Annotated in this window: 203 protein-coding genes, 1 pseudogene and 1 riboswitch (2 of these 205 running past the window's edge); of the genes and pseudogenes, 113 read left to right on the top strand and 91 right to left on the bottom strand. The window is 73.8% G+C overall.

The window, feature by feature from the left end:
- A protein-coding gene (locus tag Q6350_RS04740; protein ID WP_305065524.1) for a PDR/VanB family oxidoreductase crosses the window boundary here: on the bottom strand, positions 1-681 show its 5' portion. Its footprint begins 258 nt before the window's first position; only the first 681 of its 939 coding nucleotides appear in the window; it begins with the start codon at positions 679-681; its stop codon lies off the left edge, out of view.
- A 207-nt stretch (positions 682-888) separates the two neighbouring features.
- Here Q6350_RS04740 and Q6350_RS04745 point away from each other — a divergent pair, with 207 nt between their 5' ends.
- The 4 genes from Q6350_RS04745 to Q6350_RS04760 are packed head-to-tail and all read left to right on the top strand — an operon-like array spanning position 889 to position 5,060.
- Complete coding sequence (locus tag Q6350_RS04745; RefSeq protein WP_305065526.1) at positions 889-2,427, top strand: MFS transporter; 1,539 nt, start codon at positions 889-891, stop codon at positions 2,425-2,427.
- Positions 2,424-3,410 carry a GDP-mannose 4,6-dehydratase gene (locus Q6350_RS04750; protein WP_305065528.1) on the top strand — a complete coding sequence of 329 codons (987 nt, stop codon included), beginning with the start codon at positions 2,424-2,426 and terminating at the stop codon, positions 3,408-3,410. Before Q6350_RS04745 ends, Q6350_RS04750 begins: the two co-directional genes overlap by 4 nt.
- A gap of 28 nt (positions 3,411-3,438) precedes the next feature.
- Entirely contained in the window at positions 3,439-4,152 is a 714-nt protein-coding gene (locus Q6350_RS04755; protein WP_304603057.1) for a sugar phosphate nucleotidyltransferase, read from the top strand.
- Positions 4,153-4,163: 11 nt separating this feature from the next.
- Positions 4,164-5,060 carry an NAD(P)-dependent oxidoreductase gene (locus Q6350_RS04760; RefSeq protein ID WP_305065529.1) on the top strand — a complete coding sequence of 299 codons (897 nt, stop codon included), beginning with the start codon at positions 4,164-4,166 and terminating at the stop codon, positions 5,058-5,060.
- A 27-nt stretch (positions 5,061-5,087) separates the two neighbouring features.
- Here Q6350_RS04760 and Q6350_RS04765 read toward each other — a convergent pair whose 3' ends face one another.
- Positions 5,088-5,798: a bifunctional 2-polyprenyl-6-hydroxyphenol methylase/3-demethylubiquinol 3-O-methyltransferase UbiG gene (locus tag Q6350_RS04765; RefSeq protein ID WP_304603059.1), complete on the bottom strand. Its 711-nt coding sequence runs from the start codon at positions 5,796-5,798 to the stop codon at positions 5,088-5,090.
- A gap of 127 nt (positions 5,799-5,925) precedes the next feature.
- Between Q6350_RS04765 and Q6350_RS04770 the strand changes: the two genes are divergently transcribed.
- The 5 genes from Q6350_RS04770 (at position 5,926) to Q6350_RS04790 (ending at position 9,665) form a co-directional block, all read left to right on the top strand.
- Positions 5,926-6,681, top strand: a complete 756-nt coding sequence (locus tag Q6350_RS04770; protein WP_305065532.1) for a glycosyltransferase — start codon at positions 5,926-5,928, stop codon at positions 6,679-6,681.
- A gap of 19 nt (positions 6,682-6,700) precedes the next feature.
- The gene (locus Q6350_RS04775) at positions 6,701-7,111 is read left to right on the top strand and encodes a GtrA family protein (RefSeq protein WP_304603061.1); all 411 of its coding nucleotides are present in this window, start codon (positions 6,701-6,703) and stop codon (positions 7,109-7,111) included.
- Positions 7,086-7,952, top strand: a complete 867-nt coding sequence (locus Q6350_RS04780; RefSeq protein ID WP_304603062.1) for a carbohydrate deacetylase — start codon at positions 7,086-7,088, stop codon at positions 7,950-7,952. Before Q6350_RS04775 ends, Q6350_RS04780 begins: the two co-directional genes overlap by 26 nt.
- Before the next feature lie 10 nt (positions 7,953-7,962).
- Positions 7,963-8,337 carry a VOC family protein gene (locus Q6350_RS04785; protein WP_304603063.1) on the top strand — a complete coding sequence of 125 codons (375 nt, stop codon included), beginning with the start codon at positions 7,963-7,965 and terminating at the stop codon, positions 8,335-8,337.
- A gap of 68 nt (positions 8,338-8,405) precedes the next feature.
- Positions 8,406-9,665: a cytochrome P450 gene (locus Q6350_RS04790; protein ID WP_305065535.1), complete on the top strand. Its 1,260-nt coding sequence runs from the start codon at positions 8,406-8,408 to the stop codon at positions 9,663-9,665.
- A gap of 52 nt (positions 9,666-9,717) precedes the next feature.
- Here the strand turns inward: Q6350_RS04790 and Q6350_RS04795 are convergent.
- The 4 genes and pseudogenes from Q6350_RS04795 to Q6350_RS04810 all read right to left on the bottom strand — a co-directional run.
- Positions 9,718-10,410, bottom strand: a pseudogene (locus Q6350_RS04795) (thioesterase II family protein); the annotation flags it as partial.
- Complete coding sequence (locus Q6350_RS04800; protein WP_305065537.1) at positions 10,407-11,705, bottom strand: NAD(P)-binding domain-containing protein; 1,299 nt, start codon at positions 11,703-11,705, stop codon at positions 10,407-10,409. The pseudogene Q6350_RS04795 and the gene Q6350_RS04800, both read right to left, overlap by 4 nt.
- On the bottom strand, positions 11,702-12,718 hold the full coding sequence (locus Q6350_RS04805) for a methyltransferase (RefSeq protein WP_305065539.1): 1,017 nt from the start codon (positions 12,716-12,718) through the stop codon (positions 11,702-11,704). Before Q6350_RS04805 ends, Q6350_RS04800 begins: the two co-directional genes overlap by 4 nt.
- Complete coding sequence (locus Q6350_RS04810) at positions 12,715-14,475, bottom strand: (2,3-dihydroxybenzoyl)adenylate synthase (protein WP_305065541.1); 1,761 nt, start codon at positions 14,473-14,475, stop codon at positions 12,715-12,717. The genes Q6350_RS04805 and Q6350_RS04810 overlap by 4 nt, the downstream gene beginning before the upstream one ends.
- A 177-nt stretch (positions 14,476-14,652) precedes the next feature.
- Between Q6350_RS04810 and Q6350_RS04815 the strand changes: the two genes are divergently transcribed.
- From Q6350_RS04815 to Q6350_RS04840, 6 genes are all read left to right on the top strand, one after another.
- A complete protein-coding gene (locus Q6350_RS04815; protein ID WP_305065543.1) occupies positions 14,653-19,878 on the top strand; it encodes a type I polyketide synthase in 5,226 nt (1,741 codons plus the stop codon).
- Positions 19,879-19,936: 58 nt separating this feature from the next.
- Positions 19,937-20,359, top strand: a complete 423-nt coding sequence (locus Q6350_RS04820) for an SgcJ/EcaC family oxidoreductase (protein WP_304604803.1) — start codon at positions 19,937-19,939, stop codon at positions 20,357-20,359.
- Positions 20,356-21,615 carry an FAD-binding oxidoreductase gene (locus Q6350_RS04825; protein ID WP_304604804.1) on the top strand — a complete coding sequence of 420 codons (1,260 nt, stop codon included), beginning with the start codon at positions 20,356-20,358 and terminating at the stop codon, positions 21,613-21,615. The genes Q6350_RS04820 and Q6350_RS04825 overlap by 4 nt, the downstream gene beginning before the upstream one ends.
- Positions 21,616-21,738: 123 nt before the next feature.
- Positions 21,739-22,614, top strand: a complete 876-nt coding sequence (locus tag Q6350_RS04830; protein WP_304604805.1) for a UbiA family prenyltransferase — start codon at positions 21,739-21,741, stop codon at positions 22,612-22,614.
- A gap of 94 nt (positions 22,615-22,708) precedes the next feature.
- Positions 22,709-23,704, top strand: a complete 996-nt coding sequence (locus tag Q6350_RS04835) for a sensor histidine kinase (RefSeq protein WP_304604806.1) — start codon at positions 22,709-22,711, stop codon at positions 23,702-23,704.
- Positions 23,701-24,360 (top strand): response regulator transcription factor, encoded by a 660-nt coding sequence (locus Q6350_RS04840; RefSeq protein WP_304604807.1) that lies wholly within the window; start codon positions 23,701-23,703, stop codon positions 24,358-24,360. Before Q6350_RS04835 ends, Q6350_RS04840 begins: the two co-directional genes overlap by 4 nt.
- Before the next feature lie 27 nt (positions 24,361-24,387).
- Here the strand turns inward: Q6350_RS04840 and Q6350_RS04845 are convergent, their stop codons facing one another.
- Positions 24,388-25,542 (bottom strand): epoxide hydrolase family protein, encoded by a 1,155-nt coding sequence (locus tag Q6350_RS04845; RefSeq protein WP_305065548.1) that lies wholly within the window; start codon positions 25,540-25,542, stop codon positions 24,388-24,390.
- A 192-nt stretch (positions 25,543-25,734) separates the two neighbouring features.
- Between Q6350_RS04845 and Q6350_RS04850 the strand changes: the two genes are divergently transcribed.
- From Q6350_RS04850 to Q6350_RS04890, 9 genes are all read left to right on the top strand, one after another.
- The gene (locus tag Q6350_RS04850; protein ID WP_304604809.1) at positions 25,735-27,024 is read left to right on the top strand and encodes an NAD(P)/FAD-dependent oxidoreductase; all 1,290 of its coding nucleotides are present in this window, start codon (positions 25,735-25,737) and stop codon (positions 27,022-27,024) included.
- A 211-nt stretch (positions 27,025-27,235) separates the two neighbouring features.
- Positions 27,236-28,102, top strand: a complete 867-nt coding sequence (locus Q6350_RS04855; protein ID WP_305065550.1) for a helix-turn-helix transcriptional regulator — start codon at positions 27,236-27,238, stop codon at positions 28,100-28,102.
- Positions 28,103-28,179: 77 nt separating this feature from the next.
- Positions 28,180-30,045, top strand: a complete 1,866-nt coding sequence (locus Q6350_RS04860; RefSeq protein WP_305065552.1) for a VCBS repeat-containing protein — start codon at positions 28,180-28,182, stop codon at positions 30,043-30,045.
- On the top strand, positions 30,042-31,073 hold the full coding sequence (locus Q6350_RS04865) for an enediyne biosynthesis protein UnbU (RefSeq protein WP_305065554.1): 1,032 nt from the start codon (positions 30,042-30,044) through the stop codon (positions 31,071-31,073). Before Q6350_RS04860 ends, Q6350_RS04865 begins: the two co-directional genes overlap by 4 nt.
- Complete coding sequence (locus Q6350_RS04870) at positions 31,070-32,062, top strand: DUF1702 family protein (RefSeq protein ID WP_305065556.1); 993 nt, start codon at positions 31,070-31,072, stop codon at positions 32,060-32,062. Before Q6350_RS04865 ends, Q6350_RS04870 begins: the two co-directional genes overlap by 4 nt.
- Positions 32,055-33,329, top strand: coding sequence for a cytochrome P450 (locus Q6350_RS04875; RefSeq protein WP_305065558.1), 1,275 nt, complete (start codon positions 32,055-32,057; stop codon positions 33,327-33,329). Before Q6350_RS04870 ends, Q6350_RS04875 begins: the two co-directional genes overlap by 8 nt.
- Positions 33,326-33,925 (top strand): DUF5987 family protein, encoded by a 600-nt coding sequence (locus Q6350_RS04880; protein WP_304604815.1) that lies wholly within the window; start codon positions 33,326-33,328, stop codon positions 33,923-33,925. Before Q6350_RS04875 ends, Q6350_RS04880 begins: the two co-directional genes overlap by 4 nt.
- The gene (locus Q6350_RS04885) at positions 33,922-35,544 is read left to right on the top strand and encodes a GMC oxidoreductase (protein WP_305065560.1); all 1,623 of its coding nucleotides are present in this window, start codon (positions 33,922-33,924) and stop codon (positions 35,542-35,544) included. Before Q6350_RS04880 ends, Q6350_RS04885 begins: the two co-directional genes overlap by 4 nt.
- 9 nt (positions 35,545-35,553) lie before the next feature.
- On the top strand, positions 35,554-36,063 hold the full coding sequence (locus Q6350_RS04890; RefSeq protein ID WP_304604817.1) for a DUF2505 domain-containing protein: 510 nt from the start codon (positions 35,554-35,556) through the stop codon (positions 36,061-36,063).
- On the opposite strand, the gene Q6350_RS04895 is transcribed toward Q6350_RS04890, so the two are convergent.
- Positions 36,052-37,032, bottom strand: coding sequence for a DUF1702 family protein (locus Q6350_RS04895; RefSeq protein WP_305065561.1), 981 nt, complete (start codon positions 37,030-37,032; stop codon positions 36,052-36,054). The genes Q6350_RS04890 and Q6350_RS04895 overlap by 12 nt on opposite strands.
- Before the next feature lie 258 nt (positions 37,033-37,290).
- On the opposite strand from Q6350_RS04895, the gene Q6350_RS04900 reads away from it, so the two are divergent.
- From Q6350_RS04900 to Q6350_RS04910, 3 genes are read left to right on the top strand one after another with little or no spacing between them, the layout of a single operon-like run.
- Entirely contained in the window at positions 37,291-43,041 is a 5,751-nt protein-coding gene (locus Q6350_RS04900; RefSeq protein WP_305065563.1) for a type I polyketide synthase, read from the top strand.
- Positions 43,041-43,490 carry a thioesterase family protein gene (locus Q6350_RS04905; protein WP_304604820.1) on the top strand — a complete coding sequence of 150 codons (450 nt, stop codon included), beginning with the start codon at positions 43,041-43,043 and terminating at the stop codon, positions 43,488-43,490. Before Q6350_RS04900 ends, Q6350_RS04905 begins: the two co-directional genes overlap by 1 nt.
- A gap of 37 nt (positions 43,491-43,527) precedes the next feature.
- On the top strand, positions 43,528-44,025 hold the full coding sequence (locus Q6350_RS04910) for a flavin reductase family protein (protein WP_304604836.1): 498 nt from the start codon (positions 43,528-43,530) through the stop codon (positions 44,023-44,025).
- Between the two features lie 101 nt (positions 44,026-44,126).
- Here Q6350_RS04910 and Q6350_RS04915 read toward each other — a convergent pair whose 3' ends face one another.
- Both Q6350_RS04915 and Q6350_RS04920 read right to left on the bottom strand, forming a co-directional pair.
- Positions 44,127-44,441: a hypothetical protein gene (locus tag Q6350_RS04915; RefSeq protein ID WP_304604821.1), complete on the bottom strand. Its 315-nt coding sequence runs from the start codon at positions 44,439-44,441 to the stop codon at positions 44,127-44,129.
- Positions 44,442-44,463: 22 nt separating this feature from the next.
- On the bottom strand, positions 44,464-45,270 hold the full coding sequence (locus Q6350_RS04920; protein WP_304604822.1) for a maleylpyruvate isomerase family mycothiol-dependent enzyme: 807 nt from the start codon (positions 45,268-45,270) through the stop codon (positions 44,464-44,466).
- Positions 45,271-45,472: 202 nt separating this feature from the next.
- Between Q6350_RS04920 and gtfA the strand changes: the two genes are divergently transcribed.
- Positions 45,473-47,005 (top strand): sucrose phosphorylase, encoded by a 1,533-nt coding sequence (gene gtfA / locus Q6350_RS04925; RefSeq protein WP_305065566.1) that lies wholly within the window; start codon positions 45,473-45,475, stop codon positions 47,003-47,005.
- A gap of 12 nt (positions 47,006-47,017) precedes the next feature.
- Here the strand turns inward: gtfA and Q6350_RS04930 are convergent, their stop codons facing one another.
- Complete coding sequence (locus tag Q6350_RS04930; protein WP_305065568.1) at positions 47,018-47,959, bottom strand: D-alanyl-D-alanine carboxypeptidase family protein; 942 nt, start codon at positions 47,957-47,959, stop codon at positions 47,018-47,020.
- A gap of 19 nt (positions 47,960-47,978) precedes the next feature.
- Positions 47,979-48,145: riboswitch (cyclic di-AMP (ydaO/yuaA leader) on the bottom strand.
- Between the two features lie 140 nt (positions 48,146-48,285).
- Here Q6350_RS04930 and Q6350_RS04935 point away from each other — a divergent pair.
- Both Q6350_RS04935 and Q6350_RS04940 read left to right on the top strand, forming a co-directional pair.
- On the top strand, positions 48,286-49,236 hold the full coding sequence (locus Q6350_RS04935) for a ketopantoate reductase family protein (RefSeq protein WP_305065570.1): 951 nt from the start codon (positions 48,286-48,288) through the stop codon (positions 49,234-49,236).
- A 72-nt stretch (positions 49,237-49,308) separates the two neighbouring features.
- The gene (locus tag Q6350_RS04940) at positions 49,309-51,039 is read left to right on the top strand and encodes an acyl-CoA dehydrogenase family protein (RefSeq protein WP_305065572.1); all 1,731 of its coding nucleotides are present in this window, start codon (positions 49,309-49,311) and stop codon (positions 51,037-51,039) included.
- A 40-nt stretch (positions 51,040-51,079) separates the two neighbouring features.
- Here the strand turns inward: Q6350_RS04940 and Q6350_RS04945 are convergent, their stop codons facing one another.
- The gene (locus Q6350_RS04945) at positions 51,080-52,480 is read right to left on the bottom strand and encodes a polysaccharide deacetylase family protein (protein WP_305065574.1); all 1,401 of its coding nucleotides are present in this window, start codon (positions 52,478-52,480) and stop codon (positions 51,080-51,082) included.
- 171 nt (positions 52,481-52,651) lie between these two features.
- Here Q6350_RS04945 and Q6350_RS04950 point away from each other — a divergent pair, with 171 nt between their 5' ends.
- Both Q6350_RS04950 and Q6350_RS04955 read left to right on the top strand, forming a co-directional pair.
- Positions 52,652-53,692, top strand: coding sequence for a DUF4190 domain-containing protein (locus Q6350_RS04950; protein WP_305065576.1), 1,041 nt, complete (start codon positions 52,652-52,654; stop codon positions 53,690-53,692).
- Complete coding sequence (locus tag Q6350_RS04955; RefSeq protein ID WP_305065578.1) at positions 53,689-54,303, top strand: cation transporter; 615 nt, start codon at positions 53,689-53,691, stop codon at positions 54,301-54,303. The genes Q6350_RS04950 and Q6350_RS04955 overlap by 4 nt, the downstream gene beginning before the upstream one ends.
- A 33-nt stretch (positions 54,304-54,336) precedes the next feature.
- Here Q6350_RS04955 and Q6350_RS04960 read toward each other — a convergent pair whose 3' ends face one another.
- Positions 54,337-54,543 (bottom strand): heavy-metal-associated domain-containing protein, encoded by a 207-nt coding sequence (locus tag Q6350_RS04960; RefSeq protein ID WP_171246600.1) that lies wholly within the window; start codon positions 54,541-54,543, stop codon positions 54,337-54,339.
- Between the two features lie 162 nt (positions 54,544-54,705).
- On the opposite strand from Q6350_RS04960, the gene Q6350_RS04965 reads away from it, so the two are divergent.
- Positions 54,706-55,401, top strand: a complete 696-nt coding sequence (locus Q6350_RS04965) for a GPR1/FUN34/YaaH family transporter (RefSeq protein WP_305065580.1) — start codon at positions 54,706-54,708, stop codon at positions 55,399-55,401.
- Between the two features lie 15 nt (positions 55,402-55,416).
- Here the strand turns inward: Q6350_RS04965 and Q6350_RS04970 are convergent, their stop codons facing one another.
- The 4 genes from Q6350_RS04970 to Q6350_RS04985 all read right to left on the bottom strand — a co-directional run bounded on the left by Q6350_RS04970 (position 55,417) and on the right by Q6350_RS04985 (position 58,489).
- Entirely contained in the window at positions 55,417-56,121 is a 705-nt protein-coding gene (locus Q6350_RS04970) for a phosphatase PAP2 family protein (RefSeq protein ID WP_304606384.1), read from the bottom strand.
- Complete coding sequence (locus Q6350_RS04975; protein ID WP_304606382.1) at positions 56,118-56,798, bottom strand: phosphatase PAP2 family protein; 681 nt, start codon at positions 56,796-56,798, stop codon at positions 56,118-56,120. The genes Q6350_RS04970 and Q6350_RS04975 overlap by 4 nt, the downstream gene beginning before the upstream one ends.
- Positions 56,799-56,876: 78 nt before the next feature.
- A complete protein-coding gene (locus Q6350_RS04980; RefSeq protein WP_305065583.1) occupies positions 56,877-57,227 on the bottom strand; it encodes a helix-turn-helix transcriptional regulator in 351 nt (116 codons plus the stop codon).
- Entirely contained in the window at positions 57,224-58,489 is a 1,266-nt protein-coding gene (locus Q6350_RS04985; protein WP_305065585.1) for an MFS transporter, read from the bottom strand. Before Q6350_RS04985 ends, Q6350_RS04980 begins: the two co-directional genes overlap by 4 nt.
- A 137-nt stretch (positions 58,490-58,626) precedes the next feature.
- On the opposite strand from Q6350_RS04985, the gene Q6350_RS04990 reads away from it, so the two are divergent.
- Together Q6350_RS04990 and Q6350_RS04995 are read left to right on the top strand one after the other, a co-directional pair.
- Positions 58,627-59,496, top strand: a complete 870-nt coding sequence (locus Q6350_RS04990; RefSeq protein WP_304606380.1) for a PASTA domain-containing protein — start codon at positions 58,627-58,629, stop codon at positions 59,494-59,496.
- The gene (locus Q6350_RS04995) at positions 59,493-60,113 is read left to right on the top strand and encodes a hypothetical protein (protein ID WP_304606379.1); all 621 of its coding nucleotides are present in this window, start codon (positions 59,493-59,495) and stop codon (positions 60,111-60,113) included. Before Q6350_RS04990 ends, Q6350_RS04995 begins: the two co-directional genes overlap by 4 nt.
- A gap of 131 nt (positions 60,114-60,244) precedes the next feature.
- Here the strand turns inward: Q6350_RS04995 and Q6350_RS05000 are convergent, their stop codons facing one another.
- Both Q6350_RS05000 and Q6350_RS05005 read right to left on the bottom strand, forming a co-directional pair.
- Positions 60,245-61,198 carry a sugar phosphate isomerase/epimerase gene (locus Q6350_RS05000; RefSeq protein ID WP_305065587.1) on the bottom strand — a complete coding sequence of 318 codons (954 nt, stop codon included), beginning with the start codon at positions 61,196-61,198 and terminating at the stop codon, positions 60,245-60,247.
- A gap of 203 nt (positions 61,199-61,401) precedes the next feature.
- Positions 61,402-61,710 carry a hypothetical protein gene (locus tag Q6350_RS05005; protein WP_305065589.1) on the bottom strand — a complete coding sequence of 103 codons (309 nt, stop codon included), beginning with the start codon at positions 61,708-61,710 and terminating at the stop codon, positions 61,402-61,404.
- A 208-nt stretch (positions 61,711-61,918) separates the two neighbouring features.
- Between Q6350_RS05005 and Q6350_RS05010 the strand changes: the two genes are divergently transcribed.
- Positions 61,919-62,248: a response regulator transcription factor gene (locus tag Q6350_RS05010; RefSeq protein WP_305065591.1), complete on the top strand. Its 330-nt coding sequence runs from the start codon at positions 61,919-61,921 to the stop codon at positions 62,246-62,248.
- On the opposite strand, the gene Q6350_RS05015 is transcribed toward Q6350_RS05010, so the two are convergent.
- On the bottom strand, positions 62,232-63,104 hold the full coding sequence (locus Q6350_RS05015) for an SDR family oxidoreductase (protein ID WP_304604789.1): 873 nt from the start codon (positions 63,102-63,104) through the stop codon (positions 62,232-62,234). The two genes, Q6350_RS05010 and Q6350_RS05015, sit on opposite strands and share 17 nt — an antisense overlap.
- A 136-nt stretch (positions 63,105-63,240) precedes the next feature.
- On the opposite strand from Q6350_RS05015, the gene Q6350_RS05020 reads away from it, so the two are divergent.
- The 3 genes from Q6350_RS05020 to Q6350_RS05030 all read left to right on the top strand — a co-directional run bounded on the left by Q6350_RS05020 (position 63,241) and on the right by Q6350_RS05030 (position 65,647).
- Complete coding sequence (locus Q6350_RS05020) at positions 63,241-64,623, top strand: MDR family MFS transporter (RefSeq protein ID WP_370375366.1); 1,383 nt, start codon at positions 63,241-63,243, stop codon at positions 64,621-64,623.
- Between the two features lie 146 nt (positions 64,624-64,769).
- Positions 64,770-65,141: an STAS domain-containing protein gene (locus Q6350_RS05025; protein WP_304604787.1), complete on the top strand. Its 372-nt coding sequence runs from the start codon at positions 64,770-64,772 to the stop codon at positions 65,139-65,141.
- 59 nt (positions 65,142-65,200) lie between these two features.
- Positions 65,201-65,647: an ATP-binding protein gene (locus Q6350_RS05030; protein ID WP_305065593.1), complete on the top strand. Its 447-nt coding sequence runs from the start codon at positions 65,201-65,203 to the stop codon at positions 65,645-65,647.
- A 65-nt stretch (positions 65,648-65,712) separates the two neighbouring features.
- On the opposite strand, the gene Q6350_RS05035 is transcribed toward Q6350_RS05030, so the two are convergent.
- Complete coding sequence (locus Q6350_RS05035; RefSeq protein ID WP_304604786.1) at positions 65,713-66,273, bottom strand: type 1 glutamine amidotransferase domain-containing protein; 561 nt, start codon at positions 66,271-66,273, stop codon at positions 65,713-65,715.
- Positions 66,274-66,404: 131 nt separating this feature from the next.
- On the opposite strand from Q6350_RS05035, the gene Q6350_RS05040 reads away from it, so the two are divergent.
- Positions 66,405-67,757, top strand: coding sequence for a DUF2252 domain-containing protein (locus Q6350_RS05040; protein ID WP_305065595.1), 1,353 nt, complete (start codon positions 66,405-66,407; stop codon positions 67,755-67,757).
- Positions 67,758-67,761: 4 nt separating this feature from the next.
- Here Q6350_RS05040 and Q6350_RS05045 read toward each other — a convergent pair whose 3' ends face one another.
- Entirely contained in the window at positions 67,762-68,235 is a 474-nt protein-coding gene (locus Q6350_RS05045) for a nitroreductase/quinone reductase family protein (RefSeq protein ID WP_305065597.1), read from the bottom strand.
- A gap of 45 nt (positions 68,236-68,280) precedes the next feature.
- On the bottom strand, positions 68,281-69,624 hold the full coding sequence (locus tag Q6350_RS05050) for a phosphoribosyltransferase family protein (protein ID WP_171246580.1): 1,344 nt from the start codon (positions 69,622-69,624) through the stop codon (positions 68,281-68,283).
- A 147-nt stretch (positions 69,625-69,771) separates the two neighbouring features.
- Here Q6350_RS05050 and Q6350_RS05055 point away from each other — a divergent pair, with 147 nt between their 5' ends.
- The gene (locus Q6350_RS05055; protein ID WP_171246579.1) at positions 69,772-70,077 is read left to right on the top strand and encodes a DUF5808 domain-containing protein; all 306 of its coding nucleotides are present in this window, start codon (positions 69,772-69,774) and stop codon (positions 70,075-70,077) included.
- A gap of 43 nt (positions 70,078-70,120) precedes the next feature.
- Positions 70,121-71,125 (top strand): adenosine deaminase, encoded by a 1,005-nt coding sequence (locus Q6350_RS05060; protein ID WP_305065602.1) that lies wholly within the window; start codon positions 70,121-70,123, stop codon positions 71,123-71,125.
- Here Q6350_RS05060 and Q6350_RS05065 read toward each other — a convergent pair.
- Together Q6350_RS05065 and Q6350_RS05070 are read right to left on the bottom strand one after the other, a co-directional pair.
- Positions 71,106-71,840 carry an ABC transporter ATP-binding protein gene (locus Q6350_RS05065; RefSeq protein ID WP_305065604.1) on the bottom strand — a complete coding sequence of 245 codons (735 nt, stop codon included), beginning with the start codon at positions 71,838-71,840 and terminating at the stop codon, positions 71,106-71,108. The two genes, Q6350_RS05060 and Q6350_RS05065, sit on opposite strands and share 20 nt — an antisense overlap.
- A gap of 21 nt (positions 71,841-71,861) precedes the next feature.
- Complete coding sequence (locus tag Q6350_RS05070; RefSeq protein WP_304604781.1) at positions 71,862-72,950, bottom strand: ABC transporter permease; 1,089 nt, start codon at positions 72,948-72,950, stop codon at positions 71,862-71,864.
- 153 nt (positions 72,951-73,103) lie between these two features.
- Between Q6350_RS05070 and Q6350_RS05075 the strand changes: the two genes are divergently transcribed.
- Entirely contained in the window at positions 73,104-74,318 is a 1,215-nt protein-coding gene (locus Q6350_RS05075; protein WP_305065606.1) for a sensor histidine kinase, read from the top strand.
- Positions 74,315-74,938 carry a response regulator gene (locus tag Q6350_RS05080; RefSeq protein WP_304604779.1) on the top strand — a complete coding sequence of 208 codons (624 nt, stop codon included), beginning with the start codon at positions 74,315-74,317 and terminating at the stop codon, positions 74,936-74,938. The genes Q6350_RS05075 and Q6350_RS05080 overlap by 4 nt, the downstream gene beginning before the upstream one ends.
- A 42-nt stretch (positions 74,939-74,980) precedes the next feature.
- Here Q6350_RS05080 and Q6350_RS05085 read toward each other — a convergent pair whose 3' ends face one another.
- Positions 74,981-75,787, bottom strand: coding sequence for an ABC transporter permease (locus Q6350_RS05085; protein WP_171246573.1), 807 nt, complete (start codon positions 75,785-75,787; stop codon positions 74,981-74,983).
- Positions 75,784-76,752 carry an ATP-binding cassette domain-containing protein gene (locus Q6350_RS05090; RefSeq protein ID WP_171246572.1) on the bottom strand — a complete coding sequence of 323 codons (969 nt, stop codon included), beginning with the start codon at positions 76,750-76,752 and terminating at the stop codon, positions 75,784-75,786. Before Q6350_RS05090 ends, Q6350_RS05085 begins: the two co-directional genes overlap by 4 nt.
- A 212-nt stretch (positions 76,753-76,964) precedes the next feature.
- Here Q6350_RS05090 and Q6350_RS05095 point away from each other — a divergent pair, with 212 nt between their 5' ends.
- Positions 76,965-78,575: an Ig-like domain repeat protein gene (locus Q6350_RS05095; protein WP_305065610.1), complete on the top strand. Its 1,611-nt coding sequence runs from the start codon at positions 76,965-76,967 to the stop codon at positions 78,573-78,575.
- Positions 78,576-78,594: 19 nt separating this feature from the next.
- On the opposite strand, the gene Q6350_RS05100 is transcribed toward Q6350_RS05095, so the two are convergent.
- The 5 genes from Q6350_RS05100 to Q6350_RS05120 are packed head-to-tail and all read right to left on the bottom strand — an operon-like array spanning position 78,595 to position 85,985.
- The gene (locus Q6350_RS05100; protein WP_305065612.1) at positions 78,595-80,736 is read right to left on the bottom strand and encodes an alpha-galactosidase; all 2,142 of its coding nucleotides are present in this window, start codon (positions 80,734-80,736) and stop codon (positions 78,595-78,597) included.
- Positions 80,733-82,073: an ABC transporter substrate-binding protein gene (locus Q6350_RS05105; RefSeq protein ID WP_305065614.1), complete on the bottom strand. Its 1,341-nt coding sequence runs from the start codon at positions 82,071-82,073 to the stop codon at positions 80,733-80,735. The genes Q6350_RS05100 and Q6350_RS05105 overlap by 4 nt, the downstream gene beginning before the upstream one ends.
- Before the next feature lie 50 nt (positions 82,074-82,123).
- The gene (locus Q6350_RS05110) at positions 82,124-83,017 is read right to left on the bottom strand and encodes a carbohydrate ABC transporter permease (RefSeq protein ID WP_246246840.1); all 894 of its coding nucleotides are present in this window, start codon (positions 83,015-83,017) and stop codon (positions 82,124-82,126) included.
- Between the two features lie 2 nt (positions 83,018-83,019).
- Entirely contained in the window at positions 83,020-83,949 is a 930-nt protein-coding gene (locus Q6350_RS05115; RefSeq protein ID WP_304604766.1) for a carbohydrate ABC transporter permease, read from the bottom strand.
- A complete protein-coding gene (locus Q6350_RS05120; protein ID WP_305065745.1) occupies positions 83,946-85,985 on the bottom strand; it encodes a beta-galactosidase in 2,040 nt (679 codons plus the stop codon). The genes Q6350_RS05115 and Q6350_RS05120 overlap by 4 nt, the downstream gene beginning before the upstream one ends.
- Positions 85,986-86,113: 128 nt before the next feature.
- Between Q6350_RS05120 and Q6350_RS05125 the strand changes: the two genes are divergently transcribed.
- Positions 86,114-87,124 carry a LacI family DNA-binding transcriptional regulator gene (locus tag Q6350_RS05125; protein WP_304604765.1) on the top strand — a complete coding sequence of 337 codons (1,011 nt, stop codon included), beginning with the start codon at positions 86,114-86,116 and terminating at the stop codon, positions 87,122-87,124.
- Between the two features lie 19 nt (positions 87,125-87,143).
- Here Q6350_RS05125 and Q6350_RS05130 read toward each other — a convergent pair whose 3' ends face one another.
- The 4 genes from Q6350_RS05130 to Q6350_RS05145 form a co-directional block, all read right to left on the bottom strand.
- The gene (locus Q6350_RS05130) at positions 87,144-88,310 is read right to left on the bottom strand and encodes a winged helix DNA-binding domain-containing protein (RefSeq protein WP_304604764.1); all 1,167 of its coding nucleotides are present in this window, start codon (positions 88,308-88,310) and stop codon (positions 87,144-87,146) included.
- Between the two features lie 141 nt (positions 88,311-88,451).
- Positions 88,452-88,619 (bottom strand): hypothetical protein, encoded by a 168-nt coding sequence (locus tag Q6350_RS05135; RefSeq protein ID WP_305065619.1) that lies wholly within the window; start codon positions 88,617-88,619, stop codon positions 88,452-88,454.
- Between the two features lie 25 nt (positions 88,620-88,644).
- Positions 88,645-88,917: a metal-sensitive transcriptional regulator gene (locus tag Q6350_RS05140; protein WP_305065621.1), complete on the bottom strand. Its 273-nt coding sequence runs from the start codon at positions 88,915-88,917 to the stop codon at positions 88,645-88,647.
- 29 nt (positions 88,918-88,946) lie between these two features.
- A complete protein-coding gene (locus Q6350_RS05145; protein ID WP_304606362.1) occupies positions 88,947-90,656 on the bottom strand; it encodes an FAD-dependent oxidoreductase in 1,710 nt (569 codons plus the stop codon).
- Positions 90,657-90,786: 130 nt separating this feature from the next.
- Here Q6350_RS05145 and Q6350_RS05150 point away from each other — a divergent pair, with 130 nt between their 5' ends.
- The 5 genes from Q6350_RS05150 to Q6350_RS05170 all read left to right on the top strand — a co-directional run bounded on the left by Q6350_RS05150 (position 90,787) and on the right by Q6350_RS05170 (position 96,564).
- Positions 90,787-93,570 (top strand): HAD-IC family P-type ATPase, encoded by a 2,784-nt coding sequence (locus Q6350_RS05150; RefSeq protein ID WP_304606361.1) that lies wholly within the window; start codon positions 90,787-90,789, stop codon positions 93,568-93,570.
- 48 nt (positions 93,571-93,618) lie between these two features.
- Positions 93,619-93,879: a GlsB/YeaQ/YmgE family stress response membrane protein gene (locus Q6350_RS05155; RefSeq protein WP_304604760.1), complete on the top strand. Its 261-nt coding sequence runs from the start codon at positions 93,619-93,621 to the stop codon at positions 93,877-93,879.
- Positions 93,880-93,995: 116 nt separating this feature from the next.
- On the top strand, positions 93,996-94,946 hold the full coding sequence (locus Q6350_RS05160; RefSeq protein WP_171246253.1) for a metal ABC transporter substrate-binding protein: 951 nt from the start codon (positions 93,996-93,998) through the stop codon (positions 94,944-94,946).
- Positions 94,943-95,701, top strand: coding sequence for a metal ABC transporter ATP-binding protein (locus Q6350_RS05165; RefSeq protein WP_305065624.1), 759 nt, complete (start codon positions 94,943-94,945; stop codon positions 95,699-95,701). Before Q6350_RS05160 ends, Q6350_RS05165 begins: the two co-directional genes overlap by 4 nt.
- Positions 95,698-96,564 (top strand): metal ABC transporter permease, encoded by an 867-nt coding sequence (locus Q6350_RS05170; RefSeq protein WP_304606359.1) that lies wholly within the window; start codon positions 95,698-95,700, stop codon positions 96,562-96,564. Before Q6350_RS05165 ends, Q6350_RS05170 begins: the two co-directional genes overlap by 4 nt.
- A 40-nt stretch (positions 96,565-96,604) precedes the next feature.
- On the opposite strand, the gene Q6350_RS05175 is transcribed toward Q6350_RS05170, so the two are convergent.
- Together Q6350_RS05175 and Q6350_RS05180 are read right to left on the bottom strand one after the other, a co-directional pair.
- Positions 96,605-97,621 carry an NADP-dependent oxidoreductase gene (locus Q6350_RS05175; protein ID WP_304606358.1) on the bottom strand — a complete coding sequence of 339 codons (1,017 nt, stop codon included), beginning with the start codon at positions 97,619-97,621 and terminating at the stop codon, positions 96,605-96,607.
- Between the two features lie 45 nt (positions 97,622-97,666).
- On the bottom strand, positions 97,667-98,065 hold the full coding sequence (locus Q6350_RS05180; RefSeq protein ID WP_305065627.1) for a DUF1304 domain-containing protein: 399 nt from the start codon (positions 98,063-98,065) through the stop codon (positions 97,667-97,669).
- 98 nt (positions 98,066-98,163) lie between these two features.
- Between Q6350_RS05180 and Q6350_RS05185 the strand changes: the two genes are divergently transcribed.
- The 5 genes from Q6350_RS05185 to Q6350_RS05205 all read left to right on the top strand — a co-directional run bounded on the left by Q6350_RS05185 (position 98,164) and on the right by Q6350_RS05205 (position 103,770).
- Entirely contained in the window at positions 98,164-98,751 is a 588-nt protein-coding gene (locus Q6350_RS05185) for a TetR/AcrR family transcriptional regulator (protein WP_305065629.1), read from the top strand.
- A 63-nt stretch (positions 98,752-98,814) separates the two neighbouring features.
- Positions 98,815-99,087 (top strand): hypothetical protein, encoded by a 273-nt coding sequence (locus Q6350_RS05190; protein WP_304604753.1) that lies wholly within the window; start codon positions 98,815-98,817, stop codon positions 99,085-99,087.
- A gap of 44 nt (positions 99,088-99,131) precedes the next feature.
- Complete coding sequence (glmS, locus tag Q6350_RS05195; RefSeq protein WP_305065631.1) at positions 99,132-100,970, top strand: glutamine--fructose-6-phosphate transaminase (isomerizing); 1,839 nt, start codon at positions 99,132-99,134, stop codon at positions 100,968-100,970.
- Between the two features lie 90 nt (positions 100,971-101,060).
- Complete coding sequence (locus Q6350_RS05200; RefSeq protein ID WP_305065633.1) at positions 101,061-102,500, top strand: basic amino acid/polyamine antiporter; 1,440 nt, start codon at positions 101,061-101,063, stop codon at positions 102,498-102,500.
- 16 nt (positions 102,501-102,516) lie between these two features.
- Positions 102,517-103,770 (top strand): arginine deiminase, encoded by a 1,254-nt coding sequence (locus Q6350_RS05205; protein WP_305065634.1) that lies wholly within the window; start codon positions 102,517-102,519, stop codon positions 103,768-103,770.
- Between the two features lie 8 nt (positions 103,771-103,778).
- On the opposite strand, the gene Q6350_RS05210 is transcribed toward Q6350_RS05205, so the two are convergent.
- The gene (locus Q6350_RS05210) at positions 103,779-104,489 is read right to left on the bottom strand and encodes a hypothetical protein (protein WP_304604750.1); all 711 of its coding nucleotides are present in this window, start codon (positions 104,487-104,489) and stop codon (positions 103,779-103,781) included.
- Between the two features lie 29 nt (positions 104,490-104,518).
- On the opposite strand from Q6350_RS05210, the gene Q6350_RS05215 reads away from it, so the two are divergent.
- On the top strand, positions 104,519-104,989 hold the full coding sequence (locus Q6350_RS05215; protein ID WP_304606353.1) for a helix-turn-helix transcriptional regulator: 471 nt from the start codon (positions 104,519-104,521) through the stop codon (positions 104,987-104,989).
- Between the two features lie 15 nt (positions 104,990-105,004).
- On the opposite strand, the gene nhaA is transcribed toward Q6350_RS05215, so the two are convergent.
- The gene (gene nhaA, locus Q6350_RS05220; protein WP_305065637.1) at positions 105,005-106,819 is read right to left on the bottom strand and encodes a Na+/H+ antiporter NhaA; all 1,815 of its coding nucleotides are present in this window, start codon (positions 106,817-106,819) and stop codon (positions 105,005-105,007) included.
- A 139-nt stretch (positions 106,820-106,958) separates the two neighbouring features.
- Entirely contained in the window at positions 106,959-107,732 is a 774-nt protein-coding gene (locus Q6350_RS05225) for a thioesterase family protein (protein ID WP_304606351.1), read from the bottom strand.
- Between the two features lie 167 nt (positions 107,733-107,899).
- Here Q6350_RS05225 and Q6350_RS05230 point away from each other — a divergent pair, with 167 nt between their 5' ends.
- On the top strand, positions 107,900-108,364 hold the full coding sequence (locus tag Q6350_RS05230) for a DUF2255 family protein (protein ID WP_304606350.1): 465 nt from the start codon (positions 107,900-107,902) through the stop codon (positions 108,362-108,364).
- Positions 108,365-108,384: 20 nt separating this feature from the next.
- Here the strand turns inward: Q6350_RS05230 and Q6350_RS05235 are convergent, their stop codons facing one another.
- On the bottom strand, positions 108,385-109,479 hold the full coding sequence (locus tag Q6350_RS05235; protein ID WP_305065639.1) for a sorbosone dehydrogenase family protein: 1,095 nt from the start codon (positions 109,477-109,479) through the stop codon (positions 108,385-108,387).
- A gap of 164 nt (positions 109,480-109,643) precedes the next feature.
- Here Q6350_RS05235 and Q6350_RS05240 point away from each other — a divergent pair, with 164 nt between their 5' ends.
- Both Q6350_RS05240 and Q6350_RS05245 read left to right on the top strand, forming a co-directional pair.
- On the top strand, positions 109,644-109,958 hold the full coding sequence (locus Q6350_RS05240) for an STAS domain-containing protein (protein ID WP_305065640.1): 315 nt from the start codon (positions 109,644-109,646) through the stop codon (positions 109,956-109,958).
- A gap of 13 nt (positions 109,959-109,971) precedes the next feature.
- On the top strand, positions 109,972-110,415 hold the full coding sequence (locus Q6350_RS05245; RefSeq protein WP_305065642.1) for an ATP-binding protein: 444 nt from the start codon (positions 109,972-109,974) through the stop codon (positions 110,413-110,415).
- 65 nt (positions 110,416-110,480) lie between these two features.
- Here the strand turns inward: Q6350_RS05245 and Q6350_RS05250 are convergent, their stop codons facing one another.
- The 3 genes from Q6350_RS05250 to Q6350_RS05260 all read right to left on the bottom strand — a co-directional run bounded on the left by Q6350_RS05250 (position 110,481) and on the right by Q6350_RS05260 (position 113,988).
- On the bottom strand, positions 110,481-112,733 hold the full coding sequence (locus Q6350_RS05250; protein ID WP_305065643.1) for a SpoIIE family protein phosphatase: 2,253 nt from the start codon (positions 112,731-112,733) through the stop codon (positions 110,481-110,483).
- A gap of 147 nt (positions 112,734-112,880) precedes the next feature.
- Complete coding sequence (locus tag Q6350_RS05255; RefSeq protein WP_171246234.1) at positions 112,881-113,504, bottom strand: vitamin K epoxide reductase family protein; 624 nt, start codon at positions 113,502-113,504, stop codon at positions 112,881-112,883.
- Between the two features lie 40 nt (positions 113,505-113,544).
- A complete protein-coding gene (locus Q6350_RS05260; RefSeq protein WP_171246233.1) occupies positions 113,545-113,988 on the bottom strand; it encodes an Lrp/AsnC family transcriptional regulator in 444 nt (147 codons plus the stop codon).
- 116 nt (positions 113,989-114,104) lie between these two features.
- Here Q6350_RS05260 and ddaH point away from each other — a divergent pair, with 116 nt between their 5' ends.
- Both ddaH and Q6350_RS05270 read left to right on the top strand, forming a co-directional pair.
- On the top strand, positions 114,105-115,010 hold the full coding sequence (gene ddaH, locus Q6350_RS05265; protein WP_305065647.1) for a dimethylargininase: 906 nt from the start codon (positions 114,105-114,107) through the stop codon (positions 115,008-115,010).
- A complete protein-coding gene (locus tag Q6350_RS05270) occupies positions 115,007-116,074 on the top strand; it encodes an ornithine cyclodeaminase (RefSeq protein WP_305065649.1) in 1,068 nt (355 codons plus the stop codon). Before ddaH ends, Q6350_RS05270 begins: the two co-directional genes overlap by 4 nt.
- Positions 116,075-116,106: 32 nt before the next feature.
- On the opposite strand, the gene Q6350_RS05275 is transcribed toward Q6350_RS05270, so the two are convergent.
- Complete coding sequence (locus Q6350_RS05275; protein ID WP_305065651.1) at positions 116,107-117,198, bottom strand: aromatic acid exporter family protein; 1,092 nt, start codon at positions 117,196-117,198, stop codon at positions 116,107-116,109.
- A 132-nt stretch (positions 117,199-117,330) separates the two neighbouring features.
- Between Q6350_RS05275 and Q6350_RS05280 the strand changes: the two genes are divergently transcribed.
- Positions 117,331-118,620, top strand: a complete 1,290-nt coding sequence (locus tag Q6350_RS05280) for a zf-HC2 domain-containing protein (protein WP_305065652.1) — start codon at positions 117,331-117,333, stop codon at positions 118,618-118,620.
- A 62-nt stretch (positions 118,621-118,682) separates the two neighbouring features.
- Here Q6350_RS05280 and Q6350_RS05285 read toward each other — a convergent pair whose 3' ends face one another.
- The 5 genes from Q6350_RS05285 to Q6350_RS05305 all read right to left on the bottom strand — a co-directional run bounded on the left by Q6350_RS05285 (position 118,683) and on the right by Q6350_RS05305 (position 125,374).
- Positions 118,683-120,179 carry a M20/M25/M40 family metallo-hydrolase gene (locus tag Q6350_RS05285; RefSeq protein WP_305065654.1) on the bottom strand — a complete coding sequence of 499 codons (1,497 nt, stop codon included), beginning with the start codon at positions 120,177-120,179 and terminating at the stop codon, positions 118,683-118,685.
- Positions 120,180-120,309: 130 nt separating this feature from the next.
- Positions 120,310-121,563 carry a 23S rRNA (uracil(747)-C(5))-methyltransferase RlmC gene (gene rlmC / locus Q6350_RS05290; RefSeq protein WP_305065656.1) on the bottom strand — a complete coding sequence of 418 codons (1,254 nt, stop codon included), beginning with the start codon at positions 121,561-121,563 and terminating at the stop codon, positions 120,310-120,312.
- 19 nt (positions 121,564-121,582) lie between these two features.
- Complete coding sequence (locus Q6350_RS05295) at positions 121,583-122,158, bottom strand: DinB family protein (protein ID WP_305065746.1); 576 nt, start codon at positions 122,156-122,158, stop codon at positions 121,583-121,585.
- 28 nt (positions 122,159-122,186) lie between these two features.
- The gene (locus Q6350_RS05300) at positions 122,187-125,132 is read right to left on the bottom strand and encodes an AAA family ATPase (protein ID WP_305065658.1); all 2,946 of its coding nucleotides are present in this window, start codon (positions 125,130-125,132) and stop codon (positions 122,187-122,189) included.
- Between the two features lie 62 nt (positions 125,133-125,194).
- Positions 125,195-125,374, bottom strand: a complete 180-nt coding sequence (locus tag Q6350_RS05305; RefSeq protein WP_305065660.1) for a hypothetical protein — start codon at positions 125,372-125,374, stop codon at positions 125,195-125,197.
- Positions 125,375-125,592: 218 nt separating this feature from the next.
- Between Q6350_RS05305 and Q6350_RS05310 the strand changes: the two genes are divergently transcribed.
- The 4 genes from Q6350_RS05310 (at position 125,593) to Q6350_RS05325 (ending at position 128,780) form a co-directional block, all read left to right on the top strand.
- On the top strand, positions 125,593-126,006 hold the full coding sequence (locus Q6350_RS05310; protein ID WP_305065662.1) for a YciI family protein: 414 nt from the start codon (positions 125,593-125,595) through the stop codon (positions 126,004-126,006).
- A 38-nt stretch (positions 126,007-126,044) separates the two neighbouring features.
- Complete coding sequence (locus tag Q6350_RS05315; protein WP_305065664.1) at positions 126,045-127,223, top strand: RNA polymerase sigma factor; 1,179 nt, start codon at positions 126,045-126,047, stop codon at positions 127,221-127,223.
- Positions 127,224-127,284: 61 nt separating this feature from the next.
- The gene (locus tag Q6350_RS05320; protein WP_305065666.1) at positions 127,285-127,938 is read left to right on the top strand and encodes a heme oxygenase (biliverdin-producing); all 654 of its coding nucleotides are present in this window, start codon (positions 127,285-127,287) and stop codon (positions 127,936-127,938) included.
- Positions 127,939-127,970: 32 nt separating this feature from the next.
- The gene (locus Q6350_RS05325; RefSeq protein WP_305065668.1) at positions 127,971-128,780 is read left to right on the top strand and encodes a type II CAAX prenyl endopeptidase Rce1 family protein; all 810 of its coding nucleotides are present in this window, start codon (positions 127,971-127,973) and stop codon (positions 128,778-128,780) included.
- Positions 128,781-128,996: 216 nt separating this feature from the next.
- Here Q6350_RS05325 and Q6350_RS05330 read toward each other — a convergent pair whose 3' ends face one another.
- Positions 128,997-130,010, bottom strand: a complete 1,014-nt coding sequence (locus Q6350_RS05330; RefSeq protein ID WP_304604721.1) for a DMT family transporter — start codon at positions 130,008-130,010, stop codon at positions 128,997-128,999.
- Between the two features lie 60 nt (positions 130,011-130,070).
- Between Q6350_RS05330 and Q6350_RS05335 the strand changes: the two genes are divergently transcribed.
- From Q6350_RS05335 to Q6350_RS05350, 4 genes are all read left to right on the top strand, one after another.
- Positions 130,071-131,390 (top strand): YibE/F family protein, encoded by a 1,320-nt coding sequence (locus Q6350_RS05335; protein ID WP_304604720.1) that lies wholly within the window; start codon positions 130,071-130,073, stop codon positions 131,388-131,390.
- The gene (locus Q6350_RS05340) at positions 131,387-132,151 is read left to right on the top strand and encodes a potassium channel family protein (protein WP_304604719.1); all 765 of its coding nucleotides are present in this window, start codon (positions 131,387-131,389) and stop codon (positions 132,149-132,151) included. Before Q6350_RS05335 ends, Q6350_RS05340 begins: the two co-directional genes overlap by 4 nt.
- A 90-nt stretch (positions 132,152-132,241) precedes the next feature.
- A complete protein-coding gene (locus tag Q6350_RS05345) occupies positions 132,242-133,621 on the top strand; it encodes a sensor histidine kinase (RefSeq protein WP_305065672.1) in 1,380 nt (459 codons plus the stop codon).
- On the top strand, positions 133,618-134,313 hold the full coding sequence (locus Q6350_RS05350) for a response regulator transcription factor (RefSeq protein ID WP_305065673.1): 696 nt from the start codon (positions 133,618-133,620) through the stop codon (positions 134,311-134,313). The genes Q6350_RS05345 and Q6350_RS05350 overlap by 4 nt, the downstream gene beginning before the upstream one ends.
- Positions 134,314-134,393: 80 nt before the next feature.
- Here the strand turns inward: Q6350_RS05350 and Q6350_RS05355 are convergent, their stop codons facing one another.
- Positions 134,394-135,281 (bottom strand): hypothetical protein, encoded by an 888-nt coding sequence (locus Q6350_RS05355; RefSeq protein ID WP_305065675.1) that lies wholly within the window; start codon positions 135,279-135,281, stop codon positions 134,394-134,396.
- A gap of 367 nt (positions 135,282-135,648) precedes the next feature.
- Here Q6350_RS05355 and Q6350_RS05360 point away from each other — a divergent pair, with 367 nt between their 5' ends.
- From Q6350_RS05360 to Q6350_RS05390, 7 genes are read left to right on the top strand one after another with little or no spacing between them, the layout of a single operon-like run.
- Entirely contained in the window at positions 135,649-136,536 is an 888-nt protein-coding gene (locus tag Q6350_RS05360) for an ABC transporter ATP-binding protein (RefSeq protein WP_305065677.1), read from the top strand.
- On the top strand, positions 136,533-137,774 hold the full coding sequence (locus Q6350_RS05365; RefSeq protein WP_305065679.1) for an ABC transporter permease: 1,242 nt from the start codon (positions 136,533-136,535) through the stop codon (positions 137,772-137,774). Before Q6350_RS05360 ends, Q6350_RS05365 begins: the two co-directional genes overlap by 4 nt.
- A 45-nt stretch (positions 137,775-137,819) precedes the next feature.
- Positions 137,820-139,448, top strand: a complete 1,629-nt coding sequence (locus Q6350_RS05370; protein ID WP_305065681.1) for a PQQ-binding-like beta-propeller repeat protein — start codon at positions 137,820-137,822, stop codon at positions 139,446-139,448.
- Positions 139,449-139,495: 47 nt separating this feature from the next.
- Positions 139,496-141,070 (top strand): PQQ-binding-like beta-propeller repeat protein, encoded by a 1,575-nt coding sequence (locus tag Q6350_RS05375; RefSeq protein ID WP_305065683.1) that lies wholly within the window; start codon positions 139,496-139,498, stop codon positions 141,068-141,070.
- A 10-nt stretch (positions 141,071-141,080) separates the two neighbouring features.
- Positions 141,081-142,748 carry a PQQ-binding-like beta-propeller repeat protein gene (locus Q6350_RS05380; protein ID WP_305065685.1) on the top strand — a complete coding sequence of 556 codons (1,668 nt, stop codon included), beginning with the start codon at positions 141,081-141,083 and terminating at the stop codon, positions 142,746-142,748.
- A 5-nt stretch (positions 142,749-142,753) separates the two neighbouring features.
- Positions 142,754-144,430, top strand: a complete 1,677-nt coding sequence (locus Q6350_RS05385; protein ID WP_305065687.1) for a PQQ-binding-like beta-propeller repeat protein — start codon at positions 142,754-142,756, stop codon at positions 144,428-144,430.
- A 9-nt stretch (positions 144,431-144,439) separates the two neighbouring features.
- A complete protein-coding gene (locus Q6350_RS05390) occupies positions 144,440-146,101 on the top strand; it encodes a PQQ-binding-like beta-propeller repeat protein (protein ID WP_305065689.1) in 1,662 nt (553 codons plus the stop codon).
- 88 nt (positions 146,102-146,189) lie between these two features.
- Here the strand turns inward: Q6350_RS05390 and Q6350_RS05395 are convergent, their stop codons facing one another.
- Both Q6350_RS05395 and Q6350_RS05400 read right to left on the bottom strand, forming a co-directional pair.
- Positions 146,190-146,993, bottom strand: a complete 804-nt coding sequence (locus tag Q6350_RS05395) for an ABC transporter permease (RefSeq protein WP_304604708.1) — start codon at positions 146,991-146,993, stop codon at positions 146,190-146,192.
- Complete coding sequence (locus Q6350_RS05400; protein WP_304606325.1) at positions 146,990-147,889, bottom strand: ABC transporter ATP-binding protein; 900 nt, start codon at positions 147,887-147,889, stop codon at positions 146,990-146,992. Before Q6350_RS05400 ends, Q6350_RS05395 begins: the two co-directional genes overlap by 4 nt.
- Positions 147,890-148,020: 131 nt before the next feature.
- Here Q6350_RS05400 and Q6350_RS05405 point away from each other — a divergent pair, with 131 nt between their 5' ends.
- Positions 148,021-149,319: a sensor histidine kinase gene (locus Q6350_RS05405; protein ID WP_304606324.1), complete on the top strand. Its 1,299-nt coding sequence runs from the start codon at positions 148,021-148,023 to the stop codon at positions 149,317-149,319.
- Positions 149,316-149,987, top strand: coding sequence for a response regulator transcription factor (locus Q6350_RS05410; RefSeq protein ID WP_304606323.1), 672 nt, complete (start codon positions 149,316-149,318; stop codon positions 149,985-149,987). Before Q6350_RS05405 ends, Q6350_RS05410 begins: the two co-directional genes overlap by 4 nt.
- A 259-nt stretch (positions 149,988-150,246) precedes the next feature.
- Here the strand turns inward: Q6350_RS05410 and Q6350_RS05415 are convergent, their stop codons facing one another.
- Together Q6350_RS05415 and Q6350_RS05420 are read right to left on the bottom strand one after the other, a co-directional pair.
- Positions 150,247-150,615: a helix-turn-helix transcriptional regulator gene (locus Q6350_RS05415; RefSeq protein ID WP_305065693.1), complete on the bottom strand. Its 369-nt coding sequence runs from the start codon at positions 150,613-150,615 to the stop codon at positions 150,247-150,249.
- A gap of 130 nt (positions 150,616-150,745) precedes the next feature.
- Positions 150,746-151,531, bottom strand: a complete 786-nt coding sequence (locus Q6350_RS05420) for a deoxyribonuclease IV (protein WP_304604703.1) — start codon at positions 151,529-151,531, stop codon at positions 150,746-150,748.
- A 121-nt stretch (positions 151,532-151,652) separates the two neighbouring features.
- Between Q6350_RS05420 and Q6350_RS05425 the strand changes: the two genes are divergently transcribed.
- Positions 151,653-151,886, top strand: coding sequence for a hypothetical protein (locus Q6350_RS05425; RefSeq protein ID WP_305065696.1), 234 nt, complete (start codon positions 151,653-151,655; stop codon positions 151,884-151,886).
- 30 nt (positions 151,887-151,916) lie between these two features.
- On the opposite strand, the gene Q6350_RS05430 is transcribed toward Q6350_RS05425, so the two are convergent.
- The gene (locus Q6350_RS05430) at positions 151,917-152,507 is read right to left on the bottom strand and encodes a hypothetical protein (RefSeq protein WP_305065698.1); all 591 of its coding nucleotides are present in this window, start codon (positions 152,505-152,507) and stop codon (positions 151,917-151,919) included.
- A 157-nt stretch (positions 152,508-152,664) separates the two neighbouring features.
- On the opposite strand from Q6350_RS05430, the gene Q6350_RS05435 reads away from it, so the two are divergent.
- From Q6350_RS05435 to Q6350_RS05450, 4 genes are all read left to right on the top strand, one after another.
- Positions 152,665-153,345 carry a YceI family protein gene (locus tag Q6350_RS05435; RefSeq protein WP_305065700.1) on the top strand — a complete coding sequence of 227 codons (681 nt, stop codon included), beginning with the start codon at positions 152,665-152,667 and terminating at the stop codon, positions 153,343-153,345.
- Between the two features lie 5 nt (positions 153,346-153,350).
- On the top strand, positions 153,351-153,854 hold the full coding sequence (locus Q6350_RS05440; RefSeq protein WP_305065702.1) for a sigma-70 family RNA polymerase sigma factor: 504 nt from the start codon (positions 153,351-153,353) through the stop codon (positions 153,852-153,854).
- Positions 153,851-154,567, top strand: a complete 717-nt coding sequence (locus Q6350_RS05445; protein WP_304606318.1) for an anti-sigma factor — start codon at positions 153,851-153,853, stop codon at positions 154,565-154,567. The genes Q6350_RS05440 and Q6350_RS05445 overlap by 4 nt, the downstream gene beginning before the upstream one ends.
- A gap of 143 nt (positions 154,568-154,710) precedes the next feature.
- Positions 154,711-157,365: a phosphoenolpyruvate carboxylase gene (locus tag Q6350_RS05450; RefSeq protein ID WP_304604795.1), complete on the top strand. Its 2,655-nt coding sequence runs from the start codon at positions 154,711-154,713 to the stop codon at positions 157,363-157,365.
- A 78-nt stretch (positions 157,366-157,443) separates the two neighbouring features.
- On the opposite strand, the gene Q6350_RS05455 is transcribed toward Q6350_RS05450, so the two are convergent.
- The 6 genes from Q6350_RS05455 to Q6350_RS05480 all read right to left on the bottom strand — a co-directional run bounded on the left by Q6350_RS05455 (position 157,444) and on the right by Q6350_RS05480 (position 163,576).
- The gene (locus tag Q6350_RS05455; protein ID WP_305065704.1) at positions 157,444-158,208 is read right to left on the bottom strand and encodes a VOC family protein; all 765 of its coding nucleotides are present in this window, start codon (positions 158,206-158,208) and stop codon (positions 157,444-157,446) included.
- A 44-nt stretch (positions 158,209-158,252) separates the two neighbouring features.
- On the bottom strand, positions 158,253-159,227 hold the full coding sequence (locus tag Q6350_RS05460; protein ID WP_305065706.1) for a 5'-3' exonuclease: 975 nt from the start codon (positions 159,225-159,227) through the stop codon (positions 158,253-158,255).
- 63 nt (positions 159,228-159,290) lie between these two features.
- Positions 159,291-159,677: a fluoride efflux transporter CrcB gene (gene crcB, locus Q6350_RS05465; protein ID WP_305065708.1), complete on the bottom strand. Its 387-nt coding sequence runs from the start codon at positions 159,675-159,677 to the stop codon at positions 159,291-159,293.
- Positions 159,674-160,129 carry a CrcB family protein gene (locus tag Q6350_RS05470; RefSeq protein WP_304604695.1) on the bottom strand — a complete coding sequence of 152 codons (456 nt, stop codon included), beginning with the start codon at positions 160,127-160,129 and terminating at the stop codon, positions 159,674-159,676. Before Q6350_RS05470 ends, crcB begins: the two co-directional genes overlap by 4 nt.
- Before the next feature lie 55 nt (positions 160,130-160,184).
- On the bottom strand, positions 160,185-161,186 hold the full coding sequence (locus Q6350_RS05475; RefSeq protein WP_305065710.1) for a sigma-70 family RNA polymerase sigma factor: 1,002 nt from the start codon (positions 161,184-161,186) through the stop codon (positions 160,185-160,187).
- Between the two features lie 44 nt (positions 161,187-161,230).
- Entirely contained in the window at positions 161,231-163,576 is a 2,346-nt protein-coding gene (locus Q6350_RS05480; protein WP_304604693.1) for a SpoIIE family protein phosphatase, read from the bottom strand.
- Between the two features lie 152 nt (positions 163,577-163,728).
- Between Q6350_RS05480 and Q6350_RS05485 the strand changes: the two genes are divergently transcribed.
- Positions 163,729-164,421 carry a hypothetical protein gene (locus Q6350_RS05485; protein WP_305065711.1) on the top strand — a complete coding sequence of 231 codons (693 nt, stop codon included), beginning with the start codon at positions 163,729-163,731 and terminating at the stop codon, positions 164,419-164,421.
- A 64-nt stretch (positions 164,422-164,485) separates the two neighbouring features.
- Positions 164,486-165,685: a MalY/PatB family protein gene (locus Q6350_RS05490; RefSeq protein ID WP_305065712.1), complete on the top strand. Its 1,200-nt coding sequence runs from the start codon at positions 164,486-164,488 to the stop codon at positions 165,683-165,685.
- Between the two features lie 21 nt (positions 165,686-165,706).
- Here the strand turns inward: Q6350_RS05490 and Q6350_RS05495 are convergent, their stop codons facing one another.
- Positions 165,707-166,789 (bottom strand): M15 family metallopeptidase, encoded by a 1,083-nt coding sequence (locus tag Q6350_RS05495; protein ID WP_305065713.1) that lies wholly within the window; start codon positions 166,787-166,789, stop codon positions 165,707-165,709.
- A gap of 37 nt (positions 166,790-166,826) precedes the next feature.
- Here Q6350_RS05495 and Q6350_RS05500 point away from each other — a divergent pair, with 37 nt between their 5' ends.
- Positions 166,827-168,833, top strand: coding sequence for a penicillin-binding transpeptidase domain-containing protein (locus tag Q6350_RS05500; protein ID WP_304604689.1), 2,007 nt, complete (start codon positions 166,827-166,829; stop codon positions 168,831-168,833).
- A gap of 42 nt (positions 168,834-168,875) precedes the next feature.
- Here Q6350_RS05500 and Q6350_RS05505 read toward each other — a convergent pair whose 3' ends face one another.
- The 3 genes from Q6350_RS05505 to Q6350_RS05515 all read right to left on the bottom strand — a co-directional run bounded on the left by Q6350_RS05505 (position 168,876) and on the right by Q6350_RS05515 (position 172,841).
- Positions 168,876-169,334, bottom strand: coding sequence for a hypothetical protein (locus Q6350_RS05505; protein WP_304604688.1), 459 nt, complete (start codon positions 169,332-169,334; stop codon positions 168,876-168,878).
- Positions 169,335-169,456: 122 nt separating this feature from the next.
- Positions 169,457-170,719, bottom strand: coding sequence for an amidohydrolase (locus Q6350_RS05510; protein WP_305065714.1), 1,263 nt, complete (start codon positions 170,717-170,719; stop codon positions 169,457-169,459).
- A 73-nt stretch (positions 170,720-170,792) separates the two neighbouring features.
- Positions 170,793-172,841: an NAD(+) synthase gene (locus Q6350_RS05515; protein WP_305065715.1), complete on the bottom strand. Its 2,049-nt coding sequence runs from the start codon at positions 172,839-172,841 to the stop codon at positions 170,793-170,795.
- 71 nt (positions 172,842-172,912) lie between these two features.
- Here Q6350_RS05515 and Q6350_RS05520 point away from each other — a divergent pair, with 71 nt between their 5' ends.
- Together Q6350_RS05520 and Q6350_RS05525 are read left to right on the top strand one after the other, a co-directional pair.
- On the top strand, positions 172,913-173,635 hold the full coding sequence (locus Q6350_RS05520) for a copper resistance CopC family protein (protein WP_305065716.1): 723 nt from the start codon (positions 172,913-172,915) through the stop codon (positions 173,633-173,635).
- 163 nt (positions 173,636-173,798) lie between these two features.
- On the top strand, positions 173,799-174,080 hold the full coding sequence (locus Q6350_RS05525) for an HU family DNA-binding protein (RefSeq protein WP_304604684.1): 282 nt from the start codon (positions 173,799-173,801) through the stop codon (positions 174,078-174,080).
- A 186-nt stretch (positions 174,081-174,266) separates the two neighbouring features.
- Here Q6350_RS05525 and Q6350_RS05530 read toward each other — a convergent pair whose 3' ends face one another.
- On the bottom strand, positions 174,267-177,017 hold the full coding sequence (locus Q6350_RS05530; protein WP_305065717.1) for a flippase-like domain-containing protein: 2,751 nt from the start codon (positions 177,015-177,017) through the stop codon (positions 174,267-174,269).
- A gap of 173 nt (positions 177,018-177,190) precedes the next feature.
- Here Q6350_RS05530 and Q6350_RS05535 point away from each other — a divergent pair, with 173 nt between their 5' ends.
- The 4 genes from Q6350_RS05535 to Q6350_RS05550 are packed head-to-tail and all read left to right on the top strand — an operon-like array spanning position 177,191 to position 182,645.
- A complete protein-coding gene (locus Q6350_RS05535) occupies positions 177,191-178,840 on the top strand; it encodes an ABC transporter substrate-binding protein (RefSeq protein WP_305065718.1) in 1,650 nt (549 codons plus the stop codon).
- Between the two features lie 15 nt (positions 178,841-178,855).
- Entirely contained in the window at positions 178,856-179,899 is a 1,044-nt protein-coding gene (locus Q6350_RS05540; protein WP_305065719.1) for an ABC transporter permease, read from the top strand.
- Positions 179,899-180,969, top strand: coding sequence for an ABC transporter permease (locus Q6350_RS05545; RefSeq protein ID WP_305065720.1), 1,071 nt, complete (start codon positions 179,899-179,901; stop codon positions 180,967-180,969). Before Q6350_RS05540 ends, Q6350_RS05545 begins: the two co-directional genes overlap by 1 nt.
- A complete protein-coding gene (locus Q6350_RS05550) occupies positions 180,966-182,645 on the top strand; it encodes an ABC transporter ATP-binding protein (RefSeq protein ID WP_304606307.1) in 1,680 nt (559 codons plus the stop codon). The genes Q6350_RS05545 and Q6350_RS05550 overlap by 4 nt, the downstream gene beginning before the upstream one ends.
- 56 nt (positions 182,646-182,701) lie before the next feature.
- Here the strand turns inward: Q6350_RS05550 and Q6350_RS05555 are convergent, their stop codons facing one another.
- Positions 182,702-183,517: a CPBP family intramembrane glutamic endopeptidase gene (locus Q6350_RS05555; protein WP_370375367.1), complete on the bottom strand. Its 816-nt coding sequence runs from the start codon at positions 183,515-183,517 to the stop codon at positions 182,702-182,704.
- A 201-nt stretch (positions 183,518-183,718) separates the two neighbouring features.
- On the opposite strand from Q6350_RS05555, the gene Q6350_RS05560 reads away from it, so the two are divergent.
- From Q6350_RS05560 to Q6350_RS05575, 4 genes are read left to right on the top strand one after another with little or no spacing between them, the layout of a single operon-like run.
- Entirely contained in the window at positions 183,719-184,369 is a 651-nt protein-coding gene (locus tag Q6350_RS05560; RefSeq protein ID WP_305065721.1) for a hypothetical protein, read from the top strand.
- The gene (locus Q6350_RS05565) at positions 184,366-184,665 is read left to right on the top strand and encodes a transcriptional regulator (RefSeq protein ID WP_304604678.1); all 300 of its coding nucleotides are present in this window, start codon (positions 184,366-184,368) and stop codon (positions 184,663-184,665) included. The genes Q6350_RS05560 and Q6350_RS05565 overlap by 4 nt, the downstream gene beginning before the upstream one ends.
- Positions 184,662-185,555, top strand: a complete 894-nt coding sequence (locus Q6350_RS05570) for an ABC transporter ATP-binding protein (protein WP_305065722.1) — start codon at positions 184,662-184,664, stop codon at positions 185,553-185,555. Before Q6350_RS05565 ends, Q6350_RS05570 begins: the two co-directional genes overlap by 4 nt.
- The gene (locus tag Q6350_RS05575; protein ID WP_304604676.1) at positions 185,552-186,352 is read left to right on the top strand and encodes an ABC transporter permease; all 801 of its coding nucleotides are present in this window, start codon (positions 185,552-185,554) and stop codon (positions 186,350-186,352) included. The genes Q6350_RS05570 and Q6350_RS05575 overlap by 4 nt, the downstream gene beginning before the upstream one ends.
- Before the next feature lie 21 nt (positions 186,353-186,373).
- Here the strand turns inward: Q6350_RS05575 and Q6350_RS05580 are convergent, their stop codons facing one another.
- The 4 genes from Q6350_RS05580 to Q6350_RS05595 all read right to left on the bottom strand — a co-directional run bounded on the left by Q6350_RS05580 (position 186,374) and on the right by Q6350_RS05595 (position 190,341).
- Entirely contained in the window at positions 186,374-188,878 is a 2,505-nt protein-coding gene (locus Q6350_RS05580; protein WP_304604675.1) for a cation-translocating P-type ATPase, read from the bottom strand.
- A gap of 173 nt (positions 188,879-189,051) precedes the next feature.
- Positions 189,052-189,366 (bottom strand): heavy-metal-associated domain-containing protein, encoded by a 315-nt coding sequence (locus Q6350_RS05585; protein WP_304604674.1) that lies wholly within the window; start codon positions 189,364-189,366, stop codon positions 189,052-189,054.
- A gap of 22 nt (positions 189,367-189,388) precedes the next feature.
- Positions 189,389-189,730 (bottom strand): metal-sensitive transcriptional regulator, encoded by a 342-nt coding sequence (locus Q6350_RS05590; RefSeq protein WP_304604673.1) that lies wholly within the window; start codon positions 189,728-189,730, stop codon positions 189,389-189,391.
- Between the two features lie 59 nt (positions 189,731-189,789).
- The gene (locus Q6350_RS05595; RefSeq protein WP_305065723.1) at positions 189,790-190,341 is read right to left on the bottom strand and encodes an HU family DNA-binding protein; all 552 of its coding nucleotides are present in this window, start codon (positions 190,339-190,341) and stop codon (positions 189,790-189,792) included.
- Between the two features lie 244 nt (positions 190,342-190,585).
- On the opposite strand from Q6350_RS05595, the gene Q6350_RS05600 reads away from it, so the two are divergent.
- Complete coding sequence (locus Q6350_RS05600; RefSeq protein ID WP_304604671.1) at positions 190,586-191,374, top strand: hypothetical protein; 789 nt, start codon at positions 190,586-190,588, stop codon at positions 191,372-191,374.
- A 73-nt stretch (positions 191,375-191,447) separates the two neighbouring features.
- Here Q6350_RS05600 and hemL read toward each other — a convergent pair whose 3' ends face one another.
- The 4 genes from hemL to hemC are packed head-to-tail and all read right to left on the bottom strand — an operon-like array spanning position 191,448 to position 195,649.
- The gene (hemL, locus tag Q6350_RS05605; RefSeq protein ID WP_304604670.1) at positions 191,448-192,821 is read right to left on the bottom strand and encodes a glutamate-1-semialdehyde 2,1-aminomutase; all 1,374 of its coding nucleotides are present in this window, start codon (positions 192,819-192,821) and stop codon (positions 191,448-191,450) included.
- A 40-nt stretch (positions 192,822-192,861) separates the two neighbouring features.
- Complete coding sequence (gene hemB / locus Q6350_RS05610; protein ID WP_304604669.1) at positions 192,862-193,866, bottom strand: porphobilinogen synthase; 1,005 nt, start codon at positions 193,864-193,866, stop codon at positions 192,862-192,864.
- Positions 193,863-194,618, bottom strand: a complete 756-nt coding sequence (locus tag Q6350_RS05615; protein WP_305065724.1) for a uroporphyrinogen-III synthase — start codon at positions 194,616-194,618, stop codon at positions 193,863-193,865. Before Q6350_RS05615 ends, hemB begins: the two co-directional genes overlap by 4 nt.
- Complete coding sequence (gene hemC, locus Q6350_RS05620) at positions 194,615-195,649, bottom strand: hydroxymethylbilane synthase (protein WP_305065725.1); 1,035 nt, start codon at positions 195,647-195,649, stop codon at positions 194,615-194,617. The genes Q6350_RS05615 and hemC overlap by 4 nt, the downstream gene beginning before the upstream one ends.
- 131 nt (positions 195,650-195,780) lie before the next feature.
- Between hemC and Q6350_RS05625 the strand changes: the two genes are divergently transcribed.
- On the top strand, positions 195,781-196,230 hold the full coding sequence (locus tag Q6350_RS05625) for a methylglyoxal synthase (RefSeq protein ID WP_304604666.1): 450 nt from the start codon (positions 195,781-195,783) through the stop codon (positions 196,228-196,230).
- A gap of 22 nt (positions 196,231-196,252) precedes the next feature.
- Here the strand turns inward: Q6350_RS05625 and Q6350_RS05630 are convergent, their stop codons facing one another.
- Positions 196,253-197,701 carry an NAD(P)/FAD-dependent oxidoreductase gene (locus tag Q6350_RS05630; protein ID WP_304604665.1) on the bottom strand — a complete coding sequence of 483 codons (1,449 nt, stop codon included), beginning with the start codon at positions 197,699-197,701 and terminating at the stop codon, positions 196,253-196,255.
- Positions 197,698-198,813: a uroporphyrinogen decarboxylase gene (gene hemE / locus Q6350_RS05635; protein ID WP_304604664.1), complete on the bottom strand. Its 1,116-nt coding sequence runs from the start codon at positions 198,811-198,813 to the stop codon at positions 197,698-197,700. Before hemE ends, Q6350_RS05630 begins: the two co-directional genes overlap by 4 nt.
- Positions 198,814-198,862: 49 nt before the next feature.
- Between hemE and Q6350_RS05640 the strand changes: the two genes are divergently transcribed.
- The 3 genes from Q6350_RS05640 to Q6350_RS05650 all read left to right on the top strand — a co-directional run bounded on the left by Q6350_RS05640 (position 198,863) and on the right by Q6350_RS05650 (position 201,698).
- Positions 198,863-200,260, top strand: a complete 1,398-nt coding sequence (locus tag Q6350_RS05640; protein ID WP_305065726.1) for a glutamyl-tRNA reductase — start codon at positions 198,863-198,865, stop codon at positions 200,258-200,260.
- 93 nt (positions 200,261-200,353) lie between these two features.
- Complete coding sequence (locus Q6350_RS05645) at positions 200,354-200,734, top strand: SHOCT domain-containing protein (RefSeq protein ID WP_171245917.1); 381 nt, start codon at positions 200,354-200,356, stop codon at positions 200,732-200,734.
- Positions 200,735-200,771: 37 nt separating this feature from the next.
- Positions 200,772-201,698 (top strand): Ppx/GppA family phosphatase, encoded by a 927-nt coding sequence (locus Q6350_RS05650; RefSeq protein ID WP_305065727.1) that lies wholly within the window; start codon positions 200,772-200,774, stop codon positions 201,696-201,698.
- A gap of 64 nt (positions 201,699-201,762) precedes the next feature.
- Here Q6350_RS05650 and Q6350_RS05655 read toward each other — a convergent pair whose 3' ends face one another.
- Positions 201,763-203,007, bottom strand: coding sequence for a CoA transferase (locus Q6350_RS05655; protein ID WP_305065728.1), 1,245 nt, complete (start codon positions 203,005-203,007; stop codon positions 201,763-201,765).
- Positions 203,008-203,146: 139 nt separating this feature from the next.
- On the opposite strand from Q6350_RS05655, the gene Q6350_RS05660 reads away from it, so the two are divergent.
- From Q6350_RS05660 to Q6350_RS05670, 3 genes are all read left to right on the top strand, one after another.
- Positions 203,147-203,560 (top strand): VOC family protein, encoded by a 414-nt coding sequence (locus Q6350_RS05660; protein ID WP_304604661.1) that lies wholly within the window; start codon positions 203,147-203,149, stop codon positions 203,558-203,560.
- A gap of 63 nt (positions 203,561-203,623) precedes the next feature.
- Positions 203,624-204,451, top strand: a complete 828-nt coding sequence (locus Q6350_RS05665) for a DUF5926 family protein (protein WP_304604660.1) — start codon at positions 203,624-203,626, stop codon at positions 204,449-204,451.
- A 268-nt stretch (positions 204,452-204,719) separates the two neighbouring features.
- The gene (locus Q6350_RS05670; RefSeq protein WP_304604659.1) at positions 204,720-205,499 is read left to right on the top strand and encodes a glycosyltransferase family 2 protein; all 780 of its coding nucleotides are present in this window, start codon (positions 204,720-204,722) and stop codon (positions 205,497-205,499) included.
- 12 nt (positions 205,500-205,511) lie between these two features.
- Here the strand turns inward: Q6350_RS05670 and Q6350_RS05675 are convergent, their stop codons facing one another.
- From Q6350_RS05675 to Q6350_RS05700, 6 genes are all read right to left on the bottom strand, one after another.
- Positions 205,512-207,401, bottom strand: coding sequence for an alkyl/aryl-sulfatase (locus tag Q6350_RS05675; RefSeq protein WP_304604658.1), 1,890 nt, complete (start codon positions 207,399-207,401; stop codon positions 205,512-205,514).
- A gap of 90 nt (positions 207,402-207,491) precedes the next feature.
- Entirely contained in the window at positions 207,492-207,914 is a 423-nt protein-coding gene (locus tag Q6350_RS05680) for a transferase (RefSeq protein WP_304604657.1), read from the bottom strand.
- A gap of 196 nt (positions 207,915-208,110) precedes the next feature.
- On the bottom strand, positions 208,111-209,067 hold the full coding sequence (locus Q6350_RS05685; RefSeq protein WP_304604656.1) for a sugar phosphate isomerase/epimerase: 957 nt from the start codon (positions 209,065-209,067) through the stop codon (positions 208,111-208,113).
- Between the two features lie 126 nt (positions 209,068-209,193).
- Entirely contained in the window at positions 209,194-212,502 is a 3,309-nt protein-coding gene (locus Q6350_RS05690) for a PQQ-dependent sugar dehydrogenase (protein WP_305065729.1), read from the bottom strand.
- 302 nt (positions 212,503-212,804) lie between these two features.
- Positions 212,805-217,247, bottom strand: a complete 4,443-nt coding sequence (locus Q6350_RS05695) for a hypothetical protein (RefSeq protein WP_305065730.1) — start codon at positions 217,245-217,247, stop codon at positions 212,805-212,807.
- An 18-nt stretch (positions 217,248-217,265) separates the two neighbouring features.
- The gene (locus tag Q6350_RS05700; RefSeq protein ID WP_304604653.1) at positions 217,266-218,357 is read right to left on the bottom strand and encodes a diacylglycerol kinase family protein; all 1,092 of its coding nucleotides are present in this window, start codon (positions 218,355-218,357) and stop codon (positions 217,266-217,268) included.
- Between the two features lie 130 nt (positions 218,358-218,487).
- Between Q6350_RS05700 and serS the strand changes: the two genes are divergently transcribed.
- On the top strand, positions 218,488-219,756 hold the full coding sequence (gene serS / locus Q6350_RS05705) for a serine--tRNA ligase (RefSeq protein WP_304604652.1): 1,269 nt from the start codon (positions 218,488-218,490) through the stop codon (positions 219,754-219,756).
- Position 219,757: 1 nt separating this feature from the next.
- Positions 219,758-220,579, top strand: coding sequence for an HAD family hydrolase (locus tag Q6350_RS05710; RefSeq protein WP_171245902.1), 822 nt, complete (start codon positions 219,758-219,760; stop codon positions 220,577-220,579).
- Between the two features lie 61 nt (positions 220,580-220,640).
- On the opposite strand, the gene map is transcribed toward Q6350_RS05710, so the two are convergent.
- A complete protein-coding gene (gene map / locus Q6350_RS05715) occupies positions 220,641-221,423 on the bottom strand; it encodes a type I methionyl aminopeptidase (protein ID WP_304604651.1) in 783 nt (260 codons plus the stop codon).
- A gap of 254 nt (positions 221,424-221,677) precedes the next feature.
- Between map and Q6350_RS05720 the strand changes: the two genes are divergently transcribed.
- From Q6350_RS05720 to Q6350_RS05730, 3 genes are all read left to right on the top strand, one after another.
- Positions 221,678-223,054: an ABC transporter substrate-binding protein gene (locus tag Q6350_RS05720; RefSeq protein WP_304604650.1), complete on the top strand. Its 1,377-nt coding sequence runs from the start codon at positions 221,678-221,680 to the stop codon at positions 223,052-223,054.
- A gap of 73 nt (positions 223,055-223,127) precedes the next feature.
- The gene (locus Q6350_RS05725; protein WP_304604649.1) at positions 223,128-224,117 is read left to right on the top strand and encodes a carbohydrate ABC transporter permease; all 990 of its coding nucleotides are present in this window, start codon (positions 223,128-223,130) and stop codon (positions 224,115-224,117) included.
- On the top strand, positions 224,114-225,067 hold the full coding sequence (locus Q6350_RS05730; RefSeq protein WP_304604648.1) for a carbohydrate ABC transporter permease: 954 nt from the start codon (positions 224,114-224,116) through the stop codon (positions 225,065-225,067). Before Q6350_RS05725 ends, Q6350_RS05730 begins: the two co-directional genes overlap by 4 nt.
- A 130-nt stretch (positions 225,068-225,197) precedes the next feature.
- Here the strand turns inward: Q6350_RS05730 and Q6350_RS05735 are convergent, their stop codons facing one another.
- Positions 225,198-225,650, bottom strand: coding sequence for a DUF805 domain-containing protein (locus Q6350_RS05735; protein ID WP_305065731.1), 453 nt, complete (start codon positions 225,648-225,650; stop codon positions 225,198-225,200).
- A 205-nt stretch (positions 225,651-225,855) separates the two neighbouring features.
- Between Q6350_RS05735 and Q6350_RS05740 the strand changes: the two genes are divergently transcribed.
- Positions 225,856-226,761, top strand: a complete 906-nt coding sequence (locus Q6350_RS05740; protein WP_171245897.1) for a DMT family transporter — start codon at positions 225,856-225,858, stop codon at positions 226,759-226,761.
- Between the two features lies 1 nt (position 226,762).
- On the opposite strand, the gene Q6350_RS05745 is transcribed toward Q6350_RS05740, so the two are convergent.
- Positions 226,763-227,266 (bottom strand): proteasome activator, encoded by a 504-nt coding sequence (locus Q6350_RS05745; protein ID WP_304604645.1) that lies wholly within the window; start codon positions 227,264-227,266, stop codon positions 226,763-226,765.
- 31 nt (positions 227,267-227,297) lie between these two features.
- Positions 227,298-228,449: an NAD(P)H-quinone oxidoreductase gene (locus Q6350_RS05750; RefSeq protein WP_370375360.1), complete on the bottom strand. Its 1,152-nt coding sequence runs from the start codon at positions 228,447-228,449 to the stop codon at positions 227,298-227,300.
- A gap of 5 nt (positions 228,450-228,454) precedes the next feature.
- On the opposite strand from Q6350_RS05750, the gene Q6350_RS05755 reads away from it, so the two are divergent.
- Positions 228,455-229,334: the 5' portion of a nitrate- and nitrite sensing domain-containing protein gene (locus Q6350_RS05755; RefSeq protein WP_305065733.1), read on the top strand. The gene runs 3,050 nt beyond the window's last position; the window shows 880 of its 3,930 coding nt (coding positions 1-880); the start codon lies at positions 228,455-228,457; the stop codon falls past the right edge of the window.

The following is a 229,334-nucleotide window of genomic DNA, read 5'->3' on the forward strand; positions in this document are numbered from 1 at the left end:
GTCGGTGTCGAGCCCGGTCCGGCGGCCGAAGGACTCGGTACGCAACGTGTGGGCCGGCCAGGCACGGCCGATCTCCTCGACCCGCGCAGCCAACCCCGGGGGGCCGCACACGTAGACCCGGTCTCCCGCGGCGACGGGACCGATCGCCTCTGCGAGGTCCGGACGACCACCGGTGGCCGTCGTGAAGACCTCGAGGGACCCGGCGTGCGGTCCGTCGAGCAGGTCGTGCAGGTACGGCATCGTCCCGACGTCCCGGCCCACGTACAGGAGCCGGTACGGCATGTCGAGGCGCTCGGCCGCCTGCATCATCGACAGGAACGGCGTGATGCCGATGCCGCCGGCCACGAAGGTGCATGTCCTGCCGGGGACGAGGGGGAACGACGTGCGGGGCGCGCCGACCCGCACCGTGTCGCCCACCGCGAGACGGTCGTGGACGAACGCCGAGCCCCCGGCACCCTCGGCGTCGCGCCGCACCGCGACCACGAAGCTGTACGCGTCCCAGCGGTCGCCGCAGAGGCTGTACGGGCGCACCATCCCGTTGGGCAGGGTCAGGGCGACATGGGCGCCCGGTGCCCAGTCGGGCAGCCGCTCGTCGCCGGGGTGCCGCAGCTCGAGCTCCACGACGTCGCGCGCGATCCGGCGCCGGGCCACCACGTCCAGCTGTGTCGTGCCGTTCGTCATGGGAAACGTCCCGGAGGTCAGGGGGCTAAGCCGCCGGTCGTCGTGGACCGAGCGGCCGGCGGCCACAGCGTCCACGCACCGCCCGTCGTGGCTGCCGGTGACCCGACGCTAGCGGGACGTGGTCCGCCAGCGCTTCTTCCCGGTTGCGCAGACGGCGACGCAACCCAGGAGTCGGTCTGTCGGAGCGGTCGCCATAGCCTCGCTCGCATGGCGACATCGAGCACGGATCCGTCCCGCCGGCAGAAGGCCTCGGCTCATCCGCCGGGTGCTGACCCGCGACGATGGAAGGCCCTGCTGGTCCTGTCCGCGCTCCAGTTCATGATCCTCCTGGACATGACGATCGTGAACGTCGCCCTGCCGGCGATCGAGGACGGGATGGCGTTCGACCCGGCCGGCCTCACATGGGTGGTCAACGGGTACGCACTGGCCGCGGGCTCGCTCCTGATCCTCGGTGGCCGCCTCGCCGACTACTACGGCCGCCGTCGGTTGCTGATCATCGGTGTCGTGCTGTTCGCAGCTTCCTCGGCGCTCTGCGGGTTCGCGACCCACCCGGCCATGATGATTCTGGGACGGTTCGGCCAGGGCGCCGCCGAGGCCATCGCCGCGCCGGCCTCTCTCGGTCTCATCGCACTGTTGTTCACCGATGCGAAGGAGCGGTCGAAGGCTCTCGGGATCTGGGGCGGACTCGTGGCTCTCGGCGGCACGCTGGGGTACGTCTTCTCCGGTCTGCTGACCAGCTTCACGTCCTGGCGGTGGATCTTCCTCATCAACCTCCCCGTGGCCCTCATCGCCCTGATCGCGATCCCGGCCCTGCTGGACGAGTCCCGGATGGCACCCGGACGGCGCGGCCGTCTCGACGTCTGGGGAGCCGCCACCTCGACCGCAGGCTTGGTCGCGATCGTCTACGGGCTGCTCGAGGCCGCCGAGAACCCCTGGGGGTCCGCCGCCGTCGTCTTCCCGGTCGCGGCCGGGATCGCGCTCCTCCTCGGCATGCTGATCATCGAGCGCCGGGTTCCCGACCCGCTGCTCCCGCGGGGCTTCTTCGACAACCGGACGCGCTCCGTCGTGAACTTCACCAGCCTGTTCTTCATGGCCGCGTTCATCGGCTACACGTTCATGCTGACGCTGTTCGAGCAGGACGTCCTCGGCTACACGCCGCTGCAGAGCGGTCTGGGCTACCTCCCGCTCGGGTTCGGGATCGGGGTCGGCATCGGCATCTCGTCGGTCCTCGTACCGAAGATCGGTGTCAAACCGGTCGTCGTCGCCGGGTTCCTGGGGGCCGGCGTGGGTCTCGCGCTCACCAGCTTCGCCACGACGGACAGCTCCTACCTCCTCGGGATCCTCCCCGGGATGATCGTCTTCGCGGTGTTCGCGGGCGCCACCATGCCGGCGGCGACGAACGCCGCGCTCCACAACGTCACGACGCAGGACTCGGGGCTCGCCTCGGGGGTGCAGAGCACGGCGCAGCAGATCGGCGGCGCCCTCGGGCTGGCGGTGCTCGTGACCTTCGCGATGCGCCGGTTCCTCGCCGACGTGACCGCGGGCGAACCCGTCGAGGTCGCGATGACCAACGGATTCACGCTGGGCTTCCAGATCGGCGCCGTCCTGATGTTCGTCGGCGGCGTCCTCCTCGCGGTCTTCCTCGAGCGTGTCGACGGCGCACTGCGGGACCCGGTCGTCGAGGGTGTCGAGGCCGACCTCGCGGCCCTCTCGGCGTCCGACGACGAGGTCGGACACCGACCGTGAAGGTCGCGGTCACCGGGGCGGACGGGTTCATCGGGTCCCACCTCGTCGAGGCGCTCGTCCGGGCGGGCGCCGACGTCGTCGCCATGGCGCAGTACAACTCGGTCGGTTCGTGGGGATGGCTGGAGGACCTCCCCGCCGACGTGCTCGACGGTGTCGAGGTGCGGCTCGGGGACCTGCGGGACGCAGGGACGACGAGCAGCGCGCTCGCCGGCGCCTCCGTCGTCTACCACCTCGGCGCCCTGATCGCGGTGCCCTACTCGTTCGACGCGCCACGCTCCTACGTCGAGACGAACGTCCTGGGAACCCAGAACGTCCTGGAGGCGGTGCGCCGTGAGAGCAGCCGGCTCGTGCACACCTCCACCAGCGAGGTGTACGGGAGCGCCCTCAGCGTGCCCATCTCCGAGGACCACCCGCTGCAGGCGCAGTCCCCGTACGCGGCCACCAAGATCGCCGCGGACAAGCTCGTCGAGTCGTACGTCGCCGCGTACGGAGTGCGGGCCGTCACGGTCCGGCCGTTCAACACGTACGGGCCCCGGCAGTCGGCCCGGGCGTTCATCCCCGCGGTGATGGCCCAGGCTCTCGCCGGCCGGACGACCGTTCGGGTCGGTTCGTTGAGCCCGCGACGCGACCTGACGTTCGTGGCCGACACCGTGGCCGCCTTCCAGGCGGTCGGCGAGCTCGACGACGACCCGTGGAACGGCGCGACCTTCAACGCGGGCACCGGTAGCTCGTGGTCGATGGGGCACGTCCTCCACGAGATCGCGCGGGTCGTCGGTGTTCACCTGGACGTCGACACGGACGCCGAGCGCGTCCGGCCCCCGGCCGCCGAGGTCCGGCACCTCGAGTGCGACGCCTCGCGGCTGCGGGCGGCGACGGGCTGGGAGGCTCGCTCGTCGCTCCGGGAGGGGCTGGAGGCGACGCGGGCGTGGATGGCCGAGCCACGTCACTTCGGGTCGTACAAGCCCGACCTGCACCAGGTGTGAGCCCGACCCGACGGAAGGACCCGATGTGATGGAAGCCGTGATCCTCGCCGGGGGCAAGGGAGTGCGACTGCGCCCGTACACCACGAGGCTGCCGAAACCGCTGGTCCCCATCGGTGACGACCACGCGATCCTCGAGATCGTGCTGCACCAGCTGGCGCGGCAGGGCTTTCGCCGGGTGACGCTCGCCATCGGCCACTTCGGTCACCTGATCAGGTCCTTCGTCGGTGACGGGCGGCGCTGGGGGCTCGACATCGTCTACGTCAACGAGTTCCAGCCGCTCGGGACGCTCGGGCCCGTGGTCGGCGTGCGGGAGGACCTCCCCGACGACTTCCTGGTCATGAACGGCGACGTGCTCACGGACATCGACGCGACCGCCCTGCTTCGCGCGCACGTTGCCGCCGCCGCGCCGCTGACCGTCGCGACGTACAAGAGACAGGTCACCGTGGACCTCGGCGTGATCGAGGCCGACGCCGGCTGCATCGTCGACTTCATCGAGAAGCCGACCTACCACTACCGGGTCTCGACGGGGGTGTACGCCGTCTCCCGCGACGCGCTGGCCGGATACAGCCCGGGGGAGGCGCTCGGGTTCGACCGCTTCATCCTCGACCTCATCCGGGCGGGCCGGCACCCTGCCGAGTTCGTCCACGACGGCTACTGGCTCGACATCGGGAGACCGGACGACTACGACCGGGCCAACGAGGAGTTCGGACGCATGCGCGGGGCCCTCCTGCGGGGTGCGTGATGCTTGCGGTGGTGGTCGGGTCCACCGGTTTCGTGGGGGGGCACCTCCGGACGGGCATGGTCCGCGGCGGCTGGGACGTCGTGACCGTCGACCGTTCCGGCAGCACACGCGGGGACCTGGTCGCGGTCCTCGAGGCGACGCTGGCGAGGTCCGCGCCCGACGTGGTCGTCGTCTGCGCGGGCGCGACAGCCGGTTCGCGGCACCGGCTCCGGCGGGCGAACGTCGACCTGGCCGGCAGGCTGGCGGGCGTGGTGGCGCGCGCGCGGCCACGTCCTCGCCTGGTCCACCTGGGCTCGGCCGCCGAGTACGGTGCGGTGTCCGCGCCCGGGCCGTGCCGCGAGGACGCCGCGGCCGTGCCGACGACCGACTACGGCTGGTCGAAGCTGGCCGGGACCCGCGCGGTGCTGGCGGCGATGCCCGCCGCGGTGGTGCTCCGGGCGACGACGGTGATCGGTCCGGGCTGCCGCGGGTTCCTCGGATCGTTCTGCCGGCAGGTCGCCCTCGAGGGGCCGCAGGGTGTCGTGCACGTGGGGTCGTTGGCGGCGGCACGGGACTTCGTCGACGTCGCCGACCTCGCCGCGGCGGTCGTCGCGGTAGCGGGCGCGCCGACGGCGCGGCCGGGCGTCTACAACGTCGGGACCGGGCGAGCGGTACCCCTCGGCCACGTGGTCGAGCGGGTCCGGGCGATCACGGGCTTCCGCGGCCGCGTCGTGAGCGACAGGCCGTCGGCGAGCACCTCCGCCGGGATCGCGACGCAGTTCTCCGACGTCGCGAAGGTCCGACGGGCCTTCGGCTGGACCCCGTCGGTCCCGCTCGACGCGTCGATCCGAGCGACCTGGGAGCGTGCTCGGGCCGACGGCTTGGCGGGGGCCGAGCAGGTTCAGGCGGCCGGCACCGTTCCGGGGTGACCCCCGTGCCCCTGGGGTCGGCGGACGTCACGGCCCGCGACGCACGGCGTGCATCGTCCAGCGTGCCTCGTTGTTCCCCAGGTTCGCCGGCAGCTGCTGCACGTCGAACCCGAGGGGTCCGACGCGTCGCGCCAGACCCGCGAAGGAGTAGTGCACGAGTCCGTGCTCGCGCCGGGTGCGCGCGTAGCTCGTGACCGGCAGTGTCGCCAGCCGCGCCACGGCCGCACCGACGAACCGGCCACGGCGGGCGAACCGCAGGAGCTCGCGGAGGTCGGCCAGGGCCGAGCCGCCGGGCCGGATCAGGTCACCGAGGAGCAGGACGCCGCGCGGAGGGAGCAGGCGGGCCGCCGACGACAGGAACGCGTCCACCTCCGGGTCCGTCAGATACTGGAGGACCGAGTGGGCGAGCACCAGGTCGACCGAGCCGGCCGGGATCGTCCGCAGCTCCTGCGGTTCGATCACGCGGACCTCGGGCGTCGCGGCGAACGTCGTGGTGAGACCCGCCCGGATGGCCGGGGCCGCCTCGCACAGGACCAGCCGTCTGCACCGGGCCAGGACGCTCCCGGCGTGGAGCGCGTCGCCGGGCCCGAAGTCCAGGACCACGCCGTCCGGCGGCAGGTGCTCCTGAAGACTGCCCGCCAGCGCGGAGAAGTGGGCTTCCTTGTGCGTCTCGCCGAAATAGGCCCGTTGCCCACGGTCCCACTCCTCCAGCCAGGGTGTCGTCCGGTTCTCCGCCATGGGACCGAGTCAACGTCGCGGCGCGGCCGGGCGACAACTCCCGGGTGGCGGGCCGCCCGCAGACCAGGAGTCGTCGGGCCCCGGACCGCTGGCTAGCGTCGCCAGCCAGTGCACGAGAGGGGTTGTCATGCCGCCGTCCACGGCACCCAGGGTCGACGTCGTGGTGCCCGCCTACAACGAGGCGGGCGTCCTGAGGTCCAGCGTCCGCACGCTCCACGCCTACCTGGCGTCCGAGCTGTCCTACCGGTGCGTGATCACCATCGCCGAGAGCGGCAGCACGGACGGGACTGCGGCGGTGGCGGCAGACCTCGCCCGACGGCTCGAGAGGGTCCGGGTGCTCTCCGACCCGGCCCGCGGTCGCGGCCTCGCACTGCGCAACGCCTGGGCCTCGAGCGACGCCGAGGTCGTCGCCTACATCGACGCGGACCTGTCCATCGGGCTGGAGGCGTTCCGGTCGCTGCTCGCACCCGTCGTGGCGGGCCGGGCGGATCTGTCCGTCGGGAGCCGCCACCTCGCCGGCTCGAACGTCGTGCGCTCGCTGCACCGTGCGTTCCTGTCCCGGTCGCTCAACCTGCTGCTGCGGGTCGCTCTCGGAGCACGATTCACGGACGCCCAGTGCGGCTTCAAGGCGGGGCGTCGCGAGACGCTCGCGCCCGTCATGGCGGAGGTGCGGGCCGACCACTGGTTCTTCGACACCGAGCTCCTCGTCCTCGCCCAGCGCCATGGCCTGCGCATCCACGAGGTCCCGGTCGACTGCCTGGACGACCCACGCTCCTCCGTCGACGTGGTGCCGACGGCCGTCGGGTTCCTCCGCGAGATCGTGCGCCTCGCCCGGGACCGTCGCTCCCGCCCCGCCACCCGTGCGGGGGCCATCCGTGCCTGAGGGGCGTCTCCTGGCACCCGTGCGGAGCTCCTTCGTGCGCTTCGTCCTGGTCGGGGCCGGCACGGGCGTCCTGCACCTGGGCGTGTTCGTCGCGCTCCGCGCCTGGCTCGACCCCGTCGCGGCGAACGCCGTCGCCCTGTCGCTGGCGACGGTCGTGAACACCGAGGGGAACCGGCGCTTCTCCTTCCCCGGGCCGAAGGACGACCCCGTCTGGTACCAGCACGTCAAGGCCGCGCTGGCGCTTCTGGCGAGCCTCGGGCTCTCCGCCGTGGCGTTCTCCGCGCTCGAGCCCGCCCGACGTGGCCTCGAGGTGCTCGTCGTCGTGGGAGCCGATGCGACGTCCACCCTGGTGCGCTTCCTCCTGCTGCGGTTCTGGGTGTTCCGCCCGGCGCGAGGAGGTGGACGTGCTCGACGTGATCGTCACCGCTGACGACCTGGGCATCAGCCGAGGGATCACCCGGGGGATCCTGACGGCCCACGACCTCGGGGTCGTGACCGCCGCGTCCGTGATGGCCAACGGCACTGCGCTCGACGCCGTGATCGACGAGGTCACCGCGCGCCCGAGCCTGGCTCTCGGGGCGCACCTGGTGTTCGTCGGCGAGGACCGTCCGCTGCTGACCCACCGAGAGGTCCCGACGCTCGTCGACCGGTCCGGCGCGCTGCCCCGCTCGTGGCGCCACCTCGCCGCGCGCGTGCTGTCCGGTCGGGTGTCGCCCGACGACCTCCGGGCGGAAGGGCGTGCCCAGCTGGAACGTCTCCGGGACGGGCTGGGCCTGGACCTGAGCCACGTGAACACCCATCAGCACGTCCACCTGCTCCCCGCGGTCGCGCGGGTGGTGGTCGACCTGGCCGTCGAGGCGGGCGTGGGGTACCTGCGAGCTCCCACCACGAGTTCGCGGTCGCCACGCGCGGTGGTGATCCGCCGGTGGCGCCGGCAGCTGGTCGACGCCGCGGGCCGGGCCGGGCTCGCCACCAGCGACACGTTCGCCGGGCTCGACGAGGCGGGACACCTGACGGCGGCGGACGTGGTCGCGGCGGTCGCCCGGTCCGGGCCCGGGGTCCTCGAGGTGAACTGTCACCCGGGGCTGCCGACGCCCGCGGACCGGCTGCTCTACCGGTGGGGATACGCCTGGGAGCGCGAGGTCCGTGCACTCACCGACCGGGACCTGGCACGGGCACTGACCGGGCGTGGCGTGCGGCTGGTGCGCCCGGGAGAAGCCCACGCAGGGCATCGCACCTCAGGAGAAAACCGGGATCCCCGGCCCACCTAGCATCCCGAGCATGAGCAACGACAGCACGCGCACCAGCTCCCCGGCGCAGGCGGTGTGGTTCGACATCTCCAGCCGACACCCGCAGCGCACCCAGGACTTCTACCGCGACCTCTTCGGGTGGTCCATCAGTCCCCTGGACGGCGAGGACTACGCCATGGTCTCGGCCGGCGACGGACCGCCCTCCGGCGGCATCGGGCACGCGACGGAGGGCGCCCCGTACGTCGGGCTCGTCCCGTACTTCCCCGTCGACGACATCCAGGCGGCGCTCGACCGCGCCGCGGAGCTCGGTGCCACGGTCGTGATGCAGCCCGCGCCCACACCGATGGGCCGGATCGCGGCCATCCGTGACCTGGACGGCAACACCGTCGGTCTCCAGGGTCCCTGACCACCGCAACCCGCCGCGGCGTGGCCCCCGCCCGTCGTCCTCCGCACATCGCAACGGAAGGTACGTCCATGACTTCGACTGCAACACCCACGTGCCCGTACGTCCTCGACCCGCAGGGCCTGGACACGCACGGCGAGACGCGTCGGCTGCGCGAGCAGGGACCGATCGCGCGCGTCGAGCTCCCCGACGGCGTCCTGGCGTGGTCCGTCCACGACTACGCCGTCGCCAAGGAGATGATGGGCAACCAGGAGCTGTTCTCCAAGGACCCGAGGCGCAACTGGCCGGACTTCATGGAGGGCCGGATCTCGGACGGCTGGCCGCTGATCACGTGGGCGGCGATGAACACCCTCGCGACGAACGACGGCGCCGACCACGCCCGGTTGCGCAAGCTCCTGCTCCAGGCCTTCACCGGACGACGGGTCGAGAAGATGAGGGGCCACATCGAGGAACGTGTCACCGAGCTCCTCGACCGCCTGGAGGACGCCGGCCGCGACGGCACGGTCGTCGACCTGCGGGGGATGTTCTGCATGGAGCTGCCGACGCAGCTCATGTGCGACCTCTTCGGCGTGCCCGACGACCGTCGCGCGGACGTCCTCGCCGGAGGTCACAAGAACGTCGAGACCACCCTGAGCAACGAGGAGGCCGAGGCCAACCTCGGGCAGTGGCAGGACGCGATCGCCGAGCTGGTCCAGTACAAGAAGGTCAACCCGGGCGACGACCTGACCTCGGGCCTGATCGCGGCCAAGGAGGAGGACGGCTCCCGGCTGTCCGACGACGAGATGATCGGGACCCTGCACCTGTTGCTCGGCGCCGGCTCGGAGACCCTCGTCAACGGGCTCGCCCACTCGCTCCTGCACGTCCTGGAGGACCCGCAGCTGCGCCGGGACCTCCGGGAGGGGGACACGTCGTGGGACGACGTCTTCGAGGAGACGCTCCGCGTCGAGTCGCCGGTGGCGCACCTGCCCTTCCGGTTCGCTGTCGAGGACTGCGAGATCGGCGGCGTGTCCATGAAGCGGGGAGACGTCATCCTCGTCGACTTCGCCGGCGTGGGCCGGGACCCGGGGGTCCACGGGGACACGGCGGACGTGTTCGACGTGGACCGGGAGAACAAGCAGCACCTCTCCTTCGGGTTCGGGGTCCACTACTGCCTCGGCGCACGCCTCGCCACGCTCGCCGCGAAGATCGCGCTGCCGGCCGTCATGGAGCGCTTCCCCGACATGGAGCTCGCCCAGCCGCGCAGCGAGCTCCAGCCGCAGGGCAGCTTCGTCGTGAACGGCTACGCGAGCATCCCGGTCCGCCTCGGCGCCCGGACCGGCGTGACCATCTGACGGCCGCGACGTTGCGGGCCGGTGCGGCGGCGGCGCGCAGCAGGCGGGCGGCGTGGACGGGATTCCGGATCATCGTCCCGTGGTCCCCCCGGATCGTCGCCCACGACGACCCGGGGCCGCCGATCCGGGCCCAGGCCTCGACGTCCTCCTGCCCGGCGAGCGGGTCCCGGTCACCCACCACCGCGTGCACCGGGCAGCCGAGGACGAAGTCCCGGGCCGGGACGATGGACTCGGCCACCCGGGCGTCGGCCCGCCAGACCGACATGAACAGCGCCACCATCCACTCGTCGTCGAGGACCTCGGCGGGTGCGATCCCGAGGCGACGGAAGCGCGCGACGAACTCGTCGTCGGTGAGGTCGGCGATGCCCGAGTGGTCCCAGCGGTCAGGTGCGGCGGCACCGCCCACGACCAGGGCGCGGACCCGACCGCCCCCCGCCTCGACACGGCGCGCCATCTCGGCCGCCATCATGCCGCCGAGGCTGTACCCGAACAGGACGAGGTCGCTCGGGTCCCGGTGCTCGAGCTCGGGCGCGAGCTGGCGCCACAGGTCGTCGGCGAGCGCGGGGAACGTCGTGTGGGCCGCCTCCTGGTGCCGGCGGTCGCGCCCGGGGAGCTCGGGGACGTGGGTGTGGTGCCCGACGAGCATCGGGGCCATCGGGCGGTAGCTCGCCACACCTCCGCCGCCGTAGGGGTAGAGGGCGAACCAGGCGGGTGCGTCGTGCACGGTCGGAGCCTCCGTCGTCATCTCATCACTTGCTCTCGTCGAGGCGTGACTTCTTCCGGGTTGCGGTCCAAGCGCCGACGCCGGTCGGCGGTGGTCCCAGGTGGGGTGAAGAGGTCGTCGAGCAACAACTCGTACCGGGCGAGCGTCCCGTCCGCGGCGTGCGCCCGGGCGCGCTCCATCGGCGTGTGCAGCAGCCGGTTGACGACGCGCCGGAGAGACCTGCGCAGCACCTCAGCGTCCTCGGGCGACCCGGACGGGCGCGTCACCCTGCGGACCTCGTCCTCGACCGCCTCCATCGCCCTGTCCCGCAGGGCCCGCACCACGGGCCCGGCCGCGGCAGCGCGCCGGGTCCGTTCCCAGTCCGCGGCGTCCGACTCGGCGACGGCGGAGCACCGGGGCTCCTGCCCGGTGACCAGCAGGTCCGAGAGGCCGATCCGCTGCACGCCGGGGAGTCGCGCCACGGTGGTGACAACGTCGCGCGGGCGGGCCAGGTCGACGTAGACCTGGGGACGGCCGTCCCGGGCGCGCAGCGCCGTGCGAGCGGCGGTGAGGTCGATCAGGGGCGCCGGTGACGACGTGGCCGTGACGACCACCTCCGCCGCGACCAGGGCAGCGCCCAGCGACCCTGTCGCGCACCGCCCGCCCACCTCCTCGGCGACGAGCCGCGCCCGGGCCGTCGTCCTGCTCAGGACGGTGACGTCCGTGCCCCGCCGGGCGGCCGCCGTGGCCGCTTCCCGGCCGACCGTGCCGGCGCCCACGACCAGGACCCGGGTGCCGGGGCCGGGACGGTGGCGCGCGAGGGCGACCTGGAGCGCGCGGTCCGCCAGGTCGTCGCCCCCCGTCGGCCCGTCGAGGGCCCGCATCCGTCGGCCGGTCCGCAGGGACTGCTGCACCAGGCTGTTCAGCTCACCGCCGAGGCGGCCGCGGTGCTGCGCCCGGGACAGCGCCCCGCGGACCTGGTCCACGACGTGGGTCTCGCCCGGCGTCGCCGACCGGCGGCCGCCGACCACGGCGAACAGGTGGGCCGCCGCATCGGCACCGGTCCGGAGGCACGGCACCCCGGCCGGGGAGCCGCGATCGCGTCCGGTCGCGGCGGTCCAGGCGCGCTCCACCACCGCGGTGGCGGCGAGCGGGTCGCCGGTGGAGACGTACACCTCCGTGCGCTGGCAGGTGCTCAGCACGAAGACGCCGTCCACGACGCCGGAGGCTGACAGGTCGGCGGCGAGACGATCCTCCGCAGCCGGGTCGAGCGCGAGGCGGTCGAGGTCGTCGTCGGGAACCGCCCCGAGCTGCGCGCCGATCATCAGCACGGTCACGGGTCCTGCCTCCCCGTCGGTCGGAGCTCGACCACCGCCATGTAGCGGCTGCCCGGCACGGGGTGCGTCCGGACCCGTTCCAGGCCGGCAGCCGCAGCAAGTGACTCGAGCTCGGTCACGCCGCGCTCCCTGCCGCCGGTGTAGGCGAGCATGCGCAGATCCATCCGGGGGTCGACGGACTCTCCGTCGGGGCCGACGGCCTCGACCACGAGCAGCCGGTCGGTCTCGGTCATGGCGGACCGGCAGATCCGCAGGATCCGGCCGCAGGCCTCGTCGTCCCAGTCGTGCAGCACCGCCGAGAGCACGTAGGCGTCGCCGCGCGCCGGGAGGGGTTCGAAGAAGGAACCCACGACGACGTCGGCCCGGTCGCGCAGGTCCTCCGCGGCGAAGGTCTCCCGCGCCCGGGCGGCCGGCTCGTCGAGCTCGACGACGATCCCGGCCAGACCGGGGTTCGCGCGCAGGATCCGGGCGAGCAGGGTGCCGTTACCCCCCGCGACGTCGACGACCACCCGGTGCGCCGACCACGGGTAGGCGTCCGCGATCCGGGCCGCGTCGTCCGCCACGTGACGCTGCATCAGCGCGTCGAAGGAAGCACGCAGGCCCGCGTCCGCGGCGAGGTCGTCCCAGAACCCGTGGCCGTAGCGGGCGCGGTAGGCCGACCCCCCGGTCGTCACGGTGTGCAGCAGCTCGACGAACGCGAGGTCGCCCCGCCCGACGCTGCCCCGGATGTCCAGCCAGTCGCGGCGGCCGGCCGGGTGGTCCGAGCGCAGCTCTGCGCCGAGCTCTGTGAGCGAGTACGTGCCGTCGGCGTCCCGGTGCAGCAGCCCCAGCCACGCCCAGTGCAACAGGAGCCGCTCGAGAGCGGGTGCGTGGGCGCCGCAGCGGTCGGCGACCGCCGCGGCGGTCGCCGCGCCGGCGGCGACGTGGTCGGCCACGTCCAGCGTGGCACCGACCCGGATGGACATGGGCGTGGCGAGATCCGCCATCGCCCGCAGCCGCGGTCCGTCGGTCATGGACGCCCCTCGTTCCCGGTGGGTCCCTCGTGCGGTGCCACCGTGACGGACGCTAGGGCTGCGGCGGGGGCTCGACAAGGCTCCGTCCCCGACGGCGCAACCGGGGAGGGGCGCGCGGCGTCCTGTGCCCGCGCCGCCACGGCGCGCAGCCTGCGACGGTCGATCTTGCCGATGCCGGTCAGGGGCAGTGCGTGCAGCGGGAACACCTGCTTCGGCAGCTTGAACTCCGCCAGCCCGGCCGCCCGCAGGTGCTCCACGACCTCGTCGTGCCCGACGGCGCGGCTGCCGCAGACCACGAACGCGCACACCTCCTCGCCGTAGGCGTCGTGCGGCATCGCCACGACCGCGCACTCGTCGATGTCCCCGTGCTCGCGCAGGATCTGCTCCACCTCGTCCGCAGAGACCTTCTCCCCGCCCCGGTTGATGGTGTCGCCGGTCCGGCCCTTGACGACGACGCGCCCGTCCGGACGTCGAACGACGAGATCCCCGGTCACGTACCAGCCGTCCGGGGTGAATGCTCGCCGGTCCGCCTCCGGCGACCGGTAGTAGCCCCGGATCGTGTAGGGGCCGCGCGCCGAGAGGGTCCCGACGTGCCCGTCCGGGACCTCGACGCCGTCGTCGTCCACGACACGCAGCTCGTCGGCGGGGCTGATCGGCGTGCCCTGGGTGTGCCGGCGGACCTCCAGCGGGTCGTCGACACGGGTCACGCACGTCATGCCCTCGGACATGCCGTAGACCTGCTGGACGACGCACCCGGTGAGGCGTTCCGCGGCGGCGGCGAGCCCCGGGGCGAGGTACGCCGCCCCGCTCTGCACCAGGACGAACGAGGGCGCCTCGTCGGGGTGCGCCTCGAGGTGCTCGACCCACCGCGCGAGGACGGCCGGTACGACGCTGGTGGCGGTGGCCCGGTGCCGGACGGCGAGCCGCAGCGCGGTCTCCGGTGCGGGGGAGGGGCTGACCACCACGGTCCCGCCGGCGACGAGCGTCCCCAGGATCCCGGGGCCGGTGTTGGCGAAGCCGTGCCCGACGGGCAGCACGACCAGGTACCGGCTCGTGTGGTCGAACCGACAGGCCGCGCCCGCCGCGCGCAGCATGTGCCCGAGGTCGTTGTGCGTGTGCGGCACGACCTTCGAGGCCCCGGTGGTGCCGCCGGACGGGATGAGCACCGCGATCTCGTCGGCCGACGCCGGACCCCGCCGGACCAGGGGGGACGAACCGCCGGCACCGCGGGGGAGGTCCGTGAACCGCACCGACCGCGGGTCGCGCGGCTCCCCCACGACCACGACGTGCTCGAGATGGCCGAGTCGGTCGCGGACCCGGTGGCCCAGGGCCTCGTGGTCGTAGTCCCGGTACGTGCCGCTCGTCACGAGGGCGCGGGCACCGCAGTGCCCCGCGAGGGCTGCCAGCTCGTGCTCCCGGTGCTGCGGCAGCGTCCAGACCGGCACCGTCCCGGCCGCGAAGCAGGCCAGCGTGGTCAGCACCGCCTCCGCGCAGTTGGGCAGCTGGACCACGACGCGGTCACCGGCGTCGAGCCGGGTGCGCAGGCCGGCGGCGAGCGCCTCCACCTCCACCACCAGCTCGGCGTGCGTCCAGGTCCGTCCGCCGTCGACGAGCGCCTCCCGGGTCGCGTGCCGGGTGGCGGCGTCGACGAGCAGCTCGAAGAGGGTGGCGTCGTCCCACACGCCGTCCCGGCGGTACGCCGCGGCGAACCGTGGTGGCCAGGCGGGAGCGTCGTGGGCGGGTCTGTCGACTGGCATCGGGCGGTCCTCCTCGGTCCGGTGGTGATCGCACGTCAAGAGGTGCGGCTGGCGGGCTCGTGTCGCGAGACTCGAGGCAAGCGACTCGAACCTATGGAGCCGGCGGGTCGGTGGAGTCTTCGGAGTTGCTGGCGCACACCGCGTGCCGGCGGCCGGGCACGACGGAAGGACAGGTCCTTGAGCCACTATCTGGACGACGAGAACGCCGTCGCCATCGTCGGGATGAGCTGCCGGTTCGCCCCGGACCTCGACACCCCCGCGGCGTTGTGGGACTTCCTCCTGCAGTCGCGGTCGACGGTCCGACCGATGCCGGAGAAGAGGTGGCGTGCCTACGCGGACGCCTCCCCGGAGGCCACGGCGGTCCTGCGTGGCACCACGCTGCTGGGGTCCTACCTGGACGACATCGACGGGTTCGACGCCGAGTTCTTCGGCATTACGCCGAAGGAGGCCGCCTACCTCGACCCGCAGCAGCGCTTCATGCTCGAGCTGTCGTGGGAGGCGCTGGTCGACGCGGGCATCCCGCCGACGTCGTTGCGTGGGTCCGACGCGGCGGTCTACGCGGCGGTCAACTCCACCGACTACGGTCGACGGCTGCTCGAGGACATGTCCCGGACGGGTCCCTACGCCGTCAACGGCACCACGGACTACGGCATCGCGAACCGGGTCTCCTACTTCCTCGACACCCGCGGTCCGAGCATGGCGGTGAACACCGCCTGCGCCGCGTCGCTCACGGCCGTGCACGTCGCCTGCCAGGCCCTGCGGGGCGGGGAGACCACGGTCGCGATCGTGGGCGGTCTCAACATCATCTCCACCCCCGCCCTCAACGTCGCCCTGGAGGGCGCGGGAGCCCTGGCGCCGGACGGACGCAGCAAGGCCTACGACGACGCGGCCGACGGGTACGGCCGCGGCGAGGGCGCGGGCGTGCTGGTCCTCAAGCGTCTCGCCGACGCCGAGCGGGACGGGGACCGGGTCCACGCCGTCCTGCGCGGCAGCGGCGTGTTCCAGGACGGGCACTCCGACGGCATGATGGCGCCCAACGCGGACGCCCAGGCCCACATGCTGCGGACGGTGTACGCCCGTGCCGGCATCGACCCCGCCACCGTCGGCTATGTCGAGGCCCACGGCACGGGGACGCCGACGGGGGACGCCGCCGAGCTCGACGCGCTCGCCCGGGTGGTGGGTGCCGGTCGTGACGTGCCCTGCGTGGTGGGCTCGGTGAAGCCGAACATCGGTCACGTGGAGGGCGGGTCCGGCATGGCGGGCATCCTCAAGGTGGTCCTCGCCCTGCGGCACGGGACGATCCCGCCCAGCCTGCACAGCAGGGCCACCACGCGCACCGACTGGGGACGCAACGGGCTGCGGCTGGCTGCCGAGGCCGTCGACTGGGCTCCGGGCGCCACCCCCCGTCGTGCCGGTGTGTCGAACTACGGGGTCGGCGGCACGATCGCGCACCTGGTCCTCGAGGAGGCACCGGTACGGGCCGCGGCGGACCTCGTCCCGGCCACCGGTGCCCGCCCGGTCCTCGTCCCGCTCTCGTCGACCACCCGCACGGGGGTCCGGGCGCTCGCGGGGGCGACGGCGAGGTGGCTGGCGCGTCACGAGCCCGACCTGGACGACGTGGTGCGCACGCTCCGGGCCGGCCGGTCCCACCTGTCCGAGCGGACGGCCGTGGTGGCTCGCGACGTGGATGCGCTCGCCGACGGCCTCGCCAGGGCGGAGGACGGCGAGACGAGCGGAGACGTGGTCGCCGGCCGGGTGGTGCCCGGGGCGGAGCGCGGCGCCGTCTGGGTCTTCTCCGGGCACGGCGCGCAGTGGGAGGGCATGGGGCAGGAGCTGCTCGACGTCGACACCGCCTTCACCGGCGTGATCGACGACCTCGCCGCCGTCTTCACCGAGGAGCTCGGGCAGAGCCCGCGGGAGATGCTGGCCGGTGGCGGGCCGTGGACCACGGCCGAGGTCCAGGCTCTGACGTTCGCCGTCCAGGCGGGTCTCGCCGCGACCTGGCGGGCCCACGGGCACGAGCCGGCGGCCGTCGTCGGGCACTCCGTCGGGGAGATCGCGGCGGCCACCACCGCCGGAGTCCTCGACCTGCACGAGGCCGGGCAGTTCGCCTGCCGTCGGGCCCGGGCGTTGGGAACGGTCGCGGGCGACGGGGCGATGGCGATGGTCGGCCTGGACCTGGCGACGGCGGGCGAGCGCCTGCGCGACGTACCGGGGGTGGTGGCGGCGATCGCGGCGGCCCCCCGGTCCACGGTCGTGTCCGGCGACGCCGACGCCGTCGCCGCCGTGGTCCGCGACTGGGGCGCCGAGGGCCTGCCCGTGCGGCCCGTCGCCACGGATCTCGGGTTCCACAGCCCGCAGGTGGACCCGGTCCTGGACGAGGTCGTCGCCGCGGCCGGGCACCTGCGGCCACGGCCGGCGGCGGTGCTCCTCTACAGCACGACGCTGGAGGACCCGCGGGACGGGAGCCTGCGCGACGCCGGCTACTGGGGACGGAACCTGCGGGACACCGTGCGGTTCGCCGGGGCGGTCGACGCCGCACTCGAGGACGGCTACCGCGTCTTCCTCGAGGTCTCCTCCCACCCGGTCGTCGCGCACTCCGTGCTGGAGGTCGCCGCGGAGCGGGGCGAGGAGGTCGCCGTCGTCGCGACGCTCCGGCGCGGTGCCGGTGCGCCGCGGGACGTCCTGCACGCGCTCGGCGAGCTCTTCTGCGCCGGCCCGGTGCCCGCCTGGACGGACCGGCCCCGGGAACCGCTCGGGCTCCCCGGTGTCGTGTGGCAGCACCGTCCCTACTGGCTCTTCGAGGACTCGGCACCGTCCCGGTCCGGTGCCGGACACGACCCCGAGGCCCACGACCTGCTCGGTGGCCACCACGCCGTCGGCGGCGTCCCGGCGCGGCAGGTCTGGCAGACGCGCCTCGACCGGGAAACCCGGCCCTACCCGCTCGACCACGCGCTCGACGGGGTGGAGGTCACGCCCGCCGCGTCGGTCCTCAACTCGTTCCTCAAGGCCGCGGGCGGCGCACCGGACGACGTGGTCCTGCGCAACGTCGTGCTCCGTACGCCCCTGGCGGTCGAGCCGGCGCGCACGGTGCAGGTCGTGCGGGAAGGGCAGGGGATCTCCCTCTCGTCCCGGGTGGCCGACGACGACACCGGCTCCGGCGACCACTGGATCCTGCACTCGACCGCGGTGCTGGAGCCCGCGCGCGAACCGCTCCAGGGCCGGGTCGACCCCGAAGAGCTCCGCGCGCACCTCCCGCTCGGGGACTGGGACCGCCTGGACGCCATGTTCCACAACATGGGCGTGGGCGGCTACGCGTTCCCGTGGAGCCTGGACGAGCTGCACCGGTCGTCGGACGAGCAGCTGGCCGTCCTCACGCTCGTCGCCGACGCTGACGCCGCGACCTCCTGGGCGCACGTCGTCGACGGTGCGCTGACCATCAGCGCGACCCTGGTGACACCCGTCGACGCCCGGACGTTGTGGATGTCGCGGGCGATCGAGAGCGTGGCGGTCAGCGGGGAACCGCCGGCCCGCATCGTGGTGCACACCCGCAGGTCGCCGGGCTCGCCGGACGACAGCGTCGACGTCGACGTCGCCCGCAGCGACGGCCGCGTCGTCGCCCGCGTACGGGGCCTCGCGTTCAGCTCGGTGGAGCGCCTGGAGGCGGCGAACCCGCAGGAGCTGGTCCACGAGGTCGTGTGGCGCGCGCCCGACGAGCCGGTCGCCGCGCCCGCGCCGCTGCCGGCCTGCGTCGCCGTGGTCGGTGACGGGCCGCGGGCCACGAAGGTCGCGGCGGCGCTCGGCCGCGCGGGCGTGGCGGCGACGGTGACCGGCGGCCCCGTGGCGGCCGAGCTGGTGCTGGTGGTGGCTGCTCCCACCACCGTCACGGACCCCGAGGACGCGGTCGCCCTGACCCAGCGCACGGCGGAGACCCTTCTCGGGACCATCGACCTCGCGCCGACGGGAGCGTCGTCGAAGGTCTGGTTCCTGACCGAGGGTGTCCGCTCGCCGCACGGGGTCGACCAGGTGGCTCAGGCCGCCGCCTGGGGGCTGGGCCGGATCGTCGCGGGCGAGCACCCCGAGGTCTGGGGCGGCGTCGTCGACGTCCCCTCGGTCGACCACCTGGACGGCGCCACCCTCGCGCGGGTCCTGGAGGGAGCCGCGGGTCGGGAGGACGTGGTCCACGTCGCTCCCGACGGGACCGTGCAGGTCCCGCGGTTGACGCGGATCACCCGGGCGGAGGACGGCGAGCCCCTGCGCTGCTCACCCTCCGGCTCGGTGCTCGTGACCGGTGGCCTCGGGGCGCTGGGCCTGGAGGCGGCGCAGTGGCTCGTCTCCCGAGGCGCCCGCCGGCTCGTCCTGGTCGGGCGTCGGGGCCTGCCACCGCGGCAGACCTGGGGGCAGCTCGCCGACCCTGCCCTGCGCCGCGCCGCTGAGGCCGTCGCGGCCCTCGAGGCCGCCGGGGTCTCCGTGCAGGTCAGGTCGTTGGACCTGACCGACGCCGACGCGGTCCGTCGGTTCGTCGCAGAGCACGACGCCGCCAACCCGGCGATCACCGGGATCGTGCACGCCGCCGGCGGCGTGGACGACGCCCTGATCGACAACATGTCGCTCGCCGGCGTGCGGCAGGTGTTCGGCGCCAAGTCGCTGGGGGCCTGGACCCTGCACGAGATCTTCCCGCCGGGGAGCCTGGACTTCTTCATCGGCTTCTCCTCCTGCGGCCAGCTCGCCCACCTGTCGGGGCAGGGCGCCTACGCCGCCGCGAACTCGTTCCTCGACGCGCTGGTCCAGGTGCGGGCGGAGGCCGGGGAGCGCGGTGCCGTGTCCCTGGCCTGGACCTCGTGGCGCGGTCTCGGTCTGTCGGCGGAGCTCACCACCACGATGGTCGAGGGCAACATGCGCGGGCTCGACGCCGTCTCGGCGAGCGAGGCGCTGCAGGCCTGGTCCTTCGCCGACCGGTTCGCGGGGTCCTACCAGGCCGTCCTGCGGGCGCTCCCGGTCTCGCCGGGGCTCGCCGTGCCGCCCATGTTCCGCGACCTGGAGCACGAGGCGGCACCCCCCGAGGAGTCCGACGTCTACCGCCCGGACCCCGCCCTCGCGCCCGCCGAGGCGCGGACGGCGGTCACCGACGTCGTCCATGACGTCGTGGCGGCCGAGCTCCGGCTCGCGAAGGACGATCTGGGACACCGTCGACCGCTGGTCGAGCTGGGGGTCGACTCGATCATGGCGATCGCCCTGCGGGCCCGCCTCCAGCGGCGGTTCGGGCTGGACTTCCCTCCCACCATCCTCTGGGCCAAGCCCACCGTGCACGACCTCGGCGGCTACGTCCACGAGGTCTTGCAGGGCGCGCGCGTTGCCGCGGAGGAAGGGGACGGACCCCACGAGCTGGCCGCGCAGCACTGATCGGTCCGCCCGACATCCACCCACGACGCACCTGGTGCAGAAGAAAGGACGTGTGACCATGACCGCTCCCACGACGTACGAGGCCGACCCCGCCGTGCCCGAGGCCTGGGCTCCGCTCGTCGACGTCCCGGCCCGGATCATCCGGGCCTGGGCCGCGCACGACGCCGACGCCTTTGCCGACGTGTTCACGGAGGACGGCACGATGATCCTGCCGGGCAGCTTCGCCACCGGCCGCGCCGCCATCCGCGAGTTCATGCAGCGGGCGTTCGCCGGACCCTACCGGGGGACCCAGGTCTCGGGGACCCCGTTCCAGGTCCGCTACCTGAGCCAGGACATCGCCCTGATGCTGACCGAGGGTGGCGTCGCCCGGGCGGGCGCCGACGCCGTCGCGGACGACGACGCCGTCCGCGCCTCCTGGTTGCTCGTCCGTGAGGACCAGGGGTGGAAGCTGGCCGCGTACCAGAACAGCCCCAAGCATTGAGCGAGCCCAGCCCGGGTGTCGGACCGGTCGTCCTCCGCGGGGGACGACCGGTCCGCACCCCGGCGGGGGGTGCTCCCGGGGAGCAGCTCACCGATTTCGGACGGCAGGTCTTCGGCCGCCCGGCCGTCGTGTACCAGCCGCGGTCCCCGCGGAGCCTCCGGGAGGCGGTGGCCGAGGCCGCCGCGGACGGACGGGTGGTCGTCCCGCGGGGCCGGGGGCACAGCGTGGACGGCCAGACGGTCCTCGACGACTCGGCCCTCGTCGACCTGAGCGGACTGCGCCGCGTGCGTGAGGTCACCGACGACGCCGTCACGGTGGACGCCGGCGCGACCTGGCGCGACGTGCTGCGAGCGACCCTCCCGCGCCGCCGGGCGCCCGCGGTGGTGCCCGACTACCTGGACCTCACCGTGGGCGGCACCCTGTCGATGGGTGGCATCAACGGTGCCAGCCACCGGTGCGGCACCACGGCCGACCACGTGCGGCGCGGCACGGTGGTGTCCGACGACGGTGCGGCGCAGGAGGTACCCGGGGGCGGTGCGGTGCTCGACCGCGTGCTCACGGGTCAGGGGAGGCACGGCATCCTCGCGACCGCGACGCTGAGCCTGCGCCCGGTCCCGCGCCGCGTGCGACGGTCGGACGTGGTCACCCGCACCCTCCAGGACCACATCGACGTCCAGCGGAACCTCCTCGACACCGGCACCGTCCACTGGCTGGAAGGGTTCGCCACCCCGGGCCGTGACGGCGCGCCGACCTTCACCTCCCGCCTGGCCCAGCCGGACGACCACGGGTCGACCCTGGTCATGGACCGGACCCGAGGCAGGTCGGACCTGCTGGACTTCTTCGCGCGAGCGGACCGGGTCGTCGCCTCCGAGCGGGCGCGAGGCCGGTGGCAGCACAACCCGCACCCGCGGATGCAGATGATCCTGCCCCTCGGGCCGGGTCGCGAGGTCGTGGACGAGCTGCTGGGTCGCGGCGCCGGCCACCTGCTCGGCCCGGGCGGCACGCTCATGGTCACGGTGACGATCGCCGCGGCCCTGCGCAGGCTCGCCGTGCACGGCGACGACAGCGGCCACGCGCTGGTCGTCGGCTGGCAGCGGACCGCCCCTCGCGGGGACGGTCCGGCGCTCCGGCGCATGCAGGCGGAGAACCGGCACCTGGCCGCGCTCGTGGTGGAGGCGGGCGGCGTGCTCTACGGGGCGGGGCCGGCGCTGGACCCGTCGGAACCGTGCGGCGTCCTCAGGCGTCGAGGGAGGTGACGGCGCGGACCGGGGCACATCAGAAGATGACCTCCGGCCCGCCGGTGCGACACGCTCAGCGCACCTGACGGACCAACGGGAGAGGCGACGATGCGCCCGACGACGACCTCCGCACCATCCACCGTGGCCCGCCGAGGTGGCGCGGCCGCCCGCTCCCGGGTGCGCACCGCAGCGCTGGTGCTGCGCGAGGCGCGCCCGAAGGTGCTGGCGATCGGCGCGCTCCGGTACCTCACCGGTGCGCTGCTCAGCGGCGGACTGGTCCTGTCGCCGCGGACCCTGACGGGTCTGGTCGCGTGGATCCTCATGACCGTCGCCGTCTACGTCCTCAACGGGGTGACGGACGTCCGGGCGGACCAGCTCAACGGCTCCCGACGTCCCGTCGCCTCGGGTCGGCTCTCCGTCCGGACCGCCCGGGCGTCCCTCTGGGCCTGCGGCCTGCTGGCCGTGGGTCTGAGCCTCGTCGTGTCCTGGGTGTTCGCCGTCCACCTCGTGTTCGCCCTGGCGCTCGGGATCGGCTACTCGTCGGGAGCGAGGCCCGCCAAGGCGAGCTCGCCGGCCGCCTTCGTCGTGGTGGTGCTCGGTGGGCTCGTGACCTACCACGCCGGCCTCGTCGCCTCGGGCGGGCATCTGACGCCGGCCTACCTGGTGTTCTCGACGTGCATGGCGCTGTGGATGGGCGTCGGTTCGATGCTCAAGGACCTCACCGACGTCGAGGGGGACCGCGCCGCGCGCCGTGCGACCCTCGCCGTCCTGCGCGGGCCCGCCCTGACGGCCGGCCTGGCCGCCGGGGCGGCCGTGCTCGTCACGGCGGTCATGGTGGGGGCCGCCACCGGGCTGTCGGCGTCCGGGGAGTTCCTGCACGTCCCGGCGGTGGCCCTCGTCCTCGGTACCGCGACACTGTGCGTGACCTGCGCTAAGGTCGCGCTACGGACAGCGTGGCCGTACCGGATCTTCATGTACACGCAGTTCGCGGCGCACGGGACATTGGTACATCTGTAGGGAGTTCATTCTTCGGGGGGAACCGGTGGCAGCAGATGATTCCCAGGGCCTGGACGGTCTACGCCGCTATGTGGACGGTCGCCGCGAGGAGATCGTGACCGCGTACGCGGACCGCCTGCGGGCCGAGGACAGCCCCCTGGGACGCCTGCCCTGCGACGAGCTGCGGAGCGTGGTGCATCCCCTCCTCGATGCTCTCGCCCTCCCGGACGCCGCGCCGGACACGACGAGTGAGGACGTCGGCCGGTCACGAGCGCTTCAGCAGATCAACCCCGTCCACTCCCTGCGCGGCGCGTCCGTGCTCTACGACGTGGTGGCCGCCGTGGTCGTGCGTGGCGCGGACGAGCTGGGCTGCCGCGGTTCGGACCTCGCCCAGCTCCTGCGGGAGCTGTTCGAGGCGATCCTGCGGCGCGTGAGCGACGCCGCCGTCCCGTACGCCCGGGTGCTCCTCCAGCAGATCGCCGACGCGCACTCGGCGGAGCGGTTGCGCGTCGCCCGGGACCTCCACGACCGTTCCGCCCACGCGCTGGCGCTGGCCTTCCAGCAGCTCGACGTCCGGCAGATCCGGCTCGCCCGTGGGGAGGTCGCCGGGGCGGAGGCGAGCCTGGACGTGTTGCGCACGCAGCTGCAGGACGCCGCGGAGATGATCAGGGACCTGGCCCGCGACCTCGGCAGCGACCACACGCGGGACGGCCTCGTCGTGGCGCTGCAGGAGTACCTCGAGGCCGGCGGCGACGGGCGGGCCTCGCTCCACGTCGACGACCCCGTCGACGTGCGCGACGTCCCCTCCTGGGTCCGTGAGCAGATGTACCTCTCGATCCGAGAGGCTGTACGCAACGCGCTCCTGCACTCGGGGTCCGACGACATCACCGTCCGGCTGGCGGTGCGCTACAGCAACCTGGTGGCCGTCGTCCGGGACCGTGGCGTCGGCATGTCCGGAACGTCGGAGTCCCCGGCGCGCCGACGCACCGCTTCGTCCGGGACCGGGATGTGCTCGATGGTCGAGCGGGTGGAGCACCTCGGTGGATCGGCCGTCGTCGAGTCCTCGCCGGAGCACGGCACCACGGTCGAGCTGGTCGTCCCGTTGCCATGACCACGCCGAGCAGCGGACTCACCGTGGTCGTCGCGGACGACCACGTGGTCTTCTCCGAGGGGCTGAGGCTCATCCTCGACGACGCCGGGTTCCGCGTCCTCGCGACGGCGGGCGACTCCGTGGCCGCATCCGCTCTCGTCCGTGAGCACCAGCCGGACCTCGCGGTGCTCGACGTCCACATGCCCGGGGGTTCCGCGACGGCCCTGGTCCGGCGGATCCGCGAGGACAGCCCGCGAACCCGCATCGCCATGCTCTCCATGCAGGCGTCGCAGCGCCGGGTCGCCGAGCTCGAGGACCTCGGTATCGCCGCGTACCTCTCGAAGGTGGTCGACGCGGCCACCCTGTGCTCCGTGCTGACGGCGGCCGCGCACAGCTCCGGGGGCGGCACGATCCGCGTCGTGCCGGGGGCGCTCGACGGCCCCGACCGGGAGGTCTCGCTGCGCGCGGGGGACCGCGAGCTGCTCGCCCACATCGCGGCCGGGCGGAGCAACAGGTGGATCGCCCAGGAGATGTACGTCTCGGAGGCGACGGTGAAGAGGCGCCTCGCCGAGGTCTACCGCGAGCTCGGGGCGTCCACCCGGGCCGGGGCGATCAGCCGCGCCTACCAGCTGGGCCTGATCCAGCACGAGGCGGGCACGCCCCCGAGCGAGAGCTGAGTGCTCGGGGGCGTGCCTCGCCCGACGTCACGCGGAAAGGGCGGCCCGGAACCGGCGCAGGTCGGAGACGAAGGTGCTGGGGACCTCCATGGGGGCGAAGTGCCCGCCGTCGTGCTCGGCCCAGTGCACGAGCCGGCGGTAGCCCGGCTCCGCGAAGGCCCGGATCGGCGGGGCGGGGTCCTCCCGGTAGACGCCCACCCCGAACGGCTTCTCCTGCACCGGCGGGGCCGGTGGCGGGACGGGCGCCGTCGGCAGCAGTGCGGCGTTGTCCGCGTAGAAATGCGCGGCCGAACCTGCCGACTGCGTGAACCACGCGATCGACGCGTGGGTCAGGATCTGCTGGACCGTCAACGAGTCGGGCCCGGCCGCCCAGGAGTGGTACTTCTCGAGCAGCCAGGCGAGCTGACCCACCGGTGAGTCGGTCAGCGCGTAGGCGAGCGTCTGCGGGCGGGTGGCCTGCAGCGCCATGTATGCCGAGCCGTCGGCCATGAACGCGCCGAGGCTCTCCAGTCGTGCCAGGCTCGTGGGGTCGAGCGTCGACATCACGTCGGGATCGTCGCTCGGCGGGGGAGTCACGAGGAAGTTCACGTGCGCCGCCTCGGCGGCGGGGTCGGTGGTGAGCAGCGCCTCCGTGATCCAGGCGCCCAGGTCGCCACCCTGGGCGATGTACCGCTCGTAGCCGAGCCGCTCCATCAGCAGCGACCACGCGCCGGCGACCCGGGGGATGGTCCAGCCGCCGGCGGTCGGCTTCCCGGAGAACCCGAAACCCGGGATGTCGGGCAGCACGACGTGGAAGGCATCCTCGGGGGCGCCGCCGTGCGCCGTCGGGTCGGTCAGGGGCTCGACGACGTCGACGAAGTCGGCGGCGCTCCCGGGCCAGCCGTGCGTGAGGACGATGGGCGTGGCCCCCTCGTGCGGGGAGCGCACGTGGAAGAAGTGCACCGCGACGCCGTCGATCTCCTCGACGAACTGGGGGAACCTGTTCAGCCTCGCCTCCGCCGCACGCCAGTCGAAGTCCGCCCACCGGCCGGCGAGGTCGCGGACGCGGCTCAGCTCGGGGCCGCGCTGCCCGGGGCCCTGGTGCTCGTCGCGACGGCCCTCGTCGGGCCACCGCACGGCACCGAGCCGCGCGCGCAGGTCGTCGATGGCGGCGTCCGGAACGTTGATCGAGAAGGGTTTCATCCCAAGCACTCCTGAGGTCGAGGGCTACGTTGCGACGCACGCTAGGACCTCCGACGGAGCAGCGGAACGCCCGGGGCCCGCCAGAGCACGTCGGAAGTTCTCCGCCGTGGGACGCCGCACGCCAGGAGGGCCGGGGCCGGTGCCGACGGGCCAGCGTGGGACCGCCACAGTCCCCCTGACCCGGAGGTCCACATGTCAGTCGCCACGCACGCGGTCGTCGTCGGCGGGAGCATCGCCGGCCTGCTCGCCGCCCGCGTCCTCGCCGACCACGCCGACCACGTCACGATCCTCGAACGGGACGAGACCGACGTCGACACCGTCCGTCGCGCCGCCCCGCAGGGCCACCACATCCACGCGCTGCTCGCCCGGGGGCACGACATCTTCGAGGACCTCTTGCCCGGCTTCACGGACGACCTGCTGGACCTCGGGGTGCCGATCCTCGACTTCGGCACGAGTGTCGCCTGGCACCGGGGGGCGGACAGGTTCCGGCAGGGGCCGGCGGGGATGATGTGCGTCGCCGCCGGACGCCCGTTGCTCGAGAGCTACGTGCGAGGCCGTGTCCTCGACCTGCCCAACGTCCGGTTCGTGCGGGAGGAGGCCGACGGGCTGCTGCTGGACGCGACGGGCCGCTCCGTGACCGGGGTGTCGACGCCGGGCGCCCGCGTCGACGCCGACATGGTCGTCGACGCCGCCGGCCGGGCGAGCCGGACGCCCGCGTGGCTCGAGGCCCTCGGCTGCGGGACGGTCACCGAGGAGTCCGTCCGGATGGACCTCGTGTACACGACCTGCGGGTTCGAGATCGCTCCGGAGCTCGACCCGATCGGGGACGACATCGCGATCGTCTCGACGATGACCCCGGAGCTGCCACGCGGCATGATCTACGCGCGTCTGACCGACCGGTACGCCCTGTCCCTGAACGGCCTGGGCCGCCACGCCCCGCCGCGCGACTGGGACGGCTTCCTCGAGTTCGTGCGGTCGTTGCCCGTCCCGGAGGTGTACCGGTCCGTGCTCTCCGCGTCCCGGATCGAGGAACCGCACTCCTTCCGCTTCCCGGCCAGCACCCGGCGGCGGTACGAACGGCTCACCGGCCTGCCGGAGGGCTTCGCGGTCGTCGGCGACGCGTTCGCCCGGTTCAACCCCGTCTACGCGCAGGGGATGACGGTCGCCGCCATGGCGGCCGAACGGCTGAGGGCCCATCTCGAGGACCGCGGGGCGTTCGACGCCCGCCTCTTCGCCCGCCAGCTCGGGCGCGTCGTGGACACGCCCTGGACCCTGGCCGCCGGCGGTGACCTCGGGTTCCCCACGGTCCGGGGTCGACGCACGCTCGCCACGAGCATGGCGAACAGGTACGTCACCCAGGTCCAGCGCGGCGCGGTCAAGGACCCGGTGGTGGCGAAGGCCTTCCTCCGCGTCGCCGGCCTCCTCGAGGAGCCGACGAGCCTGTTCCGGCCCGGGATCGTCGCGCGGGCGCTGGCGGCCTGACCCGATCGGGTCAGATCTCGGCACCTTCCGGGTCATGTCCTGATCTTCGGGGCACAAAGAACGGCTCGGCCCTGTCCTCGAGGTCCTCCCGCACCCATCGTCGGTCGCACGGGGGCACGTATCCGGCTCGACCGACCGAGAGGCGATGACAATGAGCGTCGAATCAGTACGGCACGGTGAACTCCTGGGCTTGACCCGACCGAGGCTCGGGGTGGCGCGACCGACAGCCGCCCTGCCGGATACGGTGCCCGACACCTCGAACATCGCCGCGGCCGTCGAGCAGGCCGTGCTGGCGATGCGCGCGGACCTGTTCTGCGGCGCAGGGATCGCCGACATCGCCAGCCGGACGTTCTACTCCAAGTTCCACTTCACCCGGGAGTTCTCCCGGCTCGTCGGCACGACCCCGCGCCGGTTCCTCGCCGCGCTCCGGATGGAGCGGGCGAGCACGATGCTGCTCACCACGGACCTGTCCATCGCCGACGCCGGGACCATGGTGGGTTACTCCAGCGTCGGGACCTTCAGCACGCGGTTCTCGGCCCTGGTGGGCGTGTCGCCGCGCCAGTGGCGAGCGTGCGGCGGCAGACCGGGAGCCATCGACAGGGTCGAGGGCACCGCGACCGGACAGCTCCGCGGGCAGGTCGACCTGGGTGCGGCGGCGGAGACGGCCGACTGCGACGTCTTCGTCGGTGCGTTCGAGGACAGCATCGTGCAGGGCCGACCGGTCGCTGCGACGCGGCTCGACGGTCCCGGGGCGTTCCACCTCGACGGGCTCCCGCCGGGGGAGTGGACGGTCGTGGTCCTTGCCCGGGTCGCGCACCGGGGCCCCGGGGCCCACGTCGAGTGGTTGCGTGCGGACGCCCGGATGACGGCCTACGCCGACAGCAGCACCAGCCAGCTGCCGGTGCGGCTGCGGATGCGGTCTGCGCGGCCCTGCGACCCGCCCGTCCTTCTCGGCGGCACGCACGCCGACCCAGCCGGGCCGCCTCCGGTCCGGCGCAACCGGGAATACCCGCTGGACATGGTCCTCGGCCAGGTTGGAGGAGTGGCCCCCGCTCCTGGCGGCACGCCAGGGCGGTAGCCGGCTCGGCGGCTCGGACCGGGACCGACGTGCCACGGATCCACCGTACGGAACCGCTACGCCCCGAAGGAGATCCCGTGTCGTCCTTGAAGCTGCTGGCCGCACCCGTCGCGGCCCTGGCCCTCGCCGGTCTCGCCTGGCTGCCGTGGCAGCCCGGCCCGCCCGCCGAGGCCGCGGAACGCGCGGTGGAGCGCATCTCCTTCGCGACCCACGACCTGCCCGACTCCGACGGGAACCAGCAGCAGCGTCCCGTCGCCCCCGACCTCGAGCACATCCGGCCGTGGATCTCGGCCGTCGGGGCGTCGGTCGGGTCGATGGACCTGCGCGGGCTCGGCAGGCCCGGCGACGCCTGCCTGACCGATCCGCGCGACGACCGGCTCCGGGTATTCCCCGTGCCGGGCAGCGGTGGACCGGACTTCGAGCCGTTCGAGCTGCACCCCGACGGCCTGCGGTACGACCGGACGATGGCGCCCATCGGGTGCGTCCCGACCGACATCGACCAGGACGGGCGCCAGGACGTCGTGGCCTACTACTGGGGCCGCTCGCCGGTCATCTTCCGCAACACCGGTCCCGGCACGGGCACGCCGTCGGCCGACTGGTTCACCGCGGCCGAGCTCGTCGAACCCATGCAGGTCTGGAACTCGACCGCGCTCAACATCGCCGACATCGACGGTGACGGGCTGCTGGACATCGCCGTCGGCAACTACTTCCCGGACGGGAGCCGGGTGCTGGACGAGACGGCCGACGACGACCCTCGCATGCAGATGCAGCACTCCATGGGGGACGCCCACAACGCCGGGGTGAACCGCCTGTACCTGGGCGGTGGCACGGAGGCCGACGGCGGCCTGCGGTTCACGGACGTCTCCGAGAGGTGGCCCGAGGAGTCCGCCGACTCGTGGACCCTGGCGCTCGGGCCCCAGGACCTCACCGGCAACGGGCTGCCCGACCTCTACGTCGCCAACGACTTCGGCCCGGACCAGCTCCTGGTCAACACCTCGGAACCCGGCGACGTGCGCCTCACCGAGGTCCGCGGCGACCGTGACCTCACCACGGCGCGCTCCAAGGTGATGGGCCACGACTCCTTCAAGGGCATGGGGGTCGCCTACTCCTACGCCCCGGGCGCCGACCTGCCCAGCATCCACGTCAGCAACATCACGACGACCTGGGGGCTGCAGGAGGGGAACTTCGCCTTCTACCCCACCGGCCGGGGCGAGGAGCTGCTGGAGGGCAGCTTCCCGTTCGAGGACCGTGCGGCGGAGGTCAACCTCGCCGTGAGCGGCTGGTCCTGGGACATCAAGCCGATCGACCCGACCAACTCAGGGCGCGAAGGTTTCGTGCAGGCCACGGGCATGATCGCGGGCACCGAGGAGCTGTGGCCACGGTTGCAGGAGATGGCCATGGGCAACGACCAGATCCTGTCCTCGCCGACGTCGTGGATGCGCATCGGTCAGGACGGCGACATCTCCGGGGACGAGCCCAACCGGCTCTGGATCCCCGTCGGGGACCAGTTCGTGGACGCCGGGTCGCGCGTGCCGTTCGACGAGAGCACGCCGAGCCGGGGGTTCTCCGTGGCCGACGTCGACGGCGACGGGCTCCAGGACGTCCTCGTCGCGAACCAGTGGGCGCGCTCGCAGGTGCACCTCAACACCAGCACGCCGGAGAACCCCAGCGTCACCCTGGCGGTCACCCGCCAGGGTGAGCACGGGCCGACACCGGTGATCGGAGCCGTCGTGACGGTCGAGGGTCCCGGCTACTCGCGCACCTCGCAGCTCTACCCGGCCAACGGCCACTCCGGCGTCTCGGGGTCGCAGCTGCACTTCGCCCTGCCCGCCGACGCCTTGGCGGACGCCACCGCGACCGTCCGCTGGGTCGACGCGGACGGCCAGCACTCCACGACCTTCGCCCTCATCGAGGGGGCCCAAGAGCTGAGGATCGACCGATGACCGAGACCACCGCACCGATGAAGCCCGGGCCGGCTGCGCCGGAGGCGCCCGCGGACGCCCGCCCGACACCTGCCCCGCCCCGTACGGACGCCGTCCGCGAGGTTCCGCCCGCTCCCGCCCCCGCCCCCGGCCGGGACCCCCGCAAGGCGGCGCTCCTGCGGTTCGCCGTGTCGATCACGGTGCTCAACGTCGTGGGACACCTCCTCCTCGGGTTCGAGCAGGCGCCGATCGTCCCGATCGCCGCCGTGCTCGTGGCCTACGCGTGCAGCCTCGGCCTGGAGCTCGTCGACTCCTGGGCGCGCGGCGTCCGGCCGGGGTACGCCGGCGGCCCGCAGGAGATGTTCTACTTCCTGCTGCCGGCTCACATCGCGGCGCTCGCCTGCGCCATGCTGATCTACGGGCAGTCCCTGAGCATCTACCTGTTCGCCGTCGTCGTCGCCGTCGGGTCCAAGTACCTCTTCCGCCTCCGGTCCGGCGGGCGCCTGCGGCACTACCTCAACCCGTCGAACTTCGGCATCTGCGTCACCCTCCTGCTGATGCCGGCGGTCGGGTTCGTCCCGCCCTACATGTTCCTCAACCGGACGGACACGTTCTTCGACTGGCTGATCCCGGCGGTCATCCTGGTCGCCGGCACGCTGCTGAACGCCAAGCTGACGCGGCGGATGCCGCTCATCGCGGCGTGGGTCGGCGGGTACGTCGCCCAGGCCGTCGTCCGCGACGTCTTCCTCGGCGACAACGTCTGGTCCGCTCTCGGCATGATGACGGGTGTCGCGTTCGTGCTGTTCACCAACTACATGATCACCGACCCCGGGACCACCCCGTTCTCGCCGCGCCGCCAGGTGGTGTTCGGCCTCACGACCGCCGCGGTGTACGGGGTCCTCATCGCCCTGGGTGTCGCCTACGCCATCTTCTTCGGGCTCGTCATCACCTGCGCGCTGCGCGGAGTGGTGCTGTGGACGGCCGAGCGTCGCCGGTCCCGCCAGAGCGAGCGCGAACGCGTCGCCGCCCCGGCCGGGGCGGCGACGTGACGGCGCCGACGGCGGTGCTGCGGCGGGCCTCCGCGCCGTGGCGCGCCGCCCGGGCGCGGGTGATGACGCCGTCCCGGAGCCAGGTGGACCCGCGGCGACGCGGTTTCCATCCCTGGACCGAGGGCAACAGCATCGTGGAGCCGGTCGGCAACGCGTTCCTGGACGGGTTCGCCGTCGCCTGTCACCGGTCGACGGCCGCCGCCGTCCTCGAGGAGGTCGGCCGCGTGTCCGCCGGGCGGCGCGGGTTCGCCCTGGAGGGCGCGGCGATGGCCTGCACCCTCCGCTCCCGGCTCGAGCCGTGGAACCGCGGCGTGCTCGACGAGCTGCTCCGGCGGGCGGACGAGCACACCTACCTGGCGCACGTGGGCGTCGGATGGGCCCTGGCCCGTCTGCCGCGGCCGTGGTGGCCGGATCTCGCGCGCCTCGACCGGTCGGTCGTCCCGCTGGTCCTCGACGGGTACGCCTTCCACGAGGTGTTCTTCCGCACCGGCGCGGTGCTGGGCACGCGGTCCACTCGGTTCCCCCGGGACACCTGGCCCGGGGGCCCCGAGGTGGCGACGCAGCACCTGGCCCAGGGGATCGGGCGCGGTCTGTGGTTCGTCGCCGGAGGGTCCGCCGGGCGTCTCGCCGGGCACGTGCAGGACTTCCCCACGGACCAGCGCGCGTCGTTGTGGGCGGGCGTGGGACTGGCGATGACCTACGCCGGCGGGCGGGGCCCGGAGGGGATGCGGGCGGTGCTGGCCGCCGCCGGGGACCACCGGCGCTGGGTCCGCCAGGGGTGTGCCTTCGCGGTGGAGGCCCGCGCCCGGTCGGCCACGACGGTGCCCCACACCCGGACAGCGGCCGAGGTCATCTGCGAGCGCCCCTGGGACGACGTCGTGTCCGTCGTCGACGCACTGCGCCCCCGCATCCCGGCCGGCGGGCCGGGCAACTGGCACGCCTACGAGGAGTGGCGGGCGGCCGTGGCGGACGAGCTGGGCGATGACTGAGCGCGCGCGCTCCCTCGGGCCCGTCGAGACGGCCAGGACCCTCCTGGCGCTCACCCGGGGCGACCGGGTCGAGCACCTCACCCGGCTCGCGGGCGCGCACCCGCACGGGTGCGTGATGACGCTGCCGACCGGACGGGTTCTCGTCGCCCGTGACACGGCGACGGTCAAGCACGTGCTCGTCGACCGGGCGGACAGGTACGTCAAGGGCATGGGGCAGCTGCACGCCCGCGAGATGATCGGTGACGGACTGCTCACGGCCGAGGGGGACACCTGGCGGGAGCAGCGTGCCGCCGCCCGGCCGTACCTGCGTGCCCGCGCCGTGCAGCACCAGCTCGGTCACGTCGTCCGGGCCGCCCACGAGGCTGCCGACCGGCTGCACTCCACGGCATGGCACCGCGTCGACCTGACGGTCCACCTCGCGTCGTACACCTTGACGTGCCTGGCGCGCACCTTCGGGTTCGCGCCGCCTGACGGGCGGCGGGTGCACGAGGCGTTCGACGTGGTCCAGGACGAGGCGATCTTCCGCGCCGTCACCCAGGGAGCGGTGCCGATCTGGCTGCGGCCACGCCGGGCGGCCGCCGTCGCGGGGGCGCTCGCCACGCTCCGTACCGAGGCCCGGACGTCGTTGGAGGGTTCGGCGCGCCCGGACGCATGGTCCGGCGACGACGGCATGATGTCGCTGTTCCTGGCCGGCTACGAGACGACCGCCAGCACCCTGGGCTGGGCGGCGGGCTTCCTCGCCCACGACGGCGAGCTGCAGGACCGCGTCGCGGCCGAGGGGGAGCGCCTCGCGGACCCGACGACCGTGACCGTCGACGACCTGGCGGCGCTGACCTGGGCGTCCGCGGTGTTCCAGGACACGCTGCGGCTGCGTCCCCCGGTCTGGCTGATCAGTCGCCGGGCCGTCGCCGCGGACACCGTCGCGGGGGTGCGCCTCCGCGCCGGCGACGAGGTGCTGCTGCTCCCGGGGGCGACCTCTGCGGACCGGTCCTTCGAACCGGGTCGCGCCGCCCGCGGTCAGGGGGCCCCGAGCGGTTTCGCCTTCGGTGCCGGTCCCCGGTCGTGCCCGGGCGTCTCGCTGGCTGCCATGGAGGGTGCCGTCTGGCTCGCGGTCGTGGCCCGGGCGGTCCGGCTGCGTCCCGCCGACGCCGCACCCCCACGACCGCTCGCGCGCATGTCCCAGGCGCCGGCCGGTGGAGCGGTCGTGGAGGTCCGGTCCCGCGCCACCTCGGAGCAGTACCGACCCCCGGCAAGGAGCCACGCATGAGTCCCACCGACCCGATCAGCCGGCCACGAGTCGCCCCGCGCGGGGCGCGGCCCCGGCTCACCGCTCAGCAGACGACCGCCCTGGAGGCCTGCGCCGACACGGTGGTCCCGGGGCGCCGTCGGCACGACGACGACGTCGCGATCGCCGGGGTGAGCGATACGCCCGGTGCCGTCGAGGCCGGTGCGCTCGAGGTCCTCACGGACCCGGCGACCGGGATCGAGGACGGTGTCGGGGAGATGGCGGAGATGCTCGACGAGCGTGCGGCGTCCTGGGCGCGTGCGGAGGGCCTCGTCGACGTCGACCGGTTCGCCGACCTCTCCTACCAGGATCGCCGGCGTCTGCTCGCGCTGCTCACCGGCGCCGAGGAGCCCGCGCACGAGCTGTGGTTCCTCCTGGCGCTGTTCGCCACCATGGCCTACGACAGCGCGCCGCACCGCGAGACGGCCGAGGCCGTGCTCTCGGGGGCGCCGGGACTGACGGCGATGGGGTTCGCCCCGCCGTCCGGTGGGCGCTGGCGCGCGAGCGACCCCACCTACACGGTCCCCATGGCCCGTCTCCACCCCGCGACCGACCCCAGGACAGGGAGCCTCACGTGAGCGACATCGAAGAGTTCGACGCCGTCGTGGTCGGCAGCGGGTTCGGGGGCTCGATCCCCGCGTTCCACCTGGCCCGAGGGGGCGCCCGCGTCCTCGTCCTCGAACGGGGGCCGCGTCTGTCCGCGGACGAGTTCGACCAGTCGCTGCGGTTCGGCTCGTCGTCGACCCGGATCTTCGACTTCACGGCCGGTGACGGCATGAGCGTGCTCGGCGGCAACTGCGTCGGCGGCGGCAGCGTCGTGTACTTCGCCGCGATGCCGCGGGCGCCGCGTTTCGTCTTCGACCGCACCGGTCCGCAGGGACAGCGGCTGTGGCCCGCGGAGGTGGACCGGCAGAGCCTCGACCCGTGGTACGACCGGGTCGCGGAGGCACTGCCGATCCGGACGCACGGCTGGGACGAGGTCAGCAAGCCCGGCGGGCTGTGGGCCGCGATCTGCGACCACGGCGGCCTGACAGCGAACCCGTTGCCGTCGGCGGTCGACACCAGCCGCTGCACGAGCTGCAACTGGATGATGTCCGGCTGCGTCGAGGACGCCAAGCGGTCGCTGCTGACGAACTACATCCCCGCGGCCGAGCAGCACGGGGCGCAGATCCGCGCGTTGCACGAGGTCCAGACGGTGGAGCGCTCGGCGGACGGCGGGTACGTCGTCTCCTACGCCCACGTCGACCCGGTCGACTACCGCCTCACGACCGGGACCGGGAAGGTCCGGGCACGGGTGGTTGTCCTGGCGGCCGGGGCCGCCGCCACGCCTGTCATCCTCCAGCGGTCCGAGCCGCAGCTGGGGGCGATGCCCGACGCGGTCGGCAGGTACTTCTCGGGCAACGGCGAGCGGATCAACGTCGCCGTCATCGACGAGAACGCCGTCCGGGAGATCCTGCCACCGGGTGCGACCGCCGGCGAGCGTCCCTACGGCGCGTTCCAGGTGGGCCGCGGCCCGGTGGTGGCGACCTGGGACCGGCTCGACGGGAGCCTGCCCGAGCACGAACGGTTCGCCGTCGAGCAGCTCTACTTCCCGCCGGGCCTGGGGACGATCCTCGCCCAGGCCCGCACGGCGGACGGGCTGCCGGGCTGGTTCGGGCCCGAGAAGAAGGAGTTGCTGAGCAGGTGGCGCAACTGGTTGATGCTGTTCTCGCTGGTGGAGGACGACAACGAGGGCGAGTTCGGGCCACCCCCGCCGACCGGGAACGCGGTGCGGCTCTCGCAGCAGCTGCTGGGACGAGGAACCCTGCGCTACCGGCCCCGCCCGTCGACCGTGGCTGCCTGGCGGCGTGCCGACGAGACCATCAAGGATCTCGTCGAGGGGCCCGGCTTCGGTACCGTCGACCCCTGGACGAACGACCTCGTCGGGGCGTACACCGTGCACCCCCTCGGATCGTGCCGGATCGGGTCCGACCCGGAGACCAGCGCCCTCGACCACACGCATGAGCTGCGTGGCCACGAGGGGATCTTCGTGACAGACGGTTCCGCCGTGCCGACCGCCCTGACGGTCAACCCCTCCAACACGATCGCCGCTCTCGCGGAGCGGGCGGTCCCCTTCGTCGTCGAACGTCTCAGGCGGCGCGGCGCGGACGTCGACTACCAGGCCGAGCTGCCCACCCCCCGTCCCGTCCCCGTGTGAGGAGAAGCCATGCAGTTCACCTTCAGCCAGCCGGTGCCGCTCCCTGTCGAGAGCGTCGTCGCGCACCTGTGCGACGAGGCCTTTCAGGCGGAGAAGGCCACCCGCCTCGCCGCCCGTGACTTCGCGATGACCGTGGACCGACGTCCGGACGGCGTCACGGTACGGACCGAGCGCCACCTTCCGACGGTGGGGCTGCCCGAGTTCGTCAAGGCCCTCGTGCGGCCGGTCATGGTCGTCGCCGAGACCGAGCGGTGGGACCCGCCGGAGGGCGGCAGCCGTCGGGGCGCCTTCGAGATCGACGTCGACGGTGCTCCGGTCAGGTTCCGTGGAGCGGTCGGGGTCGTCCCGGAGGGGAGGGGGGCTCGGCTCACCTTCGAGGGCACGCTGTCGTCGACGGTGCCGTTGTTCCGCGGTCGGATCGAGGAGGCCTCGGCCACCCTGGTCCGCGAGACCATGGAGGTCGAGGCGGCCCTGCTCGAGGAGCTGTCCCGCAGCGGCGCCGTCCCGTCAGACCGTTGAGCGGATTCGGACGAGCTCCTGCTTGATGGCGAATCGCCAGCGTTCGTAAGCGGGGGTCGGGCCGTCGTCGTCCAGGACCGCGCAGGCGTCGAACACCTCCGACGCCTGCGCGGGGGACAGCCCGGCAAGAGCGTGCGTCGCGGCCTCCGTGTGCGCCGGAACCGAACCCGCGTCGCACCGTGCACGGGCCGCCAGCACTGCGCCGAGCCGGACGTCGGGTGCGTGCTCGCCGGCCAGGACGGCCAGGGCGGCCACGTCCTCGCCGGTCGACGGCCCCGCGAAGGTGGCGGCCAACCCCACCCCGGACCACACGTCCCCGCGCCGTGCCGGGTCGAAGCTGCCCACCGTCGCGGCGACGTGCTCCGGACGTGCCCCGTCGATGAACCACACGGCGCGTCCCATGCCCTGGTCGACCGCTCGGGCGAAGTACGTGGGTGCACCCTGGAACGGCCACGGGCGTGGACGTGCACGCGTACCGACCCACCGGTGCCGGTCGAAGTAGGCGAGGTCGAACCCGTAGCCGTCCACAGCGAGCCACGACAGCGTCGGGTGGTACGCGCCGAGGTCGAGCTCGGGCAGGGCGCGGCTCCACAGCCGTCGAGGGAGCCGGGCCAGCGCGAACCCGACGCCGATGTACGCCAGCAGCCCGTGCGGCCGGGCCGGCCCCTCGACGAGCGCCCGGGTCCGCGAACCCCCGGTGGCCGCGTCGAGGATCGTCGTGGCCATCACGGCTCCCTCGTACCCGAACCCGCGCAGGTGCTCGTCCATCAGCTCCACGCGGGCGGCGATCGCTGCCGTGCCGGGCGACTCGAGGGCCGACTCGAACCCGACGACCACGGCCTGGGGGATCCGGTCGAGCGCGGCCCGCGCCGACAGCTCCGCCGCCGGGAACCCCAGGTGGGCACCGGTCACGCTGGTGACCGCGGGCGCGACCGCCCAGCGGAGCATGCGGGTGAACGTCACGGGCATCGGAGGTCTCCCCGGGTCGGTGGACGTGCTGGTCGCGACCCTAGGCACCCGCGGCGCACCGGTCCACGGTGCGGGCGTCCCGGCGCACGTCAGGAGGTGCCGGCGCAGGCCGCCGTCGCCCGCCGGGGCGGGAGGCAACCAGGGAGAACTCCGCACGGTGCCACGGCGGGATCCTGAGGTCTCGAACGCATTGTCGTCGTGGTTAACGCATTGTCGTCGTGGTTGCCGGGCCGCCACCCGGAGGATGGAGCGAGTCCAGTGACGTCCGAGCGCATCGCCATCGTGGGAGTCGGTCTGCGGTACCCGGACGCCGCGACCCCGGACGAGCTGTGGACCAACGTCCTGGCCGGCCGGCGGGCGTTCCGGACCATGCCGGAGGAGCGGACCAGCCTGGCCGACTACTGGGACCCCGACCCGGCGGCGCCGGACAAGTTCTACGCGAGTCGGGCCGCCGTCCTGCGCGACTACACCTTCGACCGGGTCGCGAAAATGATCTCGGCGCGCACCGTGACGTCGACGGACATGACCCACTGGCTCGCGCTGGACGTCGCGACGGACGCCTTGCGCGCCGCCGGGTTCGAGGACGGCGAGGGACTACCGCTCGCGACGACCTCCGTCGTCCTCGGCAACACGCTCACCGGCGAGTTCTCGCGTGCCAACGTGATGCGCCTGCGGTGGCCCTACGTCCGCCGGACGATCTCCGCCCAGCTCGCGGAGCGCGGGTGGGAGAACGCCGAGATCGACGGGTTCGTCCGGGATCTCGAGGGCGTCTACAAGGCACCTTTCCCGGAAGCCAACGAGGACATGCTCGCCGGCGGGCTGGCCAACACGATCGCCGGCCGGATCTGCAACTTCTTCGACCTGGGCGGCGGCGGCTACACGGTCGACGGCGCCTGCTCCTCGTCGCTGCTGTCCGTCATCAACGCCGCGAACGCCCTGCGGTCCGGTGACGCCGACGTGGTCCTGGCCGGCGGTGTCGACCTCTCCATCGACCCCTTCGAGCTGGTCGGCTTCAGCAAGACGGGCGCGCTGGCGACCGGTGAGATGGTGGTCTACGACCGCGGCTCCAACGGCTTCTGGCCGGGCGAGGGGTGCGGCATGGTCGTGCTGATGCGCGAGGACGACGCCCGTGCGCAGGGCAGGCAGGTCCTCGCGTGCATCGCTGGCTGGGGGATGTCCTCCGACGGCAAGGGAGGCATCACGCGGCCGGAGGAGAGCGGGCACCGCCGCGCGCTCGCCCACGCCTACGCTCGGGCCGGATACCACCCGTCGACCGTCTCGTACTTCGAGGGGCACGGCACCGGGACCGCCGTGGGCGACGCGACCGAGATCGCCGCGCTCGCCTCCACCCGCGAGGGGATCGACGACCCGTGGCCCGCGGCGCTGGGCTCCGTCAAGGCGAACATCGGCCACACGAAGGCGGCGGCGGGAGTGGCCGGCCTCATCAAGGCGGCGTTGTCCGTGCACCACCAGGTGGTGCCTCCGGCGAGCGGGCACGTGGACCCGCACCCCCTGCTGAGCGAGACCGCGCACGCGATCCACGTCCCGACCGACGCCGGGGTCTACCGCTCCGGCGTCCCCGTGAGGGCAGGGGTGTCGGCGATGGGGTTCGGCGGGATCAACACCCACATCGCGCTCGAGAGCGCCGACGCCGCGCCACCGACCCGGGCGTCGGTGGCACCGGAGGTGACCGACACGGTCCTCGGCCGTCAGGACGCCGAGCTGCTCCTGTTCGCCGCGGCGGACGTCGAGTCGCTCGCCGCGGAGGTCCGGGAGGCCGCCGGCACGCTGGAGCGCGCCGCGACGTGCGAGCTGACGGACCTCGCCGTCCACCTGCAGCGGACGCTGACGGACGGAGAGCACCGGGTCGCGGTCGTGGCGCGCGACCCCGGTGACGCCGTGGCGCGGCTCGAGCGCGTCGCGGACCTGCTGACCGGCACGCAGGTGCCCACCGGGCGGCTCGTCCGGGTCGGCGAGGGGATCTGGTTCGGGCGCGGGGCCGCACCGGGACGGATCGCCTTCGCGTTCCCGGGCCAGGGTGCCGGGCACGGGCACCCCGGCGCCCCGGTGCGCCGGTTCGACGCGGTGCACGACCGCGTCGGCCAGGTCGACGACGGTCCGGGGACGGCAGGCCTCCAGCCACGAGTCGTCCGCCGGTCGCTGCAGGGGCTCGCGGCGCTCACCCGCCTCGGCGTCGAGGCGGACGCCGCGATCGGCCACAGCCTCGGCGAGATCACGGCGCTCGCCTGGTCCGGCGCGCTGAGCGAGGAGCGGGCCATCGAGCTGGCGCGCGTGCGCGGGCGAGCCATGTACGACGAGGTCCCCCGCACCGGCGCCATGGCGGTGGTCGGTGCGGGACCCGACCGTGTCCGTGCACTGCTGGACGGGACCGCGGCGGAGGTCTCGGGGTACAACGCACCCGAGCTGACCGTGGTCGCCGGCCCCCGGACGGACGTGGAGGCCGTCGTGGCCGCGAGCGCGATCGCCGGGCTGGACGTCAGCGTGCTGGACGTCGAGCACGCCTTCCACACCTCGCAGTGCGCCCGTGCGGCGGCCGTCCTGCGCGACCATCTGCGCGGCGTCCCGTTCGGGCCGCTGCAGCGGGACGTCGTCTCGCCGTCGTCGGCCGCCCTGCTCCCCGAGGACCAGGACGTCTCGGCGTTCCTCGTCGAGCAGATCACGAACCCTGTCCGCTTCAGCGATGCCGCGAAGCTGCTGGGCGGTCACGACCTCGTGATCGAGGTCGGGCCCGGACGCACGATCGGTGGCCTCGTCGCCGCCAACCTGCCGACCGTGCCGACGGTGAGCATCGACACCGACTCACGGTCGCTGGCGCCCTTCCTGGACGCGGTCGGTGCTGCCCACGTGGTCGGCCGGTCGGTCAGCACCGAGGAGCTGGTGCGGGGCCGTGCGTACCGCCCGTTGGTGCCGGGCCAGCGGATGACGTTCCTTGCCAACCCTTGCGAGGCCGCGCCCGGGCTGGGGTTCGTGCCGACCGAGACCTCCGAGGACGAGGCTGCCGGATCGCGGGACACCGGGGCCGCGGCCGGGGCGAGCACGCTGGAGGTGCTGCTGTCGGTGGTCGCCGACAAGGTCGACCTGCCCGTGTCGGTGCTCGGTCCGGCCACCAGCCCGTTGGACGACCTGCACCTGTCCTCGATCACCGTCGGCCAGATCACCAACGACGTCCTGCGCTCCCTGGGGCGTGGGCCGCTGCACGGCGTGCCGTCCTTCGCGACGTCGACTCTCGGGGACATCGCGACGATGATCGACGAGATGTCCGACCGGGACGAGGTGCCGGCGAAGGTCATCGGCGCCGGGCCGTGGGTCCGGGCCTTCGGCCGGTCGTCGCGGACCGAGGACCTGCTGCCGGCGCCGGCCCAGGGGCCGGAGCGACGCTGGACGCTCGTCGGGGCGGACGACGAGCTGACGGATCTCGTCCTCGCCCGTCTGGCCCGCCTGCCCGGCGTCGAGCCGGGTGTGCTCGTGAGCACGACGGGCCGGGGGCCCGACGCCGGCGCGGACGCGATCGAGGCGCTGCTCGGCGCGCTGCGCCAGCACGGCACCGTGCCGCTCGTGGTCCTGCAGCGTGGGGACCACGGAGCGGCGGCCGCGGCGCGCTCGCTGTTTCTCGAGGGGAGCTCGCCCCGGGTGACGGTCGTGCACCTTCCCGCCGAACTGGCCGACCCCCTTCCTGCGGTCGCAGACTCGATCGCCGCCGACGTGGACCGCACCGCCGGCTTCGCCGAGGTCACCTACGCGGACGGCGGTGCCCGTCGGCACGACGCGTGGGCCGCGCTGGAGACCTCCGAGGCCTCGTCGGCCTCCTACCTGGGGGCGGACGACGTCCTGCTGGTGACCGGGGGCGGCAAGGGGATCACCGCCGCGTCCGCGCTCCGGATCGCCGAGGCATCGGGCTGCCGACTGCTGCTCCTGGGCCGCGCGCCGATGTCCGACCCCGCAGTGTCGGCCACCCTGGACCAGGCACGGAGCGCGGGCGTGGGGTGCGTCTACGTGGCCGCGGACGTCACCGACGCCGCCGCGGTCGCGCGAGCCGTGCGCGAGGGGGCCGCGACCCTCGGCACCGTCACGGCGGTGCTGCACGGGGCCGGCACCAACGAACCGGCGCGGGCACGGGACCTGACGCGCGAGCAGCTCGACCGGACCGTCGCGCCCAAGGTGCACGGGTTGCGGAACGTGCTCGCCTGCCTCGACGCCTCACGTCTACGGTTGCTGGTCGCGTTCGGCAGCATCATCGGACGCGCCGGTCTGGAGGGCGAGGTCCACTACGCCACCGCGAACGACTGGCTGACCGAGGAGGTGCTGGCGTTCGGCCGGGAGAACCCCCAGGTCCGGGTCCGCGCCGTCGAGTGGTCCGTCTGGTCCGGAGCCGGGATGGGCGAACGGCTCGGCGTCCTGGAGTCGCTGCGGCAACGGGGCATCGAGCCGATCCCGTCGGAGTGGGGCGTCGGGCTCGTCACCTCACTCGTCGACGACGGCGACCTGCCGCCGCTCATCGTCGTCGCCGGCCGGACCGGCACGTTCCCGACGATGCGGCACGCCCCCGGTGACCTGCCCTTGCTCCGCTTCCTGGAGACGCCGCAGGTGCACTACGCCGGGGTGGAACTCGTGGTCGACGCCGAGCTGTCCCCGGGTACGGACCCCTACCTCGCCGACCATGTCCTGGACGGCGAGATGATCTTCCCCGGCGTCATGGGGATGGAGGCGATGGCCCAGGCCGCGGTGGCCCTGCGCCCGCAGCTGCGGGGCGGGCTCGCCTTCGCCGACCTCTCGTTCGACCGGCCCGTCCTCGTCCCGCCCGACCGTCCCGAGACGATCCGTGTCGCCGCGCTGGTCGAGGGCGATTCCGTCCGGGTCGCGGTCCGCACGGCTGGTACCGCGTTCGCCGTCGACCACTTCACCGCACTCATCATCCCGCCGCCGGACGTGCCGGAGGCCGATGCTCCCGCGTCGGCGGGTCTGGAGCCCGTCGGTCTGGAGCCCGGACGTGACCTGTACGGGTCCCTGATGTTCCAGGGGCCGCGGTTCCAGGCGGTGCGTGGCTACCGCGCGGCGCTGGCCCGTCGGGCCGTGGCCGACCTGGACACCGGGCCGGGCCAGCCGTGGTTCTCCCTCGTCCACCCGCAGGAGCTGATCCTGGCCGCACCTGGTGCCCGCGACGCGATGATGCACGCCATCCAGTGCTGCGTCCCGGACGCCGTGCTGCTCCCCGAGAGGGTCGACCTCCTGGTGCCGGCCATGGCCACGCATCCGAGCGCGGAGGTGCTGATGGAGGCTCACGAGGACGTCCAGGACGGGGACTCCTACACGTACCGACTCGCCTGTCACGACCTGTCGGGTCCGGTGGAGACCTGGTCCGGTCTGCGGCTGCGCGCCGTCACGAGACGTCCGGCACGGACGATGCGCTGGAGCCCGGCGATGACGGGCCCCTACCTGCAGCGCCAGGCCGAGGAGCTGTTCGGACGCGGCGTGGAGGTCGCCGTCGAGCCCCATGCACCCGCCGGGTCGGCCTCACGGGCCGACGACCGGGCGGCCACGGACCGGGCGATCGCGCGCCTCCGGCCAGGGGCCACGCTCCGCCGGCAGGCCGACGGCCGGCTCCTGCTCGACGACACCACCCAGGCGTGCTCCGCCCACCACGCTCTGTTCACGATGTCCGCCGTCGCGCCGCGAAGCGTGGCCTGCGACACGGAGGCGGTCGTGGAGCGGCCCGACGACGTGTGGCAGGACCTGCTGGGCGACGCATGGACGCTGGTCCGCGAGATCGCCGCCGCGGCCGGCGGTGACGTGCACGAGGCCGCGACCCGCGTGTGGGGTGCGCTCGAGTGCGTCCGCAAGGTCGGCCACGCGTCGATCGGCCTGACCCTGGCGAGCACCACCGACGACGCCGTCGTCATCGCCGCGGGCCCCTACCGGGTCATCACCTGGGTGCTGCCCACCGGTGAGACCGGCACGAGCACGATGTTCGCACTGCTGGGAGGTCATTGATGCCGTCGCGCTACTACGAGATCCGCCACGTCGTCGGGTTCGAGGAGACGAACCTCGTCGGGAACGTCTACTACGTGAACTACCTGCGTTGGCAGGGCCGCTGCCGGGAGATGTTCCTGCGGGACAAGGCTCCCACGGTCCTGGCCGAGGTCCAGGAGGACCTGAAGCTGTTCACGCTCAAGGTCGAGTGCGAGTTCTTCAGCGAGCTGACGGCGTTCGACCAGGTCGGCGTCCGGATGAGCCTCGTGGACCTCGGCCCGAGCCGGTTGGAGTTCGCCTTCGACTACGTGAAGGTCGAGGAGGACACCGAGACGCTCGTCGGCAAGGGGCGGCAGAAGATCGTGTGCATGCGTGGTCCGAACCAGCACACGGTGCCGACCCGGGTCCCGGACGACCTGGTCGCCGCGCTCGCCCCGTACCGCGCCGAGCCGGCGCTCGAGGTCGTCTGACATGCCCGCGGTGACCCCGGTCCGGCTGCGGAGGGTGATGTCACGATTCGCGACGGGCGTGACCGTGTTCTCCACCTGCGGTGAGCACGCGCACGCGATGACCGCGAACTCGTTCACGTCGTTGTCGTGCGACCCGCCCCTGGTCCTCGGCTGCGTCGCAGCGAGCGCCCGCATGCACGCCCTCCTCGCCCCGGGTGCGTGCCTCGGCGTCTCGATCCTGGCGGGGGGCCAGGAGCCGATCGCCCGGCACTTCGCCGACCGCGGTCGACCGCGCGGGTGGCGTCAGTTCGGCGACCTGTCGTGGTGGTGCGGACAGAGCACCGGTGTCCCGCTGATCGCGGGCGCGGCCGCGTGGCTGGAGTGCGAGGTGGAGGACGTTCATCCGGGCGGGGACCACGGCATCGTCGTGGCTCGGGTCCTCGGCTGTGGTGAAGGCGCCCCCGAGGTGCTGACGTTCTTCGACGGAGGGTTCCGCGAGCTCGGGACCCCGGGCCCGGTGCCGGTGACTCTTCTGGGGGCCGGTGCGGGCACGTGAGGACCCGCCGCGACGGAGCGGCGGGTCGGGCCGGCGGGGCGGGGCGGGGCACGTTCCCCGACCCGCCCCGACCGTCTAGGTGTACCCGGCCATGAGGTTGGCTACACCGAGGCGCTCGGCGCGGTGACGGCGCCGTCGATGGCGCCGGCGACGACGGCCGCCTGGTGGGCCACGGGACCGGCGACGAGCACGCCACGGAGCCCGTGGCGGAAGGCGGCGAACTCGGGCAGGTCGTCCAGCACGCCCTCGATCCGCGGGTCGACGACGTGGACGAACCGTCCCGTCCCGGCGACGTGGGCGGACAGATAGGTCCCCGCGTGGCCGCGCGCCTCGAGCGCGGCCACGACGTCACGGACGCGCGCCGTGTTGGCACCGACCGCGTCCTCGCGGACCTCGTACGTCATGACTCTCAGCACGGCTTCCTCCTGACCCTTCGGCTCAGACCGTCGCCGCGCCGGCGGCCAGGGGCTCGCGCCCCGTGCCGGCGGGCCCGCGGTACGCCTGGGCGACGTCGAGGTAGGTCCATGCGTCGGGGCCGATCGCGTGCAGCACCAGGTCGTCCGGGTGTCGACGCCGGGAGGCCAGGAGCGCGAGGTCGACCGCCTCGCCGCACACGATGTTCGGGGCGTACTCGTCGCCGGCCTCGACCGCCGCACCGGAGGGCAGGCTCACCGCGAACCGGAACGAGCCCTGCGGTACGTCGAGGTCCCGGGCCTGGTAGCCGAAGGCGATGGTCCGGTGGATGAAGGGGACGAGGTGCCGTACCCGGTCCGTCCGGACGATCCCCACGCCGACCGCGTCCGCCACGTCCTGGCCGTGCGCGAACAGCTCGAGCATGCCGGCGGCGGTCAGCACCGCCGCGGGCAGCGGGTTGACCAGCCACGGCACGACATCGTCCGGGCCGCGTGAACGCAGCGCCCGCTCGACGTCGTCGACGGCGGTGTCGAAGCGACCCAGCACCTCCGCGGGAGTGCCGGCGTTGAAGAGGTCCAGAGCGTGGTTCACCGCGGCGTCGAACCCGACGTCGGCCGCGGGGGCCGTCATGGCGGCGAACCGTTCCGTGTCCGAGGCTGCGGCGGCGGCCAGGGTGAAGACGAACGTGAGGTGGGCGACCTGGTCGCGCACGCGCCACGGTTCGGCGGGCGTGACCAGCTCCCACTGGTCGTCGTCGAGCGATGCGAGGAGACCGCGGAGGTCCGCTGCCTCGAGGAGGAAGTCGTCGAGAATCTCGGTGGTGGTCGTCATGTCCTGACCTCGTTTCGTGATGTCCGGGTTCTTGCGAGTGAACCCCCGCGGTCCCCCTGGGACATCTCCCGGTGTGCTCCTCCCGGCGCGGTACCCGGACGCGGCCCCCGCACCGGGTGCGCCGCGTGGGCGTGGTCGTCGACGGTGGCGCATCATGGCGGGCGAGAGGCATGCCGACCGACCCGACGGAGGGTGAGGATCCATGGGCACGCAGGACCAGGTCCAGCTCATCGCCTACGCCGACCGGCTCGGCGGCGACCTGCGGGGACTGGCGCGCTTCCTGCGCCGCGACGAGGTCGCCGAGTCGTTCGGGGGCGTGCACGTCCTGCCGTTCTACACGCCCTTCGACGGCGCGGACGCCGGCTTCGACCCCGTCGACCACACGGCCGTCGACCCGCGCCTGGGGACATGGGACGACGTGCGTGACCTGTCCCGCACCCACGACGTGATGGTCGACCTCATCGTCAACCACGTCTCCGCCGACTCCGCGGCGTTCCGCGACGTCGTCGCCCACGGCGACGCCTCGCCGTGGGCACCGATGTTCCTCACGATGTCGTCGGTCTTCCCGGACGGCGCACGGGAGGAGGAGCTGGCCCGCATCTACCGGCCCCGGCCCGGGCTGCCGTTCACGGCGCTGCGGCTCGGGGACACGCTGCGCTACGTGTGGACGACGTTCACGCCCCAGCAGATCGACATCGACCTGAGCTCCGAGCTCGGCCAGGACTACCTCACCTCGATCCTCGACACGGTCGCGGCGGCCGGGGTGCGTCAGGTGCGCCTCGACGCCGTCGGGTACGCGGTCAAGACGCCGGGCAGCACGTGCTTCATGACGCCCGAGACCTTCGCCTTCATCGCGGACTTCGCGGCACGGGCGCGGGAGCGGGGTGTGGACGTCCTGGTCGAGGTGCACTCCTACTACCGGCGTCAGATCGAGATCGCGCGGGAGGTGGACCTCGTCTACGACTTCGCGCTGCCTCCGCTCGTGCTGCACGCCCTGTACACCGGCGACGGGGCGGCGCTGCTCGACTGGCTGCGCGAACGTCCCCGCAACGCCGTCACGGTGCTCGACACCCACGACGGGATCGGGGTCATCGACGTCGGCCCCGACCAGACCGTCGAACCGGGGGAGCCGGAGCGCCCCGGCCTGCTGGACCCGGCCCAGATCGACGCCCTCGTGGAGGGGATCCACGAGCGCACGGGTGGCGCGTCAGCCGCGGCGACGGGTGCCGCGGCGTCGAACCTCGACCTGTACCAGGTGAACTCGACGTTCTACGACGCGCTCGGCCGCGACGACGCGCGCTACCTCGCCGCGCGAGCGCTCCAGCTCTTCACGCCCGGCATCCCGCAGGTCTACTACGTCGGCCTGCTGGCGGGGGAGAACGACGTCGAGCTCCTGCAGCGCACGGGCGTGGGGCGGGACATCAACCGCCACCACTACACGGCGGAGGAGATCGACGCCGCACTCGACACGCCGGTGGTGCGGCGGATGCTGGCCCTGTGCCGGTTCCGCAACACGTTCCCGGCGTTCGACGGCGACGTCGACGCGACGCTCGACGGCACGGTGCTGAGCATGGAGCGCCGCGGCGTCGAGGTGCCCGACGCCGTCGCCGTCCTCGAGGTCGACCTGGCCAGCGGTGTCGGGACCCTGACCTGGTCCTCCGGCGGGCGGGGCGAGGCGTCGGTCGACCTCGCCGCCTTCACCCCGGACGACCTCGGCGGCCCGGTGGGGCACTGAGACCGTCCGGTCTCAGCCGCCCATCTCGGTGACGGCGTCCGTGTACTCCCAGTGCCACGGCTCGTACTTGTCGTAGATCGCCCAGTCGGGGTTGTCCCAGCCGTAGGCCGGGGCGTTCGCGCGGAGCCAGTCGTAGCGGCTGCCGGAGTACGTCTCCGGGCAGAGGTCCACGGCCAGACCCCACCCGTGGTTCGAGGTGCCGGGCGTGGCGGCCAGGTACCCCTTGGCCTCCTTGGTCGCGACCTGCGACGAGTAGCTCCGGTAACCGTCGGTGATGCACATGTTCTCGCCGAAGACCACGCGGTAGGCCAGGTTGAGCCGGGCGAGGGCGACGCCGGCGTCGGCGCGGATCCGCGTCGTGCCGTCCCACAGGGTGCACATCTCGCTCTCGGGGATGTACCCGTTGGACCCGGTGCCGCTGGCGTAGCCGTCGCAGCCGGGCAGCGGCGGCGGCGGGGGCTCGGGTGCCGCCTCGACCGACAGGGCGACCTTCTCCGCGGACAGCGTGGCGTCCGCCGGCACGACGGTGCCGCCGACCGAGCCACCGGCCGCGCGGGACGTCGTCGGCGCGGCCCGGTCGGCGTTCCGGGAGGCGGCCTGGCCACGGTCGGCGAGCAGGGCCGCCTGCTTCGCGGCGCTCGTCACGGCCGCGAGGTCGGCGGCGGCGTCACCCGGGGCGCGGACGCCGGAGGGCGCGGCCTCCGGGCTCGTGGCGCGCGGCAGCTCGGTCGTGCCGGAGGCCACGGCCATGCCGGTCGTGGTCGCCATCGTGACCGCGAGGCCCAGGCCGATGCTCAGCGGCCAGCTGGTGGGCGCGAGCGAGGACCAGGTGGGGCCGGTGCGGCGGCGTCGGGCCGCGTGGCTCGCGGTGTGTCGTCCCTTGGCACGTGCCCTCGTGGGTGCGGGTCGTGCGGTCGCGTCGGGGAGCGCGGGCAGGTCGCGCGTGTGCCTCATCGGGCGGTGCGGGGTCGCATCGAACATTCTCCTGGCGCCTGCGGGGTTAGCTGTCGGGTTCGGGTCGGAGACTGACCCGGCCGGCAGGGCGTCCCTGCGCGGCTTCACCCCGAGGGCACCGCGGTGCCCGAGAGTGGGTCCCCCGTCCCTGTCGTTCGTGTCGTCCGGCTCCGGGGCGGTGACAGGGCTCGGCGCCCGCCTCGGACATCTCACCTGGGGTGTGAGCTGCCTGGACACTATCCCTCCCGCCGCGAGTTGTCACGGGTAGATCACGGGTGCGCTACGTTGACCAACCTCTGACCCGATTCGCAGGAAGAAGGTGGACGATGGCGGAACGGACGTCACGTCGTTCGACGATCGCCGTGCTGGGCCCGGGGGGCGTCGGCGGGCTGGTGGGAGCGCTGGCCGCCCGGGCGGGCCATCGCGTGATCGTCCTGGCCGGCCCCGAGACGGCGTCGACCCTCCGTTCCGACGGCCTCCGCGTCACCAGCGGCTTCTTCGGGGACTTCTCGGCCGAGGTCGAGGCGGACACCGAGCTGCGCGAGCCGGTCGACCTGTGCCTGGTCGCCGTCAAGCACCCGTCGCTGCCGGAGGCCCTGGACCGGGTCCCCGCCGAGCACGTCGCCGCCGGGCTCGTCGTGCCGCTGCTCAACGGGGTCGAGCACGTCGCCGCCCTGCGTGAGCGGTTCGCGCCGGCGTCCGTCGCCGCCGGTGTCATCCGCGTCGAGTCCACCCGGACCGCTCCCGGGCGCATCGTGCACGGCAGCCCCTTCGTCGAGGTGGACCTGGCCAGCAGCACCGCGCCCGCCGACCGGCTCGAGGCCGCGGCGACGATCCTGCGGGACGCGGGGGTCACCACGCTGGTCCGCGACGACGAGGGGGCGATGCTGTGGGGCAAGCTCGGGCTCCTCGCGCCCTTCGCACTGCTGACGACCTACCACGGGGAGCCGATCGGGACGCTCCGGACCGAGCGTCGCGACACCCTCGCGGCGCTCGTCGCGGAGGTCGCCGCGATCGGCCGGGCCGGCGGCGGTCCCGACACCAGCCAGACGGCCCTGCGCTTCTACGACACGTTCCCGCCCGAGGCGCGCTCGTCCATGCAGCGTGACGCCGAGGCCGGGCGGCCCCTGGAGCTCGACGCCATCGGCGGTGCCGTGCTGCGGGCCGCCGACCGGCACGAGGTCCCCGCGCCCCTCACCCGGCGGCTGGTGACCGAGCTCGGCCGGTCCTCGACCTCGTCACCGGGCGCCTCGACGGGAGCCGGCGCCACCGGGTAGCGAGCAGGTGCCCTGGGGGGACATCCTGGAGCCGGCCCCTCGAGGACGAGGTCGACGACGACGGAGGATCCCATGACCGCGAGTCCGCCCGCCACGACCCCGGACGTCGCGACGCCGGACCCCGCGCAGCGCCACCCGGCACCGCGCACCACCCACCAGGTCGTGAACCAGCCGCCGGAACGCGTCGACGTCAACGAGTACCTGGACTTCCCGGTGCTGCGCGAGGCGGTGCACGCTTTCGGCGGCGACTGGGGCGAGGAGCGACTGGTCGAGGCCGGGGCGCACGTCGGGACCACGGCGTTCCAGCACGCGGCCGAGCGGGCGAACACCCACGAGCCGGTGCTGCACACCCACGACCGGCGTGGCCGCCGCCTCGACGAGGTCGAGTACCACCCCGCGTACCACGAGGTGCTCGCCGCCGCCGTCGAGCGCGGGGCGCACACCGGCGCCTGGGCGGAGCCGGGACCCGGGGCGAACGTCGTGCGCGGCGCCGTCTTCTCGCTGTTCTCGCAGGTCGAGCCCGGCCATGCGTGCCCCGTCTCGATGACGCACGCGGCCGTGCCCTCCCTGCGGCACGCGCCGGAGCTCGCCGCCGTCTGGGAACCGCGCCTGCTGTCCTCCGCCTACGACGGCACGCCGGCCGCTCCCGGGGACAAACCCGGCGTGCTCGTCGGCATGGCCATGACGGAGAAGCAGGGCGGGTCGGACGTCCGCGCCAACACCACGGCGGCCGTCCCCGCCGGCCCGGCCGGGACGTACCTGCTCACCGGGCACAAGTGGTTCTGCTCGGCCCCGATGTCGGACGCGTTCCTCGTCCTGGCCCAGGCCGGAGGCGCGGACGCCGGGCCGCCCGGGTCACCGACGTGCTTCCTGGTGCCGCGCGTCCTCGAGGACGGCACCCGCAACGCGTTCCGCATCCAGCGGCTCAAGGACAAGCTCGGCAACCGGTCGAACGCGTCGGCGGAGGTCGAGCTCGACGGCACCGTCGGGTATCTCGTCGGCGAGCCCGGCCGCGGGGTGCGCACCATCATCGAGATGGTGTCGCGCACCCGGCTGGACTGCGTCCACGGGTCGGCGGCCGGCATGCGCCAGGGGGTCGCCGAGGCCTTGTGGCACGCGGACCACCGCAGCGCGTTCGGGGCGCACCTGGTCGACCAGCCCGCCATGACGGCCGTGCTCGCCGACCTCGCGCTGGAGTCCGAGGCCGCGACCCTGACGTCGATGCGCCTGGCCGCGGCGTACGACGCCGAGACGGACGCCGAGCGGGCGTTCCGCCGTCTGGCCACGGCGGTGAGCAAGTTCTGGGTGTGCCAGCGCGGCCCGCACCACGCGTTCGAGGCGATGGAGTGCCTGGGCGGCAACGGGTACACCGAGGCGTTCCCGCTGGCACGCCGGTACCGCGAGCAGCCCGTCATGGCCATCTGGGAGGGGTCGGGCAACGTCATCGCCCTGGACGTGCTGCGGGCGATGGCGCGCGAGCCGGAGTCGGTCGAGGCGTTCCGTGCCGAGCTCGGCACGACGGCGGGGGCGCACCCCGCCCTGGACGCGCACGTCGCGCGCACGCAGCGGCTGCTCACCGAGCTCGCCGGGTCCGACGACGGCGCGCAGCAGGCGCAGGCCCGCCGCGTCGTCGAGTCGCTCGCCGTGGCGCTGCAGGCGTCGCTGATGGTGCGGCACGCGCCGTCGGGCAGCGCCGAGGCGTTCGTCGCCGCGCGGCTCGGGGAGGACCGCGGCGCCGGCTACGGGGTGCTGCCGGCCGGCACCGACTGCCGTGCGGTGCTGGCACGGCACCGCCGGCGCTGACCGAGGCGCGTCCCGACGCGTCGTCCGGCCGGGCGGGGCGTCACTCCTCGTCGTCGACGAGCAGGTCGGCCGTGACCAGCACGTAGTCCTCGTCGCGCAGGTCCTTGATGATCTTGCCGACGGCGTCGACCGAGGTCGCGTGGATGTCGTGCAGCAGCACGTTGCTCCCGGGCTCCACCTGCTCGCGGACCCGACGGCGGGTCTCCTTCGCGTCGCGGGTCTGCCAGTCGAGCGTGTCGAGGTTCCAGGTCATGACGTCGAGCCCGCTGCGGGTCGCGAGCGTGCGGACCCGGCCGTCGACGTCACCGTAGGGCGGCCGCAGCAGGAACGGGGTGGACCCGGTCGCCTCGCGGATCGCGTCGGAGGTGCTGCGCAGCTCCTCGCGCACCTCGGCGTCGTCGAGGGTGGTGAGCTGCGGGTGGCTCCACGAGTGGTTGGCGACGAGGTGCCCCGCGTCGGCGACGGCGCGGGCGATCTGCGGGTTCCTGGCGACGTTGTCGCCCACCATGAAGAACGTGGCCGGTGCGTCCTTGCGGTCGAGGATCTGCAGCAGCCGTTCGGTCTGCGCCACGGGACCGTCGTCGAACGTCAGGGCGACGCACTTGTCCACCCGGCAGTCGACGCCCTCGGCACGCGCCGCCGCACGGCGCTCGGCGGTGATCTGGTCCAGCCGGGTGCGCCACAGGGACGTGCTGGTCTCGAGCAGGGTGTCCCGCAGGCGCACGGCCTCGTCGGGGTCCACGGCGTCGACGCCGGCGTCGAGCATCGCCTCGGCGTCGGAGACCGCCGTGTCGAGGGTGCCGAGGTCGAGGTCGGCGTCCTGCGCGGTGAGGTCCGTCAGCGCGTCACGGCCCTGGACGACGGCGGGCTGCAGCTCGTCGACGGCCCACTGGCGGCGTGCGGCGGCGACGGCGTCGCTCGTCTCCAGGACCTCCGCTGCGGCGTCGTCGAGCGCCTCCGGCGAGGGGTCCGACCCGTCGACGACCTCGACCTCCACCTGTGGCAACGTCTCCGGGAAGAACGGGTTCGGGCGGGTGACCGCCTCGACCGTGCGGGTCTCGACCGGGTAGCTGACCTCGGCGTCCCGCAGCTTCCGCGCCTCCGTGAGGGCGGCGTCCAAGGGCTCGCGGACCGCGGGGTCCGCCACCTGGCCCTCGCTGCGCCGGTACACGGGCCGGCCGTCCTGGACGGCGGCGGTGAGGGTCTCACGGCTGTCCGCGTAGGCGTCCTCGGAGCGTCCGCGGGAGGTGTCGGCGGCGTCGGTGAGACGGGCGACCTCCTCCTCGTACTCGGCGACCTGCGTCTTCCAGGCACGGTGCTCGAGCTCACCGGCGACCACGACCGCAGCGGCGAGCAGCACGACGAGCGCGCCGATCCACCACCACCGGGCGCGGCGGCGACGGACCGGCGGCTCGGGCGCGGTCGGCTCGGAGGTGCTCACAGGGTGATCCTCCGGCCAACGGCGCCCCGTGGCCACCCTGGTCGCGATGCTCGCGCGAGGCGCTCGCGGAGCGTGCACACGACGGTCACCCGGGCGCCGCCACCGGGCCGGGGCTGTCCGGGGTCGCCGCCCGGGGCATAGCATCGGTGCTGACTTCGACACGGGAGCCGCATGAACGAGCAGCACCGCCCCGACCGGACCGACGCCGAGGGGACGGGACCCGACCCCGACGACGCGACGCAGGTCCTGCCGGCGCACACTGAGGAGCCTCCACCGGCCCCGTCGGCGCAGGACACGCAGGTGTTCGACCGCGACACGGGGCAGGAGACGCAGCCCTTGGCCGCGGGGGCGGGTCAGGACACGCAGGTGTTCGACCGCGACACGGGGCAGGAGACCCAGGTCCTCGGTGGTGGCGCGATGTCGGCCACGCAGCCCCTCGCTGGCCGGCCGCGCCGGGAGTCGGTGCTGCCCGCCACCGACCGCGGTCGTGACGCCACGCCCTGGGGGACCCGGGTGATGCCGGCCGACCGGTCGTCCGCGACGCCGCCGTCGGCCGCTGCCTTCCCGCGATCGACGCCGGCACCCGCGCAGCGGACCGCCCCGGCGCCAGGACCCGCGGCAACGCCGACGCAGCGGCCGGCTCCCCAACAGCGCCCGGCGCCGCAACAGCGCCCGGCGCCGTCGGCCCCCGCACCACCGCGCGAGAGCGGCGCCGGCCCGCGTCGCGGCACCGAGCCGACGGCGGTGGCGTCCCTGATCACGGGCCTGCTCGGGATCGTGGTGCCGCTCGTTGGGATCCTGGCGATCGTGTTCGGCGGCATCGGCCTCGACCGCACGCGCCGGCGGGGGACGAACGGCCGTGGCATGGCGCGGACCGGGATGACGCTCGGGACGCTGCAGGTGCTGTTCACCACGCTGCTGGTCGTCGGCGGGCTGATGTTCTGGGACGCCTACGGCGAGGACGTCGAGGCCGCCCTGGAGCAGGCGGACGCGATCGCCGCGGGCGAGGTCAGTGTCCCGGACCTGCTGCTCGGCGGCGTCACCGGCGACTACTCGTTCGAGGACCTGCAGGAGCTCGGGGGCATGCTGGGTGACGCCGACGAGCTCCAGGAGCTGGGCGGCCAGTGCCAGTCGGGTGACGCGGCGGCCTGCGACGACCTGCTCGAGCGGGTGCCGGCCGATCTGCTCCCCGAGGGTGTCGGGAACCCGTGACCGAGATCCCCGTCGCCCGGCTGCGACGGGTCGTCGCCGTCGTCGCCGCGCTGAACTTCGCCTACTTCTTCGTCGAGTTCTTCGTGGCGCTGAGCGCGGGGTCGGTCTCGCTGCTCGCCGACAGCGTCGACTTCCTGGAGGACACGGCGGTCAACCTGCTCATCCTGCTCGCGCTGGGATGGCCGCTGGCCCGCCGCGCGGCCATGGGCAAGGTCATGGCCGTGATCATCCTGGGTCCGGCGGCCTTCGCCGCCTGGGAGGCGGTGCAGCGGTTCGGCGCCCCCGAGGCGCCCGACGTGGTCCCGCTCGTCCTCGCGTCCGCGGGGGCGATCGTCGTCAACGGCACGGCGGCATGGCTGCTGGTCGGCGTGCGGCACCACGGCGGGTCGCTCAGCCGGGCGGCGTTCCTGTCGGCCCGTAACGACGTGCTCGTCAACGTCGCCGTGATCGCCATGGGCCTCGTGACGGCGTGGACCGGGTCCGGCTGGCCGGACCTCGTCCTGGGCTGCGTCATCATCGGCCTCGCCGGGCGGGCCGCCTGGGAGGTGTGGGAGATCAGCGAGGACGAACGCCTCGCGGCCAGGGCGCTCGCCGGGGAGGAGATCGACTGAGTCGTCCTCCGCGGTCGAGCGCCCCGGGGGGAGTCAGCCGACGCGGACCGCGGAGTAGCCGGCCTCGTCGACCGCGGCCAGGACCTTGGACTCCTCGGCGGGACCGGTGACCACGAGCGTGCCGGTCTCGGCGCTCACCTGGATCTCCTCGACCCCGGGAACCTCGCCGACCTCCTCGCGGACCGACATCTCGCAGTGGCCGCAGGTCATGCCGGTGACCTGGTACGTGTTCGTGCTCATCGTCTCTCCTCTCCTGCCACCACCGACGGGTGGTCGTCACCAGGGAGGCTATACCCCCAGTGGGTATAGATCAACGAGTTCGCGCGAGGCCCGCTCCCCGGGGCGCAGGCAGGGGTCCGTCCCGATGTTGTGGGGTCCGTGGTCCTCGTGTTGTGTGGAGCGATGAACGACACCGATGACGGGCAGCGCACGCGCAGCGAACAGCTCGAGATCACGCGCATCGTGCTCCGCCCCACGGGCAACCCGCTTCCCCTCGGCTTCATGGCGCTGGCCGTGGCGACGGTCGGGTTCAGCTGTCTGCAGCTGGGGATCCTCAGCACTGCCGAGGAGAGCACCGTGGCCCTCGCCGTCCTCGTGCTCACCGTCCCGCTGCAGCTCCTCGCCGCGATCATCGGCTTCGGGGCCCGCGACCCGATCGCCGGCACGGGGATGGCCGTGGTGTCCGGGGTCTGGGCCATGCTCGCGGTCTCGACGCTGACGTCACCGCCCGGTTCCTCGAGCCCGGCGCTCGGCGTGCTGCTGATCACCGCCGCCCTCGCCATGGTTGTCCCGGCGACGGCGGCGGGCGGCAAGGTCGTCGCGGCCGCCGTCATGATCGGCTCCGGCGTGCGCTTCGCGGTCACGGGCGTCGCCGAGTTCACCGGGTCCGGCGCGTGGGAGACGACCGCCGGTGTCCTCGGGCTGGTCCTGGCCGCGATGGCGCTCTACGCCGCGCTCGGGTTCGTCCTGGAGGAGGTCGACCACCCCGTCCGGCTCCCCGTGCTGCGTCGGGGAGCCGGACTCAAGCCGCTGCGCGACGACCTGGAGGAGCAGCTCGAGGGAGTCGCCCGGTCGGCCGGCGTGCGCCAGCAGCTCTGAGAAGTGCGCGGCGGGTCAGCGCGTCCGCGCGGCCCCGGACGTGTCCCGGCGCAGGTACCACCAGGCGACGACCACGCACAACAGGCCGTTGAGCAGGCCGAAGACGACGTCGAGCGGACCGTGCATGCCGCGGTAGATCCGGGAGATGCCGACGATGAACGGGATGGCCACGCACACCACCGTGACCAGTCGGCGCAGCACCGGGTTCGAGATGCGCTGGGCGAGCAGCGCCATGGTCAGCCACAGCGCCGTCGCCGCACCGGTGTGACCGCTGGGGAAGCTCGAGGTCGGCGGGGCCGGGTCGAGGTGCTCGACGTCCGGGCGCTCCCGCCCGACCAGGGCGGAGCTGGTGATGAACAGCAGGGATTGCAGGGAGACCGCGAGCGCCGGCACGAGGGCGAACCACCACTGGCGGGTGCGCCACCACAGGATCCCGACCGTCAGCGCGGTCACGCCGATCACGACCTCGGTCATGCCGAAGCGACCCAGCCACTCCGAGACGGTGTTCATCGTGGACGTCCGCTGATCGGCGAACCACTGCTCGACCGTGTTCCCCTGGGGGAAGTCGTTCAGGGGGCCGACGACGAGGAACCCGACGCCGAGGAGCACGAGCCAGCCGAGGACGGCGGGACCCAGCGCGCGCACCGCCGCGTCCCGGGCGGCCTGTCCCTTGGTCGGCCGACTGGTGTCGAGCTCGTAGCGGTGGACGAAGGCGTTCATCGAATCTCCGCATCTGTGGTGCGGGTGGTGGGTGACCACCCGCGGTACCCGAGGTAGGACGCACCGGAGATGGTGACGCCCAGGAGGATGCCGGCGACCACGTCCGAGGGGAAGTGCACCCCGAGGAAGATGCGGTCGGCGGCAGTGATCAGCGCGAACGTGGTGGCGACCAGCGGGACGACGACCCGGCCGACCCGGCCGAGGACCGGCCAGACCAGCAGGGTGATCGTCACCGCGGCGGTGGCTGAGGACGTCGCGTGCCCGGAGGGGAAGCTGAGGCCGGGCGCGTCGAGGATCACCTCGTCGACGACCGGCCGCACCCGTCCGACGGCTTCCTTGGCGAGGTTGGCCAGCCCCCACGAGGCGAGCAACGTCCCGACCGCCCACAGGGCGCGCCCGGGGTAGTCGTGTCGGCGCCACATCCACAAGGCGACCGCGCCGCCGGCCAGCACGACCCAGCCGGGCTGGGTGACCGCCGACCAGACGACGAAGGTGTCCAGGAGCCAGTCGTTGTCCAGCGTGACCGACACGGCGGCGTCGACGACGGCCTGGTCGGCCTCCTGCACCGTGGCGTTCGTGCGGACGAACCAGGCCAGGACGAGCACCGGGACGAATCCGGCGACGGCGAAGGCGCCGGCGCGGGCCAGAGCGCGGGCCCGGGGCGATCGTCGAAGCATCCCGGGAGACTAACCCGCAGGTCCCCGCAGCGCTTGTCGAGCGGGGGACGACCCGTGCGGGTCGCACGGCGCGTCCGTTCAGGGGGAGCGGTGGTGCGGCGGGACCTCGTAGAGCAGGTGCTCCGTGTGGTGCAGCACGTTCGCGACGAGCGCGGCGACGTGCTCGTCGGGCTGGCCGTAGTAGACGGTGGTGCCGTCGCGCCGCGACGTGACCAGCCGGCTGGCACGCAGCCTGGCCAGGTGCTGGGAGACCGCGGGGACGGGGCGGTCGAGCGCCGCGGCGATCGACCCGACCGAGATCTCGGTGCCGTCGAGCATGACGAGGATCGCGAGGCGGGTGCGGTCGGCGAGCAGGCGCAGGACCTCGACGGCGCGGTCGAGCTCGGCGTCCGGGGGTGCGCTGCGCTCGGCGGGGGCCACGGGACTCATGATGGCACCGTCCCTCGCGCCGCCGTCCCCGTCGTGGCCGGACGTCCGGGTCGGCGCGGCCACAGCAGGGCGGCCGTCGCCGTCGCGGCCGCCGCGAGGGCCGCGAGCACGAGCGCGGTGCTGCTCAGCCCGAGGCCCACGCCGAGCAGACCGGCGAGGGGGTAGGTGAGCAGCCAGCAGGCGTGCAGCAGGGCGAAGTGCGCCGCGAAGGCCGCCGGGCGGTCGCCGGGAGCGACCGTGCGACGCACGATCCGGCCCACGGGGGTCTCCACCGACGCCCAGCCGAGGCCGACGAGCACCCACAGCGCCGCGACGGCCGTCAGCCCGGCCACCGGCGACGGGGCCGCCAGCGCGAGGGGGACGACGGCGGTGGCCACGGTGAGGGCAACGGCCCCCGTGAGCATCACGAGCCGTTCGGGCCGGCGGCGCAGCAGCCGGGGCAGGGCGAAAGCCGCCGTCATGGAGCCGGCGCCGTTGGCGGCCAGCAGCAGCGCGACGACGTCCTCGCCCTGCCCGAACGCGGAGCGCGCGATCACGACCGTCTGGACGATGACGAACGCCCCGGCCGCGGCCACGGCCATGTTGAGTGCCAGGACCGGCCGCAGCGCCGGGGTGCGGACGAAGAGGCGGATCCCGTGCCGGGCACGCTCGCCGAAGGGCATCTGCGGGCCGTCCCCGCCGGCGTCGGCGCCACGGCGCGGCAGGACCGTCGCTGCGACGAGCAGCGCGGACGCCCCGAAGCCGGCGGCGGTGCCGAAGAAGAGGGTCGAGCTGGGGACGACGAGCAGCAGCCCGGCCGCCAGCACGGGGGACAGGACGGCCTCGAGGTCGTAGGCCAGCCGGGACAGGGACAGCGCCGCGGTGTAGTCCTCCTCGTCGTCGAGCACGTCGGGGATCACGGACTGGAACGTCGGGGTGAACGTGGCCGAGGCCGCCTGCAGCACGAAGACGAGGACGTAGACCTGCCAGACCTCGCCGACGAAGGGCAGGGACACCGCGACGAGCAGCCGCACGACGTCGGAGCCGATCATCACCGACCGCCGGGGCAGCCGGACGACCGCGGCCGCCGCCAGCGGGGCGACGAACACGTAGGCGACCATCTTCACCGCGAGCGCGGTGCCGAGGACCTGCCCGGCCTCGGCCCCGGCGAGGTCGTAGGCGAGCAGCCCGAGGGCGACGGTGGCGAGCCCGGTGCCGGCGAGGGCGACGAGCTGGGCGAGGAAGAGCCGACGGTAGACCGGGTGGGCGAGGACCTGCAGCACCGACCCATTGTCTGCATGATTGCGCAGAGACGCAACAAAGCTCGAGGGTCGACGAGCGGGCCGTATCAGCAGGGGAGACACGGCGCTCCGGACCGGTAGAGGAACGCTCGAGCCGCGGCCAGGACGGAGGTGGCCCCGTGCGATCCGGACCCGTGCGGAACCGCCCGGCGACGCGGACGGTCGTGCCGACGCTGGTGGCGGCCGTCCTCGGCCTGCTGTCCTCGCTCCCCGCCGTCGTCGTGCCCGGGCAGGAGATCGACCTCGACCCGTCGGCCGGGCCACCCGGGACCTCCGTCACGGCGAGCGTCGACGGTTTCGACTGCTCGATCGGCGTCGTCGAGCTGCTGTGGGGAGAGTCCGGGGTGGTCGGGACCGTCGACCTGGACGGTGGCGCCGACGAGACGACGTTCCCGGTCCCCACGGAGGCGGAGCCCGGCGGGCACGAGGTGTTCGCCCGGTGCGCCAGGTCCGACGACGTCGCGGCCGAGACCACGTTCGAGGTCGAGCCGGTCGCCGACCTGGTCACCGTCCCGGACCTGGTGGGCCGCCCGCTCGACGAGGCCGAGACGCTGCTGGCCGAGCGGGGCCTCGTGCTCGGCGAGGTCTCGGGCGAGGGCGATGCCGTCGCCGACCAGGACCCCGGCCCCGGCACCGGCGTCGACGTCGAGAGCGAGGTGGCCGTCACCCTCGCCGCCGTCGTCCCGCCCCCGGGGAACACCGGGACGGACGACCCGGCGGAACGGTTCCCGCTGCTGTGGATCGTCCTGGTCGCGCTGCTCGTCGCCGGGGCCGCAGCCGGTGCCCCCCGGCTGCGCCGGGCCCGTCGCCGGCAGGACCGGCGGTGGGTGAGCGAGCACGTCCGGGTCCGGCCCGCCCCGACCCCACCGCCCACCGTGACGCTCGCCGCGGACCCGACGGACCCCGCGGGACCCGGCGCGACCCTCGTGATCCGGCTCGTCGCCTCCGCGGACGACGTGGACCAGCACCTGGAGGTGATCGGACGATGACCACGACGACCGCCGCGCCGGCGATGACGGCGCGCGTCTTCCTCCTCGACGACGGCTCGGGCCGGGACACCGCGCAGGTGCTCGGCGAGGCCGTCCGGCGGCACGGGATCGGCGGCACGGCGCTCCAGGGCGTGCGGCGGGCCACCACGGCGACGCGGGAGGCCGTCGGGTCCGAGCTCGCCGCCGTGGCGGACGGGCTGCTCGACCTCGACCTCGGCGACGTCCTGCTGCGCTCGTGGCGGTCCGTCGCCGACCTCACGGCGGCCGGCCGGCGGACCGCCCTCGCCCCCGGGGAGGAGATCGTCGCGCTGGCCACGCACCGGATCACCGCGACGCACCACCCGCGGGTCGACCTGTCCGTCGACGGCGTCCCCCTGCACCGGTTCACCTTCGAGATCTCGCTCGTCGCCGTCCTCACGGGGGTCGCGGCCGTCGTCGCGGGCGGCTCCCTGGTGGCGGTCCGGGGCGGGTCGGCCGACGTCACGGGCACCCTCTCCCTGGACGGGGTGCGGCTCGTGGAGAGGTCCCGCACCCTCGACGTCGAGGCGCTGGTGCGGCTGCGCCGGCCGATCCCGCTGACGTCGGGGCGGTCGGCGGTCTTCCGCGGGGAGTCCTGATCCGGGTCACGCCATGGACGAGCGCCGCGCGATCAAGGCGCTGCTGCGTCCCTGAGACGTCCGGACCCGTGACGACGGCGCGCGGCCCGGTTCCGGGCCGCGCGCCGTCGTCACGGTCGAGGCGGGACCCGTCAGAAGTCGAGGCAGGTCAGGTACTCGAAGCTCTCCCGCGCGAAGCTCGCGTCGGTCGGGGCGCCGTCCATCTCGATGACGTAGTACTTGACCTTGCCCTGGGCCGCGTCGAGGATCGACGGCCAGTCGATGTCACCCTCGCCGACGACGGTCTGGGTGCCGAACGCCGGGGTCGGGCCGGACAGGTCGCCGTCCTTGATGTGCAGCAGGTCGATGCGGTCGCCGTACTCCTCGAGCAGCTCGACGACGTCGGCGCCGCCGTCGGTCGCCCAGTAGACGTCGACCTGGAACGCGACGTACCGCGGGTCGGTGTTCCGGACCACGGCCTCCCACCAGCTCATCGTCTCGCCCGAGGCGGGGTCGGTGACCTCGAGGACGAACTCGTTCCAGTGGTTGTGGCCGAAGTGCTTGCCGGTGCCCGCCTTCACGGACTGCTCACCGGCGGCGTTCATCGCCTCGGCGGTCTCCATGGCGCTCTCCCACGACGTCGAGCCGCCGAAGAACGGGACGCCGGGACCGGACCAGCCGCCCGACCCCGTGTACTTCTGGCCGAGGGTCTTGGCGAAGTCGAGGGTCTCGTCGAACGTCTCCGGGTCGGTGCCGCCGTGGGAGCTGGGTGCCTTGAGCTGGTGCTCCTTGAGCAGCGCGCGGAACTCCTCGGCCGTGCGGCCCTCGTAGCTCCCGCCGAACGGCTCGACGTTCTTGTAGCCGATGTCGGCCAGCTCGCCGAGGACGGCGTCGACCCCGATCTCCTGCTGCCAGGCGCTGTAGCTGTAGAGCTGGAACGAGATCTTGCTCGCCGGCACCGAGCGGCCGGAGCACTGGTCCGAGGCGCCGGCGGATCGGCCGTCCTGGTGTGCGTCGGCGACGGCCGGTGCGGCCGCCACGAGGGGAAGGGCGAGTCCTGCGGCCGCCGCGGTCGTGGCGGCCCGGGTGAGGAGAGTACGTCGCATCGTCGGGATTCCTCTCGGAAGGAGATCGTGCCCACCATCGGGCACATGGATCGGGGGCGGGTACCGGCGGGTGACCGGCGATATCCGCCCCCGTACTTATGCAAGATATCAGCGAAAGCGAAGAGCGCAATACCTCTCTTCAGTCGGAGTGCGATCAAAAGTAGGCGACCGAGCCGACGACGGTGTCGGGGCCGCGGACCGGGTCAGTGCGGGGAGAAACCGCCCCAGGGGTTGCCGAACTTCCGTTCCCACGGCGGGCGGCTGCTGACCTCCCCGGGAGGTTCGCAGGTCCCGGCCGTCAGGTCGGACCAGATGGTGGGCGAGCCGGTCTCGTCGTCCCGCGTCAGGAGCCGGGTGATCTCGTCGCCCCCGGTGGCCCACGGGCCGCTGGTGGAGAGCCGGACGACGACGTCGTCCGGTCCCGCCGACCCGAGACCGGACCCGGGGGGGCGACCAGCGACGATCTCGCCGTTCTCGGCGACCTCCTCGACCTGGCCGACGTGCGTCGGCACGAGCCGACGACGGCGGTGACGGCGGAGATCCTGCGCCGGCTCGAGCAGATGCTCGGCTGCGATGGTGTCGCGCTCAACGCCACCGACGCCCGCGACTTCACCTCCGAGTACGTCCAGGAGGTCGAGTCGGGTCGGGAGACCGTGGCGGGGCGCCCCGCCGACGTGGTCGACGACGCGGGGGCGGGCGGTCCGGGTGGTGGCGCCTCGCTTGACGGGGGAGCCCTTCGGCGAGCGTCAGGTGACGATGTGCCGCCTGCTGCTCCCCGCGCTGCGCGAGATGCTGGTGGCCGTCGCCACCGGCGTCGAGCCAGACGCGCCGGCGCTGACCGCCCGGCAGCGGGAGATCGTGGAGCTGGTCGCGACCGGCCCGACGAACCAGGAGATCGCGCACGCTCTCGGCATCTCCGTCGGCACGGTGCGCGCCCACCTCGACCAGGTCTACGCACGGCTGGGGGTGTCGAGCCGGACGGCGGCGGTCGCGGCCGCGGCCACCGCCGGGCCCCGTCCCGGTGCGGAGACCGTCAGCGCTGGAGGCTGAACCCGCCGTCGCTGGTGAGCACCTGCCCCACCATCCACGACCCGGCGGGGCTCACGAGCCAGCCGATGAGCCGTGCCGGGTCGGCGGGCTCGCCCCAGCGGCCGAACGGCGTCGCCGCGCGCAGCGCCTCGAGCTCGGCGAGCGGCCGGTCGGTCGTGCCGGGGTCGAGGTAGCCCGTGTTCACGGGACCCGGGTTGACGGTGTTGAGGACGATGCCGAGGTCGAGCAGCTCGGCGGCGACGGTGGGTGTGATGCCGGCCAGGGCGGCCTTGGAGGTGGCGTAGGCGACCTCGCCCGGCATCGGTCCCTGCTCCTGGCCGGACGTCATCCACACGACCTTGGGCGCGCCGGCCGGGTCGGCGGGTGCGGTCCGCCGCAGCGTCTCCCCGGGGCGCAGGGCGGGCGCGTCCTCGCGGCGCTGCCGGGCGAACAGGCGGGTGAGCAGCAGCGTGGAGCGGGTGTTCGTCTGCCAGTGGGCGTCGAGCGCCTCCGGCGTCATGTCCAGGATCGAGCCGTCCCCGCCGCTGCGCGCGTGGTTGCACACCAGGACGTCGACGCGGCCGGTCAGCGCCCGCGCGGCGTCGAACAGCGACTCGACCTGCGCAGGGTCCCGGAGGTCCGCGGACGCCGACCCGGAGCGCGCGCCGTCGTGCAGCGCCGCCCGGACGGCGCCGTCGACAGCGGCGAGGTCGTCCGCGCCCCACGGCTGGTCGGCGTCGTGCGGGGCGTAGTGCTGGGTGAACACGTGCGCGCCGAGGCCGGCGAGCTCGCGGGCGACGGCGACACCGATGCCCTTCCGGCGTGAGACCCCGGTGACCAGGGCGGTGCGACCCGACAGGGGCGGTGCGGACGACATGGCAGCACGCTACGTCCCGCGGGCGGACCGGCCACCCGGAATACCCGACGCTTGCCCGGGGCTTGTGCTTGACGTGCCCCCGACGTCGACGTCCGTGGGCCTGCGCTCCGAGCGCGGGCCGGTCCTGCTGTCCCTCATGCTGTCCACGGCCCTGGTCGCCCTGGACGCGACGATCATCGCCACGGCGTCGGCCACCATCGCCGACGAGCTCGGGGCGTTCGAGCAGGTGCCGTGGCTCTTCTCGTCCTACCTCCTCGCCCAGGCCGTCAGCACGCCGCTGGCCGGACGGCTCTCGGACATCGTCGGCCGCAAGCGGCTCATCCTGGCCGGGGTCGGGTTCTTCTTCCTCGGGTCCGTGCTGTGCGGGGCCGCCTGGTCGATGGGCGCCATGGTGGCCGGCCGCGTCCTGCAGGGTCTCGGCGCCGGGGCCGTCATGCCCGTGTCCCAGACCATCGCGGCCGACATCTACACCCTGGAGGAGCGGGCCCGGGTGCAGGGGTACCTGGCCTCGGTGTGGGCGATCTCCTCCGTCGTCGGTCCGACCCTCGGCGGCGTCTTCACGGAGTTCGTGTCCTGGCGCTGGATCTTCCTGGTCAACATCCCGCTGTGCGCCCTGGCCGCCTGGATGCTGGTGCGGCGTTACCACGAGTCCCCGCTCGACGGTGACCGGGAGCCGATCGACCACCGTGGTGCCGTGCTGCTGGCCGGCGGCAGCGCCCTGCTCCTGCTCGGTCTGCTCGAGGGCGGGTCCAGCTGGGCCTGGGTCTCGGTCCCGTCGGTCACCGTGCTGGCGCTCGCCGTCGCGCTGCTCCTCGTCTTCGTCGGGCACGTCCGCCGGGTGGCGCACCCGATCCTGGACCTGGGTCTGCTGCGTCGGCGGGTGATCGGGGTGGCCACGGCGATCTCGCTGGTCGTCGGCATGGTCGTCCTCGGCCTGGCCACCTACGTGCCGATCTACGCCCAGGGGGTGCTCGGTCTCGGGCCCCTCATGGCGGGGTTCGCGTTGGCGGCCATGATGGTGGGGTGGCCGCTGTCGGCGTCCAACGCCGGCCGGTTCTACCTGCGTCTCGGGTTCCGGCTCACGGCGATCATCGGCTCGACGCTGGTCGTCGCCGGCACGGCGTCGAGCCTGCTGCTCGGCGAGTCGTCCCCGCTCGTCGCCGTGATGGGCACCACGTTCCTCGTCGGCATCGGGATGGGGCTGACAGCGGTGCCGACCCTGATCGCCGCCCAGTCGTCCGTGGACCACACGATCCGGGGTGCCGTCACCGGGATCAACATCTTCGCCCGCTCCCTCGGCTCGGCCGTCGGCGTCGCCGTCTGCGGGGCGATCGTCAACGCCCGGGCGACGACGGGTCCGGACGGCATGCCGTCGGGACCGGATCTCATGGCGGCGATCCACCTCGTGTTCGTCGTCGTGGCGGTGTGCGGCGGGGTGATCGCCCTGCTGGCGTTCTTCCTGCCGGCCGACCGGCAGGCGGCACGGGACCGCCGGGCCGCCGTGCGTGCGGTGGACTGACCGGCGGCGACGGGCCGACGACGCTCGCCCTGAGAAAGGACGAGTTCCGTGCAAGACTTCCCGACACCGGCACGGGTGTTGACCGCACGTGGCGTCCTGCGCGGCCGGGCCGGGGACGTCGTCAGAAGGAAGAAGGGACAGCACGCATGGGGGCACGACAGGCGTCCGGCGGCGTCCGCGTGGCGCGGCAGGGGTCGCTCTGGGTGATGTGGGGCGACATCGACTTCAGCGTCACGCACAGCGTGCGGGACCAGCTCGCCGCCACGCTCGACGGCCGCGCCAAGACGGTCGACCTGTCCCGGGTGACGTTCATGGACTCCTCGGGCCTGCACCTGATCCTCATGGACGTGACGATGGAGACCCGCCCGCGGCTCGTCGGGACCCCCGAGGCCGTGATCGACCTGCTGGAGATGAGCGGGGCCCTGGAGCTGGTCGAGCTGATCGACGAGATCCCGCCGGCCGAGGTCCCGGAACGTGCGCCCCGTACGCGGTTCGAACCACCACCCATCGTCGGGTAGCCGACGATGCCGTCGATCCTGACGGTTTGCCATGCCCGAGCACGTGAGGAGCGACCGCCGTGACCGTTCGACAGGACGACGAACTACCCAACACCGCACCGCCGGAGGACTTCGCCGAGATCGCCCGGTGGATCCTGACCGAGGTCGACGAGGTCGCCGCCATGCGCGCCGGCCTGCAGGAGCGGCTGGGAGAGGGAGGCCCGGAGACCGCGGAGTCGACCGCCGAGAAGCTCGTGCTCATCGCGTCCGAGCTGGCGACCAACGCCGTCCGCCACGGTCTGCCGCCCACGGTGGTGCGGCTGCTGGGTGACGGGCAGGTCTGGCTGCTGGACGTCGCCGACCACGACCTGTCCACGCCGCCACGGCTCGCCGGGGACCGCGACCCCGGTCACGGCGGCCTCGGGCTGATGATCGCGCGCCGTCTCTCGCTGGCCGTGGGCTGGTACACGACCGACCAGTCGAAGCACGTGTGGGCCACCGTCGGGAGGACGAGCCCGGAGGCCTGAGGCCGCGCACGGCAGCGCCGTCCGGGTCCCGCGCTACGGGGCCCGGACGGCGGCGTGCCGGGGCGTCAGGATCCGGTCAGGACCTCGTCGACGGCCTCGAGGAAGTCGTCCAGGTCGTCCGGGGTCCGGGACGTGATGAGCGTCCACCCCTCGCCCGGGTCCACGACCACGGGCGCGTCCTTCCAGGCGGCACCGGCGTTGCTCAGGTCCGTCTGGAGCGACGGGTAGGAGGTGACGGTCTTGCCCGTCGTCACCCCCGCCTCCACGAGGACCCAGGGGCCGTGGCAGATGGCGGCGACGGGGCGTCCGGAGCGGGTGAAGGACCGGACGATCTCGACCGCCGACGGCTGCAGCCGCAGGGTGTCGGCGTTCAGGGTGCCGCCCGGCACGAGCAGCAGGTCGAACCCGGCCGGGTCGACGTCGTCGAGCGTGACGTCCGGGGTGACCGTGCGGCCGGGATCCTTGTCGCCCACGAGCGTCGCGACGTCGTCGGAGGTCGCGGCCGCGACCGTCACGACGGCCCCGCGCTCGCGCAGGTGCTCCAGCGGGACGACGAGCTCGTCCTGCTCGACTCCGTAGTTCGTCACGATCGCCAGGACGGTGAGGTCGGTGAGATCGGTCGCCATGGTTCGCTCCTCTCGTCGTTCGGGAGCCCCACGGTATGGGCCCGCGGCGGATCCTGCCGGTCGGGCTGCCCGCGCCGCGCGGCGGCGCCGTCCTTACGATGGATCCGACACCCGGTCGGAGGTCGACGACGATGGCGACGAGGACGGCGGAAGCAGAGGCACGGGCGGAGGCGGGCCGGGGCGCGCGCCGGGACGTGCCGCGGTCGGCGCACGGCCGCTGGGCCCCGCCGGCGGACCGGACGGACCCGGTCGAGGTGCTGGCGGCGCAGGACGCCGACCGTCTGCCGTGGCTGGTGCCGGTCAGGAGGGCCCGCATGGCGGAGTCGGCCTTCGCCTTCTTCCGCGGCTCCGCGGCGGTCATGGCGATGGATCTGGCCCCGACGCCGACGATCGGCGTGCCCGTGCAGCTCTGCGGCGACGCGCACCTGGCCAACTTCGGTACCTTCGCCTCGGCGGAGCGGCGCCAGGTGTTCGACCTCAACGACTTCGACGAGACGGTGCCCGGACCCTGGGAGTGGGACGTCAAGCGGCTGGCGGCGAGCGTCGTCGTGGCTGCTCGGGACAACGGGTGGTCCGACACCGTCGGCGGCCGGGCGGCGCGGGGTGCGGTCCGGACGTACGCCCGGGCGATGTCCCGGTTCGCTGATCTGCCCGCGCTGCGGATCTGGTACGAGCAGGTGTCCCTCGCCGACGTGCGCCGCGCGCTGCCCTCGAAGGCCGACCGCAAGGTGTTCGACAAGGGGATGGCCAAGGCCCGGGGGAGGGACTCGGTCCGGGCGCTGGGCAAGCTCGCCGAGACCGTCGACGGTCGGCTCCGGATCCGCAGCCAGCCGCCGCTGCTGGTGCCCCTGCGCGACCTGACGGAGCACCTGGACGCCGAGGAGATGCACACCCGGGTGGCGGAGACCTTCGCCGGCTACGTCGAGTCGCTGCCGCCCGACCGGCGGTACCTGCTGCAGCGGTTCTCCGTCGTGGACGTGGCGCTCAAGGTCGTCGGTGTGGGCAGCGTCGGGACGCGGTGCTGGGTCGTGCTGCTCACCGGGCGCGACCACGGCGAACCCCTGTTCCTGCAGGTCAAGGAGGCCACGGACTCGGTGCTGCAGGCCTACGTGCCGACGCGTCCCGACCCGCACGCCGGCCGGCGCGTGGTCGAGGGCCGTCGCCTGGTGCAGGCCAGCCCCGACGTGTTCCTCGGGTGGTCCGACACCTCGGTGGGCCGGCACTACTACTGGCGGCAGTTCCACGACATGAAGGGGTCCGCGGACGTCGCGGCGATGGACCCGGACCGGCTCGGGGCCTACGTCGAGCTGTGCGGGCGGACCCTCGCCCACGCCCACGCCCGCTCCGGCGATGCGGTGACGATCGCCGGCTACCTCGGCTCGGGCAGGACGTTCGCCGATGCCCTGGCCGACTTCGCGGTCGCGTACGCCGAGCAGAACCAGGCCGACCACGACCGGTTCCGCCGGAGCGTCGCCGACGGGTGACGCGTCAGGCCGACGGTGCGTCCCCGTCGCGCCGGGTGAGCTCGATGACGGGGATGTGCCGGTCCGTGGCGCGCTCGTACTTCGCGAACTGGGGCGACGTCGTCGTGATGCGTCCCCACACCTGCGCGCGTTCGTCGTCGTGCAGCTCCCGTGCCCGGACGGGGACGGTCTCGCCGTCCACGACGATCTCGACCTCGTCGGGCCGGGCGGCGAGGTTGAGGTACCAGGCCGGGTTCGTGGCCGCGCCGTTGGCCGACGCGACGACGTACCACCGGTCCGGGCCGCCGTGGAAGTAGGCCAGCGGGGTGGTGCGGGCCGCTCCGCTCCGGCGCCCGACGGTGGTCAGCGCCAGCAGCCGCATCCCCAGCACGGGACCGCCGCGGCGACGGATCCGGCGCAGGGCCAGCCCGTTGAACCACCGCACGACGCGGCCCGGCTTGCGCGCTCCGCGGGTGCCCGTGGAGTGGCTGAAGGTCATCGGTCCTCCGGAGGTCGACGACCTCCACCGTAGCGGCACGGCTGCTCAGGTGTGCAGGACCGCCTGCGACGTGGCGGTGCTCTGAGGCATGTGCCCGAGGAACCAGTCCCGGGCGAGCTCGGCCGCGCGGTCCAGCGTCCCCGGCTCCTCGAACAGGTGCGTGGCCCCGGGAACGACCGCCAGGTCGTTCTCGCACCGCAGCCGTCGCTGGGCGCGGCGGTTGAGGTCCAGCACGCAGGAGTCCTCGCCGCCGACCACCAGCAGGGTGGGGGCGCGGACCTCGTGCAACCAGTCCGCGGCCAGGTCCGGACGGCCTCCGCGGGAGACGACGGCGGAGATGTCGTGGCCGAGCTGGGCGGCGGCCCGCAGCGCCGCGGCCGCACCGGTGCTCGCCCCGAAGTACCCGATGGGGAAATCGTCCCAGCCCTGGGTGGTGCGCAGCCACCAGGTGGCGTCGACCAGCCGCCCGGCCATGCGTCGGATGTCGAACACCATCGGACGCTCCCACTCCTCGCGGGCGGTGAGCAGGTCGAAGATGAGCGTGCCCAGTCCCGCCTCGTTGAGGACCTGGGCGACACGCCGGTTGCGCGGGCTGTGCCGGCTGCTGCCGCTGCCGTGGGCGAACACCACCAGCCCGACCGGGTCCTGCGGCACGGTGAGATGTCCGTTGAGCATCAGCGCACCAGCCCGGATCTCGACGTCCTCGTCCCGTGGTGGTGGCGGGTCCACGCTCGGGGGCTCGGCGGGCCGGGCCGCGTGCGTCGCACGCTCGAGCAGCGCCATGACCTGCTCGTCGTCGACCTGGCGGAAGTCCGCGTACCACTCGCCCACGGCGCGGAACGCGCGGGGGCTCTCGACGTAGACCACGTCATCGGCTACCTCCTGCAGTGCTTCCAGTGCCGGCGCGGCACCCACGGGCACGGCCACCACGACGCGGGCCGCTCCCCGGTCCCGGGCGATGAGGCACGCGGTGCGCGCCGTCGACCCGGTTGCGACCCCGTCGTCCACGACGAGGGCCGTGCGGCCCGCGAGGGGCACGAGCGGGTGCTGGCGGCGGATCCTGTGCACGCGCCGGTCCAGCTCCGCGCGTTCGGTGGCCTCGGCGCCGGCGAGCTCCTCGGCCGTGACCTGGGCGCGGCTGACGACCTGGTCGTCCACCACCCGGGCGTCCCCTTCACCGACCGCACCCATCGCCAGCTCGGGCTGGTAGGGGACGCCCAGCTTGCGCACGACGATGACGTCGAGCGGTGCGTCCAGCGCGACGGCGACCTCGAACGCCACGGGGACCCCGCCCCGGGGGAGGCCGAGGACGACGACGTCCTCGTCGCGCAGCCCGGCCAGCTCCTCGGCGAGACGCTGCCCGGCCTGGGTGCGGTCGGTGAAGGGCATGCCACCACGATGCGCGCCGCGGACGGGTCGGCAGAAGGGCCGTTGGTCCCGAATCGGCCGGGGACTCGGGCCCGACGTGCGCCGTCCCCTGGCCTGGCCGACCCGGGCGCGGCAGGATGGAGGCGGAACCGACGAGCGGAGGTCGCGATGGACACCGAGAAGAGCGGCAAGAAGAAGTCCGGCGGGATCAAGAAGTTCTACAAGGTGGTGATGCTCGCGATCGCCGTCGCGGCCGTCACCAAGGAGCTGCGCAAGGACCCCGAGGACCGTGAGTGGCACGGCAAGGTCGGGTTCGTGCCGTACGAGTTCCGGATGCCGACGATCTCGCGCGCCAAGGAGCGCCTCTGGGACCCCGAGGCCGAGCACGTCCTGGGACCGCAGGTCTTCGGCGTGGGCTGGACCGTGAACGTCGGCCGCGTGGTCGCGCTGGTCAAGGAGCGCGTCGCCGGCTGAGCCGTCCCGGCGGCGGCAGGACGATCGTGCCAGGGTGGACGGCGTGAGCACCGTCCCCGGTCCCGCCGCCCTGCCCTTCGCCGAGCTGCACCTGCATCTTGAGGGCACGCTCGAACCCGAGCTGGTCCTGGAGCTGGCCGCGCGGAACGCCGTGGAGCTGCCGTTCGCGGACGTCGAGGACCTGCGCCGCGCGTACGCGTTCAGCGACCTGCAGTCCTTCCTCGACCTGTACTACGCGAACATGGCCGTGCTGCGCACCCCGCAGGACTTCGCGGACATGACGACCGCCTACCTGGCGCGTGCCGCGCGTGCCGGGGTGCGGCACGCCGAGGTGATGATCGACCCGCAGGCGCAAGTCGTCCGCGGCGTGCCGCTCGAGGCCGTCCTGGAGGGTGTCGACGCAGCCCTGTCCAGCAGCGAGGCCGACCACGGCGTCTCGACCGCGCTCTTCGCGGCGTTCCTGCGCGACCGCCCCGAGTCGGAGGCGCTCGACGTGCTCCACCACCTCCTCGGCCTGCACGCGCCGATCGTCGGCATCGGGCTGGACTCGGCCGAGGCCGGCCACCCGCCGTCGAACTTCGCCCGGCTCTACGACCGGGCGCGCGCCGAGGGCCTGCACCTCATCGCCCACGCCGGCGAGGAGGGGCCGCCGCAGTACGTCGTCGAGGCCCTGGACGTGCTCGGTGTGGACCGGATCGATCACGGCATCCGCGCCCTGGAGGACGACGCGCTGGTCCAGCGGCTCGTCGACGAGCAGGTCCCGCTGACCGTCTGCCCGCTGTCGAACGTGGCGCTGCGGGCCGTCGACCGGCTGGAGGACCACCCGGTCCTGGCGATGCTGGGCCGCGGGCTCAACGTGTCCGTCAACTCCGACGACCCGGCCTACTTCGGCGGATACCTGGACGACAACCTCGCGGCCCTGACGACGTCGCTCGGCATGACGGCGGGGCAGCGGGCACGGCTGGCGGAGAACTCGATCCGGGCCGCCGTGCTCCCCGCCGACCGGCGTGCTGCCCTGCTGGCCGAGATCAGCCGGCAGGAGCGCTGACGCGCCGACCCCCGGGTGCCTCCGTCCGCTGCGGCCGGGCCCGGCCCGCGAGGCGGGCGTCGACCAGCCGGGCGGTGGCGTCCACCGGTTCCAGCGTCGAGGCGTCGTGCGAGACGAGGAGCGTCGCCGCGCCGGTCTCGCGGGCCAGGGACGTGATCAGCTCGACCACCCGCACGCCGCGGTCGTGGTCGAGGGCCGAGGTCGGCTCGTCGACGAGCAGGACCGCGGGGTCCCCGACCAGCGCGCGGGCGATCGCGACGCGCTGCCGCTGGCCGCCCGAGAGCTGCGCCGGCCGGTGGTGCGCACGGTCGGCCACCCCGACGGCGTCCAGCAGCTCCAGGGCTCGACGGCGCACCGTGGCGGGCCGTCGGCCGCGCAGGTGGGCGTGCAGCTCGAGCTGTTCCAGGGCCGTCAGGGAGTCCAGCAACCGCGGTGCCTGGAAGACGACGCCGAGGTGGTCGCGGCGCCACCGCGTCGCCTCGGCCACGGAGGTCGTCGGGGTGAGCGCGACCTCCTCCCCGAGACGGACCCGGCCCGAGGTGGGCGGTGTCAGGCCGGCCGCGACCGCCAGCAGGCTCGACTTGCCCGACCCGGACGGTCCGAGCAGCGCGGTCGTGGTGCCGCCCGGCACGGTGAGCGAGACGTCGTCGACGGCGGTGAGCGTCGAGGCCCCGTCCGGGTAGACGAGGGTGATGCGGTCCAGGTGCAGGTCCACGGGTCTCTCCTTGCGGGGTATTCAGTGCGCGGCCAGCGCGGCGTGCGGGTCGATGCGGGTGATGCGGGCGACGGAGACGGCGGCCCCGGCCAGGCCGAGGAGCACGAGCCCGGCGGCGGGCAGCACGGTCGTGGTGGTGTCCACCAGCACGGGGACCGTCGCGGGCAGCAGACGGCCGCCCACGGCCGTGAGCAGGGTCCCGAGCCCGACTCCCACGGCGAGCACCACGGCCGCCTGGCCGAGCGCGTCCCGCAGCAGGTATCGGGTCGTGGCGCCGAGCGCCTTGAGCACGGCGACGTCGGCCGACCGGCTGATGGTCCACACGCTGAAGAAGGCACCCACCACCAGGGCCGAGATCGCGACCAGGAACCCCTGCATCGTCGTCAGCGACGTGTTCTCGCCGGCGTAGGAGGCCACGGCCGATCGTGCCTGGGCGGTCGTCACGGTGGTCGTGCCGACGGCGGTGTCGCCCCGGGCCGCTCCGTCGTCGCTCGTGGTCAGCGCGACGACGGTCGCCACCGGGTCGTCGGCGGACCCCGTGCCGCGGGCGCCGACGGCCTGCCAGTCCGCGAGGGTCGTCCACACCACCGGGGTGTGGGCGAAGGACGCCTCGACGTCCGTGGTGCCCACGACCTCCAGGGCGGTCCCCCCGACGGTCACGGTGTCGCCGGGAGCGGCGTCGAGCTCGGTGGCGGCCGCGGGGGAGAGCAGGACGCCGCCGGTGATGAGGTCCGGGGAACCGGCGGGCAGCAGGTGCGAGCCGGCCGGGACCCCGAACGCCGTGACCGAGGCGGTGCCGGCCGCCGACCCGGCGCGGGTCGTCGCGACCCCGAGGGGTTCGGCGGCGTCCACCCCCGGGACCTCTCGCCAGCGTCGCCACTGGTCGGCCGTGACCTGCGAGGCGGTGAAGGCCGGGGCGTCGTCCGGCCCCGGCATGGCGAACGCCAGGTGGTCGGCGGGCAGGTCGGTCACCGCTGAGGTGGACTCGCGGGCGAGGCCGGCGGTCAGGGAGGCGAGGAAGGTGACCAGGAAGGTGACGAGCACGATGACGGCGGTCATGAGGGCGAACCGCCCCCGGGCATGACGCAGGTCGCGCAGGGCGACGAACACGGCGGGTCCTTTCGACGAGGGATGTCCCCAGCGTCGTCGGCGCGGCGAGGCGTGCCATCGCCCCGGGGTGCGGTCCTGTCGCGCCGCACGGTCGATCCCGGGATCAACCGTTCGGACGATGTGCGGCGCGGCGGGCGGGCTAGCGTGGGACGGATGGACGGTCGCCCGCAGCACACGGCGGCACGCGGGCTCCTGGTGGGCCTCGACGTGCTCCTGGTCGTGCTCACCGTCGTCACGGTCGTCCGGGCGCCGGCGGGGCAGCGCGCGGCGACCGCGGTCGTCGCCCTGGTGCTGCTGGGGCTGTACGCGGCCGGACGACGCGTGGTGCGGGTGTACGACCGGCCCGTGGACGCCCCCCGCGGACGATGGTGGCCGGACGCCGCCTGGGTGACCGCCCTGACGGTGGTGTGGGCCGTGCTGCTGGTCCTGTCCCCGGAGGCGTTGTGGACCGCCTTCCCGCTGCTGCTGCTCCAGATGCACGTCCTGGGGCCGCGCCGGGGGCTGCCCGCGGTCGCGGTGACGACCGTCGTGGCCGTCGGTGCCGGGCTGGCGCGCGCCGAGGGGCCGTGGCTCGGGTTCGTGCTCGGTCCCGTGCTGGGTGCCGCCGTCGCGGCCGGCGTCGTGCTGGGCCTCGAGGCGATCGTCCGCGAGTCCCAGGCGCGTCAGCGCGCCCTGGACGAGCTCACCCGCGCCCGCCGCCACCTCGCCCGGGCCGAGCGGGAGTCCGCCGTCGCGGCGGAGCGGGAACGGCTCGCCCGCGACATCCACGACACGCTGGCGCAGTCGTTGTCCGCGATCGAGCTGCTGCTGCGCACCGCCGACGAGGCCATCGGGACCGACGACGCCCGGGCACGGGCGCTCGTGGCCCGGTCCCGCGAGGCCGCCGCGAGCAGCCTCGCCGAGGCCCGACGGTTCGTGCGCGACCTGACCCCCGTGGACCTCGACGGCGGCACCCTGCTCGCGGCGCTGCGGCGCGTGGCCGAGCGCTCGACCGCCACGGCCGACGAGGCCGCGGGACACGCCGGCGCCCTGACGGTGACCGTGGAGTCGAGCGGCACACCACGGCCGCTGCCCCTCGCGGTGGAGACCGCGCTGCTGCGGGTCGCGCAGTCGGCGCTGGCGAACGTGGTCCGGCACGCCCGCGCCACCCAGGCCGGCGTCGTGCTGCGCTTCACCGACGACACCGTGGTGCTCGACGTCGTCGACGACGGGTGCGGGTTCGACCCGGGGGCGACCGACGGGTTCGGGCTCGCCGCCATGAGGTCGCGGGCGGCGGAGCTCGGCGGCACCCTCGTGGTCGACAGCACCCCGGGCAGCGGGACGGCGCTCGCGGTCGCGGTGCCTCTCGCCGAGGAGGCCGCGCCGTGATCGACCTGGTCATCGCCGACGACCATCCGGTGGTCAGGGCCGGCCTGCGCGCCGTCGTCGAGTCCACCGGGGACCTGCGCGTCGTGCACGAGGTCGCGACCGCCGAGGAGCTGCTGGCATGGCTGGCCGACGGCGGCACGGCCGACGTCGTCCTGCTCGACCTGCGGTTCGGCCCGGACCGGCTGACCGGGGCCGAGGCGACGCGCACGGTCGTGGACCGGTACGCCGTCCCGGTGCTGGTGGTGACGACCTACGGGTCGGACGCCGAGATCCTGTCCGCCGTGGAGGCCGGCGCGACGGGGTACCTGCTCAAGGACGCCCCCACGGAGGAGCTCGCGGGGGCGGTCCGGGCGGCCGCCGCGGGCCGGACCGTCCTGGACCCCGCGGTGCAGCGCCGGCTGCTGGGCCGGGTCAGGCAGCCCTTCGAGGCGTTGAGCTCACGGGAGCTCGAGGTGCTGGCGCTGGTCGCGGCCGGACGGTCCAACGAAGCGGTCGCCCGCGAGCTGGTCGTGTCGGTCGCGACCGTCAAGACGCACCTGACGCACGTGAACACCAAGCTGGGGACGCGCTCGCGCACCGAGGCGGTCGCGGTGGCGCGGGAGCGCGGGCTACTGCCCTGACCGACCGCGGGCGGTCCGTGGGGGGAGGGGGCGCGATACCCGTCACGTGCGGGCGGTGCGGCCCTGCAGCGCGCGGAACGCCAGCACGAAGCTCAGGACGCCGACGACGGCGATCGCCGCGAGGCCCTGCCAGAGCGCGGTCGCGTCCCAGCCCTCCATGATGAGCGACCGCAGCGCGGCGAGGAGATACGTCACGGGGTTGAACTGGGCGATGGTCGCCAGCCACCCGGTCAGGGCGTCCAGCGGCAGGAACGTGGTGGTGAGGAACGCGAACGGGAAGAACAGCAGGAAGCTGGAGTTCACCGCCGCTGGGTTCCCCGTGCGCAGCGCGATGGCGTAGGGGAACCCGGTGAAGGCCAGCCCCCACAGGCCGGCGAGGAGCAGGAAGACCAGGACACCTGCGGCACCGGTGGCGAACTGGACGCCGAGGGCGAAGCCGAGGACGAGCACCGGCACCGACAGGGCGACGACCAGCGCGAGGTCGGCGACCATCAGGCCCAGCAGGAGCGAGGTGCGGTGCATGGGCGTGACGAGCAGCCGGTCGAAGTAGCCGCCGGTGATGTCGGTGACCAGGGCGCTGGCCCGCGACACGCCCGTCACGGCGAAGATGATCGCCACGGGGATCTGGAAGGCCTTGAAGTCGTCGACGCCGGTGAACGTCGCGACGTCGCCGAGCGCGCCGACGTTGACCACGAAGAAGAACAGCGGGATGACCAGGGCGGGGATGATCGCCTCCGGCTCCCGGGGGATCTGCCGGAGCGCGCGGATCGCGACGGACAGCAGGTCACGCCAGAACCCGGCGGGTCGGGCCGAGACCGGATCGTCGCGCACGGCGGTGTCGGTGCTCATGGGGCCTCTCCTTCGTCGTCCTGGATGCGGTGACCGGTCACCCGGAAGAAGACGTCGTCGAGGGTCGGGTGACGCAGCGCGAGCTGCTGGACGGTGATGCCCGCACGGTCGAGCGCGAGGGCCACGGGGCTGACGGCGCGTGCGCCGTCGTCCACCGAGACCATGAGGGAGGTGCCGTCCGTCTCGACGCCACCGATGCCGGTGCCGGCGTCGAGCGTCCGGAGCGTCGTGCGGGCGTTCTCGACCTGGTCGCCGACCTCCACCACCAGGACGTCGGTGCCGATGGAACGCTTGAGCTCGCCCGGGGTGCCCTCGGCGACCAGCTCGCCGCGGTTGATGATGCCGACCCGGTCGGCGAGCGCGTCCGCCTCCTCGAGGTACTGGGTCGTGAGGAACACGGTGACCCCGAGCTCACGGTTGAGGCGGCGCACCTCGGCCCAGACCGTGGCGCGACTGATGGGGTCGAGTCCGGTGGTGGGCTCGTCCAGGAAGAGGATCCGCGGGTTGTGGATGAGGGCGAGCGCGAGGTCGAGCCGGCGCTTCATGCCGCCGGAGTACGTGCCCACCCGGTCGTCCAGCGCGTCGCCGATGTCGATGAGTTCGCGGAGCTCGGCCACGCGACGGGTGGTCTCCCGGGCGGTGAGCCCGTAGAAGCGGCCCTGCAGGCGGAGCATCTCGACGCCGGTCTGCTTGTCGTCGAGCGCCGCCTCCTGGAGCGCGACGCCGATGCGCAGCCTGACCGCGGTGGGCTCGTGCACGACGTCGTGGCCCGCGACCGTCGCCGTGCCGCCGGTCGGCGCCAGCAGGGTGCACAGCAGGCGGGTGAGCGTCGACTTCCCGGCGCCGTTCGGCCCCAGGAACCCGTACATCTCGCCCTCGTGGACGGTCAGGTCGACGCCGGCGACGGCGACGTTGTCGCCGAAACGTCGTTCGATGGCGCGCGTGACGATCGCGGTCTCGCTCATGGGGCTCCTCGGGGCGGCTGCACTCAGTGTGCTGAGTGATCACACGATCCGCTTCTCGAACGGGCGCCGACGAGCGTCCCGTGGTCAGGGCGCGGGAGCGTTGGACTGCCCGCCTGACCGCTGGTTGACCGGAGCCTGAACATGTCCTGGACGGGCGCGGCGGATCCCTGTACTGTCCCGGACATCGACGACGGTGACGGGAGATCACTCCGATGACCAGCGGTTTCACCGCCCTGACCCGCACCGTGGCGATGGCGGTCGCCATTGCCCTCGGTCTGCTCACGATGCTCGTCGTCCCGGCCTCCGCGGCTGACGACGAACGCGAGGCCTCGGTGGTGGTCGTCGAGCAGGACACCAACTTCGTCTGGAGGCCGGGCGGGGGATTCGTGCTCGACGTGCGGGTCACCGACGAGGGCGGTCGCTCCATCGGCGGCCCGGTCGCGGTGCTGGTGGACGGCGACATGGTCCTGCGGACGCGCTGGCCCTCCTCCGAGCTGGTCGTCGATCCTCCGCCGTCGTTGCCCGGACCGCACGAGGTCAGTGTCCGGTTCGTGGGCGACTCCACCTATCGGCCCTCGGAGTGGACCGGGACCCTGGACGTCGTGGAGGGCGACGTACCGGGGGTCATGGCCGTGGACGCCCCGCAGCAGGCCGCCTACGGCGACGTCGTGCCTTTCACGGTCGACGTCGCGACGCCGCCCGACCTGCTGGTCGACGACCCCGACCAGCCGGACGGACGCGCGGTGGTGACCTGGGACGACCCGGGGATGCGTCCGCGGGACGCTGCCGTCTCGGGGGGCACGGGCGTCGTCCACGTGCCGGCGGAGGTCCCCGGCACGCACGCCTACGAGGTGACCTACTACAGCGCCGGCGACGTCCAGATCACGCGGGCCACCGGGACGCTCACCGTCGGCAAGGCCCGGCTGCCGCTGCACATCTGGTCCAACGACGTCCAGCAAGGAGTCATGAACACCGCCGGGGGGACGTGGGAGGTGGCCGCCTTCATGGACTTCTCCTGGCCGATCGACGGGACGATGTCCCTGTACGACGGGGACCGGCTGCTGCAGACCCAGGACGTCGCCGGCATGGGTCTCGGCGCCACCGTCTTCACCCTCGCGGCCGACGACGTGCCTCCGGGCCGCCGGACGCTCACGGCGAGGCTGACGGGTTCGCCGTTCGTCGAGGACGCCAGCGCCACGCTGGACCTGGAGGTCGTGCGGAACCCGGCGGTGATCGGCGTGGAGCGCGCCACGGCCCGGACCTTCCAGTGGGGCCGTCCGCACAAGCTCCGTGTCGCCGTCCACAGCGCCGACAACTACTGGCCCGACGCCGTCCCGACGGGCACGGTGAAGGTGTACCGCGGAACGACGCGCGTCGGGACCGGGACTCTCGACGACTCGGGCGAGGTCGTCGTGCGGATCTGGGGCAAGAAGCTCCCGGTCGGACGCACGACGCTCCGCGTCGTCTACACCGGTGACACCGTCTACGAGAAGACGGTGCGGTACCGCACCGTGCGGGTGTACAAGGCCAGGACGAAGCTGCGGGCGAGCATCCTCGACACGACCGTCCACCGTCCCCAGCAGGTCAAGGTCCGGTTCCGCCTGAGCTCGCCGTCGAACGTCGCCCTGACGGGCAAGGTCAAGCTCAAGGTGGACGGCGTGACGGTCAAGACGGTGCGGCTGAGGAAGAAGCACGACGGCTCGCGCACGGTCTCGCTGCCCGCATCGGTCGAACCGGGGCACCACTACCTGAAGGTCGTCTACGTCGGCACCGCGACGAAGAAGAGGTCGGTCAAGGTGCCGCTGTACTTCACCGTGTCCTGACACGACCCCCCGCACGGCGTCAGAGGGACGACGCGGTCGCGTGAACGCGCAGCAGCACGGCCTGCTCGGGTGCCAGCGGCGGCAGCGGCAGCCCGGTGCTGCCCAGCACCGATCCGGGCAGGGTGACCGACCCGGCGACCCACCACGGCGGCAGCGTCTCGCCGACCGCCAGCGGGGGACCGGTCAGCTCGACCCGTTCCAACCGGTAGGTGGTGGCGGGGTCGAGACCGGGCAGGACGAGCGGTGCGGGCACCGCCGGGCCCGAGGACCACCGGGTGACCACCGCGAAGGCCGCCTCCGCGGCGTCGGGGGACACCACGCCGTGCACCCACGTGTCCTCGTCCGGCCGGTCCGCCCGGACGGTGCGTCCGCCGGCCACGAGCGGCCGCAGCTCGCGCACGAGCGCCGTCCAGCGGGTGATCGCCGCGAGATCGTCCCCGTCGAGACGCGTCAGGTCCGTCTCCAGCCCGGAGTGCCCGAACAGCGCGGTCACGAGGCGCAGCTCGAGGTCGTGCACCCGGCCCGTCGTGTGCGCCCGGTCGGCCCCGACGTGGGAGCCCACCAGCTCGGGCGGCACGAGCAGACCGGTCCAGCGCTGCACGGCCTGGCGTTCCAGGGCGTCGTTCGTGTCCGAGGCCCACACCCGGTCGGCGCGGTCCAGCACGTCGAGGTCGACCCGGCCGCCGCCGGAGGAGCACGACTCGATCTCCAGGCCGGGGAAGCGGGCGCGGAGCTCGTCCATGAGCCGGCGCGTCGCCAGCACCTGGGGCCGGGAGGGCGCGTCGAGCACGTCCCGGTTCTGGTCCCACTTGAGGAACTCGATCGGGTACTCCTCCAGGAGCGCCACGAGGGCGTCCCGCACGTGGGTCCAGGCGTCCGGGTTCGCGAGATCGAGCACCTGCTGGAACCGCCACGGGATCGGGTCACGGTGGGTCGTGCCCCGCAGGACCCAGTCGGGGTGCTCGCGCGCGAGGTCGGAGTCGGCGTTGACCATCTCCGGCTCGATCCACAGCCCGAACCCCATGCCCAGGCCCCGCACGTGGTCGACGAGCGGGTGCAGGCCGGCGGGCCAGACGTCCTCGTCCACGGTCCAGTCGCCGAGGCCCCGGCGCTCGTCCCGGCGGCCGCGGAACCAGCCGTCGTCGAGCACGAACCGCTCGACGCCGGTGACGGCGGCGAGGTCGGCCAGCTCCCGCAGCCGCCCGAGGTCGTGGTCGAAGTAGACGGCCTCCCAGGTGTTGAGCGTGACGGGCCGCGGGCTGCGTACCCGGCCCGGCCTCGCCCGCACCCAGTCGTGGAACCGTGCCGAGACGCCGTCGAGGCCCTGGTCGGACCAGCACGCGAGGGTGCGCGGGGACGTGTACGTCTCCCCGGCGGCGACGACGACGTCCCCGGGACCCCACAGCTCCCCGGCGCCGACGACGGTGCGGGCGCTGGGCAGGCGTTCGACGCGGAGCGCGCTGTCCCCGGACCACGCGTGGTGGACGGCCCAGACCTCCCCGGTGCGGAAGCCGAACCCCGCCGTGCCGACCACCGTCACGGTCGGTGCGTCGTGCCCGGGGCGACCGTGCCGCGCGCCGCGGAACCAGGTTCCCTCGCGCAGCGGGGCGCGTTGCGGTCGCCGCTCGCCGGACCAGCGTCCGGTGAGGTCGAGCACCTCGTCCGCCCGGTCGGGCAGCGGGAGGGAGGACGCGAGGTGGTCCAGCACGTAGTCGTCGCGCCCGGTGTTGGTGAGTGACGTCGTGGACTCCAGGACGCCGTGCTCGTCGAGGCCGAGGGTGACCACGACCTCGATCCCGGCCTTCTCGTCGCTCAGGCCGACCTGCAGCGACGACGGGGTCGCCGTCGTCCCGGTGTGCCGCAGGTGCGGGTGCCGGGCGGCCGACCCCGACTCCCCGGGCCGCCAGCCCGACAGACCGGGTGAGCCCTGCCAGCCGTCCGAGGACGTGGGCACGAGCGTCGTCCGCAGCGGGGCGCCGACGGCGCTCGCCGTGACGGCCGGCACCTGGGCGTCGGCGAACGCCTCCAGCGCCGCGTCGTCGAGCGCGCCGAGGTCGGTGCCCCAGTGGACGACGACGGGCACCCGCGTGCCGCGGGCGTCGAGCACGAGGCTCGAGCCCGCGGCACGCAGGTGGTGCACCCCGGGGGTGGAGGAGGTCACTCCGCCACCGGGATGGACTGCGACTGCAGCGTCTGGATCGTGGCCTCCTGACCCGACTCCAGCGCGTCGGTCAGGGTGCCCGACCCGCCGAGGGCGGCACCGAACCCGTCGGCCACGTCGTTGTACGTCTGCGCCATGGTCGGACCCCAGGTGAAGTTCGGGTCCGTGCCCGCGGCCGCCTCGGCGAAGACGTCGAAGATCGCCTGGCCGCCGTAGAACTCGAGACCTTCCTGCAGCGCCGGCAGCTCGAGACCGGCCGTCGTCGCGGGGTAGAGACCGCCCTCCTGGTTGAGCGTGGTCAGCGCCTCCTCGGAGGTGTTGAGCCACAGCGCGAACTGCGCGGCCTCGTACGGGTGCTCGCTGCCCTGCAGGACGGCGACGGTCGAACCGCCCCAGTTGCCCGCCGCGTTCGCGCCGGGCTCCCACTGCGGCATCGGCGCCACGGCCCAGTCGCCGGCGGTGTCGGGGGCACCGGACGAGATCGAGTTGCTGCCCCACACGGCGCTGACCCAGGTCCACAGCTCACCGGTGTTGAGCTCGTTGTTCCACTCGTCGGAGAACCCGGCCGTGTCCTTGACCAGGTCGTCGTCGATGAGGCCCTGCCAGTACTCGGCGACCTCGGTGGACTCCGGGCCGGTCAGGTCGACGGTCCAGGCGTCGCCGTCGTTGCTGAACCACTGGCCGTCGTTCTGCCACACGAGGCCGGCGAACCAGTTGACGTCGGTGCGCGGGAAGTGGGTGATGTAGGAGCCCTCGTCCCGGATGGCCTGCGCGGCCTCGGCGTACTCGTCCCAGGTGGTCGGCACCTCGATGCCGGCCTCCTCGAACAGGTCGGCCCGGTAGAACATCGCCATCGGGCCGGTGTCCTGCGGGATCGCGTAGACCGACCCCTCCTCGCCGAACGTGACCTGCTGCCAGGTCCAGTCCACGAACTGGTCGCCGGCGTCGAGGACGCCCTCGCAGGCGCCGATGTCGACCAGGCCGTCCTGCACCCGGAAGTTCGGCAGCGTGTCGAACTCGATCTGGCCGAGGTCGGGCGCCTCGTCCGCCTCGAGCTGGTTGAAGAAGTCCTGGTAGGTGCCGGCGTTGCCCGCCGGACCGGAGTTGTAGGTGACCTGGATGTCGGGGTTGTTCTCGTTCCAGATCTCGACGGCGGCCTCCATGCCGGGGACCCACCCGGTGTAGGTCAGCTCGACCTGACCGTCCGTCGGTTCGCAGGCGGCGGCTTCCTCGCCGCCGCCGTCGGTGGTGTCGCCGCTGCCGCCGGAGCAGGCGGCGAGCATCGCGGTGGCGGCGACGGTGGCCGCGCTCGCGCGGACCAGGTGTCGACGGGACATGGTGTTCCTCCTTGAACGGGGTGGGTGGTGCAGGTCGTGTCTCGGCGCGGTCATGCCTTGACACCGCCGGCCGCGAGGCCGCTGCGCCAGAAGCGCTGGAGCCCGAGGAAGGCGAGGATGAGCGGGACGACGGCCACGAACGCCCCGACGACGACGGCGGTGCGCAGCTCGGGCACGGCGTTGGTCTGGGAGTTCCAGGCGTACAGCCCGAGCGTGACGGGGTAGAGCTTGTCGTCGGAGAGCATGACCAGGGGCAGGAAGAAGTTGTTCCAGATGGTCACGAACTGGAACAGGAAGACGGTGACGAGCGCGGGCGCCATCAGTCGCATCGAGACGGTGAAGAAGGTCCGCACCTCCCCGGAGCCGTCGAGGCGCGCCGCCTCGAGCAGCTCGCCCGGGACGCTCGCCGCCGCGTAGATCCGCGACAGGTAGACCCCGAACGGGCTGACCAGGCTCGGCAGGAACACCGCCCAGTACGTGTTCGTCAGGTCCACCGCCGAGAAGATGAGGAACAGCGGCAGCGCGAGCGCCGTGACGGGCACGAGCACGCCGCCGAGGATCACGTTGAAGAGCAGGTTCCGCCCGCGGAACGCGTACTTGGCCAGGGCGTAGCCGCACATGGAGGCCAGCAGGGTGCCGAGCAGCGCACCGACGCCGGCGTACAGGACGGCGTTGGCCAGCCAGCGCAGGTAGACGCCGCCGTCGTACGTGAAGACGTACTGCAGGTTCTCCCAGAGCTGCCAGTCGGCGAACCACAGGCCCGCCGTCGACGCCATCTGGCCGCGCGACTTCGTCGAGGCGACGAACAGCCACCACAGCGGGATGAGGAAGTACAGGGTGAACACGGCCATCACGAGGGTGGCGGCCATCCGGGACATGAGCGGCTCGCGCACCGTGCGGGTGCGCGCGTTCTCGGGGCCGTACCCCGCGGTCCGGGTCAGCATGCTCACTGGAAGGCCCTCCTCTGCGTCAGCCGCAGGAAGACGAACGACAGCACGAACGTCAGCAGTGCGAGCACCACCGAGAACGCTGCGGCAAGGTTGAAGTTCGGCACCGTCGAGGTGGTGTAGACCAGCAGGTTCGGCGTGAAGGTGGAGCTGACCGAGGTCGTGAACGTCCGGAACACCTGCGGTTCGGTGAGGAGCTGCAGCGTGCCGATGATCGAGAACACGCCGGTGAGCACGAGCGCCGGGATCACCAGCGGGATCTTCACCGACAGGGCGATACGCAGCTGCCCGGCGCCGTCGATCCGCGCGGCCTCGTAGATGTCCTGCGGGATGGCCTGCAGGGCGGAGTAGATGATCAGCATGTTGTAGCCGATGTAGACCCACGTCACGACGTTCGCGATCGACCACAGCACCAGCGAGCTGCCGAGCAGGTCCACGTTGCTGGTGACGACCTCGAACGGCGAGAGGCTGGGCGAGTAGAGGAAGCCCCACATGATCGCCGCGATCACGCTCGGCACCGCGTAGGGCGCGAAGAACGCCAGCCGGTAGAACCGCTTGCCCTTGACCAGGGTCGAGTCGATGAGCAGGGCCAGCAGCAGCGCGATGCCGAGCATCACCGGGACCTGCACGACGCCGAAGAGCAGCACCCGGCCCAGCGACGCCCAGAAGGCGTCGTTCTCGAACACCTGCCGGTACTGGGCGAACCCGCCGAAGACCTCGGTCGCCGCGCCGAAGGTCCCTTCCCGCTCGACGACGAAGAACGAGCGGTAGGCCGCGTACGCGATCGGTGCGAGGTAGAAGAGCGCGAACAGCACGAGGAACGGCGACACGAGGACGGCCACGGCGCCGCCGTGCGACGACCGCCGTCGGCGCGCCGGTGCGCCGCGGGTCGTGCGGGCCGCCGTGGCGGCCGGTCCGGTGGTGGTCATGCGTCCTCCTCCGAGGTCGGTCGGGAGTCCTGCGGGTGCTCGCGGACGACGGCGACGTCGCCCGGGGCCACGTGGTGCTCGGTCGCGTCGTGGCCGGTCAGGAGCTCGGTGCCCTTGACCTGCGCGACGAAGGGTTCGTCCGAGCCGTTGACGACGAACACGTACGAGGCGTCGTCGGCCGTGCGGCGCAGGACGTCGACGTCGCCGCCGGCACCGGGCAGCACGGGCGGGACGTCGGCGTCGGCCAGGACCTCCGTGACGAGGTCCTGGCGCCCGGCGTCGTCGAGGCGGGCCGCCACGTACCAGGCGGCGCCGCCGCCGTACCGGTGTCGGGTGAGGGCCGGGGACCCGGCGACGGGGCCGTCGGCGAAGCGTGCCCGCACCTCCGCCCCACGGGCCTCGAGGCGCTCGGTCCACACGCTCGCGCGGCGGCCGTCGTCGAGGGACACGGTCTCGCCCGCCTGCAGCGGGAAGAACTCGTCCGAGCGCGCCCCGAGCACGTCGCGGAACGCCCCCGGGTAGCCGCCCAGGCGGACGTGGTCGTGCTCGTCGACGATGCCGGAGAAGTAGGTGACCAGGGCCGTGCCGCCGTCGGCCACGAACCGGTCGACCTCCGCGGCCGCGGCGTCCGTGACGAGGTACAGGGTGGGCACCACCACGAGCCGGTACCCCTCGAGGTCGTCGCCGGGGCGCACGACGTCGACGGCGACGCCGGCCCGGCGCAGCGCGGCGTGCATCGCGTGGACCTCGTCGAGGTAGCGCACGTCCCCGGTGGGGTGGCCGGGACGGTCGGCCGCCCACCACGCCTGCCAGTCGAACAGGAGCGCCACGTCGGCCCGCAGCACCGATCCCGTGACCTCGTCGAGCGCGTCGAGCATCCCGCCGAGCCGGACCGTGGAGCGCCACTGCGCGGAGTCGGTGCCCGCGTGCGGCAGGAGCGCGGAGTGGAAGCGTTCGGCCCCGGCGCGCGAGGCGCGCCACTGGAAGAAGCAGACGGCGTCCGCGCCACGGGCGACGTGGGAGAGGACCATGCGCTCGAGCTCACCGGGCCGCTTGGCGATGTTGCGCGGCTGCCAGTTGACGGCGCCCGCCGCGGCCTCCATGAGCATCCAGGGGCGCCCGCCCGCCAGCCCGCGGGTGGCGTCGGCGGTGAAGGCGAGCTCGCCCCACGGGTCCGGCAGGCGGTGGTCGAGGTAGTGGTCGTTGGCGACGACGTCCATGTGGTCGGCCCAGTCCCAGTAGTCCTGGGTGTCGATGTGGGCCGCGACCATGAAGTTCGTGGTGACCGGCGCCGTGCTGCGCTCCCGCAGGATCGCGGCCTCGGCGTCGTACCAGTCGAGCAGCGTGTCCGAGCTGAACCGCCGGAAGTCGAGCATCTGGGTCGGGTTCTCCGGGGACTCGACGTGGCGCGGGGGGAGGACCTCGTCGAACGACCCGTAGCGCTGGCTCCAGAAGCTCGTGCCCCAGGCCTCGTTGAGCGCGTCGACGGTGCCGTAGCGCTCCGCGAGCCAGCGCCGGAAGTCGCGTGCTGACTCGTCGCAGTAGCACAGCGCGTTGTGGCAGCCGAGCTCGTTGGACACGTGCCACATCGCGAGCGCCGGGTGGTCGGCGTAGCGGTCGGCGACGGTCTCCACGAGCCGCATCGCGTGCTCGCGCACGACCGGCGAGCTGGGGCACCAGGCCTGGCGGCCGCCCGGGCTGACGGTGACGCCCTCCCGGGTGACGGGCAGGATCTCGGGGTGCGCGGTGGTGAGCCACGGCGGGGGTGTCGAGGTGCCGGTGCCGAGGTTCACCGCCACACCGTGCGCGTGCAGGATGTCCAGGACGGTGTCCAGGTCGTCGAAGCGGTGCACCCCGGGCGCGGGTTCGATCTCGGCCCAGCCGAACACGTTGACGGCGACGAGGTCGACGCCGGCCTCGCGCATGAGCCGGGCGTCCTGCTCCCACGTCTCGCGGGACCACTGCTCGGGGTTGTAGTCGCCCCCGAACGCGATCCCGGGGCGCGGGAGACCAGGTCGTCCCTGGTGAGTACGCATGTCCACGTCGACTGCCGATCCTCGTCCTCGAAGAAACTGTGTGTGCACGTGCACACACTCGTTGACGATACATGCTGCGACGTGGTGTGTCCACGTGCACACACGGATTGGAACGATACGATGTCGGCATGACCTCCCCACGCCGCACCCGGGCGACGGTGCACGACGTCGCGGCGCAGGCGGGGGTCTCGCGGGGCACCGTCTCCCGCGTGCTCAACGGCGCCGGGTACGTCTCCGCGGACGCCCGCGCGCGCATCGAGGCGGCGATCGCCGAGGTCGGGTACGTCCGCAACACCGCGGCGCGCAACCTGGCGCGGAGCAAGACGTGGGCGGTCGGGTTCGTGGTCCACGAGCCGCACCAGCTCTTCCTCGAGGACCCCAACATCGGGTCCATCCTGCTCGGCACGAACGAGGTCGTCGCCGACGCCGACCACCAGCTCGTCGTGCTCGTCGTCGACTCCGACCGGGACGCGAAGCGCGTGTCCGGCTACCTGCGCGGGGGGTTCGTCGACGGCGCCGTCCTGGTGTCCGCCCGGTCCGACGACACGGTCGCCGACGCGATCGTGGAGTTCGGCCTGCCGGCGGCCTTCGTCGGCCACCCGGCCGGGCGCGCGTCGGTCCCGCACGTCCGCATCGACAACCGCACCGCTGCGCGGCAGATCACGGAACGACTCCTCGCCACGGGGCGCCGGCGGGTCGGCATGCTCGCGAGCGCCCTGGACCGCGACTCCGGCGCCGACCGGCTCGAGGGGTTCCAGCAGGCCCTCGGCGACCGCTTCGACCCGCGTCTGGTCGTCGACGACCCGCTCTACTCGTACCAGGCCGGCGTGGCCGGCATGGCCGAGCTGCTGGACCGGGAGCCCGCGCTCGACGGCGTCTTCGCCGCGTCGGACGCGGTCGCGGCCGGAGCGCTGGAGACGTTGCGGGCATGCGGGCGCCGGGTGCCCGAGGACGTCGGCCTCGTCGGTTTCGACGACAGCGCCTGGGCGACGCGCAGCACGCCGCACCTGTCCACGGTGCGGCAGCCGGCGCGGGACATGGGCCGGGCCGCGGCGCGGCTCGTGCTCGACCAGCTCGGCGGCCACGAGGCGCACGACGTCACGCTGCCGACGGAGATCGTCTGGCGGGACTCCGCCTGACCCGGACGGTGCCCGGCGTTCAGCGCACGGCCGCGTCCCGGGCGTCCGCGAGCCGGCGCACCTCGACGGCCGGCAGCTCGTCCCACCACCGCCGGTAGCGGCGGAACACCGCGGGCTCGCGGTCGGCCAGCAGCTCCTGCAGCGAGGCCGCCTCGGCGGCCAGCGCGGACCAGACCCGGTCGGGCAGCGGCTCGACGACGGCCGCGTCGATCCCGTCGTCGGTCGCCCGCCAGAACCCGGTGACGCGGCCGTCCACGAGGACGGTCGCCAGGGTGTCGCCGTTGCGGCGCACGACGTGACCGCGCAACGCCTCGGGCACCACCCGGGTCCGGTCGGCGTGGGCGAGCAGGAGGCTGTCCCACATGCCCAGCAGGCGTGGGGGAGCGGGGGTGTCGGCGGCGGGCCGCGGGGCGTCCGGCAGGTCCAGCAGGGTGACGCCGTCGGGCCCGTCGATCTCGACGAGCTCCGGCCGCAGGGTCTCGACCGCGGGCCCGGTCCAGGGCTTGCGCAGCATCGTGAACCGGGCGAAGTCCGCCTCGGTGGCGGGGCCGAAGGCGGCGAGGTAGCGCCGCAGCAGGTGCACCACGGCGGGGTCGTCCCCCGCCGGCGGCTCGTTCGCGGCGGTCCGGGCGCCGGCGCGGTAGACCCGCTCGCGCGGGCTGAAGGACCACGGTGCCCCGCTCGGGACGTGGTGGAGCGGGGCCAGGGTCCGCAGCGCGAACCAGGTGGCGGGTGCCCGCTCGTCGTCCAGCAGGCGGCTCAGCTCGGTGACGATCTCGTCCTGGGTCCGGGGCCGGTCGGCGAAGGCCAGCACGGCGTCCCGCACCTCGTCGGCCTCGGCGGGGGTCAGCCGGGCCGGGGCGAAACGTCGGTCGTTCAGCCGGGAGCCGCGCAGCGGATGCGTCATCGCGTGGTGGAACGCCGCCCAGTCGTCCTGGTGGACGGCGTGCAGCGTGACCCGCATCAGGGTGGCGCGCACCACCGTGCCGGAGGCGAAGGCGGCGTCCAGGTCGTCCGGGCGGAACCCCGCGACGCGGTTCCAGAGCGCCAGGTACGGCCCGGCGGGTTCCTGCGCCTGCAGCGCGCCCACCCGGCGGACGGCGTCCGGTACGGACGCGTCCGCCCGCTCCAGCAGGAGCTGACGGGCGAGCGTGGCACGACCGAGCCCGGTCCGGTCCAGACGCATGACGTCGAGACTGGCCCGGCGCGGCGTCACCGGCAAGCCGGACGCCCGCCGTGGCCACCGGCCGATCCGCAGCAGCGCGGTGCGGACGCGACGCGGCCGGCCCCCGACCCGGGTGAGGTCGAGGGCCGGCCGGTCGCCGTCTCAGCGGTTGAAGAGGCGCGAGAAGAAGCTCCCGCCGCCGCGCGGGGCCTCGGCGTGCCCGTCGCACCACTGGGAGGCGGGCACGGAGCGGCGCACGTCGGCGACGTGCTGGCCGCAGCCGCTCCACGTCGTCTTGCCGCAGGTGGAGCAGGTGGCGGGGTAGCACATGGGGTCGTTCTCCTTCGGGTCCGGGTCAGGCGAGGGTGAGGAAGAGCTTCTCGAGCTCGGCGGGCGTGAGCCCGTCCTCGGTGGTGTGGTCGGGGTCGACGAGGCACTCCTGCATCGCGTTCGCGACGACGGCGTAGCCGGCCTTGTCGAGCGCGCTGGCGACGGCGGAGAGCTGCATGACGACGTCACGGCAGCTCCGGCCGTCCTCGACGGCGGTGATGAGCGCGTCGAGCTGGCCGCGGGCGCGCTTGAGCCGGTTGACGATCTTGCGCTGGGCGGCAGCGTCCTGGGTCGACATCGGTCAGGTCCTCTCGGGAAAGGTGCGGTTCAGCCCACGGGGCTGGACTCGGTGGACGCGGCGGGTGCGGTGCTGATGAGCAGGTCGTCAGCGGTGGCGCCGAGGGCGGCGCGCAGCGTGAGCATGCCGCCGGACAGCGAGGCCGAGTCGAACCCGGCCTGCGACAGCACGCGGTGGGCGATGTTGGAGCGCACGCCCGAGGCGCACAGCACGCGGACCGGGTGTCCGGACGCCGCGGCGGTGACCTCGTCGAGCCGCTCGCGCAGCTCGGTGTGCGGGATGTTCAGCGAACCGGGGATGTGCCCGGTGGCGAACTCGTCGCGGCTGCGGACGTCCAGGACGAGCGTGTCGCGCCGGACCTCCTCGAGCTGGTCGACGTGCCAGATCCGCAGGGTGCCGTCGAGCACGTTGCTGGCGGCCATCCCGGCGAGGTTCACCGGGTCCTTGGCCGCCCCGTACGGCGGGGCGTAGGCGAGGTCGAGGTCGATGAGGTCGGCCACGGTCATCCCGGCCCGCACGGCGGTGGCGAGCACGTCGATCCGCTTGTCCACGCCGGCGCGGCCGACGGCCTGGGCGCCGAGCAGCACGCCGTCGCCGGCCCGGAAGTGGATCATCATGTGGATCTGCTCCGCACCGGGGAACCAACCCACGTGGTGGCCGGGGTGCAGGTGCAGGGTCTGGAAGTAGACGTCCGCGGCCCGCAGGTCGGCACGCGTCGCGCCGGTGGCCGCCGCGGTCATCTCGCCGACCCGCACGACGGCGGTGCCGACGGTGGGCGGCACCGGCCGGGCGGTCCCGGGCCGCAGGATGTCGTCGGCGACCAGGCGGCCGGCGCGGTTGGCCGGACCGGCCAGCGCGACCGGGCGGCGCACCCCGGTGACGGCGTCGGTGCTGGTGACCGCGTCGCCGACGGCCCAGATGCCGTCGGTGCTGGTGCGGCCGTGGTCGTCGACGACGATCGCACCGCGCTCGGTGGCGATCCCCGCCTTCTCGAACACGGCGGTGTCGGGGCGGACGCCGACGGACAGCACGATGACGTCGGCGGGCAGGCGGGTGCCGTCGGCGAGGACGACCGTGTCGTGGTCGGCGCCCTGCTCGATGCTGGACGCGCCCAGGCCGGTGCGTACCGTGACGCCGATCCGCTCGAGCTCAGCGGTGACCCGCCAGGCGACCTCGTGCTCCAGCGGGGGCAGCACGTGGGAGGACAGCTCGACGACGGTGACGTCCAGGCCGCGGGCGGCGAGCGTCTCGGCCGCCTCGAGGCCGATGAAGCCGGCCCCGAGGACCACGGCGCGTCCCGCCCCGGCGTCGATGCGCTCGCGCAGCGAGGTGGCGTCACCGATGGAACGCAGCGTGTGCACCCGTGCCGAGTCGATCCCGTCGAGGGGCGGGCGCACGGCCTTGGCACCGGGGGAGAGCACCAGGGCGTCGTAGTCGACCGTGTCCGTGCCGTCGTCGGTCAGCACCGTGAGCCGGCGTGCCTCGGGGTCGAGGCCGACGACGTCGTGCCGCGTGCGCACGTCGAGGTCGAGGGCGGCGCGGAGTTTCTCCGGGGTCTGGACGAGCAGCTCGTCGGCCTCGGCGATCTCCCCACCCACGTGGTAGGGGAGCCCGCAGCTCGCCCACGAGACGTGCTCGCTGCGGTCCAGCACGACGATCTCGGCGCTCTCGTCGAGCCGCCGAGCCCGGGCCGCCGCGCTCATGCCGCCGCCGACCCCACCCACGATGACGATCTTCATGGCTGCGAGAATATACCCCTTGGGGTATCGCATCAAGATGACGTCCGCGTGGGCCTCGTCACCACGATCCAGGGTACGCCCGCCCGGTGGTCGTCTCGCGGGAGTCGCGGATCGGCGGTGAGATGGAGGTATGGGATCCCCGTCGGATCTCGGTCCGGCCGCGGTCGGCACAGCCGTCCCGTCGCCGCCCGAGGCGCCCTGGTCGTCACCGCCCGCGGAGGTGCTGGCCGCCCTGGGGTCCGGGCACGCGGGCCTGAGCGCCGAGGAGGCCGCCGACCGGCTGGAGGCGGTCGGGCCGAACCGGTTGTCCACCGTGCAGCGCGACCCCCTGTGGAAGCGGGTGGCGGTCCACTTCGACGACGTGCTCATCGAGATCCTGCTCGTGGCGGCGGTGCTCAAGGCCTTCCTCGCCGACTGGGTCGACGTGACCGTCATCCTCGCCGTCGCGGTGATCAACGCCGCCGTCGGCTTCGTCCAGGAGGGCCGGGCGGAGAAGGCCCTGGAGGGCATCCGGCGGATGCTGTCGGCCTCGGCCCAGGTGCGGCGCGACGACGCCTGGACCGAGATCGGGGCGGACGACGTCGTGCCCGGGGACCTGCTGCGCGTGGGGTCCGGCGACCGGGTGCCGGCCGACGTGCGCCTGCTGCGCGCGACCAACCTGCGGGTGGACGAGTCCGCGCTGACCGGTGAGTCGGTGCCCGCGGACAAGGGCGTGGACGCCGTGCCCGAGGGCGCCGGCATCGGGGACCGCACCGACATGCTGTTCTCCGGCACGCTGGTCGCCGCGGGCCAGGGGGTCGGCGTCGTCACCACGACCGGGCGGGCGACCGAGATCGGCCGGATCCAGACGATGATCTCCGAGGTCCAGGCCCTGGAGACGCCGCTGACCCGACGGCTGGACCGGTTCGGCAAGATCCTCGCGGCCGGGATCGTCGCGATGGCCCTGGTCATGGTGGCCGTCGGCCGGTTCGTGCACGGGTTCGGCGTGGACGAGCTGATCTCGGCCTCGATCGGCTTCGCCGTGGCCGCCGTGCCCGAGGGGCTGCCCGCCCTCGTGACGATCACGCTCGCTCTGGGCGTGCAGCAGATGGCGCGACGCCGCGCGATCACGCGCAAGCTGCCGGCCGTCGAGACGCTCGGGTCCGTGACGACGATCTGCTCGGACAAGACCGGCACGCTGACCAAGAACGAGATGACCGCGCGCACCGTCCGCACCGCCGCGCGGTCCTTCCTGGTCTCGGGGGCGGGCTACGCCCCGCACGGGGTGGTGGAGCTCGCCCCGGACCACGGCGGCCGCCCGGTCGACCCGGACGCCGACCCGGACCTCGTGGCCGTGGCCGAGGTCATGATGCTCTGCAACGACGCCCGCATCGTCCCGGACGGCTCCGACGAGGGCGGCTGGGCCCTGGTCGGCGAGCCCACCGAGGGTGCGCTGCGCTCCCTCGGGCACAAGGCCGGGATCGAGCCGGCCGGGTGGCGTCGCGTCGACCTGGTGCCGTTCGAGTCGGACACGAAGTTCATGGTCACCCTCGACGAGGACCCGGACGGCCTGCTGCACGTGCACCTCAAGGGCGCCCCGGACCACGTGCTGGACCGCTGCACGACCCAGGTCGGTCCGGACGGCTCGGCGCAGCCGCTGGACCGCGCGTTCTGGGACGCGCAGATCGACGCGCTCGGTGAGCAGGGGCTCCGCGTGCTCGCCGCCGCACGCTCCGCCGCGCCGGACGGCGCGACCGAGGTCGACGTGCCCGACGTCGACGGCGGCATGGAGCTGTGCGGGCTGGTGGGGATCCTCGACCCGCCCCGTCCCGAGGCCGTCGACGCCATCGCCCGCTGCCGCGACGCCGGGGTCCAGGTCACGATGATCACCGGCGACCACGCCGGCACGGCGATCTCCGTCGGCCGCGAGATGGGCATCGGCGACACCGCGGTGCTGACCGGCGCCGAGCTGGAGGCGATGAGCGACGCGGAACTGCGCGCCGTCGTGCGGGACGTCCACGTGTACGCCCGCACCAGCCCCGAGCACAAGATCCGCATCGTCTCGGCGCTGCAGGCCCATGACGAGGTCGTGGCCATGACCGGCGACGGGGTCAACGATGCCCCGGCGCTGACCCAGGCCGACGTCGGCGTCGCGATGGGGATCAAGGGCACCGAGGCCACGAAGGAGGCGGCGGACGTCGTGCTGGCCGACGACAACTTCGCCACCATCGAGCGGGCGGTGGAGGAGGGGCGGCGGATCTACGACAACATCCGCAAGTCGGTGCTGTTCCTGCTGCCCACCAACGGTGCCGAGTCGCTGGTGATGCTGGTGGCGGTGCTGTTCGGTCTCGCGCTGCCGCTCGAACCGGTCCAGGTGCTGTGGATCAACCTCATCACGGCGATCACCCTGACCCTCGCCCTGGCCTACGAGCCCGCCGAGCGCGACATCATGGCCCGCCCGCCGCGCCCGGCCGACACCCCGATCCTCGACGGCGTGCTGCTGCGGCGGGTCGTGCTGGTCTCCCTGCTCATCGGCGGCGCGACCCTGTTCCTCTTCTACACGGCCCGGGCGTCCGGCGTGCCTGTGCCCGAGGCGCAGACCGTGGCGGTGACGATGCTCGCCCTGGGCCAGCTCGCCTACCTGTTCAACTGCCGCCTGCTGGACCGCTCCAGCCTGACCGTCGACGTGCTGCGCGGGAACCCTGCGGTGTGGATCTCGGTCGCGGTGCTGCTGCTGCTCCAGGCGGCGTTCGTGTACGCGCCGTTCATGCACACGTGGTTCGGCTCGGCGCCCATCGGCCCGGCCGACTGGGCCGTGGCGGCCGCGCTGGCCGCGGTGGTGTTCGTCCTCGTCGAGGGAGCGAAGTGGTGGGGGCGGCGGCACGGTCGCTCGCGGCCACGTCCCGAACATGCACCGTCGTCCGACGTGTCCTAGGTTCACTGGTGTCCGGCCCACCGTTCGACCCTGGAGAGTGAACCGCGCATGGAAGTGACCGGGATCATCACCGCCATCATCATCGGCGCCGTCATCGGCGCCCTGGGTCGACTGGTGGTGCGCGGGAAGCAGAACATCTCGATCATCGCCACGATCCTCGTCGGCATCGTGGCCGCGCTGATCGGCACCTGGCTCGCCAGCCTCGTCGGGGTGGCCGACACGGGCGGGATCGACTGGATCGAGCTGGCCTTCCAGATCGGGCTCGCGGCGATCGGTGTCGCGATCGTGGCGGGTGCCGGTCGCCGCTGAACCGCCGGACCCACCGCACCGGGACGGGGTGCCGCCGACGCCTCCGGGCGGACGGCGGCACCCCGTCGGTCGTCGGGGCTGGAGCGCGCGGCGGTCCATGAACTACAGTTTTCGGTATGCCGAAAACTCTGACGCGGACCTCCGGATCAGCGCTCTCCCTGGCGGCCGCCGCGGCGCTGCTCGCCGGGTGCGCCGTGCCGACCGGCCAGGCCGCCGACGGGGACGACCGTCCCGTGGTGCTGACCACGTTCACCGTGCTGGCCGACATCGCCGAGAACGTCGCCGGTGACCACCTGCGCGTCGAGTCCATCACCAAGGTCGGCGCCGAGATCCACGGGTACGAGCCCACGCCCGGGGACGTGCGACGCGCCGCCGACGCCGACCTGATCCTCGACAACGGGCTGAACCTCGAGGCGTGGTTCGGCCAGTTCGTCCAGGACGCCGACGCCCCGCACGTCGTCGTCTCCGAGGGGGTCGAGGTGCTCGACATCGCCGAGGACGCCTATGCCGGCACCCCGAACCCGCACGCCTGGATGAGCCCGCTGAACGTCCAGACCTACGTCGACACCATGGTCGACGCGTTCTCCGACCTCGCGCCCGAGCACGCCGAGGACTTCGCCGCGAACGCCGAGGCCTACGACGCCGAGCTCCAGGCGGTCCAGGACGACCTCGTCGCGGCGCTGGAGACCCTGCCCGCCGAGCAGCGGGCGCTGGTCACCTGCGAGGGCGCCTTCTCCTACCTGGCCCGCGACGCCGGGCTCAGCGAGCAGTACCTGTGGGCGGTCAACGCCGAGCAGCAGGCCACGCCGCAGCAGGTCGCCGACGTCATCGAGTTCGTCGGGGCGAACGACGTGCCCGCCGTGTTCTGCGAGTCCACCGTCTCCGACGCGGCGATGCAGCAGGTCGTCGAGGCCACGGGCGCCCGGTTCGGCGGCACGCTCTACGTGGACTCGCTCTCCGAGCCCGACGGGCCCGTGCCGACCTACCTGGAGCTGGTGCGGCACGACGCCGACCTCATCGTCGCGGGCCTGACCGGCGCCGCGGCGGGCGACGGGGCCGGCTCGTGACGGAGCCGGCCCCGGTGATCGAGGCCGACGACGTCACCGTCCGCTACGGGGACGTGCTGGCCCTCGACGGGGTGACCCTGCGCGTGGGCGCCGGGACCGTCTGCGGGCTGGTCGGGATGAACGGTTCCGGCAAGTCCACGCTGTTCAAGGCCCTCATGGGCATGGTCGACGTCACGCACGGCGGGGTACGGGTCGCGGGCGGCACCCCCGCCCGCGCCCGGCGCCAGGGTCTGGTGGGCTACGTGCCCCAGACGGAGGCGGTCGACTGGGGCTTCCCGGTCTCCGTGCACGACGTGGTGATGACGGGACGCTACGGCCACCTCGGCCTCACGCGCCGCCCTCGCCCCGCCGACCGGGAGGCCGTCGCCGAGGCGCTCGACCGGGTCGAGCTGACGGACCTGGCCGACCGTCAGATCGGCCAGCTCTCCGGCGGCCAGCGCAAACGCGCCTTCGTGGCCCGCGGCATCGCCCAGGACGCGCGCCTGCTACTGCTCGACGAACCCTTCGCGGGGGTGGACAAGCGCTCCGAGGCCACGATCGTGCGCCTGCTGCGCGAGCTCGCCGCGGACGGACGGACGGTCCTGGTCTCCTCCCACGACCTGCACGCCCTGCCGCAGCTCGCCGACGAGGCGGTCCTGCTGCTGCGCCGGGTGCTGTTCCACGGGTCGGTCGCCGAGGCGCTGGAACCGGACCACCTGGCGCGGACCTTCGGTCTCGAGGTGCCGCTGGACGCGCTCGGAGGGGAGGCCTCGTGACCCTCCTCGACCTGCTCCTCGAACCGCTGTCCTACGACTTCATGGTCCGGGCCTTCGTCACGACGACGGTCGCCGCCGTCGTCGCGGCGCTGCTGTCCTGCTGGCTCGTGCTCGTCGGCTGGTCGCTCATGGGCGACGCCGTCTCGCACGCCGTGCTGCCCGGCGTCGTCATCGCCTACATCCTGGGAGCCCCGTTCGCGCTGGGTGCGCTCGTCTTCGGCGGGCTGGCCGTGGTGCTCATCGGTGCCGTGCGCGACTCCGGCCGGGTCAAGGAGGACGCCGCGATCGGCATCGTCTTCACGACGCTGTTCGCCCTCGGGCTGGTGCTCGTCTCGGTGACGCCCAGCCAGACCGACCTGAGCCACATCATCTTCGGCAACGTCCTGGGGATCTCGTCGGTCGAGCTGGCGCAGGTGCTCGCGCTCGCCGTCGTCGGCTCGACGGTGCTGCTGGTCAAGCGGCGCGACCTCGTGCTGTTCGCCTTCGACCCCACCCACGCCCACGCCATCGGGCTGTCGACGCGCCGGCTCAGCGCCCTGCTGCTCGGGGTCCTCGCCCTGACCGCCGTCGTGACGCTGCAGGTGGTCGGCGTGATCCTGGTCGTGGCGATGCTCATCATCCCCGGGGCGACGGCGTCGCTGCTCACCCAGCGGTTCGGACGGATGCTGGTGCTGGCGCCGACGATCTCGGCGCTGTCCTCGATCGTCGGGATCTACCTGTCGTACTGGCTCGACGCCGCCTCGGGCGGGATGGTCGTGCTGGTGCAGGGGGCGGTGTTCACCGTGGTGCTGCTGACCAGCCCGCGGTACGGCCCGCTGCGTCGGTGGCGGGCGCGGTCGGTCCCGGCCGGCGTGCGGGCCTGACCGATGGGCGGGCACCGGGGTGCCCGCCCACGGAGGGGTCTCAGGCGCCGGTGCGGACCAGCATCTTGCCGACGTTGCCGCCGCTCATCATGTCGAGGAACGCCTGCGGTGCGTTCTCGATGCCGTCCACGACGGTCTCGTCGTAGGCGATCTTCCCCTCGGAGAACCAGCCGGTCATCAGCTCGCGGAACCGGGGCGCGTGGTCGAGGTAGCCGCCCAGCGTGAAGCCGCGCAGCGTCAGTCCCCGCGTGATCGCGTTCGCCAGGTTGTCCGGGCCGGGCGTGCGCTCGGTGTCGTTGTACTGCGAGATGGCGCCGCACAGGGCGATCCGTCCGCCGGTGTTCATCCGGTCCAGCGCCGCCTCGAGGTGGTCGCCGCCGACGTTGTCGAAGAACACGTCGACGCCGTCCGGGGTGACCTCGCGCAGCTGTTCGCGCACGGGGGCGTCCTTGTAGTTGAACGCGGCGTCGTAGCCGTACCGGCTGGTGAGCAGCTCGACCTTCTCGGCCGAGCCCGCGGAGCCGATGACGCGTCCCGCGCCGAGGAGGCGCGCGATCTGGCCGACGGCCGTGCCGACGGCACCGGCGGCACCCGAGACGAACACGGTGTCGCCCTCGCGCAGGTCGGCGATCGCGGTGAGACCGACGTAGGCGGTCAGGCCGGTCATGCCGAGGATGCCGAGGTAGAGGGACGACGGGACGCCGGGGATCTCGGGCAGGACCTGGAACCCGCCGGCGTCCTCCTGGACGACGTCGCGCCAGCCGTACTGGTGCAGCACCAGGGCGCCGACGGGGACGTCGTCGGACGCGGACTCGACGACCCGGCCGACGGCGCCGCCGGTCATGGTCTCGTCCAGCGCGAACGGCGGGACGTAGCTCTTGACGTCGTTCATCCGACCGCGCATGTAGGGGTCGACGGACACGTACTCGTTGGCGACGCGGACCTGGCCGGGCTCGAGGTCGCCGTAGGTGACCTCGACGGTGCGGAAGGTCTCCGCGGTGGGCCAGCCCGTGGGGCGGGCCGCGAGCTGGATCTGGGTGGAGGTGGCCTGGGACATGGTGGAACTCCCGAGAAGGGTGGGGTGCTGCGGTCGGTCGGTGGGTCAGGAGAGGAGGGCCGCCGTCACGGCGACGACGGCGAGCAGCGGCAGCGTGCCCTGGGTGACGGCGGCGCGGCGCTTGTCCGGCGAGGAGACCAGGAGCACCAGGGCCGCCGCCGTCATCGCGCCGGTGCCCGCGAGGAGGAGCGACGCGCCGGCCGGGCTCGGGTCGTCGGACGCTCCGGTCAGCAGCGTCAGGACGATGCCGGTCACGGCGATGATCGCGAGGAACAGGTTGTAGAACCCCTGGTTGAAGGCGAGCTCGCGGGTCGCGGCCGCCTGGTCCGCCGTCGTGCCGAACACGGCGCGCGCCCGGGTGGTCCAGGCGAAGGACTCCAGCCAGAAGATGTAGACGTGCAGTGCGGCGGCGAGGCCGGCCAGGACCAGTCCCGTGACGATCATCGGGGTCGCTCCTCGGTCGGTGGACGGCACGGTCGTTCTGCACTGCTCGTTCCACAACGTATAGTGGAACGATCGTTGCAGCAAACCGGGAGCGTGGCATGGGTAGGGCGCAGACCTTCGAGACCGACGAGGTGGTGCGCGCCGCGCTCGGCGTGTTCTGGAGGTCCGGGTACGAGGCGACCTCCGTCCCCACCCTGGAGCAGGCCACCGGGCTGAACCGCTCGAGCCTGTACCACGCCTTCGGGTCCAAGCGCGGCGTCTTCGACGCCGCCGTGCAGGCCTACCTCGACGACGTCGTGCGTCCCCGGTTGCGCCCCCTCGTCGCCGACCCCGTCGGCCCGGACGCGGTCGTCGACTACGTCGTGGGCCTGCGGTCGGCGCTCCTGCGCGCCGACTCGATCCAGGCGGACAGCGGGTGCCTGCTCGTCAACACCTCCGGGTCGCCGATCTCCCGCGACGAGACCGTCCGCCGGACCGTCGCCGCCTACCGGGCCGAGCTGCGCTCCGCGCTGGGGCGCGGCGTGGACGCCCGGTTCACCGACCGGGGCGCCGTCGAGCGTGAGCGTGTCGCGGACCTGTGCACCGCGCTCGTGGTCAGCGCCTTCGCCACCGTGCGGGTCGACCCCGCCGGGGCCGTCAGCGCGCTGGACGGCGCCCTCGGCCTGCTCGAGGCCGAGCCGACATAGCGATTCCTGCCCGATATCGGGCATCAGGTGGACACTCGGCCCGCGGTAGCGCACCATGGCGGGATGCAGGAGCACGGCATCGACCCCGAGCTGGTCGCGCGCATCGCCGCGACGACCGGCCTCACGGCGTCCGAGGGCGCCCGCGTGGTCGAGGACGTCCTGGCCTGGTACGCCGAACCCGTCGAGGACTACGTCCGGCGCCGGCACGCGAGCCTGCGGACCGCCGGCCACCGGAACGACGAGGTCTACGCCCGGATCGTCGCCGAGCTGCGGGCCCGGGTCGTCGCCGCTCCGGTCCTGACCGAGCGGCAGGTCCGCCGCATCGTCACCGGCTGACCTGCTCGTCACCCCGTCCCACCACACCCTCCGGAGCAGCAACCATGTGCGGAATCGTCGGCTACGTCGGCCCCCAGCAGGCCGCGCCCGTCCTCGTCGAGGGCCTCACCCGGCTCGAGTACCGCGGGTACGACTCCGCGGGCATCGCCGTGCTCAACCCGCGCTCGGACGCGCGCCCGTCCCGGGTGGTGCGCTCCCGGGGCCGGGTCCGCGACCTCGAGGCCGCCCTGCCCGCGCGCCTGACGGGCACCACCGGGATCGGGCACACGCGGTGGGCCACCCACGGCGAGCCCAGCGAGCGCAACGCCCACCCCCACACCTCGGCCGACGGCCGGGTGCACGTGGTCCACAACGGGATCATCGACAACTTCGCCACGCTGCGCAGCCGTCTGGCCGACGACGGTGTGGACCTCACCTCGGACACCGACACCGAGGTCGTCGCCCACCTCGTGGCCCGCGAGCTCGACGCCGGGCTGAGCGTCGAGGACGCGGTCCGGGCCGCCGTCGCGCAGATCGACGGCACCTACGCCCTCGCCGTGCTCGACGTCGAGACCCCCGACCGCGTCGTCGTGGCGCGCAACGGGTCCCCGCTGCTGCTGGGCGTGGGTGACGGCGAGATGTTCGTCGCGTCCGACCCGGCGGCGATCGTGCGGCACACCAGCCAGGTCGTGCTGCTCGACGACGGCGACTTCGCCACCGTGACCGCCGACGGCTTCCACAGCTTCACCGCCGGCGAGGAGCGGACGGCCCGGTCCGCCGTCACCCTCGACCTCACCGTCGAGGAGCTGGAGCTCGACGGCCACGCGCACTTCATGCACAAGGAGATCCACGAGCAGCCCGACAGCGTCGAACGGATGCTCACCGGCCGCCTGGACGACCGGTTCGGCACCGCCAAGCTGGCCGGCCTCAACCTCGAGCCGCGCGACCTGCGCCGCTTCGACCGGGTCAAGGTGCTGGGCTGCGGGTCGGCGTACTACGTCGGTCAGCTCGGCGCCTCGATGATCGAGGACCTCGCGCGGATCCCCGCCGACGCCGAGCCCGCCAGCGAGTTCCGCTACCGCAACCCGATCATCGAGCCCACCACGCTGTACGTCGTGGTCAGCCAGTCGGGCGAGACCGCCGACACCCTCTTCGCGGTCCGCGAGGTGCAGCGCAAGGGCGGCACCGTCGTCGGGCTCGTCAACGCGGTCGGGTCCTCGATCGCCCGCGAGGTCGACGGCGGCATCTACCTGCACGCGGGGCCCGAGGTCGCGGTCGCCTCCACCAAGGCGCTGACGCACATGTCGATCGGGTTCGCGCTGCTCGCCCTCGTGCTGGGCCGGGTCCACGACCTCTCCTACGCCGACGGGCGGCGCATCATCGCCGGGCTGCGGGCGATCCCCGGGCAGATCCGCGAGATCCTCGCCGACGAGGAGGCGCTCGCCGAAGCGGCGCGCGAGCTCGCGACCGCCGCGAGCCTGTTCTTCGTGGGCCGGGTGCGGGGCTACCCGGTCGCCCGCGAGGGCGCCCAGAAGTTCAAGGAGATCACCTACCGGCACGCCGAGGCCTACCCGACCAGCGAGCTCAAGCACGGCCCGCTCGCGCTCATCAGCCCCGAGCTGCCGTCGGTGGCGATCATCCCCGACGACGACCTGGTGGAGCGCAACATCACGGCGGCGCAGGAGATCCGCGCCCGGGGCGGTGCCGTCGTGGCGATCACCCACCCGGGTGTCGAGCTCGGCGACGCCGCGACGTCGCGCATCGAGGTGCCGCGCAACGAGGTCGAGCTCGACCCGATCCTGCTCACCATCCCCACCCAGCTCCTCGGGTACCACGCGGCCGTGGCGCTGGGCGAGGACGTCGACCGCCCCCGCAACCTGGCCAAGTCCGTCACCGTGGAGTGACGCCCGGCACGGGCCCCTGGTGCGGAGTGCCGACCTGCCTGCCACGATGGCGGCACGTGGATCCACCGGGAGCGTGACGGGGGGCTGACGATGACGTCGCAGGAGGACACGCGGGCGACCCGGACGACGGTCGGCGTCTGGACGCTCACGGCCATGGTCGTCGGTTCCATGGTCGGCGCCGGCGTGTTCTCCCTGCCCAGCCGGTTCGCCGAGGAGACCGGGGTGGCGGGCGCGCTGATCGCCTGGGCCGTGGCCGGGGGCGGCATGCTCACCCTGGCGCTCGTCTTCCAGCGTCTCGCCGTGCGCCGCCCGGACCTCGACGCCGGGGTCTTCGCCTACGCCAAGGCCGGGTTCGGCGAGTACACGGGGTTCTTCTCAGCGGCCGGCTACTGGGCCAGCGCCTGCGTGGGCAACGTGACCTACTGGGTGCTCATCATGTCCACGCTCGGCGCCTGGGTCCCCGCCCTGGGCGAGGGGGACACCCTGGTCGCGGTGGCCGTGTCGTCGGTGGGGCTGTGGCTCTTCTACCTGCTGGTGCGGCGCGGCATCACCGAGGCGACGGCCATCAACCGCGTGGTGACGGTCGCCAAGCTGGTCCCGATCGTCGTGTTCGTCCTGCTGGCGCTGTTCGTGTTCGACCCGGCGGTCTTCGCGGGCAACTGGGGCGGGGAGTCCTACGGCTCCCTGTTCGACCAGGTGCGGGACACGATGCTGATCACGGTCTTCGTGTTCCTCGGCGTCGAGGGGGCGAGCGTCTACTCGCGGCACGCCCGCCGTCGCGAGGACGTGGGCCGGGCCACCCTGCTGGGCTTCGGCAGCGTCCTGGCGATCTTCGCGTCGGTGACGATGGTGTCCTACGGCGTGCTCCCCGTCGAGGAGATCGCCGAGCTGCGGCAGCCCTCCATGGCCGGCGTGCTCGACGCCGCGGTCGGGGAGTGGGGCACCGCGTTCGTCAGTGTCGGCCTGATCATCTCCGTGCTCGGTGCCTACCTGGCCTGGACCCTCATGGCCGCCGAGGTGCTGTTCGTCGCCGCCAAGGACCGTGACATGCCGCGGTTCCTGTCCCGGACCTCGGCGCGCGACGTGCCGGTCAGTGCGCTGCTGCTCACCACCGTGCTGTCGCAGGTCGTGCTCGTCATCACGATGTTCAGCGCCGACGCCTTCGACTTCGCCCTCGACCTGACGGCGGCGATGACTCTCATCCCGTTCCTCCTGGCCGCGGCCTACGCGCTGAAGCTCCGCGTCCGGCGCGAGACGTACGACGGCGCGCCGGCCCGGACGCTGCGCGCCGACCTCCTGATCGCCGTCCTGGCGACCCTCTACACGGCGTTCCTGGTGTTCGCGGCCGGGCTCGACCTGCTGCTCCTGTCGCTGATCTTCTACGCGCCTGCCACGCTGCTCTTCGTGATGACCCGGCGTGAGCAGGGTCGGGCGGTGTTCCGCCCGTCGGAGCTCGTCCTGTTCGGGGTCGTCACGGCCGGTGCGGTGCTCGGGGTCGTCGGGTTGGCGACCGGCTGGGTCACCCTGTGAGACAAGGAGAAGGACCGTGACGGGAACCACCGGAGCGACTGCCCACGGCGTGCACTCGGAGGTCGGGCGGCTGCGCAAGGTCCTGGTCTGCCGACCGGGTCTGGCGCACGAGCGGCTCACCCCGACCAACAGCGACGACCTGCTGTTCGACGACGTGATGTGGGTGGAGGCGGCCCAGCGCGACCACGCCGACTTCGTGGAGAAGCTGACCTCCCGCGGGGTCGAGGTCGTCGAGCTGCACGACCTGCTCGCCGAGACGATGGCGATCCCGGACGCGCGCGCCTGGCTGCTGGACCGCCTCCTGGTGCCGAACCGGGTCGGGCTGGGACTGGTCGACGGCACCCGGGCCTATCTCGAGTCGTTGGCGCCGCACGAGCTCGCCCGGTTCCTCATCGGCGGGCTGTCCACGGCGGACATGCCCCAGGACTACCTGACGGGTTACGTCTCCCTGGCGCGCGAGTCGCCCGACGCGCGGGAGTACCTGCTGCCGCCGCTGCCCAACACGCTGTACACCCGGGACACCACCTGCTGGATCTACGGCGGGCTGACGCTGAACCCGCTGTACTGGCCGGCCCGCAAGGACGAGACGCTGCTCATGACGGCGATCTACTCCTTCCACCCGGGCTACAAGGACTCCACGATCTGGTGGGGCGACCCGGAGGTCGACTGGGCGCAGGCCTCGCTCGAGGGTGGCGACGTCATGCCGGTCGGCGACGGCGTCGTCCTCGTCGGGATGAGCGAGCGCACGTCGCGCCAGGCCATCAGCCAGTTCGCCAAGTCGCTGTTCGACGCCGGTGCCGCCCGGCAGGTCGTCGTGGCCGGCATGCCCAGGCTGCGCGCGGCGATGCACCTCGACACCGTGTTCACGTTCGCCGACCGCGACCTGGTGACGGTGCACCCGCAGATCGTCGACGGCATCCACCCCTACGTGCTCTACCCGAGCGACCGCTCACCCGGGATCGAGGTGGTCGACGCCCGCGGCAAGTCCTTCGTCGACGTCGTCGCCGGGGCCATGGGACTGCCACGCCTGCGGGTCGTCGAGACGGCCGGGGACCTGTACGCCTCCGAGCGTCAGCAGTGGGACTCCGGGAACAACGCGGTCGCGCTGGAGCCCGGCGTGGTGTTCACCTACGACCGCAACACCCTGACGAACGCGGCGCTGCGGCGCGCCGGGGTCGAGGTCATCGAGATCGTCGGCGCTGAGCTCGGCCGCGGCCGCGGCGGCGGGCACTGCATGACGTGCCCGATCGTGCGCGACCCGCTGGACTGAATAGAGAGTCAGCCTTCTGAGGCCACCATTGCGCGCGCCAGCTCGGCACACGTCGCCGTCACGTCGTCCCATTTCCACCACCGCTTCTCCAGGCCCTTGTAGCGAGGGAGCTCGGGGATGACGGCGGCGTCCTTCGGTTCCGGTGCGGCGAGCTGAGCGGCGACCTGGGTGGCGACGGGGGACTCGTCGTGCAGCAGGTCGGCGTAGTAGTCGTCGATGCCGACCAGCACGCGTGCAGCATGGTCGGTCCCGGCAGCCGCGGCGAGCGCCGCGACGTCGAGGTAGTCGCGCACCTGGTTCCGCTTGACGATGAGGAAGGCCTTGATGCGCAGGATCTCGTCGAAGGTCGGCACCGTGAGCGTGCGGCCCGAGGGCAGGCGAAGTCGTTCGGTCTCCAGCGGCCTCGTGCGGATCAGCTGCCGCAGGCCGGACTCGATGCCTCCGAGCTCTCCGAGAATGATCTTTCCGGGGCGGACACGGTTGGTCAGCCACTCACCCTCGCGCTCGAGGGCATCGAGGATGATGTCGAAACGGTCGCGCAGGTCGACGAGCACATGGTCGTGGTCGACGGAGAGTCGATGCCGCGCGTGCAGCGCCGCGGCGGTACCCCCGACGAGGACGGCGTCCGGGACGATCTCCTGCAGCCTCGCGGCCGACTCCGCGAGCTCGTCCAGGGTCGGGACATCGTGCGGGTCTGCAGCGTCCTCCACAGCAGGCATATGATTATCGTATCTGATAAGGAGGACCGATGCTCCGTTTCCGCAACATCGATGCCAGCCCGGAGGATCCGGTGTCGTCCTGGGGCATCGAGGGACTGTCCACCGCCCTGGAGCGGGGATACCTGCCGCACTGGCAGCGCATCGCGCGAGCGGTCCGCGACGAGCCGCACGGTACCGTCGCCCGCCAGCTCGAGACGGCGCTCACCGTCGTCGAGCCGAACGGCGCCACCGCCCTGCTGTCCGCCGTGCTCGCGCAGGCCCGGGAGAGTGACCGGGCGGCCGTCGCCCGGAGCCTGCGTGAGCACGTCCGCCGATCCGGACTCACGGCCCAGGAGCTCGCGGCGGCTGTCGGTACGTCACCGTCCCGGCTCTCGACCTATCTCTCCGGTCGGGTCGTGCCCTCGGCCGCCATCGCGCGGCGCATCGCACGGACCGCCGAGGAGCATGCGCGCCGTGGCCGGATCCACCCCGGCGGCGCACTCGACAGCCCTGCTGCCTGACGGGCCGGGTCGTCGTCAGGACCCGGGCCGCTCCGCCGCCTCGAGCTCCTCGACCGCCGCGATCAGCGTGGCGGCGTCGTGCGGCCCCCGGTGCCGGCTGCCGTCCAGGAAGAACGTCGGTGTGCCCTGCGCGCCGCTGGCCCGGGCGCTCTCGGCGTGGTCGGCGACCCGGGCGTGCAGCGCCTCGTCGGCCAGGTCGGCGTCGAACTGCTCCGGGTCCAGCCCGAGCTCGTCGGCATAACCCCGCAGATCCTCGGCCTCGAGCGCGGTCTGGTTCGCGAACAGCAGGTCGTGCATCTCCCAGAACTGTCCTTGCCGGGCGGCCGCCTCGGCGGCGACGGCGGCGAGCCGGGCGTGCGGGTGCACGTCGTCCAGGGGCAGGTGCCGCACGACGTAGCGCACCCGACCGTCCAGGGCGTCGCGCAGGTCGCGCCACATGCCGGTGGCCCGGGCGCAGAACGGGCACTCGAAGTCGAGGTACTCCACGATCGTGTGCGGCGCGTCCGGGTTGCCGCGGTAGTGGTCGTGGCGCAGGTCGACCGCCGGGTCGAGCGTCGTCGGCAGGTCGGCGCTCTCCTCACCCCAGCGCACGCGCGCCAGCCGGAACAGCACCCAGCCCAGCAGCGAGGCGAGCACGAGGGCGAGCAGCACGCCGACCGTCGCGGCCTGCACCTGGGACTCGTCGTCGAAGGCCAGGCCGATCACCAGCAGCGACACGGTGAAGCCGATGCCGGACAGGGCGGCGCCCCCCAGCACGCTGCCGGGCCCCACGCCGTCGGGCAGCGTGCCCAGGCCCAGCCGGACGGCCACCCAGGTGCCGAGGCTGATGCCGACGAGCTTGCCGACCACGAGCCCGGCGACCACGCCCCACGTGATCGACGAGACGAGCGCCTCGCCGAGGGCTCCGCCGCGCAGGTCGATCCCCGCGTTGGCCAGGGCGAACAGCGGCACGACGACGACGTTCACGGGGGTGTTGAGCACCTCGTGCAGACGGTGGTTCACCGAGATGGAGCGGGAGAGCCCGAGCTGGACGTCTCGGGCGACGGCGGCGCTGGGGGACTGCCAGTAGGCGCGGTAGAGGTTCTTGGTGCGGACCACGTCGGCCCGCTTCGTCAGGGCGGCGGGCACCAGCAGCCCGGCGAGCATCCCCGCGATGGACGGGTGGATGCCGGCCTGCATCGTCGCGCCCCAGAGCACGACGACGACGAGGACGTAGGGGGTGCTGCGCCATTCGCGCATCCGGCCCAGCAGCCAGAGCGCGACGAGGCACGCCCCGGCGAGCAGCAGCGGGCCCACCTGGACGTCCTCGGAGTAGACGACGCCGATGATCGACACGGCGAGGAAGTCGTCCACCACGGACAGCGTCAGCAGGAAGACCCGGAGCTGGTTGGACATCCGCGGACCCACCAGCGCCAGGACACCGAGCAGGAACGCCGTGTCCGTGCCGACGACGGCACCCCACCCCTGCGGTGCCGTGCTGCCGGCGATCGCCAGGTAGATCAGCGCGGGCACCACGACCCCGGCGGTGCCGGCGACGAGCGGGACGAGCCGCTGGCTCCGTCGTCGCAGGGACCCGATCGTCAGCTCCTGACGCACCTCGAGCCCGACGACGAAGAAGAACAGCACCATCAGCCCGTCGTTGACCCAGTGGTGCAGGTCCATGTCGAAGGCCAGGTCGCCGAGGTCGACCTGGATCGGGATCTCCCACAGCGCGGTGTACGACGCGGAGAACGGGGAGTTGGCCCACAGCAGGGCGAACAGCGTGACCGACAGCAGCAGCACGGCCGCGCCGGTGTCGGTGCGCAGCCGCTGCGCGATCTTCAGGGCCATGGGGGACTCCTTCGAGGGGCTCTGGGAGCCTACGACGGCCGGGCGCGGTGCGCTGCCGGTGCCGGGCCGTCGTCGCGCGCCGCCCGCAGGAAGCACCGCGCGGACGGAGGGACCCTGCCTCCGTCCGCGCGGTCCGTCGTCAGCCGAGCGGGCGCACCACCAGGGACTGCGCCAGGCGGCCGAACGGGCCGTCGGTGTCGTGCAGGACGGAGCTGGTCGTCCCGGCGCCGTGCGCGCCGAACGTGACGGTCGTGTCCAGCCCCAGCCATCCGCCGGCCGGTGCCCGGAACAGGTGCGCGGTGAGGTCCAGGTTGGGGAAGGCGACGCGGCGCGGGTCGGCCCGCACGGTCATCCCGTTGGCGACGTCGAGCAGCCCGACGGTCCGCGCGAGGGCGCCGACCTCCTCGTCCTCGACCAACGGCACGTCGGTCCGCACCCACACCGTGCCGCGGCCGGGCTCGGCGAGCGTACGCCGTACGTCGATCGAGGCGATGAAGGCGCCGGGCCAGTCCGTCGTGGGGTCCCAGGGGGTCGTGTCCTCGGGGCCGGGGATCGCGGGCGGGGCACCGGCGGCCAGCTCGCTCGTGTCGGTCGTGCCGGCGAGCCAGGCCCGCAGGGTGGCGACCGTCCGGCCCGCGCACGAGACCTCGGCCTCGACGAGCTCCACCCCGCGTCCGGGGCGCAGCACGCGGACGGCGGTGTCCATGAGCTCCAGGGGGTAGGGGCCCCACACGTCGAAGGTCAGGCGGACAGGGGTGAGGTCGTCGCGGCCGCGGGTCACGCGGTCGGTCTCGACGAGATGGGTGAGCAGACCGAACGTCGGTGCGACGTGCTGCTCGTCGGTGCGCCATGCTCCGCCGACCAGATCGGTGGGGGCGAAGGTCGAAGCGTCCTTGCGTCGGAAGTAGGCCATGGAGCACATCCTGACAGCCCCGCGACGGGACACCGCACCGCTCCGGGGCGGGACATGCCCTGTCAGGACACCCCTGCGGGCCGGTCGGCCGGAATCTTTTCGGCCTCCCGGTGTTGTGACCCGTGAGCCCAACGAGGCTCGCCGCCACCGCCGACCCGAGGAGTCACATGACGATCGCCACGACCAGACCGGAGACCGACGCGCTACCCACGGGTGGAGTCGTCCACCTGCTCGGCGAGGAGGTCCCGGCCCCGGCGTGGCTCGTCCGTGTCGGTGAGGAGACCTTCCTGCGGTCGACGACGCCGCACGCCGTCGTCGACGCCCGCGGTCGCGGTCGGGTGCGCGTCGGCGCCACCGACCGTCACGTCGTGCTGAGCGAGGTCGCGCCGGAGATGCACGACCTGCTCGACGACGCCTTCCGCGCCACCTACGGGCGGTGCCGGCCGGACCAGGTGGCGGACATGGTGTCCGACGACGCGGCGGCCTCCACCTACCGGGTCCGCGGACGCCGGCCCACCGTGGCCGAGCGGCTCGGGGACCTGGTCGTGGCCTGGCGGGCGCGGACCACCGCACCGGGCCGCGGGGTGCCCGGGGTACGGCGCGGAGCCGACACCTGCCCCTGCACCCCCTGACGGCCGCCGGGCCGGCGGGGTCACGGAGCGGCGATCTCCAGCCGCAGGATCCGGTCGTCGTCCTCGCCCGGTGACCCGCGCCCGTCCGTGTTGTTGGTGAGGACCCACAGCGACCCGTCCGGGGCGACCACGGCGTCGCGCAGCCGGCCCTCGTCGTCGAGGACGACGGCGGAGGTCGACGGGTCGTCGACCGGCACGGCGCGCAGGGCCTCGCCCCGGAGGTTCGCGACGAAGAGCGTGCCCCCGAGCTGGGCCAGGCCGCTGGGGCTGGCGTCCTCGGGCCGCCACTGCTGGACCGGGTCCACGAATCCCTCGACGCCGGCGATCCCCTCGACGTCGGGCCAGCCGTAGTTCGCCCCCGCTTCGACGACGTTGAGCTCGTCCCACGCGTTCTGGCCGAACTCGGTGGCGAACAGGGTGCCGTCGTCGGCCCACGCCAGACCCTGGACGTTGCGGTGCCCGGAGCTGTACACGAGCGACCCGGGGGAGGGGTTGTCGCCCGGCACCTCGCCGTCGGCCGTCATCCGCAGGATCTTGCCGGCGAGCGAGTCCGGGTCCTGCGCCCGCTCCGGGACGCCGGCGTCACCCGTGCTGGCGTACAGCATCCCGTCGGGTCCGAACGCGAGCCGCCCGCCGTCGTGGAACGAGGCCGCCGGGATGCCGTCGACGAGGGTCACCGGCTCGCCCAGCGTCAACGCACCCGGGTCGCCACGCAGGTCGTAGCGCTGGATGCGGTTGCCGTCGGCGCCGGTGGAGTAGACGAACAGGCGTCGCCGGTCGTCGACCGCCAGACCCAGCAGCCCGCCCTCGCCCGAGCCGTCCACCCCCGCGACGACACCGATCTCGCGCGTGGCCCCGTCGTCGGCGACCTCCAGGACGCGGGCGCTGTCGCGCTCGCTCACGAGCGGCGTGCCGTCCACGAACGCGATCGACCACGGCGCCGCCAGTCGCGTCGTGACGGGGAACGGCTCGCCGTGCGGGGAGGCGGGCAGCGTGCTCGCCGCGTTCTCCGGGGCGGCGCCGTCCGCCGCGCCACCGGCGCCGGAGGCGGTGCACCCCGCGATCAGCAGGCTGACCAGGGCCGTCGGGACGGCGGCGCGGACGGGTCTCGGCACGGGGTCCCCCTCGGGTCGCTCCTGTCGGGCGAACGCCGGTCGGGCACCGGTGATTCCCGTCCCTGTCGAGCCGCGGCGGCCGTGGTGCGCAACCGGCGAGCATCGGGCACTATGTGGACGGCCGTGGAGTGGACGCGGCCACCGAAGATCGAGTGAGGATGACAGTGGACGACCAGACACCCCACGGCGGAGTCCGTTTCGACTCCGACGATGCCCGCTGGACCATGTGGGGCGAGGTCGACGCGGCCGTGAAGAAGCGGGTCGGCGACGACCTCGAGGCGCACCTGCTTGCCACGGCCGACGACCCTCTGACGATCGACCTCGCCGAGGTGACCTTCATCGACTCCGGTGGTCTGCGGCTGCTGTACATGGCCGCGGAGAAGAAGTCGTCCCCGCCGGCGCTCGTCAACGTGCCCACGCGGGTCCTCGACCTGCTGAAGCTGAGCGGTGTGGATACGCTGTTCGTTCTCGCGGACTGAAGGAGGCGAGATCGTGGATCCCAGGATCACCGCCGCGCCCGCGCCGTACGGGTTCCGTGAGGTGAGGTCGTGGCCGCTCCTGACGATCGAGCAGCTTCCCGCCCTGCGAGGGGACCTCGAGGCGAACCTGCCCACGGCGGAGAGCGCGAGCCTCGACGCCGTGCCGGAGGCGATCGTGCTGGTGGCGAGCGAGCTCGCGACCAACGCGATCGAGCACGGTGACGGCCCGGCCGCCGTCCGCCTGCTGGAGAGGGACGGAGAGCTGCTGCTCGACGTCGCCGACCGGGCGTCGGGGACGACGCCGAGGATCACGACCGACCCGTGCGCCTCCGGGGGGTTCGGCCTCATGCTCGCGGCACGGCTCGCCGACGCCGTCGGCTGGTACGCCACCCGGGCCGGCAAGCACGTATGGGCCCGGTTCACGGTCGCGACCCGCGAACCGTCCCTGACCGCCTGACCGACCGGCCCGGCCCGCTGCCGGCCCGTCGGACGTGCCGACGAGAGCCGCCCGGCGGGCGGCCGTCAGTCGCGCCGCACGACCACCGCGGTGGCGTCGTCGTCGGAACCCGGGTCGCGCACCAGCGCGACCAGCGTCGCAGCGCCCAGCGTCTGCTCGGTGGCGCTCCGCAGCCGCTCCAGGGAATCCACGATCGACTCGTCGCGACGTTCCACGAGGCCGTCGCTGAAGAGCACGAGGGCGCCACCGTGCGGCACCTGCACCGTCGCGGTGCGACTCTCGCGCCGACCGACCCCGAGGGGCGGCGTTCCGAGGGTCTCGGCCACGACCGCGCCGTCCGGACCCACGACGACGGGCGGCGGGTGCCCGGCGGTCACGTACTCGGCCTCGCCGGTGGTCGGGTCGACGAGCGCCACGACGAGCGTGGCGACCTGCTCGGGCATCGTCGAGCGCAGGAGCTGGTCGACCTGCTCGACCGCGAGCCCCGGCCCGCTACCCGTGAGCAGCAGCGCGCGCAGCGCGTTGCGCATCTGCCCCATCGTCGCGGCCGCCGAGAGGCCGTGACCGGTGACGTCACCCACCACGACGGCCAGCCGGCCGTCGTCCAGGACCAGGGCGTCGTACCAGTCCCCGCCGGCCAGACCGCCCCCGGACGGCTCGTAGACGGCGTCCACGGTCCAGCCCGGGACGGTCGGCAGCTCGGTGGGCAGCAGGCTGCGCTGCAGCATGGCGGCGGCACGGATGTCCCGGCGGCCCCGCAGCAGCAGGCCCTCGGCGAGGTAGGACCGCAGCGACGTCGCGACGTCGACCTGCTCCTCGGCCCACGGCTCGCTCGTCCCGCGCACGACCTCGCGCCAGCGGTCGAAGGACTTGCGGGGGGAGAGGCGCACGGTGTCGCCCTCGCGTCGGGCGATCGCCTTGTTGCGGGGGTCGCCGCCCCAGTCCACGCTCTGCACGACCTCCGGGCGCAGCCACACGACCGCGGCACCGCCCGGCACGACCAGCGCGAGGATCCCCGCGACGTCGGGCACGATCTCGGCCAGCTCGGGTTCGCGCTCGGCGAGCCGGTCGGTGACGAGCACCTCGGTGTCGAGCTCACCCAGTGCCCGGGCGAGCCGGAGACAGGTCTCCTCGTCGGGTACCGTCCCGATACGGTTGACGCGGCCCTCGGCCGCGACGAACGCGCCGTCGGCCGCCACGAGGTCGAGCAGACCGGGTGACCCCGTCAGGGCGTCGGTCAGGGGGACGTCGTCGTCGCGGGTCACGGCCACGAGCCGGGCCAGGACGCCGGCCGAGCGGCGCGCGGCCGAGGCGCGGTCGTCCTCGGCCTGGGTGACGAGCCGGGCCGAGAGCGTCGAGCCGAGGAACTCGGCCGCGGCACGGGCCCCGTAGGACGGGGTGTGCGGGCCGGAGTAGTGGTGGCACGCGAGCAGGCCCCACAGCCGGCCGTCGCGCAGCAGTGAGATCGACATGGAGGCGCCCACGCCCATGTTCTGCAGGTACTCGACATGGATCGGCGAGACGCTGCGCAGCGTGCCGTAGGTGAGGTCCAGGGGCTGCCCGTTGACCGGGTCCGCCACGGGGACGACGTCGGCGGGGCGGTAGCCCACGTCCGAGATGAGCCGGATCCAGTTCTTCTCGTAGAGCGCGCGGGCCTGCGGGGGGATGTCGGAGGCGGGGTAGTGCAGCCCGAGGAACGGGTTGAGGTCCTCCCGTCGCGCCTCGGCGACGACCTCGCCGTTGTAGGACGCGTCGAAGCGGTAGAGCATCACGCGGTCGAACCCGGTGAGCTCGCGGACCCGTCGCACCGCGATGTCGTACAGCTCCTGCAGCGAGCTGGCGCGGTCCAGCTCGGTGAGGGCGTCACGCACCGGCTCGAAGGTGCTCGTGTAGGTCAGCGAGACGTGGCCCGAGAACGGTTCGAGCTCGACGACGAGCGCGGCGGGGCGGTCCGCGGTGGCCGACCCCGGAGCGTGGTGCAGCACAGCCTCGAACGGCCGGGAGGCGCCCCGGACCTCGATCTCGATCTCGATCGGGTTGCGCAGCCGTGGGTCGTCGACCGACGCGACGTGCCCCAGCAGCCGGTCGGCGGCCTGGTCGCCGACGGCGGCGGCGAACGGCGCGCCGAGGACGGCGTCCAGCTCGACGCCGAGCACGTCGGCCACGTTCGCCGAGCACTGCGTGACGACCGCGTCGTCGGTGCGCAGGGCGAGCAGCACCCCGCGGGGCTGGATCCGCCCGGGGATGTGGATCGGTTCACGAGCGCAGTTGTCGAGGTCGACGGTCTCGTCGGGGGCGAGGAACCCCTGTTCGGTCACACCCACCTCCGATGGATCGTCCGAGGAGAGCAGGATACGGCCGACCGGCGACGAGGACGACCGGGCGGGACGCCGTCCGGCGAGACGCCGCTCACTCGTGTCACCAGCGCGCGTCGCGCGCGTGCGCACGGGAGCGCGACGCCGTTCTCAGCCGAGCAGCGCGTTGCCGTACCGCAGCAGGACGGCGGCGACCAGGAGGACGATCCAGGCCGCCGTCAGGTACACGTCGGCGTCGATCCGGATCATCGAGACCGCCCAGCGCTGCACGCGGCGGGGCAGGTAGAGGTTGTCCTGCATGACGTTCCAGTGCAGCAGGGTCATGAAGACCACCGTCGTGGAGAGGGTGACCAGCAGGCACCAGGGGCACAGGGCGTGGATGACGAAGTACGACTGCGCGAAGAGCCAGTAGGCGAACAGCAGGCCGATCGTGTACACCCCCTGCGCGGCGGCCATGAACCAGCGCGGGAACTGCACGCCGCCGAGCCCGGCGACGGCGATGGTGATGACCACCGGCTCGGCGATGAGCCCGAGGAACGCGTTGGGGAACCCGAGCAGCTGGGCCTGCCAGGACAGGGCGACGCTGCCGCACGACAGCACGGAGTTGATGTCGCAGGCCAGCTCCGTCCCCGGGTCGCCGGCGAGCTTGACGGCGTCGATCGACAGCACGAGAGAGGCGGTCAGGCTGATGAGCGCGGAGAACAGCATCCCGGCGAACACCCAGGTGCGGGAGTGGCGTCGACCCGACAGCTGCGACATCTCGCGTGGCTCCATGGCAGGAGCCTATCCAGCCCGGACCGCGCCGTCGGACGGGTCAGTCCAGCCGCGCGGGCCGGTCGATGACCCGCGACATGACGATGGCGGTGCGCGTCTTGTCCACGCGGGCGTTGACCCGGAACGACTCGACGATCCGCTCGACGTCGGACATCGAACCCGCCATGATCTGCACCAGCGCGTCGGCCTCCCCGGTGACGGTGTCGACCCGCACGACCTCCGGGATCGGTCCGAAGTCCCGCTCCAGCGCCGCCGGCGAGATGTTCCCGCGGCAGAAGATCTCGACGTAGGCCTCGATGCCCCAGCCGAGCTCCTCCGGCGCCACCCGGACCGTGAAGCCGGAGATCTCCCCGCGCGCCTGCATGCGGTCGACACGGCGCTTGACCGCCGTCGCCGACAGCCCGACGGCGTCCCCGATCTCGGCGAACGACGCCCGGCCGTCACGCAGCAGGATCGACACGATCTCGCGGTTGGTCTGGTCCATCCACTCCTCCTCGACGCAGGTTCGTTGCGCCCAGCGTACGGAACCGTGCGATATCCATCGTCCATGTGCAGGAAAAGTGCCGTTCGGGTTCACGTCTGTCCCCCTAGCCTCGCAGCATGACGTTGCTCACACCGCCTGTCGCCGAGTCGGAGCCGACCGGCACCGACCGCACGCCGACCGCCCGCCACTACCTCATGTGCCCGCCCGTCCACTTCGACGTCGTCTACGCGATCAACCCGTGGATGGACCTGTCCGTGCCGGTCGACGCCGGTCACGCCGTCGTGCAGTGGCAGGCCCTCAAGGACGCCTACGAGGCGCACGGCCACACCGTCGACGTCATCGAGCCCGAGCCCGGGCTGCCCGACATGGTCTACGCGGCCAACGGCGGCATCGTCGTGAACGGTCAGGCGCTCGCCGCGCGCTTCACCCACCCCGAGCGCCAGCCCGAGGGCGTGGCCTACGACGCCTGGTTGCGCGGCTCCGGCGCGCAGCACGGTCTGGTCGGGCTCGGGCAGGCCGCCGAGCAGAACGAGGGCGAGGGCGACCTCCTCTGGGACGGCGAGGTCATGCTCGCCGGCACCGGCTTCCGCACCTCCCGGGCCGCGCACGCCGAGGTCGCCGAGCGTCTCGGCGTCGACGTCGTCACCCTCGAGCTGGTCGACCCGCGCTTCTACCACCTCGACACGGCGCTGGCCGTCCTTACGACGGCGTCGGACGACGGCACGCGCCCGGAGGTCGCCTACTTCCCCGAGGCCTTCACCCCGGAGGCCCAGGCCGTGCTGCGCGAGCGCTACCCGGACGCGATCATCGCCACCGAGGCCGACGCGGAGGTGCTCGGCCTCAACGCCGTCAGCGACGGCAAGCACGTGTTCCTGTCCGACCGCGCCACCGGGATGCACGCCGCGCTGCGCGAGCGTGGCTTCACCCCGGTGGGCATCGACCTGTCCGAGCTCCTCAAGGGCGGCGGCTCCGTCAAGTGCTGCACCCTCGAGCTCCGTCCCGCCCCGGAGGTGCGCGCATGACCACCGTCGACCTGCTGGACGTCGCCGCCACCGCCCGCTGGGTCGCCGAGCGCGGCCCCGAGCGCATCATCAGCGAGCTCGCCGACGCCCTCGCCGAGGACTTCCGCCGCTGGCCCGAGCTCGACAAGCGTCCCCGGATCGCCTCGCACTCGCGCGACGGCGTCATCGAGCTCATGCCCGCGTCGGACGACGTCACCTACGGCTTCAAGTACGTCAACGGCCACCCGCTGAACCCGACGCGCGGCTACCAGACCGTCACCGCGTTCGGCGTGCTGTCCGAGGTGCACAACGGCTACCCGACGTTCCTGGCGGAGATGACGCTGCTCACCGCCCTGCGTACCGCGGCGACGTCGGCCCTGGCCGCGCGGACGCTGGCCCGCCCGGGCGCCCGGACGCACGCCCTGATCGGCACCGGGACGCAGGCGGAGTTCCAGGCGCTCGGGATGCGCGCCGCCCTCGGCGCCACGCAGGTCCGTGCCTGGGACGTGGACCCGGCGGCCCGCGAGAAGTTCGTCCGCAACGCCCGTGCCCTCGGGTTCGACGTGCACGAGGCGACCAGTGCCGAGGACGCCGTCGCGGGTGCCGACGTCGTCACCACCTGCACCGCCGACAAGCGCAACGCGACCGTCCTCACGGCCGCCATGCTGGCCACCGCCGCGCCGGGCGTGCACGTCAACGCGATCGGCGGCGACTGCCCGGGCAAGACGGAGCTCGACGCGAGCATCCTCACCGCGCCGGGGACCGCCGTCGTCACGGAGTACACCCCGCAGACCCGGATCGAGGGGGAGATCCAGCAGCTCGCCGACGACTTCGCCGTCACCGAGCTGTGGGAGATCCTCACCGGCCAGGCCTCGGGCCGGACCGACCCGGACCAGGTCACGGTGTTCGACTCCGTCGGTTTCGCCGTCGAGGACTGGACCACGCTGCGGTTCGTGCACGCCGCGCTGCGGTCGGACCCGGCCGGGCGCGAGCTGCTCCAGCAGGTCGACCTCATCGCCGAGCCGACCGACCCGAAGGACCTGTTCTCCCTCGTCGCGACCCCGCTGCTGCAGCCGCAGGGCTGACGGCGGGCCCCACCTCCCCGGTCCGTGCGGGCTCAGGTCCGCACGGGCCGGGCGGTGGCGACGTCGTCGACGACGTCGATGATCGCCAGGAGGTTGGCGATCAGCGCTCCGTACAGCGGCCAGTAGCGGCCGGACAGGTCCTCGTCGGACAGGTCGTCGGCCAGCTGCTGGACGTCCCGGCGCAACGGTGCGACGTCGACGTCGGGGTCGGCGACCCCCCGGCCGGTCTGGCTGAGCAGGTCGATGTACCGGTCGCGGAACCGCGGGTCCCAGTCGTGCGCCTCGCGGCTCGAGTCGCGCACCTGCCGCGCGATGCTCTGGGTCTGTGCCACACCCTCCTCCAGCCGCAGGAGCACCTCCGGGTAGGTGCCGATCTCCTCCCCGGGATGCACCCGTCGGCGGGGGTTCCACCGGCCGGCCTCGCGCGCGTGCCGCACGAGCGTCCACGCGTGGTCGACGTCGCGCTGGACGGAGCGGGTGCGCTCGATCCAGTCCTCCTCCTCCTGGGAGTCCCAGGACCGGTCCATCTGCACGGCCATGTCCTGCAACAGCTGCCCGAGGCGCTCGTCGGCGTCGTCGATCTGCCGCTGCGCGCTGGAGTCGTTGAGCGGCGGGAACACGATGAGGTTGACCAGCAGCGCGACGGCGACACCGATGGCGGTGTCGATCAACCGGTCCGGGAGCAGGGCGATCGCTCGTTGCTCGGACAGGTTGTACCCCGTGGTGATGACGAACAGCACGGTGGTCGCGACGTACATGCCCTCGTCCCTCAGCCAGGGCAGACGGCTCAGGCCGAGGCCCACCAGCAGCGCCAGGCCCAGCGACCACGCGGTCGCCTCGAAGGCGGAGACGACGACGAGGGAGATGAGGATGCCGGCGGCGACGGCGAGCACGGTCTGCGCGCCGCGTCGCAGCGTGCGGTCCACGGTGGGGTGCACCGTGAGCAGGGCGACCCAGGGTGCCAGGAACGCCTGTTCGAGCCCGAAGGCGAACTCGGCGAGACCCCAGGCGGCGGTCGCGGCGAACGCCGTCTTGACGAGCTGCAGGACGTCGGTCTGGTTCGCGGGCGACGTGAGCCAGTCGCTGACGCGCGACCAGGGGCGGGTCTTCTCGTGGCTGGGCATGGATCCAGTCAAACCGATCCCGGGCCGGAATTCCTGTGCACGGGCTTGCCAGCACCTGGTGCTGCGCTGCCATCATGTCCCTGACGTGCGCGGATGTCGGGCGCCGGGGCGACCGGCAGGGGGAGAGGGCGCGTGAGCGCGAGGAAGAACGCCGTCGAGCGGTCGTCGGGCGCCGTCGAGCGGGCGCGGCAGCTGCGCGCCGCGGCGGCCGCGGCCGGCCACGACGACGGCCCGGGCGCCGCCGGCACCGTCGACCCGGACGTCGTCCGGACGGCGCTGGCGACCCTGTCGCACGACGACCAGCGGCTGCTCGGGGACCGGTACGTCGCGGGCCGACGGCTCGAGGTCGTGGCCCGTGAGCTCGGGATCCCCGGTCGGTCGGCATCACGTCGGTTGGGGCACGCCGAGGACCGGTTCGCCCGGGCGCTGGCGGCAGCGCACGCCCGCGGCGGGTCGCGCCGCGCGTGCGTGGAGACGCGCCACGCCCTGCCCGGCTACGTCGGGCACCGGCTCGGTGGCGGACGTCGTCAGCTCCTCGAGGACCACCTGTTCGGCTGCAGCGGCTGCCTGCGCGCCTTCGTCGAGGTCCGCGGGGTGGCCTGGGCGCTGCAGGACGTCGCGCCCGCGCTGCGCGGTGCGCCGGTCCCCACCGTGCGGTCGTTGCCGGCCGTGCTGGGTGCCCCGCTCACCCCCGGCCCGCGCCGCGGGCTCCTCCCCGGGCCGGTACCGGCCGCGGTCGGGCGCACGGTGGCGGTCGCCGCGGCGGTCGGCGTCGTCGCGGTCGCGATCGCGGCGGGGACCCTGCTCGACGGCGGCGGTGCGCTCGACGGGACGTCGTTGCCGGTCCCGGCGGCGATGGAGAGCTCCTCCTCGGCGCCGGCACCCCAGGTCACGATGCTGCTGTCGCCGGACCCCTCCGCCTCGGCGCAGTCGCCCGGCGTGTCGCCGACCTCCTCGCCGTCGCCGTCGTCGTCGGCCTCGTCGGGTCCGGTGCCCGACCCGGACCCCACGCCCTCCGCCTCGACGTCCTCCCCGGGCGACGAGCCGACGTCGCAGGAGTCGTCCGCGTCGGTGCCGCCCGCCTCGACGCCGCCTCGCGGATCGTCGCCCGGGACGACGTCCGCACCGTCCCCGGAACCGACCCGGTCCGCGTCGTCGCCGTCGGCCCCGGTTCCGGCCTCCGAGCCCGTCACCACCACGGTGGCCCTCGACGTCTCGGGACGCGGGACGTCCCAGGTGGTCCCCACGGGAGGCGGCCAGATCGTCGACGTCTCACCGCGTGACGGCAACGTGCGGGTCCAGCGCGCCGCGGACGGCTCCTGGTCGGTGTCGACCCGCGGGTCCTCGACGGGTGTCCTGGACGTGCGGGTCACCGGGCCGGGCGGGTCCGCACCGGGCGCCCTCCTCGTGCCCGTGGACTGATGCGGACCGGGGCGGCCCCGCGTGATGCGGGACCGCCCCGGTCCGTGGTGTCGTCGCTGCGCTCAGCGGCGCAGGCCCTTGCCGGGCGGCTCGGGGGCGTTGCCCGGGCCGCCGCCCACCTCACCGTTGACGTCCTCCGTGCTCCACGCCAGCTGCTGGGCTGCGTGACCGATCGCCCGCGACATGATGTCGAGGGCCTCCATCGACACGTTGTCGATGTCGTCGGCGGGGGTGTGGTAGTTCGGGTCGAGCAGGATGCCGGCCGTCCCGCCGAACATGTCGACCTCTTCCTCGGTCTTGACGCCGTCCGCGCCGGTGAACAGGCCCGAGGCGGGGATGCCGACCTCGATGAACGCCTGGTAGTCGGAACGGCCCGAGAACGGGGAGTCGACCCACGGCTGGTCGATACCGTCGAAGTAGTCGGTGAAGATCGACTCCACCGCGACCGACCCGTCCGGCACGGTCACCGGGGCCTCGAACGTCGACTCGTTCGCGTCGTACACGCCGATCGTGTAGTTCGGCGAGCCGATCATGTCGAAGTTGAGGTAGGCCGAGATGTCCTCGAGCTCCTCCGGGCTGTTGACGTAGAGGTCCTCGATGTAGTGCCACGAGCCGAGCAGGCCGAGCTCCTCGGCGCCCCACCAGGCGAAGCGGACCTTGTTGTTCAGCGGGCCGCCCTTGGAGAGCTGGACGGCGGTCTCGAGGATCGCCGCGGAGCCGGAGCCGTTGTCGTTGATGCCGGCGCCCTCGTCCACGCTGTCGAGGTGGGCGCCGAGCATGACGACGTTGTCGTCACGGCCCGTGCGCGTCTCGGCGAGGACGTTGAAGGTCTCCTTGGTCTCGAGCGAGGTCTGCAGGTCGAAGAGCACCTCGAGGTCCGGGTTCGCCTCCCACGCCTGCAGGATGAGGTCGCCCTCGGCCTGCGTGACGCCGACGGTCGGTGCGAAGTTCGCGTCCGGGCCGCCGAGGGTGCCGTTGAGGGCGCCCGCGGCGTTGTTGTAGATGATGACGGCCTCGGCACCCGCCGCGGCCGCGTTGAGCGACTTGGCGGCGAACGTGCAGCCGCCGCGCGAGACGAGGGCGATCATGCCCGTGGCGTCGATGCCGCCCCAGTCGCCGGCCGCGCAGCCGGTGACGACCGACGGCTCCACCAGCATCCCCGTGACGCCGTCGTCCGGGGTCGAGGTGGAGTAGCTCATCGGACGGGGCTCGAGCTCGACGCCCGGCACCTCGACGGTGAGGTCGAGGACGCTGAACTGCTCGACCTCGAAGTACTGCCGTTCGGTCTCGTAGCCGGCCTTCTGCAGCACCGACTCGACGTAGGCGCCGGACGCCTCGTAGCCGGGGGTGCCCATGGCGCGGTTGCCACCGTTCTCGTCGGCGATCTCCTGGAAGGCCTCCAGGTGGTCCCAGACCCGTTCGCCGGTGACCTTCTTGGCCAGGTCGCGGCCCGGGATCTCGGGGGGTGCAGCGGTGGCGGGCGGCGCCAGGAGCGCCGCGCCGAGGAGCCCGGTCAGGGCCACGGACGCGACGGTTGGCGTGAGGAGCTTGTTGCGCACGAATCAACCTCCAGGTCGAGCACCCGGGGCCGGTCGGCCCCCTGTCCACCCGTGCACGACGCGCGGATGCGGGTGCGGTTGCCCGCGACACTAGAGCCTCAGGGTGATCTACGTCACTACCGACACGCGCTCAGATCCGCTCGAGCAGGACCATCACCTCGAAGTGGGAGGTCTGGGGGAACATGTCCAGCAGCACCGCCCGCCGCGGCCGCAGCGACGGCATCTCGGCCAGGTCGCGGGCGAGCGTGCTCGCGCGGCAGCTCGAGTACAGGACGTGCCGCACCGCCGCATCCTCGAGGCGGCGGGCCAGGTCGGCGCCGATGCCGCGCCGCGGCGGGTTCACCACGACCAGCTGCGGGTCGTTCCCGGTGCCGAGCGCGAAGTCCGTCGCATCGCCGGCGACGAACCGCACGTCCCGCACGGCGTCCCGCCACCAGGCCGCGTCGTGGTCGCCGACGACCGCGTCGGGAGGCAGGGTCGCGAGCTCGGTCGCCGTCGTGGTCGCCGAGGCGACGGCCTCCGCGGAGATCTCGATGCCGGTGACGGTCCGACCCGGCGCGGCGACGTGCAGCGCGAAGCCGCCGACCCCGCAGTACAGGTCCCACAGGGACGTCGGCCCGATCTCGTCGACCCAGGCGCGTGCCTGCCGGTACAGGGCCGCCGCGACGCCCGTGTTCGTCTGGAAGAAGCTCTGCGGTCGCAGGTGCAGGGTGATCCCGTCCACGCGCATCGGCAGCGTCGAGCGCTCGGTGAGCACGATCTCCTCGTCGCCCTCGAGCACGGCGGCGTGCGCGGGCTGGACGTTGACGCTCAGGACCGCCAGCCCGGGGAGCTGCTCGTGCAGCCACGGCAGGTGCTTGCGGATCCGGTCCACCGCCTCGGTGGAGCGCAGCACGAGCCGCACCATGAGCTCGCCGTCGGGCGACAGGGTGACCAGCACGTGCTTGAGCTCGCCACGCCGGGCGGCGTCCCGGGGGGTGACCCGTCGCCGGCGCGCGGCGCCGTCGGCGCCGGCGTCGGGCGGCGACAGGTCGTACGGCTGGATCCGGGCCCGCGTGACGAGTGCGGCGAGGGGGCCGAAGGAGGCCTGGAGCGCGGCGGGGTAGAGGCCGCAGTCGGTGAGGTCGACGCTCTGCCCGGCGTACGGTCCGGGGGGTCCTACGATCCCCAGCACCGGGTCGTCGACGGTGCCGGTGACCACCATCTTCGCCTTGTTGCGGAACCCGCTCTCCGGGCCGACGACGGGCGGCAGCCAGGTGACGTCGTCGTACCCCGCGAGCAGCTCGCGCACGTGCGACTCCTTGTCGCGGACCTGCTCGGGGCGCGGGATCTCGATGAGGGTGCACGACCGGCACCGGCCGGCGTCGTAGTGGGGGCACTGCACCGACCCATTGTCGCCCGGTTCAGGCGGGGAACTGCTCCGCGATCGCGCGCAGCCGGGCGACGTACGCCGCCTGGTCGACGTCGGGGATGTTCGTGCTCCGGGGGAGCAGCCCGACGGCGCCGTCGATGCCCTCACGGAGGATGTCGGCGTGGCCGGCGTGCCGTTGCAGGTCGGCGAGCACGTGCACGACGACCCGCTCGAGCGTGACGCCGCCACGGTCGCCCCACCAGGGCACGTGCCCCGGGGCGTCGAGCGGCAGCGACTCGATGGTCTCGTCGGCGAAGGCCGCGACGCGGCGGTAGAGGTCGAGGATCTGCTCCGCCGACTCGTCGGTGGTCGCGAAGAAGTCCCCGTTGGGCTCGGTGTCGAAGCGGGTGGTCCACGCGATCTCGTCCGGCGTCGGCCACGGCCGCCCGAAGACCTCCCCGAAATAGCCGACCTCCGTGCTGGCCGCGTGCTTGACCAGCCCGAGCAGGTTGGTGCCCGTGGTGGTGCGTGGCATCCGGAGCTCCCGCTCGGAGAGTCCTTCGGTCTTCCACACCAGGGCCTCGCGCGCGTCGTGCAGGTAGTGGAGCAGCATCTCCCGGGTGTCCATCGTGGTCACGGCGGTGTCCTTCCGGCGGTCAGAGGGTGAGCAGACCGCGGCGCGTGGCGACCGCGACGGCCTCGGCGCGACGCGACGCCCCGAGCTTGGCCAGGATGTTGGAGACGTGCACGCTGACCGTCTTGGTGGTGATGTAGAGGCGTTCGCCGATGAGGCGGTTGGACAGCCCCTCGGCGACCAGCGCGAGGACCTCCTCCTCCCGGTCGGTCAGCAGCCCGGTCTGGCGTCGCACGCCGGGCAGGGCCACCCGTGCGCGTCGGGCCCACGCGCGGGTCGCCTCGACGAGCGGCACCGCACCCATGGCCTCCGCCTCGTGCAGGGCCTCGGCGGTCTCCAGCTCCGCGGTGTCGCGCTCACCGGCGGCGAAGAGCGCCTGGGCCCAGCGCAGCCGCGAGCGGGCCACCTCGTAGCGGTAGCCGTAGGAGAACTCCTGCACGGTGGCCTCCCAGACCTCCGGGTCGGCGGGGTCGCCGCCCGTGGCCGCCACCAGCCGGGCGTGCTCGGCCTCCGCCCGCTGCAGCCACGCCCGCCCCTCGGGGCCGAGGACGCCCCCGCGCGGTCTGCCCCGCTCGGCCGTCCGCCGGGCGATCGTGCGCAGCTCGTCGCCGCGCCGCCGGCGCTCGGCCTGTGCCGCGTCGCCCCGACCGGCCGTGGCCTCCTCCGCCGCGCCGGCCAGGGCCGCCAGCGCGAGCGCGGAGATCCAGATCCGGCCGAGGAAGTACATGCTCCACACGGTGCCGAGCCGCTCGGCGACGTCGCCGGCCAGCTCCACCGCCTCGTCGTACCTCCCGGCCCAGGTCAGGGCGTCGACGCCGCAGCCACCGGCGATCAGCAGGACGAACCCGTCGATCTCACCGTCCTGGCGCAGCGCGGCGGCCCGGTCGAGGGCGTCCGCGTCGCCGCGGGCGACCGCCGCGTACAGCCCGGCGGCTGCCACGGTCGGAGCCGCCCCCGGGCCCGGTCCGCTCTCGCCCGCCCTCAGGTCGCCGCGCACGTAGCGCAGCAGCTCGGCGAGCTCCCGCATCGCCAGGCCGTAGGATCCGCGATCCGTGGCGGTCTCCCGGGCGCGGGCCAGCCCGGCGCGCAGCACGTCCTCGGCGGCGTCCAGCTGGCCCGCGTAGTACCGGGTCGAGACGAGGTTGAACCAGCAGCGCAGCTCGGTGCTCAGGCTGCCCGCCGCGACGGCGCGGTCCCGTGCCGCCTCGAGCAGCCGCGCCGCCTCGTCGGGATCGCCGACCTCCAGGACGGCGAGCGACGTCAGCGCGTCGGTCTCCGGCACCGGGTCGTCGACGGCGCGGGCGACCGCCACGGCACGTTCCAGGAACTCCCGTGCGACGTCGTCCTCGTCCCGGTTGAGCTCGATGCGGCCCCGGGTGGCGAGGGTGGCGGCGAGCTCCGCCGTCGGCTCCGCCCCGAGCGCCGTCAGGGCCAGGTCGGTCTGCCGGGCGGCCTCGTCGAGGTCGTCGAGCTCCAGCTGGTAGCGGGCGACGACGTGGCGCAGCGCGGCCTGCCGTCGCGGGCTGTCGTCGAGGGAGGTCACGGCGCCCTCGGCCAGCTGGACGGCGCGTGTCGGCCGCCCGTCGCGCGAGGCGGCCCCGGCCGCCTCCAGCGCCACGTCGACGCGGTCCGCCCCGATCAGCCCGGCGGCGTCCGGCACGGACTCCCACAACGACAGGACGTTCTCCAGGTGCCGCAGCTGCTCGCCGGGGGCCAGCAGCTCGCGGGCCCGGTCGGCCGCCTCCGCGGACGCCGCCAGCGCGGTCGGCAGGTCGTGCCCCTGCCGGGCGTGGTGGGCCCGTTCGGCGGCCGACCCCAGGTCGGGCCGCTCGGACAGGGTGGCGAGGTAGGTGCGATGGGTCGTGGCCCGTTCGCCCGGCAGCAGGTCGAGGGCCAGCGCCTCGGCCAGCAGGGCGTGACGGAAGGTGACGTGGACGCCCTCGACCGTGAGCACCTGCCGGGCGACGGCGTCGCGCAGCGCGGCCGTGGCCGCGCCGGGCCCGTCGAGCCCGGGGGTGCGCGCCGCCACCGCCAGCAGCAGGTCTTCGCGGACCTGGCGACCGGCGACCGAGGCGAGACGCACGAGCTGCTGCACGGTGGGGTCGAGGTGCTGCATCCGGGCGTGCAGCATGTCGGCGAGGGTCCACGGCAGGGTGCCGGGCGACGCGTCCGCGGCGAGCAGCTCCTCGGCGAAGAACGCGTTGCCCTCCGACCGGCGCAGCACCTCGGCGAAGTCTGCCTCGGGCAGCGGCTCGCCGTGCACGGCGGTGGTGAAGGTCCGCAGCTCGTCGGGGGTGAACGGGTCGAGCTCGACGTGCTCGACCGGCTGCATGCGGTGCAGCTCGGCGAGCAGCGGGCGCAACGGGTGCCGGCGGTCGACGTCGTCGCTGCGGTAGGTGAGCACGAGCAGCAGGTGCTCGGTCCGCATCCGGGCGACGAGGAACCGGAGCACGTCCCGCGTGGAGGGGTCGGCCCAGTGCAGGTCCTCGACGACCAGCACCAGCGGTGCGCCCGGGCGGCCGGCGATCGCGAGCGCGCTCGCGATCCCGTCCAGCAGCGGGAGCCGCTCGGCCTGGTCGTCGCGACCGGACAACGGCGGCTCGTCGTCACCGGGCCCGAGCAGGCGGGCCAGCGCGGGCCGCCCGGCGATCAGCCGCGCCACGCGGCCGGCCACGTCGTCGTCGGACGCGGCGGGGGCCCGGAGCAGGCCGAGCGCCTCGGTGAAGGGCAGGTAGGGGATGCCGATCTCGCCGAGGTCGACGCAGTGCGCCACCACCACGTGCCCACCGGCACGGTCCGCCGTCGCGGCGAGGTCCGTGACCAGGCGCGTCTTGCCGACGCCGGCATCGCCGGAGACGACCAGCACGCCCGGCCGTCCGACGGCCGCGCGGTCGTAGGCACGGCGGAACCCGGCGACCTGTGACTCCCGGCCGACCAGAGGAACCTGCGACGAGCGCCTCACCTCCATATCGTCCCACCCGCCCCCGACATCTCGGACATGGTCGTCGACGGCCCCCGGCCCTGCCGCGGTCACGCCGGCTGGTGGTGGTGTGCCCCGGCACGGACCCGGACCGGTCGTGCCTCAGGGCCCCGGGTGGCCCGCCGGGTGCGCCACCGATCCCACCAGGTCGGGGCGTGGTAGGCCTGCGCGGCGCGTTCGCGCCGGTAGGCGAGCTCGGCCTCCAGGGCCGGACCGAACAGCTGGGACATGATCTCGCTCCTCGTCGTGCGTCGTCCTGACACCCCCGACGGTGCCCCTGAGGTGCCCGGGGGCGGATCGTCCGAACGACCGGTCCTGCCGCTCTCCGGGCACCTCAGACGTCCCGCCTCACCGCCTGAGGTACCCGGGGATGTCGAGAACCGTCCGGTGGCTCCGTCCCCCGGGTGTCGGCACGATCGACGAAGGACCCCTGACGAAGGAGACGACCATGACGAAGTACCTGATGCTCAAGCACTACCGCGGCGGCCCGGAGCAGCGGCCGAACGCGGTGCAGCCGATGGACCGCTGGACGCCGCAGGAGGTGTCCGACCACATCGCGTTCATGGACCACGTCATCGACGTCCTCACCGAGCGTGGTGAGTTCGTCGACGCCCAGGCGCTGTCCCCGGAGGGCACGTTCGTGCGGTTCGACGGCGAGGGGCGCCCGCCCGTCACCGACGGACCGTTCGCCGAGACCAAGGACGTGATCGCCGGGTGGATGATCATCGACGTCGACTCGACCGAGCGGGCGCACGAGGCGGCGGCGTTCCTGTCGTCGGCGCCCGGACCCGGTGGGCTGCCGCTGGAGGAGTGGATCGAGGTGCGCCCGTTACTGCAGGACGCGCCGGCCGGGGCGGAGTGACCGGCCCGGGCGACGGAGCGGCCGCGGACCGGACGGACGTGGCCGGGCTCCTGCGCGAGCTCGGCCCGCCGGTCCTCGGCGCGCTCGTGCGGCGCGGCGCGGACTTCGCCACCGCGGAGGACAGCGTCCAGGAGGCGCTGGTCGAGGCCGCACGTCGCTGGCCCGCCGACCTCCCGGCCGACCCGCGCGCCTGGCTCGTCACCGTGGCCTGGCGCCGGTTCCTCGACGCCCGGCGCGCGGACGAGGCCCGACGACGGCGCGAGGAGCAGGTGACGGCCGCCCCGGGACAGGGCCCGACCGAGCAGGACGACGACACGCTGCTGCTGCTGAGCCGGTGCTGCCACCCGTCGCTGAGCCCGGCCTCGGCCGTGGCGCTGACGCTGCGCGCGGTCGGCGGGCTGACGACGGCGCAGGTGGCGCGGGCGTACATGGTCCCGGAAGCCACGATGGCCCAGCGGATCAGCCGTGCGAAGCGCACCGTCGCCGGCGAGGCGTTCGACCGGCCAGGTGATGTACAGAACGTCCTGCGCGTGCTGTACGTGATGTTCACCGAGGGGCACACGGGCGAGGTGGACCTGGCCAGGGAGGCCGTCCGGCTGACGCGGCAGCTCGCCGTCGCCACGGCCGACCCGGAGGTCGCCGGCCTGCTCGCCCTCATGCTGCTCACCGACGCGCGTCGCGCGGCCCGGTGGACGCGGCGTGGCGAGCTGGTGCCGCTCGCCGAGCAGGACCGCTCGGCCTGGGACACCGCGGCGATCGCCGAGGGGGTGCGGCTGCTGCAGGCCGCGCTCGCCCGGGACCGCCTGGGGGAGTACCAGGTGCAGGCGGCCATCCAGGCGCTGCACGACGACGCGGCGACCGCCGCGGAGACCGACTGGATGCAGATCCTCGAGTGGTACGACGAGCTCGTGGCGCTCGCGGACTCCCCGGTGGTGCGCCTCAACCGGGCGGTCGCCGTCGGGCACGCCGACGGTCCACCCGCCGGGCTCCGGGCTCTCGACGCCGTCGCCCCGGACGTGCCACGACGGGTCGCCGTCGAGGCGTACCTGCACGAGCTCGCCGGTGCGCGGGTGCTGGCGGCGGACCTGTACGCACGGGCTGCCGGGACGGCCACGTCCGTGCCGGAGCGGCACCACCTGCTGCGTCGGGCAGCAGCGTTGCGGAACGCCCCCGAGGACCGCGCGGTCGCGCCGCCGGTGGAGGATAGGTATACCTAAGTGCTGCGCTATCGTGGAGGGGTCCCGACACGTCGTCACCATCCGTCCCGGTGGAGGTCCCATGCCCGTCGTCGCCCCGGAGCGCACCCTCTCCGCCCTGCTGCGCGACGGCACGCGCGAGGAGCACGAGCGGGCCGAGAGCGAAGGCTTCGTCTCCCTGCTCCTGGGTGGTCGGCTCGACGTGGACGCCTACGCCGACCTGGCCGCCCAGCAGCACGCCGTGTACACCGCCCTGGAGCAGGTGGGCGAGACCGTGCGCCAGGATCGGCGCGGCACGGGCCTGGTGTTCGACGAGCTGAGGCGCGTCCCGGCCATCGAACGCGACCTGGCGTTCCTGCGCGGACCGGCCTGGCGGGACGAGATCCGGGTGCTGCCGGCCACCGCGACCTACGTCGCCCGGCTGCACGACGTCGGGACCCGGGTGCCGGAGTACGCCGCCCACGCCTACACCCGCTACCTGGGCGACCTCTCGGGCGGGCAGATCGTGCAGCGGATGATGCAGCGCCACTACGGCATGGGGGCCGACGGCCTGGAGTTCTACGACTTCCCCGCGATCCCGCGGCTCAAGCCGTTCAAGGACCTGTACCGGGCCCGGCTCGACGACCTCGCGCTGACCCCTGACGAGACGGCGACGGCCGTCGCGGAGGCCCAGGAGGCGTTCCGCCTCAACCGCGCCGTGTTCGTCGAGCTCGGCGACGCGCACCCGGCGCCCTGACGTCGCCCGTCCGCACCGTTAGGGTGCCCGGCATGGCCGTCGTCCTCGCCCGCTACAGCGCTGCCGTGCTCGTGTGCGGTGCCGCGGTGCTCCTGTTCGCCGTGCATGTGCGCCCGCTCGGCTACGTGCCGCTGCTGGCCGGGGTCGTCCTCGGGTTCGTGGTCGACCGCCTCCTCGGGCGGGACCTGGCGCTCATCGCGCTCGGCATGACGATCGTCTCGTCGATCTCGTTGCAGGCGGACCTGTCCGACGCCGGCATGGCCCGGTTCACGGTCGCGCTGTCGCTGGCGGTCCTGGTGCCCTGGGCGCTGTCCCGCTACGTGTTCCGCGACGACGACGGCAAGGGGGCGGTGCAGTTCCCCGTCCTCACCGGGCGCCGGTGGACCCGCGGGCAGTGGCTGTACCTGGTGGTCGTGGTCGTCGTCGGCTACCTCGTGCTGCCCTGGTACTTCCTGTCCTCCGGGGCGTACCTGAACTGGCCGCCGCTCGAGGAGGACGGTGCGATCGGGAGGCTGTTCGTCGGCGTCAACGCGGTCGGCATCTGGGACGAGCTGTTCTTCATCTGCACGGTGTTCGCGCTGCTGCGCCGTCACTTCCCGCTGCAGGCGGCCAACCTGCTCCAGGCCACGGTGTTCGTGTCGTTCCTGTGGGAGCTCGGCTACCGCGAGTGGGGGCCGCTGCTGACGATCCCGTTCGCGCTGGTGCAGGGCTGGATCTTCGCCCGGTACAAGTCGTTGCCGTACGTGGTCACCGTGCACCTGCTCTTCGACGCGGTCGTCTTCGCGGTGCTGGTCCACGGCCACCACCCGGAGCTGTTCGACATCTTCGTGACGGCTCCCTGACCCGCCACGAACCCGACGGAGATCGCCTGGTTCGACCGGGGCCCGCTGTCCGCCGAGCGGTTGATCCTCGGCGGGTCGTGGTCGGCGCACTACGACAACGGGTACGCCTTCTCGAACGACATCCCGCAGGGCTTCGACGGCCTGGAGATCGACGACGCGGCCGGTGTCGGCAAGCAGCAGCCGAACACCTACCGTGAGCTCTACCAGCGTGCGTGGTCAGCGTCGGCGCCGGAGCCGCGACTCGACGAGCGGGACGGCGACCGCCACCAGGGTCAAGGCGGCGCCGACGTACATGGCCGCACCGGGAGCCGCGGCCCCGGGGACGAGGACGTCGAGCAGGAGCGCGCCGACGACCTGCCCGGCGATGAGCCCCAGACCGAGCAGCAGCACGCCGATGCGGTGTACCACGGCTGCCTGGATCGCGATGAACACGATGCCGAGTAGCCCGCCGGAGTACAGCACGAGGTCCAGGGGCCAGCGCGTCGGCAGCGCGCCCTCCGGCCACCCGCCCACCAGCACCGACACGGCGAAGGCGACCACCAGCGCCGTCGTGCCGACGAGGAAGTTCATGAACGTCGCCGCCGCCACCCCGGGGAACGTGGACGACGGCGGTGCCCCCGGTGCGGCCGCCGGGACGGCCGCACCCCGCACCCGCCCGTTCATCGCCTGCTGCCAGGCCTGGAAGATCCCGGCGAGCAGCGGGATCACGGCCAGCCACACATCCTCGACGCGGTCCACCGACCCGGACACGGCGACCGCGACGGCGACCACGGTCAGCGCCGGGCCGACGGCGCGGCCCACGGTGACCAGCCGGACCCCGCCCGGGGCGAGCCCGAGCCGGTCCACGACCAGCGAGCTCACGGACTGCCCGGCCACGATCGCCACCATGAACAGCGCGACGCCGAGGGAGGAGACGGTCAGGCCCTGGGCCGCGACGTAGAACCCGCCGCCGAGTCCGCCCAGCACCTCCCAGGGGCGGAGCCCCCCGGTGCGCAGGGCGGTGCGGACGTGACCGAGGGCGGTGCGCGCCGCGGGCCAGCACAGCACCGCGACCGTCAGCCAGAGCAGCCCCGAGCCGAAGGAGACGACGGCCGCCCCGAAACCGCTGCCGACCTCGGTGGCCAGGGTCCCGTTGACCCGGGACTGCGTGGCGGCCGCCAGACCGCCCAGCACGGCGGCCGCGACGCCGGCGACGGTGCCGACGTTGCGCACCGGGGCAGGGGTGGTCACCCGCGGAGTGTACGGCGCGGGGTGCGGAACGCCCGAGCGCGGCGTGGCAGGATGCCGGGCGTGACGACCGACATCGGCGCCCGGCACGCCCGGACCGCCGAGCTGACCACCGTGACCGGCGGTGGGCACGGGCACGGTCACGGAGGCCCGGCCCCGCCCGCCCCGCTGCGGACACGGGTCGTGCTCGCGCTCCTGGTCCTTCCGGCCCTCGTTGCCACCGCCCTGGGGCTGTGGCAGCTGTGGCCCTCGGCCGCCGACGTGCCCGACCGGGTGCCCGTCGTCGTCGAGGGCAGCGAGCTGGTGTCCGCGACCGTCGTCGGCCCGCTCGAGGGCGAGGCCGCCGGTGACGCCTCCTGGCCGACCACGGAGGACTCGACCACCGGCAACGTCGCGATCCGGCTGCCCGACGGGACCACCTCCGGGATGCAGGCGGAACCACGGTTCGCGCTCGAACCCGGCGACGCCGTCGTGGCGCTGTACATCGGCGACTTCGCCGAGACCCCCGTCCCCTACGTCTTCATGGACTACGAGCGGGAGGTCCCGTTCGCGCTCCTGGCGGCCGCGTACGTGCTGGTCGTGCTGCTCGTGGCCCGGTGGCGGGGCCTGGCGGCGCTCGCGGGGCTCGCGGTGGCCTTCGGCGTCTTCGTGACCTTCACCTTCCCCGCGCTGCTCTCCGGGGAGAACGCGCTGGGCGTGGCGCTGGTGACCTCGTCGGCGGTGATGCTGGCCGTGCTCTACCTGGCCCACGGCCTGACGGCGCGCACCACCGTCGCGCTGCTCGGGACCCTGGCAGGTCTGGCCCTGACCGCCGGGATCGGAGCGTGGGCCACCGGCGCCGCACAGATCACGGGGGCCTCGGAGGAGGTCGCGCAGAACCTGCCCGTCATCGCCCCCGGGGTGGACCTGCGCGGCATCGCGCTCTGCGGTCTCGTGCTGGCGGGCATGGGTGTGCTCAACGACGTGACGATCACGCAGGCGTCGGCCGTCTGGGAGCTGCGGGCGCTGGCCCCGTCGGCCCCGCGACGGGCCCTGTTCGCCCGGGCGATGCGGATCGGGCGCGACCACATCGCCTCGACCGTCTACACGATCGCGTTCGCCTACGTCGGTGCCGCCCTGCCCCTGCTGCTGACGGTGTGGCTGCTGGACCAGACGCCGTTGACGACGCTGACCTCGGGGGAGATCGCCGAGGAGGTCGTGCGCACCCTGGTGGGGTCGATCGGCCTGGTGCTGGCGATCCCGATCACGACGGCGATCGCCGCCGTCACGGTCCCGACCGGCCGTGCCCTGGCGACGGGTGGCGAGGTCGGCCACGATGGGTCGCACCCGACATCGGAGGGCGCCGTGCCGAGCCGACCAGATCCCGGGGCTGAGCAGCCGTGACCGGCGACGTCGACCCCGACGCGCCGCACGAGGGCTTCTTCCCGCGCCGGCCGCAGCCCGTGGCGCCCGACGACCCCCGGTTCGACCCGCACTCCCGCTGGGTCGACCGGTTCGGCCTGCTCCTCGCCCTGAGCGCCCTGACGGTCGTGCTGCTGTCGCTCGTGGACATCCGGTCGGCCCCGGGAGGCGAGCTGGGACCGGCCCTGGCGGGGCTCGCGACGACGGTGACGGTGGGAGCGACCTTCGTGCTGGCCCTGCGGGCGGCCGGCCTGCGTGCGCGGCCGCGGCGGTGGCTCTACCTGGTGCTCGGCCTGCTGTTCGTGCTGTCCCTGACGATCGTGCTGGTGCTGAACACCCCCGACACCCTGACGTCGGTGCCTCCGCTGCTGGCGATCATCGCCGCGATGGCCCCGGTGCTGGTCGTGCGTCGCCTGCTCTACCACCGGGTCGTCTCCCTGGCCACGGTGCTCGGGGCCGTCTCGGCGTACGTGCTGATCGCCGTCGCGTACTACTACGCGTTCATCACCGCCGACGCGGTCTCCTCGACGCCGTTCTTCGGGCAGGAGGAGCCGAGCACGGCGTTCATGTACTTCTCGCTGACGACGATCACGACGCTCGGGTACGGGGACCTCGCCGCGGAGAACGCGGCGGGCCGGCTGCTGGCCACCAGCGAGGCCGTCATCGGTCAGGTCTACCTGGTGGTCTTCGTGGCCATGATCGTCAGCCTCGCCGCCAACCGCGTGCAGCACCGACGCGGCTGAGGTGGCCTCGGCGGCCGGGGCCCCGCTGCCCGGCGTGCCTCCGTCGCGCGGGGGAGGCGCCCGGGCGGCGCTCCTCCGTACGCTGGACGGATGCCGCGCCTGCGCCCTACCGAGCTGATCGCCGAGTGGTTCGGTCTCGACGCCGACTTCGAACGCACCCCGACCGACCCGGTCCTGTCGCGCCGGCACGACGTGTGGCTCGGTCTCGCCCTCGTCGTGCTGGCCGTGGGCGGCTCCGAGCTGGCGCGCTCGGCCGGGATCATCGAGGCGGGGACGCCCGCGTGGCTCGTGGCCGTGCTGTCGGCGGCCGGGGCGCTGCCCCTCGTCGTGCGCCGCCGGTATCCCCTGACGGTCCTCGTGGTCGTCTACGCGCACTTCCTGGTGGTGGGCCTCACGGTCCCGACGATCCCGATGACGGTGGTGCTCCAGGCGGTCTACTTCGTCGCGCTGTACTCGGCCGTCGCCTGGGCGCGGGACCGCCAGGCGATGGTGGTCGTCGTCGGGGTCTGCCTGTTGGCGATGTTCACCTGGCTCCTGTGGGAGATCGCCGTGGGCTCGGGACTGCAGCAGGCCGCCGAGTCGCAGGGACTCCTCGACGAGCCGCCCGGCTCCGTCGACCCGATCGTCGCCATGGTCGCCAACGTGTGGCTGATCAACATCGCGTACTTCCTCGGTGCGATCGCGATCGGCCAGGTGTCCTGGAACGCCGCGCGGCGTCGCCGCCAGCTCGGCGAGCAGACCGCCACGATCGAACGGCAGTCCGCCGAGCTGCAGCGGCGCGCCGTCGTCTCGGACCGGCTGCGCATCGCCCGGGAGCTGCACGACGTCGTCGCCCACCACGTCTCGGTCATCGGCATCCAGGCCGCGGCGGCCCGCCGGCTGCTGGCGAAGGGCGACACCGCCGCGCAGGACCCCGGGGTGCCGCTGGCGGTGATCGAGTCCGCCTCCCGGGAGGCGGTGACCCAGATGCGGGGGCTCGTGGGGACCCTGCGGGACACCGGCACCGACGCGGCCGGTGCCGACGACACCGGCGGGCGCTCGCCCGGGCCGGGGCTGCCGGACATCCCCGCGCTGGCCGCCGCCGAGGACGGGCTGGACGTCGCCTACGCGCTGGTCGCGGAACCCTCCGGGGCGGAGGCCGACGTCCCCGCCCCGCTGGCGTTGAGTCTCTACCGGACGGTCCAGGAGGGACTGGCCAACGTGCGCAAGCACTCGACGGCCCGCAGGGCGTCCGTCACGGTCCGGGTGGACCGCCGGGACGGCGGCGGGCCCGGTGCCTCGGCGGGCTTCGCGGAGGTCGAGGTGCTCGACGACGGTCGCGCACGGCCGGGGTCGTCCGGCACGGGGCTGGGGCTCGTCGGGCTCCGGGAGCGCGTCGCCGCCCACCACGGAGTGGCCGAGATCGGCCCGCGGGTGACCGGCGGCTACCGGGTGCGCGTGCGGCTCCCCCTCCCGGAGGACGCGTCGTGACCTCGGTGCTGCTCGTGGACGACCAGCGGCTGGTGCGGTCGGGGTTCCGGCTCATCCTGGCGCTCGAGGACGACCTGGACGTCGTCGGGGAGGCGGGGGACGGCGTCGACGCCGTGGCGGCGGCCCGCGAGCTGCGTCCCGACGTCGTGCTCATGGACGTCCAGATGCCGGTGATGGACGGGATCGAGGCGACCCGCCGGATCGTCGCGGAGGACCTGTCCCGCGTGCTGGTGCTCACGACGTTCGACGACGACGCCTACGTCTTCGACGCCCTGGCCGCCGGTGCGTCGGGGTTCCTGCTCAAGAACGCCGACGCCGACCACCTCGTGGAGGCCGTGCGCACCGTCGCCGACGGCCACGGGCTGCTGTCGCCGCAGGTGACACGGCGGGTCGTGGAGCGGATGGTGGCCCGGGGCACCGCCGGTCCGGTGCAGGCACCGGCCGTCCGGGACGCCGTCACGCCGCCGTCGGCCCCGGGTCTGGACCGGTTGACGGCCCGGGAGCACGAGGTGCTGGTGCAGGTGGGGCGCGGGCTGTCCAACGCGGAGATCGCCGCCGAGCTGTACCTGGGCGAGGCGACCGTCAAGACCCACGTGTCCAACGTGCTGTCCAAGCTCCACCTGCGCGACCGGGTCCAGGCGGTCGTCTACGTCCACCGGCACGGTCTGCAGGACGGGCCGGATCCGGCGTAGTGGACGGTCAGCCATCAGCCGGTGATGCCTGACCTTCCGCGTCGTCGCCGAGGGCCGTGCGTGGGTGACGACGTGCCCGGTCAGCGCTCCGGAGGCGACGGCTGGCCAGGGCCGTCGTCGACCGGCAGCTGTCCCGTCACCTCGGCAGGACGAAGCGATGGTCCGTCGGGGACCCGGTGCGGGTGCCAGCCCTCCGCGGCCAGGAGTCGGGCCACTTCCCGGGCGACGGTGCCGTTCCAGGCCTCACGCCCCGTGTACCGGCGGACCAGGGACCGCCGTCCGACGATCCGGTTCTGACGGATCCGGTCGGCGACGAGGGCCTCCGGCCCGGTGTGGGCATCACGCCCGTCGATCTCGACCAGCAGCGCGCTCCCGTCGGGAAGCAGCCACGCCAGGTCGACGCGGGCCACGACCCGCCCGGACTCCCCGACCAGCCGCAGCTGCAGGGCGTCCGGCGCGACGCCGGCGTCGGCGCAGCTCAGGCGTGCCCAGGTCTCGGCCGGCGACTCGGCGCGCGGGTCGCACTCGTCCCACCAGGGCCGGCGCGCGGCCGACCCGGCGAGGTCGCCGGACTTCTCCCGGGCGCGGTCCAGGAGAGCGCGTGAGACGAGACCTCGGTGGCCCGCCGAGTCCATCATCGCGACGGCGCGGTACCTCGGCAGCGTCGGGACCGCGTGGGCCAGGGCGTCCTCCGGCAGGGCGCAGGCGATGCCGTCGACCTCCGCCCAGCGACGGAGCCGCAGCCGACGGACACGGACGGGGCCGGGGCCGCGGCGTGCGGACCCGTCCGGGACCGTGACCTCCGACCGGACCACGACCGGTGCACCCTGGACGCCGTGCAGGACCAGCGCGGCGACACCGGTGGCCACGGTGCCGGGGCACGCCAGCGGGCCGAGCAGGGCGGCCCGTCGACGCGCGCGGTCGAGGCGGTCCCGTCCCGGCTCCCCGGGGACTCCGGTGTCGTACACGCCCCGGACCGGGCGGCGCCAGCGCCCCTGGGCCGACCAGGCGCGCCGCCTGCTGACGGGTGATGCCGGACGACCTGCACTGGTCGGTCGAGAGCAGTCCCTCCTGCCGGGCCGCGATCCGTCGAGCACGCTGCGGGACGACCAGCGGGGGTGACGGCATCGCCCCAGCAGACCAGGTGGAAGGAATCGCCGGGCACGTCGTCCACAGGATGTGACCACCCCGACGTGCTCGGTCACGCATCCATCGCCGATCGATGACCGCGGACGACGTCGCCGACGACGCGGCGATCTCGCCCGCACGACGGAGGCGCGCAGGTCCTCCTCACGGCGGATCCGCGACCGGCACCGCGCCCGTAGCGTGAGTCGCATGTCCACACTCGAGGTCAGGGACCTGACCAGAACCTTCGGCGACCTGCGCGCGGTCGACGGCGTCTCCTTCGCCGCCCGTGGCGGGATGCTCACGGGGTTCGTCGGTTCGAACGGCGCCGGCAAGACGTCCACGATGCGGATGATGATGGGGGTCCTCGCCACCACCTCCGGGGAGGTGCTGTTCGACGGCGCTCCCGTCACCCGGGCCGACCGCCGCACCTTCGGCTACATGCCCGAGGAACGCGGCCTCTACCCGAAGCAGCCGGCGCTGGACCAGCTCGTCTACCTCGCGCGGCTGCGCGGCATCCCGGCCGCCACGGCGCGCGCCGAGGCCGTGGAGCACCTGGACCGCCTCGGCCTGGCAGACCGCGCCAAGGACCACGTGGAGAAGCTGAGCCTCGGCAACCAGCAGCGCGTCCAGATCACGGCGGCGCTCATGGGCCGGCCGCGGGCGCTGATCCTCGACGAGCCGTTCTCCGGGCTCGACCCCACCGCCGTGGACGACATGGTCGACCTGCTGCGCGGGCACACCGCACGGGGGGTGCCGGTGCTGTTCAGCTCCCACCAGCTCGACCTCGTCGAGCGGCTGTGCGAGCGGCTCGTCATCCTGCGCGGCGGCCGGGTCGTGGCGGACGGGACCCCCGCCGAGCTGCAGGAGACGGGCACCGTGCGGCACCGGCTGGTGCTCGGCGGCGACGCCGGCTGGGTCCGGGGCGTGCCGGGTGTGCACGCCGTCGACGTGGACGGCGCGACGGCGCTGCTGGAGCTCGCCGACGAGGAGGCGGCCCGGCGTCTGCTCGCCGCGGCGGTCGAGCGGGGCACCGTGCGCGAGCTCTCCCCGGTCCGCCCGTCCCTGGCCCAGATCTACCGCGAGGTGACCTCATGACCACGTCCACGCAGCAACCGACACGCCTCGCCGCGGACTCGTCGTCCGGACGGCGGGACGAGGGCACCCGGGGCGCCTGGCGACTGGTGATGCAGCGCGAGATCGTCACCCGCGCGATGAACCGGGCCTTCGTCGTCGGCCTCGTCGTCTCGCTCGTCGTCATCGTCGCTCTCGCGGCGTTCTTCGCCTGGCAGGCCAACCGGGTCGACACCACCACCGTCGCGGTGAGCAGCGACGACACCGCCGCCGTCGCGGCGGTGACATCCGCCGGCGAGCTGGCCGCCGACGAGGGCGGGAACGACGAGATCGACGTCCTCGAGGTGGCCGACGCGGACGCGGCACGGAGGGCGCTCGCCGCCGGTGACGCCGACGCCTGGCTGCATCCGGGCGACGACGGCTGGGTGCTCGCCGGCCAGGGTGAGCCGGGCGGGTCCGTGGAGCGGTTCGTGGCCGCCGCCGTCGAGCAGCAGGTGGTGGCGGCGAACGCCGAGGCGGCCGGCACCTCGGTGACGGAGCTGTCGGCCGGCGCCGAGCTGACCACCGAGGCCCTGGAACCCGACGCCGTCGGTGAGCAGGCGCTCTTCTTCGCGACCCTCGCGCTGTCGTTCCTGTTCTTCGCGGGGGCGATCACCTCGGGCAACATGATCGCCAGCTCCGTGGTCGAGGAGAAGCAGTCCCGACTCGTGGAGATCATCGCCACCGCGATCCCGCTGCGTCAGCTGCTGGCCGGCAAGATCCTGGGCAGCTCGGTCATCGCCGTGGGCCAGAACCTGCTGTTCGCGGGGATCGGCCTGGTCGCGGTCTCGGCGAGCCCGGTCTCGATGGCGCTGCCGGCGCTGTCGACGTCGCTGATCTGGTTCGTCGTGTTCTTCACGGTCGGGTTCCTGGCGCTGGCGGCCCTGTACGCGGTCGCCGGGGCCCTGGCCAGCCGCGCCGAGGACCTGCAGTACACGGCCACGCCGATGACCTTCCTGGTGATGGGCGTCTACTTCGTGACGTTCTCCGCCTCGGGCGCGTTCCTCACCGTGCTGTCGTACGTGCCGATCGCGTCGGTGGTGGCGATGCCGGCCCGGGTGCTGGCGCGGGACGCGGCGTGGTGGGAACCGGTGGTCTCGCTGGTGCTCCTGGCCGGGTTCGCCGCGGCGGCGTTGCTGGTCTCCGAGCGGGCGTTCCGCGGGTCGCTGCTGCAGACGGGTGGCCGGGTGTCCTGGCGGCAGGCGCTGCGCCCGCAGAACTAGTCAAGGGGTTCTCTTGAGGCGATCGTGACGGATAGATTGCCGGGTATGTCCCCACCGCCTGACCGCGTCCGGTTCGATCTCGTCGCCGACGACGACGGCGGTCCCGGGGACGGCGGAGCGACGGCCGACGCCGGACCGGACAGCGAGCACGCCGTGCCCGGCTGGTTCGGCCGGCACGTCGGCGGTCCGGTCCGCGCACGCTGGCGGGCGACACCTCGTCGGCTGCAGGTCGGGATCGTCGGCGTGACGACCGTCGCCGTCGTCGGGGCGGCGGCCGGGATCGCAGCGCTCGACGCCCGGGCCGACGCCGCGCACGCGGAGCACATGGCCGCGATGCCGGGCGGGGTCGCGGACCTCTCCGCGCCGCTGCACGAGACGTGGCGGGTGGAGACCGACGACGGCGTCCTGGCGGTGCTGCCGGACGGTGTCGTCGCCACCCGCGACGGGGCCGACGTGCTCGGGGTCGACGGCGCCACGGGCGACGAGGTGTGGCGCCACGAGCTGGGCGCGCTCGCCGAGTGCGGCTCGAGAACGACCGGAGCCGCGGTCACGCCGTCGGAGACGCTCGTGTGCGTGCACGGCGCGGGCGAACGCACCGCGACCGTGCTGGACGCCACGGGCGTGGTGCTCGGGGAACGCGACCTGGGCTTCGCCAACTGGGGTCGCGAGATCTGGGACCTGGACGCACCGCAGATCCTCCCGGCGCAGGACGGGACGATCGCCGTGCTCGAACGCGCGACGCACGGTCTGGCGCTCGACCCGACCGACCCCGTCGCGGAGCTGGCGCGGGCCCGCTCCGAGGGGCACTGGCAGGACCCGACGGTCCGGGTCGAGGACGCCCTGACCGGGCAGGTCCGGGGCGAGGCGACGCTCGAGCTCCGCACCGCCGAGGACCTGGCGGGCTGTGCCACGAGCGACGGCCCGGACGGCAGCTCGACGCTCCACGTGGCGCCCACCCTCTGGGTCTGGGGCGGGGAGGTCCACCTCTCGGTGTGTCGGGAGTCCGTCGCGCTGAGCCCCGACGGCGAGCGGTCCGAGCCCGTGCGGTATCCGTCGGTCGACGGAGGGTTCCTGCAGCCCGTCGAGGGCGGGACGCGTGTGGTGGACGCCTCGGGCGACGTCGAACGCACCATCCCCGGAGCCGTCCTCGAGACGGCCGTCGTGGACGGCACGACCGGGCCGCGACTCGTCCTGGTCGAGGAGGGACGTCTGGCGGGCGTCGGCGACGGCGACCGGCTGTGGACGGCCGACGCCGAGGAGGTCCGGGTCCACAGCTACCTGGCACGTGCCGACGGGGTCGCCGTGCTGCTGTTCGACGACGGCGCGGTGTCGGCCGTCGACCTCGGGACGGGTGACCTCCGGTGGACCCGCGACGACCTGTCGCCCGGTGACCACGGCGGGGTGCACGGCGCCGCCACCGACGGTTCGATCGCCCTGCTGACCGTCACCGGCGGCCCGCTGACCGATCTCGTCGCGGTCGACCTCGACGACGGCCGGACGGTGTGGAGCACCACCGTGGACGCCCGCTACGGCAGCGTCTCCGTCGTGGCCGGGCGACCCGTCCTCGTCGACGCGACGGGCAGCGGCTTCGTCGAGACGGTCGACGGGGTGCAGGTCGAGACCGCCGACGCCGCACTGGTCGGCCTGGCGCCCGAGGTCCCGGGTGCCGGCTAGAGCGGGCAGCGGCGGGAGCCTGCTGCTGCGGCGGTAGATTGCAGGGTATGCCGCGACGGCCCGATCCCGTGCAGATCGACCTCGCCCCGGACGAGGGCGAGGAGGACGACGGCGGCCGCGGACCGGGTGTCGACGGGTCGACCCGGGGGGCCGCGCCGGGCGGGCCGGGCTGGTTCCGGCGGCACGTGGCCGGCCCGCTCCGGGCGCGGTGGCGGGCCGCGTCGCCCCGGCTCCGTGTCGGGGCCGTCGGCGTCACGGCGCTCGCCGTGCTCGGGACGGCGGCCGGGGTCGCGGTCACCGACAGCCGGGCCGACGCCGCGCACGCGGCGCACATGGCGACGATGCCGGGCGGTGTCGCCGACCTCTCCACCCCGCTGCGCGAGGTCTGGCGGGTCGCGACCGACGACGGTGTCCTCGCGGTGCTGCCCGACGGGGTCGTCGTCACGCGCGCGGACTCCGAGCTCCTCGCGGTCGACACGACGACCGGTGACGAGGTGTGGCGGCACGCCCTGGGCGAGCAGCCGCGGTGCGGACCGCGGCCGACGTTCCCCGTGGAGTTCGTGGAACCCGTGGACCGTCTCGTCTGCCTCGAGGGGGCGCCCGCACGCCGGGCCGTCGTCGTCGACGCCGCCGGGCAGGTGCAGGGGCGCCGCGACCTGGGCCTGGTCAACGACCGCACGCTCGAGACGTGGACCGCCGGGGCGCCGCGGGTCGAACCGGGTCCGGACGGGTCCGTGGCGGTCGGGGCGCGGTCGGCGGCCCTCCTCACGGTCGACGACGCCGACGAGGCCGCGACGCGGCTCGCCGCGATCCAGCAGTCCGAGGACTGGCAGGACCCCGTCCTGCGGCTCCAGGACGCGGCGTCCGGTGCCGAGCGGGCGCGGGTCCCCGTGGAGCTGCGCACCGCCGCCGAGCTGCGGGCCTGCGGTCTCGCGTCCGGCCCCGAGGGGCAGGACCTCATCTCGATCCACACGTCCGTCCTGACGACGTCCTCCACGGTCCGCCTCGCGGTGTGCGGCAGCAGCACGGCGATGCTCCCGGACGGGTCGACCGTGGACGGTCTGGCCCTGCCGTCGGTGGACGGGGGCTGGAACCTGTTCGAGGGCGGCGGCACCCGGCTGACGGACGCGAGCGGGCGGGGCGACGTCGTCGTCCGCGGCTACGTCTTCGAGCCGATGGCCGTCGACAGCAGGACGGGGCCGCGGTTCGCCCGCTCCCGCGGAGGTCTCACCGCCTACGACTCCACCGGCCAGGAGGTCTGGTCCGCCGACGTCGGCACGGTGCACGGCGTGCTGGCGCGGGCCGGGGGGACGGTCGTGGCCCAGGTCGGGTCGGACGCCGGCCTCGTCGGGATCGACGTCGCCACGGGTGCGGTGCGCTGGGCCCGGGACGACCTGCGCACGACCGGCGCCGGACCGCGCGGGGGAGGCGTCGTCACCGACGGCACCCTGGTGCTGCTCCCCGCCGTCGGCGCGGACGGGTCGGCGGGCCTGCTCGCCCTCGACCTCGCGGACGGCACCACCCGCTGGCACACGGACGCGGTCGGCACGGTCCGGGTCGCGGCCATCGGTGGCAGCGTCGTGCGGACGGCCGACGACGCGATCGTCGGCCTGGCGAGCTAGGGTCGCGCGCATGGGCCGTCAGCGCGGGGGCGAGGTCGTCACCTTCGACGTGTCCCACGACGCCGCGGACCCCGACGCCACCGGGCACCCGGACGGCGGCCCGGCACCCGGTCGGACCGGACGCGCCGTCCGGGCGGTCGAACGGTGGCGCCGGGCGGGTCGCCGCCAGCGCCGCACCGCGCTCGGGATCGCGGCCGTCGCCGTCCTCGTGCTCACCGGGGGCGCAGTGGCGGCCGGCGCCCTGGCCGACCACGTCGAGACCGACCGCCTGCGCACCGCACCGGGTGGTGTGCTCTCCCTGGACGGCGCGCTGACCGAGGTCTGGCACGCCGACGTCGACGGTCTCGCGACGGTGCTGCCCGACGGCGGTCTCGCCGTGGTCAGAGGTGCTGACCTGGTGGCTCTCGAGGTCGCCACCGGCGCCGAGCGCTGGCGCACCACCCTCGACGACAGGCTCGAGTGCGGCCCGCGTCCCCGGCTCGGCAGCGGCGTCGAGTGGACGATCCCGGTCGGGACCGTCACGTGCGTGCACGGCAGCGACGGCGCGCGCGCCGTCACGGTACTGGACGCCGACGGGGACGTCGTCGGGCGGCGGGACCTGGACGACGACCGCTACGGCGGGCCGCTGCGCGCGGTCGCCCCCGCGGCGCACGGCGGGCTGCTCGTCGCGGAGCACGACAGCGACCTGCCCGCCCAGGTGACGTTCGCCTCGCGGAGGCAGGTGTTCGCCGAGCTCCTCCGTCCGGGGCTCGAGCCGGGGTCGACGCAGGTCCGGCTGGAGGACGCCCTGACCGGGGAGCGGCGCCAGACCCTGGACCTGGCCGCGCTGTCCGACGTCGTCGTCAGTGACTGCTACGACCTCGGCGCCGACGGGCGCAGCGGGGACGCGGTGCCCGGGCCGGGGGGTCGGGCCGTGCTGGACCTCGGCGTCCTGCTGGGCACCCCGTCGATGGTCGCCTTCGACGGCTGCGCCGTCGACGGGGGTGCCACGTACGACGGGGTGCCGCTGGGGTACGCCACGGACCGGAGCACCTGGCCGGACGACCCCGTCCGCCAGCCCGCCCCGGGTGACCGGTTCGTCGTCCCGCAGGGGTCCGGCACGATCGTGCAGACCGACGACGGCACCCCGGTGCTGGAGCTCCCGGACCTGCGGGTGGAGGTCCCGGCGACCGACGGCAGCAGCGGGTCCGGCCAGGTCGCCGTCGGCACGGACCGGGTCGTCGCCCTCGCCGACGACGGGGCCCAGCGGTGGGAGGCCGCGATGGACGATCCGCAGGTGCTGGTGCGGACCGCCGACGTCGTCGTGGCGGGCGGCTGGAACCTGCTGGCCGCCTACGACCCGGACGACGGGTCGGAACGGTGGAGCCTGGCACCCGACGCCGGCCCGCGGCGGTACGTGCTGTCGGCGACCACGGACGGGGAGCGGATGACCGGTGTGCTGCTGGAGTTCCCCGCCACGGGGCCGGCCACGTTCTCGCTGTTCACGATCGACCTGCGCACGGGACGCGAGGTCGCCCCGCGGGTCCCGCTCGGGGACGGGCGGCTCGGGGAGACGGGACAGCTCGTCGCGGTCGACGGCCACCTGCTGGTCCCCGAGTTCGCCGACCGCGAGGCCATGACCGCCGGGCCGGGCAGCGCGGTGGTGGGTCTCACCGTCCTCGCCCCCGAGGGGGTGTGAGCGGCATGGCGGCACGACCCGACGGCCCCGTGGTCGCGTTCGACGTGTCCGCCGACGGGGACGAGGCGGGGCGACCCCCGGGCGGCGAGCCGCGTCCGCCGGACCGGCCGGAGTGGTGGACCCGGGCGGCCGCGTGGTGGCGAGCGGCCTCGCGCCGCCGACGCCGGGCCGCGGTCGTGGCGGTCGGCGGTGCCCTGCTGGCCGTCGCGGGGGCGTCCGTCGTCGGTCTGCAGGTGGCCGAGCAGGTCCGGGCGGACCGGCTGCGGGCCGCCCCCGGCGGCGTGGTGTCCCTGCACGGTGATCTCGGCGAGGCGTGGAGCACCGAGGCCTCCGCCGTGGTCGCGGTGCTGGCCGACGGGGGTCTCGCGTTCGTCGACGGTGAGGACGTCGTCGTCCGGGACGTCGCCGACGGCACCGAACGATGGCGTGCCGATCTCGGACCGGAGCCGGAGTGCGGCCCGCGCCCCCGCCTGAGCAGCGGTGTCGAGTGGACGTTGACGACCGACCTCGTGACCTGCCTGCACGGCACCGCGGGCGCGCGGACGGTCACGGTGCTCGACGCCACCGGTGCACAGGTGGGGGAGCGGACGCTCGACCCGCAGCCGAGCCCCGAGGCCGGGGTGTTCGTGGCGCCCGCAGCCGCCGGCGGGCTCGCCGTGGTCGAGCACGAGATCGACCTGCCGGAACCGCGGACGGTGGAGAACTCGTCGGCGCCACGGGTGGTCGCGGGGATCGACCCCGAGGGTCTGGGCCCGGCGACGCTGCGCGTGGAGGACGCCCTCACCGGTGCCGTGCGGGCCGAGAGCACGGCGGAACGGTGGCCGCAGTCCCTGCAGGACTGCGTCGTGCTCACGGCCGACGCCGCGGGACGACCCCGTCCGGCGACCACACGGATCGAGCTGAAGGGAGTCCGCGAACCGATCGCGACACCGGCGGTCGTGGGATACCAGATGTGCCAGGGCGGTACGGGGATGGCCACGGACGGTACGCCGCTGGGCGTCACCGACGTGGCCGGCGTCGCGTTCGCCGACCTGCCGTCCGGGGAGCTCGTCGAGCCGTTCCCCGGGGGTGGCTTCGTGGTGTCCCGGCGTCTCGCCGGTGCCGGGTTGGTGGCCGACGACGGCGCGGGGCCGGCCCTCGACCCGGACAGCAGGGTGCAGGCACCCGCGACGCAGGTGGGGACGGTGGACCCCGCGGTGATCGCCACCCGGGGCAGCACCGTCGTCGGGCTGGCGTCGGACGGGGAGACGCGCTGGGAGACCGAGCTCGAGGGCCGTGCCCGGGTGCTCGCCCGCGCCGCGGGGGTCACCGTGGTGTCCACCGACGTGTCCACCGACCTGGTGGCCCTGGACGACGGGGACGGCGCGGAGCGGTGGCGCATCGACATGGTCCATCCCGCACCGGACGGTCGCTGGGTGTGGCCGACGTCGGCCGTCACCGACGGCGAGCGCGTCACGGTCGCGCTGATGGAGGGCATCGACGCAGGTCCCACGTGGCCCGGCAGCCTCCTCACGGTCGATCTCACCAGCGGCGACGCGCACCGCACGGGCCTGGACCTGGACGGTCTGCCGTGGGTCACCGCCGTGGACGGGCACCTGCTGCTGCACGAGGTCCGTCAGGGCGGTCCCTTCTTCCGGGCCTGGCCCGAGATCATCTCGGTCAGAGTGCTCGAACAGCGGTAACGTCGAGAGGTGGGGCGACGACGAGGTGCCCCCGAGGGGGCGTTCACGTTCGACCTCGTTCCTGACGGGTCCGAGGCCGGTCGTGAACCTGCGTTCGAGGAGGCCGCGGACCCCGGTGAGTCCGCCGGCGCAGTCCCGGGACCGGCGTCGGGAGCCCGACGGCGGTGGTCCGGCCGGGCGCGGCGGGTGCGCTGGGTCGGGGTCCTGGGCCTGGTGGGGGTGCTGGCCGCCGTGGTGCTCGTCGACGGGGCCGCAGACCGCTGGCGTGGTGATGACCTGCGTGCGGCGGCCGGCGGGGTGACGGACCTCTCGGGCCCGCCCTTCGAGGCCTGGAGCCTGAACGAGGACATCGGCGGGCTCGGGCTGAGCGGCGGGCTCGTCGCCATGCAGGGCGAGGTGGTCGCGGTGCACCGGCACGACGAGCTGGTGGGCATCGACCTGGCGACCGGGCGACCGCGGTGGACGGTCCAGCTCGACGAGGCCGACGGGAGCTGCGGACCGGGGATGGCCGTCTGGGGCGACACGATCGACGTCCGCCCCGCCGAGCTGGTGGTCTGCGTGGCCCAGGAGATCGACGGGGAGGCGCACGTCACCGTCGTCGAGGACGACGGCAGCGTGCTGGTGCGCCGCACCGTCGAGGGCGACCACGACCTCGTGGTGCCGGGTCCCCGCGGCACGGTGGTGTCGGCGACGTGGGTGGGCGACCCCGAGGACGTGGACGTGGACCTGCGCGGCGACCCGCTGACCAACCTGACCGTGATCGGGGAGATCGACGACGGCTACGACCTGGAGCTGAGCGCCGCGGATGCCGTCACCGGTGAGGAGCGCTGGGTCACGACGGTGCCGTTCGGGCAGGTGCGCGACCGGACGCAGTGCGTGTCGTGGGACGTCGGCGGGCGCAACGCCCGGGTCGACCGGCGTGCCACGCTCGACCACGCGGTCGGCCGGGAGCTCATCGGCGTCGCGGGCTGCGGGATCCTGGCCTACCTGACGCCCGAGGGCAAGCGCCTCGACGTCCCGGACGTCGCGTCCGACGACGACGACGTCGTGCGGCGGGTCCGGCCGCTCGCGGACGGGGGGTACGTCGTCTCGAGCGGGGTGTGGAACCGACCGGCCCTGGAGCACGACGTCCTGGGTGCCGACGGGGAGCACCTGTACTCGGTCGAGGGGCGGGTCCTGGACCCCCTGTCCACGGTCGGTGGTGACGCCGACGAGCTGCTGGTCGCCTACGCCGCGCGGACCATCGCGCTGGACCGCACCGGGGAGGAGCTGTGGCGGGCGGACATCAACGCCGAGCGCCTGCTGGCCCGTACCGACGACGTGGCGGTCGTGCTCGACAGCCTGGACCGCGTCGTCGGCCTGGGGCGCGAGGACGGCGCCGTGCGCTGGGTCCGGGACGACCTCGTCGTCCAGTACTCGGCGCTGGTCGGCGGCGGCCGGAGCGGCGAGCTGGAGGCCGCCTTCACCGACGGCACGGTCGTGGCCGTCGTCGTGCCGACCTACACCGGCGAACGGGTGCTGGCGCGGTGGAACGCCGTGGACGCGGCGACCGGCGAGGACCTGTGGTCCACCGAGCTCTCCTCGGACGGCTGGGGCCTGGACCTGGCCGCCGCGGGTCACCTCCTGCGGTGGTCACCCCGCGGGCTGACCGGCTACGCGACCGGGTCCTGAGCACGGCGCCGCCGGGCCGCCCGCCCGTCCGGGCGGACGGAGCGGACGGCCCGGCCGCCGTCGTGCCGGCACCCCGGCGGCCTGCGGGTCAGGTGGTCTTGACCTCCCCGCGCTGCACGCGCCAGGTGCCGAGCGCCAGGGGCAGGCCGACCCAGATCGCCGCCGACGTCGCGAGCTGCGCCCACTCGGTGCCGCCCAGCGACCCGCCCGTGATCAGCGGGACGGAGGACGTGGAGAGGTCGAGCCAGGGCCACACGTCGGACCAGGAGGTCAGGAGCATCGTGATCGCCCCGACGATGGAGGGCACCGCGAGGTACACCACGATCGCGGCCGGGGTGCTCTGCAGCGCCAGGCCGAACGCGACGCCCTGGACCATCCACAGCACGATCATCAGGGCCATGCCGGCCGTCATCGCGCCGAGTCCCCAGTCCGGCGAGGCGTCACGCAGCATGACCACCCCGACGTGGGCGACAGCGGCGATCCCCACCGCCACGACGAAGAACGCCAGCCCGGAGCCGACGGCGGTCAGCAGCTTGGCCCCGACGACGCGTCCGCGCCGTGGCTCGAGCGTGAACGTGGTCAGCGCCGTGCGCTGCGACCACTCGGCCGTCGTGGCCAGGATGGCGACGATCGGCAGCAGCATGGCCAGGGGCGTGGAGGTGGTCGAGACGAACGTCTCGAACGACACGTCGCCGTCACCGACCAGGGCCGTCACGGTGACGACGCCGGCCGTCAGCAGCGCGATGATGACGAACAGCCACCGCACGGCCCGGGTGTCGAGCTGCTTGCGCCACTCGACCAGCGTCAGGCGGGAGAAGGGGACGGGGCGGATCTCGGCCGCGGTGCGGGCACCGGTGCGGCGGGTGGTCCGGGTCTGGTCGACGGCGGTCATGCCGACACCTCCTCTCGGGCGTCCGCGGCGGTGAGCTCGAGGAACAGCTCCTCCAGCCCGCGGGAGTCGGCGGGGCGCAGCTCGGTCACGAGGACACCCGCGCCCGCAGCGGTCCGTGCCACGGTCTCGGCGTCCGCCGCGACGGACAGCCCGCCGTGGACGCCCGCCTCGACGTCGACGCCGGCGCGGCGCAGCTCGGCGGCCAGGGCCTGGTCGTCCAGCGAGCGGACCACCACGCCGGCCGCGCGGAGCAGCTCGTCCTTGGTGCCCTCGGCCACGACCCGGCCGCGGCCGATGACGACGAGCCGGTCGGCGACCTGCTCGATCTCGGACAGCAGGTGGCTGGACAGCAGCACGGTGCCCCCGTCGCGCGCGAAGTCGCGCAGCAGGTCACGCATCCAGCGGATGCCGGCGGGGTCGAGGCCGTTGGCGGGCTCGTCGAGGATCAGGACGTCGGGGTCCCCGAGCAGCGCGGTCGCGAGGCCGAGCCGCTGCCGCATCCCCAGGGAGTAGGTGCGTACCCGGCGTCCGGCCTCGGCGGGGGTGAGCCCCACGGTGTCGAGGACCTCGTCGACGCGCCGACGCTCCACCCCGGTCAGCAGGGCGGCCAGCACCAGCGTCTCGCGGCCGGTGCGCCCGGCGTGCTGGGCGGAGGCGTCCAGCAGGACGCCGACCCGGCGGCCAGGGTTGGCGAGCGCGGCGAAGGGCTTGCCGAGGATCCGTGTCGCCCCGCTCGTGGGCGGGGTCAGGCCCGTCATCATGCGCATGGCGGTGGACTTGCCGGCGCCGTTCGGGCCGAGGAATCCGGTCACGAGGCCCGGTTCGGCGGTGAACGACACGTCGTCCACGGCCAGGACGGGCCCGTACCTCTTGGTCAGGTGCTCCACGGTGATCATGGCCCCACCCTCGCGCGCGGCGCCGGAGCAGCACATCGCCCGTGGGGAGGGTCCGTGTCGTCCCGTGGGAGGGTTCGGGCTCATCCCTTCGGCTGATGCCCCGGCGTCCCCGGTGCGCCTAGGCTCGTAGGGTGCCCGCCCCGCCCGTCGACCCCTACCGGTACTCCTCGGCCGACCGCCCGGCACCGGGGGTCGCGGGACCGGCCCCGACCGCGCCGCCGACCGCTGCGCGGTGGCGCCGCGTGTGGGGCGAGGCCTGGCGGCTGCTGGCGGCCTTCGCGGTGAGCATGCTCGTCGCCGGCACGGTCGCGTGGGAGGTGGAGACCGGCCAGCGCGAGTCCACGCCCGACCTCCTCGCCCTGGACATCTCCGTGGGACTGCTCTGCTTCGGTCTGGTGCTGCTGCGCCGCCGGTTCCCGACGACCGTCGCGCTGCTGATCGCGGCGGCGTCGACGGTCTCGGTGTTCTCCTCGGGTCCCCTGGCGCTCGCGGTGGTCTCGCTCGCGACGCACCGGCGCTGGTGGCGCATCGGCCTGGTCGGGGCGGTGTTCGTCGTGGGTGGGTGGGTCTACGGGGTGCTGTACCCGGTCGGCGACGGCATGACCTGGGTCTTCGACGTCGGCAGCGGCATCGGTGCGTACGCGCTGATGATCTGGATCGGCGCGTACGTCGGGTTGCGGCGGGAGCACCTCGCCGAGCTGCACGAGCGGGTGGCGACGGCGGAACGCGAGCAGGCGAGCCGGGTCGCCCAGGCGCGGGCGAACGAGCGGGCGCGGATCGCGCGGGAGATGCACGACGTGCTCGCCCACCGCATGTCCCTGGTGGCGATGCACGCCGGCGCGCTCGCGTATCGCAGCGACCTGCCACCGGAGAAGGTCGCCGAGACCGCGGGACTGGTCCGGGACAGCGCCCACGAGGCGCTCGGCGAGCTGCGCGAGGTGCTCGGGGTGCTGCGCGGGCTGGACGGGCCCGGCGCTCCCGGGCAGGCCGGTGGCACCCCAGGGGTCCCGGTCGACCGGCCCGAGAGACCGCAGCCGACGCTCGCCGACGTGGCGGACCTGGCGCGGGCGACCGGGGAGGCGGGGACGGCCGTCCGGGTCGTCGACGAGACGGACGAGGCCGCCCGGTTGCCGACCACGACGTCGCGCACCGCCTACCGGATCGTGCAGGAGGCGCTGACCAACGCGCGCAAGCACGCGGCGCACATGCCGGCGACGGTCCTGCTGCGGGGTGGTCCCGGCCGGGGACTGTCCATCACGGTGTCGAACCCGACGCCGGCGACGGAACCTGCGACCGCTGCCGACATCCCGCCGTCGGGCCTCGGGCTGCTCGGTCTGGTCGAGCGGGCCGAGCTCGCGGGCGGTTCCCTCACGACGCACGAGGCTGACGGCGGGTTCACCGTGCGGGCCTGGCTACCGTGGTCGTCATGACCGACACGATCTCGGTGGTGGTGGTGGACGACGACCCCCTGGTGCGAGCCGGGTTGGGGCTGATCCTCGGCGGAGCGCCCGAGGTGCGCGTCGTCGGGGACGCGGACGACGGGGACGCGGGGGTCGAGCTGGTGCGACGGGTCCGGCCCGACGTGGTGCTGATGGACATCCGCATGCCTCGCGTCGACGGGATCGAGGCGACGCGGCAGCTGGCCGCGGCCGACGCGATGCCGCGGGTGATCGTGCTGACCACGTTCGACACGGACGACATGGTGCTGCGTGCGCTGCGCGCCGGAGCGGCGGGGTTCCTGCTCAAGGACACGCCACCGGACCAGCTGGTCGCCGCGGTGCGGGCGGCTGCGGCCGGCGAGCCGACGCTGTCGCCGTCGGTGACGGCCCAGCTCATCGACCAGGTCTCGGGGGGTGCGGCCGCGGAGTCGGAGGCCGGCCGCCGGGCGGCGCGACGCCGGCTGGAGACGCTCACCGACCGGGAGCGCGAGGTCGCCGCGGAGCTGGCCCGGGGGCTGTCCAACGCCGAGATCGCCGGTGAGCTGTACCTGAGCGTGCCCACGGTGAAGACGCACGTCTCGCGGATCCTCGACAAGCTGGCGGCGGGGAACCGGGTGCAGGCAGCCATCGCCGTGCACGACGCCGGACTCGCCCCGTAGCCCGTCAGAGGTCTCGTCTCCTCGAATCCCCGGCTCGACCCGGTTCGCCGTCGCCGGCGGGTTGTCGTTCTGCGTGGTGTCAGCAGGGCCTGAGTCGTGACGTCCGCGCGGTCGCGGATCACGCATGGCGTGAGAGTCACGCAGTGCGTGATCCCGGCACGCCAAGGCGTCGGCATGCCCGCGGTGCGCACCCCCCCGAACAAGACATCCAACCGCTGGCGGCGGCCGGAGACCGGGGCCACCGGTCCGCCGAACCGACCTACCAGGCCTGGATGCCGCGGGGCCGGGGCGCCTCGGTGACCAGGTCGACGACGCGACAGCCGAAGAGCTGGGCCAGCGTCCCGATCTCGTCCAGGGACCAGGCGACGCGACCGCGGAATCGTGCCGAGACCGCCGTCCGTGACAGTCCGACGGCGGCCGCGAGGTCCTGCTGGGACATGCCACGACGGGCCGTCTCGAGCCGGACGGCGCCCGCGGCCACCATCGCGAGCCCGTCGTGCGCGACGCGGGGCGGGAGCCGACGGCGCGGCGGACGGGCGAGCTCGAGATCACCGTCGGGTCCTGCTTCGGCGTCGTCGAGGTCGACCATCGGCTCCAGGTCAGGGGGTGGCACGGGAAGACGTCGCATCGGGTCAGGGTGGACGGGTGCCATCGCACCGGTCGTCCGTCGTCCCCGACGGCGCGGGCGGACCGTCACTGTCCACAGGTCGTGCGTCGTGCTCGGGGCCGCTCATGGAGCGCGGAGGCGCTCGTGACGCTCAGAGGCGCTCGCGCAGCCAGGTGATGTCGGTCCCGACGTCGCCCTTCGTCTCGCACACCACGGGTGCCCCGGCGGCACGGATCACCGCGAGCAGCAGCTCCTCCGGGATCTCGCCCGCCCCGAAGTTCGTGTGCCGGTCCGCCCCGGACCCGGCGGCGTCGCGGGAGTCGTTCGCGTGCACGAGGTCGATGCGGCCGGTGATCGACCGGATGTCGTCCACCACACTGGACAGGTCGAGCCCGCCGGCCCAGGCGTGGCAGGTGTCGAGCGTGAACCCCACCTCGACGTCGCTGTCGGCCTGCTGCACCGCGGCCCAGAGCTGCTCGATCCGGTCGAGCCGGCGCGCCATCGAGTGGTCGCCCCCGGCCGTGTTCTCGATCAGCACCGGCACGTCGGTGTCCAGCGCCTCGATCGCCTTGCGCCAGTTGTCGAAGCCCTTGGCCGGGTCGTCCTGCGCGGTGACGTGGCCCCCGTGCACCACGACGCCCTTCGCCCCGATCTCCCCGGCCCCGGTCATGATCTGCTGCAGGAGCTTGCGGCTGGGGATCCGGATGCGGTTGTTCGTCGAGGCCACATTGATGACATAGGGGGCGTGCACGACGACGTCGACACCGGCCTCCGCCGTCGCGGTCCGGAAGGCCTCGGCCCCGCCCGGGTACTCCAGCGGCGGCACCTTCCACGCCTGCGGGTCGGACAGGAACACCTGCACGACGTCGGCGCCCATGGTGCGGGCCTCGGTCACGGCGTCGGCGAGGCCGACGTGGGCACCGATCTTCACGCTCATGGTCACCACCCTAGGCGGGCGGTCCGACGACGGGGTGCGATCTGGGCCCCCACCAGCATCGACGCGGGCGTCTCACGACGCTAGGTTGGCGCTGACGGTCGATCGCCACGGAGGAGTTCCGATGGATATGTCGTACGCGCTGGCCCTGCTCCTCGTGCTCGGCGCCCTGGCGGTGGTGGCCGCGGTGGTGCTGGTCATCGTCCTGGTGGCGCGGGGTGCCGACCGGTCGTCCGCGACCTCGAGCGGTGCGTCGCTCGAGGACCGGCTGGCGGAGGTGGACAGGCTCCACGAGGCCGGCCGCGTCACCGACACCGAGCGCGACGAGGTCCGCGCCCGCCTCCTCGGCACCCTGTGACCCGGCCGACCGGGAGCGTGCCCGCACCGGTCAGTACCCGCCACCGCCCTCGGTGACGGCGGACCCGTCCGGGGCGACGACCCACCAGACGTCGTTGACCCCCTGGCCGGAGACCTCGCCCGGGGCGGCGTCGTTGGCGAACAGGTACACGGGACGGCCGTCCAGGGTCACCTGGAGCTCGCCGTCGTTGCCGGTGATGGTGCCGACCTCCGCGGTCACGCCCTCGACCTCGGGCTCCTCGGACCCGGCGTGCACCGGGGGCCACGCGGCCAGGCAGTCGCCCTCGCACGCGCTCGTCCCGGAACCCGGCTCGTCGTTGTCGAAGACGTAGACGGTCATTCCCACGCCGTCGACGACGATCTCGCCCAGCTCGCTGTCGGCGGTGCCGAGCACCGGCCCCATGGAGTCGTCGTCCATGTCCTCGGACTCCGACTCCATGTCCTCGGACTCCGTGTCCTCCGACTCCATGTCGTCGGACTCGGTCGCCTCCTCCTCGCCGGTCGTCGCCTCGGTCGCCGTCTCCTGCGCAGCGGGCTCCTCCTGCGTGGAACACGCCGTCACGGCGGCGAGCGCCGCGACGGCCGAGATCGCCACCGTGGTCGTCCTGGTGATGCGTCGCACGGTCACTCCTCGTGTCGGTCCGTCACCCCGTACGACGGGACCGACCGCTCCGGGGTTCACCGTGGGGTGAACCTCCGGGGGCCGTGTCCCGTCGTACGGGGTACGGGCGCGTCGGGGGCCGGCGGCCCGTCCAGGGCGAGACGAGGAGGTGGGCAGCGTGCGGGCAGGGGCCACGGCGGCGATCGTCGCCGGAGCGGTGGTCGTGGTGGGCGCGACGGCGGTGATCGCCGGCCCGGGACTGTACGCGGACTGGGCCAACCGGTCGGCGGCGGACGCCCCGTCGGTCACCGGCACGGCGACGGAGGTCGACCCGGCCGACCTGGACGGCGAGTGGACGGTCGCGACCGGGTCGTTCGCGGGCTACCGCGTGCACGAGGTCCTGCGCGGTGAGGACGTGACGGTCACCGGGCGTACGGACCCGGCGTCGTCGGACGTGGCGGGCACGGTGACGGTCGCCGACGGCAGCGTCACGGCTGCCGAGGTGGTCGTGCGGGTCGAGGCGATCGCCACCGACCAGGCGCCGCGGGACGCGTACTTCCGCGCTAGCGTCATGGACGTGGACACGTTCCCGACGGCCACCTTCGAGCTCACGACGCCCGTGGTGCTCGACCCGGGCGGGCGCGACGTCGAGCTGACCGGTGACCTCACGCTGCGTGACGTGACCCGGGAGGTCACCGTCCCCGCGCAGGTCGCCGCCTCCGCCGACGGTGCGCAGGTGGCGGGCAGCGTCCCGGTGACCTTCACCGACTTCGGCATCGAGGCGCCGTCGCTCGGCTTCGTGGAGGTGGACGAGGAGGGGGCCGTCGAGTTCTCCCTCGAGCTGGTCCCGGCGGGGTGACGTCCGTGGCCAGCGACGACCAGCTCCTCACGGCGATCCACACCGAGCACGCCGCGGACCTCCACCGGTACGTGACCCGGCTGGTGCGCGACCCCGGCGAGGCCCAGGACGTCGTCCAGGAGGCGCTGCTGCGGCTGTGGAGGCATCCCGACGTGCTCGAGCGCCCCGAGGAGTCGGTCCGTGCCTGGTTGTTCACGGTCGCGCGGCACCTCGTCGTCGACCAGGCCCGCAGCGCGCGTCGTCGCCGCGAGCGCACGACCGACCAGGTGCCCGAGATCCCGGAGCCGGACGCGACCCAGGCGGTGCTGGACGCCTGGCTGGTCGCCGACGCGCTGTCCGGGCTCTCCGCGGACCATCGTGCCGTCGTCGTCGGCGCCTACTACGGCGGCCGCACCGTGGCGGAGCTGGCTGTCGAGCACGGCGTGCCGCCGGGCACCGTCAAGTCGCGCCTGCACTACGCGTTGCGCGCCCTGCGGCTCGCCCTGCAGGAGAGAGGAGTGACGTCATGACCGCCTCTGGCGGACGGACCGGGTCGCCGCCGGACCCCTACGTCGACTGGGACGCCGCCTACGTCCTGGGTTCCCTGGGCCCGGCGGAGCGGCGCGAGTTCGAGGCGCACCTGGCTGGCTGCGCCGACTGCCGGGCCGCCGTCGCCGAGCTCGCCGGGATGCCCGGTCTGCTGGCGGGACTCCCCGCCGGCGAGGCCGTCGCGCAGCTCGAGGACGGTGCCGCGGCCGACGGTGACGCCGTGCCGATCACGGCGCTGGCCCGCCGGGCCCGCCGGTCCCGCCTGCGTCGCCGGTCCGTCGGGGCGGTGGCGGCCGCCGCGCTCGCCGTGGCCGGGGTGCTGACCGGCCTGACCCTCGACGCGGCGCCGCCCGACGGGGGAGCGGTCGTGGAGGCGGCGGACGTCGAGGTCCGGCTCGCCCCGGTGGGCTCGGCCGACGTCACGGCCTCGGTGGCGGCCACCTCCCGGCCCTGGGGAACCCTGCTGCACTGGAGCTGCGAGTACCCGGCTGTGGCCGGGTCCTACGGGGACCTGTCCTACGAGCTCGTGCTCGTGGACAGCTCCGGGGCGCGCCAGGTCGTGGCGACGTGGGCGGCCGTCGGGGAGTCGGCCCGTGGCCTGCAGGCGTCGTCGGCGCTGCCGCTGGAGGACGTCGTGCGGGTCGAGATCGCCGTCGCCGGGCGCCCCGACCCGCTCGCCTCGGCCGACGTCTGACGACCCCCGTCCCTCGCGACCGCCTGGCGGACGCCAACTATGTCCCAAGCGAGGTTCCGCTTAGTCTGAAGCGCGTGAGCGACAACTACGGACACCAGAGCCCGACCACGGGCGCGATCGAGCGTGTGGTCGCCCGTCACGAGATGCCGGACCCGCTGCGTGACGACATCCGGCTGCTCGGCGGTCTCCTCGGGGACGTCCTGCGCGAGGCGGGCGGGCAGGACCTGCTCGACGACGTCGAGCGCCTGCGCGAGCTGACGATCCGCGCCTACGGCGTGGACGACGGCGGCGCCGCGCTGGCCGAGGCCTCGGACGTCGTCGCGGGGTACTCGCTGGAGCGGGCCGAGCAGGTCGCGCGCGCCTTCACGTGCTACTTCCACCTGGCCAACCTGGCCGAGGAGTACCACCGCGTGCGCGTGCTGCGGCAGCGCGAGGCCGAGTCCGGCGCGGCGATCGAGGAGTCGCTGCCGGCGGCCTTCACCCGGCTGACCGAGGAGGTCGGACGCGAGGAGGCGCTGCGCCGCCTGTCCGAGCTCGAGTTCCGGCCGGTGCTGACCGCCCACCCGACGGAGGCCCGTCGTCGGGCCGTGTCGGGCGCGGTCCGACGGATCTCCGACCTGCTGGCCGACCGCGACACCGTCGAGCTCGGCGGGACCTCGCGCTCGGAGAACGAGCGCCGGCTGATCGCCGAGATCGACACGATGTGGCGCACCTCGCCGATCCGCGCGTCGAAGCCGACGGTCCTCGACGAGGTCAAGACCGCCATGGGCGTCTTCGACGCGACGCTGTTCGAGATCTACCCCGAGGTCTACCGGCGCCTGGACGACTGGCTGCTCGACGGCGACGCGGGACGCACCGAGCCCCTCGCCAAGCCCTTCGTCTACCTGGGTTCCTGGATCGGCGGCGACCGCGACGGCAACCCGAACGTCACCGCCGAGGTGACCCGGCAGGCGGCCACGCTGGCCGCCGAGCACGCGCTGACCGCCCTGGAGCAGGCGGCACGGGCGACCGGGCGCAAGCTCACCCTCGAGGAGGCGACCACCCCGGCCTCCGACGGGCTCAAGGCGCTGTGGCAGCGGATGCGCCAGCTCTCGGAGGGGCTGGCCGCCCAGGCCGCCGCCGAGTCCCCGAACGAGCCGCACCGCGCCGCCGTGCTCGCGATCGCCGGCCGGATCGGCGCGACCCGCGCCCGCGACGCGGACCTCGCCTACCGCGAGCCGGCCGAGCTCGAGGCGGACCTGGCGATCGTGCAGAGCTCGCTGGTCGAGGCCGGTGCCAACCGGGCCGCGTACGGCGACCTGCAGCGACTGCTGTGGCAGGTGCAGAGCTTCGGGTTCCACCTGGCCGAGATCGAGGTGCGCCAGCACTCCCAGGTGCACGCCGCCGCTCTGGAGGAGATCCACGACAAGGGCGTGCACGGCGAGCTGTCGGACCGCACCCGCGAGGTGCTGGACACGTTCCGCGCCCTCGGTGCCGTGCAGAAGCGCTTCGGCCAGCGGGCCGCGCGCCGCTACATCGTGTCCTTCACCCAGGCGCCCGAGCACATGGCGGCCGTGTACGAGCTCGCCGCGCTGGCGTTCGACGGCGCCGACGACGCACCCGTCGTCGACGCGATCCCGCTGTTCGAGACCTTCGCCGACCTGGAGAACTCGGTCGACATCCTCGAGGCGATGCTCGAGATGCCGCAGGTGCAGCAGCGGCTGGCCGAGAACGGTCGCCGGGTGGAGGTCATGCTCGGCTACTCCGACTCGTCCAAGGACGTCGGTCCGGTCGCGGCGACGCTGGCGCTGCACTCGGCGCAGTCGCGCATCGCGCAGTGGGCGCAGCGCCACGACATCACCCTGACGCTGTTCCACGGCCGGGGCGGTGCCCTCGGCCGCGGCGGCGGTCCGGCGAACCGCGCGGTGCTCGCGCAGCCGCCGCACTCGGTGGACGGCCGGTTCAAGCTCACCGAGCAGGGTGAGGTCATCCTGGCCCGCTACGGCAACCCGACGATCGCGGCCCGGCACATCGAGCAGGTGGCGGCGGCGACGCTGCTCGCCTCGGCCCCGTCGACGGAGAAGCGCAACGCGGAGGCCACCGAGCGGTTCTCCGAGCTCGCCGCGGCGCTCGACGCGACGTCGCGCGCCCGGTTCCACGAGCTCGTGCAGTCCGAGGGCTTCCCGCAGTGGTTCGCCGAGGTGACGCCGCTCGAGGAGGTCGGCCTGCTGCCGATCGGATCGCGGCCGGCCAAGCGCGGCCTGTCGGTCAACTCGCTCGACGACCTGCGAGCGATCCCGTGGGTGTTCTCGTGGTCGCAGGCGCGGATCAACCTCGCCGGCTGGTACGGCCTGGGCACGGCGCTGCGCGAGTACGGCGACCTGGACGAGCTCCGGGCCGCCTACCGCGAGTGGCCGCTGTTCACCACGCTGCTCGACAACATCGAGATGTCCCTGGCGAAGGCCGACGAGCGCATCGCCCGGATGTACCTCGACCTCGGCGACCGGGACGACCTGGCCGAGATGGTCCTGACCGAGATGCACCGCACCTACGAGTGGGTGCTCAAGGTGACCGGCAACCAGTGGCCGCTGGCCAGCCGCCGCGTGCTCGGGCGCGCCGTCCAGCTCCGCTCGCCGTACGTCGACGCGCTGTCGTTGCTGCAGGTCCGCGCGCTGCGGGCGCTGCGCACGCAGGGTGCCAGCGAGGGCCTGACGGTGGACGACGGCGAGTGGGTCGACGGCGGGTACAAGGACCGCTGGCGGCACCTGCTGCTGCTCACCGTCAACGGCGTTTCCGCGGGCCTGCAGAACACCGGCTGACCAGGCACGACACGGCTCCCGTCGGCGCTCCGGCGCCGGCGGGAGCCGTCGTGCGCCGCGGACCCGCCGGGGCCGTGCTCAGGCGGTGAGGATGCGGAAGGCCGCTCCGTCCGGGTCGGTGACCTCGGCCATGCGTCCGTAGGGCGTCACGGCCGGCTCGCCGTGCACCGTCCCGCCGAGGTCGACCGCGCGCGCCGCCGCGGCGTCGACGTCGACGGCGCCGAGGTAGACCACCCAGGACGACCGGCCGTCGTCCCCGAGCGGCGCGGCGGCGTCGAAGAGCCCGGCCACGGCGGCGTCCCCCGCCCCGTGGGTCGCGTAGCGGAAGGCGTCGTCGTCGGCCATCACGTGCACGTCCCAGCCGAGGGCGTCGCGGTAGAACGGCAACGCCGCCTCGTAGTCGCTGGTCCACAGCTCGAACCAGCACGGGGCGCCGGGTTCGGCCAGGCGGGTGAAGCCGGGGTGGCCCGCGGCCTGCCAGAACCCGATCGGCCCGCCGGTCGGGTCGGTGGCGAACAGGTAGCGGCCCATCCCCGGGACGTCCTGCGGCGGGACGTCGACGGTCCCCCCGAGCGCCCCGATGTGACCCGCGACGCCGTCGGCGTCCGTCGTCCACAGGTACACGTGCCAGCCCGGCGTCTGCTCGTCGGCCTGCAGGGGTGCGACCCCGGCGACGGGCGACCCGCCGTGGATGAACTGACCGTAGTGGCCGAAGTGCTCGCCGAGGTCCCGGTGCTCCCAGCCGAAGAGGCCGGTGTAGAAGGCGACCGCCGCGTCGAGGTCGTGGGTCGCCAGGTCCATCCAGCCGGGCGCTCCCTCGGGCAGGCTCTCCACAGCGGGCATCTGGCGGGCTCCGTTCCGGCGTGGTGGTGGACGGTCACAGACGATCACGCCTGCAGGGCGCTCACCACCCGGCGCACGCTCGAGCCGATGCCCCACCGCTCGGCCAGGGTCTCGAGGGTGTCGGGGTCGGCCGGTCCGTCCGGCAGGGCGTCGTCGAACGGCTCCAGCGGGGCGTCGTGGGCCACGCGCACGACGTCGGGGGCCACCGCGAGGTAGTCGGCCGCCGCGGCGATCTTCGTCCGCTGCGACGGCGTGACGCCCTTCTCCCCGGCGGCCGCGGCCGCGAGGATCCGGTCCAGCGTCCCGAACGTCGCGAGCAGCTTCGCGGCGGTCTTCTCCCCGATCCCGGCGACACCGGGCAGACCGTCGGAGGGGTCGCCGCGCAGCACCGCCATCTCGGCGTACGCGGTGCCGGTCGGCACGCCGTACTTCTCGGCCAGCCGGGCCTGGTCCACCACGTCCGGGTCGCGCACGCCACGGGCGGGGTAGAGCACGACCACCCCGGCGGCGTCGTCGACGAGCTGGAACAGGTCGCGGTCCCCGGTGACGATGCCGACCTGCGGTCCCGGCCCCTCCGCCTCGTCCGGGGTGCCGCCGTCGGCCCCGGGGCCGTGCGCCGCGACCTCCCGGGCGACGAGCGTGCCGATGACGTCGTCGGCCTCGTACCCGGGCGAGCCGACGCGGGCGATGCCCAGCGCGGCGAGCACGTCGACGATGACGGGGATCTGCGCGCGCAGGTCCTCGGGCATCTCCTCGACGTCGGGGCCGTCGGAGCGCAGCTCGGCGACGCGGTGCTCCTTGTAGCTGCCGATGGCCTCGACCCGGAAGGCCGGCCGCCAGTCGTCGTCCCAGCAGGCCACCACGCGGTCGGGACGGTGCTCGGTGACGAGGAACGCGATCATGTCGAGCAGGCCGCGCACGGCGTTGACCGGCCGGCCGTCGGGGGAGCGCAGGGAGTCGGGCATGCCGAAGTAGGCGCGGAAGTACAGCGACGCGGTGTCGAGCAGGAGCAGGCGCATGGGGTCAGCCTGGCACCTCGGCGGCGTCGGGGCCGTCCACAGGCCTGTGCACCGGCGAGCCGTTCAGCCCAGGGCGGCCGCCACGAGCACCAGGCCGCCGGCGACGGCCAGCACCGAGACCGTGAGCGTGCTCAGCGCGTGCACCACGGCCCGGGCGGGTCGGCCGCCCCGCAGCATCGTCGCGGTCTCGACGATCGAGGTCGAGAACGTGGTGAACCCGCCGCAGACACCGACGGCGAGGAGCAGCTGCCACGGGGACACCTCGCCGGAGAGCACGAACCAGCCCGCGACGAGCCCGATCAGGAGCGAGCCGAGGGCGTTGACGATCCAGGTGCCCCACGGGAAACCGTCCGGCCGGCGGGCCCTGACCGTGTCCGCGAGCCAGAACCGCGCGGCGGCGCCGACGCCCCCGCCGACGCCGACGAGCACCGCTCCGAGCAGTCCGCTCATGCGCCCTCCTCGGGGTGGAGTAGGCGTCCGAAGGTGCTGCGGGAGGTCCGCAGGCCCAGGAGGATGCCGAGCAGCGCCGCAAACGTACCGAGGACCAGCGTCGCGCCGGCGTAGACGGCGGCGACCGACCAGGCGCCGTCACCGGTGAGCGCGGTGGTCTCCAGCGCCAGGGCGGAGTAAGTGGTGAAACCGCCCAGCACGCCGGTGCCGAGGAACAGCCGGACCCGGCGCAGCCGCGGCGTCTCGAGACCGCGGCGCGCCACCGCCTCCAGCAACCAGCCGAGCAGGAACGCGCCGAGCACGTTGACCGCCAGGGTCGCCCAGGGCCAGCCGCCGGACCCGGGCGGCAGGGCCAGGCTCACGCCGTAGCGGGCGACGGACCCGACGGCTCCGCCGGCGGCGACCAGCGCGACGAGGCGGACGTCGCGGTGCGGGTGTCGGTCGGGGGCCACGGTGCCCATCCTGCGTGCCGCCCCACCCCGCGGTCCACCGGCCCCGCAGGAGAGGTCAGGCGGTCGCGGGCGGCAGACGGTCCGGCAGCCCGAACCGGGGGAACCACGTGGCCGTGTCCAGGAACGTCGTGATCCCCGTGACGCGGCCCGCGCCGTCGTCCTCCAGCACCACCAGCCCCCAGGGTGTCCAGCCGCCGTCGGGGGACGCCCGGTACTGCCCGAACGCCATGGACCCGTTGGCGTGCACCCGCAGGCACCGCGACCCCCGGCAGCCGTGCCCGGGCCCGACCATCCAGCGCACGATCTCGCGCGGACCGTGGACCCACAGGGTGTAGGGGGGCATGTTGAGCACGGCGTCGTCGTGCAGCAGCGCGACCAGGGCGTCCATGTCGTAGCGCTCGAAGGCGTCGAGGTACCGCCCGAGCAGCGCCTCGTCGACCTGCCCCCGGCCCTCGGCGTCCCGAGAGAGGTTCTTCGACCCGAGCGTGGCGCGCGCCCGCTGGAGCGCGCTGTTGACCGAGGCCACGGTGGTGTCCAGCAGGGACGCCGTCTCGGCCGCCGACCAGCGCAGCACCTCGCGCAGCACCAGCACGGCCCGCTGCCGGGGCGGCAGGTGCTGCAGCGCCGCCACGAACGCCAGCCGCACGGACTCCCGGCCCACGGCCATGTCCGCGGGGTCACCCTCGCGCGGCAGCACGGCGTCGTCCGCGACGGGTTCGACCCAGCGGTCCTCGGCCAGGGTGTCGCCGAAGTTCTCGATCTCGGCCGGCTGCGGTGCGCCGACCCCCATGGGGCGTTCCCGGCGCTTCGCCGACCCGAGGTGGTCGAAGCACACGTTGGTGGCGATCCGGTACAGCCACGAGCGCAGCGAGGAGCGCCCCTCGAACCGGTCGTAGGCGCGCCAGGCGCGCAGCATCGTCTCCTGCACGGCGTCGTCCGCGTCGGCGGCACCGCCGAGCAGGCGGTAGCAGTAGCCGGTCAGCTCGCGGCGATAGGTCTCGAGCTTCTCCTCGATCGCCGACGAGGCGCCGGCCTCGGGGGAGGCCGTCTGTGTCATGCCTCACACGGTAGGTCGGCCCTCCGACACCCGCGCGCAGAGGGTCAGGTGCGCCGGCGCCGGGCCTCGTCGCGCGTCCACGGCAGCACGCGCTCGACCAGCGGGACCGAGCTCGTGCTCGGCGACTGGCGGCGGACGACGGGCACCACGCCGGTCAGCGGCCGGGCCGACCGGTCGATCTCGAACCAGACCGTCTTGCCCTCGCCCTGGGCGCCGTGGCGACCGACCGCGGCGTCCGGCAGGTGCTGCTCCACGCCCCAGCGGGAGGCCAGGCGTTCCATGAACTGCACCCCGCGGCCCGACAGGTCCTGCGGCGTCGGGGCCTGCAGGACGGGCCGCCGCGTGCAGCCGTCGCGGACCGCGACCCGCAGCCGCGTCGCGTCGACCTCGACGGTGACGACGATCGGACCCCTGCCGTGCTCCAGCGCGTTGGTGAGGATCTCGCTCGAGAGCAGCATCGCGGTGCGGCGCTGCTCGGCGTCGACGCTGCACGACTCCAGCACGTCGTCCACCCACCGGCGGGCCGGCCCGAGGTCGCTGAGGTCCTCGTGCGCGACCTTGCGCTCCGCCGTGGCGGGTCCGGCGGCGGACGGCGGGCCGGACGGGGCGGGGACACGGGCGCGGGCCACGAGCACGGCGACGTCGTCGCGCTGGGCGCGGCCGACCAGCCGGCGCACCAGCGCGCGCGGGAGCGCCGCGGTGGCCTCACCGTGGACGTCCGCCAGGGCCTTCTTCAGCTCGGCCATCCGGTCGCCGAGCGGTACGCCGCGCCGTTCCACCAGCCCGTCGGTGTAGAGCACGAGGGTGTCGCCGGGGAGCAGCCGGTCGACGTGGTCGCGGCGTCGCACCCCCGGGTCGACACCCAGGAGCATGTCCGGGCGGGCCTCGAGCTCCTCGACCGAACCGTCCCGCCGCAGCACCAGGGGCGGGGGATGACCGGCGTCGGACCAGGTCAGGGTGTAGCCGCGTTCCGGGGTCCCGTCGGGACCGGTGTCGCCGCGGGGCTCGGCGTCGTGGTCGAGCCGCACGACGACGGCGGTGGCCATCGCGTGCAGCCCGAGCTGGCTGTCCGCCCGGTCCAGCCGGGACAGCAGGGCCGCCGGTGACTCGTCGTGGCTCCAGGCCAGCACCCGCAGCATGGACCGGAGCTGGCCCATCTGCGCCGCCGCGTTGACGTCGTGCCCGGCCACGTCCCCGATCGACAGGACGGCGGCCCCGTCCTCGTGGACGACCGCGTCGTACCAGTCGCCGCCGACCTGGTCCGTGCGGGCGGCCGGGGCGTAGGTCGTGGCGATGTCGAGGTGCGCGACCGCGGGCGGGTCGGTCAGCAACGACTCCTGGAGCGTGGTGGCCACCCGTCGGCGGGCCTCGAGCAGCGCGACCCGTTCCAGGGCCATCGCCACGTACCGCGTCACCGTGGTCTCCAGGGCGGCGGTGGCGGCGTCGTGGTCACGCTCGTCGGCCCAGACGCACACGACCACGCCGACGACGTCGTCGTCGGCGATGATCGGCAGGAACGATCGGGCGCCGGTCGAGGTCAGGCCGAGGCCGGCCATGGCCGGGTAGGCGGCGATCATCTCCTGGTGGTCCCGGTAGAAGCGGGTGCGCTGCTCCCGCACGGCGGCGACGTCCGGGCGGGGCGCGTCGAGGCGCAGGTTGCGCATCTGGTCGGGGAACCCGGGCTCCTGGTGGCCGACGGTGACGTAGCGCAGGTGCCGGCGGTCGGCGTCGACGAGGGCCAGGGAGCACCACCGCGCCCCCATCCCGGCGCCGACCACCTGCGCGATGGTCTCCTCGATCTCCTCGATGGTGGTCACGCCCGCGAAGCGTTCGGACAGGCCGAGCAGGAACTGGGCGCGCTGGTGGGCACGGAAGGCCACCTGCTCGGCGCGTCGGGCCCGCTCCCGCTCGGCGCGCAGCCGCAGCTCGCCCGTGCACGAGGCCGCCAGGTCGGACAGGGTGGCCAGGTCGGCGTCGGTCCAGTCCCGGCGGTGCTCGGACAGGGCCCAGAGGGCTCCGACGACCTCGCCGCGGCTGTCCTCGACGGGGTAGCCCGCCAGGGCACGCACCCCCATCTCGGCGATCATCCCGCGACCGGCGACGAGCGGTTCGTCCGCGACGTCGGGGACGATCAGCGGCGTGCGGGTCTCGGCGACGATGCGTGTCGCCGGCCGATCGAGGCGGTAGACACGGCTCCGCTGGACCTCCTCGGGCAGGCCGACGGCCCCGGGAAGGTACTGGACGTCGTCGCCCCCGAGCACGATGAAGGACGCCGCCTGCACGTCGAGCGTGCGACGGGCGATCCGCACGATCCGGTCGAAAACCTCGTCGGCGGGGGAATCTCCGGGAGCGCCTTGGGTCAGCGAACCCAGGACCTGGGTCTCGGGCACGGTCCCAGTATGGCCCTGATCACGGCGTCGGCCGCACACCGTCCGGGCCACGTCGGTGATCCGTCCCGGGCACCGGGTGACGACTTCCCGTTGCGATCTACGTCACACCGCGCGCACACTGGAGCAAGGACCAAGACGGGGGTGGCACCGTGGTGGGAACCGCTGGAACGTTCGACGCACTGCCCATGCTGGGCCGTGGCAAGCACCGCAACCCGAAGAAGGGCGCCTGCTTCATGGAGCTGGCGTCGTTCCTCGCCGGGGAGCGCTGGAGTGATCATCCCCAGTGCACCCATCCGCTGCTGGCGATGCTGGCGCGCGCCGTCAACGACCTGACGTCCGACCATCACCGGCCCCGGCTGGCGCCGATGATCCCGTCGGTGATCGGGCTCAACAGCGACGACCCGCACTGGGACGTGCGCATCGCCCTGCGAGCCGCCCAGACCGCTCTGCCCGTCGCACCGGCCGACCGTCAGCAGACCCTCGCGGTGGCGGTCTACGGGGCCGAACGGATGCTGGACGTCCTCGACGCCCGGCCGGAGGGGACCATGTCGCCGGAGAGCGTCGCGGCGCTGGCCACCGTCCCGAAGACCGCCGAGTGGGCCCGTCGGTTCTGCGCCGGCACGCACGTGAAGCCGAAGCGGTTCGTGCGCGACGCGGCGCCGTCCGTCGTCTCCACGGCCGTCCAGGGCATCAGCGAGTCCTTCCTGCCCGACGTCGACGCCCGGCTGCGCGCCCTGCTCGCGGACACGATCGCCGACGCCCGCCGCTGGTCCGGTCTCGCGGAGGCCGGCGAGTCGCTCCGGCAGGACCAGTGGGCGGACGTCGTCCGTCCCGCCACGGTGTGAGCCACCGGGCCGCGGTGTGACCGGAGGAACTGCCGACGTCCGCGTCGTCTGCTAGACCGGGGACGTGATCGACACCAGCGTCAGCCCGCTCGACCGGCTCTCCCTCGACGACCTGCGCCGTCGTACCTCGGTGAAGTGGACCGCCTATCCCGAGGACGTCCTGCCGATGTTCGTCGCCGAGATGGACGTGCCGCAGGCGCCGTTCGTCGTCGACGCGGTGACCCGTGCCCTCGAGGTGGGTGACACCGGGTACGACCGCGGCACCACCTACGCGGACGCGCTCGTGCCGTTCGCGCAGCGCCGCTGGGGCTGGACCCCCGACGCGTCCACGGGCCGCACGCTGCCCGACGTCATGGTCGCCGTCACGGAGATCCTGCGGGTGCTCACCGCCCCGGGCGACGCCGTCGTCGTCACCCCGCCCGTCTACCCGCCGTTCTACGGGTACACGCGCAACGAGGGGCGCCGGGTCGTCGAGGCACCCCTGACCGACGCCGGCCGTCTGGACCCGACGACGCTCGAGGCCGCGTTCCGCGAGGCGACCGGTGGGGGACCCGCCAGCGGGCGACCCGGGTCGGGGCGGCGTGCCGTGCTGCTGCTGTGCAGCCCGCACAACCCGACCGGCACGGTCCACACCCGCGACGAGCTCGAGACGGTGCTCGACCTCGCCGGACGGTACGGCGTGCGCGTCGTGGCGGACGAGATCCACGCGCCGTTCACGGTCGCCGACCTGACCGACGGCGGCACGCCGTTCACGCCGCTGCTGAGCGTGCCCGGCAGCGAGAGCGCGATCGCCGTGCACTCGGCGTCCAAGGCGTTCAACCTCGCCGGTCTGCGGGCCGCGACGGCGCTGGCGGGGCCCGACGCCGTGGCCGACCTGCGCCGCGTCCCCGAGGAGGCCGGGCACGCCGTCAACCACCTCGCGGTGCTGGCGCACGCCGCCGCGTACACCGAGGGCGACGCATGGCTCGACGCCCTGCGCGCCGGGATCGTGCGCAACCGGGAGCTCGCGACGCGGCTGCTGGCGGAGCACGCCCCCGCGGTCCGGGTCCACCCGGCCGAGGGCACCTACCTGATGTGGCTGGACGTGCGCGACGCCGTCCCGGCCGGGGTCGACCCGCACCGGCACGTGCTGCGCACCGCGAAGGTGGCGCTCGGCGACGGACGGGACTTCGGTGCCGGTGGTGACGGGTTCCTGCGGCTCAACCTCGCCACCTCCGTCGACATCCTCACCGCGGCGGTGGAGCGGCTCGGCCGGGCGTTCTGATCCGGTGCCCGCCCGCCGCCGTCACGCCACGCCGAAGGCCTCCTCGAGCGTCGTGCCCGTGCGGTGCACGTAGGTGGCGAGGTCCTCGCCGACGTACCGCAGGTGCCACGGCTCGGCGTCGTAGCCGGTGATCTCCTCGCCGCCGGCCGGGTACCGGACGACGTAGCCGTAGCGCCACGCGTTCGCGGCGACCCAGTCCGACGACGGCGTCCCGCCGAACCGCGTGAAGTCGACACCCGCCTCGGTGACGTCGACCGCCCAGCCGGTCTGGTGCTCCGAGTGGCCGCTGCGGGCGGAGAACCGGTCCGCCCCCGACGTGCCGTGCTGCGCGGCGTACCGGCCGAAGAGGTCCTCCTGGTAGTCGGCGGACCGGAAGCCGGAGACGAGCACGAGCTCGCGGCCCGTGGCCGCGTCCGCGTCCGCGGCGAGCCGTTCGATCGCGCGGGCGGCCGCCGGCACCAGCCGGACGTCCCCGGCCTGGCCCGGGCCCTCGGGACGGACCAGGCGCTCCGGCTCGTAGCCCGCCGGGCGCACGGGGCGGTCCTTGGTCACCAGCACCGTCGGGAGGGTCGGGTCGTCGGTGGCCTCCCAGGTGACCGTGACCTCCTTGACCGCGCTCGTGGCCGCCGCGGCCGTGGCGGTCGCGGACGCCTGCAGCCGCCACCGCGTGGTCGGCGCGTGGCGCCAGTGCCGCGTGAGGGCGACCCGCGCGACGTCGGCGCCGCCGTGGTCCAGCGTCAGCGTGCTCCGCGTGAGCCACTCGCCGTCGACCCGTTGCTGCAGCGCGAGCCGTCGCCCCTGGGCCGGTGCGACCAGGACCCCGTCGGCGGACGGCTGGTCGGCGGTCCGGCGCGCGTCGGTGTCCCACCCGACGAACGAGGTCGTCCCGGCCCCGGAGTCCTCGCGCCCCCGCGTCGAGCGGGAGGCCGCCGTGGGGGTGGGCTGCGCCGCCGGCGCTCCGTCGGCGAGAGTGCTCGTCGTGCCTCCCGTCGGGTCGGGGGACGGCGCAGTCCCGGCGACCGTCCCGGCGGCGAGCGCCGTGGCGACGAGGACCGTCCGGGCGAGACGGGACGACCGCCGAGGCGGGACGAATCGGGAGTTCACGACCGCAGCGTGCCAGACGGGACGCTACGCTCGCCACGTGCGCCGTCGGACATCGTTCGCCCTGACCGTCCTGCTGACGTCCGCCGTGCTCGCCGCGGCCGGGTGCACGGGCCCCGAGCGGCCCGCGCCCGACGACACCGCGGAGGCGCTGGCGGACGGTCTGGCGCGCCAGGACCTGTCGGCGCTGACGCTGGTGTCCGACACCAGCGCCATCCCGCAGCAGCAGCTCACGGAGGTCGTGGAACCGCTCGTCGCCGCGGCCGGCGACGGCGACGCCGTGCCGGACGTGACCGTCGCGGAGGTGGTCGAGGCCACGACCGAGGAGGACGAGCCACCCCGTGCGTCCGTGCGGCTCGCCTGGAGCTGGCCGCTCGCCGCGGGGCACACCTGGGACTACACCACCGAGACCGAGATGGTCTGGGCCCCGCCGCCGGAGGACTCCGAGGAACCCGGCACGTGGGAGGTGCGCTGGGGGCCCGACGTCATCGTGCCCGGCCTCGCCGGCGGGGAGCGTCTCGAGCTGGAGGTGCTGGCGCCCGACCGCGGCGACCTCCTGGACGTGCGCGGCGAGCCGTTGGTCACCGCGCGCGACGTGTGGCGCATCGGCATCGACAAGACCTTCCTCGAGCCGGAGGAGTACGAGCAGCAGGCGACGGAGCTGGCCGAGCTCGTCGGCCTGGATCCCGCGGCCTACGCGGCGCGGGTCGAGGGTGCCGGCGACAAGGCGTACGTCGAGGCGATCACGATCCGCCAGGACCGCAAGACCTCGGGGGTGTCGTTCACCGCACGCGACGCACGGTCGATCGCCGGCGTCAACGTGCTGGCGGACACGATGGAGCTCGCCCCGACGTCGTCCTTCGCCCGGCCGATCCTGGGCCGCGCCGGCGAGGCGACGGCCGAGATCATCGAGGAGTCCGACGGCGCCGTGCAGCGGGGGGACGTCGTCGGTCTGTCCGGTCTGCAGCGCGACTACGACGCCGTGCTCACCGGGACCGACGGTCTGGCGGTCCACGTGGTCGCGGGCGAGGACGGCGAGGTGCTGCGCGACGCCTACCGCGTGGAGGGCGTCGACGGCGCGGACGTCGCGACGACCTTCGACCCGGACCTGCAGGTCCTGGCCGAGAAGGTCCTCGCCGACGTCGAGCCGGCCAGCGCGATCGTGGCGGTCCGGCCGTCGACCGGGGAGGTCCTGGCCGCGGCCAGCGGCCCGGGCGGCGCGGGCTGGTCGACGGCCACGCTGGGGCAGTACGCGCCGGGCTCGACCTTCAAGGTGGCCACGGCGCTGTCGTTGATGCGCTCCGGCGTCTTCCCCGAGGACACGGTCCGGTGCCCGCGCCGCATCACCGTCGACGGGCGCACGTACGAGAACGTCCCGGGCTACCCGCAGGAGGCGACCGGTGAGGTGACGCTGCGCACGGCGTTCGCCCACTCGTGCAACACCGCCATGATCGGCGCGGGCGCGGAGGTCCGGCAGGCGGACCTGGCGGCCGCGGCCGTCGACCTCGGTCTCGGCGAGCCGGCGGTGGGCGCCCCGGCCTTCCTCGGCGCGGTCCCGACCGAGGCGTCGGCCACCGGGCACGCGGAGGCGCTCATCGGTCAGGGCAAGGTGCTGGCCTCGCCGCTGGGGATGGCCACGGTGGCGGCGTCGGTGGCGGCGGGCGAGCGGGTCGAACCGTTCCTGGTCCGCCCGGCCGAGGGCGAGGACGACGACAGCGCGTCACCGTCGCCGTCGGCCGAGGACGCCACGGCGGAGCCGGCCGAGGAACCGGCCGGGACCGCCGACGGGCTCGGCGCGTCCGAGGCCGCCGACCTGCAGGACCTCATGGGTGCCGTGGTGTCCGACGGCAGCGCCTCGGAGCTGGCCGACGTCCCCGGCGTGACCGGCGCGAAGACCGGGACCGCCCAGTACGGCGACGGGTCCCAGCAGCACGCGTGGATGCTGGCGATCGCGGACGACCTCGCGGTCGCGGTGTTCGTCGAGGACGGCGAGTTCGGCTCCACGACGGCGGGACCGCTGATGGGGAGGTTCCTCACCGGCCGCTGAGTCCGGCCGTCCGGCGGGGGGCGGTCCGCGACCGCCGGGCCGTCACTCGGGGATCGTGAACCCGTCGTCCTGGCACATCGCCTCGAGCGAGGCGACGGCCTCCGCGACGTCGTCCGGGTCGGCCGGCGTGCCGGCGAGCGCCTCGTCGAACGGGGTCTTGATCGCCTTCAGCATCGCGACGGGGCCGTTGTCCGCGTAGCGGATCCGGGAGTCGAGCCGGTAGCTGATGATGGAGAACGCCTCGCGGCTCTCCTCGGTCAGCGGCTGGTCGAGCTCGGCGGCCCAGCTGTCGACGCGGTGGTCGATCGAGAGGTCGTCCCCGCCGTAGTAGCCGCTGCACGTGGTCTGGACGCGGGTGAGGGCTTCCGTCTCCGACGAGGCCTCCGGGGCGGAGGACGACCCGGACGACCCGGACGCCGGCGAGACCGTGTCGGGCCCGGCGCACGCCGTGAGCAGGAGGGCAACGGAGACGACCGCGGTCGCGGCGTGGAGGGTTCGCATGGGAACGATTCGACACGGATCGGGCCCGACCAGGCAACTTCCTCCGGGTGTTTGTCGCGTGTCTCACAGCGGGCCCGGGCGGGACGGTCCGGGACCTCCCGCCCGGGCGCTCGCGGCAGACCTCAGGCGAACCGGGCGGAGCGCTCCACGACGCGCCCGGCGCCCCGCCCGCCGTCGGCGTCCCGGTCCCAGGAGTACACCGCGGTCCCGGTGACGAGGACGTGCTCGGCGCGGGCGTTGACGTCCAGCGGGTCGCCCGACCAGATCACGAGGTCACCGTCGAGGCCCGGCCGCAGCGCGCCGACCCGGTCGTCCAGCCCGAGGATGCTCGCGGGGTTGACCGTCAGCGCCTCCAGGGCGACCTGCCGGTCCAGTCCCTCCTTGACGGCCAGGGAGGCCTGGTGCACCAGGAAGTTGATGGGCACCACCGGGTGGTCGGTGGTGATCGCGACGGTCACCCCGGCCTCGGCCAGCCGGGCCAGGTGGGCGATGTCGCGGTTCCGCAGCTCGACCTTGGTGCGGGTGGTGAACATCGGCCCGAAGATCACCGGGACGCCCTTCTCGGCGAGCACGTCGGCGACCGCGGCGCCGTCGGTGCCGTGGTTCACCACGAGGCGGTAGCCGAACTCGTCGGCGAGCCGCATCGCCGTGGCGATGTCGTCGGCCCGGTGCGTGTGCTGGTCCCAGGCGAGCTCGCCGTCGAGGACGCGGGCCAGCGTCTCCTTGGTCAGGTCGCGGGCGAACGGCTCGCCCTTCTCCTCGGCGGCGGCGCGGGCGGCCGCGTAGTGCTGGGCGTCGAGGAACGCCTGGCGGATCACCGAGGCCACCCCGAGCCGGGTCGACGGCGTCTTCTTCTGCTCGCCGTACACCCGCTTCGGGTTCTCGCCCAGGGCGCTCTTGACCGACACCGCCTCGCGCAGGACCTGCTCGTCGACGGTGCGTCCGCCCCAGGTCTTGATGGCGACGGTCTGCCCGCCGATGGGGTTGGCCGAGCCCGGCTTGACGACGACGGAGGTCACGCCGCCGGCCAGGGCGTCGCGGAACCCCTCCTCCTCGATGTTGATCCCGTCGAGGGCGCGGAACGCGGCCCCGTTCGGGGCCGTCTTCTCGTTGGTGTCGTCCCCGGCCCAGCCCTCGGCCTCCTCGTGGACGCCGACGTGGCCGTGGGCCTCGACGAACCCGGGCAGCACCCACCGGCCGCCCGCGTCGAGGGTCGGGACGCCGTCGGGGATCTCGACGTCGGCGCCGACGGCGGTGATGACGCCGTTCTCGATCAGCACCGTGCCGTTCTCGACGGGGTCGCCCGCCACGGGGACGACGTAGCCGTTCGTGACGGCGACGGAGCTGCGGGTGGTTCCGGGTGCGGTGGGATACGTGGAAGTCATGGGGGCCATCCTGCCCCCGGCGCCTCGACGGCCTCGACCGGGCGGGGCCGGCCGGCGGGCGACCCGCGCCGCGTCAGCGCTCCGGGACGTTCTCCTCGATCTCGCGCAGCCAGGCCGCCGCGGACGCGTCCGACGGCATCCGCCAGTCCCCGCGCGGCGACATCGTGCCGCCGGGCGACACCTTGGGGCCGTCGGGCAGCGCGGACCGCTTGAACTGGGAGGCGAAGAACCGGCGGAAGAAGACCAGCATCCAGCGGCGGATCTCGGCCAGGTCGAAGGCCGACCGGTCGTCGTGCGGGTAGTTCGGCGGCCACGCCCCGGCCTCGGCGTCCCGCCAGGCGTGCCAGGCGAGGAACGCGATCTTGGACGGCCGCATCCCGAACCGCAGCGTCCAGAACAGCGTGAAGTCCTGCAGCGCGTACGGGCCGACCGTCGCCTCGGTGGACTGCGGCGTCTCGCCCTCCCCGGACGGCACGAGCTCGGGGGAGATCTCCTGCACGACGATCTCGCGCAGCACGTCGCCCACCTCGACCGGGAAGTCGCCCGAGTCCGCCACCCAGCGGATCAGGTGCTGGATGAGGGTCTTGGGGACGCCGGTGTTCACGGCGTAGTGCGACATCTGGTCCCCGACGCCGTAGGTGCACCACCCCAGCGCCAGCTCGGACAGGTCGCCCGTGCCCAGCACGATGCCGCCGCGGTGGTTGGCGATCCGGAACAGGTAGTCGGTGCGCAGCCCGGCCTGCACGTTCTCGAAGGTGACGTCGTAGACGGCCTCGCCCTCGCCGTACGGGTGGCCGAGGTCGCGCAGCATCTGCTCCGCGGCGGGCCGGATGTCCAGCTCCTCGAACCGCACGCCCAGGGCCGTGGCCAGGCGGGTGGCACGGTCCTTGGTCTCCGCCGACGTCGCGAACCCCGGCATCGTGACCGCGTGCACGTCCGTGCGCGGCCGCCCGAGCCGGTCCATCGCGTTCGCGGCCACGATGAGCGCGTGGGTGGAGTCGAGACCGCCGGAGACGCCGACGACGACCTTCGGCCGGCCGATCGCGGTCAGCCGTCGCTCCAGGGCGGTGACCTGGATGTTGTACGCCTCGTAGCAGTCCTGGGCGAGCCGCGCCGCGTCGTCGGGCACGAACGGGAAGCGGTCCACGTGCCGGCGCAGGCCGACGTCGCCCGACGGCGGGCGCACCTGCCACTCGACGACGCGGAAGCCGCGCACCCGGTCGCCGAGGGCGCGCCGGTTGTCGTCGAACGTGCCCTGACGCAGCCGGTCCTGGCGCAGGCGGTCGAGGTCGACGTCGGCCACCGCGCGCCGGGGGCCGTCCGGGAACCGATCGGTCTCGGCCAGCTCGTCGCCGGCCTCGTAGACCATGGTCTGCCCGTCCCAGGACAGGTCGGTGGACGACTCGCCCTGCGACGCCGCGGCGTAGACGTAGGCGGCGTGGCACCGGGCCGAGGCCGAGCGCACCAGGAGCCGACGGTCCTCGGCGCGGGCGATCGTGATGGGGCTCGCCGAGGGGTTCAGCAGCACCGTCGCGCCGGCCAGCGCGGCCTCGGCCGACGGCGGGACCGGCACCCACATGTCCTCGCACACCTCGACGTGCACCGTCAGGCCCGCGACGTCGGAGGCGCGGAACAGCAGGTCCGGGCCGCACGGGACCTCCTCGGCCGCGAAGGGCAGCCGGACCGTGGACCCGCGCAGGTCGGTGCCGGAGGCGAACCAGCGCTGCTCGTAGAACTCGCGGTAGGTGGGCAGGTACGACTTCGGGGCCACACCGAGCACCCGGCCGCCGTGGACCACCACGGCGCAGTTGTGGACGCGCCCGTGGATCTCCAGCGGCGCGCCCACCACGAGCAGCGGACGCAGGTCGGCGCTGGCCTCGACGATCTGCTCGAGCGCGTCCCCGACGGCCTCGAGCAGCGGGTCGGCCAGGTGCAGGTCGCCCAGTGCGTACCCCGAGACCGACAGCTCGGGGAACAGCGCGACCGCCACCCCGTCGTCGTGGCAGGCACGGGCCTGGTCGAGGATCGCGGCGGCGTTCGCGGCGGGATCGGCCGACGTCACCGGCACGGTGCAGGCGGCCACCCGGGCGAACCCGTGGGCGTAGGCGTTGCGGAAGTCCACACCCCGAGTGTGCCCGACGACACCGGTCCGGTGTTGGCCGACGCCGCGACGGCGGGGCTATCGTCGACGTCGTGGCGCACCATCCCGAGGGCTCCCGGCCCCGATCCCGACCGTCCGCCCCGTCCGAGGGGCCGGACTGGACGCCCGTCCGCTCGCAGCGGCGGAACCGCCTGATCGCCGCGGTCGTGGCGCTCTCGATGCTGCTGACCGCCGTCGGCGGCACCGCCGTCATGCTCGTCGGTGCGCTGTCCGCCGGCGCGCACGACCAGCTGCTCTCCACCGACCCCGAGGACGGGGCCTCCCTCGAGGCGCCGGTCGAGAACCTGACGCTCACCTTCAGCTCCGACGTCATCGCCGACGGCACGCAGGTCCGCGTGACGCCGCCGTCCGGCGAGCCGGTCGACGCCGAGGTCACCGTCGACGGCCCCGAGGTCGTCGCCGCCGTGCCCGGGCAGGCCGCCGGCGGGGAGTACGAGGTCGCCTGGCGCGCCGTGTCCTCCGACGGTCACCCCATCGAGGGGTCGTTCGCCTACGAGGTCGCCGCTCCGGCGGCGGACGCGGGCGACGACCCCGCGCAGGCCGCCGAGACGGACGACCGGGCCGCGGCACCGAGCGAGCAGCCCGGCCCGTCCGCTCCCGTGCAGGACGACTCCTCGGGCGCGGGCGGGATGCCCGTGCTGTACGGCGGCGCGCTGGTCGCGATCATCGGGGTCGCCGCGCTGATGCTGGCGCGCTCGCGCCGCCGGCTCCACGACGACCACGGCCAGGGCCCGACCCAGGGGCCGCTGAGCTGACCCACCCGTCCGCACGGGGCTGGTCAGGCACGCCGAGACGGCGAAAAGTCGCAGGAACCCGCGGATGTTCCATAGTGTGTTCCCGGTCCACCGGTTCTGCCGGTCTGGCCGTGAACGTGACGACGTACGGCTCCGTACGTCGTGATCCGGAGAAGGGATTCACATGTCGCTGAACAAGTCCGAGCTGGCCTCGGCCATCGCCTCCAAGGCCGACCTGACCAAGTCGGACGCCGAGGCTGCGCTCAACGCTTTCCAGGAGGTGCTCGTCGAGTCCCTCAGCAAGGGTGAGGCCGTCAAGGTCACCGGTCTGCTGTCGGTCGAGCGTGTCGAGCGTGCCGCCCGCACCGGCCGCAACCCGCGCACCGGCGAGGAGATCCAGATCCCGGCCGGTTACGGCGTCAAGATCAGCGCCGGCTCGCTGCTGAAGAAGGCCGTCGCCAAGTGATCCTCCGCTGACCCCGGTCAGCGTCCGAGGGCCCGTCGTCCGCGGAGTCGCGGACGGCGGGCCCTCGTGCGTCCGCTCCCCCTCCGGCGCGACGAGCGTGCGCACTCGGTACCCGATCCGCGGGGATGGCGTGCTGAACGAGCACGCTCGTCGCTCCCGCTCCCGCGCCCGGCCCAGCGCCCGGGGTCAGAGGTCGCCCTTGCGCTCCAGGTAGCGCATCGCGGCCCACCCGAAGGGCACCCGGCCCCAGTAGGTGACCACCCGGAACAGGATCGTCGTGGACAGCGCGATCGAGGCCGGAATGCCTGCGGCGGTGAGCCCGGCCGTCAGCGCCGCCTCGACACCACCGAGACCACCCGGCGTCGGGACCAGGGCTCCGAGGGCGTTGCCCACGAGGTAGATGACGGCCACGTCGATGAGGTTGAGGGACTGGCCGAACGCCGCCAGCGCGGCGTCGAAGGCCAGCACGTAGCCCAGCGACATGACGACGTTGCCGCCGATCCCGAGGGCCAGCCGGGTCGGCTGGCCGAGCATCTGCGACAGCCGCGGCCACACCTGCTCCAGCGTGGGCCTGATCTTCCCCCAGATCCACCGGCGGATCGCGGGGACCAGCAGGACGGCCGCGATGACCGCGGCGATCCCGGCGATCGCCAGCAGCACCGTGATCGAGGGCAGCTCGATGAGTCCGCCGGACCCGGTGAAGATCGAGAGCACCACCAGCAGGACCACGGTGACCACGAACTGGGAGACCTGCACCAGGGCGACGGTGGCCACGGCCATCGGCAGCTCGACGCCGCGGCGGGTGAGCATCCGCAGGTTGAGGGCGGCGGGACCGATGCCCGCCGGGGCCGCGAGCGCGACGAACGACCCCGCCATCTGGGTCAGCGTCGCCCGCCACAGCGGCAGCCGCTTCGGGGAGAACGCGACGAACGTCAGCGCGGCGCCGAACCACGTGACCGCGCCCAGCACGAACGCGGCGACCACCCACCAGGGGTTGGCCCGGCTCACGGCGTCGGTGATCTCGTCGAGGTTCATGGTGGTCACCAGCGCGGTGACCACACCGATCGACAGGGCGAGCGTGATGACGGTCCGGGCACCGAACCGCGTGATGTTCTCCGGCTGGACGTCCACCTGCGGCAGCCGTTCCACGAGGGCGTCGCGCAGGTCGTCGAGCAGTCCGCGGCGCTGGCGCACGGCCACGCGGGTCGCGGCGGGCAGGGCGATGGACTGCAGCAGCGGGCCCACGGCGGCGACGTCGTCGGCGGGCAGCGCACGCACGGCCGACGCGACGGCAGGTCCGGGGCCGACCCGCAGCGCGAGCAGGGCGAGCATCTGCACCAGGTCGAGGCGTCGGCCCAGGATGGTGGAGGCGATCTCGCCCTGCTCCCACCCGGTCAGCCACACCCGGGGGCGGGTGCCGTGGGAGTCCACGAGCAGCACGTCCGGGGTGAGCGCGTGGTGGGTCAGGCCGGCCTCGTGCGCGCGCCGCAGCTGTTCCCAGACGGCGGCGAGGACGGCGTGGCCACGGTCCCCGGCGAGCGCCTCGTCGGGCAGGTCGCGCCACGGCACGGCACCGACGGCGTGCTCGGTGACCAGCACGATCGAGTCCGCGGCCTCGCCCACGCCGAGCAGCCGCGGGGTGCGTACGTGGGCGGCGTCGGCGGCGTAGGTGAGCATCGCCGTGCGTTCGGCGACGGCCTTGAGGGACACCTGGGCCCGGCCCTCCAGGCCGCGCAGGCGCAGGCCGCGCCACAGGCGCGTCAGGACGCCCACGACGTGCCGGTCGCCGTCGAGCACGACGACGTCGCGGCGGTCGCCGTCCGGCGTGAACATCGCGTAGACGCGGGCGTCCCCGGTGCGGGTCAGGGCGCGGGTCGCCGGGTCGGCGAGGGTGTCCGACGCCGGCAGCCCGGTGCGGACGTCGGCGCCGGCGCCGCGGCGGCCGCCGTAGCGGGGACGGTTGCGCAGCAGGGCGCGCAGGGTGGTGCGGCCGGTGACCGCGCCGGAGGCGTCGACGTCCGTGACGGTCTCGTCGGGGATCGGGGCGGGGGGCGTGTCGGCGTTCACGGGGGCGGTGACGTCCCGGACCCGCACGAGGGTGGTCGGGCGGAAGCCGGCACGGCGGACGGCCGTGACGAGCTCGCCGCCGTAGGCGCGTTCGGACCGCACCCCGGAGGCGTACTGCACGGTCTGGCCGGCGAGCCGGCCGAGCAGCAGGGCGACGAGCACACTCGGCAGGGGGGCCTGCCCGGTGATCAGCGCGATGACCAGCGCCAGGTAGAGGACGTTCCACGACCAGCGGACGGTGCGCCGACGGGTGCGGGGGCCGGCGGTGGTGAGCAGCGCCGCGATGCCGACGACGTAGATGGGGACCGTGATCCGCCAGGCCCCGTCGCGGAAGATCGACAGCGACCGCAGCAGGTCGTCGCCGCCCCACCAGCCGACCATCAGCACGGTGAGGACGCCGAGCACGATGCCGAGCGTCGCGGCGACGATCGACTCCACGACCTGACGGCCGAGGCGCCGCACGCCGAGCTCGGCGAGCACGGCGACGGGCACGAACAGCGTGACGAGCCCTTCGAGCACGGCGACCGGGATGAACAGCAGCTCGCCCAGCAGGGTGTTGAAGGCGCGCACGTCGGCGGTCACGCCCTCGGTGGTGCCGTGGGCGACGACGGACAGCACGAGGACCGCGGCGACGCCGACGGCGCTGCTGATGAGGCCGAGCAGGTCCGAGGGGTTGCGGACGCGCTGCTCCGGGGTGTCGACGACCCGGACGAGCCCGGCGTCGTCGTCGGGGGCGCCGCCGGCGAGGAAGAGCGCGTCGAAGGCGCCGGTGGGCGGCGGCGTGTCCGCGGCGCCGTACGACCCGACGTCGTGCACCGTGCCCGGCGGGTTTCCAGGGCCCGCGGGGCCCTCGCCGCTGCCTCGGGACATGGGGGGAGTCTAGGTCGGCGGGGCGGTCGAGGCCCGGTGGAGGGGGGTGAAGGCCGGACTGATCTGCCGGACATGTCACACTGATGTGATCTGGGCGACATGATTGCCTGATAGAACTGCCGTCAACGTGGACGGCATGCGGCCGGGAGGCCGCATCGAGGAGGGAAACACACATGAGGACGATTCGCGGGACGCGACGCGCCGTCTCGACCGCTGCCGGGGCGGCTGCTGTCGCGCTGGTGCTCACCGCGTGCGGCGGTGGCGGCACGGACGAGGGCTCCGAGGCGGAGGGCGACAGCGGTGCTGGTACGTCGCTCACCATCGGCACGACGGACAAGATCACGACCATCGACCCGGCCGGCTCGTACGACAACGGGTCCTTCGCGGTGATGAACCAGGTCTACCCGTTCCTGATGAACACGCCGTACGGGAGCCCGGACGTCGAGCCGGACATCGCCGAGTCCGCCGAGTTCACGGCGCCGACCGAGTACACGGTCACCCTGAAGTCCGGGCTGAAGTGGGCCAACGGCAACGACCTGACCGCGTCGGACGTGAAGTTCAGCTTCGACCGTCAGCTGGCGATCGCCGACGAGAGCGGCCCGTCGTCGCTGCTGTACAACCTGGACAGCACCGAGGTCGTCGACGACACCACCGTCGTCTTCCACCTCAAGGAGGCGAACGACCAGGTCTTCCCGTCGATCCTGTCGTCCCCGGCGGGCCCGATCGTGGACGAGGACGTCTTCTCGGCCGACGCCCTGACCCCGGACACGGAGATCGTGGACGGCCAGGCCTTCGCCGGCCAGTACGTGATCACCAGCTACACGCTCAACGAGCTGGTGACCTACGAGGCCTTCGACGGCTACCAGGGGCTGCTCGGCGAGGCGAAGACCCCCGAGATCAACGTGTCGTACTTCGCCGACGCCTCCAACCTCAAGCTCGAGGTCCAGCAGGGCTCGGTCGACGTGGCCTTCCGGTCGCTGTCCTCGACCGACATCGAGGACCTGCAGGGCGACGACGGCGTGAAGGTCGTCGAGGGCCCGGGCGGCGAGATCCGCTACGTCGTCTTCAACTTCGACACCCAGCCGTACGGCGCCGCGCAGGACGACGCCGACGAGGACAAGGCGCTGGCCGTGCGTCAGGCCGTGGCCCACCTCATCGACCGCGAGGCGATCTCCGAGCAGGTCTACAAGGGCACCTACACCCCGCTGTACTCTTACGTCCCGGCCGGCCTGACCGGTGCGACCGAGTCCCTCAAGGAGATGTACGGCGACGGTGACGGCGGCCCCGACGCCGACGCCGCCACGCAGGTGCTCGAGGACGCGGGCGTCGAGACGCCGGTCGAGCTCAGCCTGCAGTACTCCAACGACCACTACGGCCCGTCCTCGGGCGACGAGTACGCCCTGATCAAGGACCAGCTGGAGTCCTCCGGGCTGTTCAGCGTCGACCTGCAGACCACCGAGTGGGTGCAGTACAGCAAGGACCGCACCGCCGACGTCTACCCGGCCTACCAGCTCGGCTGGTTCCCGGACTACTCCGACGCGGACAACTACCTCACGCCGTTCTTCCTCGACGGCGGGTTCCTCGGCAACCACTACTCCAACCCGGAGGTCGACGAGCTGATCGTCGAGCAGGGGGTCACCGAGGACGCGGACGAGCGTGCCGGCGTCATCGAGGAGATCCAGGACACGGTGGCGCAGGACCTGTCGACCGTGCCCTACCTGCAGGGCGCGCAGGTCGCCGTGGTGGGCTCGGACGTGTCCGGCGCCGAGGAGACCCTCGACGCCTCGTTCAAGTTCCGCTACGCGGCGCTGAGCAAGGGCTGATCGAGGACCCTGTTCGTGGCTGCAACACCGACGGCAGGAAGCGCACTGGGGCGGTACGTCCTGGTGCGCTTCCTGCTCATCATCCCGACCGTCTTCATCCTGGTCACCACCGTGTTCGTGCTCATGCGCGCCACGGGTGACCCGATCACGGCCGCCCTCGGCGGTCGTCTCACCCCCGACCAGCTCGCCGAACGCATCCAGGCCGCCGGGTACGACCGGCCGATCCTCGTGCAGTACTGGGAGTACCTCTCGGGGATCCTCACCGGCGACTTCGGCACCACCATCAGCGACAACCGGCCCGTCACCGAGGTGCTCACCACCTACGGCGCGGCGACGCTCGAGCTGAGCACGTACGCCGTGCTGGTCGCGCTCGTCCTCGGCGTGCCGTTCGGCATGATCGCCGCCTACCGGCGCGACCTGCTGCCCGACGCCGTGCTGCGCGTGCTGGCGATCCTCGCCTACGCGACGCCGGTCTTCTTCGCCGGTCTGCTGCTGAAGCTGATCTTCTCCGTCTGGCTCGGCTGGTTCCCGGTCGCGGGCAGGGTCTCGACGGCCGGCGAGATCGAGATGCGCAAGGCGGGTGCCGACTCGGGCTTCATGGTGGTCGACGCCCTCGCCACCGGGGACCCCGCCGTCCTGCTCGACGTGCTCTCGCACGCCGTCCTGCCGTCGCTGGCGCTCGGCCTGCTCACGGCCGGGGTGTTCCTGCGGCTGGTGCGCACCAACATGATCAGCACGCTGGGCACCGAGTTCGTCGTCTCCGCCCGGTCGCGCGGCGTGAAGGAGCGGCGCCTGGTCACCGCGCACGCGTGGCGTCCCGCGCTCATCCCGATCATCACCGTCGCGGGCATGCAGATCGCCATGCTCCTGGTGGGCGCCGTGCTCACCGAGACCACCTTCGAGTGGCGCGGCCTCGGCTTCCAGCTCTCGGAGTACCTGCAGGCCCGCGACTTCGTGGCCGTGCAGGGGATCGTCGTGGTCATGGCCGTCATCGTCGCGGTGACGAACTTCCTGGTGGACGTGATCGCCGCCCTCGTCGACCCGAGAGTGAGGTACTGATGACCGCCCCGGAGACCCAGGGGGCCCCGCCCCCGGTGCCGGCCGCGCCCGAGCACCTGCAGGGGCGCGGCGCGTGGTTCAAGCGGCTGCCCGTCGTGCACCAGGTGCGCCAGAGCGTCGGCCTCCAGCGCGGCATGCTCGTCACGGGGCTGGTGCTGTGCGCCGTGTTCGTGGTCACCGCCGTCGGTGCCCGCTGGATCGCGCCGTACGGCTGGTCCCAGCTGCGCACACCGGAGGGCGCCTTCGGCGCCCAGCACCCCCCGAGCGCCGAGCACTGGTTCGGCACCACCGTCGGCGGGTACGACGTGCTCTCCCGGGTGGTGTGGGGCGCGCAGACGGCGCTGCTCGTCGTCATCGTCGCGGTGACGGCGTCCATCGTCGTCGGCGTGCTGCTCGGTCTGGTCTCGGGCTACTTCGGCGGCTGGGCGGACCGGGTGCTCGTGCTCGTCGCCGACGCCGTGTACGCCTTCCCGTCCCTGCTGCTGGCGATCCTGCTCGCCATCGTCATCTCGGGCGGCCAGTCGAGCATGTGGGGCGGCGTCCTCGCCGCCGCGCTGTCGATCACGGTGGTGTTCGTGCCGCAGTACTTCCGCGTGGTGCGGGCCGAGGTGGTCCGCATCAAGGGGGAGGCGTTCGTCGACGCCGCTCGTGTCCTGGGCACGCCGCACCGGCGGATCATGACCCGCCACGTGCTGCGCAACTCGGTGCGCACCCTGCCGCTCATCGTCACGTTGAACGCCTCCGAGGGCATCCTGACCCTGGCGGGGCTGGGCTTCCTCGGGTTCGGCATCGAACCGACGGCCGCCGCGGAGTGGGGCTACGACCTGCAGCGGGCGGTCGCGGACGTCACCTCGGGCATCTGGTGGACGGCGCTGTTCCCCGGTCTGGCGATCGTGCTGGCCGCCATGGGGATGACGCTCGTGGGCGAGTCCCTCAACGACCTGGCCGACCCGCGCCTGCGGGTGCGGTCCCGGTCGCGCAAGGTCGCCGGCGCGGTGGCCGCCACGTCGGTGGACGCCGGGTCGGACGCCGACGCCGGGACCACCGGCCCGTCGAAGGAGGAGTCATGAGCACGTCGCGCGTCGCGCACATCGAGGACCTCGCGGTCTCGTTCGCCACCGACGCCGGCCCGGTGCGGGCCGTCGACGGCGTCAGCCTCGACGTCGCCCCGGGCGAGGTGCTCGCGATCGTCGGCGAGTCCGGGTCGGGCAAGACCGTGACGGCGAAGACCATCCTCGGTCTGCTGCCGGAGACGGCCACGGCGAGCGGCGCCGTCGTGCTCAGCGGGCACGACGGCGCGCGGACCGACGTCGTGCACGTGTCCGGCGCGGAGCTGCGCCGGGTGCGCGGCCGCGACGTCGCCATGGTGTTCCAGGAGCCCTCCACGGCGCTGAACCCGGTCTACACGGTCGGCTGGCAGATCGCCGAGGGGTTGCGTGCCCACGGCAAGGTCTCGGCGAAGGAGGCGCGGCGACGGGCGGTCGAGGTACTGCGGACCGTCGGGATCCCGGACCCCGAGCAGCGCGTCGACCACTACCCGCACCAGTTCTCCGGCGGTCAGAAGCAGCGTGTCGTCATCGCCATGGCGCTGGTCCTCGACCCCGGGCTGATCGTGGCCGACGAGCCGACGACGGCGCTCGACGTCACCGTCCAGGCGGAGATCCTGGACCTGCTGCGGCGGCTGCGGGACGAGACCGGGACGGCGATCGTGCTCATCACCCACAACATGGGGGTGGTGGCGGACCTGGCCGACCGGGTCGCCGTGATGTACCAGGGCCGTGTGGTCGAGGAGGCTCCCGTGCAGGAGCTCTTCGCCGACCCGCAGGCCGAGTACACCCGGACGCTGCTCGGGGCGGTGCCACGGGTCGGCGAGGGCACCGCGCGCGCCGAGGCCCGGGCGGCGTCCCGGCCCGAGGGATGGGCCGACGGCGAGCCGGTCGTGCGGGCCGAGCACCTGACCATCACCTACCCGGGCAGGTTCCGGCGTCCGGGCTTCACCGCGGTCGACGACGTGTCCCTGACGATCCGGCCCGGTGAGGTCCTGGGGCTGGTGGGGGAGTCCGGTTCGGGCAAGACGACCATCGCCCGGGCCGTGGCCGGGCTGCAGCCCGTCACCAGCGGGTCGCTGCGGGTGCTGGGCACGGAGATGCGCGGTGCCAGGGGCCGTGCCCTCGCCGGCATGCGGCCGCGGCTCGGGTTCGTCTTCCAGGACCCGGCGACGTCGTTCAACCCGCTGCTGACGATCGCCGAGTGCGTGGCCGAGCCGCTGGTCGTGCACGGCCGGGCCGCGTCGCCCGCGGCGGCACGTGGCCGGGTGGACGAGCTGCTGGAGGCCGTCCAGCTCCCGCGCTCCTACGGCGACCGCTACCCGCACGAGCTGTCCGGCGGGCAGCGTCAGCGGGCGTCCCTGGCGCGCGGCCTGGCGCTGGACCCGGAGCTGCTGGTGGCGGACGAGCCCACCTCGGCCCTCGACGTCTCGGTGCAGGCCCGGGTCCTGGAGCTGTTCGCCGACCTGCAGGCCGAGCTCGGTTTCGCCTGCCTCTTCGTCTCGCACGACCTCGCGGTCGTGGACCTGCTCGCCGACCGCATCGCGGTGCTCTACCGCGGGCGTCTCGTCGAGTCCGGGACCGGTGCGGAGGTGCTGGGTTCGCCGCGCGAGGACTACACCCGTCGGTTGCTGGCCTCGCTGCCGGTGCCGGACCCGGCCGAGCAGGCGCGACGCCGGACGGCCCTGGCGACGGCGTGACGCCGTGACCCTCGGGTGGGGGCGGCCCCGTGCCGCTCCCACCCGGCGGTCCGCCGTCAGCCGACGCCGAGCGCGGAGAGCCAGTCGGCCGGCAGGAACGCGTACCCGACGAAGGCGACGACGTCGAGCAGGGTGTGCGCGATCACCAGGGGCAGCACGCGCTGCCGTCCCCGGCGTGAGGTGTAGAACCAGGCGAAGACGACGCCCATGACCATGTTGCCGAAGAACGGGCCGATGCCCTGGTACAGGTGGTAGGAGCCCCGCAGCAGCGAGCTGGCCACGACGAAGGTCACGCGGTGCCAGCCGAGGTCGCTCGTGCGTTCGTGCAGGTAGGCCACGGCGATCACCTCCTCCAGCAGCCCGTTCTGCAGCGCGGCCAGCATGAGGACCGGGACGGTCCACCAGTAGTCCTCGAGCGCGCTGGCCTGGATCTCGACGGTGATCCCCAGGAACCGCCCGAGGGTGTAGAACGCCAGCCCGGGGATGCCGATGGCCGCCGCGAGGGCGAACCCCCAGGCGGTGTCCCGGCCGGGCCGGGCCGCGTCGAGACCGATGCGGCGCAGGGTCCCCGGGCCGCGGGCGCTCAGCAGGTACAGGGCCAGGGCGACGGGCAGCACCGCGAACGCGATGCCGAGCAGCTGGTACGTCAGGTCGAGGTACGGCCGCGCCGACCGCGAGGCGTTGAGGGTCGCGGACTGCTCGGCCAGCGCCGTGCCGGAGGTCAGCCGGGCGACGATGTTGACGAGCGCGTAGATCGCGCTCTGGCCGAGGCTGAGGCCCAGGACGAGCCAGATCTCGGCGCCGGTCCGGCGGCGGTCCCGCGGCGTGCGGGCCGGCGCGGCGGGCGCCGGCGGCGTCCAACGGTCCTTCACGGCGGGTCGTGGTGCGCTCACCGGCCCAGCCTAAGCGCGCCCCACCCTTCGCTGTGGGTATGAGATGTGCGGCCCCACCGCGGGTCGGAGGCGCAGATTTCATGCCCACAGCGGTCGGCGGGGTCTTGTGCGCTCCTGGAACCGGTGGCACACTGCAAAGTAGTTTGTACTGCAAACCTCATCGAGAGCACCGGAGCCCCCGTGAGCACCGCACCCGACAGCCGGTCCGACCACCCCCTCGACCCCGCCGCGAGCCTGGACCTCATCGCGGAGTCCCAGCGTCGGGTCCGCCGCGGCACCGAACCGGACGGCCGCCTGATCTGCCTCGTGTGGGGGATCGCCTGGGCGGTCGGCTACCTCGTGCTGTGGACGAGCGCCCGCGCGCTCGGAGTGCCCGGCGTGGTGGCCTACGTCGTCTTCGGGGCCCTGCTCGCCGTGGCCGTCGTCGTCACGATCGTGCACAGCGCGCGCCGCGCCGCCGGGACCCGCGGCCCCGGGCACCGGGCCACGGTCCTGTGGGGGGCGACGTGGTTCCTGGCGTTCGGCGTGTACCCCTTCGTCATCGCCGGACTCGGCCGCGCCGGGGCGTCCGACGACGTCACGGGCCTGGCGTCCAACGCGTTGGCCTGCGTCATCATCGGCGTCATGTACCTGACCGGGGGCGCGTCCTTCGGCGACCGCGGGCTGTTCGTCCTCGGGGCCTGGATCCTGCTCACCGGGGGCGTCGCGACGATGGCGGGGATGCCCGCCACCTACCTCGTCATGGCGACGGTCGGCGGCGGCGGGTTCCTCGCGATCACGGTCGTCTGGCAGGTGCTGCACCTGCGGCGCCGGGCAGGGGCGCGGCGATGACCGAGCTCGACACCGTCATCCACGCCCCGGCGCGGCTGCGGGTCGTGTCCACGCTCGCCGCGCTGGAGGTGGGGGAGGAGATCACCTTCGCCAAGCTCCAGAAGCTCCTGGACATGACCGCTGGCAACCTCTCGACGCACCTGCGCAAGCTCGAGGACGCCGGCTACGTGCGCCAGACCAAGGAGTTCGCCGGCCGTCGGCCCGTCACCTACCTCGCCCTGACGACGGACGGTCGCCGGGCCTTCGAGGACTACACCACCACCCTGCAGGACCTCTTGAGAGGGGCCGGATCATGACCGTCATCGACGTCGACGGCGTCACCCGCCGGTTCGGGGAGGTCGTCGCCCTGGACGACGTCTCCCTGGAGGTGGGCCCCGGCGAGCTCGTCGGGCTGCTCGGTCCGAACGGGGCCGGCAAGTCGACCCTGCTGTCCCTCGTGAGCGGCCAGCGGCGACCCGACAGCGGGCGCGTCCGGCTGCTCGGCGGCGACCCGCGGGACGCGGCGTCGCGGATCGGGCTCGGCATCACCCCGCAGGAGACCGGCCTCCCGCCGACCCTGCGCGTCGGCGAGGTGGTCGACTTCGTCGGCGGGCACTTCCCGGACCCGGTGCCGACCGCCGAGCTGCTCGAGCAGTTCGGTCTCACGGACAAGGCGCGCAAGCAGACCGGGTCGTTGTCCGGCGGCCAGAAGCGGCGTCTCGCCGTGGCCCTGGCCCTGGTCGGCCGTCCCCGGGTGATCCTGCTGGACGAACCCACCACCGGGCTGGACGTCACCGCCCGGCAGGTGCTGTGGGAGGCGATCCGGCAGTACCACGCCGGCGGGGGGACCGTGCTGCTGACCAGCCACTACCTCGAGGAGATCCAGGCGCTGGCCGAGCGGGTGGTGGTGATCGACCACGGCGTGGTGCGCGCGGACGACTCCCTGGACGGGATCCTGCGTCGGGTGGGACTGCGCCGGGTGGTGCTGCGTGCGGCGGTCGACCTGGTCGACCGGCCGGGAGTGTCCCGCGGCGAGCACCGCGGCGACGGCACCCAGGAGCTCTACACGCCCGACGCGGACGCGCTGGTCCGTGACCTCGTGACCTCGGGCGTCGCGTTCTCGGACCTGCAGATCCGTGGCGCCAGCCTCGAGGAGGCGTTCGCCGAGATGGTCGCCTCCGGTTCCCTGGAAGGAGCGGACCGATGACCCGCGTGACACCCGCACCCGCCGTCGTCGCGCCGTCGGGCACCGTGAGCCCGGTGCGGATGACCTGGCTGCACCTGAAGTTCCAGTTCCTGGAGACGGTGCGCATCCCCATCGCGGTGCTGGGGAACATGTTCTTCCCCGCGCTGGCGATGTTCTTCTTCGTCGTGCCGCAGAGCGACGTCGCGCAGAACCCCGTGTTCGCCACGATGGCGGTCGCGGGGCTGGCCCTCTTCGCCGTCTGCTCGGCGAGCCTGTTCACCTACGGCCTCGGCGTGGCCGAGGACCGTCAGCTCCCGTTCGACCCGTTCGTGCGCTCCCTGCCGGCGGGGCCGGGACCGCGCATGGTCGCGCGGATCCTCAACGGGGCCGTCTTCGCGCTCTTCGGACTCGTGCCGCTGATCCTCATCGGCGCGTTCTTCACCGCCGCCTCGGTGACGCTCCTCGAGCTGCTCGCCGGGGTCGCGACGATCCTGGCGACGGCGGTCCCGTTCGTGCTGCTGGGGATGGCCGTCGGGTACTCGCTGACGGCCAAGGCCGCGCTGCCGGTCGTGCAGGTCGTCCTGTTCCCGCTGGCCTTCGCCGGCGGGCTGTTCCTGCCGCCGGTCGCGTTCCCCGACTGGCTGAACACGCTGTCCCAGGGGACGCCGACCCGCGCCGGCCGCGACCTGCTCGTGCAGGCGCTGACCGGCGCGGACGCCTACGCCGGCGCGTGGCCGGTGCTGCTCGGCTGGACCGTGCTGTTCGCGACGCTGGCCGTGGTGGCGTACCGCCGCGACGAGGGCCGGCGCTTCCGCTGATCCCCGCCCACGACGACGATCTCAGCCGGCGCGGCGCAGGCGCAGCGAGTTGCTCACCACGATCACCGACGAGGCCGCCATCGCCGCACCCGCGATCATCGGGTTGAGCAGACCGGCCGCGGCCAGGGGGATCGCGGCGACGTTGTAGGCGAACGCCCAGAACAGGTTCTGCTGGATGATCCGCAGGGTGCGCCGGGACAGCCGGACGGCGGTGGCGGCCGCCCGCAGGTCGCCGCGCACCAGCGTGATGTCGCTGGCCTCGATCGCCACGTCGGTGCCGGTGCCCATGGCCAGGCCCAGGTCGGCGGTGGCCAGGGCGGCGGCGTCGTTCACGCCGTCACCGACCATCGCGACCGTGCGCCCCTCGGACTGCAGGCGCGCCACGGTGGCCGCCTTGTCCTGCGGCAGCACCCGGGCGATCACCTCGTCGATCCCGACCTCGGCCGCCGCGGCGCGGGCCGCGCCCTCGGCGTCCCCGGTCAGCAGCACCGGGTGCAGCCCGAGGTCGCGCAGCTCCCGCACGGCCTCGGCCGACGTCGGCTTCACCGGGTCGCGCAGCACGAGCACGGCGCGGGCCGACCCGTCCCAGGCGACGACGACGGCGGTCGCCCCGTCGTCCTCCGCCTCCGCGACGGTGTCCCGCACCTCGTCGGGGACACGGACGTCGGTCTCGTCGAGCCAGCTCAGCCGGCCGACGGTGACCCGGCGGCTGCCCAGGCCCGCGTCGCCCAGCCCGGAGTGCGCGGTCCGCACGACGGCCTCGACGCCCCCGCCGGGGACGCTGCGGAAGTCGAACACCTGCAGCGCGCCGGCCGTGACGCCGTCGGCCCCGACCTCGGCGGGCCGGCGGCCCGGGTCCGCGGCAGGATCCCCCGCGGAGTGGGGCGCGTCGTGTCCTTCGGCAGCCGCCGCGGGCGCGTGCGCGATCGCCTGGGCGATCGGGTGCTCGCTGCGTGCCTCCACGGCGGCCGCGTGCCGCAACGCCTCGTCGGCGTCGACCCCGGCCGCGGGGACGACCCGCTCCAGCGCCATCGCGCCGGCGGTGACCGTGCCGGTCTTGTCGAGCACCACGGTGTCGACCCGGCGCGTGGACTCGAGGATCTCCGGCCCCTTGATGAGGACGCCGAGCTGGGCCCCGCGCCCGGTGCCGACCAGCAGCGCCGTCGGCGTCGCCAGGCCCAGGGCGCACGGGCACGCGATGATGAGCACGGCGACCGCGGCCGTGAACGCGAACGGCAGGTCCGCACCGGCGAGCAGCCACCCGCCGAACGTCAGCACGGACAGGGTCAGCACGATCGGCACGAACACCGCCGAGATGCGGTCCGCGAGCCGCTGCACCGGGGCCTTGCCGGTCTGCGCCTGGGCGACGAGCCGCCCGATCTGCGCGAGCGTCGTCTCCTCGCCGACACGGGTGGCCCGCACCAGCAGGTGGCCGGAGGTGTTGACGGTGGCACCGGTGACGGCGTCACCGGGTGCGACGTCCACGGGCACCGGTTCGCCGGTCAGCAGGGAGGTGTCCACCGCGGAGGCGCCCTCGACGACCTCGCCGTCGGTGGCGATCGTGGACCCGGGCCGCACGGCGAACAGGTCGCCGACGCGCAGCGCGGAGACGGCCACGCGGTCGGTGACCGGCCGGCCGTCGTCACGGGTCACGGGGGTGCCGTCCGGTCGGGTGCGGACGCGCTCGGCGTCCTTGGCGCCCATCTCGAGCAGCGTGCGCAGCGCGTCGCCGGCCCGTCGCTTCGAGCGGTGCTCGGCGTACCGTCCCGCCAGCAGGAAGGTCGTGACCACCGCCGCGACCTCGAAGTAGAGCTCCGGTGCGCCGGCGTGCTCGCGGGAGGGCAGCAGCGACACGTCCATCGTCATGCCGATCTCGCCGGCCCCGCCGAGGAGCAGGGCCCACAGCGACCAGAGGGTCGCGGCGGTGACGCCGATCGACACCAGGGTGTCCATCGTGGACGACCCGTGCCGCGCGGCGCGGGCGGCCGCCGTGTGGAACGGCCACGCGCCCCAGGTGACCACGGGCAGCGCCAGGGCCGCCACGACCCACTGCCAGCCGGGGAACTGCCAGGCGGGCACCATCGACAGCGCGACGACCGGCACGGTGAGCACGGCGGACACGCGGAGCCGGCGGAGCAGGTCGGCGCCGCGGTACTCGGCGCCGCCGGCGGCGGGCGCCTCGTCCGCCGCCGGCGCGTCGGAGGACTCCTCCGGTCCGGGGACGTCCCGCCCGTCGGGTGCGAGGAGCACGTCGGTGCCCGCTCCGGGGTCGGACGACGTCTCCGCGCTGCGCGAGCGGGTGATCGTCGCGGTGTAGCCCGCGGCCTCGACGGCTCGCACGAGGGCGTCGTCGTCGTGCTCCTCGGTGAGGACCACGTGCGCGGTCTCGAGGGGAAGGTTCACGGTCGCCTCGACGCCGGGGAGCTTGCCGAGCTTCTTCTCGACGCGCGCGACGCAGCTGGCGCAGGTCATGCCCGAGACGGCGAGGTCGACCTCGCGCACGGTCGGGCTGGGGGTGGTGGTCATGGGAGGTGACTCCTGTGGTGCGTGCGTGGATGTCACCGGCGGCGGACCGGGGAGGCGGTCGGCGCGGTCGGGTGCACCGGGGTGTCCGGTGCGGCGCGGAGGGTCCGCGCCGTCCGGCAGGACGGCGGGTCGGCGGACGGTCCGCGGGAAGAAGGGGGGGCGCAGGGGGCCGCTCAGCGGCCCCAGGTGTGCGCGGCGTCGTCATGCGCCCGCTGCTTGCCGGGCGCCTGCTCGGCCTGCTGGGCCGCGAGCGCGTCCGTCTGCACGTCGAGCGAGGCGACCTCGTAGCCCGCCTCGTCGACGGCGGCGCGCAGCGCAGCCTCGTCGAGCGGCTCGTCGGAGAAGACCGTGACCTCGGACTCCGCGTCCGGGTGGAGCACGATGCTGACGTGCTCGGCGCGGTCGACGCTCTCGATGCGCTCGGTGACGCGCGCGACGGAGTCGGTGCTGGTCATGCCGGTGACGCCCAGCGTGGTGACGGTGCTCATGGTGCTCCTCGGTCTCCTCGGATCAGCTGCGGACGAGGCGTCCGATGGCATCGGTCGCCTCCTTGACCTTCGCGGCCCCTGCCTCGTCGGACTCGCGGGCGGCCCCGACGACGCAGTGGTTGAGATGGTCCTCGACCAGCGCCAGGCTCACGGACTGCAGCGCCTTCGTCACGGCCGACACCTGGGTCAGGATGTCGATGCAGTAGACGTCCTCGTCGATCATCCGGGCGATGCCGCGGACCTGGCCCTCGATGCGGCGCATGCGCTTGAGGTACGCCGCCTTGTCCGAGGCGTACCCGTGCGGGCCGTCGTGCTCGTCCACGCCGACCGCCGTGGTCGGGTCGGGCGCTGCTGTCTCGGTCATGGCTCCAGCATACCCTCCGGGGGTATGTGGTCAAGGGTGATTCCGGGCACGGTCCGCCGTCACTTCTTCTTCGACTTCTTGCTCTTCCCGGACTTCTTCGCGTCCTTGCCCGAGGCCCCCTTCGGGGCGCCCTTGGCCGACTTCTTGCCCTTGCCGGCCTTCTTGGCCTTCTTGGCCTTCTTCCCCTTCTTGTTCTTCTTGCCCGTGTCGGCCTTCGCGTCCGTGGCCGCCGTCTTCCCGGTGCCGGACGTCGCGTCCTGGTCCGCCCTGGTGGCCTGCGACGTCTTGCCGGTGTCCGTCGAGGCACCGTTCGTGGCGGGAGCGGGGGCAGGGTCGCCGCCCGAGACCCGCGCCTTGAACCCCGAGCCGGCCCGGAAGCGCGGGACGACGGCGGCCGGGACCTCGACCGTGTCGCCCGTGCGTGGGTTGCGGGCGGTCCGGGCGGGGCGCTCCGCGCCGGTGAAGGTCCCGAAGCCGAGCAAGGAGACGCGTTCACCGGCGGAGACGCTCTCCATGATCGAGTCGAGGACGGCGTCGACCTGCCGCCGCGCCTGGGTCGGGGTGCTCTCGGTGCGTTCGGCGACGGCCGCGGCGAGCTCGGACTTGTTCATCTCTGATCCTCTCCTGGCACCGGTCGAGGGAGCCGGGGCCCCCGAGATCCACCCAACGTACCCAAGGGTGCTGGTCGTCACCAGGATCGCGCGGACGGGTCCTCCCGCCGGGCCGCCCTGCCGTCGCGACCCGTCGGGGCGCGACGGGGTGAAAGAGGGGCATGACCTGGCCGTTCACGCCCCAGTGGCGCTATGTTGAGCCGCCGCCCGAGCGCTGTGCCGAGCGGCAGATCAGGGAGCGTCGATGAAGCGCATGATCGTGGCGTCCGTGGTGGGCGCCCTGCTGGCCGTCGGAGGGGTCGCCGCACCGGCGACCGCCGGATCCGGATCCGTCACCGACTCGGACACCGAGGGCCGGTCCGTCCGCATGACGGTGACCACACCGAAGTACGTGACCATCAACCGGGCGGGCTACACCAAGATCCCGGTGACGGCCAGGCTGGCATTCTCGGGGCCCGGCACCTTCACCGGGTGGTGGGGTGACGCCGGCTACGCGACGGCCGAGTCGATCAACGGCGACTGGCAGTTCTCCTGGGCCGACTTCACCGACACGGTCGAGACCACCAAGAAGACCACCGTCGTCTTCCGCAAGTACGACCGCCTCGCGCCGCAGCGGCTCGCCGTGGGGGCCGAGACGGCGCCCGTGTACGGCGGTTCGTTGCTCTACCCGTTCGACGACCACCTGACGACCGTGTACCTGCGCAACGCGCGCAAGATCGTGGGCACGGACGCCTACCGGAAGAGCGGCTCCCGGGCCTACGTCCAGGTCCGCGGGACGGTCAAGGAGAACGTCTGGAAGTCCTCGACGTCGTACGAGGGGACGTGGAGGGGCAGGAAGGGCGTCGAGGTCGCGATCCAGTTCAAGCCGGACGGCGCGGCGAGCTGGAGCACCGTCAAGTACGTCACGACCGGGACGGGCGGAGAGGTCGTCACGCGGATCCGCAAGGGCAAGGCGGGCACGGTGCGGATCGTCGTCGCGCCGACCAACCGCACCACGGCGGCCACCGGGACCGACGGCGTCGGCGCCCGCTGACCGTCGTCGGCGCGGGACGACCGTGCCCCGGTACCCGCCGTGGGTACCGGGGCACGGGTGCTCGGGAGCCGGGTCAGGCCGTCGCGGCCGCCGCGGCCCGCGCCGCCGCGGGCAGCGCTTCGAGGATGCGGCCGACCGCCTCCTCGTCGTGCGCCGCCGAGCAGAACCACGCCTCGAACAGCGAGGGCGGCAGGTTGACGCCCGCGTCGAGCATCGCGTGGAAGAACGGCCGGTGGCGGAAGACGTCCTGGGCCCGGGCGTCGGCGAACGACGCCACGCCGTCGCGAGCCGCGGCCTCGCCGAAGAAGACCGAGAACAGCGACCCCACGCGCTGCACGCGGTGCGGCACGCCCTCGGCGTCCAGGGCCTCCTCGAGAGCCGTCGACACGGTGTCGGCCACCTCGGACACCCGGTCGTACACGAGCTCGTCGGCCAGCCGCAGCGTCGCCAGGCCCGCGGCCACGGCGACGGGGTTCCCGGACAGCGTGCCCGCCTGGTAGACGGGGCCGGTCGGGGCGAGATGGTCCATGACCGACGCGGCGCCGGCCAGCGCGGCCACCGGCATGCCGCCGCCGACGACCTTGCCGAAGGTGAACAGGTCCGGGGTCCAGTCCTCGCCCTGCGCCCGGGCCAGACCCCAGTAGCCGGCGTCGGAGACGCGGAACCCGGTGAGCACCTCGTCCAGGACGAGCAGCGCCCCGTGCTGGGAGGTCAGGCGGCGCAGCCCGGCGTTGAAGCCCGGGGCGGGCGGCACGACACCCATGTTCGCGGGGGCCGACTCGGTGATGACGGCAGCGATGCGGTCGCCGTGCGCGGCGAACACCGCCTCGACGGCGTCCAGGTCGTTGTACGGCAGGACGAGGGTCTCGGCGGCCGCGGCCTCGGTGACCCCGGCCGACCCGGGCATGGCCAGCGTCGCGACGCCCGACCCGGCCTCGGCGAGCAGCGCGTCCACGTGCCCGTGGTAGCAACCGGCGAACTTGACGACCAGCGGGCGTCCGGTGACGCCCCGCGCCAGCCGCACCGCCGTCATCGTCGCCTCGGTGCCGGTGGACACCAGCCGGACGTGCTCGGCGGCCGGGACCCGCCGACGGATCTCCTCGGCGAGCTCGACCTCGCCGATCGTCGGCGCGCCGAAGGACAGTCCGCGCGATGCCGCCTCCTGCACGGCGGCCACCACCTCGGGGTGAGCGTGCCCGAGCAGGGCCGGGCCCCAGGACCCGACGAGGTCGACGTACTCGCGCCCGGCGACGTCGGTGACGTAGGGGCCGCGGGCCGACGTGAGGAACCGCGGGTCGCCGCCGACCGAGCCGTAGGCGCGCACCGGGGAGTTCACCCCGCCGGGGATGGCGTCCTGGGCACGCAGGAACGCGGAGTGGTTGTCGGCCGGGGGCGTGGCGCCCACGAGCGCCGTCTCGACCTGGCCGAAGCCTGCGGTGTCCGTCATCGTGGTCCTTCCGTTCGGTGGTGGCGGGGGCTCGGCCGGGTCAGGCGAGCCAGTCCGCGATCTCGTGCGCCCAGTAGGTGAGGATCACGTCGGCGCCGGCCCGCTTGATGGCCAGCACCGACTCCAGGACGGCACCGCGGCGGTCGATCCAGCCGTTCGCGGCCGCCGCCTCGATCATCGCGTACTCGCCGGAGACCTGGTAGGCGGCCACGGGCACGTCGGCACGGTCGGCGACGCCGCGCAGGACGTCCAGGGAGGTCCCGGCGGGTTTGACCATGACCATGTCCGCCCCCTCGGCCAGGTCCAGGTCGGCCTCGCGCAGCCCCTCGCGGGAGTTGGCGGCGTCCATCTGGTAGGTCCGCCGGTCGCCCTGCAGGGCGGAGTCGACGGCCTCGCGGAACGGGCCGTAGAAGGCGCTGGCGTACTTGGCGCTGTAGGCGAGGATCGACACGTCCTCGAAGCCCGCGTCGTCCAGCGCGTCACGGATCACGGCGACCTGGCCGTCCATCATGCCCGACGGCGAGACCACCTCGGCGCCGGCCTTCGCCTGCGCGACCGCCATCGTCGCGTAGCGCTCCAGGGTGCTGTCGTTGTCGACGACGCCCTCGGGGGTGAGCACGCCGCAGTGGCCGTGATCGGTGAACTCGTCCAGGCAGGTGTCGGCCATGACGACGGGTCCGGGGCGCCCCGTCTCCGCCTCGACGGCGGTCACGGCCGCGCGCGCGGCCCGGATCCCGCGCTGCAGGATGCCGTCCGGGTCGTCGCCGGCGGTGCCGCGGCCGTCCCGCTCGGCGGGGATGCCGAAGAGCATCACGCCGCCCACCCCCGCGCGGGCCGCGGCGGCGACGGCGTCGGCCAGCGTGGCCTCGGTGTGCTGCACCTGGCCGGGCATCGACGAGATCGGCGCGGGCTCGGTCAGCCCCTCCTTGACGAACAGCGGCAGCACGAGGTCGGCCGCGTGCAGCCGGGTCTCGGCGGCGAGCCGGCGCATCCGCGGTGTCGTGCGCAGACGGCGGGGCCGGTAGACGATGCCGGACGTGCTCATGAGTTCTGCTCCAGGGCGGTCGTGACGGCGGCGGCGAGGCCGTCGTCGGTCGGTGCGGACGCGACGCCCGCGACGGTCAGGCCCACCTCGTGCGCGGTGTCGGCCGACGGACGGCCGATCGCGACGACGGGTGCGGCGGTGCCGAGCTGGGCGGCGATCTCTCGGGCCACGGAACCCGAGGTGACCACGACCAGGTCGTAGGGGCGGCCGACGACGTCCGCCGGCAGCGCGGTGCGCACGGTGCGGTAGGCGGTGACCACCTCGGGGTGCCAGCCGCGGGCGGCCAGACCGTCACGCAGGGTGGGGCGGGCGCGGTCGCCGAGCGGCAGCAGCACGGGCCGCCCCTCCTCGTCGGCGTGCGGGAAGGCGGCGACGAGCCCGTCGGCCGAGGCGTCCGCGGGCACCAGCTCCGGCTCGACGTCCACGGCCCGCAGCGCGCGGACGGTGGCCGGGCCCACGGCGGCCCACCGGGTGGGTGCGGCGGCGAGCGGGCGGGCGGCGGCCCCGGCCAGGGCGTCGACCGCGTTCACGCTGGTGATCACGGTCCAGACGAACCGTCCGTCGTGCAGGTGGGCCACGGTCCCGCGCAGGGCCTCCTGGTCGTGCGCCGGCGCCCGGGTGATCACCGGGGCGACGGTGACGTCCGCCCCGGCGTCGCGCAGCAGCCCGGCCAGCCCGGCCGCCCGCTCCGGCGAGCGCGGCAGCAGCACCGACCGTCCCGTCAGCGGGGGACGTACGTCCGGGGCGGTCACGGGACCTCCGGGTCGTCCGTCCCGGTCAGCGTCCGGTCGGCGTCGCCGCGGGACGGCGGCGCCGCGGTCAGCGGTGCCAGCCGCGCGGCGCCGTCGGCGAGCAGCCGTTCGGCGACCCGGACGCCCAGCGCGCGGGCCGTCGTGTCCGCGTCGGCGTCGGACAGGTCGGGCCCGACGGCGACCCGGGCCGTGTGGGTGAGCTGCTCGGCGCCGTCGACCCGTCCGACGACGGCCGACATGACGAGCTCGCCGTCCTCCAGGCGGGCGTGGGCGCCGATCGGGGCCGAGCACCCGGCCTCGAGACGGGCCAGCACCCCGCGCTCGGCGGTCACCGCCAACCGGGTGGGCCGGTGGTCCAGGGCGGCGAACGCCTGGGCGAGCGCGCCGTCGGCGAGGTCGACGGCGCGGGCCTCGACGGCGAGGGCGCCCTGCCCGGGCGCCGGGGCGACGACCGACGGGTCGAGCACCTCGCTGACGACCTCGGTGCGGTCCAGCCGGCTCAGCCCGGCGAAGGCGAGCACGACCGCGTCCAGGTCGGCCTCCTCGCCGAGCGCCCGGGCCAGCCGGGTCTCGACGTTGCCGCGGATGTCGACGATCTCGAGGTCGGGCCGGGCCGCCTGCAGCTGGGCGGCCCGGCGCGGCGAACCGGTGCCGACCCGGCCGTTGCGGGGCAGCGTCTCCAGCGTCAACCCGTCGCGGGCGCACAGCGCGTCGCGGGGGTCCTCCCGCTCCGGCGTGACGAACGTCAGACCGGCGGGCTGGGCCGTGGGCAGGTCCTTCAGCGAGTGCACAGCGACGTCGCAGCGCTCGTCGAGCAGGGCCTCGCGCAGCGCGGCGACGAACACGCCCGTGCCGCCGAGCTGGGAGAGCGAGGTCGTGCGGTCGGCGTCCCCGGCGGTCCGGACGTGGACCAGCTCGACGGGGTGCTCGAGCAGCTCGGTCAGGCGGCGCGCCACGAAGCCGGACTGCGTGGTCGCCAGTCGGCTGGCCCGGGTGCCGAGGCGCAGGTGGGTGACGTCGAGGGTGCTCACCCGTCCAGTCTCTCGCGAACCGAGGGGTCCGGGACAACCCGGACGGCCCTGTTCCGGCGGATCTCACAGTGCCCTCGTGACAGCATGAGCACCAGGGGGCACGGGGGTGCCCCGACGGAGAGGAGCGCTCCATGGAGGCCGTCCGACACGACATCGCCCTGGTGGCGCACGACAACAAGAAGGTCGAGCTGCTGCGGTGGGCGGAGTTCAACCGCGACACCCTCGCCGGCCATCAGCTCTGGGCCACCGGCACCACCGGGACGATGCTCGAGTTCGAGCTCGGGCTCCCGGTGAACCGCCTGCTCTCCGGCCCGGTCGGGGGCGACCAGCAGATCGGCGCCAAGATCGCCGAGGGCACGATCGACATGCTGATCTTCTTCTGGGACCCCCTCGAGGCGCAGCCCCACGACCCGGACGTCAAGGCCCTGCTGCGCCTCGCGGCGGTCTGGAACGCGCCGATGGCGTGCAACGTCGCCACGGCGGACATGATGATCTCCTCGCCGCTGATGCACGAGGACTACGGCGCCCGTCGGCCGGTCATCGACCAGCGCGGCTGGGTGGGCGGCGAACCGGCCGAGTGACCCGCAGGCCGACGGGCCGGGCCTAGAGCCCGGCGACGGCCGCCTGGGCGTGCGTGACGATCGCGGCGAGGCCGGTCCCGGCGACCCAGCCCCCGGTGGTGGCGAGCCCCGGCGTCCGGCCGACGGCGGCCCCCAGGTCGGCCACCGCCGTGCGGTAGGCGGGGGTCGGCGGCGGCAGCGCGCCGTCCCAGCGCTGCAGCAGGTGGTCGACCACGCGGTCCGCGACGGGTACGCCCAGCAGCTCGGCGGCGTCGCGCGCGGCCTCCTCGGCCGTGGGCGGGACCGTGGGCTCGCCGAGCCGGCCGTAGGACAGCCGGACGACGTGCATGCCCTCGCCGGCCGCGGCGCGGACGCGCTCGGCCAGCCACGGCCACTTCGCCGTCGAGTGGGTCATGGCCTTGGCCCGCACCGGCCCGGCGTCGGGGGCGACGAGCATCCCGGAGCCGCGGGGTGCGGCGTCCAGCTCGGGGGCGTCGAGCAGCAGCGTCGCCAGCCAGACGTCCGCACCCTGCTCCGGGACGGGAACCACACCGGTCCACGGCTCCAGCATGGGTGCCACCGTGGGCGTGGCCACCACCAGGCGCTCGGCGATGGTGGTGTGCACCGAGCCGTGGCCGCCCCGGACCTGCGCGGAGGTGGCCCGCGAGCGCACGACCCAGCCGCCGTCGTCGGCCCGCTCGACCCCGACGACCTCGTGGCCCAGGCGCAGCGTGGTGTGGATGGGGCCGGTGGCGTCGGTCGTGGGGGAGTCGGTCCAGTCCTCGGCGCTCGCGGCGATCTGCCCGGCCAGCGCCTCGACCAGCCCGTGCAGGCCGCCGGCGATGCCGCGGACCGCCGAACCCGCCGGCGCGGCGGCCCGCAGGTCGGCCACGGCGCGCGTGAGCGACCCCTCGACGGCGAACCGTTCCCGCAGGCCCGGGGCGACCGCCGCGACGTCCAGGCGGTCCAGCGGGGCGGAGTGGACGCCGGTGGCCACCGGGGCGACGAGCCGGTCGGTGGCACGGGCGCCGAGCCGGGCGCGCACCAGGGTGCCGAGGTCGTCGGCCCCGGCCCCCACGAACCGGGGCAGCACGCGGTCCAGGGCGGCCCGGGCGACGCCGGGCCAGCCGATGACGCGGCGCACGTCCGACGCCCAGGGCACCGCCGGGATGCCGAGCACCCCGGCGGCGGGCAGCGGGAACGGACGACCCGCGGCGTAGCCCCAGGCGGACAGCGGCGCGGGGGCGACGACCTCGAGGCCGAGCCGGCCGGCGAGGTCGGCCACGGCGGTCCCCCGGGAGGCGAACGACTCGGCACCGAGGTCGACCGGCACCCGCGGCAGGGACTCGAAGGAGCCGCCGCGGATCGGTCCGCCGAGCCGGGGCGAGGACTCCAGGACGACGGTCCGCAGGCCGCGGTCGATGAGCGTGCTGGCCGCGACCAGGCCCCCGATCCCGCCGCCGACGACGACGGCGTCCACCTGCTGGCTCACAGCGAGTGCACGAGCTCGACGACGCGGGTGAGCACCGTCGGGTCGGTGGTCGGCGGGACGCCGTGGCCGAGGTTGACGACGTGCGCCGGTGCCGCGCGCCCGCGGTCGACGACGTCACGGACGTGCGCCTCCAGCGCGGGCCAGGGGGCGCCGAGCAGCGCCGGGTCGATGTTGCCCTGCAGGGGGACGTCGTCGCCGAGCCGGCCGGCGGCCTCGTCCAGCGGGGTGCGGTAGTCGACGCCGACGGTGCGGTGGGTCAGCCCGGCCGCGACGAGGACGTCGCGCATGGCGGGCAGCAGATGGCCGGTCGCGGTGCCGAAGTGGATGCCCGGCACGCCCAGGTCGGCGACGTGCCGCAGGGCCCGCGTCGACGACGGCGCCACGTGCGCGACGTAGTCGGCCAGGGACAGCGAGCCGGCCCAGGAGTCGAAGAGCTGCACGGCGCTGGCGCCGGCGAGGATCTGGGCCCGCAGGAACCGGCCGGTGAGGTCCGCGGTCCAGGTGGTCAGGCGCTGCCACGTCTCCGGGTCGGCGTGCATCAGCGTGCGGGCCGCCAGGTGGTCCCGCGAGGGCCGGCCCTCGACGAGGTAGGCGGCGAGGGTGAACGGCGCACCCCCGAACCCGATGAGCGGGGTGGAGCCGGGCCCGTCGGACAGCTCGGCGACCGTGCGCGCGGCGGCCTCGGTGATCGGGGCCAGCGCGGTCTCGTCCAGGTCGCGCGAGACGAGCTCGTCGATGTCGGCGGCCGTCCGGTAGGGGCGGTCCATCACCGGGCCGACGCCGGAGGCGATCTCCACGTCGACGCCCGCGAGCTTCAGGGGCACCACGATGTCGCTGAAGAAGATCGCCGCGTCCACGCCGTGCCGGCGCACCGGCTGCAGCGTGATCTCCGCGGCGAGGTCCGGCCGCAGGCAGGACTCGAGCATCCCGATGCCCTGCCGCACCTCGCGGTACTCGGGCAGGGAGCGCCCGGCCTGGCGCATGAACCAGACGGGGGTGCGCTCCGGCCGGTCACCACGCAGGGCCCTGACCAGGGGGGACGTCGACGTGCGGCCGTCGACCAGGGGATGGGTGGACGGCAGGTTGCTGACGCTCGGCGTGGGGGATGTCACGGTTGACGATTCTGCCCCCACGCCGGGGTGAACTTAAAGTGGAGCCACTGTGGTACTCCTCTCTCTCACCGCCTCCCACCGCGAGCTGGACCTGGACGCCCTCGAGCGCCTCTCGTCCGGCTCGCACTCCGTGGGTCGTGAGGTCGTGGGCAGCTGCCGCCCGGTCCAGGGCGCGGTGGTGATCTCCACCTGCAACCGGTTCGAGCTCTACCTCGACGTGGACGCCCCGCTCGACGGCGACGCCGTGCGGCACGCGACCCACCACGTCGCCGACCTCGTCGCCGCGTCCTCCGGGGTCACGACCGACACCGCGGCCGGGTCGTTCACGGTCCGCACCGGCTCCGAGGTGGCCCAGCACCTGTTCGGGGTCGCCGCCGGGCTGGACTCCATGGTCGTGGGGGAGCGGGAGATCGCCGGTCAGGTCAAGCGCGCGCTGGTGACCGCGCGCGACGACGAGACCACCTCGAAGACCCTCGAGCTGCTCTTCCAGACGGCCTCGCGGACCTCGAAGCGGGTGGGTCACCACACGACGCTCGGCGGGGTCGGGCGGTCGCTCGTGGCGCTGGGCCTGGACCTCGCCGGGGAGACCCTGCCGCCGTACCCCGGGACCCGTGCCGTCATCATCGGCACCGGCGCCTACGCCGGTGCCTCGGTGGCGGCGCTGCGCGCCCGCGGCTGCCACGACGTGCGGGTCTACTCCCGGTCGGGACGGGCGGCGGACTTCGCGGCCTCGCACGACGTCGAGGCCGTCGCCACCGACCTGGAGGCGCTGGTCGAGGCGCTCGAGGACGCCGACGTCGTCGTGTCCTGCTCGGGCGCTCGTGGACGGGCGCTCGACCTGCCGGGCGTGGACGCCCCCGAGGCGTCCCTGGCGTACGTCCTGGACGCCGCCGCGGTGGCACGGGCACGGGAACGGGCGGCGGCGCGGGCCGAGGAGGCCCCGGAGCCGCCGGCGCTGGTGATCCTGGACCTGGCGCTGCACCGCGACGTGGACCCGCGGGTGGCCGACGTCGAGGGCGTGCTGCTGTACGACCTGTCGACCCTGAAGGCGAACGCGCCGGCCACCGACCACGCCGAGCTGGACCGCGCGCGGGACCTGGTCGCGGACGCGGCCGTGCGCTTCGAGGAGACCCGGCTGGGGCGGGCCGCCGACGCCGCGGTCGTCGAGCTGTTCGACGAGGCCGAGCGGCAGGTCGAGCACGAGGTCGCCGTGGAGTCCGCCCGGCTGGTCGAGGAGCTCGCCCCGTTCGGGCAGTCGCCGACGGAGGCCGATCTCGAGGGGATCGCCCGGACCGTGCGCCGTCGCGTGCACACCGAGCTGCACGGTCGCATCGTCGCGGTGCGCGCGACGGCCCTGGCCGACGCCCGGGCCGCCGAGGCCGCCGTGGTCGCCGGCGCGGAGCAGACCCTTCGGGCCTCTCGGGCAACACACCCCTCACGCGCATAGTGCTTTTGTCGGGCGAGTGCGGGGCGCCTCCCGTAGCGTGATCGGCGAGGCCGCAGCGAGCGGTCGACGCACCCGCGGAAGGACGTGCCGGCGATGGACAGCTTCTGGGACTACATCTGGTTCCTCCTCTGGATCTTCCTCTTCATGGCCTACCTGATCGTGCTCTTCCAGATCCTCGCGGACCTGTTCCGTGACCACACCCTCAGCGGCTGGTGGAAGGCGGTCTGGGTCCTCTTCCTGATCTTCGTCCCGCTCCTGACCGCGCTCGTCTACCTCATCGCCCGCGGACGGGGGATGGCCGAGCGCAACCTCGCCGCGGTCAAGGAGTCGAAGGCGGCCACGGACGACTACATCCGCTCGGTGGCGTCGCACCCGGCGCCGGCCGACCAGATCGCGGCCGCGAAGAAGCTCCTGGACGAGGGAGCGATCACCCCGCAGGAGTTCGAGTCGATCAAGGCCAAGGCCCTCTCCTGACGGAGGGTGCGCCGGCCCGCGCCGGTAGGTTGCCCTCATGAGGCTCGGCGTCATCGACATCGGTTCCAACACGGTCCACCTCCTGGTCATGGAGGCGCGACACGGTGCCCGGCCCGTCCCCCAGGCGAGCCACAAGACCACCGTGCGTCTCATGCGCTACCTGGAACCGGACGGGTCGATCTCCGCGGAGGGCGTGGCGGCCCTGCACGGGGCGGTCGGCGACGCCGTGGCGGTGGGGCGTGAGCACGGCATCGAGGCCACGATGGCGCTGGCGACCTCGGCGCTGCGGGACGCGACCAACGGGGCCCGGCTGATCGCCGACCTCTCCGAGCTCGCCGGCGTGCCCGTCGAGGTGCTCGGCGGCGAGGAGGAGGCGCGGCTGACGTTCCTCGCGGCGCGTCGCTGGTACGGCTGGGGCGCGGGCCGGCTGCTGCTGCTGGACATCGGCGGCGGGTCCCTCGAGATCGCCAGCGGCGTCGACGAGGCGCCCGACGTCGCGCTGTCGGTGCCGCTCGGCGCCGGCCGCACGACCCGGGAGTTCCTCTACGAGGAGGACCCGCCGGCCAAGCGCGACGTGGAGCGGCTGCGCAAGCACGCCCGCCAGGTGCTGCAGGACGCGGTCGGCCCGGTCCGGGACGCACCCGCGCCCGACCACGCCGTGGCGACGTCGAAGACGTTCCGGTCCCTGGCACGTCTCGCCGGGATGCCGCGGCAGGTGATGGGCACCGGCGAGCGGTGGCGGATGCGGCAGGAGCACCTGGCCGACTGGGAACCGCGGCTGGCGAAGCTCTCCTCGGGGGACCGCACGGTGCTGCCGGGCATCGGGCCGGGACGTGCCCGGCAGATCGTGGCGGGGGCGGTCGTCGCCGAGGAGGCGATGCGTGCCCTGGACGTGGACGAGGTGGAGATCTGCCCGTGGGCGCTGCGCGAGGGAGCGATCCTCCAGCGGCTCGACCACCTCTGACCCGGCGCCACACCCGCTGTGGGCATGAAATCTGCAGGCTCCGGGGACTCGAGCGCTGCAGATTTCATGCCCACAGCGGGGGGTCGGAGCCCCAGGGGTGCGCCGGCGCGGGGTAGTCGTCGACCGGCAGGGCCGGGCGCGCGGTCCGCACGCCGGCGTGGGTCACGGTGGTCGACGCCGGCGGCACGGCAGCGGGAGGAGGGTCCGGGTCGCGCCCCGGCGCGTCCAGCAGCCGGGCCGCCGTGCGGGCCAGCGAGACCGACACGTCGCGACCGGACCCGTCCGCAGACCGGTCGACCAGGCCGTCGAGCACCCCGGCGGCCAGCAGGTAGCCGGTGGCGTGGTCGAGTGCCTGGGCGGGCAGCGCCCCCGGCGTGACGCCGTCGGGCGACTCGACCAGAGCGATCCCGGTGGCGGCCTGCACGACGGAGTCGAAGCCCCGTCGGCCGCTCCACGGGCCGTCGGTGCCCCACGCGGAGATCCGGGCGCGAATCACCGACGCGGGCACGCGCAGCCCGAGCGCCTCCAGAGCACCCGGTCGGTACCCGGTGACGAGGACGTCGGCGGCGTCGAGCAGCTCCTGCGCACGCCGGTGGTCGGCACGGTCCCGCAGGTCGAGGACCGTCGTGCGCTTGCCCTGGCCGGTGTCGAGGTGCTGGGCGGCGATCTCGGCGGGCGCCGGCGGGTCGACGCGGAGCACGTCCGCGCCGAGCAGCGCGAGGGTCCGGGTCCCGACGGGGCCGGCGACGACGCGCGTCAGGTCGAGCACCCGCAGCCCGGCGAGAGGCGCGGGCCCGCCACGGGTGCCCGAGGACGTGGCGGCAGGACCGGGGGACCGGGGCTCGACCCGCACCAGGGGTCCGACGGCGGCGGCCCGGCCGGGCGCCGAGGCGCGCCACTCGTCCTCGGCGCGGACCCGCACGACGACCGCCCCGGTGGCGGCGGCGTCGTCCTCGACCTGACGGGCCGAGCACGTCGCGAGCCGGGCGGCCAGGTCGTCGCGCGTGGCGTCGTCGGGCAGGTCGAGCAGCCGCAGCAGCCGGGTCCGGTGGTGGGGATAGTTCGCGTGCGTGCGGACCCAGCCGTCGGACGTCGCGAAGAACCCCGAGTGCGGGGCGAAGCCGGCGACCGGGTCGCCGTCGATCCGCAGCAGCCGGTCGGAGCCGAACGCGGCGGCGACGCGGGCCGGGTCGAGGGGGTCGTCGACCAGCGGACCGGTCGCCCCGGCGCGACGCGCGGCCGAGCGCAGCACACCGAGCGCGTCCGTGGCCAGGTCGAGCACCGGCAGCGTGGCCGCGAGCCAGGTCATGGTCCGACGGTACCCACCCGCGGCCGACGATTTCACCCGGTCTGTCGTGCCGGGTCGGCGCATGCTGGAGGAGGCGGCGTCCTCATCGCACGGGCCGACGGCGGCCCCCGGGCGTCTCCGCGGCACGAGGGAGTGCGCCATGGTCACCGCTCAGCGAGGGATCGCCAGCTTCTCCGTCAAGGACGTCGGCGAGGCCCGGAGCTTCTACGAGGACGTGCTCGGACTGAAGGCGAAGATCGTCCAGGACGAGATGCTGATCCTCCACCTGCCCGGCGGCACGCCGGTCTTCGTCTACCCGAAGGGCGACGACCACACGCCGGCGTCCTTCACGGTCTTCCACCTCCTGGTCGACGACGTGGACGCGGTGGTCGACGAGCTCGGCTCCCAGGGGGTGACGCCGATCCGCTACGAGGGTTTCGACCACGACGAGCGCGGCGTCGTCCGCGGGTTCATGGAGGGCGGCGACGGCGTCTGGTACGCCGACCCGTCCGGCAACGTCATCGGATTCGCGGACGGGGACGGAGCGCGGCTGTTCGACGAGCTCGTCGGCTGAGCCGGCTCCTGGTCCGGGGGCGGGGACGGGGCGGATCGGCCGCTTCCCGTTAGGATGCGGCACATGGCCAAGTCCACCGCTGAATTCGTGCTGCGTCCGTTCCAGGGTCTCCCCGGGGAGGCCGACTGGGTGTCGATGCGCGAGATCGTGCCGTCCGCGACCGCCCCCGCCCGGATGACCGCCGAGCACGGCGGCGAGGACGTCGTCGTCGCCACGGTGCTGCCCGGCGGCTGGGCCGCCATGCGCCGCGAGGACGGCACCGTGCTGCTCGGCGTGCAGGGCGTCCTGAACTCGGACGACCTGAGCCGCGACCTGGCGGCCGCCCTGCTGGCCGCGGTGGAGGGTGAGCCGGGGACGGGTGTCCTGCCCGAGCACCTCCAGGTCGCCGCCGACGGCCCGCGCCTCCAGGACGTCCTGGACGACTCCGTCCCGTTCGAGGTCACCGTGCACGAGGGCTACGACTACTGGATCGACTCCTCGGCCGAGATGACCGACGAGATCAGGGCCGGGCTGGACGAGGCCGCCGCCCAGTCGGTCCCCACGGTGAAGCTCGACGGTGTGGACGCCGCCTACTGGTGCCGCATGAGCCGCGAGTTCGTCCGGTGGGCCCGGACCGAGGACGAGGACCGCGTCGTGGACGCCATCGCGCGCCTGCACGCGAAGCGGGACTCCGGCCTGGCCGGGGGCAAGTTCCTCGGCATGTTCCGCGCCTGCGGCCTGGTCGTGCCCGTGTGGGAGCTGCCGCGCGGCACCGAGGCCGACGAGCTGACCGAGCCGGTGCAGGACCTGTCCCGCCGTCTCGAGGAGGCGCTGGCGGTGGAGGAGCCGCTCGACGCCACGCAGCGTCGTGCGCGGGCCGGGATTGTCTCCCGCCAGGTCACCCTGCGCTGATCCACACCGAATTTTCACCCGCTGCGCGCCGCCGCACCGGTCCTCGGTCCTCTGCCTGCCCCTACCGTGGACGTAGGATTCCGAGGGAAGTTCTTTGCACTTCCGCCCGGCCCCTCCGGCCGGGCCCACCGACGACCACGGTCGTGACCACCGCACGAGGCAGGGAGCTGTGAACGCGGAACACGGGGGAACCAGGACGGGCGACGCGAGGGTGCCGACCGGCGGCACCGGCGACGCCGACGGACGGACGCCGGCGCGGCGTCCCAGCATGCCCGTGGCGAAGACCCCTCGCCCACCCCGGACGCGTGACGGTCGCAGCACCCAGCGCGTCGCCGTGATCGTGCCCGCCAAGGACGAGGAGGAGCGCATCGCGGCGACGGTGCGCTCCGCGCGCGCCATCCCGCACGTCGACCTCGTGCTCGTGGTGGACGACGGTTCCGAGGACGACACCCAGCACGTGGCGCGGGAGGCCGGCGCCGTCGTCGTGCGGCACTCGCACAACCGCGGCAAGGCGGCCGCGATGGAGACCGGCGCGGCGGTCGTGGCCATGCGTGACGCCGACGGCCGGGCACCGCGTCTCCTGCTCTTCATCGACGGCGACCTGGGTGACACCGCGGTCAACACCGCACCCCTGGTCTCCCCGGTCCGCGAGGGTGTCGCCGACCTGGCCATCGCCCTGCTGCCCCGGCAGCAGGGCGCGGGCGGCCGGGGCATCGTCGTCGGTGCCGCGCGTCGCGCGATCCAGCGCCTCGCGGGGTGGAGCCCCACGCAGCCGCTGTCCGGCATGCGGTGCCTGACCCGGGACGCGTTCGAGGCCGCGACACCCCTCGCCCACGGCTGGGGCGTCGAGACCGGGATGACGATCGACCTCCTGCGGGCCGGCTACGTGGCCGTCGAGGTGCCCTGCGACCTGCGCCACCGGGCCTCGTCCAACGACCTGGCGGGCCAGCTCCACCGCGCCGGGCAGTACCGGGACGTCATGGCGGCCGTGGGGGCCCGGCAGGTCCGTCGGGCCGTGGACGCGATGGGACGTCGCGTCACCCGCTGATCCCCGGCGTGCTCAGGGGGTGACGATCGCGAAGTCCGGGTCGCCCGGGTCGAGCACGGCGGCCAGACGCCTCAGCACGCCCTCGTCGCCGGTGACCTCGACACCGGCCGCCGCGAGTGCGTCCGGTGCGGGGTCGGCGGCGAGCGCCGGCAGTGCCGCCTGCGTCGTGGTGAGGCGGACGTCGGCGTCCCCGTGCCGCGCCGCGGTGCTGTGGGTGAGCACGCCGTGGGCCAGGCGCACCCGGTAGCGGCTGCCGGTGTCGGTGAGGACGACGTCGAGCGTGAGGTGCTCGTCCCAGGCGCGGGGGCCGTCCACCCGGACGGCGAGCGCGTCGAAGAGCATCTCCGGGGTCAGGTGGGCGACGACGTCGGTGGCGGCCGTCGTGATCGGGGTCCCGAACGGCCCCTCGCGCAGCTCGGTGGCGCCGGAGAGGTAGAAGTTGCGCCACGTGCCGTTCTCGGCGCCGTAGCCGAGCTGCTCGTACGTGTCGGCCAGGAGCTCGCGGGCCGCGACGTGGTCCGGTTCCGCGAAGACCACGTGGTTGGCGAGCTCGGCCGCCCACCGCAGGTCGCCGTCGTCGACGGCGGCCTGTGCGGCGGCGACGACGGCGTCGGCACCGCCCCCCAGCGCGACGTAGCGCCGGGCGCGCTCGACGGGCGGGTGCTCCCACAGGTGGGCCGGGTTGCCGTCGAACCATCCCAGGTAGCGCTGGTAGATCGCCTTGACGTTGTGGTTGACCGACCCGTAGTAGCCCCGGGCGTTCCAGGCGTTCTCGAGCACGGGCGGGAGCTGGAACCGCTCGGCGATCTCGGGACCGGTGAGCCCCTGGTTCATCATCCGCACCGTCTGGTCGTGCAGGTAGGCGTACAGGTCGCGCTGGTTCTCCAGGAAGCTCACGGCACGGTCGCGTCCCCACGTGGGCCAGTGGTGCGAGGAGAAGACGACCTCGAGGTCCGCGCCGAACAGGTCGATGGTCCGGGTCAGGCACTTCGCCCACGCGTTCGGGTCACGGACCAGCGCGCCGCGCAGCGTGAGCAGGTTGTGCAGGGTGTGCGTGGCGTCCTCGGCGGCGCACAGCGCGCGGTGGTCGGGGAAGTAGAACAGCATCTCCGACGGCGCCTCGGTGTCCGGGGCCATCTGGAAAACGATCCGCACGCCGTCGACGGTCTCCTCCTGGCCCGTCGTCGTGACGTCGATCGTCGGGGGGATGAGGGTGACGGTGCCGGTGGACGTCGTCTGCCCGAGCCCGGCCCCGACCTGTCCCCGCGGCCCGCGGGAGAGAGCCGCGCCGTACATGTAGCCCGCGCGACGGCTCATGGCCGTCCCGGCGTACACGTTCTCGGCGACGGCGTGCTCGACGAAACCTTCCGGGGCGAGGACCGGCACCCGGCCGGCGTCGACCTCCTCCTGGGTGGTCACGCCCTTCACGCCGCCGAAGTGGTCGACGTGGGAGTGGGAGTAGATGACGCCCGTGACCGGCCGGTCGCCCCGGTGCTCCCGGTACAGCGCGAGGGCGGCCGCCGCCGTCTCGGTGGAGATCAGCGGGTCGACGACGATCACGCCGGTCGCGCCCTCGACGAACGTGACGTTCGACAGGTCGAGACCGCGGACCTGGTAGATGCCCTCGACCACCTCGAACAGCCCCTGCTCGGCGACGAGCCGGGACTGCCGCCACAGGCTCGGGTTCACCGTGTCGGGGGCGTCCCCCTCGAGGAACGCGTACGTGTCGGTCTCCCAGACGACGGTGCCGTCGCCGGTCGTGACGGCGCTCGGCGTCCGCCGGGCGACCAGGCCGCGCCGGGCGTCCTCGAAGTCCTGGGTGTCGTCGAAGGGGAGGGTCGCGAGCAGGTGCTGCTGCTGGGCGGAGACGGTCGGGGCCGCGGGCTTCGGCGGGGTCGTCATGGACCCCAGCCTCACCCGGCCAGGACCGCCACGCCCGGCGAGGCGCGCGCCGGGCCGGGCGGTGGCACACGGCCTGGCGGTCCGCCGCGGTCAGGCGGCGGTGCTGAAGTCGTGCCGCTGCCGGCGGGCAGCGCGCACGACCGTCCGTTCGGGGACGGCGGCGTCGGCCTCGACGTCGGCTCCGGGCTCCAGGACGGCGTCCTCGCCGAGCTGGGCGTAGGCGCCCACGCGGGCGTCGTCACCCACGACGCTGCGTGGTCCGACGTGGACGCACTGGCCCACGCGCGCACGGGTGCCGACGACGGCGTCGACGTCGATCCAGCTGAACCGACCGATCCGGGCACCGGCAGCGACCCGAGCACCGGCCTCGACGTAGGCACCCGCCTCGACCCGCGCCTCCGGGTGGACGGACGCGTGGGGGGAGACGTAGCCCTGGCCGTTGTCGTGTCGGACGTACCGCGTGACGTTGCCCGCGTCGTCTTCGATCTCGACCTTCCGGGGGATGCGTCGCACAACTCTCCTTGGCTGATGGTCTTGTTCCACTTTGCACAACGTTCGTGCGTCGGCCAGGATTCCTGGTCCCACCCCTCGGACGCCAACTGACGTCATGGTGGTCTACCCGGTGTTCGCCCGAGGACCCCCGCGCGGATGCACGGCGGCCCCGGTCACCCGCTGGGGTGACCGGGGCCGCCGTGGTCGACGAGCGTGCTCAGTAGCGGAAGCTGGTGAGGAACTCGAAGCTGTCCTCCGCGAACTCCGGCGTCGACGGCGCGCCGTCCCGCTCCACGACGTAGAGCTTCACCTTGCCGTGGGCGGCCCGCAGGATCGGGCCCCACTCCATGTCGCCCTCGCCGACGTCGCCGGGGATGCCCCGCTCGTCGCCGTTGAGGTCGCCGTCCTTGATGTGCAGCAGCTCGACACGGTCGCCGTGCTCCTCCAGCAGCTCGACCACGTCGGCGCCCGCGTCAGCCGCCCAGAAGGTGTCGAGCTGGAAGGTCACGTACCGCGGGTCGGTGTTCTCGACCAGGACCTCCCAGGCGCTCTTCGTCTCGCCGGTCTCCGGGTCCTCGAACGTGGTCGTGAACTCCCACTGGTGGTTGTGCCCGAAGATCTTGCCGGTGCCGTTCTTGACCGACCGTTCGCCGAGGCGGTCCATGGCGGCCGCGGTCTCGAGGACGTCCTCGTAGGTGCTGGACCCGTCCCGGGCGATGCCGGGACCGGGCCAGCCGCCCGAGCCGACGTATCGCTGCCCGAGGTCCTTGGCGTTCTCCAGTGCCGCGTCGAAGCTGGCCTCGGACACGTTGCCGTGCGTGGTCGGCGCCGACATCCCGCGCTCGCGGAGCTCGACGCGGAGCTCGGCGGCGGTGTTGCCGCCGTAGAAGACGCTGCCCGGGGAGCTGAACGGTTCGACGTTGCGGTACCCGATCTCCTCGAGCTCGTCGACGACCGTGTCGAAGCCGTCGGAGAGCGTCCAGCCGAGGTAGCTGAACAGCTGGATCGAGATCTTCTCGGCCGGGACGGTCCGGCCCTGGCCCTGGCCGGGGGCTTCGTCGCCGTGCGGGTGCTCGGGGACGGCGCTGGCGGTCCCCGCGCCGAACAGACCGGCGGTGAGCATGGCGGCGGCGGTGGTGGTCGCGAGGACGCGACGGGTCTTGTGCGTGGTCACTGCGGTTCCTCCTCGGGTGGGCAGCGTCGGTGCTGCACGGGGTGGATCGACGGGCGGCTGCTCCGCCGCCCGGGGTGGTGGGGCGGGACCGTCGCGGCCCCGCCCCACCGTGCTCGGGCGAGCAGGTCAGCCGAGCTCGGCGACGAGCGCCTCGGCGTCGCGGGTCAGCACCTCCTCGTCGGTGGCGTCGGCGAACCGCTGGTACGCGGCCGCCGCCTTGGCGTCCCGGCCGGCGTCGGCGTGCCGCTCGGCCTGGTCCAGGAAGGCCTGGAGCCGGGCCGACTCGTCGGTCGAGAGCTCGCCGGCCTCCTCGAGGCGCTCGAGGTGCGCCGCGAGGTCGTCGGCCGAGGTGGTGACGGTGAAGCCGACCGTCGCCCCGGTCGTGTTGCCGGCCTCGTCGGTCGCGGTCGCGACGATCTCGTGCTCGCCGAGGTCGAGCGTCCACAGCTCGATCTCGTCGGCCTCGATCTCCTCGCCGTCGAGCGCCAGGCTCCACGAGGCGACGCCGGAGGTGGCGTCCGTGGCCTCGGCACCCAGGTCGAGGACCTGGGAGGAGCCGAGCTCGTCACCGTCGGCCACACCGGTCACCGCGACCTCGGGGGCCGTGGTGTCGATGGACACGGTCACCTCGCCGACCTCGGAGACGTTGCCCCCGCTGTCGATGACGCGGTACTGCAGCTCGTGCACACCGTCGGAGTCGAGCGTGACGGGCTGGATGCCGAACCAGCGGTGCCGGATGGACTCCCAGGTCTCACCGCCGTCGTCGGAGACCTCGGCGTCGGCGACCTCGCCGTCGTCCGTGCCGTTGATCGACACCTCGACCTCACCGGTGTACCAGCCGTTGTCGCCGGTCGGCTCGGCCGGGTCGAGCGAGTGGTTGGCCTCGGGCGGGGTGACGTCGCTGACGCCCGGGCCGTCGAAGACCAGGGTGTCGAGCTCGACGCCGCCGGTGGAGGTGACGAACAGCTCGCCGGTGCCCTCCGGGAACGCGGTCACGTCCGCGGCCACCGTGGACCAGCCGGCCGAGTCGAGGTCGGCCGTGGCGAAGGGCTCGGCGTCGGCCGCGCCCCAGCGGAGCTCGATGGTGCCGGTCCCGGCACCGGTGACGTCGACGCCGTCGATCCCGGTGAAGTTCACCGGCTCCCAGGCGAGGTGGTCACCGGCGTCGAACGAGGCGACCTTGGCCAGACCGCCCGCGGTGTCGTCGCTGACGACCTCCACGCCGGAGAGGGTGTCGGCGTGCTCGGCCTCCTGGGTGAAGGTGTTGAGCAGCAGCGAGACCTCGTCCTGGGCCGGCGGGATGTCCCCGTTGCCCTGGTCGGTGTAGTTCGCCACGACGACGGCGTAGAGCTTCTCCGTCTCGCCGTGCTCCGGCGCGTCGGCCGGGGTGACCCAGGCGCCGGAGCAGCCGCTGCCGAGCACCTCGGGGTGCGCGTGGGTGTCGTGACCCAGGCCCAGCGTCCAGGACAGGTTCGAGCACACGGTCTCGTCGCCGTCCTCCGGGTCGGAGGTGGAGAACCCGTACGGCACGGCGTCGCCCCAGGCGAAGAAGCCGCCGTCGGCCGGGTAGTCGGCGGTCAGCGTGGGTGCCACGTTGCCGACCGTGACGAGCTCGGAGGTCAGGCCGATGCGGCCGCCGGGGTCGGTGACCCGCAGGCGCACGGTGTACTGGCCGAGCTCGTCGTAGGTCGTGGCGACCTGCTCGCCGTTCTCGTCGAAGGTGCCGTCACCGTCGAGGTCCCACTCGTAGGTGAGCGCCCCGCCCTCGGGGTCGCTGGACCCCGAGCCGTCGAGGGTCACCGTCAGCGGGGCCTCGGAGGAGGAGATCGGGTCGGCGTCGATGACCGCCGTGGGGGCCTTGTTGCCCTCGGCGTAGTCGACGCGGTACAGGCCCGCCTCCGGGTTCTGCCGGAAGAAGCCGTTGCCGTAGTCGAGGATGTAGAGCGAGCCGTCGGGGCCGAACTCCATGTCGATCGGGCCGTCGGTGATGGCCTGCACGTTGTCGGTCAGCGCGGCGTTGGGCAGCACGTGCTCGACGTGGGTGACGGGGCCGTCACGGTCGGGGATGGTCAGCCCGGCGATGTAGTCCTGGGAGAACTCGTAGAAGAACGCCGTGCCGTCCCAGTACTCCGGCCACTGGGTCTCGGGGCCCTCCGGGTCGAAGGCGAACGTCGGGCCGCCCATCGGGCCCTGGCCGCCCTGCGGGTCGAACTCGACGAACTCGTCGAACGGCTGGTCGCCGGGGTCGTCGCCGTAGTAGACCTGCGGCGCCGTCGCCGGCGGCAGCACGTCCAGACCCGTGTTCCAGGTGGAGCTGTTCTCCGCGCCGGCCTCGCAGTCGAACCACGGTCCCGGGGTGGCGGTCTCGAAGTCCCACTCGTTGTAGTTGGCGTTGGGCCCGTGGCAGTACGGCCACCCGCCGTTGAGCGCGGTCGTCGTGCTCTGCCACTCCACGTAGCCCATCGGGCCGCGCTCGTCGCTGGCGACGCCGGAGTCGGGGCCGTAGTCGCCCCAGCTCACCGCGCCGGTGACGTCGTCGACGTCGATCCGGAACGGGTTGCGCAGACCCATGACGAAGATCTCGGGGCGGGTGTTCTCCGTCCCGGGCGGGAAGAGGTTGCCCTCGGGGATCGTGTAGCTGCCGTCGGCCTCGGGGTGGATCCGCAGGATCGCACCGCGCAGGTCGTTGGTGCTGCCGGCGCCGCGCCGCGCGTCGAACCCGGGGTTCATGCCGGGGGCGTTGTTGTTGGGGGCGAAGCCGTTGGAGCCCGGGGTGCTCGCGGGGGTGTTGTCACCGGTGGACAGGTAGACGTTGCCCTCGGCGTCGAAGTCGATGTCACCGCCGACGTGGCAGCACTGCCCGCGCTGCACCTCGACCTGGAGCAGGTTCTGCTCGGTGGACATGTCCAGGGCGCCGGCCGCGGCGTCCCACTGCACGCGGGAGAGCTGGTTGTAGCCCTTCCACTGGTCCCAGTAGGACTCGTCCGCACCGTCGGGCAGCTGGTTGGGCGCCGACCCCGACGGGGTCGTCGTGGGGTAGTCCTCGCCCTCCATGACGCGGGGTGCGTAGTACAGGTAGACCCAGCCGGACTCGGCGAAGTCGGGGGCCAGGGCGATGCCCTGCATGCCGTCCTCGGAGTTGGCGTAGACGTCGACGGTGTTGACCACCGCGGTGACGCCCGTGCTGGGGTCGGTGTGCCGGATCGCGCCGTCGCGGGCGGTGTGCAGCACCGACCCGTCGGGCATGACCGCCATGCCGATGGGCTCACCGGTGTTCTCGGTGAGCAGGATCTTCTCGTAGTTGGACCAGTCGAGCGCCGCCTCGGCGCCCTCCTCGGAGCCGTGGTCGACGCCGTCGTGGGCCGACGCCGTCGCCGCTGCGATCGGCAGTGCCAGCGCGGCGGTCGCCACCGCCGCGAGAGCACGTGAACGCATAGAATGGGTCATCGCACTTGCCTTCCTGGATGTAGTGCGTGAGAGCCCCGTCGATGTCCCCGTCGCCGCTACGACGGACCCGGACAGGCGGGGTTTCTCATTCCGTGGTGTGGTGCGCCGGCCTCCCCTCGTGCTCGTCGCGGGGGCCGTGGCACGGCGCGGACGGCGTCAGGGACGGCGTCGGGCCTGCTCCGGGGGGCGGGTGGACCGCCCGCTGGCGCGGCTCCTGTGCCGCGCGGTCGTCAATGACCATGGCCCGAACCTAGGGGCACTTATGGCGACTGTCAACCAAAAGGTGTGAGTTAGTTGACAGACATCTGTCGAGAATCGTCGGTGCGGAGCACGAGCAGGCCGATCAGCGGCACGGCGGGGAACAGCATGATCGTCACGACACGGATGCCGTAGTCGTTCGCCAGCGCCCCGCCCACGCCCGCGATGAGCAGCGCCACCAGGACGGGGCGCAGCAACGGCCAGGAGTCCTCGGCCCGTCGGAGCCAGCCGGCGGGGAAGCGGGGGCCGGCCCACAGCGCCGCCACGACACCCAGCAGGACGGCCAGCGACAGCCACGCGGGCGGGCCGCCGTCCAGCGAGCCGACGGCGTAGCCCGCCTTGCGCCACACGGTCTCGAAGGCCGTGCCGTCCACGACGGACTGGACGAACGCGCCCAGGTGCGAGCGTTCGGCGGGCGGGCGCAGCCAGTCCAGGACACCGATGACGGCCACGAGGAGCACGCCCGCGCCTCCCGCGAGCGCCAGCCGCCGCCAGGTCAGGCGCGCCCCCAGGACGGCCAGGACCACCACGGCGAACACGGGGACGAGCACCAGCCCGCCGCCGACGTCGACGCCGAACGTCGGCCACACGGTCACCACGAGCGCCACCAGGCCCACGAGGCCCGCGACGACGGCGCCGGGGACCCGGCCCCAGCGACGAGCCACGACCGTCGCGAGCCCCGCGGCGCAGAGCACCGCCGCGACCGCGTACACCGAGTACGTCGGGTTGCCGAACCCGTAGAACCGGCCGCCGAGCGTGGGCGCCGCCCCGAGCGGGCTGCCGCGGTGCAGCGGCGTGCCGAGCACCGCGTCCAGGCTGAGCACGAGGAAGGTCACGGTCGCCAGCACGGCGGTCCCGGCCCAGGCGGGGCGGCGCGGCGCCAGCGTCCCGACCAGGGCCACCAGGACCGTGCCTCCGGCGAGGGCCAGCCACAGGCCGGTCTGCGGGTCCGGCATCCGCCACCACGACCAGGTGGTCATGAGGAACGAGGCGGCGGGCATGGCGGCGCAGACCAGCAGCACCGTCTCCAGGGTCCGGGTCCAGACCCGGACGGCGCGGGGCGAGGACCGGCGCCGGAGCTGCGGCAGGACGAGCACCACCAGGGCGAAGGCGACCAGCGCGACGTACGTCGGCACCCCGGTCACGGCGCCGGTGACCTCGCGCAGGCCGTGGTCGCGCTCGGTCAGGGAGGACAGGTCGCGCACGGTGGCGCCGGTGCCGCTCGGCCGCTGCGCGCTGAGGGTGACGGGGGCGCCGGAGAAGTCGGCCGGCGGTGCCAGGTCGAAGTTCGCCACGAGGGTCGGGGGCAGGTCGAGCAGCCGCACGACGCCGACCCAGCGGGTGGCCGACGACGCCAGGTAGGACGGCGCGGCGTCGGTGTGGGTGCGGGCGACGCCGACGCCGAGCGCCGGCCGGGTGGGCGAGGGGTTGCCCATGTCGGTGACCAGCACGGTGACGTCCTGCGGTGCCGCCGCCAGCACGCGGCGCACGGTCGCGTCGACGGCTCGCAGCGCGTCGTCCCGCTCGGGCCCGGAGCCCGTGGCGCCCTCGGGCACCGGCCGCGCGTCCGACCCCTCGCCCGTCGGGTGGTACGGGGCGGAACCGGCGTCCACGACGGTGACCGGGCAGGCGAAGGCCTCCTCGGGGTCGTCGAGAGCGTCCTCCAGGGTGCGGTAGCGCTCGACGGCCCCGTCCCCGTCGGCCAGCGTCAGGGCGGCGGCGGGGCCGACCGCGGTCGCGCACACGTCCCCGGCGGCGAGGGTCTCGCCCAGCACGCCCGGGTGCGGGTTGAACTCGGAGGCGCTCTGGCGGGCCTCGAGGTCGTCCCAGCCGTCGACGACGGCCCCGGCGCCGTCGGCGGTGACACCCCAGTCGGTGCAGCGCCAGACGTCGCCCTCGGTGGCGCCGGTGACCGTGCTGCGCCCGGCCGACAGGCTCAGCCAGCCGGCGGACCGGCAGTCGCCGGAGGCGCCGGTCACCGTCGTGGTCATCCCGCCGGCGCTCGCGCCGTCACGCAGCAGCCCCCACAGGGTCGGGGTGCGGGTGGGGGAGACGTCCTGCCAGCGCAGGCCGTCGGTGCCGACGATCACGACCGGCTCGCCGTCGGCCAGCAGGACGTCGCCACCGGCGGTCACGTCGCCGGCGTGCGCCATGCCCCCGGCGGGGACCGCGGCACCCCCGAGCTGCAGCGCGACGACCACCCCCGCGGCGACGCCCAGGATCCGGCGCCCGGTCCCGCGGTCGGCGTGCTCCGGCGCGACGGGCGGGGTCAGCGCGGCCTCGAGGCGCCCGGCGAGCAGCAGCGGGGTGCCGATCAGCAGCACGTACATCGCCACCACGACGCCGGAGTCGTTGACCGCCGTGCCGACGACGCCGACCGTCACGATCGCGACCACGGCGCGACGCAGCAGCGGGTCGCGGTCGTACGCGGCGGTCAGGCCGTCGAGCCGGGCGCGACGCGGGTCCAGCACCGCCCACGCGGCGGCCGCGCAGACCACGGCGGCGAACGCGCCGGCGGGGTTCGCGACCGTCGCCCAGGCACCGGCCGCCTTGCCCGCGATCACCGACAGCGCGCTGCCGTCGAGCACGGAGTCCACGAACCCGCCCAGGTGGGTGGCGGGCGGCAGGGCCCAGTCCAGGACGGCGATCACCGCGACGACCAGCGCGGCGCCGAGCAGCACCAGGAGCGCCCGCCGCCAGGTCAGGCGGATCCCCGCGACGCCGAGCACCAGTACCGCGAAGGCGGGCACGAGCGCGAGGATGCCGCCCAGGTCCGCACCGAACGGCGGCAGCCCGTCCACCAGCACGGTGACCGTGCCGACGGCGCCGGTGACCCAGGCCTGCGTGCGGCGTGCCGCACCGCGGTCGCGCAGCAGCGCGGCGAGCCCGGCGGCGAGCACCAGTCCGGCCACCGCGTACACGGCGAACACCGAGTTGGAGAACCCGTAGAAGCGTGCGCCGAGAGAGGGGGCCGGACCGAGCAGCGACCCCTGCTGCAGCGTCGTGCCGGTCAGCCCGTCGATCGTCAGCACGAGCCACGTCGCCGCGGCGAGGGTCGTCGGCAGGCGCCACGGGGAGCGGGGCAGCAGCACCCGGACCCACCAGGCGCCCAGCGCCACGGCCAGCGCGGAGACGCCGACGGCGAGGCAGAGCACCGTGACGGGCACGGGCCACACCCACCAGCGGGCCAGGGTGGCCAGCGTGGCGGCCGCGGGCAGGCACGCCACCACGGTCAGCACGGCGAGGGCCGTCCGGGTGCGCCAGGGGTCCCGGGGGGTCCCGGCGCCCTCCGCACGCCGTCGGGCCAGCAGCAGGCCGGTCACCACGCCGACCACCCCGAGGGCCAGCACGCCGACCAGCACGGGGGTCATGCGGGGCAGGGTCTCGGTGAGCACCGAGAGGTACTGGCGGTTCTCGACGGTGCGGGAGACGGACGACCGGCGGTCCTCGCCCCGTTCCAGGGCGGACCCGGTGAACGCTGACCTCAGCTCGGCGAGCCGGCTGTCAGGGTCCTCCTCCGCCGCGGCGAGCTCCGCGGGGTCGGCCTCGGTCAGCAGGGCGTCGGCCAGCGTGGCCGACAGGTCGCCCGAGACCACCACACCGGGCCACCGGGACGACGTCGAGGTCAACCAGGTCGCCCCGCCGCCGGGGCGGGTCCAGTCGACCACGACCTGCAGGTCCGCCGGGCCCAGCGGGGTGTCGGCCAGGCCGGCGACGACGAGCCGCCCCCCGGCCGGCAGCAGACCGGCGATCCGGCCGACCGCGGCGTCGACGGCGGACACCGCGTCCGTCCGCTCGGTCGCGGCGTCCGGGAGCTCGCCGAGGTCGACGACGGTCACCGGGCAGGCGGTCAGGTCCTCGGCCTCGAGGTCGTCGGAGCTCGACAGGAAGCGGCCGACCTGCCCCGACCGGTCCGCCGTCGCCAGCGCGGCGCCCGGGCCGACCGCCGTCGTGCAGGTCCCGACGGTGTCGGCGAGCCGGCCGAGCGTGCCGGGTCGGGCAGCGGGGGAGGCCAGGGCCTCCTCGGCGACCAGCGCGTCCCAGCCGGGGACCTGGACCGTGGTCGGGGTGTCGGCGGCGGGGAGCGTCGGCAGCGGGGGGCAGGGCTGCTCGGGCTCCTCGGCGGACTCCCCGTCGCCGTCGGCGCCGGCGTCCTCCTCGCGGGGGTCCTGCGCGGCGTCGGTGACGACCCGGCTGCCCGCGGACAGCGACAACCAGGCGTCCCGGGGACAGGTCGGGGTCAGGGTGCGCACCGACACCGAGGCCACCGACCCGCCGCCCACGAGGCGCCACAGGTTCGGGGTGCGGGCGGCGTCGATGTCCGTCCACTGCAGGCCGGCGACCCCGACCAGCACGAGCGGGGTGTCGGTCGGGGCCGTGGACTCCTCGGCCTGCGCGCTCGTCGGCAGGACGACGGCCGCGGCGGTGACCAGGAGCGCCACGGCCGCGACGACGAGTCGGACGAGGGGACGCACCCCGTCAGCCTAAGCGGCTCAGGCGGGGGCGCGGACCACCAGCGTCCCGGGCTCCACCCAGGTCTCGATCTGGATGGCCCGGCCCAGGACCTCGCCGTCGGCCTGCGCCTGCTCGCCGTCCTCCACCCGGATGGTGGCTCGCCGGGCCTTGACGTGGTCGATGCGCCCGATCTTGGCCGGCAGGTCGTTCTGCACCCCCATGCCCTGGGCGACGACCTCCCCGAACAGCTGTGCCCAGCCCGCCAGCCCGGCCCGGGTGTCGATCGCCGCGACGTCGAGCACGCCGTCGTCCAGCGAGGCGTCGGGCAGCAGGTTGATGCCACCGGGCAACCGGCCGCAGTTGCCGACCATGATGCTGCGCAGCCGCGTCTCCACCGGCTCCTCGTCGTCCACGGCGATGCGCGTGGCCATGCGTCGCCCGTGCAGGTGGCGGGCGCCCGCGAGGAAGTAGGCGACCCAGCCCATCCTGTCCTTGAGCTGGTCGTCGGCGTCGGCCACCATCGCGGCGTCGAAGCCCAGGCCGGCGATGACGAGGAACAGGTGCGCGGTGTCGTCGTCGTCCTCCTCGTCCGGCGGCCGTTCCGTGACGCGGATGCGACCGACGTCGATGGAGCGGTCGACGCCCCCGAGGATGACGGCGAGCGCCTCCTGGGTGTCCGTCAGGGGCAGGTCGAGGTTGCGGGCCAGGAGGTTCCCGGTGCCGGCGGGGAGGATCCCCATCGGGACCTCCGTGCCGAGCATGCCTTCCGCGACGGCGCGCACGGTGCCGTCGCCGCCGGCCGCGACGACGACGTCCGCCCCGTCGCGCACGGCCTCGCGGGCCTGCCCGGTGCCCGGGTCCTCGACGGTCGTCTCGTAGAAGCGGGGCGCGGGCAGCGCGGCCTCGCCGGCCAGGCGGCGCACCGTCTCGATGGCCCGCCGGGTGCTCGCCTTGGACGGGTTGACCACGACGGCGAGCTGCGGACGCTGCGGGCGGGCGTCGGCGTCGGCGTCACCCCGTGACGGAGACGGGGTGGGACGGCGGCTGCGCCGGAGCACGACCAGCGCGACCACGAGGGCGGACAGGCCGACGACCAACGCGACGACCCCGACGAGGAGTTCCCAGGGCATGACCGAAAGATAGGACTGATCCCCCAGGACTGCACGACGGCGTCCCGGGGACGGGGACGCGTCCCGGTCCGGGACCGGCGACGGCCGACGCCCGGGAGCGGCCGCGCGCGCGGCCGTTAGGCTTGCGGGCGTGATCGACATCCGTCTCCTGCGCGACAACCCCGACGCCGTCCGCGCGAGCCAGCGAGCCCGCGGCGAGGACGAGCACCTCGTGGACACGGCACTGGCCGCCGAGGCCCGCCGCCGTTCCGCCCTGGCGGAGTTCGAGTCCCGCCGGGCCGAGCAGAAGGCGATGGGCAAGCAGGTCGCCCGGGCGAGCGGCGAGGAGAAGGCCGCGCTGATCGGGCGGACCCAGCAGCTCGCCCAGGAGGTCAAGGACCACCAGGCCGCCGCGAACGAGGCGGAGGCCGAGCTGGACGAGCTGCTGTTCCGCATCCCGAACGTCGTCGAGGGCGCCCCGGCCGGCGGCGAGGAGGACTTCGTCACCCTCTCCACGGTGGGCACCCCGCGCGACTTCGCCGCCGAGGGCTTCGAGCCGCGCGACCACCTCGACCTCGGCGAGGGCCTGGGCGCGATCGACACCCAGCGGGGCGCGAAGGTCTCCGGGTCGCGGTTCTACTTCCTCACCGGCGTCGGCGCGCGGCTCGAGCTCGCCATCCTGCAGGCGGCCATGGACAAGGCGCTCGCCGAGGGCTTCACCCCGATGATCACGCCCACCCTCGTCACCCCGGAGACGATGCGCGGCACCGGGTTCCTCGGGGAGCACTCCGACGAGGTCTACCGCCTCGAGCGCGACGACCTGTACCTCGTCGGGACCTCGGAGGTGGCGCTCGCGGGCTACCACGGCGACGAGATCATCGACCTGTCGGACGGCCCGAAGCGCTACGCCGGCTGGAGCGCCTGCTACCGCCGCGAGGCGGGTTCGCACGGCAAGGACGTGCGCGGCATCATCCGCGTCCACCAGTTCCACAAGGTGGAGATGTTCAGCTACTGCTCCGTGGACGACGCCGAGGCCGAGCACCAGCGCCTGCTCGCCTGGGAGGAGGCCATGATGGCCGCCGTCGAGCTGCCGTACCGGGTGATCGACACGGCGGCCGGCGACCTCGGCACCAGCGCGGCCCGCAAGTTCGACTGCGAGGCGTGGCTCCCCACCCAGCAGCGCTACCTCGAGCTGACCTCGACGTCGAACTGCACGACGTTCCAGGCGCGGCGCCTCAACGTGCGCGAACGCGTCGAGCACGGCACCCGGACCGTGGCCACCCTCAACGGCACGCTGGGCACCACCCGGTGGATCGTCGCGATCCTGGAGAACCACCAGCAGCCGGACGGCTCGGTGCACGTCCCCGCGGGTCTGCGTCCCTACCTGGGCGGCCTCGAGGTGCTCGAGCCGGTGCGCTGAGATGTCCCGCACCCTGCCGCCGGACGGGCCGATGCTGGTCGCCCTCGACATCGACGGCACGCTGCTGTCCTACGACGGCGACCTGACCGACGCCGTCCGCGAGGCCGTGGGCGCCGTGCGCGACGCGGGGCACGAGGTGGTGCTCGCCTCGGGCCGGTCGTTGCTGGCCATGCTGCCGGTCGCGTCCGCGCTGGGGATCGCGACCGGGTGGATGGTGTGCTCCAACGGGGCGGTCACGGTGCGGCTGGACCCGTCGGCGCCCGACGGGTGGGTCACCGAGGACGTCGTGACGTTCGACCCGGAGCCGGCGCTGCGCCTCCTGGGGGAGCAGCTCCCCGACGCCCGGTACGCGGTGGAGGACCTCGGCGTCGGCTTCCGGATGACGGAGCACTTCCCGGACGGCGAGCTGGAGGGCGAGCACGTCATCGTCCCGATGGAGGACCTGTGGTCCTCCGAGGTCACCCGCGTCATCGTGCGGCGACCCGACTCGACCTCGGGGCACTTCCACGAGCTGGTCGAGCACCTGGGCCTCGAGGACGTCACCTATGCCGTCGGGTGGAGCGCCTGGATGGACCTCGCGCCGCTCGGGGTCTCGAAGGCGACGGCGCTGGAGCAGGTGCGGCGACGGCGGCACCTGCAGCCGCACCGCACGGTGGCGGTCGGCGACGGGCACAACGACCTGGAGATGCTGCGCTGGGCGGCCCGCGGCGTGGCGATGGGGCACGCGGACGAGACGGTGCGGGCGGCCGCCGACGAGGTGACCGGCCCGATCGACGACGACGGCGCGGTCACCGTCCTGCGCTCGCTCCTCGAGGCGCCATAGGCCCCGACCGGAGCGCCCCCGGGTCGGGCCGTCGGAGGACGGTGCCGACCCGGTCGAGGGCTCAGTCGCGCGCGGTGAGGACCAGCGGGCCGTCGGCGGTGATCGCGATGGTGTGCTCGCTGTGCGCCCCGCGCGAGCCGTCCACCGACCGCAGGGTCCAGCCGTCCTCGTCCGTGTAGATCTCGTCGGTGGTCTCGAGGAACCACGGCTCGATGGCGATGACCAGGCCCGGGCGCAGCGGGAACCCGCGTCCCGCGCGGCCGTCGTTGGGCACGTGCGGGTCGCCGTGCATGGTGCGCCCGACGCCGTGGCCGCCGAAGTCGGTGTTGATCGAGTACCCGGCCTCGCGCGCGACGGCGGCGATCGCGGCGGAGATGTCGCCGATCTTCTTCCCGGGCTGCGCGGCGGCGATCCCCGCCTCGAGCGCGACCTCGGTGGTGCGGATCAGCTGCGCGTCCGCGGCGGCCCGCTCCGGGGACGGGGACTCGCCGACGACGAACGACATCGCGGAGTCGGACACCCAGCCGTCCACGGCGACCGCGAAGTCGATGCTCAGCAGGTCACCGTCCACGAGGTCGTAGTCGTGGGGGAGTCCGTGCAGCACGGCGTCGTTGACGGAGGTGCAGATCACCTTGCCGAACGGGCTGGCACCGAAGGACGGGTGGTAGTCGATGTAGCAGGACTCGGCGCCCTTCTCCTTGATGAGCCGGTGCGCCAGCGCGTCGAGCTCGAGCAGGTTCACGCCGGGCTCGGCCGCCTCGCGCACGGCCTGCAGGGTCTCGGCGACGAAGCGACCGGCGGGACGCATCTCCTCGATCTCACGCGGCGTCCTCAGCTCGATCATGGGGGTCCTTCCGGTCCGGTCCGACGGTGTCGGCTCAAGGGTGTCACACATCCACGAGGGCATGATCGTTACGGCATCGTCATCAAGATGTGCACCGGGTGAGGTTGCACCGGGTGAAACCTTGCGGTCGACTTTCATCAGGGAAGACGTCCTGCGGTCACGTCCGCCGGACGGTCCCGACCGGAGTCGTCCGACGGTGGACGGCCGCCGGCTGACCGCACGACGGAGTGGAGAGTCTGATGACACGAAGGACCATGGCGAGCAATCGCCGACGACTGGCGGTCGTGGCCGGTGGTGCCGGCCTCGCCCTGGTGCTGGCCGCCTGTGGAGGCGGCGGGGACGACGACACCTCTGACGGCGGCGGTGACAGCGGCGGCGGGACCGCCGAGGACATCGACTGCGCCGCGTACGACGAGTTCGGCGACCTCGAGGGCACGAGCGTCAGCATCTACACCTCGATCGTCGAGCCCGAGCAGACCCAGCAGGAGATGTCCTACGACGCGTTCGAGGAGTGCACCGGCGTCACGGTGAACTACGAGGGCTCGCGCGAGTTCGAGGCGCAGCTGCTCGTCCGGATCCAGGCCGGCAACACCCCGGACATCGCCTACATGCCGCAGCCCGGCCTGCTGAACACGATCGTGTCCGACTACCCCGACGCGGTGGTGGAGGCTCCCGAGGCCACGGTGGCCAACGTCGACGAGTACTTCAGCGAGGACTGGAAGGAGTACGGCTCGGTCGACGGCACCTTCTACGCCGCCCCGTTGGGGGCGAACGCGAAGTCGTTCGTCTGGTACAACCCGGCGGCGTTCGCCGACGCCGGCTACGAGATCCCGGAGACCTGGGACGAGCTGCTGGAGCTCAGCGAGACCATCGCCACCGAGCAGGAGGTCCTGCCGTGGTGCGTGGGCTTCGAGTCCGGTGACGCCACCGGCTGGCCCGGGACCGACTGGATCGAGGACGTCGTGCTCCGCACGGCCGGCCCCGAGGTCTACGACCAGTGGTACAAGCACGAGATCCCGTTCAACGACCCGCAGATCGTCGACGCGTTCGACGAGGCCGGACAGATCCTCAAGAACCCGGACTACGTCAACGCGGGTCTGGGCGGGGTCGACTCGATCGCCACGACGGCCTGGGACCAGGCCGGGACGGGCGTCCTGGACGGCACCTGCTGGATGTACCGCATGGCCAACTTCTACGCCACGCAGTGGCCGGAGGGCACCGAGGTCGGGTCGGACGGTGACGTCTACGCGTTCTACCTGCCCGGCGACGGCGAGAGCCAGCCGATGCTGGGTGGCGGGGAGTTCGTGCTCGCGTTCGACGACCGCCCCGAGGTCCAGGCGTTCCAGACCTACCTCGCCAGCGCGGACTGGGCGAACCAGAAGGCCATCGCCACGCCCGAGGGCGGCTGGATCAGCGCCAACAACGGCCTGGACGTGAACAACCTCGCCACGGAGTTCGACCAGGACGCCGCCGCGATCCTCGCGGACGAGGAGACGGTGTTCCGGTTCGACGGTTCGGACCTCATGCCCGGTGAGGTCGGTGCCGGGACCTTCTGGACCGGCATGGTCAACTGGGTGACCGGTTCCTCGACCCAGGAGGTCACCGACCAGATCGAGAACAGCTGGCCGTGACACCCGCGGACCGGGTCCGCCGACACCTCGTCGGCGGGCCCGGTCCGTCCTACGCCGTGAGGAGTTAATTGTCGTGGACTGGTTGCTGAATCCTGACACGGTCACCGAGAAGTTCATCGTCATGGGCATCGGCATCGCGCTGTTCGTCGCGGTGATGAGCCTGATCCTGTTCCTCGTCGACCGGCCGAAGCGCATCCCGTCGTGGGTGGTCGCCATCGGCTTCGTCGGCCCCGCCCTGCTGCTCATCGCCTACGGTCTGCTCCGACCCGGGCTGGAGACGCTGTACAACTCGTTCTTCAACCGCACCACCACGGAGTTCGTCGGCTTCGACAACTACGTCACGATGCTCACCGGAGCGCAGTTCCAGAAGGTGCTCGTCGTGACCGCGGCCTGGGTGGTCCTGGCCCCCCTGGTCAGCACGCTCATCGGGCTGATCTACGCCGTGCTCGTCGACCGGGCACGTTTCGAGAAGATCGCCAAGACGCTCATCTTCATCCCGATGGCGATCTCGATGGTCGGCGCCTCGATCATCTGGGGCTTCGTCTACGAGTTCCGGCCCGACCAGCCGGGTATCGAGCAGATCGGTCTGCTCAACCAGCTGCTGGTCTGGATCGGGCTGCCACCCCAGCAGTTCCTCATCGGCGAGCCGTGGAACACCGGGTTCCTCATCGTCGTGATGATCTGGATCCAGACCGGTTTCGCCATGACGGTGCTCGCCGCGGCCATCAAGGCCATCCCGGACGACATCGTCGAGGCAGCCCGCCTGGACGGCCTGCACGGTCTGGGGATGTTCCGCTACATCACCGTGCCGAGCATCCGCCCGGCGCTCGTCGTCGTGCTGACCACGATCGCCATGACGACGCTCAAGGCGTTCGACATCGTCCGCACCATGACCGGTGGCCAGTTCGGCACGCAGATCATCGCGAACGAGTTCTACACGCAGGCGTTCCGCCAGAACAACCAGGGTCTGGCCGCGGCGCTCGCCGTGGTGCTGTTCATCCTGGTCGTCCCGATCGTCGCCTACAACGTGCGGCAGATGCGCAGGTCGGAGGAGATTCGATGAGTACGACGCCGCCCGTCCCCACGACGAACCCCGAGACGGAGGACACCGCTCCGGTCAAGGAGCGCAAGCTCACCCGCCTCGAGAAGCGGGCCATCGCCACCAAGGGCCGCCTGACCTCGCCATGGGCGTCCCTGACCGCGGTGATCCTGGCGATCCTGTGGACCATCCCCACCGTCGGCCTGCTCGTGACGTCGTTCCGGCCGGAGATCGACATCCGCCGCAGCGGCTGGTGGACGGTCATCCCCGGCATGTTCACGGGCGAGACGGAGTTCACGCTCGACAACTACGACCAGGCGCTCTACGGCAGCGGGACCGGCCTGTCGGAGGTGTTCATCAACACCTTCGTCATCACGATCCCGGCGGTGATCATCCCGATCACCGTCGCGCTGCTGGCGGCCTACGGCTTCGCGTGGATCGACTTCCCCGGCCGCAACCTGCTGTTCGTGGCGGTCTTCGCGCTGCAGGTGGTGCCCATCCAGGTCACCCTCGTGCCGCTGCTGACCAACTACAACAACTGGGGCATGGCGGGCTCGTTCTGGGCCGTGTGGTTGTCGCACTCGATCTTCGCCCTGCCGCTGGCGGTGTTCCTGCTGCACAACTTCATGAAGGACATCCCACGGTCGCTCGTCGAGGCGGCCCGCGTCGACGGGGCGGGGCACGTGAAGATCTTCTTCCGCGTGCTGTTCCCGCTGCTGGTCCCGGCCATCGCGGCGTTCGGGATCTTCCAGTTCCTCTGGGTCTGGAACGACCTGCTCGTCGGTCTGACCTTCGCGGCGCCGGAGTACCGGCCGCTGACGGTCGCGGTGGCCGAGCTCGCGGGTACCCGCGGCGGTGACTGGCACATCCTGACCGCCGGCGCGTTCATCTCGATGATCGTGCCGCTGATCGTGTTCCTGCTCCTCCAGCGCTACTTCGTGCGCGGGATGCTGGCGGGTGCCGTGAAGGGGTAGTCCCGCAGGCACGGGCGAGGCCCTGCCCGACGTCGCGTTCACGCGCCCTGGGGGCGCTCCACTTCGGGGATGACGACGTCGGACAGGGCCTCGCCCGTCCCACGAGCTGTGCGAGGGACGGGCGACCGGCTCAGGCCTGGGCGGACTCGGTCTTCGCAGCGGCCGTCGGGGCGGTGTCCGGGGCGACGGCGGCCTTCGGGTCGCGACCGAAGCGGTTCGCGCCCGGGGTGCCGGCCTGAACCGTGAAGACGAGCAGGACGATCCAGCCCACGAAGGGCACGAGGCCGATGAACCACCAGAGCCCGCTGCGGTCGGTGTCGTGCAGGCGTCGCACGGTCACGGCGAGGCTCGGCAGGAGGAGCGCCAGGCTGAGGATGATCGAGAGCCCGTAGGTCGGGCCGTAGACGGGCAGCATCGTCTGCGGGTCGATGGAGATCCCGCCCGTCGCCAGGACGACCGTGTTGACGACGATGCTCAGCAGGACCGTGAACAGGGCCCACCACCAGAACTCGGAGCGACGGGCGCGCCCCGAGAAGGTCGCGTACTTGCTGAAGACGGTCTTGACGGCGGTGCCGAATCCCATGATGTGCCTCTCGTGATGGTGATCGTCGCCACCCTGCGCGGCGACGCGTGCCGAACCTAGGGCACCCTTCACGGGAAATCCAGACACTTCGCAGAAAAGCGGCACACCGGATGGCCGGCCTCGTCGCGGCGGCTGACGTCCCCCGGGGCGGCGGCGCGCTCGCCGTCGGGCGGCACGGGCGACCGGCGCCGCGTAGGCTCCCCGCGTGCCCGACGCGACCTCTCCCGCCCGGCCCGGCCCACCGCCGTCGGCCGCCCGTGGCGCCGCCGACCGTGTCCCGGCGCCGCTGCTCTTCGTCGCGTCCGGGCTGACGCTCTACCTCGGGGCGGCGGTCGCCGTCGGGCTCTTCGGCACCCTCGGGGCGCCCACCGTGAGCTGGTGGCGCATCCTGCTGGCCGCCGTCGTGCTCGTCGCCTGGCGACGTCCCTGGCGCCGTCGTTGGACGCGGCAGGACCTGGTGGGCGCCGGGCTCTTCGGGGTGGCGCTGGCCGCGATGAACATCGTGTTCTACGTCGCGATCGACCACCTGCCGCTCGGGGTCGCCGTCGCCATCGAGTTCACCGGGCCGATCGCCGTCGCCGCGATCACCGGGCGGGGCTGGCGCGAGCGCGGCGCGATCGTCGTCGCCGCGGCCGGGGTGGTCCTGCTCGCCGGTGTCACGCTGGAGGGCGACCTGGCCCGCGGGGACGCGATCGTCGGCCTGGTCGCCGTGCTCGGTGCCGCGGCCTGCTGGGCCGGCTACATCGTGCTCGGCAAGCGGGTGGCCGGCGGCGGTGCGGGCATCGACGGGCTGGCCGTCGGCATGGTCACCGGGGCTGTCGTGTTCGCGCCGTTCTTCGCGACGTCGGTGACCACCGTGGTGCCGGACCTGCGGCTCCTCGGCTTCCTGCTCGTGGTCGCGGTGTGCTCCTCGGTCGTGCCCTACGTCCTCGACCAGCTCGTGCTGCGGCGGATCGGCACGGCCACGTTCTCGGTGCTGCTCGCCCTGCTGCCCGCCACCGCCACGGTCGTGGGCGCGGTCGTGCTCGGCCAGCTCCCGAGCTGGCCCGAGATCGCCGGTCTCGTGCTCGTCTCCGGTGCCATCGCCATGACGGCGACCGGGCGGGAGTAGGTCAGAGGTACTGCCCGGGCGAGGCGGCGGCGTCGCCGTCCTCCGGGCCGCTGCCCGGCATGCCGGGCCGTGCGCCGCGCGGGAGCTGCCGCCGCATCTGGTCGAGGGCCTGGTGCGCCTCCATCTGCTGGGCCACCAGCGCGGTCTGGATGCCGTGGAACAGCCCCTCGAGCCACCCGACGAGCTGGGCCTGGGCCACCCGCAGCTCCGCGTCCGACGGCGGCTCGTGGTCCGTCAGCGGCAGCGTGATGCGGTGCAGCTCGGCGACCAGGTCCTCGGAGAGCCCGTCCTCGAGCTCGGTCAGCGACCGCTCGTGGATCTCGGCGAGCCGCTCCCGTGCCGCGGCGTCCAGCGGGGCCGCACGGGCCTCGTCGAGGAGCTTCTTGACCATGCTCCCGATCCGCATGACCTTCGCCGGCTCCTCGATGCGCGACCTCTCCGGCCCGGGGGGCCGCGTGCTCGCGACGTCGGGCGCGGTCTCCTCGCCGGGCTGCTCGTCCGTCATGCCCCCAGTCTGCCGTGCCGGGCCGCTCGCGTCAGGGCAGCAGCAGCACCTTGCCGAAGGCCTCGCCGGACTCGAGCATGCCGAGGGCGCTCTCGGCCTCGTCGAAGGGGAGCCTCGCGTGGACCACGGGGCGGATCAGGCCCCGCTCCGCGAGCGGCCACACGTGCTCGGCGACGTCCCTGACGATCACCGCCTTCTCCTCGGGGGTGCGGGACCGCAGCAGCGTCCCGGTGACGACGGCCCGCTTGGCCATGAGCCGGGCGAGGTCGAGCTCTCCGGTGCGGCCCTGCTGCAGGCCGATGACGACCAGCCGGCCGCCGGGGGCGAGGGCGCGGACGTTGTCTCCCAGGGCGCCGCCACCGAGCACGTCGAGCACGACGTCGGCGCCGCGACCGTCGGTGGCGCCGCGCACGGCGTCGACCACGTCCTCGCTGCGGTGGTCGACGACGACGTCGGCGCCGAGCTCGCGGCAGCGCGCGGTGCGCTCGGGGCCGCCGGCGGTCGCCACGACGCGGGCGCCGAGCGCACGGCCGAGCTGGATCGCGACGCTCCCCACGCCTCCCGAACCGCCGAGCACCAGCAGCGTCTCTCCGGCCCGCAGGTGGCCGGTGTCCACGAGGTTCGTCCAGGCGGTGCAGACGGCCTCGGGCAGAGCGGCCGCGTCGACGAGGTCGACGCCCTCGGGGAGTGGCAGCGTCTGGCCGGCCCGCACCACGACCTGCTCGGCATAGCCGCCGCCGTCGAGCAGCGCCACCACCTCGTCGCCGACACGCCGGTCCGACACGCCAGGCCCGAGTCGGTTCACCGTGCCGGAGATCTCGAGTCCGGGCCACGCGGGGGCCCCGGGTGGCGGCGGGTAGAGGCCGGCCCGTTGGAGGAGGTCAGCCCGGTTGACACCGGCGGCGGCGACGTCGACTACGATCTCCCCGTCGCCCGGCTCCCGGAGCTCGACCTGACTCGTGGTGAGTTTCCCTGAGGGCCCATCGCCCGATATCGTGACGGCTCGCACACCGACGAAGACTACTCGCGCGCGGCGCCGAGCGTGGGGAGATGTCCCAGCGGGCAGGCGACGAGAAGCCGGAGGATCGGGGAGGTTCGACCCCGCCGACCTCGAACGATAAGTGATGGAGAGAGGTCCACATGCTCCGCAGGTTGGGCGTTCGCGGGAAGATCCTTGCGACACTCGCCGTGCCGATCTTCGTCCTGGTCGTGGCGGCCGCCTACATCTCCTGGGGGGCCCTGCAGGACGCCGTCCGCGCGGACCAGACGTCCCAGCTCGCCGACAGCCTCCAGGCGCAGGACGCCGCGGGAACCGCGGTCGCGACCGAGCGGGCGCTGGCCATCGCCGTCCTCAACGGCGACGAGGAGCGACGGGAGCAGCTCGCCTCGGCCCAGGCCGAGAGCGACGCCGCGGTCGACGCCCGTGACGCCGAGCTGCGCAGCATCGAGACGGACGCGCTGAGCGTCAACGTCCAGAACGCGATCCAGACGACCCTCGACGACCGCCGCGTGCTCGACGAGCTGCAGCGCAAGGTTCTCGCGGGGCAGGTCACCGAGGCCGCCGCGGCCGACCAGTACACCGACATCATCGAGCGCGCGTTGGACGTCCCGCGGTCCGTCTCGGCCGCGTCGACGAACGGTGGCCTGTCCGAGCTGCTCAACGCCTACGTCGCGATGGACGAGCTCATGCTCGCCAAGACGGTCGAGCGGCCGATCGTGGCCCTGGCCCTGGCCGACGCCACCCGTGCCGCGCAGTCCGGCGACGACCGCGACGCCGAGCTGGCGGCCCGCATGGTCAACGCCCTCGAGACGACCAACGAGCTGCACGCGGCGGCGAAGGAGCAGGCCGAGCGGCTCGGGCTCGACATCACCGTCCCGGAGTTCTCGGACGAGCTCGACGCGCTGCGCTTCCCGCTGCGGTACCAGAACTTCTCCGGCATCGACCGGTCGGCCGCCTCCCAGTGGGGCGAGCTGTCCGACGCCTGGGTCGACTCGATGCGTCCCGTGCGTGACGACGTCCGTGACGAGACCGTCAGCTACGCCTCCGACGCCTCGGACGACTCCCAGA

Origin of the sequence: Isoptericola sp. b515 (genome assembly GCF_030588125.1) — a bacterium.
In the GTDB taxonomy this organism is placed as follows: Bacteria; Actinomycetota; Actinomycetes; order Actinomycetales; family Cellulomonadaceae; genus Isoptericola; species Isoptericola sediminis.

Coding starts and splice junctions, on each gene's coding strand:
- Q6350_RS04745 (WP_305065526.1), top strand. CDS start 889: ATGGCGACATCGAGCACGGATCCGTCCCGCCGGCAGAAGGCCTCGGCT.
- Q6350_RS04755 (WP_304603057.1), top strand. CDS start 3,439: ATGGAAGCCGTGATCCTCGCCGGGGGCAAGGGAGTGCGACTGCGCCCG.
- Q6350_RS04765 (WP_304603059.1), bottom strand. CDS start 5,798: ATGGCGGAGAACCGGACGACACCCTGGCTGGAGGAGTGGGACCGTGGG.
- Q6350_RS04770 (WP_305065532.1), top strand. CDS start 5,926: ATGCCGCCGTCCACGGCACCCAGGGTCGACGTCGTGGTGCCCGCCTAC.
- Q6350_RS04785 (WP_304603063.1), top strand. CDS start 7,963: ATGAGCAACGACAGCACGCGCACCAGCTCCCCGGCGCAGGCGGTGTGG.
- Q6350_RS04790 (WP_305065535.1), top strand. CDS start 8,406: ATGACTTCGACTGCAACACCCACGTGCCCGTACGTCCTCGACCCGCAG.
- Q6350_RS04805 (WP_305065539.1), bottom strand. CDS start 12,718: ATGACCGACGGACCGCGGCTGCGGGCGATGGCGGATCTCGCCACGCCC.
- Q6350_RS04810 (WP_305065541.1), bottom strand. CDS start 14,475: ATGCCAGTCGACAGACCCGCCCACGACGCTCCCGCCTGGCCACCACGG.
- Q6350_RS04820 (WP_304604803.1), top strand. CDS start 19,937: ATGACCGCTCCCACGACGTACGAGGCCGACCCCGCCGTGCCCGAGGCC.
- Q6350_RS04840 (WP_304604807.1), top strand. CDS start 23,701: ATGACCACGCCGAGCAGCGGACTCACCGTGGTCGTCGCGGACGACCAC.
- Q6350_RS04845 (WP_305065548.1), bottom strand. CDS start 25,542: ATGAAACCCTTCTCGATCAACGTTCCGGACGCCGCCATCGACGACCTG.
- Q6350_RS04850 (WP_304604809.1), top strand. CDS start 25,735: ATGTCAGTCGCCACGCACGCGGTCGTCGTCGGCGGGAGCATCGCCGGC.
- Q6350_RS04865 (WP_305065554.1), top strand. CDS start 30,042: ATGACCGAGACCACCGCACCGATGAAGCCCGGGCCGGCTGCGCCGGAG.
- Q6350_RS04875 (WP_305065558.1), top strand. CDS start 32,055: ATGACTGAGCGCGCGCGCTCCCTCGGGCCCGTCGAGACGGCCAGGACC.
- Q6350_RS04880 (WP_304604815.1), top strand. CDS start 33,326: ATGAGTCCCACCGACCCGATCAGCCGGCCACGAGTCGCCCCGCGCGGG.
- Q6350_RS04890 (WP_304604817.1), top strand. CDS start 35,554: ATGCAGTTCACCTTCAGCCAGCCGGTGCCGCTCCCTGTCGAGAGCGTC.
- Q6350_RS04895 (WP_305065561.1), bottom strand. CDS start 37,032: ATGCCCGTGACGTTCACCCGCATGCTCCGCTGGGCGGTCGCGCCCGCG.
- Q6350_RS04905 (WP_304604820.1), top strand. CDS start 43,041: ATGCCGTCGCGCTACTACGAGATCCGCCACGTCGTCGGGTTCGAGGAG.
- Q6350_RS04910 (WP_304604836.1), top strand. CDS start 43,528: ATGTCACGATTCGCGACGGGCGTGACCGTGTTCTCCACCTGCGGTGAG.
- Q6350_RS04920 (WP_304604822.1), bottom strand. CDS start 45,270: ATGACGACCACCACCGAGATTCTCGACGACTTCCTCCTCGAGGCAGCG.
- gtfA (WP_305065566.1), top strand. CDS start 45,473: ATGGGCACGCAGGACCAGGTCCAGCTCATCGCCTACGCCGACCGGCTC.
- Q6350_RS04930 (WP_305065568.1), bottom strand. CDS start 47,959: ATGAGGCACACGCGCGACCTGCCCGCGCTCCCCGACGCGACCGCACGA.
- Q6350_RS04935 (WP_305065570.1), top strand. CDS start 48,286: ATGGCGGAACGGACGTCACGTCGTTCGACGATCGCCGTGCTGGGCCCG.
- Q6350_RS04940 (WP_305065572.1), top strand. CDS start 49,309: ATGACCGCGAGTCCGCCCGCCACGACCCCGGACGTCGCGACGCCGGAC.
- Q6350_RS04950 (WP_305065576.1), top strand. CDS start 52,652: ATGAACGAGCAGCACCGCCCCGACCGGACCGACGCCGAGGGGACGGGA.
- Q6350_RS04960 (WP_171246600.1), bottom strand. CDS start 54,543: ATGAGCACGAACACGTACCAGGTCACCGGCATGACCTGCGGCCACTGC.
- Q6350_RS04965 (WP_305065580.1), top strand. CDS start 54,706: ATGAACGACACCGATGACGGGCAGCGCACGCGCAGCGAACAGCTCGAG.
- Q6350_RS04970 (WP_304606384.1), bottom strand. CDS start 56,121: ATGAACGCCTTCGTCCACCGCTACGAGCTCGACACCAGTCGGCCGACC.
- Q6350_RS04975 (WP_304606382.1), bottom strand. CDS start 56,798: ATGCTTCGACGATCGCCCCGGGCCCGCGCTCTGGCCCGCGCCGGCGCC.
- Q6350_RS04980 (WP_305065583.1), bottom strand. CDS start 57,227: ATGAGTCCCGTGGCCCCCGCCGAGCGCAGCGCACCCCCGGACGCCGAG.
- Q6350_RS04995 (WP_304606379.1), top strand. CDS start 59,493: ATGACCACGACGACCGCCGCGCCGGCGATGACGGCGCGCGTCTTCCTC.
- Q6350_RS05000 (WP_305065587.1), bottom strand. CDS start 61,198: ATGCGACGTACTCTCCTCACCCGGGCCGCCACGACCGCGGCGGCCGCA.
- Q6350_RS05015 (WP_304604789.1), bottom strand. CDS start 63,104: ATGTCGTCCGCACCGCCCCTGTCGGGTCGCACCGCCCTGGTCACCGGG.
- Q6350_RS05020 (WP_370375366.1), top strand. CDS start 63,241: ATGCTGTCCACGGCCCTGGTCGCCCTGGACGCGACGATCATCGCCACG.
- Q6350_RS05025 (WP_304604787.1), top strand. CDS start 64,770: ATGGGGGCACGACAGGCGTCCGGCGGCGTCCGCGTGGCGCGGCAGGGG.
- Q6350_RS05035 (WP_304604786.1), bottom strand. CDS start 66,273: ATGGCGACCGATCTCACCGACCTCACCGTCCTGGCGATCGTGACGAAC.
- Q6350_RS05040 (WP_305065595.1), top strand. CDS start 66,405: ATGGCGACGAGGACGGCGGAAGCAGAGGCACGGGCGGAGGCGGGCCGG.
- Q6350_RS05045 (WP_305065597.1), bottom strand. CDS start 68,235: ATGACCTTCAGCCACTCCACGGGCACCCGCGGAGCGCGCAAGCCGGGC.
- Q6350_RS05050 (WP_171246580.1), bottom strand. CDS start 69,624: ATGCCCTTCACCGACCGCACCCAGGCCGGGCAGCGTCTCGCCGAGGAG.
- Q6350_RS05055 (WP_171246579.1), top strand. CDS start 69,772: ATGGACACCGAGAAGAGCGGCAAGAAGAAGTCCGGCGGGATCAAGAAG.
- Q6350_RS05075 (WP_305065606.1), top strand. CDS start 73,104: ATGGACGGTCGCCCGCAGCACACGGCGGCACGCGGGCTCCTGGTGGGC.
- Q6350_RS05085 (WP_171246573.1), bottom strand. CDS start 75,787: ATGAGCACCGACACCGCCGTGCGCGACGATCCGGTCTCGGCCCGACCC.
- Q6350_RS05090 (WP_171246572.1), bottom strand. CDS start 76,752: ATGAGCGAGACCGCGATCGTCACGCGCGCCATCGAACGACGTTTCGGC.
- Q6350_RS05095 (WP_305065610.1), top strand. CDS start 76,965: ATGACCAGCGGTTTCACCGCCCTGACCCGCACCGTGGCGATGGCGGTC.
- Q6350_RS05105 (WP_305065614.1), bottom strand. CDS start 82,073: ATGTCCCGTCGACACCTGGTCCGCGCGAGCGCGGCCACCGTCGCCGCC.
- Q6350_RS05110 (WP_246246840.1), bottom strand. CDS start 83,017: ATGCTGACCCGGACCGCGGGGTACGGCCCCGAGAACGCGCGCACCCGC.
- Q6350_RS05115 (WP_304604766.1), bottom strand. CDS start 83,949: ATGACCACCACCGGACCGGCCGCCACGGCGGCCCGCACGACCCGCGGC.
- Q6350_RS05120 (WP_305065745.1), bottom strand. CDS start 85,985: ATGCGTACTCACCAGGGACGACCTGGTCTCCCGCGCCCCGGGATCGCG.
- Q6350_RS05125 (WP_304604765.1), top strand. CDS start 86,114: ATGACCTCCCCACGCCGCACCCGGGCGACGGTGCACGACGTCGCGGCG.
- Q6350_RS05130 (WP_304604764.1), bottom strand. CDS start 88,310: ATGCGTCTGGACCGGACCGGGCTCGGTCGTGCCACGCTCGCCCGTCAG.
- Q6350_RS05135 (WP_305065619.1), bottom strand. CDS start 88,619: ATGTGCTACCCCGCCACCTGCTCCACCTGCGGCAAGACGACGTGGAGC.
- Q6350_RS05140 (WP_305065621.1), bottom strand. CDS start 88,917: ATGTCGACCCAGGACGCTGCCGCCCAGCGCAAGATCGTCAACCGGCTC.
- Q6350_RS05145 (WP_304606362.1), bottom strand. CDS start 90,656: ATGAAGATCGTCATCGTGGGTGGGGTCGGCGGCGGCATGAGCGCGGCG.
- Q6350_RS05150 (WP_304606361.1), top strand. CDS start 90,787: ATGGGATCCCCGTCGGATCTCGGTCCGGCCGCGGTCGGCACAGCCGTC.
- Q6350_RS05155 (WP_304604760.1), top strand. CDS start 93,619: ATGGAAGTGACCGGGATCATCACCGCCATCATCATCGGCGCCGTCATC.
- Q6350_RS05160 (WP_171246253.1), top strand. CDS start 93,996: ATGCCGAAAACTCTGACGCGGACCTCCGGATCAGCGCTCTCCCTGGCG.
- Q6350_RS05175 (WP_304606358.1), bottom strand. CDS start 97,621: ATGTCCCAGGCCACCTCCACCCAGATCCAGCTCGCGGCCCGCCCCACG.
- Q6350_RS05180 (WP_305065627.1), bottom strand. CDS start 98,065: ATGATCGTCACGGGACTGGTCCTGGCCGGCCTCGCCGCCGCACTGCAC.
- Q6350_RS05185 (WP_305065629.1), top strand. CDS start 98,164: ATGGGTAGGGCGCAGACCTTCGAGACCGACGAGGTGGTGCGCGCCGCG.
- Q6350_RS05190 (WP_304604753.1), top strand. CDS start 98,815: ATGCAGGAGCACGGCATCGACCCCGAGCTGGTCGCGCGCATCGCCGCG.
- glmS (WP_305065631.1), top strand. CDS start 99,132: ATGTGCGGAATCGTCGGCTACGTCGGCCCCCAGCAGGCCGCGCCCGTC.
- Q6350_RS05200 (WP_305065633.1), top strand. CDS start 101,061: ATGACGTCGCAGGAGGACACGCGGGCGACCCGGACGACGGTCGGCGTC.
- Q6350_RS05210 (WP_304604750.1), bottom strand. CDS start 104,489: ATGCCTGCTGTGGAGGACGCTGCAGACCCGCACGATGTCCCGACCCTG.
- Q6350_RS05215 (WP_304606353.1), top strand. CDS start 104,519: ATGCTCCGTTTCCGCAACATCGATGCCAGCCCGGAGGATCCGGTGTCG.
- nhaA (WP_305065637.1), bottom strand. CDS start 106,819: ATGGCCCTGAAGATCGCGCAGCGGCTGCGCACCGACACCGGCGCGGCC.
- Q6350_RS05225 (WP_304606351.1), bottom strand. CDS start 107,732: ATGGCCTACTTCCGACGCAAGGACGCTTCGACCTTCGCCCCCACCGAT.
- Q6350_RS05230 (WP_304606350.1), top strand. CDS start 107,900: ATGACGATCGCCACGACCAGACCGGAGACCGACGCGCTACCCACGGGT.
- Q6350_RS05255 (WP_171246234.1), bottom strand. CDS start 113,504: ATGGAGCCACGCGAGATGTCGCAGCTGTCGGGTCGACGCCACTCCCGC.
- Q6350_RS05260 (WP_171246233.1), bottom strand. CDS start 113,988: ATGGACCAGACCAACCGCGAGATCGTGTCGATCCTGCTGCGTGACGGC.
- ddaH (WP_305065647.1), top strand. CDS start 114,105: ATGACGTTGCTCACACCGCCTGTCGCCGAGTCGGAGCCGACCGGCACC.
- Q6350_RS05270 (WP_305065649.1), top strand. CDS start 115,007: ATGACCACCGTCGACCTGCTGGACGTCGCCGCCACCGCCCGCTGGGTC.
- Q6350_RS05275 (WP_305065651.1), bottom strand. CDS start 117,198: ATGCCCAGCCACGAGAAGACCCGCCCCTGGTCGCGCGTCAGCGACTGG.
- Q6350_RS05295 (WP_305065746.1), bottom strand. CDS start 122,158: ATGGACACCCGGGAGATGCTGCTCCACTACCTGCACGACGCGCGCGAG.
- Q6350_RS05300 (WP_305065658.1), bottom strand. CDS start 125,132: ATGGAGGTGAGGCGCTCGTCGCAGGTTCCTCTGGTCGGCCGGGAGTCA.
- Q6350_RS05305 (WP_305065660.1), bottom strand. CDS start 125,374: ATGTCCCAGCTGTTCGGTCCGGCCCTGGAGGCCGAGCTCGCCTACCGG.
- Q6350_RS05310 (WP_305065662.1), top strand. CDS start 125,593: ATGACGAAGTACCTGATGCTCAAGCACTACCGCGGCGGCCCGGAGCAG.
- Q6350_RS05320 (WP_305065666.1), top strand. CDS start 127,285: ATGCCCGTCGTCGCCCCGGAGCGCACCCTCTCCGCCCTGCTGCGCGAC.
- Q6350_RS05325 (WP_305065668.1), top strand. CDS start 127,971: ATGGCCGTCGTCCTCGCCCGCTACAGCGCTGCCGTGCTCGTGTGCGGT.
- Q6350_RS05345 (WP_305065672.1), top strand. CDS start 132,242: ATGCCGCGCCTGCGCCCTACCGAGCTGATCGCCGAGTGGTTCGGTCTC.
- Q6350_RS05360 (WP_305065677.1), top strand. CDS start 135,649: ATGTCCACACTCGAGGTCAGGGACCTGACCAGAACCTTCGGCGACCTG.
- Q6350_RS05365 (WP_305065679.1), top strand. CDS start 136,533: ATGACCACGTCCACGCAGCAACCGACACGCCTCGCCGCGGACTCGTCG.
- Q6350_RS05370 (WP_305065681.1), top strand. CDS start 137,820: ATGTCCCCACCGCCTGACCGCGTCCGGTTCGATCTCGTCGCCGACGAC.
- Q6350_RS05375 (WP_305065683.1), top strand. CDS start 139,496: ATGCCGCGACGGCCCGATCCCGTGCAGATCGACCTCGCCCCGGACGAG.
- Q6350_RS05380 (WP_305065685.1), top strand. CDS start 141,081: ATGGGCCGTCAGCGCGGGGGCGAGGTCGTCACCTTCGACGTGTCCCAC.
- Q6350_RS05385 (WP_305065687.1), top strand. CDS start 142,754: ATGGCGGCACGACCCGACGGCCCCGTGGTCGCGTTCGACGTGTCCGCC.
- Q6350_RS05395 (WP_304604708.1), bottom strand. CDS start 146,993: ATGACCGCCGTCGACCAGACCCGGACCACCCGCCGCACCGGTGCCCGC.
- Q6350_RS05400 (WP_304606325.1), bottom strand. CDS start 147,889: ATGATCACCGTGGAGCACCTGACCAAGAGGTACGGGCCCGTCCTGGCC.
- Q6350_RS05410 (WP_304606323.1), top strand. CDS start 149,316: ATGACCGACACGATCTCGGTGGTGGTGGTGGACGACGACCCCCTGGTG.
- Q6350_RS05415 (WP_305065693.1), bottom strand. CDS start 150,615: ATGCGACGTCTTCCCGTGCCACCCCCTGACCTGGAGCCGATGGTCGAC.
- Q6350_RS05420 (WP_304604703.1), bottom strand. CDS start 151,531: ATGAGCGTGAAGATCGGTGCCCACGTCGGCCTCGCCGACGCCGTGACC.
- Q6350_RS05425 (WP_305065696.1), top strand. CDS start 151,653: ATGGATATGTCGTACGCGCTGGCCCTGCTCCTCGTGCTCGGCGCCCTG.
- Q6350_RS05445 (WP_304606318.1), top strand. CDS start 153,851: ATGACCGCCTCTGGCGGACGGACCGGGTCGCCGCCGGACCCCTACGTC.
- Q6350_RS05450 (WP_304604795.1), top strand. CDS start 154,711: ATGCCGGACCCGCTGCGTGACGACATCCGGCTGCTCGGCGGTCTCCTC.
- Q6350_RS05455 (WP_305065704.1), bottom strand. CDS start 158,208: ATGCCCGCTGTGGAGAGCCTGCCCGAGGGAGCGCCCGGCTGGATGGAC.
- Q6350_RS05460 (WP_305065706.1), bottom strand. CDS start 159,227: ATGCGCCTGCTCCTGCTCGACACCGCGTCGCTGTACTTCCGCGCCTAC.
- crcB (WP_305065708.1), bottom strand. CDS start 159,677: ATGAGCGGACTGCTCGGAGCGGTGCTCGTCGGCGTCGGCGGGGGCGTC.
- Q6350_RS05475 (WP_305065710.1), bottom strand. CDS start 161,186: ATGACACAGACGGCCTCCCCCGAGGCCGGCGCCTCGTCGGCGATCGAG.
- Q6350_RS05505 (WP_304604688.1), bottom strand. CDS start 169,334: ATGCGAACCCTCCACGCCGCGACCGCGGTCGTCTCCGTTGCCCTCCTG.
- Q6350_RS05510 (WP_305065714.1), bottom strand. CDS start 170,719: ATGACTTCCACGTATCCCACCGCACCCGGAACCACCCGCAGCTCCGTC.
- Q6350_RS05525 (WP_304604684.1), top strand. CDS start 173,799: ATGTCGCTGAACAAGTCCGAGCTGGCCTCGGCCATCGCCTCCAAGGCC.
- Q6350_RS05530 (WP_305065717.1), bottom strand. CDS start 177,017: ATGTCCCGAGGCAGCGGCGAGGGCCCCGCGGGCCCTGGAAACCCGCCG.
- Q6350_RS05535 (WP_305065718.1), top strand. CDS start 177,191: ATGAGGACGATTCGCGGGACGCGACGCGCCGTCTCGACCGCTGCCGGG.
- Q6350_RS05545 (WP_305065720.1), top strand. CDS start 179,899: ATGACCGCCCCGGAGACCCAGGGGGCCCCGCCCCCGGTGCCGGCCGCG.
- Q6350_RS05550 (WP_304606307.1), top strand. CDS start 180,966: ATGAGCACGTCGCGCGTCGCGCACATCGAGGACCTCGCGGTCTCGTTC.
- Q6350_RS05565 (WP_304604678.1), top strand. CDS start 184,366: ATGACCGAGCTCGACACCGTCATCCACGCCCCGGCGCGGCTGCGGGTC.
- Q6350_RS05570 (WP_305065722.1), top strand. CDS start 184,662: ATGACCGTCATCGACGTCGACGGCGTCACCCGCCGGTTCGGGGAGGTC.
- Q6350_RS05575 (WP_304604676.1), top strand. CDS start 185,552: ATGACCCGCGTGACACCCGCACCCGCCGTCGTCGCGCCGTCGGGCACC.
- Q6350_RS05580 (WP_304604675.1), bottom strand. CDS start 188,878: ATGACCACCACCCCCAGCCCGACCGTGCGCGAGGTCGACCTCGCCGTC.
- Q6350_RS05585 (WP_304604674.1), bottom strand. CDS start 189,366: ATGAGCACCGTCACCACGCTGGGCGTCACCGGCATGACCAGCACCGAC.
- Q6350_RS05590 (WP_304604673.1), bottom strand. CDS start 189,730: ATGACCGAGACAGCAGCGCCCGACCCGACCACGGCGGTCGGCGTGGAC.
- Q6350_RS05595 (WP_305065723.1), bottom strand. CDS start 190,341: ATGAACAAGTCCGAGCTCGCCGCGGCCGTCGCCGAACGCACCGAGAGC.
- Q6350_RS05600 (WP_304604671.1), top strand. CDS start 190,586: ATGAAGCGCATGATCGTGGCGTCCGTGGTGGGCGCCCTGCTGGCCGTC.
- hemL (WP_304604670.1), bottom strand. CDS start 192,821: ATGACGGACACCGCAGGCTTCGGCCAGGTCGAGACGGCGCTCGTGGGC.
- hemB (WP_304604669.1), bottom strand. CDS start 193,866: ATGAGCACGTCCGGCATCGTCTACCGGCCCCGCCGTCTGCGCACGACA.
- Q6350_RS05625 (WP_304604666.1), top strand. CDS start 195,781: ATGGAGGCCGTCCGACACGACATCGCCCTGGTGGCGCACGACAACAAG.
- Q6350_RS05645 (WP_171245917.1), top strand. CDS start 200,354: ATGGACAGCTTCTGGGACTACATCTGGTTCCTCCTCTGGATCTTCCTC.
- Q6350_RS05650 (WP_305065727.1), top strand. CDS start 200,772: ATGAGGCTCGGCGTCATCGACATCGGTTCCAACACGGTCCACCTCCTG.
- Q6350_RS05655 (WP_305065728.1), bottom strand. CDS start 203,007: ATGACCTGGCTCGCGGCCACGCTGCCGGTGCTCGACCTGGCCACGGAC.
- Q6350_RS05660 (WP_304604661.1), top strand. CDS start 203,147: ATGGTCACCGCTCAGCGAGGGATCGCCAGCTTCTCCGTCAAGGACGTC.
- Q6350_RS05665 (WP_304604660.1), top strand. CDS start 203,624: ATGGCCAAGTCCACCGCTGAATTCGTGCTGCGTCCGTTCCAGGGTCTC.
- Q6350_RS05670 (WP_304604659.1), top strand. CDS start 204,720: ATGCCCGTGGCGAAGACCCCTCGCCCACCCCGGACGCGTGACGGTCGC.
- Q6350_RS05675 (WP_304604658.1), bottom strand. CDS start 207,401: ATGACGACCCCGCCGAAGCCCGCGGCCCCGACCGTCTCCGCCCAGCAG.
- Q6350_RS05690 (WP_305065729.1), bottom strand. CDS start 212,502: ATGCGTTCACGTGCTCTCGCGGCGGTGGCGACCGCCGCGCTGGCACTG.
- Q6350_RS05700 (WP_304604653.1), bottom strand. CDS start 218,357: ATGCCCTGGGAACTCCTCGTCGGGGTCGTCGCGTTGGTCGTCGGCCTG.
- Q6350_RS05710 (WP_171245902.1), top strand. CDS start 219,758: ATGTCCCGCACCCTGCCGCCGGACGGGCCGATGCTGGTCGCCCTCGAC.
- map (WP_304604651.1), bottom strand. CDS start 221,423: ATGATCGAGCTGAGGACGCCGCGTGAGATCGAGGAGATGCGTCCCGCC.
- Q6350_RS05720 (WP_304604650.1), top strand. CDS start 221,678: ATGGCGAGCAATCGCCGACGACTGGCGGTCGTGGCCGGTGGTGCCGGC.
- Q6350_RS05730 (WP_304604648.1), top strand. CDS start 224,114: ATGAGTACGACGCCGCCCGTCCCCACGACGAACCCCGAGACGGAGGAC.
- Q6350_RS05735 (WP_305065731.1), bottom strand. CDS start 225,650: ATGGGATTCGGCACCGCCGTCAAGACCGTCTTCAGCAAGTACGCGACC.
- Q6350_RS05745 (WP_304604645.1), bottom strand. CDS start 227,266: ATGACGGACGAGCAGCCCGGCGAGGAGACCGCGCCCGACGTCGCGAGC.